General features: G+C 49.7%; 212 protein-coding genes, 1 tRNA gene and 1 pseudogene (1 of these 214 cut by a window edge). 65 read left to right on the top strand and 149 right to left on the bottom strand.

Going from position 1 to position 230,686, the window contains the following annotated elements; translation table 11 throughout:
- Window positions 1-33: the beginning of a putative metalloprotease CJM1_0395 family protein gene (locus tag G8768_RS06605; RefSeq protein ID WP_166849597.1), read on the bottom strand. It extends 798 nt beyond the left edge of the window; 33 of the gene's 831 nt are visible here — the first part of the coding sequence; it begins with the start codon at window positions 31-33; its stop codon lies off the left edge, out of view.
- A 41-nt stretch (window positions 34-74) separates the two neighbouring features.
- On the bottom strand, window positions 75-332 hold the full coding sequence (locus tag G8768_RS06600) for a hypothetical protein (protein ID WP_166849600.1): 258 nt from the start codon (window positions 330-332) through the stop codon (window positions 75-77).
- A 267-nt stretch (window positions 333-599) separates the two neighbouring features.
- Here G8768_RS06600 and G8768_RS06595 point away from each other — a divergent pair.
- A tRNA-Leu gene (locus G8768_RS06595) sits at window positions 600-686 on the top strand.
- Between the two features lie 209 nt (window positions 687-895).
- Here G8768_RS06595 and G8768_RS06590 read toward each other — a convergent pair.
- The 7 genes from G8768_RS06590 to G8768_RS06560 all read right to left on the bottom strand — a co-directional run bounded on the left by G8768_RS06590 (window position 896) and on the right by G8768_RS06560 (window position 11,281).
- On the bottom strand, window positions 896-3,034 hold the full coding sequence (locus G8768_RS06590; protein WP_166849603.1) for a type I restriction enzyme HsdR N-terminal domain-containing protein: 2,139 nt from the start codon (window positions 3,032-3,034) through the stop codon (window positions 896-898).
- Window positions 3,035-4,234 (bottom strand): GIY-YIG nuclease family protein, encoded by a 1,200-nt coding sequence (locus G8768_RS06585; RefSeq protein ID WP_166849606.1) that lies wholly within the window; start codon window positions 4,232-4,234, stop codon window positions 3,035-3,037.
- Complete coding sequence (locus tag G8768_RS06580) at window positions 4,227-6,278, bottom strand: DEAD/DEAH box helicase (RefSeq protein ID WP_166849609.1); 2,052 nt, start codon at window positions 6,276-6,278, stop codon at window positions 4,227-4,229. The genes G8768_RS06585 and G8768_RS06580 overlap by 8 nt, the downstream gene beginning before the upstream one ends.
- On the bottom strand, window positions 6,275-9,043 hold the full coding sequence (locus G8768_RS06575) for a class I SAM-dependent DNA methyltransferase (protein ID WP_166849612.1): 2,769 nt from the start codon (window positions 9,041-9,043) through the stop codon (window positions 6,275-6,277). The genes G8768_RS06580 and G8768_RS06575 overlap by 4 nt, the downstream gene beginning before the upstream one ends.
- A gap of 6 nt (window positions 9,044-9,049) precedes the next feature.
- Window positions 9,050-9,247: a methylation-associated defense system helix-turn-helix domain-containing protein MAD1 gene (gene mads1, locus G8768_RS06570; RefSeq protein WP_166849615.1), complete on the bottom strand. Its 198-nt coding sequence runs from the start codon at window positions 9,245-9,247 to the stop codon at window positions 9,050-9,052.
- Window positions 9,248-9,499: 252 nt separating this feature from the next.
- Window positions 9,500-10,366 carry a phage integrase N-terminal domain-containing protein gene (locus G8768_RS21260; RefSeq protein WP_166849619.1) on the bottom strand — a complete coding sequence of 289 codons (867 nt, stop codon included), beginning with the start codon at window positions 10,364-10,366 and terminating at the stop codon, window positions 9,500-9,502.
- Between the two features lie 672 nt (window positions 10,367-11,038).
- Window positions 11,039-11,281, bottom strand: a complete 243-nt coding sequence (locus G8768_RS06560) for a helix-turn-helix domain-containing protein (protein ID WP_166849622.1) — start codon at window positions 11,279-11,281, stop codon at window positions 11,039-11,041.
- Between the two features lie 292 nt (window positions 11,282-11,573).
- Here G8768_RS06560 and G8768_RS06555 point away from each other — a divergent pair, with 292 nt between their 5' ends.
- The 3 genes from G8768_RS06555 (at window position 11,574) to G8768_RS06545 (ending at window position 13,566) form a co-directional block, all read left to right on the top strand.
- Window positions 11,574-11,876, top strand: a complete 303-nt coding sequence (locus G8768_RS06555; RefSeq protein ID WP_166849625.1) for a hypothetical protein — start codon at window positions 11,574-11,576, stop codon at window positions 11,874-11,876.
- A 320-nt stretch (window positions 11,877-12,196) separates the two neighbouring features.
- Complete coding sequence (locus G8768_RS06550; protein WP_208020084.1) at window positions 12,197-12,427, top strand: hypothetical protein; 231 nt, start codon at window positions 12,197-12,199, stop codon at window positions 12,425-12,427.
- A complete protein-coding gene (locus G8768_RS06545; protein WP_166849628.1) occupies window positions 12,382-13,566 on the top strand; it encodes a tyrosine-type recombinase/integrase in 1,185 nt (394 codons plus the stop codon). Before G8768_RS06550 ends, G8768_RS06545 begins: the two co-directional genes overlap by 46 nt.
- Before the next feature lie 13 nt (window positions 13,567-13,579).
- On the opposite strand, the gene G8768_RS06540 is transcribed toward G8768_RS06545, so the two are convergent.
- The 9 genes from G8768_RS06540 to G8768_RS06500 all read right to left on the bottom strand — a co-directional run bounded on the left by G8768_RS06540 (window position 13,580) and on the right by G8768_RS06500 (window position 24,055).
- Window positions 13,580-14,122 (bottom strand): hypothetical protein, encoded by a 543-nt coding sequence (locus G8768_RS06540; RefSeq protein ID WP_166849630.1) that lies wholly within the window; start codon window positions 14,120-14,122, stop codon window positions 13,580-13,582.
- 215 nt (window positions 14,123-14,337) lie between these two features.
- Window positions 14,338-15,333 carry a restriction endonuclease gene (locus G8768_RS06535; RefSeq protein ID WP_341800982.1) on the bottom strand — a complete coding sequence of 332 codons (996 nt, stop codon included), beginning with the start codon at window positions 15,331-15,333 and terminating at the stop codon, window positions 14,338-14,340.
- Between the two features lie 42 nt (window positions 15,334-15,375).
- Window positions 15,376-16,206, bottom strand: a complete 831-nt coding sequence (locus tag G8768_RS06530; protein ID WP_166849632.1) for a hypothetical protein — start codon at window positions 16,204-16,206, stop codon at window positions 15,376-15,378.
- A gap of 600 nt (window positions 16,207-16,806) precedes the next feature.
- On the bottom strand, window positions 16,807-17,724 hold the full coding sequence (gene lpxL, locus G8768_RS06525; RefSeq protein ID WP_166849634.1) for an LpxL/LpxP family Kdo(2)-lipid IV(A) lauroyl/palmitoleoyl acyltransferase: 918 nt from the start codon (window positions 17,722-17,724) through the stop codon (window positions 16,807-16,809).
- Between the two features lie 296 nt (window positions 17,725-18,020).
- Window positions 18,021-18,977 carry an agmatinase gene (speB, locus tag G8768_RS06520; protein ID WP_166849636.1) on the bottom strand — a complete coding sequence of 319 codons (957 nt, stop codon included), beginning with the start codon at window positions 18,975-18,977 and terminating at the stop codon, window positions 18,021-18,023.
- Window positions 18,978-18,987: 10 nt separating this feature from the next.
- On the bottom strand, window positions 18,988-20,175 hold the full coding sequence (locus G8768_RS06515; protein ID WP_166849638.1) for an MFS transporter: 1,188 nt from the start codon (window positions 20,173-20,175) through the stop codon (window positions 18,988-18,990).
- 78 nt (window positions 20,176-20,253) lie between these two features.
- Window positions 20,254-21,108: a helix-turn-helix transcriptional regulator gene (locus G8768_RS06510; protein ID WP_166849640.1), complete on the bottom strand. Its 855-nt coding sequence runs from the start codon at window positions 21,106-21,108 to the stop codon at window positions 20,254-20,256.
- Window positions 21,109-21,190: 82 nt separating this feature from the next.
- The gene (locus G8768_RS06505) at window positions 21,191-23,485 is read right to left on the bottom strand and encodes a TonB-dependent receptor (RefSeq protein WP_166849642.1); all 2,295 of its coding nucleotides are present in this window, start codon (window positions 23,483-23,485) and stop codon (window positions 21,191-21,193) included.
- 189 nt (window positions 23,486-23,674) lie between these two features.
- Window positions 23,675-24,055, bottom strand: a complete 381-nt coding sequence (locus G8768_RS06500; protein WP_166849645.1) for a winged helix-turn-helix transcriptional regulator — start codon at window positions 24,053-24,055, stop codon at window positions 23,675-23,677.
- Between the two features lie 125 nt (window positions 24,056-24,180).
- On the opposite strand from G8768_RS06500, the gene G8768_RS06495 reads away from it, so the two are divergent.
- A complete protein-coding gene (locus tag G8768_RS06495) occupies window positions 24,181-24,798 on the top strand; it encodes an NADPH-dependent F420 reductase (RefSeq protein ID WP_166849647.1) in 618 nt (205 codons plus the stop codon).
- Between the two features lie 73 nt (window positions 24,799-24,871).
- Here G8768_RS06495 and G8768_RS06490 read toward each other — a convergent pair whose 3' ends face one another.
- From G8768_RS06490 to radA, 28 genes and pseudogenes are all read right to left on the bottom strand, one after another.
- Window positions 24,872-26,692: a DUF3604 domain-containing protein gene (locus G8768_RS06490; RefSeq protein ID WP_166849649.1), complete on the bottom strand. Its 1,821-nt coding sequence runs from the start codon at window positions 26,690-26,692 to the stop codon at window positions 24,872-24,874.
- A 31-nt stretch (window positions 26,693-26,723) separates the two neighbouring features.
- Window positions 26,724-28,613, bottom strand: a complete 1,890-nt coding sequence (locus G8768_RS06485; RefSeq protein ID WP_166849651.1) for a DUF3604 domain-containing protein — start codon at window positions 28,611-28,613, stop codon at window positions 26,724-26,726.
- Window positions 28,614-28,662: 49 nt separating this feature from the next.
- Window positions 28,663-29,478 (bottom strand): SDR family NAD(P)-dependent oxidoreductase, encoded by an 816-nt coding sequence (locus tag G8768_RS06480; RefSeq protein WP_166849653.1) that lies wholly within the window; start codon window positions 29,476-29,478, stop codon window positions 28,663-28,665.
- A 53-nt stretch (window positions 29,479-29,531) separates the two neighbouring features.
- The gene (locus G8768_RS06475; protein ID WP_166849655.1) at window positions 29,532-30,299 is read right to left on the bottom strand and encodes an SDR family NAD(P)-dependent oxidoreductase; all 768 of its coding nucleotides are present in this window, start codon (window positions 30,297-30,299) and stop codon (window positions 29,532-29,534) included.
- 70 nt (window positions 30,300-30,369) lie between these two features.
- Window positions 30,370-31,383 (bottom strand): zinc-dependent alcohol dehydrogenase, encoded by a 1,014-nt coding sequence (locus G8768_RS06470; RefSeq protein WP_166849657.1) that lies wholly within the window; start codon window positions 31,381-31,383, stop codon window positions 30,370-30,372.
- A 19-nt stretch (window positions 31,384-31,402) separates the two neighbouring features.
- Window positions 31,403-31,537 carry a (2Fe-2S)-binding protein gene (locus G8768_RS21330; protein ID WP_371315458.1) on the bottom strand — a complete coding sequence of 45 codons (135 nt, stop codon included), beginning with the start codon at window positions 31,535-31,537 and terminating at the stop codon, window positions 31,403-31,405.
- A gap of 99 nt (window positions 31,538-31,636) precedes the next feature.
- Entirely contained in the window at window positions 31,637-33,031 is a 1,395-nt protein-coding gene (lpdA, locus tag G8768_RS06460; protein ID WP_166849661.1) for a dihydrolipoyl dehydrogenase, read from the bottom strand.
- Window positions 33,032-33,047: 16 nt separating this feature from the next.
- A pseudogene (locus G8768_RS06455) lies at window positions 33,048-34,574 on the bottom strand (dihydrolipoamide acetyltransferase family protein).
- 10 nt (window positions 34,575-34,584) lie between these two features.
- On the bottom strand, window positions 34,585-35,628 hold the full coding sequence (locus G8768_RS06450) for an alpha-ketoacid dehydrogenase subunit beta (RefSeq protein ID WP_166849663.1): 1,044 nt from the start codon (window positions 35,626-35,628) through the stop codon (window positions 34,585-34,587).
- 18 nt (window positions 35,629-35,646) lie between these two features.
- On the bottom strand, window positions 35,647-36,612 hold the full coding sequence (locus tag G8768_RS06445; protein ID WP_166849666.1) for a thiamine pyrophosphate-dependent dehydrogenase E1 component subunit alpha: 966 nt from the start codon (window positions 36,610-36,612) through the stop codon (window positions 35,647-35,649).
- Window positions 36,613-36,941: 329 nt separating this feature from the next.
- Window positions 36,942-39,080: a TonB-dependent receptor domain-containing protein gene (locus tag G8768_RS06440; RefSeq protein WP_166849671.1), complete on the bottom strand. Its 2,139-nt coding sequence runs from the start codon at window positions 39,078-39,080 to the stop codon at window positions 36,942-36,944.
- 65 nt (window positions 39,081-39,145) lie between these two features.
- Window positions 39,146-40,669 (bottom strand): class I adenylate-forming enzyme family protein, encoded by a 1,524-nt coding sequence (locus tag G8768_RS06435; RefSeq protein ID WP_166849674.1) that lies wholly within the window; start codon window positions 40,667-40,669, stop codon window positions 39,146-39,148.
- A gap of 277 nt (window positions 40,670-40,946) precedes the next feature.
- Window positions 40,947-42,044: a molybdenum ABC transporter ATP-binding protein gene (gene modC / locus G8768_RS06430; RefSeq protein ID WP_166849677.1), complete on the bottom strand. Its 1,098-nt coding sequence runs from the start codon at window positions 42,042-42,044 to the stop codon at window positions 40,947-40,949.
- Between the two features lie 9 nt (window positions 42,045-42,053).
- Window positions 42,054-42,758 (bottom strand): molybdate ABC transporter permease subunit, encoded by a 705-nt coding sequence (gene modB, locus G8768_RS06425; protein ID WP_166849680.1) that lies wholly within the window; start codon window positions 42,756-42,758, stop codon window positions 42,054-42,056.
- A gap of 11 nt (window positions 42,759-42,769) precedes the next feature.
- Window positions 42,770-43,696, bottom strand: coding sequence for a peptidylprolyl isomerase (locus G8768_RS06420; protein WP_166849683.1), 927 nt, complete (start codon window positions 43,694-43,696; stop codon window positions 42,770-42,772).
- 90 nt (window positions 43,697-43,786) lie between these two features.
- Window positions 43,787-45,490, bottom strand: coding sequence for a hypothetical protein (locus G8768_RS06415; protein WP_167202728.1), 1,704 nt, complete (start codon window positions 45,488-45,490; stop codon window positions 43,787-43,789).
- Window positions 45,491-46,385: 895 nt separating this feature from the next.
- Complete coding sequence (locus G8768_RS06410; RefSeq protein WP_166849687.1) at window positions 46,386-46,919, bottom strand: hypothetical protein; 534 nt, start codon at window positions 46,917-46,919, stop codon at window positions 46,386-46,388.
- Window positions 46,916-47,470 (bottom strand): type II secretion system protein GspM, encoded by a 555-nt coding sequence (gene gspM / locus G8768_RS06405; RefSeq protein WP_166849689.1) that lies wholly within the window; start codon window positions 47,468-47,470, stop codon window positions 46,916-46,918. The genes G8768_RS06410 and gspM overlap by 4 nt, the downstream gene beginning before the upstream one ends.
- Complete coding sequence (locus G8768_RS06400) at window positions 47,467-48,501, bottom strand: PilN domain-containing protein (protein ID WP_166849691.1); 1,035 nt, start codon at window positions 48,499-48,501, stop codon at window positions 47,467-47,469. Before G8768_RS06400 ends, gspM begins: the two co-directional genes overlap by 4 nt.
- A 20-nt stretch (window positions 48,502-48,521) precedes the next feature.
- Entirely contained in the window at window positions 48,522-49,463 is a 942-nt protein-coding gene (locus tag G8768_RS06395) for a type II secretion system protein GspK (RefSeq protein WP_166849693.1), read from the bottom strand.
- Window positions 49,463-50,071, bottom strand: coding sequence for a prepilin-type N-terminal cleavage/methylation domain-containing protein (locus G8768_RS06390; RefSeq protein WP_166849695.1), 609 nt, complete (start codon window positions 50,069-50,071; stop codon window positions 49,463-49,465). The genes G8768_RS06395 and G8768_RS06390 overlap by 1 nt, the downstream gene beginning before the upstream one ends.
- Window positions 50,071-50,463, bottom strand: a complete 393-nt coding sequence (locus G8768_RS06385) for a type IV pilus modification PilV family protein (RefSeq protein ID WP_166849697.1) — start codon at window positions 50,461-50,463, stop codon at window positions 50,071-50,073. Before G8768_RS06385 ends, G8768_RS06390 begins: the two co-directional genes overlap by 1 nt.
- On the bottom strand, window positions 50,460-50,930 hold the full coding sequence (locus G8768_RS06380) for a GspH/FimT family pseudopilin (RefSeq protein WP_166849699.1): 471 nt from the start codon (window positions 50,928-50,930) through the stop codon (window positions 50,460-50,462). The genes G8768_RS06385 and G8768_RS06380 overlap by 4 nt, the downstream gene beginning before the upstream one ends.
- A gap of 15 nt (window positions 50,931-50,945) precedes the next feature.
- Entirely contained in the window at window positions 50,946-51,359 is a 414-nt protein-coding gene (gene gspG, locus G8768_RS06375; RefSeq protein ID WP_166849701.1) for a type II secretion system major pseudopilin GspG, read from the bottom strand.
- Between the two features lie 79 nt (window positions 51,360-51,438).
- A complete protein-coding gene (locus tag G8768_RS06370; protein WP_166849703.1) occupies window positions 51,439-52,638 on the bottom strand; it encodes a type II secretion system F family protein in 1,200 nt (399 codons plus the stop codon).
- Between the two features lie 2 nt (window positions 52,639-52,640).
- Window positions 52,641-54,386 (bottom strand): GspE/PulE family protein, encoded by a 1,746-nt coding sequence (locus tag G8768_RS06365; protein ID WP_341800981.1) that lies wholly within the window; start codon window positions 54,384-54,386, stop codon window positions 52,641-52,643.
- Between the two features lie 62 nt (window positions 54,387-54,448).
- Window positions 54,449-55,042: a class I SAM-dependent methyltransferase gene (locus tag G8768_RS06360; RefSeq protein WP_166849705.1), complete on the bottom strand. Its 594-nt coding sequence runs from the start codon at window positions 55,040-55,042 to the stop codon at window positions 54,449-54,451.
- Window positions 55,043-55,323: 281 nt separating this feature from the next.
- On the bottom strand, window positions 55,324-56,697 hold the full coding sequence (radA, locus tag G8768_RS06355; RefSeq protein WP_166849708.1) for a DNA repair protein RadA: 1,374 nt from the start codon (window positions 56,695-56,697) through the stop codon (window positions 55,324-55,326).
- Window positions 56,698-56,908: 211 nt separating this feature from the next.
- On the opposite strand from radA, the gene G8768_RS06350 reads away from it, so the two are divergent.
- The gene (locus G8768_RS06350; protein ID WP_166849711.1) at window positions 56,909-58,051 is read left to right on the top strand and encodes a DnaT-like ssDNA-binding domain-containing protein; all 1,143 of its coding nucleotides are present in this window, start codon (window positions 56,909-56,911) and stop codon (window positions 58,049-58,051) included.
- A complete protein-coding gene (locus G8768_RS06345) occupies window positions 58,020-58,631 on the top strand; it encodes a replication protein P (protein ID WP_243749366.1) in 612 nt (203 codons plus the stop codon). The genes G8768_RS06350 and G8768_RS06345 overlap by 32 nt, the downstream gene beginning before the upstream one ends.
- 32 nt (window positions 58,632-58,663) lie before the next feature.
- On the opposite strand, the gene G8768_RS06340 is transcribed toward G8768_RS06345, so the two are convergent.
- From G8768_RS06340 to G8768_RS06320, 5 genes are all read right to left on the bottom strand, one after another.
- On the bottom strand, window positions 58,664-59,929 hold the full coding sequence (locus tag G8768_RS06340) for a DSD1 family PLP-dependent enzyme (protein WP_166849715.1): 1,266 nt from the start codon (window positions 59,927-59,929) through the stop codon (window positions 58,664-58,666).
- Between the two features lie 42 nt (window positions 59,930-59,971).
- Complete coding sequence (locus G8768_RS06335; protein WP_166849717.1) at window positions 59,972-61,378, bottom strand: D-arabinono-1,4-lactone oxidase; 1,407 nt, start codon at window positions 61,376-61,378, stop codon at window positions 59,972-59,974.
- Window positions 61,379-61,465: 87 nt separating this feature from the next.
- Window positions 61,466-61,864 (bottom strand): c-type cytochrome, encoded by a 399-nt coding sequence (locus tag G8768_RS06330; protein WP_243749365.1) that lies wholly within the window; start codon window positions 61,862-61,864, stop codon window positions 61,466-61,468.
- A gap of 135 nt (window positions 61,865-61,999) precedes the next feature.
- Window positions 62,000-62,671, bottom strand: a complete 672-nt coding sequence (locus G8768_RS06325; protein WP_166849719.1) for a TetR family transcriptional regulator — start codon at window positions 62,669-62,671, stop codon at window positions 62,000-62,002.
- Between the two features lie 177 nt (window positions 62,672-62,848).
- Window positions 62,849-63,112 (bottom strand): PilZ domain-containing protein, encoded by a 264-nt coding sequence (locus G8768_RS06320; RefSeq protein WP_166849721.1) that lies wholly within the window; start codon window positions 63,110-63,112, stop codon window positions 62,849-62,851.
- A 157-nt stretch (window positions 63,113-63,269) separates the two neighbouring features.
- Between G8768_RS06320 and prmA the strand changes: the two genes are divergently transcribed.
- From prmA to purD, 6 genes are all read left to right on the top strand, one after another.
- The gene (gene prmA, locus G8768_RS06315; protein ID WP_166849723.1) at window positions 63,270-64,142 is read left to right on the top strand and encodes a 50S ribosomal protein L11 methyltransferase; all 873 of its coding nucleotides are present in this window, start codon (window positions 63,270-63,272) and stop codon (window positions 64,140-64,142) included.
- Window positions 64,143-64,278: 136 nt separating this feature from the next.
- Window positions 64,279-66,216 carry a DUF3426 domain-containing protein gene (locus tag G8768_RS06310; protein ID WP_166853332.1) on the top strand — a complete coding sequence of 646 codons (1,938 nt, stop codon included), beginning with the start codon at window positions 64,279-64,281 and terminating at the stop codon, window positions 66,214-66,216.
- 319 nt (window positions 66,217-66,535) lie between these two features.
- Complete coding sequence (dusB, locus tag G8768_RS06305) at window positions 66,536-67,552, top strand: tRNA dihydrouridine synthase DusB (RefSeq protein WP_166849725.1); 1,017 nt, start codon at window positions 66,536-66,538, stop codon at window positions 67,550-67,552.
- On the top strand, window positions 67,549-67,860 hold the full coding sequence (gene fis / locus G8768_RS06300; RefSeq protein ID WP_166849727.1) for a DNA-binding transcriptional regulator Fis: 312 nt from the start codon (window positions 67,549-67,551) through the stop codon (window positions 67,858-67,860). The genes dusB and fis overlap by 4 nt, the downstream gene beginning before the upstream one ends.
- 55 nt (window positions 67,861-67,915) lie before the next feature.
- Entirely contained in the window at window positions 67,916-69,499 is a 1,584-nt protein-coding gene (gene purH / locus G8768_RS06295) for a bifunctional phosphoribosylaminoimidazolecarboxamide formyltransferase/IMP cyclohydrolase (RefSeq protein ID WP_166849730.1), read from the top strand.
- A 313-nt stretch (window positions 69,500-69,812) separates the two neighbouring features.
- Entirely contained in the window at window positions 69,813-71,099 is a 1,287-nt protein-coding gene (purD, locus tag G8768_RS06290) for a phosphoribosylamine--glycine ligase (RefSeq protein WP_166849733.1), read from the top strand.
- Window positions 71,100-71,185: 86 nt separating this feature from the next.
- Here the strand turns inward: purD and G8768_RS06285 are convergent, their stop codons facing one another.
- Complete coding sequence (locus G8768_RS06285; RefSeq protein WP_166849736.1) at window positions 71,186-72,670, bottom strand: AAA family ATPase; 1,485 nt, start codon at window positions 72,668-72,670, stop codon at window positions 71,186-71,188.
- Window positions 72,671-72,792: 122 nt separating this feature from the next.
- On the opposite strand from G8768_RS06285, the gene coq7 reads away from it, so the two are divergent.
- Window positions 72,793-73,440, top strand: coding sequence for a 2-polyprenyl-3-methyl-6-methoxy-1,4-benzoquinone monooxygenase (gene coq7 / locus G8768_RS06280; protein WP_166849740.1), 648 nt, complete (start codon window positions 72,793-72,795; stop codon window positions 73,438-73,440).
- Between the two features lie 26 nt (window positions 73,441-73,466).
- Here the strand turns inward: coq7 and G8768_RS06275 are convergent, their stop codons facing one another.
- Entirely contained in the window at window positions 73,467-73,889 is a 423-nt protein-coding gene (locus tag G8768_RS06275; RefSeq protein ID WP_166849743.1) for an OsmC family protein, read from the bottom strand.
- 524 nt (window positions 73,890-74,413) lie between these two features.
- Here G8768_RS06275 and crp point away from each other — a divergent pair.
- A complete protein-coding gene (gene crp / locus G8768_RS06270) occupies window positions 74,414-75,049 on the top strand; it encodes a cAMP-activated global transcriptional regulator CRP (RefSeq protein ID WP_166849746.1) in 636 nt (211 codons plus the stop codon).
- A gap of 111 nt (window positions 75,050-75,160) precedes the next feature.
- Here crp and G8768_RS21255 read toward each other — a convergent pair whose 3' ends face one another.
- The 6 genes from G8768_RS21255 to G8768_RS06240 form a co-directional block, all read right to left on the bottom strand.
- Window positions 75,161-76,600, bottom strand: a complete 1,440-nt coding sequence (locus tag G8768_RS21255) for an ATP-binding protein (RefSeq protein ID WP_166849749.1) — start codon at window positions 76,598-76,600, stop codon at window positions 75,161-75,163.
- Window positions 76,597-77,286: a winged helix-turn-helix domain-containing protein gene (locus G8768_RS06260; RefSeq protein ID WP_166849751.1), complete on the bottom strand. Its 690-nt coding sequence runs from the start codon at window positions 77,284-77,286 to the stop codon at window positions 76,597-76,599. The genes G8768_RS21255 and G8768_RS06260 overlap by 4 nt, the downstream gene beginning before the upstream one ends.
- Before the next feature lie 72 nt (window positions 77,287-77,358).
- Window positions 77,359-78,039 carry a hypothetical protein gene (locus tag G8768_RS06255; RefSeq protein ID WP_166849755.1) on the bottom strand — a complete coding sequence of 227 codons (681 nt, stop codon included), beginning with the start codon at window positions 78,037-78,039 and terminating at the stop codon, window positions 77,359-77,361.
- A 219-nt stretch (window positions 78,040-78,258) separates the two neighbouring features.
- Window positions 78,259-79,068 carry an indole-3-glycerol phosphate synthase TrpC gene (gene trpC / locus G8768_RS06250; RefSeq protein WP_371315463.1) on the bottom strand — a complete coding sequence of 270 codons (810 nt, stop codon included), beginning with the start codon at window positions 79,066-79,068 and terminating at the stop codon, window positions 78,259-78,261.
- Between the two features lie 24 nt (window positions 79,069-79,092).
- Window positions 79,093-80,124 (bottom strand): anthranilate phosphoribosyltransferase, encoded by a 1,032-nt coding sequence (gene trpD / locus G8768_RS06245; protein ID WP_166849760.1) that lies wholly within the window; start codon window positions 80,122-80,124, stop codon window positions 79,093-79,095.
- 43 nt (window positions 80,125-80,167) lie between these two features.
- Window positions 80,168-80,743, bottom strand: a complete 576-nt coding sequence (locus tag G8768_RS06240) for an anthranilate synthase component II (protein ID WP_166849762.1) — start codon at window positions 80,741-80,743, stop codon at window positions 80,168-80,170.
- A gap of 223 nt (window positions 80,744-80,966) precedes the next feature.
- On the opposite strand from G8768_RS06240, the gene G8768_RS06235 reads away from it, so the two are divergent.
- The 5 genes from G8768_RS06235 to G8768_RS06215 all read left to right on the top strand — a co-directional run bounded on the left by G8768_RS06235 (window position 80,967) and on the right by G8768_RS06215 (window position 86,547).
- Window positions 80,967-81,380, top strand: a complete 414-nt coding sequence (locus tag G8768_RS06235) for a DUF6515 family protein (protein ID WP_166849764.1) — start codon at window positions 80,967-80,969, stop codon at window positions 81,378-81,380.
- A gap of 489 nt (window positions 81,381-81,869) precedes the next feature.
- Window positions 81,870-82,799: a UTP--glucose-1-phosphate uridylyltransferase GalU gene (gene galU / locus G8768_RS06230; protein ID WP_166849765.1), complete on the top strand. Its 930-nt coding sequence runs from the start codon at window positions 81,870-81,872 to the stop codon at window positions 82,797-82,799.
- Window positions 82,800-82,869: 70 nt separating this feature from the next.
- Window positions 82,870-84,513 (top strand): glucose-6-phosphate isomerase, encoded by a 1,644-nt coding sequence (pgi, locus tag G8768_RS06225; protein ID WP_166849767.1) that lies wholly within the window; start codon window positions 82,870-82,872, stop codon window positions 84,511-84,513.
- Between the two features lie 27 nt (window positions 84,514-84,540).
- The gene (locus tag G8768_RS06220) at window positions 84,541-85,830 is read left to right on the top strand and encodes a nucleotide sugar dehydrogenase (RefSeq protein ID WP_166849769.1); all 1,290 of its coding nucleotides are present in this window, start codon (window positions 84,541-84,543) and stop codon (window positions 85,828-85,830) included.
- 108 nt (window positions 85,831-85,938) lie between these two features.
- A complete protein-coding gene (locus G8768_RS06215) occupies window positions 85,939-86,547 on the top strand; it encodes a YecA/YgfB family protein (protein WP_166849771.1) in 609 nt (202 codons plus the stop codon).
- Window positions 86,548-87,154: 607 nt separating this feature from the next.
- Here the strand turns inward: G8768_RS06215 and G8768_RS06210 are convergent.
- The 8 genes from G8768_RS06210 to menA form a co-directional block, all read right to left on the bottom strand.
- Window positions 87,155-87,955 (bottom strand): SH3 domain-containing protein, encoded by an 801-nt coding sequence (locus G8768_RS06210; protein WP_166849773.1) that lies wholly within the window; start codon window positions 87,953-87,955, stop codon window positions 87,155-87,157.
- A gap of 80 nt (window positions 87,956-88,035) precedes the next feature.
- The gene (locus tag G8768_RS06205; RefSeq protein WP_184679355.1) at window positions 88,036-89,448 is read right to left on the bottom strand and encodes a mannose-1-phosphate guanylyltransferase/mannose-6-phosphate isomerase; all 1,413 of its coding nucleotides are present in this window, start codon (window positions 89,446-89,448) and stop codon (window positions 88,036-88,038) included.
- Between the two features lie 217 nt (window positions 89,449-89,665).
- Window positions 89,666-91,147: an anthranilate synthase component I gene (trpE, locus tag G8768_RS06200; RefSeq protein ID WP_166849776.1), complete on the bottom strand. Its 1,482-nt coding sequence runs from the start codon at window positions 91,145-91,147 to the stop codon at window positions 89,666-89,668.
- A gap of 397 nt (window positions 91,148-91,544) precedes the next feature.
- Window positions 91,545-91,931, bottom strand: a complete 387-nt coding sequence (locus tag G8768_RS06195) for a GIY-YIG nuclease family protein (RefSeq protein ID WP_208020081.1) — start codon at window positions 91,929-91,931, stop codon at window positions 91,545-91,547.
- Window positions 91,932-92,145: 214 nt separating this feature from the next.
- Window positions 92,146-92,883: a phosphoglycolate phosphatase gene (locus G8768_RS06190; RefSeq protein ID WP_166849779.1), complete on the bottom strand. Its 738-nt coding sequence runs from the start codon at window positions 92,881-92,883 to the stop codon at window positions 92,146-92,148.
- Between the two features lie 114 nt (window positions 92,884-92,997).
- Window positions 92,998-93,768, bottom strand: coding sequence for a tryptophan synthase subunit alpha (gene trpA, locus G8768_RS06185; RefSeq protein WP_166849782.1), 771 nt, complete (start codon window positions 93,766-93,768; stop codon window positions 92,998-93,000).
- Complete coding sequence (trpB, locus tag G8768_RS06180) at window positions 93,758-95,008, bottom strand: tryptophan synthase subunit beta (RefSeq protein WP_166849785.1); 1,251 nt, start codon at window positions 95,006-95,008, stop codon at window positions 93,758-93,760. Before trpB ends, trpA begins: the two co-directional genes overlap by 11 nt.
- 247 nt (window positions 95,009-95,255) lie before the next feature.
- Complete coding sequence (gene menA, locus G8768_RS06175) at window positions 95,256-96,143, bottom strand: 1,4-dihydroxy-2-naphthoate octaprenyltransferase (protein WP_166849788.1); 888 nt, start codon at window positions 96,141-96,143, stop codon at window positions 95,256-95,258.
- Window positions 96,144-96,176: 33 nt separating this feature from the next.
- On the opposite strand from menA, the gene G8768_RS06170 reads away from it, so the two are divergent.
- Together G8768_RS06170 and G8768_RS06165 are read left to right on the top strand one after the other, a co-directional pair.
- Window positions 96,177-97,055, top strand: a complete 879-nt coding sequence (locus G8768_RS06170; RefSeq protein ID WP_166849791.1) for a bile acid:sodium symporter family protein — start codon at window positions 96,177-96,179, stop codon at window positions 97,053-97,055.
- A 127-nt stretch (window positions 97,056-97,182) separates the two neighbouring features.
- The gene (locus G8768_RS06165) at window positions 97,183-99,360 is read left to right on the top strand and encodes a S46 family peptidase (protein WP_166849794.1); all 2,178 of its coding nucleotides are present in this window, start codon (window positions 97,183-97,185) and stop codon (window positions 99,358-99,360) included.
- A gap of 135 nt (window positions 99,361-99,495) precedes the next feature.
- Here G8768_RS06165 and alkB read toward each other — a convergent pair whose 3' ends face one another.
- Both alkB and soxR read right to left on the bottom strand, forming a co-directional pair.
- Window positions 99,496-100,146: a DNA oxidative demethylase AlkB gene (gene alkB, locus G8768_RS06160; protein WP_166849796.1), complete on the bottom strand. Its 651-nt coding sequence runs from the start codon at window positions 100,144-100,146 to the stop codon at window positions 99,496-99,498.
- A gap of 11 nt (window positions 100,147-100,157) precedes the next feature.
- Window positions 100,158-100,604: a redox-sensitive transcriptional activator SoxR gene (soxR, locus tag G8768_RS06155; RefSeq protein ID WP_166849798.1), complete on the bottom strand. Its 447-nt coding sequence runs from the start codon at window positions 100,602-100,604 to the stop codon at window positions 100,158-100,160.
- A 197-nt stretch (window positions 100,605-100,801) separates the two neighbouring features.
- On the opposite strand from soxR, the gene G8768_RS06150 reads away from it, so the two are divergent.
- Window positions 100,802-101,383, top strand: coding sequence for a flavodoxin family protein (locus tag G8768_RS06150; protein ID WP_166849800.1), 582 nt, complete (start codon window positions 100,802-100,804; stop codon window positions 101,381-101,383).
- A gap of 75 nt (window positions 101,384-101,458) precedes the next feature.
- Here G8768_RS06150 and G8768_RS06145 read toward each other — a convergent pair whose 3' ends face one another.
- The gene (locus G8768_RS06145; protein WP_166849802.1) at window positions 101,459-102,703 is read right to left on the bottom strand and encodes a dihydrolipoamide acetyltransferase family protein; all 1,245 of its coding nucleotides are present in this window, start codon (window positions 102,701-102,703) and stop codon (window positions 101,459-101,461) included.
- A complete protein-coding gene (locus G8768_RS06140) occupies window positions 102,703-104,820 on the bottom strand; it encodes an alpha-ketoacid dehydrogenase subunit alpha/beta (RefSeq protein ID WP_166849804.1) in 2,118 nt (705 codons plus the stop codon). The genes G8768_RS06145 and G8768_RS06140 overlap by 1 nt, the downstream gene beginning before the upstream one ends.
- A 295-nt stretch (window positions 104,821-105,115) precedes the next feature.
- Between G8768_RS06140 and G8768_RS06135 the strand changes: the two genes are divergently transcribed.
- The 3 genes from G8768_RS06135 to G8768_RS06125 all read left to right on the top strand — a co-directional run bounded on the left by G8768_RS06135 (window position 105,116) and on the right by G8768_RS06125 (window position 108,152).
- Entirely contained in the window at window positions 105,116-105,577 is a 462-nt protein-coding gene (locus G8768_RS06135; RefSeq protein WP_208020080.1) for an Lrp/AsnC family transcriptional regulator, read from the top strand.
- Between the two features lie 150 nt (window positions 105,578-105,727).
- Window positions 105,728-106,921 (top strand): amino acid aminotransferase, encoded by a 1,194-nt coding sequence (locus tag G8768_RS06130; RefSeq protein ID WP_166849807.1) that lies wholly within the window; start codon window positions 105,728-105,730, stop codon window positions 106,919-106,921.
- Window positions 106,922-107,243: 322 nt separating this feature from the next.
- The gene (locus G8768_RS06125) at window positions 107,244-108,152 is read left to right on the top strand and encodes a LysR family transcriptional regulator (protein ID WP_166849809.1); all 909 of its coding nucleotides are present in this window, start codon (window positions 107,244-107,246) and stop codon (window positions 108,150-108,152) included.
- 43 nt (window positions 108,153-108,195) lie between these two features.
- Here the strand turns inward: G8768_RS06125 and G8768_RS06120 are convergent, their stop codons facing one another.
- From G8768_RS06120 to G8768_RS06105, 4 genes are read right to left on the bottom strand one after another with little or no spacing between them, the layout of a single operon-like run.
- On the bottom strand, window positions 108,196-109,620 hold the full coding sequence (locus G8768_RS06120) for an aldehyde dehydrogenase family protein (protein WP_166849811.1): 1,425 nt from the start codon (window positions 109,618-109,620) through the stop codon (window positions 108,196-108,198).
- A 20-nt stretch (window positions 109,621-109,640) separates the two neighbouring features.
- On the bottom strand, window positions 109,641-111,350 hold the full coding sequence (locus G8768_RS06115) for an AMP-binding protein (RefSeq protein ID WP_166849814.1): 1,710 nt from the start codon (window positions 111,348-111,350) through the stop codon (window positions 109,641-109,643).
- Complete coding sequence (locus G8768_RS06110) at window positions 111,340-112,953, bottom strand: AMP-binding protein (protein ID WP_166849817.1); 1,614 nt, start codon at window positions 112,951-112,953, stop codon at window positions 111,340-111,342. Before G8768_RS06110 ends, G8768_RS06115 begins: the two co-directional genes overlap by 11 nt.
- Before the next feature lie 34 nt (window positions 112,954-112,987).
- Window positions 112,988-115,342, bottom strand: a complete 2,355-nt coding sequence (locus G8768_RS06105; RefSeq protein WP_166849820.1) for a TonB-dependent receptor — start codon at window positions 115,340-115,342, stop codon at window positions 112,988-112,990.
- Between the two features lie 183 nt (window positions 115,343-115,525).
- On the opposite strand from G8768_RS06105, the gene G8768_RS06100 reads away from it, so the two are divergent.
- On the top strand, window positions 115,526-116,152 hold the full coding sequence (locus G8768_RS06100; protein ID WP_166849823.1) for a TetR/AcrR family transcriptional regulator: 627 nt from the start codon (window positions 115,526-115,528) through the stop codon (window positions 116,150-116,152).
- A gap of 15 nt (window positions 116,153-116,167) precedes the next feature.
- Here G8768_RS06100 and G8768_RS06095 read toward each other — a convergent pair whose 3' ends face one another.
- The 6 genes from G8768_RS06095 to G8768_RS06070 are packed head-to-tail and all read right to left on the bottom strand — an operon-like array spanning window position 116,168 to window position 120,036.
- The gene (locus G8768_RS06095; RefSeq protein WP_166849826.1) at window positions 116,168-116,596 is read right to left on the bottom strand and encodes a c-type cytochrome; all 429 of its coding nucleotides are present in this window, start codon (window positions 116,594-116,596) and stop codon (window positions 116,168-116,170) included.
- Between the two features lie 25 nt (window positions 116,597-116,621).
- Window positions 116,622-117,107, bottom strand: coding sequence for a c-type cytochrome (locus tag G8768_RS06090; RefSeq protein WP_166849829.1), 486 nt, complete (start codon window positions 117,105-117,107; stop codon window positions 116,622-116,624).
- A 5-nt stretch (window positions 117,108-117,112) separates the two neighbouring features.
- Entirely contained in the window at window positions 117,113-117,676 is a 564-nt protein-coding gene (locus G8768_RS06085) for a methylamine dehydrogenase light chain (RefSeq protein WP_243749364.1), read from the bottom strand.
- Between the two features lie 19 nt (window positions 117,677-117,695).
- A complete protein-coding gene (locus G8768_RS06080; RefSeq protein WP_166849834.1) occupies window positions 117,696-118,319 on the bottom strand; it encodes a redoxin domain-containing protein in 624 nt (207 codons plus the stop codon).
- A gap of 29 nt (window positions 118,320-118,348) precedes the next feature.
- Window positions 118,349-118,867, bottom strand: coding sequence for a MauE/DoxX family redox-associated membrane protein (locus tag G8768_RS06075; protein ID WP_166849837.1), 519 nt, complete (start codon window positions 118,865-118,867; stop codon window positions 118,349-118,351).
- Window positions 118,868-118,875: 8 nt separating this feature from the next.
- A complete protein-coding gene (locus G8768_RS06070; protein WP_166849840.1) occupies window positions 118,876-120,036 on the bottom strand; it encodes an amine dehydrogenase large subunit in 1,161 nt (386 codons plus the stop codon).
- Window positions 120,037-120,346: 310 nt separating this feature from the next.
- Between G8768_RS06070 and G8768_RS06065 the strand changes: the two genes are divergently transcribed.
- Window positions 120,347-120,841 (top strand): DUF4124 domain-containing protein, encoded by a 495-nt coding sequence (locus G8768_RS06065; protein WP_166849843.1) that lies wholly within the window; start codon window positions 120,347-120,349, stop codon window positions 120,839-120,841.
- Between the two features lie 3 nt (window positions 120,842-120,844).
- On the opposite strand, the gene G8768_RS06060 is transcribed toward G8768_RS06065, so the two are convergent.
- The 8 genes from G8768_RS06060 to G8768_RS06025 form a co-directional block, all read right to left on the bottom strand.
- Window positions 120,845-121,852 (bottom strand): AraC family transcriptional regulator, encoded by a 1,008-nt coding sequence (locus G8768_RS06060; RefSeq protein WP_166849846.1) that lies wholly within the window; start codon window positions 121,850-121,852, stop codon window positions 120,845-120,847.
- Window positions 121,853-121,966: 114 nt separating this feature from the next.
- Window positions 121,967-122,368, bottom strand: coding sequence for a MaoC family dehydratase (locus G8768_RS06055; RefSeq protein ID WP_166849851.1), 402 nt, complete (start codon window positions 122,366-122,368; stop codon window positions 121,967-121,969).
- A gap of 10 nt (window positions 122,369-122,378) precedes the next feature.
- A complete protein-coding gene (locus G8768_RS06050; RefSeq protein WP_166849855.1) occupies window positions 122,379-122,822 on the bottom strand; it encodes a MaoC family dehydratase N-terminal domain-containing protein in 444 nt (147 codons plus the stop codon).
- A gap of 25 nt (window positions 122,823-122,847) precedes the next feature.
- Window positions 122,848-124,020, bottom strand: coding sequence for a lipid-transfer protein (locus G8768_RS06045; RefSeq protein ID WP_166849858.1), 1,173 nt, complete (start codon window positions 124,018-124,020; stop codon window positions 122,848-122,850).
- Window positions 124,021-124,047: 27 nt separating this feature from the next.
- Window positions 124,048-124,965 (bottom strand): SDR family oxidoreductase, encoded by a 918-nt coding sequence (locus G8768_RS06040; RefSeq protein WP_166849861.1) that lies wholly within the window; start codon window positions 124,963-124,965, stop codon window positions 124,048-124,050.
- Between the two features lie 138 nt (window positions 124,966-125,103).
- A complete protein-coding gene (locus G8768_RS06035; RefSeq protein WP_341800979.1) occupies window positions 125,104-125,445 on the bottom strand; it encodes a metalloregulator ArsR/SmtB family transcription factor in 342 nt (113 codons plus the stop codon).
- An 87-nt stretch (window positions 125,446-125,532) separates the two neighbouring features.
- Window positions 125,533-127,050 (bottom strand): fumarate hydratase, encoded by a 1,518-nt coding sequence (locus G8768_RS06030; RefSeq protein WP_166849864.1) that lies wholly within the window; start codon window positions 127,048-127,050, stop codon window positions 125,533-125,535.
- An 88-nt stretch (window positions 127,051-127,138) separates the two neighbouring features.
- Window positions 127,139-127,939, bottom strand: a complete 801-nt coding sequence (locus G8768_RS06025) for a hypothetical protein (RefSeq protein WP_166849867.1) — start codon at window positions 127,937-127,939, stop codon at window positions 127,139-127,141.
- A 328-nt stretch (window positions 127,940-128,267) separates the two neighbouring features.
- On the opposite strand from G8768_RS06025, the gene G8768_RS06020 reads away from it, so the two are divergent.
- Both G8768_RS06020 and G8768_RS06015 read left to right on the top strand, forming a co-directional pair.
- Window positions 128,268-128,936, top strand: coding sequence for an outer membrane beta-barrel protein (locus tag G8768_RS06020; protein WP_166849870.1), 669 nt, complete (start codon window positions 128,268-128,270; stop codon window positions 128,934-128,936).
- A gap of 142 nt (window positions 128,937-129,078) precedes the next feature.
- Window positions 129,079-129,990, top strand: a complete 912-nt coding sequence (locus tag G8768_RS06015; RefSeq protein WP_166849878.1) for an AraC family transcriptional regulator — start codon at window positions 129,079-129,081, stop codon at window positions 129,988-129,990.
- A gap of 126 nt (window positions 129,991-130,116) precedes the next feature.
- Here G8768_RS06015 and sodB read toward each other — a convergent pair whose 3' ends face one another.
- Entirely contained in the window at window positions 130,117-130,698 is a 582-nt protein-coding gene (gene sodB / locus G8768_RS06010; RefSeq protein ID WP_166849884.1) for a superoxide dismutase [Fe], read from the bottom strand.
- Between the two features lie 261 nt (window positions 130,699-130,959).
- Between sodB and G8768_RS06005 the strand changes: the two genes are divergently transcribed.
- Genes G8768_RS06005 through G8768_RS05995 form a run of 3 tightly spaced genes read left to right on the top strand, consistent with a single transcriptional unit; the run spans window position 130,960 to window position 131,955 of the window.
- The gene (locus G8768_RS06005; protein WP_166849890.1) at window positions 130,960-131,145 is read left to right on the top strand and encodes a hypothetical protein; all 186 of its coding nucleotides are present in this window, start codon (window positions 130,960-130,962) and stop codon (window positions 131,143-131,145) included.
- A gap of 27 nt (window positions 131,146-131,172) precedes the next feature.
- Complete coding sequence (gene sodN / locus G8768_RS06000; RefSeq protein ID WP_166849896.1) at window positions 131,173-131,664, top strand: superoxide dismutase, Ni; 492 nt, start codon at window positions 131,173-131,175, stop codon at window positions 131,662-131,664.
- Window positions 131,665-131,670: 6 nt separating this feature from the next.
- Window positions 131,671-131,955, top strand: coding sequence for a S24/S26 family peptidase (locus tag G8768_RS05995; RefSeq protein WP_279545102.1), 285 nt, complete (start codon window positions 131,671-131,673; stop codon window positions 131,953-131,955).
- Between the two features lie 56 nt (window positions 131,956-132,011).
- Here the strand turns inward: G8768_RS05995 and G8768_RS05990 are convergent, their stop codons facing one another.
- The 5 genes from G8768_RS05990 to G8768_RS05970 form a co-directional block, all read right to left on the bottom strand.
- Window positions 132,012-133,019 carry a ChaN family lipoprotein gene (locus tag G8768_RS05990; protein WP_166849906.1) on the bottom strand — a complete coding sequence of 336 codons (1,008 nt, stop codon included), beginning with the start codon at window positions 133,017-133,019 and terminating at the stop codon, window positions 132,012-132,014.
- Between the two features lie 187 nt (window positions 133,020-133,206).
- On the bottom strand, window positions 133,207-134,859 hold the full coding sequence (gene groL / locus G8768_RS05985; protein ID WP_166853341.1) for a chaperonin GroEL: 1,653 nt from the start codon (window positions 134,857-134,859) through the stop codon (window positions 133,207-133,209).
- A gap of 49 nt (window positions 134,860-134,908) precedes the next feature.
- Window positions 134,909-135,202: a co-chaperone GroES gene (locus tag G8768_RS05980; RefSeq protein ID WP_166849911.1), complete on the bottom strand. Its 294-nt coding sequence runs from the start codon at window positions 135,200-135,202 to the stop codon at window positions 134,909-134,911.
- A 404-nt stretch (window positions 135,203-135,606) separates the two neighbouring features.
- Window positions 135,607-136,107: an FxsA family protein gene (locus G8768_RS05975; RefSeq protein WP_341800978.1), complete on the bottom strand. Its 501-nt coding sequence runs from the start codon at window positions 136,105-136,107 to the stop codon at window positions 135,607-135,609.
- Window positions 136,108-136,246: 139 nt separating this feature from the next.
- A complete protein-coding gene (locus tag G8768_RS05970; protein WP_166849918.1) occupies window positions 136,247-137,251 on the bottom strand; it encodes a DUF481 domain-containing protein in 1,005 nt (334 codons plus the stop codon).
- Between the two features lie 29 nt (window positions 137,252-137,280).
- Here G8768_RS05970 and G8768_RS05965 point away from each other — a divergent pair, with 29 nt between their 5' ends.
- Entirely contained in the window at window positions 137,281-137,586 is a 306-nt protein-coding gene (locus tag G8768_RS05965; protein ID WP_243749363.1) for an MGMT family protein, read from the top strand.
- Between the two features lie 97 nt (window positions 137,587-137,683).
- Here G8768_RS05965 and G8768_RS05960 read toward each other — a convergent pair whose 3' ends face one another.
- From G8768_RS05960 to ampD, 5 genes are all read right to left on the bottom strand, one after another.
- On the bottom strand, window positions 137,684-139,225 hold the full coding sequence (locus G8768_RS05960) for an AmpG family muropeptide MFS transporter (protein ID WP_166849925.1): 1,542 nt from the start codon (window positions 139,223-139,225) through the stop codon (window positions 137,684-137,686).
- 18 nt (window positions 139,226-139,243) lie between these two features.
- Window positions 139,244-139,726, bottom strand: coding sequence for a YajQ family cyclic di-GMP-binding protein (locus G8768_RS05955; protein ID WP_166849928.1), 483 nt, complete (start codon window positions 139,724-139,726; stop codon window positions 139,244-139,246).
- Window positions 139,727-140,115: 389 nt separating this feature from the next.
- Window positions 140,116-140,766, bottom strand: coding sequence for a TetR/AcrR family transcriptional regulator (locus G8768_RS05950; protein WP_166849933.1), 651 nt, complete (start codon window positions 140,764-140,766; stop codon window positions 140,116-140,118).
- Between the two features lie 81 nt (window positions 140,767-140,847).
- Window positions 140,848-141,843 (bottom strand): regulatory signaling modulator protein AmpE, encoded by a 996-nt coding sequence (locus G8768_RS05945; RefSeq protein ID WP_166849936.1) that lies wholly within the window; start codon window positions 141,841-141,843, stop codon window positions 140,848-140,850.
- 40 nt (window positions 141,844-141,883) lie between these two features.
- The gene (gene ampD / locus G8768_RS05940) at window positions 141,884-142,510 is read right to left on the bottom strand and encodes a 1,6-anhydro-N-acetylmuramyl-L-alanine amidase AmpD (protein WP_166849940.1); all 627 of its coding nucleotides are present in this window, start codon (window positions 142,508-142,510) and stop codon (window positions 141,884-141,886) included.
- Window positions 142,511-142,616: 106 nt separating this feature from the next.
- Between ampD and nadE the strand changes: the two genes are divergently transcribed.
- The 4 genes from nadE (at window position 142,617) to G8768_RS05920 (ending at window position 147,084) form a co-directional block, all read left to right on the top strand.
- Window positions 142,617-143,456 carry an ammonia-dependent NAD(+) synthetase gene (gene nadE, locus G8768_RS05935; protein WP_166849943.1) on the top strand — a complete coding sequence of 280 codons (840 nt, stop codon included), beginning with the start codon at window positions 142,617-142,619 and terminating at the stop codon, window positions 143,454-143,456.
- Window positions 143,457-143,461: 5 nt separating this feature from the next.
- Window positions 143,462-145,048, top strand: a complete 1,587-nt coding sequence (locus G8768_RS05930) for a sensor histidine kinase (protein ID WP_166849946.1) — start codon at window positions 143,462-143,464, stop codon at window positions 145,046-145,048.
- Window positions 145,045-146,400, top strand: coding sequence for a sigma-54-dependent transcriptional regulator (locus G8768_RS05925; protein WP_166849952.1), 1,356 nt, complete (start codon window positions 145,045-145,047; stop codon window positions 146,398-146,400). Before G8768_RS05930 ends, G8768_RS05925 begins: the two co-directional genes overlap by 4 nt.
- Window positions 146,401-146,511: 111 nt before the next feature.
- Complete coding sequence (locus G8768_RS05920) at window positions 146,512-147,084, top strand: GspH/FimT family pseudopilin (protein ID WP_166849955.1); 573 nt, start codon at window positions 146,512-146,514, stop codon at window positions 147,082-147,084.
- Window positions 147,085-147,122: 38 nt separating this feature from the next.
- Here the strand turns inward: G8768_RS05920 and G8768_RS05915 are convergent, their stop codons facing one another.
- From G8768_RS05915 to murJ, 17 genes are all read right to left on the bottom strand, one after another.
- Window positions 147,123-147,611, bottom strand: a complete 489-nt coding sequence (locus G8768_RS05915; RefSeq protein WP_166853348.1) for a type IV pilin protein — start codon at window positions 147,609-147,611, stop codon at window positions 147,123-147,125.
- A 38-nt stretch (window positions 147,612-147,649) separates the two neighbouring features.
- The gene (locus tag G8768_RS05910) at window positions 147,650-147,970 is read right to left on the bottom strand and encodes a hypothetical protein (protein ID WP_166849958.1); all 321 of its coding nucleotides are present in this window, start codon (window positions 147,968-147,970) and stop codon (window positions 147,650-147,652) included.
- Window positions 147,971-147,980: 10 nt separating this feature from the next.
- The gene (locus G8768_RS05905; protein ID WP_166849961.1) at window positions 147,981-151,421 is read right to left on the bottom strand and encodes a pilus assembly protein; all 3,441 of its coding nucleotides are present in this window, start codon (window positions 151,419-151,421) and stop codon (window positions 147,981-147,983) included.
- A gap of 30 nt (window positions 151,422-151,451) precedes the next feature.
- Window positions 151,452-152,063 (bottom strand): pilus assembly PilX family protein, encoded by a 612-nt coding sequence (locus G8768_RS05900; RefSeq protein ID WP_166849964.1) that lies wholly within the window; start codon window positions 152,061-152,063, stop codon window positions 151,452-151,454.
- Window positions 152,060-153,151 (bottom strand): prepilin-type N-terminal cleavage/methylation domain-containing protein, encoded by a 1,092-nt coding sequence (locus G8768_RS05895; RefSeq protein WP_166849967.1) that lies wholly within the window; start codon window positions 153,149-153,151, stop codon window positions 152,060-152,062. Before G8768_RS05895 ends, G8768_RS05900 begins: the two co-directional genes overlap by 4 nt.
- Complete coding sequence (gene pilV, locus G8768_RS05890) at window positions 153,148-153,657, bottom strand: type IV pilus modification protein PilV (protein WP_166849970.1); 510 nt, start codon at window positions 153,655-153,657, stop codon at window positions 153,148-153,150. The genes G8768_RS05895 and pilV overlap by 4 nt, the downstream gene beginning before the upstream one ends.
- Window positions 153,648-154,223 carry a GspH/FimT family pseudopilin gene (locus tag G8768_RS05885; protein ID WP_166853350.1) on the bottom strand — a complete coding sequence of 192 codons (576 nt, stop codon included), beginning with the start codon at window positions 154,221-154,223 and terminating at the stop codon, window positions 153,648-153,650. The genes pilV and G8768_RS05885 overlap by 10 nt, the downstream gene beginning before the upstream one ends.
- A 179-nt stretch (window positions 154,224-154,402) precedes the next feature.
- Window positions 154,403-155,335: a 4-hydroxy-3-methylbut-2-enyl diphosphate reductase gene (gene ispH / locus G8768_RS05880; RefSeq protein WP_166853352.1), complete on the bottom strand. Its 933-nt coding sequence runs from the start codon at window positions 155,333-155,335 to the stop codon at window positions 154,403-154,405.
- Between the two features lie 2 nt (window positions 155,336-155,337).
- The gene (locus tag G8768_RS05875; RefSeq protein WP_166853354.1) at window positions 155,338-155,796 is read right to left on the bottom strand and encodes an FKBP-type peptidyl-prolyl cis-trans isomerase; all 459 of its coding nucleotides are present in this window, start codon (window positions 155,794-155,796) and stop codon (window positions 155,338-155,340) included.
- Between the two features lie 62 nt (window positions 155,797-155,858).
- The gene (gene lspA / locus G8768_RS05870) at window positions 155,859-156,386 is read right to left on the bottom strand and encodes a signal peptidase II (protein ID WP_341800977.1); all 528 of its coding nucleotides are present in this window, start codon (window positions 156,384-156,386) and stop codon (window positions 155,859-155,861) included.
- Window positions 156,373-159,177 (bottom strand): isoleucine--tRNA ligase, encoded by a 2,805-nt coding sequence (gene ileS / locus G8768_RS05865; RefSeq protein ID WP_166849972.1) that lies wholly within the window; start codon window positions 159,175-159,177, stop codon window positions 156,373-156,375. Before ileS ends, lspA begins: the two co-directional genes overlap by 14 nt.
- A gap of 41 nt (window positions 159,178-159,218) precedes the next feature.
- On the bottom strand, window positions 159,219-160,166 hold the full coding sequence (ribF, locus tag G8768_RS05860) for a bifunctional riboflavin kinase/FAD synthetase (protein WP_166849975.1): 948 nt from the start codon (window positions 160,164-160,166) through the stop codon (window positions 159,219-159,221).
- A 100-nt stretch (window positions 160,167-160,266) separates the two neighbouring features.
- A complete protein-coding gene (locus G8768_RS05855; protein WP_166849978.1) occupies window positions 160,267-160,587 on the bottom strand; it encodes a DUF3301 domain-containing protein in 321 nt (106 codons plus the stop codon).
- Entirely contained in the window at window positions 160,587-161,141 is a 555-nt protein-coding gene (locus G8768_RS05850; protein ID WP_166849982.1) for a DUF1415 domain-containing protein, read from the bottom strand. The genes G8768_RS05855 and G8768_RS05850 overlap by 1 nt, the downstream gene beginning before the upstream one ends.
- A gap of 11 nt (window positions 161,142-161,152) precedes the next feature.
- Window positions 161,153-162,007, bottom strand: a complete 855-nt coding sequence (locus G8768_RS05845; protein ID WP_166849985.1) for a 3-hydroxyacyl-CoA dehydrogenase family protein — start codon at window positions 162,005-162,007, stop codon at window positions 161,153-161,155.
- A 105-nt stretch (window positions 162,008-162,112) separates the two neighbouring features.
- Window positions 162,113-162,811: a GGDEF domain-containing protein gene (locus G8768_RS05840; RefSeq protein ID WP_166849988.1), complete on the bottom strand. Its 699-nt coding sequence runs from the start codon at window positions 162,809-162,811 to the stop codon at window positions 162,113-162,115.
- A 35-nt stretch (window positions 162,812-162,846) separates the two neighbouring features.
- Window positions 162,847-164,436 (bottom strand): murein biosynthesis integral membrane protein MurJ, encoded by a 1,590-nt coding sequence (murJ, locus tag G8768_RS05835; RefSeq protein ID WP_166849990.1) that lies wholly within the window; start codon window positions 164,434-164,436, stop codon window positions 162,847-162,849.
- 219 nt (window positions 164,437-164,655) lie between these two features.
- On the opposite strand from murJ, the gene G8768_RS05830 reads away from it, so the two are divergent.
- From G8768_RS05830 to G8768_RS05795, 8 genes are all read left to right on the top strand, one after another.
- On the top strand, window positions 164,656-165,462 hold the full coding sequence (locus G8768_RS05830) for a putative hydro-lyase (protein WP_166849992.1): 807 nt from the start codon (window positions 164,656-164,658) through the stop codon (window positions 165,460-165,462).
- A 26-nt stretch (window positions 165,463-165,488) separates the two neighbouring features.
- Window positions 165,489-166,220 (top strand): 5-oxoprolinase subunit PxpA, encoded by a 732-nt coding sequence (locus G8768_RS05825; protein WP_166849994.1) that lies wholly within the window; start codon window positions 165,489-165,491, stop codon window positions 166,218-166,220.
- Window positions 166,220-166,930, top strand: a complete 711-nt coding sequence (gene pxpB / locus G8768_RS05820; protein ID WP_166849996.1) for a 5-oxoprolinase subunit PxpB — start codon at window positions 166,220-166,222, stop codon at window positions 166,928-166,930. The genes G8768_RS05825 and pxpB overlap by 1 nt, the downstream gene beginning before the upstream one ends.
- 5 nt (window positions 166,931-166,935) lie before the next feature.
- A complete protein-coding gene (locus tag G8768_RS05815; RefSeq protein WP_166849998.1) occupies window positions 166,936-167,880 on the top strand; it encodes a 5-oxoprolinase subunit C family protein in 945 nt (314 codons plus the stop codon).
- A 5-nt stretch (window positions 167,881-167,885) separates the two neighbouring features.
- Window positions 167,886-168,767: a glutamate cyclase domain-containing protein gene (locus G8768_RS05810; protein ID WP_166850000.1), complete on the top strand. Its 882-nt coding sequence runs from the start codon at window positions 167,886-167,888 to the stop codon at window positions 168,765-168,767.
- 80 nt (window positions 168,768-168,847) lie between these two features.
- Entirely contained in the window at window positions 168,848-169,708 is an 861-nt protein-coding gene (locus G8768_RS05805; protein WP_166850002.1) for a TraB/GumN family protein, read from the top strand.
- 130 nt (window positions 169,709-169,838) lie between these two features.
- Window positions 169,839-171,524 carry an amidohydrolase family protein gene (locus G8768_RS05800; protein ID WP_208020077.1) on the top strand — a complete coding sequence of 562 codons (1,686 nt, stop codon included), beginning with the start codon at window positions 169,839-169,841 and terminating at the stop codon, window positions 171,522-171,524.
- Window positions 171,525-171,662: 138 nt separating this feature from the next.
- Window positions 171,663-172,433 (top strand): S1/P1 nuclease, encoded by a 771-nt coding sequence (locus G8768_RS05795; protein WP_166850004.1) that lies wholly within the window; start codon window positions 171,663-171,665, stop codon window positions 172,431-172,433.
- 110 nt (window positions 172,434-172,543) lie between these two features.
- Here G8768_RS05795 and G8768_RS05790 read toward each other — a convergent pair whose 3' ends face one another.
- The 7 genes from G8768_RS05790 to G8768_RS05760 all read right to left on the bottom strand — a co-directional run bounded on the left by G8768_RS05790 (window position 172,544) and on the right by G8768_RS05760 (window position 179,547).
- Window positions 172,544-173,710, bottom strand: coding sequence for a M56 family metallopeptidase (locus G8768_RS05790; protein ID WP_167202726.1), 1,167 nt, complete (start codon window positions 173,708-173,710; stop codon window positions 172,544-172,546).
- A gap of 91 nt (window positions 173,711-173,801) precedes the next feature.
- Window positions 173,802-174,182 (bottom strand): BlaI/MecI/CopY family transcriptional regulator, encoded by a 381-nt coding sequence (locus G8768_RS05785; RefSeq protein WP_166850010.1) that lies wholly within the window; start codon window positions 174,180-174,182, stop codon window positions 173,802-173,804.
- Between the two features lie 110 nt (window positions 174,183-174,292).
- Complete coding sequence (locus G8768_RS05780) at window positions 174,293-175,300, bottom strand: helix-turn-helix domain-containing protein (protein WP_166850013.1); 1,008 nt, start codon at window positions 175,298-175,300, stop codon at window positions 174,293-174,295.
- Between the two features lie 14 nt (window positions 175,301-175,314).
- Window positions 175,315-175,680: a hypothetical protein gene (locus G8768_RS05775; RefSeq protein ID WP_166850016.1), complete on the bottom strand. Its 366-nt coding sequence runs from the start codon at window positions 175,678-175,680 to the stop codon at window positions 175,315-175,317.
- A gap of 8 nt (window positions 175,681-175,688) precedes the next feature.
- Window positions 175,689-177,029 (bottom strand): NAD(P)/FAD-dependent oxidoreductase, encoded by a 1,341-nt coding sequence (locus G8768_RS05770; protein WP_166850019.1) that lies wholly within the window; start codon window positions 177,027-177,029, stop codon window positions 175,689-175,691.
- 175 nt (window positions 177,030-177,204) lie between these two features.
- Window positions 177,205-178,341, bottom strand: a complete 1,137-nt coding sequence (locus G8768_RS05765) for an acyl-CoA dehydrogenase family protein (RefSeq protein WP_166850022.1) — start codon at window positions 178,339-178,341, stop codon at window positions 177,205-177,207.
- Between the two features lie 27 nt (window positions 178,342-178,368).
- Complete coding sequence (locus tag G8768_RS05760; protein WP_166850025.1) at window positions 178,369-179,547, bottom strand: acyl-CoA dehydrogenase family protein; 1,179 nt, start codon at window positions 179,545-179,547, stop codon at window positions 178,369-178,371.
- Between the two features lie 143 nt (window positions 179,548-179,690).
- Between G8768_RS05760 and G8768_RS05755 the strand changes: the two genes are divergently transcribed.
- The 3 genes from G8768_RS05755 (at window position 179,691) to alr (ending at window position 182,854) form a co-directional block, all read left to right on the top strand.
- The gene (locus G8768_RS05755) at window positions 179,691-180,602 is read left to right on the top strand and encodes a LysR family transcriptional regulator (protein WP_166850028.1); all 912 of its coding nucleotides are present in this window, start codon (window positions 179,691-179,693) and stop codon (window positions 180,600-180,602) included.
- A gap of 269 nt (window positions 180,603-180,871) precedes the next feature.
- Complete coding sequence (locus G8768_RS05750; RefSeq protein WP_166850031.1) at window positions 180,872-181,729, top strand: D-amino acid aminotransferase; 858 nt, start codon at window positions 180,872-180,874, stop codon at window positions 181,727-181,729.
- Between the two features lie 30 nt (window positions 181,730-181,759).
- Window positions 181,760-182,854, top strand: coding sequence for an alanine racemase (gene alr / locus G8768_RS05745; RefSeq protein ID WP_166850034.1), 1,095 nt, complete (start codon window positions 181,760-181,762; stop codon window positions 182,852-182,854).
- A gap of 141 nt (window positions 182,855-182,995) precedes the next feature.
- Here alr and G8768_RS05740 read toward each other — a convergent pair whose 3' ends face one another.
- Window positions 182,996-184,207 (bottom strand): iron-containing alcohol dehydrogenase, encoded by a 1,212-nt coding sequence (locus G8768_RS05740; RefSeq protein ID WP_166850039.1) that lies wholly within the window; start codon window positions 184,205-184,207, stop codon window positions 182,996-182,998.
- 85 nt (window positions 184,208-184,292) lie between these two features.
- Here G8768_RS05740 and G8768_RS05735 point away from each other — a divergent pair, with 85 nt between their 5' ends.
- Together G8768_RS05735 and G8768_RS05730 are read left to right on the top strand one after the other, a co-directional pair.
- Window positions 184,293-184,691: a hypothetical protein gene (locus G8768_RS05735; RefSeq protein ID WP_166850042.1), complete on the top strand. Its 399-nt coding sequence runs from the start codon at window positions 184,293-184,295 to the stop codon at window positions 184,689-184,691.
- 87 nt (window positions 184,692-184,778) lie between these two features.
- Window positions 184,779-185,072, top strand: a complete 294-nt coding sequence (locus G8768_RS05730; RefSeq protein ID WP_166850045.1) for a YebG family protein — start codon at window positions 184,779-184,781, stop codon at window positions 185,070-185,072.
- 146 nt (window positions 185,073-185,218) lie between these two features.
- Here the strand turns inward: G8768_RS05730 and G8768_RS05725 are convergent, their stop codons facing one another.
- The 5 genes from G8768_RS05725 to G8768_RS05705 all read right to left on the bottom strand — a co-directional run bounded on the left by G8768_RS05725 (window position 185,219) and on the right by G8768_RS05705 (window position 192,391).
- A complete protein-coding gene (locus G8768_RS05725) occupies window positions 185,219-186,670 on the bottom strand; it encodes a flavin monoamine oxidase family protein (RefSeq protein WP_166850048.1) in 1,452 nt (483 codons plus the stop codon).
- A gap of 55 nt (window positions 186,671-186,725) precedes the next feature.
- Entirely contained in the window at window positions 186,726-187,706 is a 981-nt protein-coding gene (locus tag G8768_RS05720; RefSeq protein WP_166850050.1) for a HupE/UreJ family protein, read from the bottom strand.
- A 3-nt stretch (window positions 187,707-187,709) separates the two neighbouring features.
- The gene (locus G8768_RS05715) at window positions 187,710-188,594 is read right to left on the bottom strand and encodes a peptidylprolyl isomerase (protein WP_166850052.1); all 885 of its coding nucleotides are present in this window, start codon (window positions 188,592-188,594) and stop codon (window positions 187,710-187,712) included.
- A gap of 70 nt (window positions 188,595-188,664) precedes the next feature.
- The gene (locus G8768_RS05710) at window positions 188,665-190,521 is read right to left on the bottom strand and encodes a DUF3604 domain-containing protein (RefSeq protein ID WP_243749362.1); all 1,857 of its coding nucleotides are present in this window, start codon (window positions 190,519-190,521) and stop codon (window positions 188,665-188,667) included.
- 13 nt (window positions 190,522-190,534) lie between these two features.
- The gene (locus G8768_RS05705; RefSeq protein WP_243749361.1) at window positions 190,535-192,391 is read right to left on the bottom strand and encodes a DUF3604 domain-containing protein; all 1,857 of its coding nucleotides are present in this window, start codon (window positions 192,389-192,391) and stop codon (window positions 190,535-190,537) included.
- 231 nt (window positions 192,392-192,622) lie between these two features.
- Between G8768_RS05705 and G8768_RS05700 the strand changes: the two genes are divergently transcribed.
- From G8768_RS05700 to G8768_RS05690, 3 genes are all read left to right on the top strand, one after another.
- Window positions 192,623-193,318: an OmpA family protein gene (locus tag G8768_RS05700; RefSeq protein ID WP_166850054.1), complete on the top strand. Its 696-nt coding sequence runs from the start codon at window positions 192,623-192,625 to the stop codon at window positions 193,316-193,318.
- A gap of 208 nt (window positions 193,319-193,526) precedes the next feature.
- Window positions 193,527-194,174 (top strand): 2-hydroxychromene-2-carboxylate isomerase, encoded by a 648-nt coding sequence (locus G8768_RS05695; RefSeq protein ID WP_166850057.1) that lies wholly within the window; start codon window positions 193,527-193,529, stop codon window positions 194,172-194,174.
- A 136-nt stretch (window positions 194,175-194,310) separates the two neighbouring features.
- Window positions 194,311-195,069 (top strand): DUF1223 domain-containing protein, encoded by a 759-nt coding sequence (locus tag G8768_RS05690; RefSeq protein WP_166850059.1) that lies wholly within the window; start codon window positions 194,311-194,313, stop codon window positions 195,067-195,069.
- Here the strand turns inward: G8768_RS05690 and G8768_RS05685 are convergent.
- Both G8768_RS05685 and G8768_RS05680 read right to left on the bottom strand, forming a co-directional pair.
- Window positions 195,008-195,583 (bottom strand): class GN sortase, encoded by a 576-nt coding sequence (locus G8768_RS05685; protein ID WP_166853364.1) that lies wholly within the window; start codon window positions 195,581-195,583, stop codon window positions 195,008-195,010. The genes G8768_RS05690 and G8768_RS05685 overlap by 62 nt on opposite strands.
- A gap of 68 nt (window positions 195,584-195,651) precedes the next feature.
- A complete protein-coding gene (locus G8768_RS05680; protein ID WP_166850061.1) occupies window positions 195,652-197,916 on the bottom strand; it encodes a marine proteobacterial sortase target protein in 2,265 nt (754 codons plus the stop codon).
- 164 nt (window positions 197,917-198,080) lie between these two features.
- On the opposite strand from G8768_RS05680, the gene pdsR reads away from it, so the two are divergent.
- From pdsR to G8768_RS05660, 4 genes are all read left to right on the top strand, one after another.
- On the top strand, window positions 198,081-198,785 hold the full coding sequence (gene pdsR / locus G8768_RS05675; RefSeq protein ID WP_166850063.1) for a proteobacterial dedicated sortase system response regulator: 705 nt from the start codon (window positions 198,081-198,083) through the stop codon (window positions 198,783-198,785).
- The gene (locus G8768_RS05670) at window positions 198,782-200,896 is read left to right on the top strand and encodes an ATP-binding protein (protein WP_166850065.1); all 2,115 of its coding nucleotides are present in this window, start codon (window positions 198,782-198,784) and stop codon (window positions 200,894-200,896) included. Before pdsR ends, G8768_RS05670 begins: the two co-directional genes overlap by 4 nt.
- Window positions 200,897-201,014: 118 nt before the next feature.
- The gene (gene rpsT / locus G8768_RS05665) at window positions 201,015-201,281 is read left to right on the top strand and encodes a 30S ribosomal protein S20 (RefSeq protein WP_166850068.1); all 267 of its coding nucleotides are present in this window, start codon (window positions 201,015-201,017) and stop codon (window positions 201,279-201,281) included.
- Window positions 201,282-201,546: 265 nt separating this feature from the next.
- Complete coding sequence (locus G8768_RS05660; RefSeq protein ID WP_166850070.1) at window positions 201,547-202,236, top strand: transglutaminase-like cysteine peptidase; 690 nt, start codon at window positions 201,547-201,549, stop codon at window positions 202,234-202,236.
- A gap of 12 nt (window positions 202,237-202,248) precedes the next feature.
- Here the strand turns inward: G8768_RS05660 and G8768_RS05655 are convergent, their stop codons facing one another.
- The 8 genes from G8768_RS05655 to rplU all read right to left on the bottom strand — a co-directional run bounded on the left by G8768_RS05655 (window position 202,249) and on the right by rplU (window position 211,754).
- Window positions 202,249-202,614 (bottom strand): DUF6122 family protein, encoded by a 366-nt coding sequence (locus tag G8768_RS05655; RefSeq protein WP_166850072.1) that lies wholly within the window; start codon window positions 202,612-202,614, stop codon window positions 202,249-202,251.
- A 137-nt stretch (window positions 202,615-202,751) separates the two neighbouring features.
- Window positions 202,752-205,895, bottom strand: coding sequence for an efflux RND transporter permease subunit (locus G8768_RS05650; protein WP_166850074.1), 3,144 nt, complete (start codon window positions 205,893-205,895; stop codon window positions 202,752-202,754).
- Window positions 205,888-207,078 (bottom strand): efflux RND transporter periplasmic adaptor subunit, encoded by a 1,191-nt coding sequence (locus tag G8768_RS05645; protein ID WP_166850076.1) that lies wholly within the window; start codon window positions 207,076-207,078, stop codon window positions 205,888-205,890. Before G8768_RS05645 ends, G8768_RS05650 begins: the two co-directional genes overlap by 8 nt.
- Before the next feature lie 294 nt (window positions 207,079-207,372).
- A complete protein-coding gene (locus G8768_RS05640) occupies window positions 207,373-208,425 on the bottom strand; it encodes a pyridoxal phosphate-dependent aminotransferase (RefSeq protein ID WP_166850079.1) in 1,053 nt (350 codons plus the stop codon).
- Between the two features lie 21 nt (window positions 208,426-208,446).
- Complete coding sequence (gene proB, locus G8768_RS05635; RefSeq protein WP_166850081.1) at window positions 208,447-209,574, bottom strand: glutamate 5-kinase; 1,128 nt, start codon at window positions 209,572-209,574, stop codon at window positions 208,447-208,449.
- Between the two features lie 55 nt (window positions 209,575-209,629).
- Window positions 209,630-210,832, bottom strand: coding sequence for an Obg family GTPase CgtA (gene cgtA / locus G8768_RS05630; protein ID WP_166850083.1), 1,203 nt, complete (start codon window positions 210,830-210,832; stop codon window positions 209,630-209,632).
- 260 nt (window positions 210,833-211,092) lie between these two features.
- Complete coding sequence (rpmA, locus tag G8768_RS05625) at window positions 211,093-211,350, bottom strand: 50S ribosomal protein L27 (RefSeq protein WP_166850086.1); 258 nt, start codon at window positions 211,348-211,350, stop codon at window positions 211,093-211,095.
- A 92-nt stretch (window positions 211,351-211,442) separates the two neighbouring features.
- On the bottom strand, window positions 211,443-211,754 hold the full coding sequence (gene rplU / locus G8768_RS05620; RefSeq protein WP_166850089.1) for a 50S ribosomal protein L21: 312 nt from the start codon (window positions 211,752-211,754) through the stop codon (window positions 211,443-211,445).
- A 303-nt stretch (window positions 211,755-212,057) separates the two neighbouring features.
- On the opposite strand from rplU, the gene G8768_RS05615 reads away from it, so the two are divergent.
- A complete protein-coding gene (locus G8768_RS05615) occupies window positions 212,058-213,020 on the top strand; it encodes a polyprenyl synthetase family protein (protein ID WP_166850091.1) in 963 nt (320 codons plus the stop codon).
- A gap of 87 nt (window positions 213,021-213,107) precedes the next feature.
- On the opposite strand, the gene G8768_RS05610 is transcribed toward G8768_RS05615, so the two are convergent.
- On the bottom strand, window positions 213,108-214,460 hold the full coding sequence (locus tag G8768_RS05610) for a phosphohexomutase domain-containing protein (RefSeq protein WP_166850093.1): 1,353 nt from the start codon (window positions 214,458-214,460) through the stop codon (window positions 213,108-213,110).
- A gap of 226 nt (window positions 214,461-214,686) precedes the next feature.
- Here G8768_RS05610 and fabA point away from each other — a divergent pair, with 226 nt between their 5' ends.
- Window positions 214,687-215,208, top strand: a complete 522-nt coding sequence (fabA, locus tag G8768_RS05605) for a bifunctional 3-hydroxydecanoyl-ACP dehydratase/trans-2-decenoyl-ACP isomerase (protein ID WP_208020075.1) — start codon at window positions 214,687-214,689, stop codon at window positions 215,206-215,208.
- A gap of 106 nt (window positions 215,209-215,314) precedes the next feature.
- Window positions 215,315-216,532 carry a beta-ketoacyl-ACP synthase I gene (fabB, locus tag G8768_RS05600; RefSeq protein ID WP_166850095.1) on the top strand — a complete coding sequence of 406 codons (1,218 nt, stop codon included), beginning with the start codon at window positions 215,315-215,317 and terminating at the stop codon, window positions 216,530-216,532.
- Window positions 216,533-216,683: 151 nt separating this feature from the next.
- On the opposite strand, the gene G8768_RS05595 is transcribed toward fabB, so the two are convergent.
- The 4 genes from G8768_RS05595 to G8768_RS05580 form a co-directional block, all read right to left on the bottom strand.
- The gene (locus tag G8768_RS05595; protein ID WP_166850097.1) at window positions 216,684-218,246 is read right to left on the bottom strand and encodes a long-chain-fatty-acid--CoA ligase; all 1,563 of its coding nucleotides are present in this window, start codon (window positions 218,244-218,246) and stop codon (window positions 216,684-216,686) included.
- 143 nt (window positions 218,247-218,389) lie between these two features.
- Complete coding sequence (locus tag G8768_RS05590) at window positions 218,390-219,244, bottom strand: sugar nucleotide-binding protein (protein WP_166850098.1); 855 nt, start codon at window positions 219,242-219,244, stop codon at window positions 218,390-218,392.
- Window positions 219,245-219,396: 152 nt separating this feature from the next.
- Window positions 219,397-219,975: a single-stranded DNA-binding protein gene (ssb, locus tag G8768_RS05585; protein ID WP_166850100.1), complete on the bottom strand. Its 579-nt coding sequence runs from the start codon at window positions 219,973-219,975 to the stop codon at window positions 219,397-219,399.
- Window positions 219,976-220,050: 75 nt separating this feature from the next.
- Window positions 220,051-221,430, bottom strand: coding sequence for an MFS transporter (locus G8768_RS05580; protein WP_243749360.1), 1,380 nt, complete (start codon window positions 221,428-221,430; stop codon window positions 220,051-220,053).
- A gap of 559 nt (window positions 221,431-221,989) precedes the next feature.
- Between G8768_RS05580 and G8768_RS05575 the strand changes: the two genes are divergently transcribed.
- Both G8768_RS05575 and uvrA read left to right on the top strand, forming a co-directional pair.
- A complete protein-coding gene (locus tag G8768_RS05575; protein ID WP_166850102.1) occupies window positions 221,990-222,646 on the top strand; it encodes a LuxR C-terminal-related transcriptional regulator in 657 nt (218 codons plus the stop codon).
- 152 nt (window positions 222,647-222,798) lie between these two features.
- Window positions 222,799-225,624, top strand: a complete 2,826-nt coding sequence (gene uvrA, locus G8768_RS05570) for an excinuclease ABC subunit UvrA (RefSeq protein WP_166850104.1) — start codon at window positions 222,799-222,801, stop codon at window positions 225,622-225,624.
- Window positions 225,625-225,676: 52 nt separating this feature from the next.
- Here the strand turns inward: uvrA and G8768_RS05565 are convergent, their stop codons facing one another.
- Entirely contained in the window at window positions 225,677-226,069 is a 393-nt protein-coding gene (locus tag G8768_RS05565) for a DUF3224 domain-containing protein (protein ID WP_166850107.1), read from the bottom strand.
- 69 nt (window positions 226,070-226,138) lie between these two features.
- On the opposite strand from G8768_RS05565, the gene G8768_RS05560 reads away from it, so the two are divergent.
- Complete coding sequence (locus G8768_RS05560) at window positions 226,139-226,927, top strand: helix-turn-helix domain-containing protein (RefSeq protein ID WP_166850110.1); 789 nt, start codon at window positions 226,139-226,141, stop codon at window positions 226,925-226,927.
- Window positions 226,928-226,960: 33 nt separating this feature from the next.
- Here the strand turns inward: G8768_RS05560 and G8768_RS05555 are convergent, their stop codons facing one another.
- The gene (locus G8768_RS05555; RefSeq protein ID WP_166850113.1) at window positions 226,961-228,070 is read right to left on the bottom strand and encodes a ferritin-like domain-containing protein; all 1,110 of its coding nucleotides are present in this window, start codon (window positions 228,068-228,070) and stop codon (window positions 226,961-226,963) included.
- Between the two features lie 132 nt (window positions 228,071-228,202).
- Between G8768_RS05555 and G8768_RS05550 the strand changes: the two genes are divergently transcribed.
- Window positions 228,203-229,210 carry an AraC family transcriptional regulator gene (locus tag G8768_RS05550; protein WP_166850116.1) on the top strand — a complete coding sequence of 336 codons (1,008 nt, stop codon included), beginning with the start codon at window positions 228,203-228,205 and terminating at the stop codon, window positions 229,208-229,210.
- Between the two features lie 16 nt (window positions 229,211-229,226).
- On the opposite strand, the gene G8768_RS05545 is transcribed toward G8768_RS05550, so the two are convergent.
- Window positions 229,227-230,060, bottom strand: a complete 834-nt coding sequence (locus tag G8768_RS05545) for a DMT family transporter (protein ID WP_208020074.1) — start codon at window positions 230,058-230,060, stop codon at window positions 229,227-229,229.
- Window positions 230,061-230,074: 14 nt separating this feature from the next.
- Window positions 230,075-230,668, bottom strand: coding sequence for a TetR/AcrR family transcriptional regulator (locus G8768_RS05540; RefSeq protein ID WP_166850122.1), 594 nt, complete (start codon window positions 230,666-230,668; stop codon window positions 230,075-230,077).
- Window positions 230,669-230,686 lie beyond the last annotated feature (18 nt).

Raw genomic sequence — 230,686 nt, 5'->3', positions numbered from 1 at the left:
TAATGAAGGCTGCTGAGGATTAAAGCTAATCATCGTAAATTCCTATTCCGGCGCTCCGAATACCCCCTTAATCACTATGCACTGATGTCCAACAGAGCACCCACCGTTCGATTGCTGACCTCGATCACCTTGGCCGACGCATCAAACAACTGCTGGGATTCTTTGAGCTGAACAATCGGCTCCGCCAGAGGCTCTAAAACCCCCTTGGCTTCTTCAGCCGGGTTAAACCTTGCCGGATTCGCAATCGACTCAGCAGCTTCAACCGCACTGGCCTGGCTGCGCTGCAAACCCTGCTGAGCGATGCTGAAACTGTTACCGCTGCTTATATTCATAAAATGCCCTATATAAATCCGCCAAAGCCCAACACAAAACTGAGACTTATGGCTGTATGCCTTTAATAGTAAGCAACAATTGCTGAAAAAACGGCCAAACTTGATACCGCCCAGCGGAAGTTTGCGACGAAATGCACCTTCTGGCTCAAATAAGACAGGACTAGAAGCGTTTAGATATAAACCAGTATTTTTTACTACTAAAATGATTGACAGCCGCCCGCGAAATCAATACTATGCGCGACCTCGAACAGCGATGCTGTACGATATGCCCAGGTGGTGAAATTGGTAGACACGCTAGCTTCAGGTGCTAGTGGCCGCAAGGCCGTGGAGGTTCAAGTCCTCTCCTGGGCACCATAATTTGAGACGTCGAAAGACTACGAGAAACCGCTTAAGATAATGATTTTTAAGCGGTTTTTTTGTGCCTGTTGTTTTGTGCCGTTGCCTCTTGTGGTTTTTGTTAGCCTCAAAAATGGAGCGTGAGTGGAGCGCGCTTTTGATCCCTACGAAAAGCGCTCACCCTGTAAACCTCACCTTCTTGCCTATTCTTCATTGACCCCAACGACTTATTCTCCTAGCGGGTCTAAGCCTGCCAGCAGTTCTGGCAAACCAAGTTGCTCAGCAAAACTCATATTTCTCCGATGTGCTCTTTCGTGTATAGATGAGAGCTGAACCAGCTCCAAACGCTGAAATGCAATTGGCTCTCTGTGATTCGAGATAGACATAATTCGCTTCTCATCTCGAACCCAGTCGCCATTAACTGTCTCATAATAATCACCATCAAGGTTGATATGTGGATTAAATTTCTCTCCGACAAGATAGCAATAGAACTTGGTTGTTTTAACAACACCGTAGTTCGCTATTAAAGTGCAATACTTCGTCATCTGATTGATGTGATCAGTTATTTCTACATTTGGAGACTTAAACTCGATAATCAAACACTTTCCTTCACTAGCAAACAAATAGATATCTGGCCTCTTCTTAAGACTGACACCGAATGTACTTTTTAGCTCTGGGTCAACTTCATTAAGAAGTAACCTGCCATCCGGAAGTGCTATTTGGTCGAGATCAACATCAGAACAGCCTTCAAAATGCAAAAATTCCTCATCAAGAATCCATAGGTCATTCAATTGATTCTGTTTCTTTCTTTTAAATATGAGATCATGGATAAGTCCTTCTTTATCTTTAGATTTTCCCTTAGGCACTGGAGTTTTCTGATAGATCAACTCCTGATCCAATATCTTCTTCAATACATCTTTTACCATTTCCCTGCGAATTACATATTTACTTAGCTCTTCTTTGTTTTGTGAATCAACGAGATCAGAAAGTTCAGTTACCTTGGATCGCAAATCATCTTGATAACCCTCTTCCGTTGGGTTCAATTGGTTAAGGGTATCGTGAATCTTTTTAGCCTTGTACCCTTTATCTGCCAGCTTTTCTGATTGAGCCTTATACAGCTTTTTCGTTATCGTTTTCTCATCATCATTCAATTTAATCTTGGCAGAAAATGCCACATCTAAAGGTATACCATGAGCTTTTGCTATTGCCGCGACATTTTCTTGATGCTTTTCCTGAGAATCTATTATCCCTCTATAGATGCCAGGAATAGACTTGTATACCTCATCTTCAATTGACTCAATAAACAGATATTCGCTACTAACATCAAAAAATAAATCCTTGCTATTGAAGAGCTGCTCTTTTTCTTTGCGATTTGGAAGAGTAAAGCGATCAACCGAATGGTTAACACTGTCTGGGTTATCAAGCAGCTCTCCATAGAAGGCCGTGATATACCTTTTCCCGTCAAAACTGTCATCCTTGCCAATTTCATCAAACTTCACACTTTGTACCGGCACATCCTTACTGCAAAGAAAAATACCATTCCTTATAGACTCTTCTTCTGGGATGCTGAAATGTGCCCAATGAATCGTTTCACTCTTATCAGATAAAGTCTGCCACTCAGCTCGATTAGCATTGGCGTCCAGAATTTTATGGTAAGGAACTGAAATAGATCCCGTTTTTTCAGGCTGAGGAATATTGTCAGGCAGAATCACTCTTTCTGACTCTTCCTCGCCAGCCACCACATATTTGACTGTAATCGTAGGAACTTTAAGCTCTTCCTTCTGGCTATCCAGATAAAACCGAAGAATGAAATGCCTTTTAATGCTGGTTATTAGGTCATCTATCGAAAGGCCAGCATAATAGTTAGCGTCCGATTCATTTCCTCTAAATTGTTTCAAGTAGACTGTAGTTTTAATTCCAGCACCATCAGAAACACCACCGCAAGACTCCTCTGCGATAAAATTTGAGTTATTACACAGTAGCTTTCTATTCAGTTTTTCCCCATTCTCTTCATAAACACTATCGACTACTATTTGGTCAAATGCATGTAGGTACTGTAGACGCCCAGTACCTCTGTTATGAAAACCCTTGCTTTTATCAAAAAACTCTCGAAATCGCCTATAGTTTTCTTCATTGAATCCAGAGCCGTTATCAGAAAAACTTATTTGTTCAATCTGCCGCTCATCAGTGGTTAGCTTTTTATAGAACAGCATAACCGTAATCGAGTAATCATCATCTGAAGCTCGCTGAGTAAGCGATTCCAACGAGTTAGTGATAGCTTCAAAAATTGGAGTTAATGGATTTGATGATTTCTTAATCAAATCCATCGCACCACTCAGATTCATTAACGCATTGGTATCACTCATTTACGATCCCTTTATTAGAGTTGCAGCACCAATATCATACCAATATTCGCCTATAGTTCCGTCTTTGACTTTTTTCACGACCTCGTCAATAACGAATAACGGGACTAAAAACCATTCGCGGGGAGACACAGGCTTACCAAAGCGGTCTTTTATTTCAATATTCAGCTTTGAATCCTCGAAAAACCTATGAAGAAGTCTCTCTAACTTGCTGCGGTTTATATTGTAAAGTTCATAGGTGGCCACGATTTCAACATCCGCCATCAAGTAAGTCGGGTCATACTTTGCATTTGCTACCCGCTGATCTACCGCACTACCTGTCACACCAATTTTATGAATAAGCTCTCTATTCTCGGCAATAGCAGGGTGATCTGATTTACTCCTTAGAACATAGATAGTCCCGCTAGCCAGGTCATCTTCTTCAACCTCATCGTCGAATAGAGGCCCAAAGCTTGCATCAGTAATCCTTCTTCCTGATTCATCCTTGTAAAGCGCTCGCTGCAAAGAGCGCATTAACAAATCACTTTCAGTTCTATTTGAGTAAATCACCCTTAAACGTGCATCTTTCTCACCATTTGGTGCCTTAAATTCTTTACCAATTTCTGCAACGTAGGCTACAAGACCACCCAAAATGAAAAAATTTCCTTGCTCGATACTAGTATCCTGGCCAAATCGCAGCGTTTTTCTATTTCCACTATGAAGATCATCCTTAACTTGATTAAATAGTGGCTCAACACTTTCAAAGTCTTCACAAGGTGTACGATTGGCAATTTCCTCTGCCGCTTTCTTCTCGGCTTGTGACTTAACGTGCTTGAGGAAAGTAACATCTCCTTCTTTCGGCGCATCTATCCCTAACTCTGCCAGAAGCTCCTTATCAGTTTTATATTCAGCAGGCGGTTCGGCCACTTTAAGGTCACCAGACAAAAGACCCTGATAGTCCATATCCTCTACCAAGGCACGACACTCCTCCTGTTTACCTATTTGATCAAGCCTTGTAGCGTACAGGCGCTCAAAGATATCCTTATACTCACCATGCTCAGGTACGTGACCATTTTCATCAACAAAGCGCTGAATCTCTTCAAAACCAGCGATGATCCGCTCCTCTTTAGGTGTTCTGACCGCCTTCTTTTCCTGCTTTATCTCAACACCTAGCTCTTCTAATAGCTCTCTGTTGGACCTACCTTGACTAGAAGTATTAGCCATGACTTTCCTCCATTACTCTTCTTTGGAGAAAGGCAATCCCTTCAGCCATACGGCGTTCCCATGGATCTGCGGACGTAATATCGGGCAAACGGCCACGCTCTCGCTTAAACTGGACAGCACGAGTAGCAAGCTCTCGTGCCTCTTCTTCGGTCAACTGCACTTTCTTGGAATTTATAACGGCTTTGACTTGCTTTAAGCTCTCCTCATCCATTGCTTTCGCAAGGATTGCGTAGGCTTCACTGAACGGGTTGATCCGGTCAATCAAATCAATATCCAGCTCCCGCACATCCATAGCAAATTTCCTAACACCATCTACGAACGCAGTATTGGCAGAAATTTCACCACTATCATCCTGATTAGCAATGTCCTTTGCCTGCTGCGTCAGGTTTAATGCGGCGATAGCGTGCTGCCGGACTGCTTCTTGATCTTCAGTGTCCAGCTCTGGATATTTGTCTTTCACAATTTTGCCCATTCGCAGCTGAGTTAGCTCTTCGGGTACAACCTCTTCATCAAACAGCCCCCGCTCAAGTGCTGTCTTGTCCTGAACAAAAGCCGTGATAACTTCATTCAGGTCTTCCTGACATACCCGCTTGGCATTATCGCTTTTCGGCTCTGCAAGTCCTTTAATTTCAATCTGGAACTGGCCTGTTTCTTCATTAAAGCCAACATTACTTCCATTCGGGTCATACCCGTTTTCACCGTAATCAAAGCCCTCTTGAGGGCCACTTGTAGGCGTTTTAGGGGTAAAGTTAAATTTTGGCGTTAACACCTGCTCCATCAACAAACTCGCAGCTATTGCTTTGAGCGTATCGTTCACAGCATCCGTAACGGCTTCTTCTGAAGCATCAGGCTCGGCAATGAGATTTGTAAACCTCGCTCTTGTCTTTCCTTCAGCATCACGGGTGGCGCGGCCAATAATCTGTATGATCTCGGTGAGGCTAGACCTATACCCTACTGTCAGTGCATGTTCACACCAAATCCAGTCAAAACCCTCTTTGGCCATGCCAAGAGCGATAATCACATCAACAAAATCACGGTCCAACTTAGCTTCTGGCCGCTTTAATGCTGCTGACACCTTATCCCGCTTGGGGTCATCATCAACCAAATCAGCGACCTTAATCACTTTTCCTTGTTCTGTGCGGATCAACTGGAAGCCTGTATCTTCATCTGTACCTTCCCAGTCACCAAGAGCCGAAAATATCCGCTCAACCTCACCGTATTTGTCCTTCTGGCTCTCACGGGAATTGACATTAGGTATGTGGAGTATGGTTTTCTCTGAAGGATCAAGAACTTCTGTAATTTCTTTGGTGTAATCACCACTTGAATAGAAGAAGTAACCAATATCCAAGGTCTTCAGGTATTCATATCCGTTTAACTGCTCATAATAGGTATAGGTAACAGTCTCGAACCTGGACTCATCCTCAGGAGACAGTACAGCCTCGGCATCACCCCTGAAATAAGAACCTGTCATAGCCACCAGATGCACTTTGTCCCGCGCTATAAACTCACTCAAATGCGCCCCAAGTTTGTTGTCTGGATTAGCGCTCACATGATGAAATTCATCAACAGCAATCAGGCAGTTATCAAAGGCAGGAACACCAAACTTATCCACGGCAAAACGGAAGGTTGCATGAGTACAAACTAATATGGGGTCATCGATATCAAGAAAAGCCTTGACAGAGTTGACCTTACCGCCATCTTCACCCGGAGCATTACATAAATTCCACTTGGGTGTTACTTCCCAGTCCCAGTAAAATCCACAGTTAGACAAAGGTTCATTATTAAAGCTGGCACCGATAGTCTTTTCTGGCACAACAATGATCGTCTTTTTAACCCCTTGGTTATTAAGCTTATCCAGAGCAATAAACATTAAGGCTCGGCTCTTGCCGGATGCGGGCGGAGACTTAATCAACAGATATTGCTCACCACGCTTTTCATAGGCGCGTTCCTGCATGACTCGCATACCCAGCTCATTGGACTTTTTTGAGCTTCCGTTTCTTGCGTAATTAACCGTTACTGAGGGGGTTGCCTTATGTTCCGTCATTTTCGGGATACCTTCTTCTTAGAACCGGGGTTTGTATTGGTCATTTTGGTGTAGAGGCCAAACAGCTTTTCAAGCCGTTCGGTGTCATTTTTAAAACGCCGACCAATATAAATACGCTCTAGCACTTCATCATTGCGATCATGCGCTCTTCGTAAGTCTTCAGGCATTTCTTCGGGATTGTAGAGATCGGCTATTGTTGCTGGAAAATGTGCCTCTCTAGCTAATAGAATATCTTCAGCACACTTAATCAAGTCTTCTTTGTTTTTTTCGGTAAGTACAGGGACAGGGAAAGTATTCCAGCCTAATTTATTACCATAAGAAAAATCAGTTCGTAATCTAGAGCATACCGTACCAATCCAGATCAAATGCAAACGAGATACTATTAGGGAGAAATTCCATAATGGACAATCATAAAGGGCATAGCATTTGTCGCCTATTATTGGCCCGGATGCGAAATAGTCAGCCGGAAGGTATGGTCTATTTTCAGAAGAAACGCGAGGCACAATAATTGCCCTATTCCCTTGCCCAGCGGTTTTTTGGACAAAGCGGTGTGGCAAAGAAGCATATTTCCGGGTAGATGAAGCTTTACTTGACGCTCTAAAACTCTCAACTTTTTTGAAGATTTCTGAAATAGCATAATTGCTGGCCGCTTCTTCAACCTCTTCATCCTCCACCCATAAACAAGTCCGGGGTTTCGCATGAATTAATTCTTCTGACCCATAGAAATTTCTTATGAATCTAGGCGGTACATCTCTCTTACGAATTAACTCTCGACCAACTTCCTGACTCATAATTAAATTACCTCCGTCTTTCGGCATATTCCCTAAATACATCGGAGATATTTTTGAGAGTGGATCATTTTCTTTCTTTACAACTACACTGCTATTTGGGACAAGGTATGGACCTATTTCATCTACGTCCCTTAGCTCATTCTCAAAAAACAGCTTGCATCTTTTATGCTTTTGATTAGGTGAAATAGCTACTATAACTACAGTCACCCCAGCTTTATCAGTTGCCAAATTCGACCACTTAAAAGATGTTTGTGCAAAGTGAATACTTAAACCTTCTGAGAAGATTACAGGCCACAATAGGGCGACTTGCTCACCTTGGCATATTGAGTTCGTAGCAACTAACGCCGCATCAGCATCAGTTACTTTGCAATACTGAGCAGACTTAACGAACCAATTTGCCACATAATCGAGGGAAGCAAAAGATCCGGAATATTTGCTAAACACCGCCTCGGTATCTTTTTTTTCCGCTTTCTCTTGTCTATTACGACCTTTGTAGGGAGGATTACCACAGATATAGGTCTCCCCACCTTCATTCTCAAAATCTATTTCTACTTGATCTAGCGCCGTATCAAACAGATCATCCGCTGATACTTTTACATCTGTTCCAGTGGGCGGACAAATCTTTAACCAATCCAGTCGTAAAGCGTTACCACATATAATCCAGTTCATCGCATTAAGCGGCAAGAATTCATCTAAAGCCTCCTTTTGCCCACGATAAAGCACATCACACTGATACTCAGCGATAATGAGAGCAAGCCTAGCAATTTCAGCAGGAAAGTCTCGAAGCTCTATTCCCCGGAAATTTGTGAGAGGTATATCCGTTTTTCTGTCTGGTTCGCCCCGACGATCATTGATCTCCGCTTCAATTTCTCTCATTTCTTTATATGAAATAACAAGAAAATTACCTGAACCACAGGCGGGGTCAAAGACACGTATTTTGGCCAAACGTTTACGAAGATTTAGAAGCTTTTGGGGACTGTCTCCCGCCTCCTCAAGCTTTGATCTAAGATCTTCAAGAAACAAGGGGTTAAGGACTTTAAGGATGTTCGGAACAGACGTGTAATGCAGGCCAAGAGCGCCCCGTTCTTCTTCATCAGTGACAGCCTGTATCATTGAACCGAAAATATCAGGATTGATCTTTGTCCAATCCAGATAACCGATATTGACAAGAAATCTAAGCGCAATTTTACTGAAGCGCGGTACATCTGTATTACCAGAGAACAAACCACCATTCACGTATGGAAACGCATCAGCCCAACGCGGCAAGCCAACTTTTTCTCTATCATCATTGGCTGTGTCCATGGCACGAAAGATTTCACTCATAATCTCGTGAGTGTTAGATGAATCTCGTTCGCTCATTTGCTCAACGGTTTTCGTAAACAGTCCTTCTCCACGAAAAATGTCGGTATCTTCCGCAAAGAAGCAGAAAATAAGTCGCGCCATAAAATGGTTCATATCATGGCGGCGTTCTTCTGCTCCCCATTCAGGGTTGTCCTTTAGCAATTCAATGTAAAGGCGATTTAAGCGACCTGTCGCCTTAATATCGAAAGAGCTTTCACGAATTTGCTTTACAGTGGTAATCCCCGCCAATGGCAGAAAATAACCAAAATGGTCTGGAAAGTCTTTATAGCTGCAAACAACAGGTGGCTCATCCGAGGTTAAGTCTTCTGCCTGAAAGTCCTCACCATCGGTAGCAAGAAGAAACTTAGCCTTACCTTTCTTGGTGGCAGGACTTTCTTTGAGCAGGTTTAATGTGTCTGATACCTTGCCTTGGTCACATACCGCTATATGGATGTGGTTGCGCTGTAGCACGCCACCTTCAATGTCTGACGAATTGGTGTTTCCGCTCCTAAGACGCTTAATCGTGGCTGGTTTGTTACCGAAAGCCTCCAAGAAGGCATAAGGAAAATTGGCCGAGTCAAATTCTTGCTCAACTACGAGGGATATTGCTTCTTCTATTTCAACAGCGTTCAATGAAAATCACCCTTCCTGCCCATTCTTACCATTATCCGTCTTCTGACTTTCTATCCAGCTCTGGACATCTTCTCGCTTGAAACGCCAGCTCCCCCCGACTTTGAATCCGGGTAACTTACCCTCAGCGGCTAACCTATAGGCAGTCTTCTCTGCCAATTTCAGGTATTCAGCGACCTCCTTCAAGGTCAAAATTTCGTCATTCATTCTGTTACCCACCCAAACAGTAGCTGAGAGAATAAGGGAAAATTGAGGAATCAACAATACCCGGTTCAAGGAGGAACGCAGCCGCTTGCGGCGAGTAGTCCTTGAACCGGGGGTCTTCTATACCTTGTCGTGGATGGGGCAGTTCGCCGGCCCATCTGCCTCCCGGCGAGGGTGGGAGGGCCTGCGGCCAGGGCGAAGCCCTTGGAGCAGAATGTCTGGATTTCCGCTTTTGCGGAAATGACAACTGCGGCTTTAACGACCGAGGTAGGTGGCGGTGATCTGTTCGCGGGTATGACCCATCTCTTTGGAGATAATGAGTCTGGCGTTAAGATCTATTTGCTTTTGTTCTGTGGTGAGTTGCTTGCTGGTGGGCCCCTGATTGGCTGGAGCCAGCCAGCCGGTGAGCTCTTGGTAGCGTATTTGAGCATACGAGTGACGGAGGCCATGCATTTTGCATAGGCCTGCTTTTGCGGTTTGTTTTTCGTACCGTCGCATTTGCTGAGCATAAGATAGCTGACTGGGGATTAGGGAGCCTTTGCCTGCTAATTGATGTGCTTTATTGAGCGTAGCTCTTTGGCATTCGGTTCTGATCGGAATCGTTCGCTCCCGGCCGCCTTTACACCAAGTGGATTTGAGTCGAATGTGGTCTTGCTGATCAGCGTATGACGGGGTGAACTTGATTGACTCTTCCCTTCTGAGCCCAAAGGCTGCTTGAAGCTCTAGACTCATTCGAATATGGGGATCGGTGATTGAGTTAAGCTTTTGCTGATCTAGACTTTGGGCCTTTGACGTTTTAGCAACCATGACTCGGCTGCCTATCTCGTAGTGTTCGTTGTTTTGGGCGACAACCTGTGGCTTTCCTGCTTTGTTTGCCCACCAGCGCAGCACTGAGATTCTGTTTTTTAGTGTTCCTACAGACAGGCCTTCTTGTTTGTATTGGCTGATGAGGGCTTCTACGTGTTTTTGCTTAATGGATTTGGCCTGCATACCTCGGAATCCAAGCTTATGCAGATCTTCCGCCATTTTTTGTAGCATCTTGTGGCGGTTGCTTTGTGTTGCATAGCTCCCCTCTCGATTCGCTTTACACAGTTGTTTTAGCTGGAAGTTTAACTTACGCACTGTGGTATCTCTGGATATCGAAAATTACAGTGTGAAAGGTTTATTCCCTGTATGGCTTTAGTTTTCTTTCCCTAGAGTTGGATAAATAAAATTCCTGATTTTCATTTCTACGATGCGATGAGTTTTAGCAGCAGGCTTATCGGTGTTTGACTGATTGGTTAGTGTTAATGGCTGCTTTGCAGTAATGAGCTGCAAAGGGCAAAGCGAATTGCTTGGCCTTAAAGCCTAGGGGCACCACTCCCTTTCGTACCGGTGAAGTACCAATAGGTTTTACCTAGTGGATACTTAAGCGGCATGTTGCTGCTATCTATATTTTGATATTTCTCCTTTTGGATTTCTGAAAATGCCTTCCCCCAGTTATTTACCAAGGAAAGACGCTTGCGGGTTATGGCTCCTTGTTAGGAGAGATATAAGCCCTATTGCCTTAGAGGCATTTGCTATTGAAAGTGCAATAGCCACACATGAAATTATTGCTTGGAAGTATCTTAGGATAATGAAGTGAGTTTATTGCGGATAATCCTTACAGCACTTCTGGAAAGTAGGCTCTAGGCCTTATGGAGATTGAGATTAGGTACCGCGTCACTACGCTTTTGTAGTGACGCGGGTTAGGTAGATTTCACATCTGCCCCTATGACTTTATAGGCAATCAGTTTATTCGATCACAAATATACGCTACTGATTTTCTGACTTGTAGAACTCGAATAGTTTCGAAGGATGAATTCTTAGAGCATCGGCGAATCGACATATATTCACCAGGCTGACATTGCGTTCGCCACGTTCAACACCGCTCACATAAGTACGATCGAAGTCAGCTGCATCCGCAAAGCTTTCTTGCGTATACCCCGCTTCTTTTCTTAGCTCTCGCAAGTATGCCCCGAATTCAGGGCATGGGTATGGTTTTTTCTCTTTTGGCATATTTCCCCCAGTGGGGCACATACTCTTCTTATGTGACTCATCATCCAACGGACTATGAGTCGCTTTTTAATCAAATTGAGATATAATGATGCCTATAAGTCACATTTTTATGCGTGACCTATCTAAAACCGACTGAATTCAAGGAGTTAGGGGAAATATGGACATTAGCTCATCAGATACCAGGGAAGCTGAAGCCCCTTTGCCGCTCCACCCGTTTTTTAGCAAATCCAGCAGCCCTGCGAGTCTTACTGACTGCTTAGACGCAATAGACCGAGCCAACTCAGTGGTTGAGATGATCAATAGCTTAGAACTCGGCGATCAGAATGGCGGTTTATCGGAAAGAGCCATGTTTGGCTATTACTGGGTCAACTCACTGGTACAGAGCGCATTAACGTACATAAGCATTCGTCTCAATGAGCTCCACCTGGAATTTGATCAGCAGGCACAGGCGCAATCGTTAGTGTCCGGTGTTGTTCAGGTCTTGGAATCTATGGAGGAACCTCATCAGGACCAGCTTTTAAGCCGTGTTGCACAGCATATGGGAATGGAGGTCTCAGAGCTGTTCGATACGTTAAAGGACATATCCGGTGACTAAGGGACTACTACACCATAGAAAGCAGCCTCTAAGGGGCGCTGCCCCTCGCGCATGGCAAGTGCAAGGCTTCGCGCTTCCTCACCCGTTCAGACTCCTCCGCTATCGCTTCGTCACTTAGCTGCGGCTTCCGGTGAGCCACTGGCCATTTGCTACCCCCGCGCTTCGCCAGCGAGTCACGAGCGCAGGACGCAGGCGCTGCGCTCCTAGATTTAATCAGTGACTTGGAATTTTTCCTGGGTCATTGGAAGGTGAATAGTCGTTGTTTGTTATTTTTCGTCTCATAGTGTCCCTGAATTTTTCAAGCGAACGAGGAATACATTATGGCCGAAGGTAACGAGAAACTTTTCCCACGTATTAAATGGGTCAAGATAAAGCAATGGTGTGAACTGTCTGGCGATACAAACCATGCTGTCCATGCCCGGCGTAAGAAAGGGATTTGGCTTGACGGTGTTCACTGCCAGGTAAGGGGACGCGTTCTTTGGATCAACATAGAGGAAGTAGAACAATGGGTGGAACAAGGTCTGAAAAACTGTCGCGCGGCGTCAGGATAAGGATTTATTCAAGCGGAAAAGAATCTATTGAGATTCAGTTTCAATACAAAGGTGTCACTTGTAAAGAAGTCTTATCAGGGCTTAACGCTCGTCGCAAAAACGATCAGCGTTACGCTATCAATCTAAAAGCTGAGGTTGAAAACCTGATTGAACGAGGCACGTTTCTTTACTCTGACTATTTTCCAAACTCGAAGCGTGCAGCCATATTCGGTGAAGCCAAGTCTGACGATACAATTAAATCGTTACTAACAGACTGGCTAATCGATATTGAACGTACTCACCCACAGAGCACGTACCGCTGTTACCGGAAAAGCTGTCAAGCACATCTCATTCCCCACTTTGGCCACATCAAGGCACGTGAGCTGAGTGCACAACAGATACGTGATTGGATTCGCAACCGTTCAGGAACGTTAAAAAGCATTCGTAACGATCTTACGCCGTTACGCGCAGTACTGGATCAAGCGCTCAATGACGACATCATCGAGCGAAACCCTCTTGATAAGATCAAAGTAAGCAAGCTGGTCTCTCGGTCCCAATCTAAAAGTAACTATAAGGTCGATCCTTTTACTCAGCAGGAAATCGACCGTGTTCTGAGGGCGGCTAAAGAAAACGACCCTAGAGTCGCCAACTTCTTGCAATTTGCCTTCTTCACAGGGCTTAGAACGTCTGAGCTGTTTGGGCTTCAATGGAAAGATATAGACTTTAAAAATGGCGTCGCACACATTCAACGAGCGGTCGTCGAAAGGGAGTTAAAAGAAACAAAGACGCAAGCTGGAAATCGTTTTGTCATACTTTTACCCAGTGCCTTAGAAGCAATCAACGATCAAAAACGATACCAATCAGAAGGCAACGGATTTGTCTTTGTACGCCCACAGTACAAAGGGAGGTTTATCGATTATGAACACCTTGAACGACTATGGAAGAACGTTCTTGAACGTTCCGCTGTCCGTTACCGTAACCCGTATCAAACGCGACATACCTATGCGAGCCAATTACTCTCTGGTGGAGAGAACCCTCTATTTGTCGCTGAGCAAATGGGGCATAAAACGACTGAAATGATTATGCGACACTACGGACGCTGGGTGGAGCAAAGCCCTGATGAGAAACGGCATGTTTTTGTATCGAAATTTGGGCAATAACAACAACGTATTTCTAATCTGGCTCTTTTGTCTGCAAGGTGAAACCAATAATTCGCCTCTCTCTACCCTCACGCAATTCGTGAACACATAAATAGGCTGGGGATACGCCTGTTAGCACAACCAACATGTCATTGAGTAGGGTTGGAGGAACATGCAAAGACCCCATCCAGTTGCGTTTTCCCATATTCCTATCGATTAACCCAATATCTTTAGGGGGCTCATAGACTTCCTCTGACAGCCCCCTTACCTTTCGGTACATGACGCTTCCATCTTTATTGCGTGCCGCATAATCCCCGAGGACCGACGAAAAGTCTTCAAATCGAGATTCATACCCATAAACCATGAAGGTATAAACAGCCCCGGCCAACTCCTCTGGTTCGATACAGGTACTTGTCAATTCAATAGTCGAATAAAAATTATAAATTTTATTCTTAGGCGCCCAAAAGCGTGGATTAAGAATATCAGAGCTTATTCCCGCCATAACACTGGCGTTAAATCTATCGACTCTAAAATCCCAATGGATGTGTTTTGATTTAGGTGCAGTTTTCCTAGGCATACTAGAACCGTGCTCTTTAAATCAGCACAAGGCAGATAGACAAAACTTGACCTGATCAAATGTCGACAGCGTCGACAAATCATCATCTTATATCGATAAAACCCAATAATATCGACACGTGCCTGCATTCAAAAATGCATAAATATCAATCAGTCACATAGACGCATCATGCGATATTTCGAGTCCCAAGTCGAGCAAGCAGCCGCGTCAGGACACTAGTCGACAGGCCAATAAATTCGCACCAGCGGTACAAGGGCACGCCCTTCAAGATCAAAGCTTTCATAATGACTAACAATCAAGTCAGCAAGATCATCAAGATCAACCAAGGTAAGCGGGAAAGTAGAGCGGTCAGCCTCGTATCGAGCTTCTCGACTAAAACCACCCGTACTAACGAACAAGCCTGAATCACCTTCTCTTAGCGCGCCAATAAAGCCTCGAATAGCAGGAGCTCCCATGGAACCTCCACGATGCTTTACTTCAGCCTTAATACGGGGCTGGGTCATGCCAAGGCCATCTGGTGAGGCAATAACATCTACACCACGATCTGGCCCCTTTGGGGATACTTTGGCTTTATACCCCATCGCCCGAAGGATACTGGCCACTAATTCTTCCATTTCATCAGGGAGAAGTGTTGCGATCTTGTCTTTAATCAACTCATGGCTTTGGGCAACCGTCTCATCTTTTAATTGTACGGATTCGGTTTCATCCACCTCATCACTTAAATCTGGTGCGGCAACTACCTTTCCTTCCAGTACAGCAAGGAAGGCCTCGATAACCTCCTGATTAATCGAAAAGAGCGTTAACGTTGAGCCAAGCGAGTTCTTTGCTTTTTTAGGTAGCTTATCGCGACTCACCTTGCCGACCCACTTCACCTTGCGAAGGTTGGGGTAGCTGCCTACAGTATCTGGCTGGTATAGATACTCACCTTGGTCCACTCCCAACAGATATTCTCTGGATTCAGGATTATAGCTAACGACATAATCATCGGCCTTTATCTGATCACGAAATTTGAGAATCATAGCAATCGCATTAGCAGTCGCAGATGGCTTATCGTTGCCATAAGCTTCAATATACTTGGCTCGCAGGCTATCATTACTTTTGTACTGACTGAGATCACCCAGTTTAGACCAGCCAATAGCAGCATAGCCCTTCTCAAAATCTTCAATGTAAGCACCCCCGCGCCCAGCACGGATCATCCAGCTATTTGACACTCTTTACTCCCTTATTCCCTTCATAAATTAAGTTTTAAAGATCTACCAACGGCCCCAACCCAGTTCAACCAAAACCACCCCTAGCGCCGATACAGCCAAATGCGCATCCTCGTCTGTGATTCTGCGAGTTCCTCTACCCCTCTCACCACTGGTTTTACGTCTAGTGTGAAACAGGTTGATAGTGTTGCTGAGATCTTTCGCTATGTACTTTTTTTGTTCTCCCAGCTGCTTACATAAAGAACCAAGGTCACTACCTGGTAGACAAAGATAGCTCCCCAGAACGGCTGTTGCAGCCTCTCGACAGCAATCCACAACTGACTCAGCACTAGCTGTATACATATCATCCACCACAATACTTAATTTTCTCTTGATGAGGGATAATTGCTCCTCTGGAATTTCTGCTTCAAGCAGCTCAGGCAAAAGACCATATACTGAAAGCGCCTTGAGTGTTAGCAGCTCTTCTCCTGTCGCCATCACTTCAATATCTACCAGCCTCCATACGCCGAAGCGCCTCTCATCGCCAAGCAAAGCATAAACTTCCTTCTGGCCTTGCTGATGATACTGCGCCCAAACCGAGGATTTTGCATAGGTTATAAGCTCTTTCGGAGACTCACCATTCAGCCCAATCCACCGATGAGGCTGGCTGTTCCAAGCACTGTAAATTCTTCCGCGACGGATACGGCTTTTGGGATCATAAAAATCTTCTCGAAAGACATAGCCTTCCGTGTCGTGACTAGTGTTAGGACCTACCTTCAGCTCCTCACGACTGGTTACCAGCTTGCAAGGCGAGATAATCGGGCTATTTACCTCTCTCCCATGGTAGGTGTCTCCTTCGAACACTTGCCCCGTTTGCCTATATATCCCTATCTTCATTTTTAACCTCCTTTTTTAGCCGGTCTCGAAATGATTACTGAAGGCATTAGGCCGCTGACTTAACAACCCAACCTCCAAGTATCCGCCAGCTGTAGCTGGCCCCCTGGCACTTCGCACTATCTACAATGACCTTCACTGTCGACAGGGCCCGAGAAATTCAGGGGGCATATTCTCAAATTTTAAAGGGATATAACAGTTAGAAAGTAGAGCTCTCCACGCCTGCAGTATTCGCCTTTAGATATCTTCGGATAAAAACCTCTAAAGAATACAATTGGGAATAAGCAGTCTGAAGCTCAATATAGCGAGGCTAGAAGAAATATCGTAGATCTAAAATTGCTGCTCACTAACCTAGAGAACAATTCTGGAGCTTTCTTGGAGCGAGAAAAAATGAAAACCCATAACCCATTGATTTTATTGGAAATTGTTAGATTAAAAATAAGATTCAAGTCCTCTCCTGGCACCATCTTCAAAAAAGCCGATCCTCGTGATCGGCTTTTTTTATGCCTGCTTGTCAGGGACAGCCTTGTGGAAACAGGGCTATCGTGCAAATCCTTTTGTATCTACTGCCAGTCTCTTCTATCAGCACACCCCGAAATACATTCAGGACCGATACAAATTCCCCTTTCCATCCGGCTGGGTCTTAAAGCGTCTGTGAGTCCACATGTATTGAGTGGGGGCTTTACGTATATTGCGCTCCAGAGCCTGATTGATCAGCTCGGCATCTTTTGCATCATCGCCACTTGGGAAACCTTCTGGAGGTGCTTCGAATTCCATGGTGTAGCGATCGCTGTTGTCATCTCGGCGATAGGACAACATCAGTACGGGGGAATCATTGAATTTCACCAGGCGACTGGTGGCCGTAATGGTGGCAGCGTTGACGCCAAAAAACGGGACATAAACGGAATGCTTTTCCCCATAATCCTGATCGGGCGGATACCAAACAACCTCATCGTTTTTCAGTGCTCGGATAACGGCACGCATATTGTCTCGGGGAATCACATCCTTAAGAATTTTCTGGCGCCCCTTCAAAATAAAGTGGTCCATTACTGGATTATTATTCGGGCGGTATATCACAGTGGCATCCGTCACCAATGAAATCAGAGCCGCCCCAAAATCCAAATGACTATAGTGAGCGCCGATCAAAATGACGCCCTTCCCTTTAGCTTTGGCTTGCTCTAAAAGCTCGGTGCCGTGGATGTCGACTTTTGAGTGAAACTTTTCTGAAGGATGATTAAAAGCATTGAAGGCTTCGACCATACCGAGAGCATTGTGGTAAAAAACGTCCTTTACGCGTTTTTGCTGCTCTTCCTCATTCCATTCGGGAAAACACATCTGCAGGTTTTTTCTAACAATGTTACGGCGCTTGCCTGCCAAATTGTAAAGCAGAAACCCCAAACCTTTTGCTACCCATTTCTGAAAGGGCCAGGGTAAGCGCACCAGTCCCCACATAGCGCCAATCAACAACCAGACCGGCCAGTATTTAGGATGATAAAAGTGTCTTGGCAGTTTGCTTTCCATATAAATCTGTCTCTCCTGTCCTATTGCTTGGGACAATTGTAAATCAAGAACAGGTAAATTAATAAATTAAGATTAAACAGAATACAGAAAGAAAACGAGGAATTGAGCTAAACAGGATAAATAAAGCGGCGGCTCGCAAGGGATAAGCTTATGCTATTGCGAGCTAAAGCATTTTTTTGCATCGGCTACTTGAGGCCGGCAACCGATAATAGAATCCGACTCCAAACCTTGAACGGTGTAAATGCTCATAAAAAGCGCCGGCCTGTCCATGGCTGGCGCTTAAAACGAAAACATTATTACCCTTTTTCTGGCGGGCAATGCTTGTAGGCATAGAGGCACAGGAGATCCAACCCAATCGTTGCCGCCGCCAGCGCAGTTATTTCGCTGACATCATAAGCGGGAGCCACTTCCACGACATCCATACCCACAACATTAATACCCGCCAGACCACGGATAATTCTCAACGCCTGATGACTGGATAAGCCACCAATCACCGGGGTTCCGGTTCCTGGTGCGTAGGACGGGTCCAGGCAATCGATATCAAAACTGACGTAACAAGGACGATCCCTCACAACCTGGCGAATAGCGGCAATGGTTTTTTCAATGCCTTCTTCATGTACCCATTCAGCCGGGTAGACATTGTAACCGTGGCTATCAGGATTAAAGAGACGCATTCCAACCTGCGCTGAATGCTCAGCATCGACAATGCCTTGCTTGGCCGCATGGTAAAACATCGTGCCGTGATCAATTCGGCCGTCTTCGTCTTCCCAGGTATCACTGTGCGCATCGAAGTGAATTAATGAAATCGGTCCGTGCTTTTCCGCATGAGCTTTAATCACGGGATAGGTAGAGAAATGATCGCCACCCAACATCAACATCGCGGTATCTTGATCAAGGATGGTTTTTGCGTGTTGATAAATCTCGTCGGGGATTTGATCCGGACGTCCGGAATCAAAGGCGCAATCACCATAGTCGACGGCTGCCAAAGTATTGAAAGGATCGAAGCCCCACCCCATTACGGTTCCCCAAGAGAGCGTTGACGAAATGGCCCTCACAGCGCGTGGCCCGAGCCTTGCACCAGAACGATTGGAGGTCGCCAGATCATAAGGTACGCCGGTAATGGCAACGTCCACACCCGTCAGGTCTCGGCTGTAGCGTCGGCGCATAAAACTGGTCGCGCCAGCAAAGGTTGCTTCCACCGTCGTACCGTAAAGCCCTTCTCGCGTAAACGCTAAATCACTGGCTTGAGACATAATGCTTCCCCTACTGTTTCTCATATTCAACACTGCCGTCCGGCAGATATTTCGCCACACCCAACATGGGCAGCAAACTTAAAATAAAAAATACAATCGCGACAGTAATCAATGGCACATAACTGTCGGCGCTCAACGCAAAACTGAAAATAAGCGGCCCCATTGCGTTACCAATTAAATTACTGCATTGCCCTGCCGCCACTACCGAACCGCTTTTGTCTAAGCTTGCTTGCATGCTGAGAAAAAACGGCCAGCTAAAGGCCCAGGCCAGGGACCACACAATAACCCCGGCATAATACGCCCAGCCGGCCCCCTGCAATAAGCAGAGCATGGACAACACTTGAATAAAAATACCGATGCTCAATGGGCGTAAAAAGCCATGTTTATCACCCAGGTAATACACTAAAGCGGCCCCGGCAACGGCAAGAAAATTTGCCAAGGCCAGGACATCGCCCACTTGTTGATTAGCCAAACCGCTGTGCAAACCGAATCGTTCGACATAGGCATAAAAGCCCGCATTGGCAATACCGTAGAAACACAAGGCAAACAGCGACAGCAGGGACGGCTTACTGATTAGCAGAGCCAAATGGCTCGAACGCCACGTGCCTTTTAATTGAGAAGAAGCCTGTTCCGGCAATGGGTAGCTGTTCAAGACCTTGGCAAAAAGCAAAAACAGCAATTCGAGGGCCAACAGCAGCACCATCAAACCGTTTAAACCAAAGCGCTGTAAAAACGCTGGCAATAAATAAAACGCAATGGCCGGCAATACAAACTGGAATCCGATGTAAATCCCATAGCCCCGCCCGGCAATAGAAGAACGGGCAATCGCCGCAGCAACAACTGCTTGAACGGCGCCGCCGCCAAGGCCAGACATAAACCGAAAAAACAACAACTGCTTCAATCCGCCACTCAGCATCGACAATGCGTCGAAGAGCAGCATCAGTATCAGTCCCCAAAAAGCAATCTGATACAAAGAGCGATGGCGAACTTGAAAGGAAACCAGCAATGACATCAGCGCAATGCCTGCGAGATTTGCACTGGTTACCCAACCCGCGTGGCTCTCACTGAAACCTAAAAAATCAACATAGGCACCAAGTAAAACCGGCAACAGCATCAGCCCTGAAAGCCCGACAACGCCCAACACACTGAGCAGGCATAAACCAATAATGGAATCTGAACGCAATTGGCCAAGTTGCATGTAATGCCCCGCTGATGTTTTTATTATCTGTGTACTGAATTCAGTGTAACGAGAGGGCTCAGTCAACGGTATACCCAATTAGGGTATTTTCATATAAGCATCGAGAGGGTCGAGATCTTTTTCCGGATCCAGACAACTGAGGGAATCAATAAATAAATGGAATAACTCAGACTGGGAACTGATGTCCAATTTCTTATAGATATGTTTACGGTGCAACTTAACGGTGGAAATGGAAATGCCTAATCTATCCGCAGCCGATTGATTGGAGTGGCCTTGCAAAATGAAACCCAGTGTTGCCATCTCTCTATCAGTCAAGACAGAACTGCCAAACAAAGATAAACCCCGGCTGAGTTCACGATGCAAATGGCCCTGCGTTGAACTGGGTTTTGTCTCGATGCTTTGCCAATGCTGTTCATTGAGCGCTAGTACCACCGGTGCAATGGTTTTTGTAAACTGCACCATGGACTTTGAAAACGTACTACCGGTATTTTCGGGGGTCATGGAGATATGTAAAGCATCACCATTTTGTAAAGTCTGAACAAAGGATAATTCATCTTCTGCTTCAATCGCCTTGTAGTAGCGGTGATAAAATTCACTGCGTTTGTAATCATCCGGGGCAATTTCCCGCAGGCGATAAACGCCATTCGGCGCATGACTTTCACTCAAACGATAATAAGGATCCAGAATATAAGGGCCACAGATATACTGCTCGATCTGGAGGCGATAGTCTTCGGCCTCGGTGTAATCGCTATAAATAGCAACCGGTGGTTCACCCTTTGGAAAATAGAGGACCAAAGGGTGACTCATTTCCGGCAGCGCTGACAATCCCTGACAGAGAGACACATAAAACGATTCGCTGCCTACCGCTTGTACGGCCTGCCCCAGTGCCTCGCTCCAGGCCGAGAAGTGTTCGCTGTATTTTCTTGAAATCATAGTTATTGAAAAACAATGGCTCACTGCCCCCAGAGTAGGTCAGTGAGCGTGATAAATCAAAAACAGACATCAAAACCGGCAATCAAAAATTGTAGCGCAGTGTTAAACCATAGGTAGCCCCTTGCTGACGATACACTGTACGCCCTGCAAAGCCGGTAAAGGCATAGGTTTCAGAAGCCTTGTCTTCCAGGTTCCGGCCCCACACACTCAGCTGCCACTGACCATCGCTCTGCTCTACTGTCACCCGGACATTCAACGCTCGTATCGGACCATATTGCGCATTGCTGTCGGCGAGCTGGGCATATTGTTCGTCAACCCAGCTGTAACTGCTTTGCCATCGCATAAGCAGTGTTTCACTCAGCTCGAATTCATAGGCCAGCAAGCCGTTATAGCTCCACTGAGGTGCCTGGGATAAATCAGACCCTGCGTTAAGCGGCGCACCCAAAGCATCGACAAAGCCACTGCCTGCGAGCGTCGCGGCATCATTCACAGCCGGATCGGGATTAATCCCTCTCAAATCATTCAGTGTCGGCGCTTCGGTCACTTCGGCATCAAGATAGGACAGGCCCAGCTGAACGGTCAGGCCATCCATAGGCAGCCAGTTCAAGTCCATTTCAAAACCCTGTGTTCTCGATTCAGGTACATTTGCCAGAGTGGTATCCACAACAGCAACCCCTAAAAGATTTGAAAAATCGTCAGAAACAAAGGTTAGCAAAGACTGGCGATCGCTGTAGTCCATACGGAACAACGCACCGTTAAGCTGCATACTGCCGTCAAAACCGGTCCACTTAAAACCCAATTCATAAGACAACACAGACTCCGGACCAATATAGCTCCAGGCGCTGCTATCGACCACGGCACCACCGTAGAAAATACCGCTTTTATAACTGCTTGCTACATTGGAGAAGAGCAACAGATCCTCATGAACAAACCAATCAATACCCACTTTGCCTGTAACCGCTTCTTCATCATGGGATTGATTCAAAGTGGTTACCGGAATCAGCTCACCAAAACTGAGATTGTCGGCAGCCCCATTGAAACGGCGATCATCATAGGAATAACGCAGGCCCGCAATCAACTTCACGTCATCACTTAAATCCGTCTCCGTATGCAAATACATACCGTAGGAATCGGTTTCCTGAATATAATCGGCTATAAATAAATCATCACCGCGATTGTTTATATCGGAGGGATTCAATACGCCTTCAATAGCGACGGAATCACTCAGTAAAATTGAATCATCAAAGAAATCCCGAACATCCACCTCTTCACGGGAAACGTTAACGCCGGCAATCCAATTGAAACCTTCACCACTGTCACCAAGCAGGCGTAATTCCTGAGACCATTGCTCAAGATCATTATCTTGCCCAAGGTCCGTAGCCGAATGTGCACCACCATCATAATTGTCGAGCACTCGGCGCTCGTAACTGTCCCAAGCCGTAATCGAAACCAGATCGAATAATTCGAAAGCGTAATTCACTTTCAACGAAAGCCCCTGGCCGCTTTCGTCGCGGAACACAGCTAAATCCCCCACCGTTACCCGACTTGGGTCTCGGGGAGCGTTTAACACCGCAAACGACGGATCACCCAACACGCCATCAACACCTTCAGCATGGGGAGAAGCTGGCGTAGATTTGTCTTCGCTATAATAGGCTTTTAACAGAACCTCTCCATCACTGCCCAAGTCAAAACCCAGCAAACCACGCAACACAGCACGATCTTGATCACCAAACTCTCGACCGGTATTCACATCCGTTTGCCAACCATCCCCACGCACGCCATTCAAAGCCAAGCGACCACGCAAGCCCTCGCTCAAAGGCCCGGAAACGACAGCAGTCAGTTCTCGGGTATTGTGGCGTGCAATCGTCAGTTCACTATAGGCTTCAAATTCATCGGTCGGCTTATTAGAGATAAAATTAATGGCACCGCCCGTTGTATTCTTTCCGTACAGGGTACCCTGTGGCCCCTTAAGTACTTCAACCCGCTCAATATCGAACAAACGTCCCCCCAGGTAAGCCGGGCTGCTGGCAAAAACCTCATCGGTATACACGCCTACACCACTGCTGTTATTCGCACTGAAATCATCTAGACCTATTCCGCGAATCGCGAAGATGGGCGTACCACCCGAGGTGGCATTTACGGTGATTAAACCAGGCGTGTGATTGCCGAGATCAACAGGGCTATCGACCCCATAGTCTTGAAGAGAATCGCCAGCAAAAGCGCTGGCAGAAACACCGATATCATTTACAGATTGGCTGCGTTTTTGGGCGGTTACGACGACCTCTTCAATAACAGCGGCTTGGCTGGGGCTATAGGCTAGAACAATCCCGAGGCTTAAAAGTGTTTTAAGCGAGGGCACGGCACTGGGCTGGGACATGAGGTTTCCTCAGTTTCGTTATTATGATTACTGTTTGACAGTATTCCCCCAAGCCGACCCGGGCGGTACTACCCTAAGTGGGTAGCTCAAAAACGGAGACATAAACCTCTCCGAAACAGGAAGGTCCATAGAAAACAGCCCTGAAAGATGACCCTGAAAAAACCGGTGAACTCTTTCTATAAAACCCAATTATTGCTCATCATATACACGTCGATTCGCTTCAATGATGCGTAAGTTTTCCTCAGCCCACATCTTTGCCATGCTAACAACAGGTATCAATGTTTGCCCTAGTGGACTTAGGGAATACTCAACACGCAACACCAGTTCATCATCAAACACCTCACGAACAATCAAGCCATCGCGTTCCATTTTTCGAAGGGACTGGGTCAGCATTTTTTGGGAAATGCCCTCGCATAAGCGCTTCAATTCCCCAAATCTCAGTACCCGTTGATCAAGTGCCCCAACAATCAACGACACCCATTTTTCGCCAATTAACGCTAGAACCTCACGTGAAGGACAAATCGCAGCGTAAACGTTAGGGGCAACATCACTGCCAGTGTGTTTTGCCATAGTTACCTCCGGGTGCCTAATTGATTGCCGATAAAAGCAAGCCTACTATCCGCAGTATACATCAGTTACTAGTTACCAATGTATACCATATTTAACTATTAATCTCTAAACCAAAGGTAAAACCAATGAAACACATCTCTGTAGTGGGTTATGGCAGTGTCGGACAAAAACTTGCGAAGTTGTTCAATGATGCGGGTAGAAATGTGACTGTCTGCTCCAAGGACGCAAGCCGTGGCGCGGAACACTATCCGACGGCGACGTTTATTGAAGGTATTCAGTCTGCAGATGCGATCGTTCTCGCCATTCCCTATGGCGCCATCCAAACCTTGATTGAGTCCCTTGCCGATGAATTGAACGGCAAGACCATTATCGACTGCTGCAACCCCCTCAATGAAGACTGGTCCCCCTTGCTTCTGGGACAGGAAACTTCAGCGGCTGAACAAATTGCTGCACTTGCACCACAAGCGAAAGTGGTCAAAGCCTTCAATACTATCTTTGCCGACGTAATGGCCAGGGAACATCACGACCGTAAAGGGCATACCATCACAGCGTTTATCAGTGGTGACGACAAAACGTCAAAACACGGCGTTATGTCTTTGGCGAGCGACTGTGGTTTTTCCGCATTGGATGCTGGCCCATTGAAATCAGCTCGTTATCTTGAGGCGATGGCGCATTTAAATATTGAGATTGCCGTTGCTCAGGGTGGAGGCACCAATGCAGCGTTTGTTTATCATCAAGCATAACGCCATTTTCCCTGCGTGCCGCTAGCCGCACGCAGGAATCTACCCAGAGAAACTTGAACGGGAAACAGGAATGTTAAGGGCTGTACCAAATTGGCGAGCCGTACACTCTCTCCTGAATGGTCGCTGGCCTTCCAGTTGCTTTGGGATCAATGCCTAAAGCAATGGCATCGAACAGGGAATAGCGAGGCGTTGGGATTTGCAAAACTCTGGCATAGTAAAGTGCTGCATGCCGAGCATCAAAGTCCGGATCACGCCATAATGCCGTGAGCTTTTCATCACCGATGGAATTACTGTACTTTCCAGTTTTCAGATCGACAGTATTTCCAACGGCCTGAGCACCATCTTGTCGACCATCCGAAAGAGCGACGTCATAAATTTTTTCATGGCTCTTTCCATGGCTATCGACCCAAGCTTTGACAATCTGAATTCGATCCAGATTGGCTTCGCGTGGATCTTTTATCGCTTGTACCAGAAAAGTGGGCGCCTTTCCTTTTGGGGCCTGCGTAAGATCGCCCCCCATCGGAACGCCTTTTTGATAACCGACCGTTGCAGGATCATCGGCATTCACATCGGCTTGCTCAAAATCAAAACCACCAAAGAAGCGCAACTGAATACGAGGGCCTGTTGTCGCGTACACTTCTTTCCGCTTAAACGCTGCGAAGATTGCGTCACGACTGTTTTCTTCAGCCCACACGGCCACATAACCCGCCGCCCCCATATCCCAGCCTCTGGAAGATCCAATACCGGTTGGTTTTTCGCGACTCACTGGGTCAGAGTCCTTCTGTCCTTTTCCAGAAAAATTGTTTTCCTCTACCGCAGACAGGCCGGTATGGGAATCTGTACTGCCAATCATTCCCGCCTGATAAGGGTTCACTCCGATTTTTCTCCTCAGCTCCAGGCCTCGCTTCAAGCCTGAGCGCACGTAGTCACCTTCATCCGGTTCGGCGACTCGACCATCGGGGGACAGGAGAAATGAAAAAGTTTCAAAGTCGGCAAACTCATCGGTGGGCGACAGCAATGGATGAGCCTCGGAGTCACCTTTAATTTGTGTGGTTTCAATGACCTTCTCCCAGCGCATACGAGCCCCGGCATAGGCCTCATCAATGGCATCACCCTTCTGGGTCACCAATGGAAACATTTGCCCAAGGCTCACATTAGGGTTATGGGGAATAGCCAGAAAGTCTGCGCCGGTTTTTTTAGAGGTCTTGTCCAACCACTTCCATAGATCTTTCGGATCGCTGCTTTCAAGGGTACTGTACGGTAAAAACTGGCTGGCAACGGTTGCATCCTCAGGCGTGAACACCACACGATGCAGGTTTCCACCTTTTGGGGTCGCGCTCCATTCCCAACCGATAAAAGTGGTAAATACTCCTGGCGCATTGTAACGGTCTGCGGTTTGAATATGATCGTCCCAGGTTGAACGACGTTTTTCGCCACCATGAAGATCCTGATAGATATCCTTACCACTAAGACCCGCTGAGTTTTTGATTCCGCTACCCGCTTGAACAATCAGGGAATAAACATCCAACAGCTCTTTTGCGCTCTTCTTTCCTCCAATTTTGCCCAACACCTTTCCTGATTTTGTGGAGGCTAATAAAGGTTCTCCATCGAGCATGCGAGGAATAGTACCCATCATTTCTGCATGATCAGCAATCACCAGGAAATCCAGAGGTTCGGAAAGCTGCCAGCGCATACCCGTGGTTGGGCTGATAACCGGCAAACCTTTGGCAAACCGGTAGGCGGTATCCAAAGTGGATGCGGGAGTACCAAAAAGATAGACATCAAAAGAGTTGCTGGTATGAAGATGAGTATCACCCCAATACAGCTGAGTGGACTCTGCCGTTGCATAACTGCAAGCTCCAACCGCTACAAGCAACGTAAGCAAGCGTTTCATAGAATTCAGCCTTGTTCAAATCAGTTGTTATTCAGGGCGTTCCAGGGGTGTACCAAATAGGTGATGTATAGGCACGCTCTTGAGTCGTCTTGGCGACAGACTTTGGTAACGGCGTCTGGAAACGAATCGCGTCATAGAGCACCCAACTTGGGGTTGGGATCTCCAAAACCCTGGCGTAGTAAAAAGCCCTTTGATCAGAGCGGAAATCTGGATCTTCCCAGGTTGTAGAGAGTTCGGCCTCGCCGATGGTATTGGACCAGGCCGCCTTGCTAATATCGACGGTATTTCCTACGGGAGCTAATTTCCCTTCTGAATTCAGTGTACGATTACCAGACCAGGCGACATTGTAAACGCGTTCATGGCTGGCGCCGTCCCTATCTACCCAGCCTTTCACAATTTGAATGCGATCCAGATTTCCGCTATCAGGGTCTTTGCTGGCGGTTACGATAAAACGAGGAGATTTTCCCTGCTTTGTCCGATATAAATCTCCCCCCATGGAAACACCGTGTTGATAGGCGAATTCCGCCAGGTTCGAGCGCTTTTCATCACCCGTTGAAAAACTCCAACCGCCAAACATTCGGACAATCATTCTCGGCCCTGTAGTAGCGTAGACATCCTTGCGCATCATCGCATCGAAGATAGCTTCGCGAGTATTTTCTTTTGCCCAAACGGCAGCAAGACCACCCGCCACTTGTTGCCAACCGAACACTTTCTTCTGGCCGAACTGGCCAACAATATGTTCAGGTCGGCCTGCATGGGGCTCCATCAAGGAATGTTTGCCAAAGAAATTGTTTTCAGCGGCCGTTGCCATACCGGTATGGCTATCCGTTGCACCGATCAGACCAAATTTATAGGGGTTTGCTCCAATTTCAGATTCTATTTTCAAGCCAATCTTCAATGCAGAACGGGCGTACTCATACAGCAACATGTCATCGATTTTGTCGGCCGACAAATTAAGATTGCCGTGATCCCAGGTGCCATAATCGGCAAACTCGTCGTTGGGCGACAACAGTGGGTGGGCTTCACCATCACCTTTAATTTGGGTAACTTCAACAATTGGTTCCCAGCGCATTCGGGTTTCCGCATAGGCTTTGCTGATGGGTTTGCCTGTCGCGGGCTCGACTTCCGGGAACATCAAACCATTGGACAGATTCCCGTTATGGGGAATAGCCAGCACCTTGCCTCCGGTTTTTTTCTCATGCTCGGACATCCATTTCCAGAGATCTCGAGGATCATCACTGCCTCCCGCACCCGCCGTGGTAAAGGGACTGGTTTGCAAAGCAACGTCCGCCCCATCACGATAAATCACATTCCGGTGAACATTGTTACCGCCTGGCTGCAATGTCCATTCATAACCGATTAATGCTGTGAAGCGCCCGGGATCGTTGGCCTCATCTGCCGCTTTAGCGTTTTGTTTCCAAGTGCTGTCAAAACCATGGGAACCCGGACGCGATTGCAGAGCTTTGGGAAAGGTTCCTCCGATTTGCATCAGAATGGACTCCATAGAAGCCTCTAATCCCTTTTTACCACCTTCAGTAAAAGCCTCATACCAACGGCGGCCGGTTTTATCCGCTAACATTTTAGGCGAACCACTCAACAACTGTGGAAAGAAGCCTAACTCGTCGGAATGATCAGCGACCACAAGAAAATCCAGCGGGCGTTTCAGTTTAACTCGCTGACCTGACGCCGAAGTAATTTCTTCCCCCTGGGCAAATCGATACGCGCCCGCCGGATCGATCCTGGCACCCAATGCGCCAGCATCAAACGAATTAACGGTATGCAGGTGGGTATCACCAAAGTAAACATTATCGGGATAATTTGGCTGAACATAGGGGGAATAGCTTTGTTCTTCAGCACTCACCAACGAAGAGACAAAAACAGCTCCGAACATCAGCAGTGTTATATTCTTAACACCAAACATTTTTCTCTCCGATAACATTTGTAGTGCAACAACTGCGCGATCAACTCAGCTATTGGCAATTATGAATTCCGCCGTCAACAACAATTTCAGTGCCCGTCATAAAGTTACTGGCGGGGGAAGCCATAAACGCTACCGCCGAAGCCACATCAGAAGGTGTTCCCCAGGCTTGCAAGGGCGTTAAGGCGAGCCCTATGGCTTGTGCCTCCTCACGACTTGATAAGCCAGCTTTCTGCATCAACATATCCTGCACTTGATCTCCCATATCGGTTTGGATCAAACCAGGATGAATGGAATTCACACGAATATGATCTGCGCCAAATTCAGCCGCCATGGCCTTGGTCATAAGCCTCACAGAACCTTTTGACGCACAGTAAGCGGAAACCAATGAGGAACCCGCCAGCCCCGCGAGAGAAGATAAATTCACAATCGACGCTCTCTGTTCGGCGGTTGCGTGTTTTTTCATAAGCTTTGAAGCGTACTTGCTGCCCAGAAAAACACCATCCACATTAACCGACTGCATTAAGCGAAACTTGTCGAGAGACATTTCTTCGACAGATTCGTAAAACATAATGCCTGCGTTATTCACGAGTATATCCAAATGACCATGTTCTTTTTCTATGGCCATCATCGTTGTCTGCCACTCTTGCTCGGAAGTCACATCCAGTTTTGCAAATGCAGCTTGAATTCCCGCTGATTTAAGATTATCGACTTGCGACTCGGCCAGGTCAGCATCTTGATCACTGACGATGACAGTCGCACCTAACTCACCAAGCGCTCTGGAAATTTCGGCTCCAATTCCTTGGGCCGCACCAGTGATCAATGCAACTTTTTCTTGTAGTTGAAACTGCGTTTTGTAGCTGGCCATAAAATTTTCTTCTATTTGATTTCCAGGAAGACAGCTCGCAAGCAAGCTGCAATTTACTGAACCGCGTAGCCGCCGTCGACGCGAATCATTTCACCTGTCACAAAGTCTGCCGCTTTTGAAGACAAGAATACCGCCGTACCGGCCAGCTCTTCAGGCTGCCCCCAGCGTCCGGCGGGAGTTCGTGCTACGGCTTCACCGTACATTGGAGTATCGCGAAGCACTGCCGTCATATCCGTTTCAATCCAACCGGGGGCGATTGCATTGACCTGAATATTGTGGGGGGCTAATTCAACCGCCATGGATTTTGTCAGTTGAACAATGGCGCCTTTCGCGGCACTGTATGAGGGTACGAGTTTGGAACCAAAAATGGAGTACATGCTGCCAATATTAATTATTTTCCCGCCTCCATTTTCCAGCATCGCGGTTGCGGCGATTTTGGACAACAGAAAAACAGCGTTCAATTGCACTTCAATCACCCTATCCCAATCTTCCGGGTCTTCTTGAAGCACACCACCACTTGGCACACCAATACCAGCGTTGTTCACCAGAATATTAATGCTCCCGAGCTGAGCTTCGATTTCTGCATAAGCTTCCGCTAAGGTATCCCGCTCGCTCACATCCACTTTTAGCGCCATGGCTGGAATACCTATCGCCTGTAGCTCTGCCAGCACGTTCTGGTTCTTCTCTTCATTACGACCAATGATGGCGACTGCGGCACCCGCTTCAGCCAGGCCGAGTGCAATAGCACGCCCAATACCACCATTGCCACCGGTCACCAATGCGACGCGCCCGCTTAAATCAAACAGTGAAGAATTTTTCATCACAAAAACCTTGTTGTTCTACTATATTGTCGACTATGTGAATACCCAACGATTTTCTTCTGATCTCCTGCTAAGGAATAATAACGGCTTTCAAAGTATCCGCCGTGTTCACCTGGGCCTCAAAAGCCTGTTTTGCGTCCCCAAGTGCAAAGCGGTGCGTAATCAGAGGTCGGCGATCGACTTTCCCTGACGCCATAAGCCCAATCGCTTCCCATATATCGTCCATGGTATAAGCGAGGATGCCAAGCAAATCAATATTTTTTGTCACAATCTGATTCAGATCCAGATGTATTTTATCTTCATACAAGGCCACAACCACCAAACGCCCGGTATGAGGCTTAACGATTTGCAATGCCTGATTCGTCGTTAATTCCAAGCCCGCACATTCGATCACCACATCAATATTTGCCGTTGTGCTCTGGTTGTAAAGAACAACATCCTCTCCAGTGGCCGACTTCATAGCCGCAACGACGTCTTCTTTCATAGGGTTAATGGTTCGGTGAGCACCAAACTGCTTAGCCATGTCCAGGCGTTTTTCCGAAATGTCGCTAATGATGATGTCACATTCCGGGTACAAAGCTTTCAGAACTTGAACGCAGCCGAGACCAATCATACCGGCACCTACAATCAGGATTTTTTCCCCTGCTTGAGGGTCGGCCCGACGAACAGCAGTAAGGGATACCGTTAACGGTTCTATCGTTGCAGCTTCTTCGTAAGAAATATTGTCGGGCAACTTAAACACCGCTGGCTCACCAAACAGTGCACCATCTGCCTTGCAGTATTCGGCATAAGCGCCGAGTGAAAACCCCGCAACACGATCTCCAGGAGCAAGCCCATCCAGTTTAAGTCCGTCAGGGATATCCACAATATCACCCGAAAATTCATGGCCGAACAAGGCTCCACCCTCTGCCGGGATGCTCATTTCCTTGAATATACCGGTTTTATACGTGTGAACATCGGTGCCACAAACACCAACGGCTTTTACCTTGATCAGTACACCATCTTTACCGGCTGCCGGCTTTGGAACATCCACAACACGAAGATCACGATTTCCGTACAGTACTGCACCTTTCATTGAAGACATGGGTATTCTCCTGTAATTATTATGATGAACGCTGTTGACAGTTCACTTCGGTCAAAAACATTCGAATCGCCATCATGCAGCATCCGCAACCCGTTCCAATCTTAAGACGGGCCATCAGCTCTTCAGGCTTTTTGATATTCTTCCGCTCGATCAACTTTTAAATGCTGCTGCGCTTCATTCCTTTACAATGACAAATCACAAACGCATCGTTTTCACGGGGCTGGGATTTCAAACTCTTCACGTGGCATAAACTCTATTGGTGCAATGCACGACCACAGGCATCCATGACCGATTCATGCATGGTTTCTGATAATGTCGGATGGGCAAACACCATTTGCATCAGCTGCTCTTCTGTTCCTTCCAATGCCTGAGCAATTCCAAACCCTTGAATTTGTTCGGTCACCTGATAGCCAACCATATGGGCGCCTAGCAACTCACCTGTATCATGATCAAAAATGGTTTTTACGAAGCCTTCCGTTTCACCCATAGCCAAGGCTTTGCCGTTGGATTGCAAATCGCAACGCCCGACTCTAACAGCTCGATTACCGCTTTTAGCTTGGGCCTCGGTTAAGCCCATACTCGCGACCTGGGGCCGGCCGTAAGTACATGCTGGAATATGATTTCTATCCAGAGTCTGAACACCGTTAACCCCGGCTAACTTTTCTACGCAAAGTACCGCTTCTCTGCTGGCTTTATGGGCCAAGCAGGGCGGCCCGGAAACATCACCAATTGCGTACAAACCAACCACATTAGTACGACACCACTCATCAACGGTTATAAATCCATTCTCGGTTTCAACACCCAATGCCTCCAGACCAATGTTTTCAATATTGCCCTGAATGCCAGCAGATACTAAAACTTTATCAACTTCAAGGGTTTCAATTTCACCCTGTTTGTTCAGCAGTCGACATTGAGCGCCAGCTGTCGTTTTTTCCAAGGATTCGAGTCTGGTTTTGGTTTTTACCGAAATACCACGTTGCTTGAAGGATCGGGTAACAAAGGCCGAAACCTCAGCATCCTCCACTGGCATCAGTTGATCCATAAGCTCTACCAAGGTCACATCCACACCGAGGTCATTGTAAAAACTGGCGAACTCAATACCAATCGCTCCTGATCCTATGACCAACAATGATTTGGGTAACCCCTCTGGTACCAGTGCGTCAAAATAAGTCCAAACCTGCTCCCCATCAACGTCAATACCGGGCAAGGTTCGAGGCCGGGCACCTGTTGCCAAGATAATGTGGTCGGCCTGATAATCGTAACCTCCCTGCTCGCTTTCGACATTGAGCTTGCCTTTACCGGCTAAACGCGCAAAACCATCAATCACGTGTACGTCGTTTTTTTTCATCAAATAGCCGATGCCATCACTAAGCCGTGCCGATACATCTCGACTGTGTTGGACCAGTTTATGAAGATCAAACTGAATATTTTCAGCACTGAAACCAAACTGATCCAACTTGCCAAGTGTATGGGCAACGTCGGCGCCCTTGAGCAAGGCCTTGGTCGGGATACAACCCCAATTTAAACAAATGCCACCGAGGTGTTGTTTTTCCACAAGCGCGGTCTTCAAACCCAATTGGGCAGCGCGTATGGCCGCCACATAACCGCCGGGACCACCGCCAACTACCATCACATCATAATGAGTCATTTAATCGGCCTCCGGCTCATACCAACATTAATGCGGGGTATTCGAGATAGCGTTTGAGCAGGGCCATAAACATCGCCCCAACGGCACCGTCCACCACTCTATGGTCGAAGGATGCCGACAAGGTCACAATCGTTGCTATACGTGTTTCATCGCCATCGACCAGCACACTTTTTTGACCAGCTCCCACCGCAAGAATGCCGGACTGGGGCGGGTTAATAATGGCATCGAATTGTTTAATGCCGTACATTCACAGATTGGACACACTGAATGTGCCGCCGATAAATTCTTCAGGTTTTAAGGTCCCGGCCTTGGCCCGAGTAGCCAGGCTGCGCATTTCATTGGAAACTTGCGCGAGGCTTAGCGTCTCTGCTCGTTTCAGGATGGGTGTAATCAAACCGTTTTCCAACGCTACGGCGACCGAAACATCCGCGTGTTTGAATCGGCGAATGGTTTCGCCATCAAACTGGACGTTCACATCCGGCGATTTACTTAATGCCATCGCAGTTGCCTTGATCACAAAATCATTGACGGATAATTTGACGCCAGGCTCTTCCGCATTTATTTGCGCTCGCAGGGCCAGCAACTGGTCCAGACAACAATCGATACTTAAACGAAAATGGGGGGCTTCACGCTTGGACTCCTGTAGACGTGCTGCAATGGTTTTACGCATTCCCGTCATCGGAACGTCGTCAAATACCGCATCGACCTGCGCCGATATTTCACTGGTGGTGTTGCTACCCAGGGCTTTGGTGCGTCCCGAAGCCTGGCCATTCAGCAATGCATTGGCCGCTTCTACATCTGCCTTGCACACCCGCCCCCGATTCCCCGAAGCACGACAATCATTGAGATTAATGCCCAGTTTTTTCGCAAGGCGAGCAGCCACTGAGGTCACTTTTATATGGCTATCGTCGAGATTGCTGCGATGAGTCGACAGCTCATCTCTATTGACCGCAGGTTTGGTGACATGACCACCCGCCGATTCAATGGCGGAAATCACATCGGCTTTTGAGATTCTAGAGTTTCTTCCTGAGGGTGAAACATTATTGAGATTAACATTATATTCACCCGCCAACTTTCGAGCATAGCGCGAAGCGTGTACGTCGCTATCGTCGCCGCCTTCGCTCAAGGCTCCGAGAGCCTGTGCCTCTGGCGCCGGTATGGTATCGATTTCTGCAGCAGCTGAATCTGCTGTTGCGATATCTGTTTCTTCATCAGAACTGTCACCAAGAAGGTCCGCTCTCGCCACCTCTTCGGGTTCAAAATCTGCGATATAGGCATCAATCACCGCATCGGGTGTATCCTCAGCGGCCACTACAGCCAACAGCTGCGCAATATCCATGGTCTCGCCGGGTTGAGCCACGAGCCGACGAACCACACCCGCCACGCTCGACTCCACCTGATTCACAATCTTGCTGGTTTCCATATCAGCAACAACATCACCCACCGCAACCGTATCACCTTCCTCAACCAGCCATTCCGTGAGCGTGCCTTCGGTCATGGTCAAGCCCCACTTCGGGACCGTAATTGCCTCAATAATGGACATGACTTATCTCCTAGGCAACCGCTGAAGCAGCTGCATCAATACCCATAACATCCAGAGCGGCCGCAACAATTTGCTCACCACCCGGCAACCAGGCCTGTTCCAAAGGCGATGAAAACGGTGTCGGACAATGAGGTGGGGTGACCAGCTTAATAGGCGATTTTAAAGACGCGAACGCATGTTGCGCTACGAGAGCGGCAACATCGTGCGCAAAACCGCAGCGGGCCGCGCCTTCATCAACCACCACTAATCGCCCGGTACTTTCAACACTTTCCAGAATGGATTCTTCATCCAATGGTGACGTAGTGCGAGGATCGATCACATCGCAGGTGATGCCCTGTTTAGCCAACTCGACCGCAGCCCCCATGGCAACATGAGCCATCAAGCCCATAGCAATGATCGTGACATCGTCCCCTTCCTGCAAAAAGTTCGCTTCGCCAAACGGGATTGTGTAGGCCTCATCGGGCACTTCAGCGGCGGCTGATGGCAGGTCATAAAGCGCTTTGTGCTCCATAAACATGACCGGGTCATCGTCCTGAATGGCCTGTATCAAAAGCCCTTTTGCGTCGTAGGCATTGGAAGGCACAACCACTTTTAATCCGGGAATAGACGTAAAGATATGATGCAAACTCTGAGAATGTTGAGCAGCAGCGGAAGCGCCAGCCCCTATCATTGTGCGAACCGTTAAAGGCGTAACCGCTTTACCGCCGAACATATAGTGAAATTTGGGAACCTGATTGAGCAAAACGTCGAAACAACTTCCCACAAAGTCATTAAACATCAGCTCGGCGACGGGTCGCATCCCGGTAGCAGCAGCACCGGCCGCAATGCCCATGTACCCCATTTCAGCAATGGGCGTGTCAATTACGCGATCAACGCCAAAGTCGGAAGCAAAACCCTTGGTGATGCCAAGAACACCACCCGCAGCATCCACATCCTGCCCGGGGCAACCGGCACCACCGGAAATATCCGTCCCTATAAGGAACACACGATCATCGCGCTGCATTTCAGCGCGCAGGCCTTCACTAATTGCCTGACGAAAACTTTTCTCTGCCATAATTAATTCCTCCGACAATTAATAGTTGATGTAGACGTGATCACAAAGCGTTTCGGTCGCCGGCCAAGCTGCCGACCTGGCCTCATCGAGATACACCTTAAACGCTTCAATAACGTCGGTATCGACCGCGTCGAGTTCTGCATCGGTCAACAAGCCATCGGAAGTCACTTTTTTTCTAAAACCCAACAGGCAGTCATTGTCTTCCAGGTTTTTAAGCTCCTCTTTGGTGCGATATAACTGGGAATCACCCTCATAGTGTCCGTAATACCGTATTGCTTCAGCTTCGATGTAGTATGGTCCCTGCCCAGCACGACAATGCTCAACGGCTTCACCGACCTCGCGATAGACCTCAAAGAAATCATTGCCATTAATTTTTTTTGCAGGCATACCGAAAGCCGCTGCACGTTCAGCGATTGAATCAGCACCCAAGGCATACTCAATGCCGGTGAACTCGCCATATCCATTATTTTCACAATAAAAAATAATGGGCAGTTTCCACATCACGGCCATGTTCATGGCTTCGAACATATAGCCTTCATTGGTCGCACCATCACCATGAAAGCAGACCGCAATGTTTTTGCTTCCTTTCAATTTTTGCGTTAATGCCGCGCCCGCTGCTAAAGGTCCGCCAGCACCTACGATGCCATTGGCACCCAAGCTGCCTTTATCCAGTTCAGCAATGTGCATGGAACCACCACGACCTCGGCACAAGCCCTCTTCTCGACCATAGAGTTCCATCATCATCAGTCTTGGGTCGGAACCTTTGGCAAGGCAGTGGCCGTGCCCTCGATGGTTACTGGCGATATAGTCCTCATCGCTTAAGTGTGCACAAACACCAACGGCATTCGCTTCTTCGCCGCAATACAGGTGAAGAAAACCCGGAATTTCTCCGGTGGTATTCTGACGGTGAATGGTTTCCTCAAACTCGCGAATTTGCCGCATCTTGCGGTAATAATTCAGTGCCTGCTCTTTGGTGATGGCCATTGAAAACTCCAGAGGTTTATCATTATTTTTGAAATGTAAGCTGCGACTCAAAAAGCCGATAAAGACTCCATTTCCAATCGTCAAAATAGCGAAGCTGGGAATTCACTACCTGACATTAGGCGCATTTTTTATGACATTTAACGCAGCTCATGCCTGACATGGGAAGCGGGCAAATATCGAAAAAAGGATGAATAAAAAAAGGGCACCATGGATATGGCGCCCTTGATCGCAAGGCTGCGATACAGGAGATCTCAGTATTTTTTAATATACTGTACTGCTCACTCTACAAGCTCTAACTACTTTTCAACTGCAACAATCTGATACTGACCTTAAAAACGATAGGTGCCCTGAATTGCTACCGAACGTAAGCGATCAGTAATGGCAAAATAGTTACCCGTCACCAGGGGCTGATCAACCGAGTTATTGCTGACCATTTCATTTGTCAGGTTCTTACCTACCACAGCCAGCTCCCAACGTTGACTTTGATCTCCAATAGACAAACGCAAGTCTACTTTGGTGAAGTCATCCTGAAGCGACTCCGGATCCAGGTCCGGTGCCGTATAGTATTCGTCTGAGAAATTGAATGTCAGGACGCTTCTGAACTCCAAGGTGTTGAAAACCGGCTGGGAATAGTCAAACATCAAGTTATATGCCCATTCCGGCGAGAAGGTATTTGGCCTTCCTGCCAGGTTCTGCCCCTGGCTACAGTCAATAACGCCCGCAACACTTTGAGGCGCTGTACAGGGCGCAGTATCCCAAGCTTGCCAACGGTTATCCAAATAGGTCATGGCGGCATTAATCATTAGGTTTTCAGTCGCTCTCCAACGTGCATCCACCTCTACGCCTTCAACCCTTAGTTCTGCCGCATTGGTCACCAGAAAGGACGTTGAACCATCAAATACGCTCACCTGAAAATCTTCAACATCGGTTCGGAACACCGTCGCATTTAGAGTGGCAGCGCCGTCCAGTAAAGTCATCTTGGCACCCAACTCATAGTTCATGGCTTCTTCTTCCTCATATTCAAACGCACCGCCTGAATTGTCACCCAGATACCGTCCGTCAAAGCCGCCCCCTTTGAATCCTGTCGCGACTGACGCATACAACATAATGTCATCATCCAGATCGTGCTCTATATTCAGCGACCAGGAAACATGATCTTCTTTTCGGGTACGCGCAATATTGTGCTCAGTGGTGCCGAGTAGTGACCATAGATTCGCATCCAGGCCTGCCGATGCGGCTGGCAAATCAGTCGCGAAGCGATCATATTCCGCTGCCGTATTACCATATGAGAACGGGCCACCAAAGCTGACGTTGCCGGTAAAGCGCTTGTCCAGATTATGCGTGGCTTCTTTTTCTTCTTCGCTGTAGCGCAGCCCCAAAGTGCCTCGGGTATTGTCCGTGAAATTCCAGGTTAAGGAGCCAAAGATCGCCCACATTTCCTGCTCCTGATCAAACTGATAGGAACGCGTAACATTGGGTGCCCCCAATACAGCGGTGCCGAAGCTTTCATCAGAGGTGTAGTACAAATCTGACTGGTGGTAGTAAATCCCCGCGATATACTCAACGGATTCACTGGCCAATGAGGTTAAGCGAATCTCCTGACTCCACTGCTTGTAATCTTCTGTTCCATGCACCTGAATAAAGGGCAACGCTGAAAAGTCACAATCACAAATATCGAAATAATCATATTTCGCATAGGACGTCTGCGCCGTTAAAAGATGATCTCCCATTGACCAGTCCAATTTAATGGAACTTACCGCCATGTCGCTTTCGCCCTGATTTTCTTCGCCGATCAGGTTTTCAACAGGCACCCTGCAATCTTCAAAGAAGAGCTCAGCAGTATCCGATACCCACCAACCCATTTTGTCCAGTTTTTTACCGATGGCGAATCCGGGGGTATCTCGCTCTATCAGCAATAGGCTGACACCGCCATAGCCTGCATCACCGGTTCGCACAGCTACGACATAATAATCAGCTCGTGCACCGCTTGTGATAAAGGTTTTACTTCCATTTACACGATAATAGCCATCCTCTCGCACTGCACGTGTTTTCAGACTTGCCACATCCGATCCACAGCCTGGTTCAGTAATCGCTAACGCCGAGATTTTCTCACCGCTCAGAACCTGTGGTACAACTTTTTCCTTCAGCTCCTGGCGAGCAAATTTAACAAGCGGTGGCTGACTGATATCCAGAGAACCCAGCCCTGCGGTTAAACCACCAGAGCCTGCTCGCATCAGTTCCTCCAACCAGACCACTTTCTGGAAAACATCGCCTCCTGTGCCACCAAGCTCTTCCGGATATCCAATCCCCAATAATCCTGCTTTCCCGGCCTTGCGGTATAGATCCCGAGGAAATTCCCCTTTCTCTTCCCATTCATCGATATAAGGTAGAACTTCTTGTTCGACAAATTTACGCCCTGTCTCACGGATCATTCCATGAATTTCACCAAAATATTGTTGATAAGCCATCCGCAGCTCCTATAAACCTATAGCCTGAAAAGTTTTTGGTCTCGGCTTTCAAAAGCGTCATTGCTTTATAGCGCCATTCTTCTCAACGCAACCTTATCGATCTTCCCAACAGCTGTGAGAGGAAGTGCATCCAGAATAGAAAAACTTCGGGGCACCTTGTATCCCGCCAGGGATTGTCGGCAATGGCGCTGGATCACGTCCAGATCATGCTGGTTCGAAGTGCCCAATACCACATAGGCATGCACGCGCTCGCCCCAAGTCTCATCTTCCACACCTATCACGGCACATTCCGAGACGCCCGGGCAAGCTGCCAGGACATTCTCTACCTCCGTGGTGTAGACGTTTTCCCCACCGGAGATGATCATGTCCTTCAGACGATCAACAATGTACAGATAACCACTGTCCATATAGCCAACGTCTCCACTGTGACACCAGCCATCATTGATTGTTTGAGCGGTGGTTTCCGGCTGATTCCAATAGCGATTCATCACGTGCTCGCCTTTGAAACATACTTCACCCACCTCACCTTCAGCCAGCTCTTTACCATTGGAATCCCGAACGGAAACCGAGACACCATGCGCAACATTTCCTGCCGAACCTAAACGTTCTTCATCGCCTCGAGCGCGATGGGTTTCAGGATGTAAAAAGGAAATAGGGGCGCCTTCTGTTTGACCATATACCTGAAAGAACTCGGCATTAGGGAGCGCATTAAAGAGTTCGTGAAGCAAAGATTTATCAATTGGCGACCCACCGTACAGTATCGACGTCAGGCTGCTTAAATCATGTTTGTTAAAATCTTCTGAGGAAACCAGCATTCGGCACATGGTTGGCACCATCATCATGGTTTCGACATTGAATTCCGATATCAGTCGAAGCACCCTCGAGGGTTCAAAAGCAGGCACAACCACCAGACAACCCTGGCTTCGCAATGTCGCCGCCATGCACAAAATGCCCGAGATATGAAAAAGTGGAACCACCAAACCCAGGGTTTTTCGATGGTCATAAAAATTTTCTGCAAAACAAATATTGAGCGCAGAGCTTATGCTGCTGTGGGTGTGAACAACACCCTTACCCTTGCCTGTAGTGCCCCCAGTATAGTTGAGCAAGACATCGTCACTCGCCGTTCCAGAGCGGTCGTCGCAAGGCGAAGCCGTGATTAATTGCTCATAGCTCAGCGTCCCCGAAGAGGCATCTTTTCTTTCACCGATAAATATTAGGCGGTCGAGGAAGCCACACGCTTTCTCTAAAGCCTCTCCACTTTCAATAAAGCTATCATCGACCAATAGCAGACTGGCTTCACAGTCGGCCAATGACAGTTCCAGTTCACGCACAGACCAACGGGTATTCATAAGATTCGGAATGTAACCCGCCCAAATAGCAGCCCAAAAACTGATAATGGCCCGATCACTGTTTTGCGAGAGAATGCATATCCTGGCGCCCTTCGGCAACTTCATTTCGACAAAGGCAGCTGCTACTCGTGTGATCACCTCTTTGAGCTCACTGTAACTGTAGCTCCGCTCACCACACACCAGTGCTTTGCTTGTCGCACCATGACTATCGGCTCTATGCAGCCACTCTGTTAAAGACATAAAGCCACCTCTGAACAAAGATATTCGATTATCCAACGGGAAAGTTTCTGCGCAGCGCTCTATTCTCAGGCACGAAGCGCGATTGCAGTATTACTCTAAAGTTATTCCTTTCCCGTTTTCAGGGCATGACAATAGGCGCAAAATATTTTGCATTTGGCGCAAATGAATAGGTAAAGAGTTAGCGGGCTAGAAGAGAAGATCTACAAAAGAGCCAACAGGGAAAATAGATGGATGTATATCGCTATCAACGACAAGAAAGAAACTGACTTTTCTGGACCTAAGCCATAATGGCGGCCGCTTTAATTTGAGCCCAAAGCTCCAGGCCCGGCCTCAAGTTCATTTCATTGGCGGAGTAGCGGCTTATGCTCGCCCACAACGGCCGGCCAGCAATATCTAGACGCACATCCACAGTAAATTTATCCTGCATCGGGTGCAGGCTTACCACAGACGCCGGCAACAAGTTCAATATACTGCTTTGCTCAGGCTTAGCCAGATTCAAACTGACGTCTTTTGCTGCCACACACAATCGCACCTTGCTACCTATCGGTTCGTTGTTGTCTTTCAACCGAATGGATAGGTCTCCAATAGCCAGGTCTTGTAAGCCCCACTCGGGCTGCTTGGTTTTTACCCGAGCTTCCAGCAGAACCTCTTTTGTGAGTGCTTGTTCTGACGGGAATAAGGCTTCGCTGACATTTTCATGGAGGGTGAACTGCCCTCTATCCACCATTAGCACTCGATCTGCCAAGCGGGCAAGCTCTCGCTTTGAATGGGTTACATACAGAATACAAGTGTCACTAAGGAGCTTTAGACGCTCTATATAGGGGAGAATTTCTTCTTTCCTAGCATCATCCAGTGCAGACAGGGGCTCATCCAATAAAAGAAGTTTTGGCTTCAATAGCAAAGCACGTGTTAACGCAACCCTTTGCTTCTCGCCACCGGACAACTGCTCTGGTAAACGCTCCAGGCAATGCTCGATGCCCATCATATCAATAACGTTCTTGGTGGAATCCAAAGACCAAAAGTCATTTGAAAAATTATTCAGGCGCCGCTTCAAGGCATAGTTAATGTTTTTCCGGGCCGTTAAATGGGGGAGTAAATTGTCTTCTTGCATCACATACGCAATAGAACGCTTGTGCACAGGCCTAAAGGTTCGCTCAGACTGCCACACTTCCCCAGCCACTTTAATGCTCGCATCAGGCAACTCAAACAAGCCTGCAACACTACGCAATAGCGTTGTTTTACCAGTGCCGGACTCACCAAATATGGCACACACACCCTGCATCGGAATTTCAGCAGACAAAGACAACAGCAAATGCTCATTCAATTGGTGATGAACATCAACGCTCAACATGTTGTCTTGGGTGCGATTCGGCAAAATACGCCTCTATGTTTTCCGGGAGTTTATTCCATTCGACTTTGACCCCATCGCAAACATTGATGAGGCCGAACCGGTAAAGCGATACATCGCGAAGAGCAAAACAAAAGAAACACCCAACAAAATTGCCGATAGCTTATGGGCCGACTCATAGTCCCCCATCTCGACATACTCGTACAGCAAGACAGAAAGCACCTGGGTTTCGCCCGGAATGTTACCACCAATCATAAGTACAACACCGAACTCACCGATCGTATGGGCAAAACCCAAAATGGCTGCTGCAATGAATCCATCTTTAGCGAGCGGCAGAGTGACCGTAAAAAAGCGATCTATGGGACCGGCACCCATTGTAGCGGCCAAATCACTGGGAACCTGGCCTACGGCGCTGATGGCATTTTGGATGGGTTGGTATACGAATGGTAGGGAGTAGATGACCGAGCCTATGACCAGGCCTTCGAAGGTGAAGGCAAATCCAGTCCAATCCGTGTTTACGTTCGAAGCTGCGCTAAAGAAAACAAGGAGATAAAACCCAAGCACCGTGGGTGGTAAAACAAGGGGTAAAAATAAAATTGATTTAACGATAGGGCCAATAACTGAAGGCAATTTTTCAACTATCGAACAGAGTAAGGTGCATAGAAATACTAAAGAAATAGTAACAAGCCCAGCTAATTTTATTGTCAGCAAAAGAGAGTCGACAAGCTGGGCTGTAATCATATTAAGCTAGGTTATTTCTCTGACGTCGAAACTGGCTTTTCAAGCAATCCAGCTTCTTGCAGCTGATTACCGTATTTTACAATAAGCTTGTCCATCTGCTCTTCATCAATTGCCGATGCAGCTTCTGTACGAATATTGGTTACCAACCGTTCGACAAATGCCTTTTCCTGGACTGCCTGCAATTCAGCGATAATTCCATCTTTGACTTCGTCAAATGATTGTTTACTTGCGGATGTCTTTTTAATGAGCTTGATAATATGATAGCCGAACTGCGACTTCACAACATCGGAAATATCTCCAGCTTTTTCCAAAGCAAAGGCTGCTTCCTCAAACTCTTTAACCATTCGACCACGACCAAACTCCCCAAGATTACCTTGATTTCGTCCTACAGATTTGTCTTCTGAATATTTAACCGCAAGTTCGGTAAAATCTTCTCCAGCTATTGCTTTTGAGCGCAGCTCTTCCGCAAGTATTAATGCTTCTTCGTCACTACGATCAATTGGTTTAATGAGAATATGAGAAGCTTGAATTAACTCCGGAGTTGCAAAACGCTTATTTTCAGCCAAATAAGTTTCCTTAGCTCTTAACTCCCAATCAGATGTCTTTTCTAAATCTTGCTGAGCCATATCAAGCATCTGTGCTTTCATGTTAGCCCTATTTTTCTCCATCCGCGCAGTCCAGTCTAAAAGCTCATGATTCAATCTTTTATTTGCTTCCGACTTTTTGGCCAAAACCCGTATAGCATAAATATTTTCAATTGTTTCTTTTAGAAATCCGGAGCGAGCCATGATTTGATATTTATTATTTTCCGGCAGCCTAGTTTCTATATAGTTATCAATATCTTTTACTGTAACTGAAACGCCATCTTTTTCCATCACCACTTGAGCATCAACGGAAAGAGGCAACATAGCCATACAAATAGCAAAATATCTCAACATAAAAATCACTTATCACCTTTGTCAAAACACATATCTACAGACAAAAAAAACGCGGCCGAAGCCGCGTTTTCTCTCTAACACAAATAACTATTAGTTATCGTTAGTGTTAGTAAAGTGGTGGCCAATAGAACCAGCATAGTTAGCCAAAGCACCAGCAGAAGTTGCAGAGTTGTTTACATACTTCTGAATAGCGAAGCCAATTACTGGAAGACCTTTAACAATTTCACTACCATCAGACAGCTCAGGAGCAGTCACAGTACCACCAGCACCTGGAACACCAAAGCTTACGCGAGCCCAACCATTGTTGAAGCCGTTAGCCAAAGTGATGCTCTTAGTGATACGAGAAGAACCACCCAAAACACCTTTACTGTTGAAGTTCAGGATATTGGACTCAGTACACAGAGCCAATACATCTGGAGTAGTTACAGGTGCAGGAGAGAAGTCAAAACCAGAGGTAATTACGTTAACACCTTCTTCACGATCCCAGTAAGAGATTGCAATTTGCTCACAGGCTTCAGTCTTGGAGTGATCCCACTGACTGGTAAATGGAGCAGGAGCGTCAGTAGCAGCACCCGCAGTCGCACCTGCGCCACCAAACGGGTTAGCAGCAACAGCAGCAGCAGACAAGTTCACAAAGTCACGCTTAGTTGGGAAAGTAATAACCCAATCAGTCGCAGCATTCAGGCCTGGCTCAAGAACGTAATCGTTTGCAACAGTAGCACGAGTCAGCAGAGCAGACAGAGCTTGCAAAGAACCTTCTTGGTCGTTACCCGCGGTAGTAGCTGTAACGGTTGAGTTACCACCACCAGCGAAGCGAGAACCAGTTTTACCACGCTGAGGATCTACGTGCTCAAGACCAGTAACAGCAACAGGAGTAGTACCTACACCATTCGCAGCCAGTACCGCAGCAGCAGCGCCGTCAAAGTCTTGATAAGTAGCGGCGTTAGTAGCAGTGGAATCGCCAATATAAACAGTCGCATTGTCAACACCATCATCAACACCTGGCTCATCATCACCTGGGGTTGGGTGATAACCATCATCCATGAAACCGTCAACGGCTACAGCATCAAACATAGCCGCTGTGCCATCAGGTACATTAATGATTACACCATAACCATACAAACCACCAGTTGGAGCATCCAGCTGAAGGTGAGTAGCAGCTTTTGCGTCACCAGGGGTGTTTTCTTGATCAGTGTAGAAGAAAGCACCACCAGTACGCCATGCAGTTTCCAAGTTAGCGCAATTGCCAGGCACACCATTCACGTGCTTGATCGAAGAACGCAGAACCAGAGCGGAATCGCCAGCAGCACCAGCGGTTGCAGAACCAGAACCTGGGGCCAACTGCGCAACACCATTAGAGGCGGAAGCAGCAGGAACCACACCCATTTCAATAATTTCTACGTGACCTTCCAAAGTACGATCAAGACCATTGTTGATCGCATCAGCTTCTGCGCCACCAGTACCGTACTTGAAGGTACGCATTGGTGCAGTTGTACCCAACTGACCTACAGCTGAAGCTGCCAGGATGTTAGGTACTGTACAAGAAGTGTCACCAGTTTTCAGAACGGCACCATCGCCCTCTTTAGTTACGACACCAGACCAGTGATCCTGTGGAGACAGGTACAGGTGGAAGTCTAAAGAATCCTGAGAGTTCATCGCATCTACAAAGCGAACCTTAACAGCTTTGTAGTCGGCAGTGGTGTTAGCTACAGAGATGTAAGTATCGTTACCGCCATTAGCAGTATAGATAGGGTACATCAATAGCTGACCAGTACCGTCATGGTTCTGAACCATGGTCTGAGCCTGAGCAGTAACGCCAGTGAAACCAGCCGCTGCCGCCAGCGCTAAAGGTAAAAGTTTTTTCTTCATTTATGTTGCTCCTAGGTTTACAACAATTTTAGTTTTCTCTTTAACACAACTGCATAAAGCACATTTATGCAGTACTCCCTACTGATAAAAACAGCGTACTGGGCGTTACCGCATAATCTACACAGCATGAGCCATGTAAACACGGGGGTGTAAAATAACATAGCGACTAGGGCTAAACAACTGAATTTTTTATCAATTCACTGATTTAACCGCTTTTTTTGCCGCAATATGCAATTTCACACAAAACAGGTTTACGCAAAAGCCAATTGGTTAAATTTTAAACTCCCAACTGGCACATAAACTCCCTTAAATATAGGAGAGCTTACTATGAATTGGAGCCGAGCAATCGGCTACAACTCAATCCATAAACGAACGTTTTATGCATGACCTCAACAAATCTGTAACAAGGCCAACGCCAGTTTGTGCGCTTATGGAAATGATTCACACAAGCGTTCTTTCACGTTCGTTTTCAATTTTTTCCAGAGAAGCCATATCCGAGCAAAAACTCCAAGACATAGCGCTCTTAATATAGACCGCAATAAACGGAACTCAAGTATCTTTCTTATATATTACAGTTTTGTTTAAAGCCTTAAATTGATTGAGTTCAAGTCTTTATCTTTATACAAGCCGTTCAGGCCTTTTGTACTTCTAAAACTCAATATCCGGCTTTTAGCGCAACAGGCAAACCTCTTGAAGCTGGAATTCCGTTCAGATTTTACAGTTATTCCTTCAACTTAGCTGGCAAGCCTAGCCACTTTTACAAACAAGTTCAAGTATAAATTGTAAGCCTTTGATTTTTATAAACTAAAACCATCACCACTTATGCTTCAGGGTCAAACTCCGCTTGCGAAGCTGTCGTAATGGCAGAGACATCAGGCTGCTCTATATAAATGCTCTTGTATTCCCCCAAACGGGAAAACTCTGCATAGCCATGCCCCAAACGGTGAAGCTTCCAATCACCCAACTTCTCGCCCAGCACCAATCGAGTTTGATCTTTCAAGCCGGAGACAAGCACTCCACCGCCATAAATTCCCAAGAGCTTGATCTTGTCTAAATCGGCGGCGGCAACCTGAGCTGGAGCAATTTCCTTCTCGGGCTCGACAGCTAACAGCTGCCTGCCTCGCCAAAATAGCGGTCTGGAGGTAATTATACTGCTATCTTCCACACTTGCTTTTTCCGGTACGACCAGCGGCTGCATTGTATCCGCGGCCGGCAAAACAGGACCCGGTACAGGTGTCGCCATCACTTTATAGGTGCACCAAGCGAACAATAATGCGAACCCTAACACACAACATAGAAAGATTTTTTTGGCTCCGCTTTCCGGGCCATCAGCAAAAATTTTCTCAATCATCATGAACGCCACCTCAATGCTTCCAGAGTAATTCTCATATTGACGCGCTGTTCATTGCTGCGAGATCTTCCTGGACTTAGCTGTGCGGTACTTATTGCAACAGTCGGCTCCAGTAAAGCAAAACTGTCCAGCATCCCAACTAAAGAAGACATTGGGCCATTCAAGGTCATATTGATTGATAAACGCTGAAAGCCATCGCCCTCCGAAGACGGCAAAATCTGGCTGCCTGATACGGTAAATCCCTGCTCAACTGCCAGATTACGAACTTTTTGCTGCAAAGCAGCGGCTGCCACATCAGCGCCGCCCTGATCGGGGAAAACGAAACGCTTAATATCCGCTTCCGCGAGTTCATTGGCGCTCTGCAACTGTGCCTCAGCTTTTTCAATACCCACCAAACGGGCCATCAAAGGCTGATACCGGTATATCTCTTTGCTGGACTGCATATAGCTGTTAAAGAATCCAAGCCACAAATAGCACAAAACCAATATGGCAATGCCCGAAATCAGGCCAATCAACAGCTGGGCTCGCCTTTGAGCATTAAATCGCTTACTCATTGAGCGTCACCTTTCTGACCAGCTTCAGACAATTGCATTTCCACGGTAAATACTTCTTGTCCACTCGCCCTGTCTTTGCGAATGCCCCCCCTCTGCTTTACCTGCTGGAAATTTTCGTGGGAAGAAAGCAGCTGCATAAACTCCGCCGCATTGGTGGCATAACCGGTGAGTTGAAGTTTATCTTTATCAAGTCTGACATTGCGGAACCAGACGTCATCTTCCGCAAGATTAGTTAACTCCGCCAGCAGCGGAAGTAAACTGGAACTTTCGGAAACCAGGGTTTCAACTTCAGCGAGCACCACATTTTTCCTGGCCAAGCTTTCTTTCAAGGTTACAGCCTTCGCCGAACTCTGCTTTAGACTCGTATATTGCTGTTCCACTTTTTCAGCCTGAAGAGCGCGAGCAGAAGAAATAATTGCCGGAGCAAATAAAAGCAATAGATAGCTGGCAACAACAAATGCCACGGTCGTTAGCAGGCGTTTCCTGTAGCGCCCTTCTCGCTTTTCAACGGCCTCACCGTCAAAACAGGCGATTCCTGCTGGGGTCATCGCCCAAATTTCCGTTGTACTTTTATCGATCGTATTTTCCAGCAAACAATTATTGATGTCAGCCTGTCGCGCCATAGCCACCTGGACATTGATAAAATCACCCCCGTTTTGCTCAGCGAGCCAGGCATAGCTGGCATCTTCAACTGCAAACGGACAACTCGCCAACACCTCCAGATGCACAACTTCCGCCAACTCCACCTCGACAGCAAGGGGTAGCTGCAGGCTTTTAAGCAACACAATATCGTCTGGCAAAATGAAAGCATTCGCCTGAACCTTGGGTGCAGCAAGATTCTGCTTTTGCCCCAAGCGATAATAACCTTCTTGGCCAGGCTCCAATGAACGGACTTCGACTGTCTCTGCAAAGGCCCTACGAACCGGTGACAGCTGATTCCAAAGCAGATCCCGCCAGGCCAACTTTACGTAGCCCCAGGCCTGGCTCAAGTCCAAGCCAAAGAGTGATAAATCGTTAGTTTCTATCTTCATGTCTAATATACTGCGGATCCTCAACGGGAACCCGACGGATTACTGAACTGGGAGATCTGCATTGGCTCAACTCGAACGACCTCCCAAGGTACTGCGTTCGAAAAACCGGCGGTATCCACCCACAATCGACGCGTCATTATCTCCTGCTCAACACGCAATTCAATATCCAAACGCATTAAAGTTGATGCATTCTGACCAAAAAAGTCGGCATTAAATTCCGCATGATTAAGCAATTCGGAACTATCTTCTGCTTCGCGGCGCATGGTTTCATAATTGAGAGCTACCTCTTCATTGCCATTCGCAAGCACACTCAGTACCTCAATGGGTGCACTTGCAGGATCAACACCACCACTGATGGAACGCTCCACATAAACAACATCGTTCAGTGCTTGCAGCATTTCAAAATTAAAGCCATTAACTGCCAGTAAGTCTGCAACGGACAACAGGCGATCATGGCGGGGGACAGGCAAGCCCAAGGCCTCATATTCAGCATGCATTCCAGTAAACTCGCCACTGACCGGACGACGCCAATCGATTAAGTTCTGCGCCAGCTCCAGAGCTTGCTCGGGCTCCATTTCCAATCTCACAGATAGCAGCTGAGCCATCGCATCCAAACCTACTGAGTTCAAATCAATCAAGCCTTTTACGGATACCATCCTGCCCTTGGCAGCAACACCCAATAACTCACCCTGCCAGAGATAAGGCCCTCTCATTTCCAGTTGCTCACCCAGGGCAAAATTGTAATCCCGCAATAACAACTTGGCAGCACCATCCGCCAAAGCTTCATGCTTGGAAAACTTACTCTGTAATTGTACCTGCTTAACATCCATACGGGCGCTGTATAAAACCCCGGCCACCAAAAGTGACATGGCCGCAACCAACCACATAACCATCACCAGAGCCAGGCCTTGATTGGCTTTCTTGTGCGACGCCTTGCTGAACTGCGAGACAGAATATCCCATTAGAAGCTGGCCTTGGAGCTGCTATTTAACGCTAATACCATCTCAGGCCAATAGACCTCACCACGTACAATATTGATTCGCAGCAATTTGGGCAAAGCCATCGAATAAGCCCAGTTTTCCGACCAATCCATTTGATGCCCGCCTTTATAACCGATCTCCAATTTAGCCGCTTCGTCAATCAGCACAAACTTTTCGACTTGCGCCCAATCCGGGCGGCTATTGGCATTGACATAGTGTGACATTTGCAGAACCAGTGGCTTTTTCTCACTGTCCTCGTCAACTGACAGGCGCATAATTTGCAGGCCCGTTGCCGCAATATGGTTCAGGGGGGCCACCCAGACCAGTTCGTTTTTCTTGCCACCAAAATAGCTTTGCAACCCACCGGAGCGCGGTATCGAAGTTGCCTGAGACAAACTTCTCTTAAGGAAACTCAAGGTTAAGCGCATGGATTCGGTTTTCACGATCTTACGCTCAACGGCTTCCTGGCTTTGAGCAAAACTGCGCATAGCGCTGACCGCGGCCAAGCTGATCAGCGATAAGACAGCCAAGGCCACCATCATCTCGACCAGCGTGAAGCCCCGCACCCGAACAACAACACCAGGATGCATCACTGTTCCAACTCCGAACCAAGAACAATCGAATCCAGCTGGAACTGACGTTCTTTTTCACCGTCATTCCAGGATACAGTTACTTCAATATTCTGAAGGGAACCCAATTCCATATTTTCTGGATAATCCCCGGGGGTTGGCTGGGTAATCACCTGCCAAGCGTAACCGCCTTCAGTTTCCCCACTCTCTTGCACACCTCCAATGGGCACCACTTGGTAATTGGCCAGTAACGATTCAGCCAGTACCGACGCATAGGTGTATTGCTCATCCAGATGCACATTGCGACTTGCGCCGGCAACCGCCTGATACAACGCGCCCAAACTGAATCCCAGCACAGCGATCGCCACCAGCATTTCAAGCAGGGAAAAACCTTGGCTAGCCTTGCGAGTCATATAAATTCTTCTTCGAGCGGATGCTGGCTGACTCGCCCAAACAACCAATCGACCTTAATTTGCATGCCCTTACCGGTTTCGTGTTCAATGCGAACATCACCCCCACTGGAGCTGCCATCAGGATAGAAACGAATCACCGCTCGACGAGCATCATCACTAAGATCTCGGGCCGAGGTAATTTGTACTGAAAAGCTGTCATCCAGGGTTTGCTGAAGCGTATCGTTAACAGAAATTTCACGAGCATTGGCGTTATAGACCCAATCCACGGAACGGCCAGTACTCAGCGCTTTAAATCTGGCGGCCTTGGTACTGCTGAGAATAGAACGCACAGTATCTCGATACTGCATCGCATCGTACATGCGCCCCATAGCCGGCAAAGCGGCGCCGGCAGCCGCAGCCATAATCGCCAGAACCACCATCAGTTCAATAAGCGAAAAGCCTTCTATAACACGCCGGCGAGTCATCATATTAAAACAATAAAATCAGTTGCTGATATCCGCGTTATCGCCCTCACCACCGGGCTGACCATCAGCGCCATAGGAAATAATTTCCATACCGCCATTCGCACCCGGGTACTTATAAATAAAATCACGACTCCATGGATCCTGGGGAACATCCTTTCCTTTCAAGTAAGGACCATTCCAGCCCTTTGCATCACCCGGCTTATTCATCAAAGCCTGAAGGCCTTCTTCCGTACTTGGAAAACGTCCAACTTCCAACTTGTATATCTCCAGACCAGACTCCAGATCCTTAATCTGAATACCAGCTGTTTTATGTTTGGCTCCATCCAACTTCTCAAGAATGGTTGGACCAACCAAACCGGCAATCATTGCCAAAATAGCCAACACCACCAGCAATTCAATCAAAGTCATACCCTGAGCTTTGTTCGATTTCATAGTCTTTCTCACGATTTTCATCCTTTTACTCTTTACCCTGCAGCTTGATTCATCACAACTTGATGAAAGAAGGCAAGCCTTAAACCAGATTATTAACGGAGATAATCCCCATTAAAATAGCAATAATAATCAGGGCGATGGCGCCGCCCATAAATAGAATCAGGACAGGCTCAATAAAGGTAAGTGCCCGCTTTACGCCCACTTGCACGTCACCATCATAGACCCGAGCCAACTCCAGCATCATCTCATCAAGACTGCCGGATTCCTCACCTACCCGAATAATTTGAACCACTTTGGGCGTGAAGCTGCCATTTGATTCCATGGTGGCCGATATACGGTGTCCTTGCTTGACCGCTGGCGGCAGATCCACAAGGGACTCTTTTACATGGCGATTGCCCACAGTATTAATGCCAATGGTCAATGCCTGTAATAGAGATACGCCACTTCCCAACAGAGTTCCCACCGTGCGGGAGAAATTAGCCATCTCATATTTGAACAATACGCCGCCCAGAATAGGCATTTTGAGCAATATACCGTGCCAGCGGTACTCACCATCTTCCGTATTGACCCAATGACGAACATACCAAACGATGGCCGCGATCAGTATCAACAACAGCCACCACCAGCCTTTAATAAAGTCACCAGCAGCAATCACCGCCGCTGTCATGGCAGGCAAAGCGTCGCCCATATCCGCAAATAAGGATTCAAACTGAGGCACAACAAAGCCGAGCATAAAAGCGATGGAAAGTACGGCCACCCCCATCAAGATTCCCGGATAAATCAGGGCCGAGACCACGCTGGAACGCACCTCTTTGGCGTTTTCCAGATATTCGGTTAAATGCTGAAGCACGTGCGACAGATTACCACTGGCCTCGCCCGAACGAACCATATTGACATAGAAGCCACCGAAATCCCGTTCGTACTGCTCCAGCCCAACACTGAGCCCCTTACCGCCTTTAACGGTTTTCAGCAGCGCTTCCAAAACGGCTTTAGGCTCTTCTTCCTGACTCATATCAATCAGCACTTTCAAAGCACGATCAATAGGCAGACCTGCACGAAGCAGAACGGAAAGCTCGGAAGTAACGTTCAAAACCTGCTCACGAGACAGGCGAACACTGGAAGGGTCCGCTTTCAGCTTCTGGGCGCCCTCATTAACCGTTACCGGCGTCAGGCCCTGCTGACGCAAATTGCGTACAGCCAGTTCTTTGCTGGCCGCAGTGATATTCCCATGCACCATCGCACCCTGACGATCTGCAGCTTTATAGGAAAATTCGCCCATGATCAGCTGCCCGCGCCACTCGCATCAACGGCCCGCAATTCAGCCGCTTGATCGTCATCGCTCTGGTCCTGGGTGACTCGCAATACTTCTTCCAAAGACGTTGAACCCTCGGCAACTTTACGCAGACCATCTTCATACAGGGTAATCATACCTTGCTGACGTGCTTCCTGATGCAGGCGAGTCGCATCGGCGCCATCAAGAATGGCTCGATGCATTTGGCTATCCATAACAAACAATTCGTGAATGGCCGTACGACCTCGGTATCCTGTTTGCTTACAGGATGGACAGCCCTTGCTGTGGTAAATCGTATCCTGGCCAGCGGGCATAAAGCGATCCAGCCCTGCTTCACACTTTGCCTGGGCTGATAGCTCGACCGGCTCACGACAGTCTTTACACAAGGTTCTAACCAATCGCTGGGCCAAAACACCATTGACTGAAGAGGTAATCAGATAACGCTCAACCCCCATATCTTCCAGACGGGTAATCGCACCAGCCGCGGTATTGGTATGCAGGGTTGATAAAACCAAGTGACCGGTAAGGGCCGATTGAACACCAATTTGGGCCGTCTCAGTATCACGCATCTCACCGATCATTATAATGTCGGGGTCCTGGCGCAGAATCGAACGCAGCGCCGCCGCAAATGTGAGATCGATCTGACTTTGCACTTGAATCTGATTGATACCGCGCAGTTGATATTCAACCGGATCTTCTACGGTAATAATCTTTGCGGCCGCTGCATCCATAGACGCCAGAGATGCATATAAAGTGGTGGTTTTACCCGAACCAGTTGGCCCGGTTACCAATAGAACCCCATGGGGTTTGGCCAGCAAATCGAGATAGACTTTCAGGGTATCTTCACTGAAGCCCATACTCTGCAAGCTGAGCTGGATACTCTGTCGATCCAGCACACGCATCACAATACTTTCACCGTGAACCGTTGGCGTTGTAGAAACCCGCAAGTCCAACTCATGACCTTTCACCCGGGTCATGATACGACCATCCTGAGGCAAACGGCGCTCAGCAATATTCAAACCCGCGAGCAATTTAATGCGGGAGGCGATCGCCGCCGACAAGTCCGGCGATGGTGGATCCGGCATATCCTGCAATACACCGTCAATTCGGTAACGCAGCTGGAGTCCATCGTCGAAAGGTTCGATATGAATATCCGAAGCACCCAGATCCAAAGCCTGATGAATAATTTGATTCACCACTCGGATAACCGGCGCTTCACTGGCCAGGTCGCGGAGATGCTCGATAAACTCGTCATCTCCCACAAAACTCTCACCACCCTCTTCAAGCTCATCATCTTCGTCGCTCTCGCGATATTTCAATAACGCGGCTGTAATATCGCTTTCCAAACCGAACTCGATGCTCACCGGACGGCCCAGCGCCAGCTTCAGCGCTTTATTGATGAACGGATCCTGTGGCACAGAGGCGGCGAAAACCACAAGGCCTTCACGACTCTCAACAGGCACAACGGAGTTGTTAAGCAGGAACTCTTCGGCCAGGCCATCCAGTTTGATGGCCTCTTCGGGATAATCATCACTGCCTATAAGACGCTTATCCAACTGCTGACCCAGTGCTTTCAGCAGGTCCAGCTCCGAAATCAGGCCCAGACTCACCAGAACCTGTCCGAGGTAACCACCCATTTCTTCCTGGGCGGCCAGAGCCCGTTCAATATCACGACTGGATACTTTGCCGGTAGCCACTAACTGCTGGCCAATCTTTTGTTGAGGCTTATCTTCCACGGAGTCTTCTCAGTTCATCATTGTGGGCTTCATGCCCGATTTAGCTCATTCATCCAGATTGCCTACACGCTCAAACGAAACAGCAATCTTCTTAGAGACATCAAAACCTTGCGTTTTATCCGTCCACGCAAACGGCGATGTGGTTTATGGAACACGCCAACAGTATCACCCCAGGCATGGCTGCACTCAGCCTCATGAGGCTCCCAATCAGTGGTCACTTCATCCAGGCCCAAACCACCAAATTTTGCCAAAGCATGATAACCATCGGGGTAGAAACGCCAGCAATCCTGAGGATAGCGGTGTTCAGGCCCTCTGGAAGGCGCAATCAACAGGATGCGGCCACCCGGCTTCAGGGCACGCTCCATCTCCATCCAGGTTTCCCAGAAAAACTCGATATGCTCGAAAGCCTGACCGGAGATAATCACATCGGCGCTGTTTGACGGCAATGGCCAGCGATAAGGGTTCTTTAGAACAATATCAACATTGGGGCCTGCCTCCAGGTCAATGCCGGTGTATTCCCAATTTGGATTATCGAAAATAGGCTTATAGCTGCCGTTCACATCGTAACTGCCCAGATCATAAATGGTCAGTTTCTCGTCGGCATTCAAGTACTTTTCGGCAACGCGCTTCATATGGTCATATGAGCTTATGTGCATCCATCACTCCTAAGATTCAAGGGTTGATCGCCATTGGTATGCAGGCCCTTCAAGCGGTCTCCTCAAGCAAGTACTTTAAATCAAAAGTACTAAGCAGATACGACCAAAACGCTTGCGGCGCACGCAATGGGCAAAACAAAAGCGCGCAGTATAAAGCACCACCTTGTGTATTGATACTCAGCCTTAAGGAATCCCCAAGGGGATCACTCAATCAGCTGACCAAGCCATCCATTCCAGGCACCAGTGGCCAGATTGGAGGTCAATTTGAGACAGCAGAAATTCTAAAAATCTCCCAGTGCGGCAATGGCTTCTTGAAGCGTTTTCACACCCAGCACTTTTAAGCCCTCAATGGGCTCTGCCGGGCAATTGGAAATCGGCACAATCGCTCGCTTAAAACCGTGCTTGGCCGCCTCGCGCAGTCGCTCCTGACCGCTGGGTACCGGGCGGATCTCACCCGATAAGCCCACCTCACCAAACACCACCAAACCGCGATCCAGAGCACGATTTCGAAAACTGGAAATCACTGCGAGCAGCAAGGCCAAATCCGCGCTGGTTTCCATCACCCGCACGCCACCAACCACATTAATAAACACATCCTGGTCGCCCACCATGATGCCACCGTGGCGGTGTAACACCGCCAGCAACATATTCAAGCGATTGTGATCAAGACCAACGGCAACCCGACGAGGATTGGCCTGATGACTGTCGTCCACCAACGCCTGAATTTCGACCAGCAACGGACGGGTGCCTTCCCAAACCACAATCACCAATGAGCCTGCTGCTGCCTCTTCGCCACGCTGCAAGAAGATCGCCGAGGGATTACTCACCTCTTTAAGGCCCTGCTCGGTCATGGCAAACACACCCAGCTCATTCACCGCACCAAATCGGTTTTTATTGCCTCGCATGGTACGAAAACGACTGTCGTGCCCTCCTTCCAGCAAGACCGAGCAATCAATCATGTGCTCAAGAACCTTGGGTCCGGCCAGGCTGCCATCTTTGGTCACATGCCCAACCAGAATCAACACCGTACCGCTCTGCTTGGCGAAGCGGGTTAAATAAGCTGCACTTTCACGCACCTGGGACACGCTGCCCGGAGCCGACGAAATATCTGCCAGGTGCATCACCTGAATAGAATCCACCACCATCACACTGGGTTTGTGCGTCTGAGCCGCTGTACATACCGCCTCCACACTGGTCTCGGACAGCATCTTTAATTTGTCGGTCGGCAATCCCAGACGTTTGGCGCGCATCGCCACCTGCTGGAGCGATTCCTCACCCGTGACGTAAAGTGCCTCTCGCTGCTCGGCTAAAAAGCACATGGTTTGCAATAGCAAGGTGGATTTACCGGCACCGGGATGGCCGCCAATCAACACCACAGAACCAGGCACCAAACCACCGCCAAGCACACGATCGAACTCACCCGCACCCGAGCTGAATCTCGGAACGTCTTGCAGATCGATGTCGGCCAGGGTTTTCACACCGCCATCCGCCGCACCCGCATAGCCTTCAAATTTTGCCGAGCGATTGCTGGGACTTGGGCCCAATTTGACTTCAGTCAAACTGTTCCAGGCACCACAATCCGTGCATTGTCCCTGCCATTTGCGATAGTCAGAGCCGCAATCATTGCAAACATAAGCGGTTTTAGCTTTGGCCACGAAGATGTTCCTTAAGTGTTTTTCAGCAGCGCAGTATACCCCAGCGCGTCTTCAACCAATATCCACACACAAACGGCATTACCCTTCTCAGAGACTTCATTTACGAATATCGTACCGCAGTCAGCCACATTGCCTGAGGCATAAACATACTTCGCACTTTGGGCATCGATTTTTCCAAGCCTCGCTGCCTAATCGATGGTAATATTGGCCCATGATTTCCCCATTTGATCACGAACGAATTTTACCCATATCTCCAGGCCTGGCTGCGACCATCGGCCTTGAGGAAGCCTGCCTGTTTGCCGTACTGTCCGAGCTGGCTGATATTCGCGACCCTGACCAGCAACAATTCTGGTCCCTGAGTCAACAAGACCAGCAAAAACGCCTGCCTTTTTTCAGCGATCTGGATCTGGAGCGCGTTAGCAAAAGCCTGGCGGCAAAGGGATTAATCCATATAGCCTCGGCACCGTTCCAACAAAGCGGCGTGCTGCTGTTTTGCTTTGTGAATCAACAAAGGCAAGCCAACACCGCCACCAGCACACCAAGTACAAATACCAACAAACTGGGACTGCCAATTGTCTCCACTGGCCCAAGCCAATCCATTCAACCCGGTGCTACTTTGATCGCACCCAACTGGCAGCCCGATAACGACACGCTTCAACGCCTGCGACAAATGAATGTTGATGAGCAGTTTGCCAGAGCCCAGGTTCCCGAATTTGTTACTTTCTGGCGCGATAGCGGTGAATCTCATAAGTCCTGGAGTGCGAAATTTATCAACCGGGTCATCCATAAATGGCGCGAGCGAGAGACATTCACCCATCAGCGCGACCAAATGCGCCCCATCGATTTCAATTGGCGCCCAAGCCATGAAGCGATGGAAATGATGATTAAGCACGCCGGCATCACGCCACAGTTTGTTGAGGACGCCATACCGGAATTCATTCTGTATTGGCATGAGAAAGGCACCAGCGCCGACACCTGGAACACCAAATTTATCCAGCACGTTCGACGCCAGTGGGCTCGCTTCCAGTCCTCAGTTGCTCACGATGCCAACCCACAAATCATCGCCGACAGCTGGCAGCCCAGTGCCGATGTGTTTGATATTCTTCGTATGGCCAATATCGATATGGATTTTGCCCAGCGACAGCTCCCGGAGTTTGTACTGTATTGGAAAGAGACCAAACAGGCACACAGCTCCTGGAATACAAAATTTTTACAACATGTAAAATACCATTGGGCGCAGCAGCACAAACTGCAACAAAAAGCGTTGCAGCCCAATAATGCCGCCAACGGCCAACAACCACGCAGCACGAGAGAACGCAGCCTTGTCGAAGACCTCACTGACACATCCTGGTAATCAAAACAGCGACGATATCCAGGCACGCAAGGAGACCATCAATCAGGTCTTCAGCCTGTTCCGCATTAATTACCACAACCAGTATCACAGCGCCTTTGGCAGCGACGAATTACTCGGGCAAGCCAAACGCCTGTGGCTGGAAGGCTTGCAGCGTTTCGACAATGAAAGCATTCTGCGCGGCGCCAAGCGGGTGATGGAAACCTCGGACTACCTGCCCACGCTCAATAAAATGATTCGCGCTTGCGAAGGTGACCCGGCTCAACACGGACTGCCTGCCCCCTACAGCGCCTACCAGGAGGCCTGTGGCGCACCCAGCCCGAAAGCTGAAGCCCAATGGAGCCATCCTGCTGTTTACCTGGCCGGTAAAGAAGCGGGCTGGTTTATGCTCGCCAGCAACGCCGAGAAAACGGCCTTTCCCATCTTCAAACAGTGCTACGAAAAATACTGCGAGCAAGTATTGGCAGGCAATAAACTAAGCATGCCCGAACTGAAAGCCCTGCCCGAAGAAGTCGGCGAACCCTTGTCAAAAGAAGAAAATCGCAAGCGTATGGCCGACTTACGATCTCAGTTGGATTTGTAGTTGAGCGGCTTCAGCCGCCCGGCAACAAAGCGCTAAACCGCCTGCTGCTGAAACACCGGCCAGCGCTCGCTGACCTTACCATTTTCCAGCACCGCGATATCCCCAAACTGAAGAAACACAAACTCGCTTTGTGTCGGCCGCAGGAACACCCAATCATCCGCCTGTAATTCCACCGAACGCGAACCGTTCAACATCTCCTGATTCGTCGAGCGACCAAAAACCGGATTCGGGCTCAAACCCTTCGGTGATTCCGCATGAGCTTTCCAATAGCCGCCATAGGTAAAGAAACTGCGCTCGCGATTCGGATTCCACCAGGCCATCAATTTCCCCAAAGCCGCCACACCGGGCAGTTCAGTACTGGGCAGAGCTTTAATGACAGGCGTTGCGATAAACGATGCCGCTTGATGGTCTGCCAAACTCGGCAGGTCAAAATCGGTGGGTTTTACCAGGCAGGAGCCAGCCGCGAGTTCATTGTGGGGAAACTCACCTTCATCGTATAACTGATACGTCGGGCTGCCGGCGGCATTCAACGTCCAGCTCGGATCTTTTTCACCAAAAAAGTTAACTGCCACATCCAGATATTTTTGATACTCAGCCATCGCTTTATCACGATGAGAAAATGCATCACCCGGCAACTTCACCACATGAGGCTCATAACCCATCAAACCAGAAAAGCTCAACAAGGGGCTCGCCTTGATGGCCTTCAGCATATCCAGAAGATCAGCTTCGCTGTTGACGCCTCCACGATGTAAACCCACATCAATTTCGATATTGATTCGCATGGGCTGACCGAGATACTCGGCAAGCGCCTGGTACTGCTCCAGCCGTTCCGGACTGTCGATCAACCACTGCATTTGTTGTGCCGGTTGAAAATCACCTTCCAGTTGCTGATAAAAATTTCGGGCCGCCGCAACAGGCATTGGCTTGCCAAACAGCACATCCGAATCAGGAAAAGCCTTGACGACCTGATTGGCAAAGGGCTGATGAAATAACATCAAACGCTCTGTATTTGCACGCACCATCACCTCCCGCAACAAATCCACAGAAGGCAATGATTTGGCTACCACTCGAAAATGAAAACGACCATTAATGTGTTTCTTAAGGGTATCAATATTCTTATGCAGACGTGCCTTATCGATCAATAGGCTGGGCTGTGCAACTGAAGCATCCTCCAGACCCGCACTCAAAGATTTAAAGTAACCATTGTGCGCACCACCCTTATCTTTTGGTCGTAACGCGAAGGCGGCCACACCCGCAGCCCCCAACCCCAGCAACATGTTTCTTTTGGTTTTCTGCATCTCGAGTACTCGATTGTATTGAAGCGATATCCTGCAAATAAATTAGGCGAATAAGCCCTTCAGGTAAGGATTCAAAAACTTACCCTTAGGATCCAGTTGCTGGCGCACCGTTTTAAAATCCTGCCAACGAGGATACAACTTGGATAACTCGTCTCCGCTCAGGGTATTTAACTTACCCCAGTGTGGCCGGCCACCGTACTTTTTAAAGATAGGTTCAACTGCGGCATATAGAGGTTTAAAGTCTTCCTGAAAAAAGCGGTGCACCGCAATTGAGCAACTCTCCCGATCCGTAAACGGGCTCAACCAGATATCGTCACCCTTAACCACACGCACTTCGAATGGAAAAAATACCTCGGGGAAGTTATTCTCCACCTCAGCCCGAATTTCCTTAAAAGCCGGTACCAGATTTTCTCGCGGCAGGTGGTACTCCATCTCGTTGAAACGCACATTGCGCTCTTTGGCATAGTTCTCCCAGGAATTTGCCACCACCACTTCCTTATCGATGCTATTCATATAGGAAGATAAAATCAGCTCGCGAATTTTTGGCGACCAACTCAACCAGTCACGGATACTTTTCAGAGTATTAGCACCGTCGTTCTGATCCATTTCTTCGGTACGCGATGGCGGCTCATCCGTAATGTTGTGCACATCGGTAAACCCCATGCCTGAAAAGGGAATATAATAAAATTCAAAGTTACGATTATTATCCGCCAGCTTATCCACCTGACTCAAAATTTCTTCCACCGGCATCCATTCGGTTTCGCGGCGCAGTCGGTAAAGCGGCATATTGCGCATGCGGACCTGAGTGACAATTCCCAAAGCACCCAGCCCCACTTGCGCGGCTTTGAAAACATCCGCATTTTCCTGGGCATTGCACTCGATAATTTCCCCATTGGCGGTTAATAACTGAAGGCCATCCACATAACTCGACATGCAACCAAGGGAAGCACCTGTACCATGTGTCGCGGTCGCGAGTGCTCCCGCCAGACTTTGCTCATCAATGTCAGGCATGTTAATCAAAGCCTGGCCATGCTCAGCCAGCGGACCACCGATGTCCCCCAATCGGGTCCCCGCCCAAATGCGGGCAGAATTATCCGCTGTATCGTGATCAACGACACCAGTCAGGCGGCTCAGGGAAATAATCGTATCGTCGGTCGGTACCAGCGGCATAAACGAATGACCCGCACCTACCGGCCGTACAATACCTTCAGCACTGACCACCATCTCTTGCAATTCCTCAAGCGATGAGGGCGCCTTCCGTGCAGCCGGATAACACTGTTGTGAACCGGACCAGTTGCGCCAAGGGATGCGACGTTTTTTCTTGGCAGTCCCCTCGCCAGCGGCTTGACCGGAGCCACTCGCGGAAGCCGCCAAACTGATACTGGGATTTACCGCTGCCACGGTGGCGCCCGCAACCAGGGCACTTAAAAACTGTCTTCGATTACTCATGATTTACCTTTAATACGGTATTTTCAAAATGACCTTTTGGAAGTTTTCAAATTCTTCGCGTTCTTCTTAGAATTATTTTTACAGGCTCTATTCAGAGAGTGCATCACCCGCCATAAATTGAATCAGCGCCTCAAACTGCTCAGGGTCACAATCCATGCACATTCCCAATGGCGGCATTCCACCCACGCCGTTAATCACGTTATCCAATAACGTGTCCATACCTTTCGCTGCACGGGGCTTCCAGGCCTCTACATCACCGCTCTGGGGAATCGCCGGCGCACCGGTCCCATGGCAAGCTTTACAGCTACGCTGGTAAATCGCCGCCAGTTGCGGATCACTCGGTGCCAATGATCTAAGGGAGGCCTTGCTCGGACCGGCAGCCGCCTTATCCTCGGAACCACCGCAAGCACTGAGCAACAAAACAGAGCTGATTGCCAGCATGAGGATGCCCATAGTGGAGCGCAAATTGGTGTTTCTGTTCTTCATATTCAGGCCCGTTTTGTCGACATTTTTAATATACTAGTTATAACTAACTTTTAAGATACGGTGAGAAGCTGCTCAGGTCAAGCATTGAGCGTCATTTCAAGAAACAAACAGGGGATAAAAAGAGCCGCCAAGCCCTTACTGGCCGATATACTCGAGGCTTTTTATCATATCGCGCCAATATAGAACGATGATCTTGGCCGCTTCCTCGATTGCCATCTCCGCAGAGGTCTCATCATCCTCAATAGCCATTTCCACCGCCGTCATAGCAACTTCCATCGAAAGACGACTCTGCAGCGCGATGCGCGATTCATCTTCATCCACCTTGTAATAGGCCTGCCACTGGGACAGCAGCCACTGAGTCATGCGTTTGTGAGACTGCAAACGCACTTCCTGCAAAATCGGTATGGCCCGCATGGCCGAGAGCACCGCCAGGCTCGCAGGCTGCTCGCGGGTTACCTCATAGGTTTGCCGCACCAAGCCCTCAACTTCGGCAAACAACTTTTCAGGTTCGCTGGGATCGAAGTAAGTTTCGTGCCACTCCACCAGTATCTGGTTTTGGCGATCCATCAAGCGGGCACCCAACGCATAAAGCACGGCGTATTTGTTTTTAAAGTAGCGATACAGAGCCGGCACGGTAATTCCCGCACGCTCCGCGATAAGATTGGTTGAAATCCGCTCGACACCGAGTTCGATCAGTAATTCGCAAGCCGCTTTTAAAATGCCCTCATAGGTTTGTACAGCACGCTGCTGCTGGGGACGATTCTTTTCCAGTAATTCGGGCGGCACATGGGATTTTTTAAAGGGCACAAAGTTACCTATAAAACGGGTCTTTAAAAGAGAAACGCAGCTTAACCACCGCCAATATACTTGTCCACGGGACTTAAGTCTGGTGTTTTGTTTTTATTTGAATTTGCTTAACAAGACGCTTAAATAAAACGACTTACAAAATAAACATCAGGCATACTAACCGGGTCGAGGTGCATTCTAAACACCCAAATCCCTCAAGCTGGAGGATAAACCCGAGCGCCCGTTGGCCTTGCATACTCGAAAACCAGCACCAGCCTCTTCAAAGCGCACAATTTCCATATCGAGCAAGGCTTGGGGCTTAGCGGTGCCTAAGACCTGACCCTGAATGATTGTGCCCATGGGCGGGAGAATCGTCGCGTCCAATAATAAAAAGAGACCTTCATCAGAAACATCCCGGGTATTTACTTCCTTCTCGCCAAAGCTCGAATGATAAATTTTCATTCGGCAAAGAACCTTAACCCGACGTGATGAGCGTTTTTCTGGTTCCATATTCCCACCCGTTTCCCCGCCAGCTGCTAGGCATTATATTTACGCTAAGTATAATAGCGCCGCTTATCCATTATAGCCCTCAACAGAGCAACCCGTACTGAGACCGACTATGCCCTGGTTACAACTTAAAATTGACTCCGACCGCAGCCATGCCGAGGCCATCGAAGACCTGATGCTGGCAACGGGAGCCGTATCCGTTACTCTGCAAGATAATGCAGATCAACCCATTTTGGAACCGGCACTTGGCGAAACGCCTCTCTGGCAGGAAACCCGTGTCACCGGACTCTACGAAGCCGATATCGATACCAAAGCCATTTCGGGGTTTTTTGCTGAGCAAAATATTACGGGACGCTGGGAGCAGCTTGAGGATAAAGACTGGGAACGGGAATGGATGAAAAACTACTACCCCATTCAATGTGCCGATGATTTCTGGATCTGCCCCAGTTGGATTGAGCCGCCGCAGCCCGAGGCCATCAACCTGATGCTGGACCCGGGCCTGGCCTTTGGTACCGGCACCCACCCCACCACTTTTTTATGTTTGCAGTGGCTGGCCGCCCAGGACCTGGAAGACCAGAACATTATCGATTACGGCTGTGGCTCAGGCATTCTGGCAATCGGCGCTCTGTTGAAAGGGGCCAAAAAAGCTATCGGAGTCGATATCGACCCACAAGCCCTGATTGCCACTCGCGAGAACAGCCAACGTAACCAACTCCCCGAAGACGCGATTACCGTCTTTTTACCTGAGAAGTGCCCCCGGGAAGCCGCCGATGTCATGCTGGCCAACATCCTTGCTGGCCCTCTGGCCGAACTGGCGCCCAGTTTGAGTGCCCTGACCAAACTCGGCGGCAAGCTGTGCCTGTCTGGCATTCTTTTCAATCAAGCCGAAGTCGTGATGGCGGCGTATCAACCCTGGTTTGCGTTCGATGAACCACAGCAACACGAAGAATGGGTTTGCCTCACTGCAACGAAGATAAAGGACTGATTTCACACTGAAAAGATGGGGAGTGGCCCAATCTCCATAGAGTCGCTACACTGTTGGCCACGATCAAGCCGTCACCTTGAGGGGAGCCGGCTTAGAACAGACAGGATCAGGAACAAAAATTACCACAGTGGATACAATGATCACTCGCTGCCCTGCCTGCAGCACCGCATTTAATGTGAACAGCCAGCAGCTCGCCAGCGCCCGGGGTGCAGTGCGCTGTGGTTCCTGTCTGCAAGTGTTCAAAGCCACTGACCACATTGTTTTTGATGGTCTGCAACAAGAATCCGAACCCCGGGCAACAGAGACCCACAAGCAGGAATCTTCAAACCTCGCGCCTACGAAAACAGAACATCGAACAGAAGATGAGCCTGCGAGCACCGAGTTCGATGCAGCCGAAAACCCGACGCAAAGCACCCCCGAAGAAGACAGCAGCTTACCCAGCTGGGATCAGTACCCCGAAGATTCAAATCCGAAACAACAAGACGAGAGCAACACAGGCCAGGAGTTCGAAGAACTCGCCAGCGATATGGATGACGATCCGTTTCTTCAGGTCGACCAGGAATTGGCAGAGCAGTTGGATCAGGAACTTGAAGCGGCTTTTGCGACCGATCTTGATATCGAGCCTCCCAGCGAAAGCCAGGCAGACAGCCATTTCAGTAGCTTTGGTGAAAACGACCTTGAAAGTCCAGTGTCGGAGATTTCTCCAGAGCCCAACAACAGTGACACAAGTCGAGAAGACTCCATACAAAGCAGCCACAGCGATTTTTTTGAAGAGCTGAGCGAACTGGCCGAACAAAGCCTGGAAGAAGCTACCAAAGAAGAAACTCAAGCGGCGCTCGACATCAATGAAGCTGACCTTGAGAGCAGCCACGAAATTGAAGATAACGACAAAAGCGCGGAAGACAAGCATCCCGAGCTGAACATCGAGGCCACAGCTCAAGAGGACGATGCACAAAGCAAGCCCGACGAGCCGCGCTTTACCGATGATGATACCGAGCACTTTAAACAAAAGCCTGAAACCAATCGCAGTCTGCCCCAGGCGTTTAGTCCGGAACTGCCCGAGGAAAGCGAAAACGATCTCGATGAAAGCTGGGCGCTCGACATGATGATGAAGGAGCTGGATGGGGCCGAAGATCTCAACCAGCCTTCAAAGATTGAACAAGTCCTCGATGGCCGCACCATGGAGGAGAGCAGCCCGCTCGAAGATATCCTGAATGACCGCCCTGCGCCGGATCTTGAAAAAGAAGAACACCCCGAGGAAGTTGAACTTGGCGGGCTGGACCTGAGCTCTGAACTGGAAGATGCGCTCAGCATGGATTCCATCGAAAGCGGAAATCTGAGCCTGGCCGCCGACAGTGAATTCAATCTTGAGCAGGACGATGAATCTTATCGCCCTCAAGATTCCGAGGCCGAAGCACTCAACCGTGATTTGGATGAACAGGAAAGCGACGCCGACAGCCTTCATTCCAAAGGGAGCGAGAAAGAAGACAGCGAGCCCGAACTCGAAGTTCGCATTGTTCCCCAGCAGGAGGAACCCAGCAAAGCGGAGATGATCGATAGCATTGAGCCCGAGCCGCTGGAAATGGAATTTCGCCAGGAAAAACCCAACTGGAACTGGCTATGGGGCAGCGGTGTCGCGCTGGCGTTACTCGCCGCTATCGGACAGTTTGCCTGGATTAAGTTTGACGACCTAAACCGCCAACCGCCGTATCGAGACTACTACCAGATCGCCTGTAATATTTTATCCTGCTCACTGCCCCCCCAGATTGACCTGAGTAAACTCAAAGCCTCAAATCTGGTGGTTCGCAGCCACCCAGAAACCGAACAGGCACTGGTAGTGGATATGGTGCTGTTAAACCTCGCTCAGTTCGAGCAGGAATTCCCGGACATCCAACTCACCTTCAGCGACATTCAGGGCAAGGCACTGGCGAGCCGAGTGTTTCGCCCGTCCGAGTACTTGGCCGGTGAATTGGCAGGCGCCAGCCGTATGCCTATCCAAAGACCGATTCACCTGTCACTCGATATTGTCGATCCCGGTAACGAAGCAGTGAATTACAAAGTCGACGTTCGCTAATTACCAACGGGGTGGTGACAAATCCGCCCCTGTTGAGCCCTCTTCCGCAACAGCACTTATGCAAATTCAGGCGACAGTCATTCAAGCCTACCATTGACCGATCAAAAAAACGGCAAATCGAACAAATTCCCACTTCCCTAAGCGGGTCCTCTACAGGTATCATATGCGCCCTTTTTCGGGACCCTGGTGGAAAAATAAGCAGCTCCTATTACCCCGTAATCAAGAGCAAAAAACGCTTACCCCAAAACTGACCGATATCTAAAGCTCATTGAAAACAAGGGCTTGGATAGGGTCTTGAACCAGCTTGCAGGAAAGAAACTTGTTTCATATCGGCCCATATCAGATCCAAAGCCCCGCCGTATTGGCGCCTATGGCTGGTATTACAGACCAACCCTTCCGCCGACTGTGCAAACAGTATGGTGCGGGAATGGTAACGGCCGAAATGCTGACCTCCGACACCAAGCTCTGGAACAGCCGCAAATCCCAACAACGACTCATTGATAAAAACGAAGCCGAGCCCCGTGCCGTACAAATTGCCGGAGCAGAGCCCGCCATGCTGGCTCAGGCCGCACAAGCCTGTGTGGACCAGGGTGCGCAGATTGTGGATATCAATATGGGTTGCCCAGCCAAGAAAGTCTGTAATAAGGCCGCAGGCTCCGCCTTGTTGCGCGATGAAAAATTGGTGGCTGATATCTTGCAGCAAGTAGTTGCTGCGGTTGACATACCTGTGACCCTGAAAATTCGCACCGGCTGGTCAACTGAAGAACGCAATGGTCTGCGCATTGCTCGCATCGCGGAAGATTCCGGCATTCAAGCCCTGACAGTGCACGGTCGAAGTCGCGCTTGCCGCTTTAAAGGTGAAGCTGAATACGACACCATTGCCGACATTGTCCAGGCGGTCAATATTCCTGTCATCGCTAACGGCGATATTACCCAGGCCAGCAAAGCACAACAGGTACTGAAACACACCCAGGCTGCAGCCATCATGGTCGGCCGCGGTGCCCAGGGGCGCCCCTGGATATTTCGTGAAATTAATCACTACCTGGCCGGTCACGGTGAAGCACCAGCGACCGAACTGCCCGAAATTCAACAAACGATTACCCAGCATCTCGAGGCACTCCACCAATACTATGGTGACTACCTCGGTTTGCGCATCGCCCGTAAACATATGGGCTGGTATCTACAGACACTGGCTGCAGATACCCAAAGGGCTGCCTTCGATTGGTCTGCTTTGCGTCAGACATTCAATCGCCTGGAAGACAGCCAACAACAACAGCATTATGTCGAACAGCTGTTCGACGACTTAATCAAGACTAAAGAGGAACAAGCCGCATGAATAGCGTAGAAACCTTCGCAACTGAAGCTCCAGTAGCGAACACGCCTGTTGAGACTAACCAGCTGACCGACACCAGCCGCAACCAGTCTCTGCGTGATAGCGTTGAAATTGCGATGGAAAACTACTTCCGCAATCTGGAAGGCCAAAGCGTAACTGACGTTTACGAACTGGTTATGGCCGAGGTGGAAGCTCCCATGCTGGAAGTGATCATGAAACACACTCGCCACAACCAAACCAAAGCCGCACAGGTTCTGGGCTTGAACCGTGGCACCCTGCGTAAAAAATTGAAGCAATACGGCTTACTGTAAGCCGTTATTTGGTCATTTACCCGATCACCTATTTGATCACCGACAGGATCTACCCATGAGCTCTAGCAATGACCAAGGCCTGGTTGCTGTAAAACGCGCGCTGATCAGCGTGTCCGATAAATCAGGTATTGTTGAATTTGCCCAGCAACTCAGCGCCATGGGCGTTGAATTGCTATCCACAGGCGGAACCTTCCGCCTGTTGCAGGAAAACAATATTGCCGTTACCGAAGTATCCGATTACACCGGTTTTCCGGAAATGATGGATGGCCGGGTAAAAACCCTGCACCCCAAAGTGCATGGCGGCATTCTGGCCCGTCGAGGCCAGGACGACAGCGTAATGGCCGAGCACGGCATTAACGCGATCGATATGGTTGTGGTTAACCTTTATCCTTTCGAGCAAACCGTTGCCAAAGAAAATTGCAGTTTGGAAGACGCCATCGAGAATATCGATATCGGCGGTCCGACCATGGTTCGTGCAGCCGCGAAAAATAATGCCTTCGTAAATATCGTGGTGAATGCCAGCGATTACGACGCCATTATTGCCGAAATGAAAGCCAATGAGGGTGCAACCCGTCAGGCTACGCGTTTCGATCTGGCCATTAAAGCCTACGAGCACACGGCTGCTTACGATGGCGCAATTGCCAACTACTTCGGCCGTCTGGTTCCTGGTGGTAACGACAAGTTTGCACGCACTTTCAACAGTCAGTTCCAGAAAGCTCAGGACATGCGCTACGGTGAAAACTCTCATCAGGACAGCGCCTTCTATGTTGAAAAGAATGCACCTGCCGGCACCATTGCCAGCGCTCAGCAGATTCAGGGGAAAGAACTTTCCTACAACAACATTGCTGATACCGATGCGGCACTGGAAACCGTAAAACTCTTTGACGAAGCCGCTTGCGTTATTGTGAAGCATGCCAACCCTTGCGGTGTTGCTGTCGCTGCAGATATCAACAGCGCTTACGAGCTGGCTTTCGCAACAGACCCTGAATCCGCATTCGGTGGCATTATCGCTTTCAACCGCGAGCTGGATGCCAAGACTGCGGCCAATATTTGCGCAAAGCAGTTTGTGGAAGTGATCATCGCACCCAGCATCAGTGCCGAAGCCAGAGCCGCGGTTGCTGAAAAGAAAAACGTTCGCCTGCTTGAATGCGGCGAATGGGGTCAAACCGCAGCCAGCTTCGATCTGAAACGCGTTGCTGGTGGCCTGCTCGTTCAGGATCGTGATCTGGGTATGGTTACGGCCAGCGATTTGAAAGTAGTGACCCAACGTCAGCCCACCGAAGAAGAAATTCGTGACCTGCTGTTTACCTGGAAAGTGGCCAAGATGGTTAAGTCCAACGCCATTGTTTACGGTAAAAATGGCCAGACCATTGGTGTAGGTGCTGGCCAGATGAGTCGCGTTAACTCGGCACGCATCGCTGCAATCAAAGCCGAACACGCCGGTCTGGAAGTCAAAGGCAGCTGCATGGCTTCCGACGCTTTCTTCCCATTCCGTGACGGCATTGATAACGCTGCCAAGGTGGGCATTAGCTGTGTGATTCAGCCGGGCGGTTCCATTCGCGATGACGAAGTGATTGCTGCGGCCGATGAGGCCGGAATGGCGATGGTATTCACCTCAATGCGTCACTTCCGCCATTAATGGTTTTTTAAGGGCTTTTTGACAGCCATGGCGAGTTGCTTCGGTGCTCGGTTGGTCATGTACTCTGCGTACATTCCCTTCCTGGCCCTGAGGCACCCGGCCAGAACAGTCAAATCGCCCCTGAACATTCCACTAAACAATAAGAGCAGAATTACTGCAGGATGAGGGGCTCTACAAATAGAGCCTTATCGGAAACACAAACTCACCACTTGTTGCCTTATTAATTTTTTTAAAAATTAACGGGCGGTGATTTTAATTAACCAGAAGGAAAATTTGTTCACGCAAATGTTTCCTCTCACATCTGACTTTTACTATGAATATATTGGTTATCGGTTCTGGTGGGCGCGAACACGCCTTGGCCTGGAAAGCGGCGCAGAGCGCTGATGTTGAGAAAGTATTTGTGGCTCCGGGAAATGCGGGCACGGAGCTTGAAGACAAGCTTGAAAATATTGCCATAGGCGTAGGCGACTTTGAAGCTCTGGCCGATTTTGCTGAACAGAATCAGGTTGGATTAACGATTGTCGGCCCTGAAGCGCCTTTGGTTGATGGCGTAGTCGATTACTTTGCTGAGCGCGGCCTGCGTTGTTTTGGCCCAAGTAAAGGTGCAGCTCAATTGGAAGGCTCCAAAGCCTTTACCAAAGACTTCCTGGCTCGCCATGATATCCCTACTGCGGAATACCAGAACTTTACCGAGGTTGAGCCCGCGCTGACCTATCTGCGTGAAAAAGGTGCGCCCATTGTCGTTAAAGCCGATGGTCTCGCTGCGGGTAAAGGCGTAATTGTTGCCGAAACTCTGGAGCAGGCCGAAGAGGCCGTTAAAGACATGCTATCAGGCAATGCATTCGGTGATGCAGGCTGTCGCGTCGTTATCGAAGAGTTTCTGGACGGCGAAGAAGCCAGCTTTATCGTGATGGTCGATGGTAAAAATATTTTGCCAATGGCCACCAGCCAGGACCACAAGCGTGTTGGTGATGGCGACACTGGCCCTAACACCGGCGGCATGGGTGCCTACTCCCCAGCGCCTGTTGTGACTTCTGAAATTCATGATCGCATTATGGAACAAGTCATTGTTCCAACCGTTGAAGGTATGGCGAAGGAAGGCAATGATTACACCGGCTTCCTATATGCCGGTTTGATGATCAGTGCTGATGGCCAACCAAAGGTGATTGAGTACAACTGCCGTTTTGGCGACCCGGAAACCCAGCCAATTATGATTCGCCTGCAGTCAGATCTGGTAGCGCTGTGTAATGCTGCTCTGGATAAAAATCTCGACAGCACCACGGCAGATTGGGACAGTCGCGCCGCTATGGGTGTGGTGCTGGCCGCTGGCGGCTATCCAGCCAGTTATAACAAAGGCGATGCCATTCACGGCCTGGAAAACAGTGGCAGTGATATCGCCAAAGTCTTCCACGCCGGCACAGCCATGAAAGATGGCAAGGTTGTAACTGCCGGAGGACGTGTTTTGTGTGCGACTGCGCTCGGCAACAGTGTTAGCGAAGCCCAGGCCGAAGCCTACAAGCTGGTGAAATCCATCAGCTGGGAAGGCAGCTTTTATCGTAACGATATCGGCTATCGCGCCATTGCACGCGAGCAATCCTGATCAGGATCAGCTCTCGGGAAAGACAAAAAAGGCCAGCAGTTTGCTGGCCTTTTTTGTTTTGAAAATCAGTCGTTTTCCAGAATTTTTTATGCGGGTACCGCCCTGTCCTGGGCCCAGCTTCTCAGCGCATTCACTTGCTCCGACATGGTTTGAGACAAGGGAACACTGACCGACAACTCTGCCAACAGTTGCTCCGAAGATAAAAACGTCACATCGTGCTTATCGGCACCGGCACTGTAACCTGCCGCAATCACTGCCTGTTCGATCTCAGCACCGGTAAAGCCTTCACTGGCTCGTAATAAGGCCGTCCAATCCAAATCTGTTCGATAGCCGCGTTTGGCCAGATGAATTTCAAAAATTTTCTGTCTTGCCTGTGGCCCTGGTAAATCCACAAAAAAGATTTCATCAAAGCGACCTTTGCGCACCAGTTCAGCTGGCAATGCACTGATGTCATTACTGGTCGCAACAATAAACACTGGCTTGTCACGCTCGGACATCCAGGTCAGTAAAGTACCCAATACACGCTTGGAGGTACCGTGATCTTCACCACCCTGGGCCAGGCCCTTTTCAATTTCGTCCAGCCAAAGCACACAAGGGCTCATATTGTCCGCCAGGGACAAAGACTCACGCAGATTACGCTCCGTCTCGCCAAAATATTTGTTATACAAAGCGCCCATGTCCAAGCGCAGCAAAGGCAAATCCCACATGCCTGCCACCGCCTTTGCCGCCAGACTTTTACCGCCACCCTGCACGCCCAACATCAACATGCCTTTCGGTGTATCTTTCGCCCCGTTGCTGCCGGTTTTCAGGAAGGCTTGTTGTCGCTGCTTTAACCAGAGTTTCAAATTGTCCAGACCACCCACTTGGGCAAACTTGGCCGTGCGGTATTCAAAACTGAGCACCCCTTCCATATCCATCAACGCAAACTTCGCGCGATTCAACACCGGAATATCATCCTCGGTGATTGCCCCATCGTCAGCAATCGCACCACGCACCAGACGGCGGATTTCCTGATGCCCCAAACCGCGCACATTAGAGACCAGCATATCCAATGCTTTTTGATCAGCCTTGACTCGATCAGCGCTTTGCTCCGACGCCCACTTTGTCGCTTCCTCGCGAACAATGTTCATCACCTCTTCATCCGTCGGAGGGATAAGCTCAACCCGTGCGCTGTAGCGTACCAGCTCAGGAGGCAATTCGATTTTATGGCTCACAAACACCAGACAGTGAGCCATTGCTGCGTGATTCAACACAATGTCTTTGAGCAAACGAATAATTTTCGGGTTTTCTTTGAAATATGGATGAAAGTCGCAGAGCACAAACAGGCCGGGTTTGCTCGCAGACTTGATGTGTTCCAATACATTTTCAGGTTCGGTGGTACTGGAATTCAAATTGATTTGTGAACCGAAGGTTAAACGAGTTAAGCCATCGGTAACCGACCAACGATACACCGACTGGCGTTTGGGCCTGCCTTGTTCCAGGATTTGATCCAAAGCTGTTTTCTCGTCGTAGCTTTCCAGCACCACTAAAGGTGGACGACTGTCAAATACGGCTTTCAGATCTTCATTCATTACGTTGCTTCCCGGACATATTCAAAGCTTAGACGAGCGAAACGTTCGCCTTGGATGGTTTTCCCCTCTGCTTCAGGATACAGTAGAATAATGTTTTTAAAACCCGAAAATGAGTAAACCCCATGGCAAGCCTGCGTCGCCACAGCCTTCTCGATCAGCTAATCGGACAAGCCGACAGAGCCCTTCGTACCCTCAGCCCGGATACACAAGCCCACAGCCGGCCATCCCCGGCTCTGCAGCTGGACGAAGTCGAAATGAGCGAAACCGAACGCCAACACGCAGCAGGTTTGATGAGGGTCAATCACACGGGCGAGGTCATGGCGCAAGCGCTGTACCAAGGTCAGGCCATGACCGCCAAGCTGCCTGAAGTACGCGAGGAAATGGAACACGCTGCCGACGAAGAAATCGATCATCTGGCTTGGTGCGAAGATCGCACACGCCAGTTAGGCAGCCACACCAGCGTGCTGAACCCTATGTGGTACAGCTTGTCCTTCGGAATGGGTGCCGCCGCTGGCTTGATCAGCGACCGGGTCAGCCTGGGTTTTGTCTCAGCAATTGAAGATCAGGTTTGTGAGCATTTGGAAGAGCATTTACAAACATTGCCCGAGCAGGATCAAAAAAGTCGAGCAATTGTTGAGCAAATGCTGGAAGACGAAGAGAAGCATTCCCACGCGGCTCTTGAAGCGGGTGGCATTCGCTTCCCCGGCCCTATCAAGCAGGCCATGAGTTTGATGTCCAAAGCCATGACCAAAACCAGCTATCGTATCTAATGCTACAGCGTGTGTATTTGTCCCACTTAATCAAGTTCGACAATTTCGTATGAGTGTGTCATCTCGACACCCGCTTCCTGGAGCATAATCGACGCCGAGCAGTACTTTTCCGCAGACAAAGACACCGCCTTTTTAACCTGGCTCTCTTTCAGATTACGACCGCTGACTACGAACTTCAGGTGCATCTTGGTATAGACCGCCGGCACCGCATCGGCACGCTCACCTTCGACAAAAACTTCACAGGATTCCACATCCTGACGGGACTTTTGCAAGATGCCCACAACGTCGTAGCTGGAACAACCACCAACCGCAACCAGCATAAGCTCCATTGGGCGCGCGCCCAGATTCTGCCCACCTTTCTCTTCCGGCCCATCCATCGCAATGGTATGCCCTGTTCCTGTGGTAGCCACAAAATGAACGTTTCCGCCCCACTTCACCTGTGCTTTCATGTTTTTCCTCAAGCCGACCAAAAGCGACAGCTTACCACATGCATAGACAGCGAATGAGGCATACCCTTAGGCTATGTCTCTATATCCTTATGCTGAAATATCAAAGCCTGTCGGCCAAATATTCCGCAAAAGTGCTCTTAACAGGAAACTTTTAGGCGTTTGGCGAGGTCTATCACAGATTAATCTACAACCGGTAAACACAGTTGCCGTGGTGGTTATCACAATTCCTTTTAGGAGCAAGTCACAATTCATCGGATAATTGCCAAGGAAACGTTTTAAAGTGTAGATTAAGGGGAGTATTAGCGCCATAATCGCTGTCTAATTTGGTCACAGTCTCGCATTGGAGCTGTGGAATAAGAAAAACAAAAACCCTTTATTTTAGAACTATAAAGACCCGGTCAAAACGCGCCTGCGAAGCCTGTAGTATTATCGCTTGATGGGACAAGCGCTGAAGGTTCAGCAAACGGCAAGGGATGCGATAACGGGTCAGTCAGACGCAGAAGAAGCGACGCCAGGAGTCAACATTGAACAACGTTCCACTAACACCACATATTGAGCATGTGGAAGAGTTTTTAAGCTATTGCCACAGACGCAGGTATCCCGCAAAAAGTACCCTGATCTATGCTGGCGATAATAGCGACTCCTTGTATTACATTATTCGGGGCTCAGCAACAGTTGTGATCGAGGACGACGAAGGTCGCGAAATGATCGTCGCTTACCTTAACGAAGGTGACTTCATTGGTGAGATGGGTCTGTTTGAAGACAATGACGCTCGTAGCGCCTGGGTCCGAGCCAAGACCGAGTGTGAAGTGGCGGAAATCAGTTATTCAAAGTTCCGCGAGATTTCTGAAAATCACCCGGAGTTTATTTACGCTCTGGGCCGTCAAATGGCCAAGCGTTTGCGCAATACCACGCGCAAAGTCGGCGACCTGGCCTTCCTGGATGTGACTGGCCGTGTCGCTCGTACGCTTCTGGATTTAAGCCAGGAACCCGACGCAATGACACATCCGGATGGCATGCAGATTAAAATTACCCGCCAGGAAATCGGTCGCATCGTAGGCTGTTCTCGGGAAATGGTAGGTCGCGTACTGAAGACTCTGGAAGATCAGGGTTTGGTTTCCGTTAAAGGTAAGACCATGGTGGTGTTTAACACCCGCTGAGTCCATTCGGCAAAGATATTAAAAAGGGTTAGCGCCTCCAGTGCGCTAACCCTTTTTTATTGCCCGCGTTTTCGCATTATTTTGTGCGCATCGTTCAGCAGTCACCGAACACTATGTCTGCTTACCTGAGCCGACTTTCAACAGGCAGATTGAAATTGAAAAAACATCGTCCTCCACCTTGAGTTTGACCTCCCCCTCCATGGCGTGCACGGCGGCTTTGACAAAACTCAGGCCTAGCCCATTGCCTTCTTCAGTTCGACTTTGGTCCGCTCGATAAAAACGCTCAAACACATGTTCCTGCAAGTGCTCCGGATCGACACTCGAAGAAGATTGAAGCCAGGGATTGGTACACTCAATACACAGGTGATCCTCTGAATCTTTAATGTGAAGGCGAACAATAGAACCCTCAGGGCTGTATTTACTGGCATTGTCTAATAGATTACAAAGTGACTGCATCAGCAAAGCGTGGTCACCCTTCACCATTCCCAGCCCCTCTGGGCGTGCTTCCAGATGTTGATCGAGATTCCACTCCAGGGATTGCAGATTCGCTTGAAAGACCGGCTCATAAAGCTCAATGGCATCCACAAAACAGGGGTAAGGGTCCATCTCCGACAGATCGGAAAACTCACTGCTGTTTTCCAGGCGATTAATTTGCAGGAGCAAGCCAAAAGTGTTTTGCAAATTGGCCAGCAGTTTCTCACTGTGTTCAAGCTCCGGATGCTGCTTGGCAGCCGCCTGCAATTGATTGTAAGCCACCGTCAGAGGCGTACGTAAATCATGGGCGATATTATTGGCCTGTTGTCGGGTAGCCTGCATCGCGGTTTCTACATCGCTCAGCATGTGATTGATATTATCGACAGTCACCGCCAAAGGACCACTCAGCTCACTGTCGATTACACGCTGGCTCAAATCACCGCTGGCCACAATGGAAGCGGTCGTACGATTGATATCGAGCAACCTGGCTTTAATGCGTTGTTGCAACCACCAGCTCAATAACAAACCGACCAGCAAGACTACGGCCATAATGGTAAAGAAGATCGCGGGCCAGTTATGGTCTGAACTCAAAATGGAAGGGTCAAGCGCAACGGTTAACTCAGCCTCAAACCCTTCAAGGGGAGCCGTAAGCGTGGAGAAAGTCACTTCCTTACCATCATGATAAAACGTGAAGTCTTCCAGGTCCCTCGGGTCGGTAATAAATACCGGCATTTCCGGAGGAACCAGATCAATACTGCTAATCAGTCCGTCTTCTTTGGACAAAAAGAATTCATAAACCTCATCCGTGGCGAACTCTTTTCTGAGCAGTTTTTCCAACTCTTTTTGACTGGCTTTAAAATCTGGAAGGGTTTCAGCCTGCTTCTGAATTTGCGCTTCAAGCCGCTCCATTTTGGCTTCCAGAGCCAGCTGAGCGGAATCCTCTATGTACCAGGCGCCCAGCCAATCGGCCAGTAAAAACGCCAACAGTAAAAATACCGTGGCCACCGCACCATAGATCCACAATAAACCACTGAAAGGGTCGCGCCACAGGTTTTGAAAGGGGCGCCGCCGGTTCACTCAAGTACCTCCATTTTGTATCCAGCACCTCTCACGGTGTGCAGCAGAGGCGTGGTGCCCGGCGAATCAATTTTCTTTCTCAATCGGCTGATGTGCACATCAATCACATTGGTTTGCGGATCAAAATTGTGTCCCCAGACCTGTTCCAGCAACATGGTTCGCGTGATTACCCGACCGGGATTCTGTAAGAAATACTCGAGGATATGGAACTCCCGAGTGTTGAGTTCAATGTTCTTACCCGCCCGGCACGCCTTTCGACTCATACGATCCAATTCCAGATCGGCCATTGAGAGGGAGTTATCCACCTGCGCAGTGACTGGTGAAAATCGACTGGCCAGAATTTCGGCCCGCGCCAGCAGTTCACTAAAGGCAAAGGGCTTAACCAGATAATCATCGCCCCCTGAACGCAAGCCCTTCACACGCTCATCCACACTATCGAGGGCGCTGAGGATCAATACCGGTGTCGTCATATTGATGGCCCGCAATGCCTTGAGCATATGAAGGCCATCCATTTCCGGCATCAGGCGGTCGCAAATTATCAATTGATAGTCACTGTGCTGCTGAGTCGCCAGCTGAAAGCCCTCTCGGCCATCTTTCGCCCAATCAATGCAATGCCCAGATTCCTGCATGCCTTTGCATATAAACTGGGCCTGCTCTTGATTGTCTTCAACCAGTAGAATTTTCAATGATCTCAACCTTGCTTGCCTGATTGTCAGCGGTATAGCCTTGTATTTTATACCTGCCCACTCTTCAAAAAACTAGTCTCGTTCTTTGCTCTCGCAGCTCAATTCAAACTCTTTGAGCATCTGCTTTCGTACATCTTTGGGTATTTCCGGCATCATCATAAGCTCTTCAACTTCGAGATCCCCCAACATCAACCAAGGGGTTTTGGGGTCAAAAAATTCGATATCGATATCCTCATCACCGGAGAACTTGTAGAACTTACTGTCGTGGAAAATGCGCTGCTCCATGGATTTTATTTTCAAACTCTCGCCGTCCAGCACCACAGCACTAAAACCTTGATCCAGCTTTATTTCAACCCAGTAATCGCCCGTTTCAGGATCAAACTCGATACCTTCCACCTCACCCTCTACCAGTTTTTCAGCGGCTTTCAGGGCACTTTCCATATTGGGTTTTCGGGGACCTTTGACCTTGGCATCAACGCTTAGTTGCTTGCCGGTATCAGCCGCCAACTCAATAAAACCGGGCAGGCCATCCTGCAAGACCATCAATCGATAAACACCTGCACCGCCTTTCCTGCCTTCGTAGAAGGCCGACATCACCGTGCCATCACTCAGTTTTTTCCCTTTTTCAATAGCCTCGGCCAGCCCCATTTTTTTTCCAGCAGCATAGGCCCATTGACTCAGCAATACCATCGCAGCCGCCGCCAGAGACAGCAGCGCAAAACGTGTCGAAACAAATCCTGATTGGAATTTCATATTCACCTCCATAGCAATAATCAAGGTCAGAGCCTGAACTCCAACAGCAACGATTCTGCCAAAGAGGGATGAAGGGCATCTTTTGGGAAGATGACAAATAATTCATCTTCCCAAAATAAAAGGGCAGCACCCATTGGGTGCCGCCCTTTTGAAACAACGGCCATGAAAGCCGGAAAACTCCACGCTAGCGACATGGCGGAGCTAATCGGAGAGTATGAATTAGTGGAACATCTCCATCAGTTTCAGACCCGGATCTTCTGCTCGCATAAAGGTCTCCCCGACCAGGAAGCCATTAACATTGTGGCCACGCAATGCAGCGACGTCATCAATCGTAGCAATACCGCTTTCCGTAATCACAATGCGATCATCAGGAATAACATCCAATAGCGCAAAGGTATTTTCCAATGACACTTCAAATGTATGCAGGTTGCGATTGTTGATGCCAATCAGCTTATTGGGCAAATCCATGGCCAACTCCAACTCTTCGCGATTGTGCACTTCAACCAACACATCCATTCCCAATTCAAGTGCCTGAGCATTGAGGTCTTGCAGCTGACAGGCATCCAGTGCCGCAACAATCAGTAGCACACAATCAGCACCAATAGCCCGCGCTTCCTGAATCTGATACTCGTGAATCAGAAAGTCTTTACGAATGACCGGCAATTTGGACGCACTGCGTGCTTCTTTCAAATAGTCTTCATGACCCTGAAAAAAATCCGCATCCGTTAAGACAGACAAACAGGCTGCCGCACCTTTTTCATAACTACGGGCAATATCCGCCGGGAAAAAATCTTCGCGAATCACACCTTTACTGGGTGACGCTTTTTTTATTTCAGCAATCACAGCAGCCTGACCCGCTTCGATCTTGTGCTCAATAGACTGAACAAAACCTCGTGCCGGGCCTTGCTCTTCAGATAAACCACGCAGATCTGCCAAACTGACCTTGGGGCTGCGCTCAGAAATTTCTTCCAGCTTGCGGGCCAGAATTTTATCCAATACGGTATTCGTTTTTTTAAAACTGCTCACAATTACATACTCATTCGGTTGCCGGGCCTAGTCCAGGCAACGGGTAAATTCGGCCAGCTGGGCAATCTTTTCCTTACCCAGACCGCTGGCAATCGTATCCTGGGCTCGGGCGACGCCTTCTGCCAGGGTATCCGCCAGGCCACTGACGTAAATTGCCGCTCCGGCATTCAGCGCTACAATATCCGCAGCTTTTTGTGCGTACTGCCCTTTGCGCTTGCCGAGGGCATCGCGAATCAATGCCAGAGACTCCTCTGCACTGTCGACCGTTAAGCCAATCAGACTTTGGCTATCAATATCAAAATCTTCAGGTGTGATCTCGTATTCACTGATTTCACCATTTTTCAACTCGGCCACATGGGTCGTCGTCGCCAGGGAAATTTCGTCCAGGCCATCTTTGGCGTTAACCACCATGACATGCTCTGCACCGAGGCGTCTAAGCACTTCAGCCATCGGGCGACACAAATCACCGTTGAACACCCCCACAACCAGACGCTTTACACCCGCTGGATTGGTCATTGGACCGAGAATATTAAAGATGGTGCGCTGGGCCAGTTGCTTACGAGGGACAATAGAATATTTCATGGCTCCATGATGTGCCGGTGCGAACATAAAACCGACACCGACTTCTTCCGTACAACGCGCTACCTGCTCGGGTGAGATATCCAGGCGAATACCCGCCGTTTCGATGACATCGGCGCTGCCTGATGAACTGGAAATGCTGCGATTACCATGTTTGGCGACATGAGCCCCAGCTGCGGCAACGACAAAACTCGCGGCGGAAGAGATATTAAAAAGATTAGCGCCATCCCCCCCGGTCCCAACAATATCAACCAGATTGTCGGCATTCACTTTCACTTCACTGGCCAGCTCTCGCATCACCTGTACAGCGCCGGTAATTTCATCCAGGCTCTCGCTCTTCATACGCAGCGCCACCAGAAAACCGCCAATCTGGGCTTCAGTGGCTTGGCCGGTCATGATCTGTCGCATCACCGAGGCCATTTGCTCAGTCGTCAAATCCTGGCGCTGGATCACAATGCCTAACGCTTCTTGAATATTCATGGGCTTATTGCTCTTGCTGGTTCACATCTTGCCAAGGTCAGGCTTATTGTAAAAAGTTATTCAGGAGATCATGGCCGTGATCACTGAGAATCGATTCCGGATGAAATTGCACGCCTTCGATATCCAGAGTTTTGTGCCGCAGGCCCATAATCTCGTCGATGCTGCCATCGTCGTTTTGAGTCCAGGCGGTAACTTCCAGACAATCGGGAAGGCTGTCCTTCTCCACCACCAGAGAGTGGTAGCGGGTTGCTTCAAAGGGATTGGCCAGACCGGAAAACACACCTCGATCGTTATGATAAATCGGAGAGGTTTTGCCATGCATAACCTGCTTCGCACGCACCACATCGCCACCAAATACCTGGCCGATGCTCTGATGCCCCAAACAAATCCCCAGAATGGGTAATTTGCCCTGAAAGTGCTCAATCACCGCCATAGAGACCCCGGCTTCATTGGGGGTACAAGGGCCTGGGGAGATCACGATCTTTTCCGGGGCAAGTGCCTCAATTCCCGCTACATCGACTTCATCATTACGCAGCACCTTAACATCAGCCTGTAACTCGCCCAGATACTGAACAATGTTATAGGTAAACGAATCGTAGTTATCGATCATTAGAATCATGGCGACTGCGACATCCTATGGTTTGGCGACTGTTAAAGGTTTTTATCAGGGGCGGTATTTTCCCCTGAAACGCCTTAGGAATAAAGGGGCAAGACTCGAAACATTAGGGCCGACATCGGCCTTTGAATCCCCGGGTTGAGGCTGCTGTTTCACAGTTTCTGCATATTTACTGCACAGTTCTGGAATAGTGTAAGCAATGAGAACCCACACAGGAGATCGCACCATGAAGCCATCATCCACAACCAAAGTCGCAATAAGCTCCATCGCTCTTATCGCCGGCCTTGTATTGAGCCAACAATCCATTGCCCACAAGGTAAAAACCGTCACCGTGCACAAACATGGGGGGCATCACCACCAACTCCCAAAAGTGCACGCTAAATTTGTCTGGAAGGGGTTGCACTACTTCGTCGCCGGAGGCCTGTTTTACCGCTACATCGACAATCACTACACCGTCGTTGCCACCCCACACGGGGCCCGCCTGAAGGTATTACCGGGCAAAGGTAAAATTGTGATTGTGAACAGTCAGCACTACCACCTGGTGAATGGCCATTATTATCGCTACAACAAAAAGCACCATGACTATGTGCTGGTCAAGAAACCGCACAAAAAGCACGTCAAAGTCGTAGCTCATATCTAGACCCACAAACCGACTCACTCCGGGGCCATGATTATGGCATGGCCCTAAAACAAAGAATAAGACGCCATTTCCCTTTCAGTCTTCGGGCACTTTCCCGTTATACTCGCGCCGCCGGTGGAACTTTCCATTTGCTGAACCCTCTATCAGCCTGTGAACGCAGCTGCTCAAACCCTCAGCAACTTTTCCGGGAGCAGACCAGCGGCCACATCAGACGACGGTTTACCCACATGATCATTCTGTTCTCACAGGCGGTTCGTGGGCGACATAAAACGGACATGATAGACTAATACCCTAATATAAGGTGCTTGCAGAATTAGCAATCACTCGCATACTTAAAAACACGACCCAAGTGTCTGATGCCTGTATGCAAACCAATAGGTGCAGGGAAGAAGTCCGGGGCAATGTTTATTAGGCGGAAAGGCAAGGCTGCTGTTATTCGCGTCACTCTCAACTGAGACAACAATATGGATATTCAGGGGTTTTTAATTCATGACAAGCAGTAATTCTTCACACTCATCTTCTTCCTCACAGCCGAAACCTTTGCGCAAAGCGATCATTCCAGTCGCCGGTCTTGGCACACGAGTTCTGCCAGCCAGCAAAGCCATTCCCAAGGAAATGCTGCCCGTTGTTGACAAGCCCGTCATTCAGCATGTTGTGGAAGAAGCAGCCGCTGCCGGTTTTACTGAAATTATTCTAGTGAGCCGCAGCGGCAAAAGTGCGATCGAGGATCACTTCGACGTGCATTACGAGTTGGAGAGCGAACTGTCTCGTAAAAACAAACAGGATCTTCTGGAGAGCGTTCAGCACACCTTACCTGCCGGTGTTAATATCAGCACTGTCCGACAAGCCAAAGCCTTGGGTCTGGGTCATGCTGTACTCTGCGCTGCGCCTTTGGTAGCCAATGAAGATTTCGCCGTCATTTTGCCAGACATGCTGATCCCTGATATCAGCGGGCAAGCTTCCGATTTAAGCCAAATGGTCGCCGCCTACCGCCAACACGGTTGTGGCCAAATCATGGTGGAAGCGGTTCCCGAAGATAAAGTCGAACGTTACGGAATTGTCGACTGTGCTGACCAGAGTCCTGCGCCAGGCAGCTGCGCCAACATTGTCGACATGGTGGAAAAACCCAAGCCTGCGGATGCCCCATCCAATTTGAGCATCAACGGTCGCTACATTCTTCCCGCTCGTGTCATGGAATTATTGACCCAAACCAAAGCAGGCGCCGGTGGTGAAATTCAGCTAACGGATGCGATGGCCAACTTGATCGAAGAGGGCGGCCAATTAATGGCTTACACCATGCAGAGCAAAAGCTATGACTGCGGTAACAAAGCCGGTTATCTCGAAGCCAATCTCGTTTATGGTTTGGCGCATCCAGAAACCAAAGACAGCCTGCGAGCCCTGGTAAAAGACCTGATCTAGAGCAAACGAAAATCGCAAGTCAATACGTCCCAAGATCACAAATACTATGTGAGATGAATACAACAACAATATGAATAACATCAGCGAGAGTTCTCAGTGGCAGGCTTTAAAAGCCCTGGCCGATCAACAACGCCAGCAACCCATTCACCAATTGTTTAGTGAAAACCCAAAACGCTTTGAGCAGCTCAGCTTTCGTCAGGGCGAGTTACTGGTGGATTTTTCAAAACAGCATTTTCAGCGTGACACTCTTGAGCAACTGATTGCACTCGCGGAACAATGCGAACTACCAAACTGGATCCGACAACTCTTTGAAGGCGCTGAAGTTAATCACACAGAAAATCGCCCCGCCCTGCATACCGCTCTGCGCTTGCCAGAGGGCAAAGAATGCTGGCTGGAAGGCAAGAACATCAGTATCGATGTGCAACAAAATTTGCAACGCATGGATGACCTTGTCCACATGATTCACTCAGGGCAATGGCGGGGATGCAGCGGCGAAGCCATCGACACTGTGGTGAATATCGGTGTCGGGGGATCAGACCTGGGCCCCTTAATGGCCTGCAACGCTTTAGCTGAAACACCCGCCCGAGATGACAGCGGAAGGCTTGCACAGCAAGCCGCCATCGATGTGCACTTTGTCAGCTCCATGGATGGCAGTCAGTTAGCCGATCTGCTGAAAGTGCTGAACCCAATGCGTACTCTGTTCGTGATCGCGTCGAAATCCTTTACGACGATCGACACGATGGCCAATGCCGCCACAGCTAAAGAGTGGCTCAACCAAAATGCCAATTGCAGCGAAACGGCATTGGTGGCCCGACACTTTATTGCCGTCTCTTCCAAGCCCGAAAAAATGTTGGCTTGGGGAATTCCCAAACAGAATCAATTGGAGTTTTGGGAATGGACAGGTGGGCGCTATTCCATGTGGTCAGCCATCGGCTTGCTAATTGCCTTAAAGCTGGGCATGAGCGCTTTTAAAACCATGTTGGCCGGCGCGCATAGTATGGATGAACATTTCCGTCAGGCGCCACTGGAAGAAAACATTCCAGCTCTACTGGCCTTAACAGGCATCTGGAATATTAATTTCCTCAACATTGGTGCCCACGCAATACTGCCCTACGATGGACGTTTGAAAAACTTGCCGGCTTACCTTGAACAGCTTGAGATGGAAAGCAATGGCAAGAGTGTAAACCGCCAGGGCGAAACGGTTGATTACAATACCTGCCCAATTTTGTGGGGTGAAATTGGCACCAATGCACAACATGCGTTCTACCAGTTACTGCACCAGGGTACCGAGGCCGTGATGTGTGACTTTATTGTCGCGGCCAAACGATACGGTCCGGACGCGAGTCAGGAATTGCGCCATCAGCATCAACTCAATCTGGCCAACTGCTTTGCCCAAAGCCGAATTCTTGCACTGGGCGACAGCGTATTGGAAGATGCCCAGAGCGCGCCCGCACACAAACGTTATCAGGGCAATCAGCCCTGCACTACCATTATGCTCAATGAACTGAGCCCTTTCACCTTCGGGCAGCTGATTGCCATGTATGAACACAAGGTGTTTGTGCAATCGGTCATCTGGGGCATCAACCCTTTCGATCAATGGGGTGTCGAACTGGGCAAACAAGTCGCCACCAATTTATTGGGCCAATTGGATGGACACGAGACGGATAATCTGGATGCCTCGACCGCCGGATTAATTCAAGCCATCAATCAATAAAGACATTTAAGATAATTAATAGCGCTTATGAAAATTGCAATTTGGGGTAATGAATTAATCGCCTGGACCGCAGCGGCCTGTTTTGCCGAGATGGGCAATGAGGTGTTGTTTACACCCTTGTTTTCCGGCGGAGACAACAGCGAGTCTGCCAATCTCGATCATGCACCAGCCAATGTAAAAGAAGAGCCCGGCCTGATCGAACAACTCCAACAACAGCAAGATAGCGGGCGCCTGCAATTTAGCGAAGTCACAACCGCAAGTATGGCCATGCTGCACTTTTTGGCCTTTCTCCCCAAACAGCTGACGTATGCGGAATCACTTTGCCACATGCTGGCCAAGGATAAAGAGCGGCAATTGATCGTGATGAATGCCAGCAACTTTGGCATTGGTGCCAGCGATAAGCTGCAAGCTTTCCTCAGTGGCAATCAACAAGTCATGGCCTACATCCCGGATCAATTACCAGCAGGTAGCGCGCTGGCACATTTTAAAAAGCCTGACCATTTGATTATTGGCTGTCAGCAGGAATGGGCATTAATGCACATTCGCGCCCTGTACCGTCCGTTCAGCCAAAATGTGAACAGCTGGCTGCTTATGAGCGCCCGGGAAGCGGAATACACTAAATTTGCTATTACCGGCATGCTGGCTTTGCGTCTGGCCTACATCAATGACCTCGCCAATCTGGCGGATGAAATTGATGTCGACATCGATATTATTCGTCAGGCCATGGGTAGCGACGAACGTATTGGACAACACTATTTAAACCCAGGCTGCGGCTTCGGTGGCGAACACTTTCCCCAGTACATTGAAGGCCTTGCCGGTACGCTCAGCCAAGCCAGAAACTCAAGCCTGCTCAGTACCGTACTGGAAGAAAATGAAAAACAAAAAGAACTGCCTTTTCGTAAGCTTTGGCGCCACTATGACTGCAATTTGCAAGGCAAAACCATCAGCATTTGGGGGCTGGCCTTTAAGCCCGGCACAGCGAGTATCAGCAACGCACCAAGCCTGAAAGTCATCGATGCTCTGTTAAATCAGGGATGTAAAGTACAGGTACACGACCCAATGGCCATGGCAAATATTGAAATGTATTTTGCCAAGCACCATCACAATGACCAATTGAGATTCTGCCAGAACGAAATGCAAGCGCTTGAGAACAGTGACGGTCTGCTACTGCTGACCGAATGGGCACAGTATTTCTCGCCAGACTATCAAACCATGCGCGACGCCATGAACACTGCCCTGGTTATCGATGGCCGTAATGTCTTTGACAAAAAGCTCATTGAAGAACTTGGATTTAGTTACTACGGCGTGGGCCGATAAATACAGCGCCGGTAATACGTAAATTATTTACACTGCTGTTTACGAACAATGGCGAGTGATTCCCAGGACGCTACACTTAATGTATAGCCCCGCAGACGGACGCTTGCCATGCCAATTCAAAAAGTCCACCTACCAAGCGAGGCCGAGCAACAACTGATTCGGCAAGAACTGGCTCGCTTTTGCAAAATACCCGGTGCCATGAATATCGAAAAGGCAGATGGATACTATACTGCCTTGCATTTGAGTCCCATTGATTACGATATTTCCGACTGGATCGAATGGCTCTGGGGTGGCGGAGACTTGCCCGCAGGTGGAATCTTTTATCGCAGCGACGAAATTTTTCAATTCTTCGCCTGCATGATTCAACACTGGAAAAATGTCCGCACCCGTCTTCAGGAGGATGATTTGTTTCTGCCCTTAACGTTTCTGGAACGCCCCAATGGAAGTCAATGGGCTCAGGGGTTTCTGCTAGGGACTCAACTTTACAGCAGGGAATGGCAAGATCATTGCAAAAACTCCGAACAAGACTTCGAAAATATTTTGCAAAGTCAGGCTTTTCTGGGGCATTGGGAAAAGCCCCCCGGAAAACAAACACAGGTCAATAATCTCAATCGACAACTCATCATTACGATCAATCAAATCAGGGAAGCCGTTTATCAGAAGATTATTGTTACTGACGAGAAGGAGCCGGAAAAAGGATTAAAAAAGCAGCGCTAAACCAGCCATTCGCCTAAGCGAAACCGCAAGCTGGCAGCTGCTTTACGCCAATCCTCTGACTTGAAAAATAAGCGAACAGATACTCGTTATGGTATCCGAATCATTATTCAAGCCTAGAGAACACCCTATTTCCCTTGGCCTTTTCCAAAGTCCTTTTTAGACATCTCCCTGGTTCATGCAATGAACCTTTTGAAAAATAATTCAAGCACTCATATCTGGCTTTTTTGCGCCATTGTCTATTTTTTTGAGCTTCAAATTACTCTCTTATGGCTTAAAGAATAAGCGAGAGATGAATGAAGTCTAAGTAATTAACTTGATGTGGGCAACACTATTAGTGTGAATCAAATCACGCTTTCACCCTAATTAGGGAAATAAACGACAAAACATGGATAAGGGGCTGGACAAAAAGACTTTTATAATCAGTGGCTATTTACGCTTTATTTTTTAATAACTGATTTTTCTTTACCCAGAGACAAAACTCCATCTTTTAACCGACACATTGTATCGACATCAAACGATGAATCCGGGTTCACCACGAACAAACGGCCAAGAAAATAAAATCGTACTTTGTTACTAAACAACTCAAATTAAAATCGATCGCTGAACATTAATTATTTTTCGAACGACCAAATGCTGTCACAGCACAGTGACGGGAAAGCAAGCTGACTTTTCGAATATCAAACTCGTTCTTAGCTTCAAGAGAACTGGCCATATTGAAAATTCCACCGCCTTGTTTAATTCGATAGATCTGCTCCTGTTGCCAATGGTAGTGGATAGGGTCGCCTCCGGAGACTTCCACCAGAAACTCCGACTCACATCGCACTTTCGCCCTCGTAATATCCGCCTTGCCTAACAACCCGATGCGCAGACTGAAATCACACTGGGTAATACGCTCCCGGGATCGCTGACAATTGAGCTGCTCCGTCTCCAGATTCAAGCGCACGGGATGCACCGCGTGAGAGGACGTAGTTTCAAGATGCGGAGTTGGAGTCTGCCGCTCTCCTTGAATAGAGTCGCTGTTGGTTTGAGTGTCTACCGGCTTGCTTTTCGTGGCCCGCCCCAATCGCTGGGAGATTGGATCGATAGTGATATGCCCCGAACGAATCCAGGCACGCTGTTGCATGTTCGCATCGGGGAGAAAATCGCTGAAACTGATTTCTGTCCAGCCGTCCTGGACGCGAAGCCGATTGATAATCTGACCTCGTTGCAGCTGGCCAACGCGCGGGAATTGCACGCCAGGGCCTTGATACACATTGACCACATCCGCAGTAACAGCGCCATATTCAGCCCCCAGGGCAGAACCCAACATCAATGCGCTTGACCAAGCGATCAGCTTTGCATAAAAGACACTGCCGCTCAGAAATCGAAAGAGACAATGCTTCCAGTGTACTCGTTCCGCGATTGGCATACGGTTTCCTTGCCACGCCAGGCCTTTGAATTCAAAACCGTGCCGGGCATATGCTACCTGCAGCCCGTCGTTATTTTAATTTAACCCCGTCCGTAGTCGTCCTGCAAGCGTACAATATCATCCTCACCGAGGTAAGAGCCAGATTGAACCTCAATCAATTCCAAAGGGATTTTGCCGGGGTTTTCCAGGCAATGAACCACGCCGATGGGGATATAAGTGGATTCATTTTCACTGACCAGTAAGGTCTTGTCGCCATTAGTCACCTTCGCCGTACCGCTGACTACAATCCAATGCTCCGCTCGGTGATGATGTTTTTGCAGACTCAGTTTTGCACCGGGATTTACGGTAATTCGTTTTACCTGATAACGCTCACCCGCATCGATAGAATCGTATTTTCCCCAGGGGCGATACACTTCCCGGTGCTGTACATGCTCGCTGCGCCCCTGCTGCTTAAGCTCGCCAACAATATCCTTAACTTCCTGAACGCGGTTTCGGTCAGCCACTAATACCGCGTCTTTGGTATCCACAATCACAAGATTGTCCACACCAATGGTAGCCACCAGCTTTTCCTCGGTAATCACAAAATTATTGTGGCTGTCTCGATCAATCACATCCCCCTGATGGACATTGCCATGTTGGTCTTTTTCCTTAATATCCCAAAGGGCCGACCAACTACCCACATCACTCCAACCAGCATCCAATGGCAATACCACTGCCTGATCGGTTTTTTCCATAACCGCATAATCAATGGAATCATCCGGGCAGGCCTCAAAGGCCGTTTTATTGATGCGCAAAAAATCCAAATCGGCACTCAGGTTTTGGGAGGCCGCTTCGCAGGCCTGATAAATATCCGCTCGATATTCTTTCAATTCTTCCAGATAGCGATCTGCCCGAAATAAAAACATTCCGCTGTTCCAAAGGTATTCACCGCTGGCCAGGTATTGTTCGGCAGTCGCCAAATCGGGCTTTTCAACAAAAGCATCAACTTTATAAGCCTCAGCTTGGGCTTCACCCTGACGAATATAGCCGTAACCTGTCGCCGGGCTATCCGGTACAATTCCAAAAGTCACCAGTTTTCCATCGCGGGCAATAGGTAAAGCCTGCTGGACTACGCGTCGAAATTCCGAGCTGTTTTCAATTACATGGTCTGCCGCCAATACCAATAACAATTGATCGCCGTCACCACGCTGTTGAGCCCGAAACGCCGCCAGTGCGATAGCTGGGGCAGTGTTGCGGCCGACCGGCTCCAGTAAGATTTCAGCTTTTTTATTCAGCTGACGAAGATGTTCCGCGACCAGAAAACGATGTTCTTCATTCGTGATGATGGTGGTCTGGCTTTCCGATAAACCGTGCAGACGCTGGATGGTTTCCTGCAACATACTATTATCGCTGTTCAGGTTCAGGAATTGCTTGGGGTAAGCCGTACGCGACATAGGCCACATGCGGGTTCCGGAGCCACCTGCCATGATGACGATGTTCAAAGCTGCTGACATGAAACAAGCCTTTTAATAAGAATACATTTGCGACCTTCGCTATCTCTCGGGATTCGCGCGCCTCGATATCCGGCACCGAAGATGAACTCAGGCAATATGGAGTAAATCTAACATTTAAGGCGGGAAAGCCCAATGGCCGAATCCGCCGAAAGGGCTTGTCATTTTGCGGCGCGCTTTGAACACGGGCCGGCTATATCAACGATTGTATCCGACGGAATCAGATCACCATTTCAGCCGCACGGAAAATGGCACGTGCCTTATTCATGGTTTCCTTCCACTCCAGCTCAGGCTTGGAATCGGCGACAACGCCGGCCCCCGCCTGAACATACAAGGTTTGATCCTTGATCACTGCCGTACGAATGGCAATGGCGGTATCCATATTTCCATTCCAGGAAAGATAACCTACAGCGCCACCATAAATGCCGCGTTTTTCCGATTCCAGCTCGTCAATAATTTCCATGGCCCGTATTTTCGGTGCGCCGGATAAAGTGCCCGCAGGCAAGGCTGCGCGCAATACATCCATGGCATTCAAGCCTTCGCGCAACTGCCCGGTCACATTGGAAGTGATATGCATAACGTGGGAATAGCGTTCCACCACCATTTTATCGGTGAGCTTTACACTGCCAATTTCCGATACGCGTCCTGCATCGTTACGCCCAAGATCAATCAGCATCAGGTGTTCCGCAATTTCTTTAGGATCATTCACCAGATCCTGCTCCAGCTCCAGATCTTCTTCTGGAGTTTTACCTCGACGACGGGTTCCCGCAATCGGACGAACCGTCACTTCATTATTTTCCAAACGCGCCAGAATTTCCGGGCTGGAGCCCACGACATGGTGATCACCCAAATCCAGAAAATACATATAGGGGGATGGGTTCAAACTGCGAAGTGCTCGATAGAGATTCAGAGGCTCAGCTTCGAAAGGCAGGGACAAACGCTGTGATACCACCACCTGCATGGTATCACCGCTCAAAACATAATCTTTGATTTTATCGACAGCCCGCTGAAAGTTTTCTTCACCAAAACTCGAACGAAATTCGGTTTCGGTATCCCCCCGAGCTTCCAAAGACATGGAGGCAGTCGCAGGTGTCGCCCCCCGCAATCGTTTTTCCAGTGCTTCAAGGCGTTGTTCTGCCTCCTGCACTGCGGCTTGATCTTTGTCGTGCTCGCCGGAAATTTCAGCGTGATTAATCAAGATAATTTTTCCCGAAAGATTATCAAAGACAAGAATCTCTTCAGAAACCATCAGCAAAATATCGGGTGTCCCAATGGTATCTTCATTGACTAGAGGCTTTAATTTTGGCTCTACATAACGCACACAATCATAAGCAAAATACCCCACCAAACCGCCCGTAAACATAGGTAAGCCTGGAATTTCCGGACTGCGATAACGGGCCTTGAATTCTTCGACAAAGCTTAAGGGATCAGCCAAGTTATGACTTTCGATCAATTCCCCGTGACGATGTACGTCGACCCTATCGCCCCTGGCAGTCAGTATGGTTTGAGCAGGCAAACCCAGAATCGAGTAACGTCCCCATTTCTCACCACCTTGCACTGACTCAAAGAGATAACTGTAGGGCCCCTGGGCCAGCTTCAAGTAACTGGAGAGGGGGGTATCCAAATCGGCCAGCACTTCACGCTGCACAGGTACGTGGTTATAGCCCGCCTGGGCCAGCGCTGTTAAATCGATAGAACTCATGATATTGCCTTGCTATGTATTCCAGCGCTAACACATTGCCGCCTTAGGCCAGCATAGGTTTTACGCTGTCTCACCGCGATTTGAATTGCGGCTAAATAATTAATATGTAAATGATTTTTGAGAGGTGCAAAGATGCTTGCGAACTTTGCAAAAGATTCGCTTAGGGGCGCCATCGCCAGCTGAGGGCGTGGTTATTGGTCTGCATAGGCTTGTTCACAGCCCGGGCTCCTTGAATGCTTTGGGATTGCATTTCGATATGTTGGCGGGCAGTTTACTGACTTTTGAGCCTATTGACCAGACTTGGAAATGTGATTGGAGGCAAGAAGGTTGTTTGGAATATTTTGCCGCGCCTCTGTTAGCTATCAGGCCCAACAGAGGCGATACAGGCTTACGTGAGTCAATGCATAGCGGATTTGGGCCTCGCAAGTTTTGTAATCTTATCCCAATCACCGTCGATCAGTGCTTGCTTTTTATTGCGGTCCCAGGCCTTTATTCGGCGCTCAGAGCGTTTGGCTTCTTCCTGAGTGGGAAATTGATCCTGATAAACCAGTTTCACTGGCAATCGTTTATAGGTGTAACAGCGGGTATCAACCGCCTCGTTTATTTCATTCAATCGCGCTTCCAGATTATCAGTATGGCTGGTGTAAAAACTGCCATCGGCGCATTCGAGAATATAAACAACATAAGACATAGTATCCGTCCTTGCTCGCTCTTCAATGGATAACATGCCGGACTTACTGCACTGCTTTTCCGGGAAAATTAATTGCCCTGAGAATCTATTCACATCCCTGATTTCTTCTCGGTGACAATTTAGGTATATCAAAAATTTTTAGCTTGCGTTGTGCAAATTGAGCGAATGGTCGGATTCGAAGTAAAAAACCTTACTTGTAACCAAAATCAGGTTTTTAAATATCATAGAGAAGTTTTAAGTGCCACCACACTTCCGCGCAGAAAAATACGCACTAAAGACATTAAAAAATAATATGAAGACGAAGAAATTAAACGTTTTGCGCTAAAGACAGATTAGAAACCACACAATTCGGTTGCCAGTTTTGTACCGGGACACCATTGCTGTAGCCATAATTCACCGCTACAACTTTTACTTCAGCCGCTTGCGCTGCATAAATATCAGCTTTGGAATCACCCACCATGACAGAATCCTGCGCAGATACCTTGTAAAAATCGAGAGCATGTTGCAGAGGCAATGGGCTGGGCTTTTTTTCAGGCAGGCTATCACCTCCAAGCACGAGACTAAAAAAGTGATCAATACCCAGACCTTTGAGAATTGGCCAAGTCAATGCAATGGGTTTATTAGTAATGACGGCGAGTTGAATATTTTGCTCAAACAACGATTGCAAACTTTCTTTTACACCGGGATAAAGAACAGTCTTGTCGATGGGTGCTTGCTGATAAGCCTCCAGAAACTGCTGCAAGTACTGTTGTAATTCAGGCTCAGGCAACCGATCCGCTTCATTTTCATATTGCTCAGGCGACAAAGCCCCTGCATCACCATGGTGCACCCAAACCAAAGCTCGACGCACCAAACGTTCAGCGCCATTTCCTACCCACTGCCTGACCTTTGATTCACCCGCCAGAGGCAGACCGTTTATCGCCAGCATGCTATCAAGCGCAGCGGCAATATCGTAGGCACTGTCCACCAGCGTGCCATCCAAATCGAACATGACTAACTTGGGTGGCGTATGAAAATCAAGTGCTTGAAAAATATCAGGATGCATAACGGGAAGTTAAATATTTTAAGAGCCTAAGAATGATCAGCAAGCGCCGAACAGATCGTTACAGAGAAGATGCCCGTGAAAGCGTATTTTCACGGGCAGAGTCACGTCGACCTATTACAGCAAGCCCAGGCTGGCAAAGAAATCGCGCAAGGCTTTTTCTTCTCCGCGCTCCCAGGCTTTTAAGGCAGCGGTACCGATAATGCCCATATCAGCATGCTTGGCAAGGAACTCCAGATCTTCTTTCGCAGACACACCAAATCCCACACCAATGGGTACTGGAGAAAGTGTTCGGCACTTGTCGAGAAACTCGCCAACCTCGGCATCCATTTCCGTTTTACTGCCGGTTACACCACGACGGGCCACCACATACACAAAACCGTCAGCAGCTTCAGCGATCGTTTGTAAACGCTCATCGGTATTCGTAGGAGTCATCAAGACAATCGGGGCAATATCCTGCGTCTTGGCATAATCATGCAAAGGCTTCGCTTCTTCGAGTGGCAAATCCGGCACAATAAAACCGCAACCACCCGCAGCTTTCAGGGCATCAACAAAGGCCTCATGGCCCATTTTAAAAACAGTGTTGTAATAACCCATCATCAACACTTTAAAATCAAAGCGCTGACTAACCTTCGCCATAAACTCAAAACACTGTTCAACGGTAACACCACTTTCAACCGCGATTTGATTGGCCTTTACAAACAAAGGACCATCGGCCGAAGGCTCGGAAAACGGAAACTGCAATTCCACGAAATCCACTCCGGCTTCCGCCATGATTTCGAGTTCTTTCAGGTTGGCTTCAAACGAGGGGTAACCGCATACCACATGGGTCATCAGCAGCAAGTCTTTATTTTGCTTGCGGCTGGCAATGTATTCATTAAGCGCCATAGTGCTCGGCCTTTGTTTTAATAAATGATTTCCAGTGATCGTCATCCAACGCATCGGCAACGGTGAAAATATCTTTGTCACCTCGACCGGACTGGTTAATCAGAATCACTTCATCCTTGCTCATCTTGGACGCTTCTTCGATAGCGCGAGCAAAGGCATGGGAGCTTTCAAGCGCAGGAATCAAACCTTCGGTTTTCATGCACAACTTCAGGGCTTCGGTCACTTCGGCATCGGTGACGGCTTCAAAGCGAACACGCTTCTGTTCCCACAGATGAACCAGTGCTGGGTTTACGCCGATGTAGTCCAATCCGGCAGCCACCGATTTGGTGTGCAGCATATTGCCATCTTTGTTTTGCAGGAAGTAGGTTTTAAACCCCTGGGCCACACCAACGCTGGCATCTTTATAAGCCAGTCGGGAAGCGTGATTACCCTCACCGGGCCCTAAACCACCAGCTTCACAACCGACCAATTCAACAGCTTGGTCATCCAGGAAACCCTGGAACAAACCCATGGCATTGGAACCACCACCAACGCAGGCAAACACTCGATCCGGTAGCTTGCCGGCAATTTTCTGGATCTGTCCGCGAGCTTCACGGCCGATAATGGATTGGAAATAACTCACCATTTCAGGGAACGGATGCGGGCCCGCAGCCGTACCCAGGACATAATGTGTGTCGTGCATATTGGTCACCCAATCACGCAGGCATTCATTAATAGCATCTTTCAAGGTTTGCTGACCATCTTGAACAGCCACAACCTCGGCGCCAAGGTTTTCCATCCAAAAGACATTCGGGCGCTGGCGAGCAACATCGACCGCCCCCATGTAAATTTTGCAATCAAAACCGAATCGCGCTGCCATGGTTGCCGTCGCAAAGCCGTGCTGGCCAGCACCGGTTTCTGCGATAACCCGGCTTTTACCAATGCGCTTGCAGAGCAAACCCTGGCCCATCACATTGTTAATCTTGTGGGAGCCGGTATGGTTAAGATCTTCACGCTTCACATAAATCTGGGCGCCGCCCAGCTTGGCCGACAAATTGGCCAGATAACTGACCGGTGTCGGGCGACCGGAATAGCTTTGCATTAATTGCTCGAACTCTTGCCAGAAGCTTGGGTCGTGCTTGATATCCTGAAAAGCCGCTTTCAGCTCTTCAATCGTGGTGGTCAAAATTTCAGGCAGAAAACAACCGCCGTACTCCCCATAGTAGCCTTCGCGGCCGGGTTCGAAATCAAATAAATCCATAGTGCTATTACTATCGTTAATGGTTGCTATCGTGCAGGCAGGTTGTACCGACGGTTAATTCCACCGCAGCGAGGCGGCCAATATCAGGACTGAAAAGGGCTGCTATGCTGGGGCTTCCAGCGGGGTACCTGGCGCAAAACAGGCCACATTATGGTTTTTTGCTGCGGTTGATTCAAGGGTATAGCGTGTTTGCCAAGCTTCTGCCTGCCTTATTCCATCAGGCACCGGGCGCATTTCAGACCAAAAATCAATCCATCAACAAGTCCAGGCTGAGCGTCACACTGAACAACATCATCAACAGGGCGGTTTGCCCCAGCTGCCGATTCAGCTCAGCACCTCGACGCCGATGGACCAGCCAGACCAAGGTTATCGTCGCCGGAAACAAGATATAGCTGTAACGAGTGGGCTGATGCAAGCTCAGCATCGCGGCCAGCAAGGCTAGTAACAGCATGGCGCTGTACAGATATTTACTGCCTCGCTCACCAAGATACGCCGCCAGAGTGTGTTTGCCCGCAGCCTGATCACTGACCCTATCACGCGTATTGTTCACCAGCATGATGGCCGCCGCCAACAAGCCCATGGCCAGAGCGGGCCAGATCAGCGAGAAGCTCAAGTAACCCAACTGAACATAAAAGCTTCCCAAAACGGCTACCGGACCAAAAATCACTAATACCGTTATTTCACCCAAGGCGTTATGGGACAGTGGGGCTGGCCCTGCGCTGTAAGCCATTACCGCAAGCACACACAAAAGCCCCAACACCGATAGATAAATGTGGCTATGCCAAAGCAACAATAAACCGGTTAGAATGCCCAAACCAAGGAATATCAGGTATGCCCTGTGGATTATTTCGGGGGATAACAGCCCCTGCTCGCTTAAGCGCAGAGGGCCCAAGCGCTGAGCACCATCCACACCCGAGACAAAGTCATAGTAGTCATTCGCCAGGTTCACAGCGATTTGCAGACTCAGGGCACAAGCGAGAATAAGAAAGGCCAGGCCAGGATTAAAAAGCCCCTGACCACGTTGAGCACTTTGGCAGATTTCCTGCAAAACCAGCACCTGTCCAAGCAATACTGGCGCGATGGATATCAACAGGGTTTTGGGGCGTATAGCGGCCAACCAGAATTGTAGTTGCATAATAACCGGATAAAATATGGCAGGAGCCTATTTTTGGACGTACTTACCGTAAACAAAATCGTCTTACCCATTATGCTGGCACTGATGATGCTCACAATGGGGCTTTCCCTGCAAAGGGTGAATTTTCTTGAGCTGATGCGCCAACCCAAAGCACTTGCACTGGGTGTCACACTGCAGCTGCTTATTCTACCGCTATTGGCCTGGCTGATCATTCTCATCTTTAAACTACCGGCCGAATTGGCCGCCGGTTTGCTGCTCATCAGCTTAGCGCCCGGGGGGGCATCTTCAAATGCGATCAGTTTTCTTGCCGATGGCGACGTCGCCCTATCGATTGCCTTAACCTTGATCAGCTCCGTAGTAGTGCCGCTGTTGTTACCCATCATGCTGCTCTGGCATTACAGTTTTCTCGGGATGTCCGCCGAACCTTTCCAGATTCCGATTTTGCCCACCATTACCCAGCTCTGTCTGGTTTCCCTGTTCCCGATTGCACTGGGCATGTTGTTACAACATATCTTTCCACAGATTTTTTTACCGCAACAAAAGCGACTTCAAAAAACCACAGGGCTTATATTGGTGGTCCTGATTGTGTTGATGGCGTGGACTAACCGCCGAGAATTGATGGAGATCGCCGAGACCGCCAGCTTCTTACTACTCTGCCTCTGCGCTCTGGCCTACTACTGCGGCATCTTTCTGGGCCGCCTGTTTGGATTGAGTGGCCAACAGCAGCGTACACTGGGCATTGAAACCGGCATTCAAAACGCCGGCATTGCCATGATGGTGGCCGCTACGCTGATGGACCGCCCGGCGCTGGCCATGATCGCTCTCTTTTATGGCATTGGAATGAATCTCCCCGCACTGCTGATCATCGCACAAATTCGCTGGCGCAAGTCAGCTGCCTACAAGACGAGCTAAAGGTCAATACAGAAATCACGGGATCTGCCTTCTATATTGCTCGTCTAAACCGATGCTTGACCTATTCGGTTTTGAAATGCAACCAGCTATGGTACTTTCTGCGTCGACTAATTTGAGGAATATTAGAATGAAAAAAATGACTTTGGCCTCAGTGCTGGCAGTCGCCGGTCTGGGTTTAGGTGCCCACAGTTATGCCAATGAAGGCATGTGGCAACCCCATCAGCTGCCTCAGTTGAAAAAAGAACTGAAGCGCATGGGCCTGAAAATTCCCGTTAAACAAATTTCCACCCTCACCGACTTTCCAATGAACGCGATTATCAGCCTGGGTGGCTGTACAGCGTCTTTTGTATCTCCCGAGGGTCTGGCCGTGACGAACCATCACTGTGCCTATGGCAGTATTCAATACAATTCCAGTGCCGATAATAATCTGCTGGCCAATGGCTTCCTGGCGAAAACCAAGGATGCCGAGCTGAAAGCGGCACCGGGCTCGCGTATTTACATCACCGAATCACTGGACAATGTTACCGATAAGGTTCTGGGTGATTTAAGTGCCGAGCTGAATGGCAGCGAACGCTACCAGGCCATCGAAGACAAAGAAAAAGCAATGGTCGCCGAGTGTGAGAAAGACGAAGGCTATCGCTGTGAAATTTACAGCTTCCACGGCGGCCTGGAGTACTACCTCATTAAGCAACTGGCCGTCCGCGATGTTCGTCTGGTTTATGCACCTGCCGCCAGCATTGGTAAATTCGGTGGCGATACCGACAACTGGATGTGGCCCCGCCACACCGGCGATTGGGCCTTCTACCGCGCCTACGTCGGCAAAGATGGCAAGCCGGCCGATTACAGCAAGGACAACGTACCTTACAAGCCTAAAAGCCACTTGAAAGTGTCTGGTAAAGGCGTGAAAGATGGCGACTTTATTATGGCCGCTGGCTACCCAGGCCGTACCAACCGCTATCGCACGTCTGATGAAGTCGTGAACAACTTCACCTGGGCCTACCCAACGGCTAAAGGTTATCGCGAGCAGTACATCGACGTCATTAAATCGGTGGCACCGGCAGGCAGTGATGCTCGCATCAAATACGAAAGCACCATCGCTGGTCTGGCCAACTACGCCAAAAACTACGGCTCGATGATCAAGAGCTTTAACAAAGGCGATATGCTGGAGCGTAAAAAGTCACTGGAAAGCAATCTGCAAAAATGGATTGATGCCGATGCCTCACGCAAAGACCAGTACGGAGCTGCTATCGCTGAACTGCAACGTTTAATTAAGGAAGGCCAGGAGGGTCAGGAGCACGATCTGCTGTACGCTTACATCAAGCGCACAAATATGATCCCTGCTGCCCAGCGCCTGCTGCGCCTGGCTCACGAAAAACAAAAAGCGGATGCCAAACGCGAGCCGGGTTATCAGGATCGTGACATGACCCGCTTTACCCAGCGCATGGAGCGTATTGACCGCCGCTATGACGCTAATGTTGATGCGGCCGTACTGCTGCACTTCCTGGAAAAATACGCCGCCTTGCCAAAAGACCAGCGCATTCCAGCGATGGATAAAGCCTTTGGTTTAGGCGATGGTTTCAATTCTGAAAACGTCGCCGCCGTGTTGAAAGACATGCACAAGAAAACCACTCTGGGCGATAAAAAATCACGCTTGGATTGGATGAACAAATCCGTGGCTGATTTTGAATCCAGCAACGATCCGTTCATCCAATTGGCGGTTGCTCTCTACGACCATGAGATGGCCGAAGAGAAAAAAGAAAAGGCACGCATTGGTGAACTGCAACAGGCTCGCCCCGCCTATATGGCCGCGATCATTGCCTACAATGAAAGCCTGAACAAGCCTATTTATGCGGACGCCAACAGCTCCTTGCGCGTAACCTTCGGTAAAGTAAAAGGTTATAGCCCGCAAGACGGCTTAGTGGCCAAGCCATTCACCACACTGGAAGGTCTTGTCGCCAAGTACGTTAAAGGCGATGCGGAATTTGATTCTCCACAAAAGCAACTCGATGCGATCGCCAAGAAAGACTATGGCCGCTACAAGCAGAAGTGGATGAATTCGGTTCCTGTAAACTTCCTGGGTACTCTGGATATCACCGGTGGCAACTCCGGCTCTCCGACCCTGAATGGTCGTGCCGAACTGGTTGGGCTGCTGTTTGATGGTGTATATGAGAGCATCATTGGCGACTGGGATTACGACGATAATCTCAACCGTTCCATTTCCGTTGATTCTCGCTACATGCTGTGGGTTATGGAAAAAGTAGACGGTGCCAACAATCTGATTGAAGAAATGGACGTCGTGTATTAATCGCTGCGCTCTACTGTACCGATCTCAGGTGCGGCAAGATCATCGCGAAAAAGGGCAGCTTGAGCTGCCCTTTTTTTGTTTTGGGTACTTTCCAAAAGCTCTGGCGACGCCTCAAGCCTGGGTACCACTCCCGGCTTAGTAGATCTGCCGAAAAGTAATATTAAGCCGCCGTCGTCCAAGCAAGGAATGTTCGCTGTCTTTCAGGGTTTGTACCCCATGAAAGCAAAAACGTGAGGCTCCCCCCCAAACGACCACATCGCCGTGTTGCAATATCAGCTTCTGGCAAGGGTCATCCCGCCGCAAACCACCAAATAAAAAAGTCGCGCTTACCCCCAGGGAAATCGACACTATCGGAGCGGCCTTATTATTTTCATCCTTGTCTTGATGCAGGGACATTTTACTGCCAGGCAAATACTGATTAATCAGGCAGGCCTGGGGCTTGAAACGTTGATAGCCGGCTTCACTGGCAGCCTTTTGGGCCAGCGTCAAAAATATTTCGGGCATAGCTGGCCAGGCGTTATCACTGAGAGGATCACGCTCCTGATAGCGATAGCCTCGCCGATCGCTGACCCAACCCAGACTGCCACAATTGGTCATCGCGACAGACATGGTATGGCCCCCTGGGGTGACCAAATGCCGAAACGGTGCCTGCTCCACAATGGGGCCCAAGGCCTCCAGAATGGTGGGCACATATTCCAGGGCAAAACCCGGCAGACAAACTGCGCCCTCCGCGATGAGCTGCCTCTGGCGATTGTCATCATTGAGTTGATCAAAAAGATCGGCCATGTTCTATGCTCTTATTCGCCCTCCAGGAAAACAGCACCGCTGTGATCCTGCCCCACAATATCTTCAGGATTTCTGAGGGGACAAGCCTTTAAACTCAGGCAACCGCAGCCTATGCACTCCCCCAATTCATCACGCAATTGATTCAACTGGCGAATACGCTCATCCAGCTCCTTTCGCCAATGCCGGGACAGACGCGCCCAGTCCTGTTTATTCGGTGTGCGCTGGTCAGGCAAGGTCGACATCGCCTCTTGAATGCCCTGCAAGCTGATACCAATACGCTGGGCGGACTTGATAACCGCCACCCGTCTCAGCACATCTTTATTGTAGCGTCGCTGATTCCCACTATTGCGCCAACTGCTGATCAAGCCCTTGCTCTCGTAGAAATGCAGGGTGGATACGGCCACGCCGCTACGCTTGGCCACATTCCCTACCGAAAGTCCTTCTTGTTCTTTCGCCATAATCATCACTGTATTCACAGGGGCACACCGCCTGTGTAAAGCCTTCGCTCTGCCTTCACACGGCCCATTTCTATTTTTTGTGATTTATAGCAAAAAAAAGTGTTGACCTCAAGTTAACTTGAGGTTTTATAGTCTCCGCCGACTTAACGAAATACACAAAAATTCGCATGGGAAGCACTAGTACAGGAGGCACAGTCATGCACGCTATTTCAAAGATTGATACATCAAAAAAAACCATCGCCATTTTGTCCAGTTCTCGTCGCAACGGGAACACCGCCAAATTTTTGGAGCTGCTGCAAGACTACTGGCCAATGGATTTTGTGTACCTGGAAGATCACGATATCCAGCCTTACGATTACCACTACCGCCAGCAGGATGATGACTTTCACCCCATCATGCAACGCGTATTGGCTTATGAACATATTATTTTCGCTTCACCTATTTACTGGTACTCCGTACCCCCGGCCATGAAAGCGTTTCTGGATCGCATCAGCGATTACATGTCTCTGGAAAATTTGAAAGAGGATGGTCGAAAGCTCAGAGATAAAAAGGCCTATGTACTCACCACATCCTGTAGCAGCGAAGCATCAAAGACCTTTATCAGTATGTTTCGGGATACCTTTAACCACCTGGGAATGGACTACCAGGGCTTTGTTCACGCTAATTGTGCGGATGGTTTTATCGCGAACCGTGAACGTGCCCAGTGTGAGGAATTCGCCTTGCGGGACAAGAAAATCTGGCGCCACATAAAACACAGTTTGCAAGCCTGCGCCTTTTGAAAAACGAGAGGCAACAAGCCGAAGGCATAGGGTCTCAGCAGCTTTCCAGAGCCCTATGCCTTGGTCTATACGACGTTATAGTTTGACACCGCCCCAGTTTTCAATCTCACTGACAAAAGCGGACAACCAGGCATTGGTTTGGTGGGCGTCTACAGCACGGTGGTCAATGCTCAAGGAAACATAGCATTTCGGACGAATACGCATGTCATCACGACCATCGACCTCAACCACTTCAACACGCTTTTCCATTTTACCAATGCCCAGAATGGCAACCTGCGGCTGATTGATAATAATTGGCGCAGCCATCAAACTGCCACTGACACCGTGATTGGAAATAGTGAAAGTTCCGCCTTTCATATCAAATGGCGTCAGCTTGTTATCGCGAGCCCGTTGAGTTTGATCATCCAATGCCTGGGCAATACCAAACAAATCCATAGCCTGTACGTTTTTCACCACGGGAACCACAAGGCCCTTATCACCCAGAGCCGTTCCCACACCAATGTTAATGGACTGAAAAATTTCCAGAGCATCTTCATGGAACTGAGCATTCATATCGGGCACAGCGGCCATTGCCCTGGCACTGGCCGCGAGAAAATAAGCGGTAAAAGTAAGCTTTACGCCCTTATCTTCAAATTCTTTTTTATGCCATTTTCGGTGTTCAATAATATTACTCATATCCATTTCGAACACGGACGTTACATGGGGCGCTTTTTCAAGCAGACTTTCTACCATGTGTTTGGCAATAGCTTTACGCATACTGCTGTGGGGCACCATTCGGCTGTTCATATCACCCATAGCAACCGCGGTATTCACCGCTGCGGAGCTTGTCGCTTTTTCAGCTTGCCCGGAAGCGATATAAGACAACACATCTTCGCGGGTAATTCGACCACCGCGCCCACTGCCCTGCATCAACTCAATATCGAGATTGTGCTCGGCAACCAATTTACGAACGGCCGGCCCCATCAGATGGCGACAGGATTGATCTTTCACTTCACTAACATCAGCTACCGTTTGCTGTGGTGCGCTGACGGATTCCACATGACCCGAAACCGGGATTTCAGCATCTGCTGATCCAGTCTCGGTATTGATCAAGGCCATGATCGAATCGGGCTCAACTTTATCACCCGATTGAAATTTTTGTTCTTGCAAGGTCCCCGAACAGGGAGCAACCACTTCGATGGCCACTTTGTCGGTTTCCAGTTCCACCACCGGCTCACCTTCCTGCACAGCGTCGCCAACATTAAACAGCCATTGACTCAAGGTGGCTTCGGTACCTTCCAACTGCTCCGGGGTTAAACGTAATTCTTGTACACTCATCATTACAGCTCCAATAAATCCGTCATTTCCCGAACAATATCTTCCACCGCAGGTACAGCGGCTTCCAGCAGATGAATATTATGGGGGCTTGGAATATCAGGCATGGTCAAGCGACGCAGCGGCGCATCCAGATCGAAGAAACATTCATCGCTTAAAGTCGCCGCAATTTCCGCACCGAAGCCAGCAGTTTTATTGTCTTCATGCACAATCAGGCAACGAGCCGTTTTACGAACCGATGCCAAAACGGCTTCTTTGTCCCAAGGCTGGATGCTGCGCAAATCGATCACTTCGATAGCGTCTTTTTCCGGATTGAGTTTTTCAGCGGCCTGTTCGCAGCGCTCAACCATCGCGCCCCAACTGATGACCGTCAGACGTGACCCTTCGCGCAGAGTTTTGGCTTTACCAAAAGGCACCACAAAATCATCTCCCGGGTAGGGGCGACGAGCCCAACTGTTATCAATCAGTGCCCGGTGTTCAAAAAAGATGGTCGGGTTGTTACTGCGCAGCGCCGAACGCAAAAGGCCTACGGCATCTTCCGCATTGGAGGGCATAACCAATTGCCAACCTACTTTATGTGCCCACTCCACTTCATCCGACATGGAATGCCAGGGATCACCACGACGAGCAAAACCACCGGGTACTCGCACCACCATCGGCGCTGCAAATTTGTTCGCTGTGCGCCAACGCATAATGCCGGTATCGGTGAGCTGCTCAGCAGCGGGCTCAGCGTATTTACGGAACTGGATTTCCGGCACAGGCATTAAGCCGCTCAGAGCCATACCTACCGAGCGACCAATAATGCCCTCTTCGGAAAGACTGGTATCAAACACTCGCTGCTGACCGTATTTTTGATGAAGCCCCAAGGTAGCACCGTGCACACCACCTTTCGGCCCAACGTCTTCACCGAACACCAGAACCTTAGGGTTGCTCTGCATTTCAACGTCGAGGGTTTGACGAATGGCGGCGAGCATATTCAAGCGACGACCTTCCGGTTTCGCATCGCTTGTGCTTGCCGGGAACTGATGATCCTGAGTTGCCAAACCCCCGCGAGTTTGCACGATGGGCTGGCCAGCAGCATCTTCTTCGCTGTACACAAATCGGGTGATTGCGGCAGGATCCGGCTGCGGGCGATGCATGGCCTCGTCAATGGCGTGTCGCACTTTTGCCTCGGCACGCTCTTCAATTTGTGACCAATGGGTTTCACTGACCAAACCATTATCGAGCATAAATTGCTTCAACTTCGGCAGAGGGTCTTTCGCCTGCTCGGCTTCGATCATCTCCGCCGGTTTATAAGTCTGGGTATCCTGGAACGTGTGACCACAAAGACGGGGAACTTTTAAGCGCAGCAGACAGCAGCCTTTTCCGGAACGCACATAATCAACCGCTTCCTTGATTTTGCAGGCGGCTTCCAGAGGGTCGGTGCCATCCCCGTCAACAATATGCAGCTGTTTGTAGGCCGCCAGGTTAGCCACCTGATCACCCCCAGGCGTTTGTACTTCCTGGGGCACCGAAATGCCGTAGCCATTGTCTTCAATGTAAAACAAATGAGGTAGATTATTGGTGGTAGAAATATTCAAGGCCGCCCAGAAACCGCTGGTCGACATGGAGGAATCGCCCCCCATGGAGACACCAATAGCTCCCTCGTAACGGCCATCATTCAATTCATCGCGATGGTAGACAATCGACTGCGCCCAGCCGCTTATTGGCGAGAACTGGGACCCCACGCCACCACACATGGGAAACAGGGTCGTACCGGTCGACTCACCATTGCGCATATTCGGGTAGTTACACACCACACCGATATCGCGTCCGTCGCTGTAACCACCAGAACGTGCCAGTGGGCCGGCGACTGCTTCGACGAAATCCAGGCCCAGCGACAACACAAAGGGGCGCGAGCGGTAGTACCCGGTGGCACCGTCGTGCTGGTGGTTAAGCAGACTGCCCAACAATACCTGGGCCAGATCGTGGCCACGGGCGGAAAACTGATTAAAGACCAGCTTCTGGGGCACCAGCTCCTGTTCTTCAATGGTATCTATGGCACGAGAGGCCAAAACAATATGGGCAATATGGGGCCAGTCAAAAGCCTGAATGGCCTTAGCGGAATCGGCTGTATCAATCATCGTCACTTCACATTTTGATTATGGTTACACCGCCTGTCGGCAGTGGCGCAAAGCAGGGCTTTAGCGCTTTATCACTAATGAATACTGTAGCTTTTGGGGCCCGAAATGTGATTGCGTTTATTGCCTGGAGCCAGCTTGCGATAGAAACCAATTGCGAAAAGCACCCCCAATTAGGAAACAATATTGCTTTGTTATCGTGATTTATTAACTATATGATATGTAAACGATTTAGCCGAAGGGCCTGTTGGGCCCGATGGCAGCCTATTAGAATGACAATAAAATCAAGAGGCCAGTGATGGATAAATACGATGCGCAAATACTGCATGAACTGCAGACCGAAGGGCGCCTCTCCAATCGGGATTTGGCGGAACGCATCGCCCTGTCCCCGGCGCCCTGCTGGCGTCGAGTGAAGCGCCTGGAAGATGAAGGCTATATCCGTGGCTACAGCGCCCAGGTCAACCACAAGAAAATTGGCCTGCAAATTATTGCCTTTGTGGAAGTCAGCTTGAACATCCACCACCCGGAAACCATTCAGAATTTCCTGACCATGATTGCCAATGAGCCCGGGATTCTGGAATGCCATTCGGTCACCGGGCAGTGCGACTACCTGCTGAAGATCGTGTCGAAGGACATGGAAAGCTACGAAACCTTTGTCTCCACCCAACTGTTAACAGCGCCTGGAATCCGCTCGGTGAACACCTTGATTTCCATGCGTCAAAACAAGTTAACCAGTGAATTGCCCGTGGCACTGGACTAACGTTTCAGACCCGGCATAAATTTGTTTACGTTCATCCCTTGTCCTGCGTTAAGGGTTGACTACAATGGATTCCCTTTCGCTCATAACAAAAGTGAGCGAAAGACCATAGCGAACACGGGGCCAGCGCCCCCATTTAAATTGGAAACTATCATGTTTGAGCAGCTCAACATTATCCCCCAGGACCCCATCCTCAGCCTGATGATGGAGTTCCAAAATGACAGCAACCCTAACAAAGTCGATCTGGGTGTCGGTGTTTACAAAACGCCAACCGGTGAAACCCCGGTGCTGACCAGTGTAAAAACCGCCGAAGAGTATCGCTGGCGCAACGAGGCCACTAAATCTTATATTGGCGGACCGGGTAATGCTGACTTTAATCGCTTGATGCGCGAGCTGGCTCTTGGAAAAGACCACACGGTTCTGGCCGAGCAACGCGTCGCGTCTATCCAGGCTCCTGGTGGCTGCGGCTCCCTGCGTCTGGGCGCAGAACTGATCAATCGCGTGAAGCCCGGCAACAAAATCTGGATGAGCAATCCAACTTGGGCCAACCATGTGCCTTTATTTGGCGAAGCCGGTTTGGAAATTGCCGAATACCCTTACTACGACCGCGAAAACTGCTCCGTTCGTTTCGCCGAAATGTGTCAAACACTGGAGCAGGAAGCCCAGGCAGGCGACATTGTGTTGCTGCATGCTTGTTGTCACAACCCTTGCGGCGCTGACCTGAATGCCGAGCAATGGCAAACCATGGCAGAGCTGTGTAAAAACAAAGGTTTGGTACCGTTTCTGGACATGGCTTATCAGGGCTTTGGCTCTGGTTTGGTCGAGGACACCATCGGTGTTCGCACGATGGCCGACACCGTTGAAGAAATGTTTGTCGCCATTTCCTGTTCAAAAAACTTCGGCCTGTACCGCGAACGTATCGGCTTGCTGATGGTGATAGCCAAAGACAGCCATGCTGCAGACGCTGTTAGCAGCCAGCTGATCAATCTGGCCCGAGGTATTTGGTCCATGCCACCTGCCCACGGTGCAGCTTTGGTTGCCACCATACTGGGTTCCGATGAACTGACCACGCAATGGGAAGCGGAAGTCAAAGAAATGCGCGATCGCATTAATGGCTTGCGAAGTCAGGCGGTCAGCAAATTGAACGCCGCATGTCATGGTGTTGACTTCAGCTTTATTGAAAAAGAGTTTGGTATGTTCTCGTTCCTGGGCATCAGCCCTGAGCAAGTTGCCAAATTAAAAGCTGAATACGGCATTTACATGGTGAGCTCTTCACGCATTAATGTTGCCGGCTTGAACGACAGCAATCTGGATTACTTTGCCGACTCAGTGGCTAAAGTTTTGTAATATGAACTCATGGGCAGAGCATCGGCTCTGCCCATATCCCCCTGCTGTATTCGCCAGGTTTGTCACACCCAGGCATTTTTGTCCTATACGCACTATCTCTTAATAACACTATCTCTTAACAACACTGTCTCTTAGGCACACCATTCTTAGCCCCCTGCTCTCACGCACTCTTGCCGCATCCTATATTTTTTCCAACGCCGCAGACTCTCTCCTGCTGAAGGGTTTTCAAGCTACCGTGCGGATAGGTGCCCGTATTGTGGGAGTCGATAATCGTGAGCGATATTGGTATATTTGACCAATTCAATGAATTTAAGTCATAAATATGATTGAACGCTTGCACCTGGAAATCGTCAAAGCCGTCGCGGAACACAAGACCCTGACCCGCGCCGCCGAGCATCTATGCCTGACTCAATCGGCCCTTAGCCATTCCATCAAAAAGCTGGAACAACGCCTGGGCACGCCACTCTGGCTCAAGGAAGGGCGCGGTCTGCGCCTAAGCCCGGCGGGAGAACGCCTGCTGAAGCTGAGCCAGCGAATATTGCCCCAGCTCAGCCACTGTGAAGAAGAGCTACAGGAATTTGCCAAGGGGCGCCGTGGCCAACTGCGCATCGGTATGGAATGCCATCCCTGTTATCAATGGCTACTGCGTACCGTGTCGCCGTTTCTGCAACAATGGCCTGATGTGGATGTGGACGTAAAGCAACGCTTTCAATTCGGCGGACTCGGCGCGATTCTGCACCACGATATCGATCTGCTGATTACACCAGACCCCATTCAGCACCAGAGCCTGGAGTACATGGCGGTCTTTGATTACGAGTTGGTTCTGGTCGTCAATGACGAACACCCATTGGCTGGAGAAAGTCATATCCAACCGGAACAATTAAGTAATGAAACCTTGATTACCTACCCGGTAGAACGTGATCGTCTGGATATTTTCAGCCAGTTCTTAGCCCCAGCTCAACAAATGGTAAAAAAACACCAGAGCATTGAAACCACCGACATTATGTTACAGATGGTTGCCGCAGGACGTGGAATCACTGCATTGCCGGCCTGGTTGTTGGAGCAGTATCAAAATACCCTACCACTGCAATCCTGCAAGCTCGGCAAAAAAGGGATCCACAAACATATTTATTTGGCCCATCGAAAAAACGATGAGGAAATTGATTATCTGAAAGGTTTTATCAAGCAAGCCAAAAGCACAACCGCCGATATTGCAAACCTTCGTCACTGAACAATATTAGGGAGCAGAGCATCCGCCCTGCTCCCCACGCAGTTTAGTGAACCGGATTAGAATAAGCCTTGCTGATATTCACCACTTTCATTGCGGTAAATTCGTGGAAGCCCTCCTCGCCCCACTCGACGCCCAAACCCGATTCCTTGGCGGGAGCGAATGGAATGTGCGGACCAAAGGCGCAGTGCTGATTAATCCAGACCGTGCCTGAATCGATTTGCCCGGCTACTTCACGCGCTCGATCCAGATTACTGGACCACACCGAGCCCCCCAATCCATAGTCAGAATTGTTTGCCCGCTTGATAACGTCCTCGAGATCGCGGTAACGCACAATAGGAAGTATCGGACCAAAAGGCTCTTCGTCCACAACCGCCGCGCCATCTTCGATATCCCGAACCACCGTCAGAGGCACAACAAAACCCGGAGCATCGGGCACTTCACCACCGGCAATAATACGACCATTGGCTTTGGCGTTATCGATATACGAACACACTTTATCGAACTGCATACGGTTTTGTACCGGGCCAAACTGTACACCTTCGTCCAAGCCATTGCCGACCACCGCTGCGCTGGCAAGTTTGCCGATCTCTTCACACAACTCATCGTAGATAGATTCATGTACATAGAGGCGCTTAAGCGCGATACACACTTGACCAGAATTTAAAAAGGCTGCACCAAAGATGCCTTCCGCAACTTGTTTGGGATCGACATCATCGAGAACAATTGCGGCATCATTACCACCCAATTCCAACGTTAAGCGCTTTAAGGTATCGGCAGCACTGGCCATGATTTTCTTACCCGTCGGGGTAGAGCCGGTGAACGACACTTTTGCAATGCCCGGATGACTGCTGATTGCAGGACCAAGATCATTATTGTCGCAAAGTACATTCACCACCCCGGGTGGAAAAATATCAGCAATCAATTCAGCCAGTTTCAGGCTGCTCAATGGCGTCGTGGGTGCAGGCTTGATAATAATGCTGTTACCCGCCATAACCGCTGGCGCGATTTTATAAAGGCTGATCAATAACGGGAAATTCCATGGGCAAATACCTGCCACGACCCCCAAAGGCTCACGTAAAACCTCAATACGACCATTATCATCGTCGCTAAGCACTTTATTTTCGATTTCACATTCCGCGAAGTGATTTGCAAATAACTGAGAAAACATCACCTCATCGCGTGCTTGTGCGAGAGGTTTTCCTTGTTCTTGAGTAAGAATGCGAGCAAACGCCTCGGCATTCTCTTCAACAGCCGTCGTGAGCTTTTTGATATACGCACCACGCTCTGAAAAGCTCAGTTTCCGCCAAGATAGATAAGCCTTATGCGCAGACTCTACTGCCTGATTGAGCATGGCTTCATCAGCGACCGGGCATTGAGCCACAACACTTTCATCGGCGGGATTCACTACATCAATCGACGCAACGCCATCACGCAACTCACCATCAATCAGCATTTTATACTGGGTCATTCTCGTTCCTCGCTTATTCTCTATGAGGCTATTTGCTCAACCATGATTTCCCGCATTCGGAATTTCTGGATTTTTCCCGTTACCGTCATCGGAAACTCTTCCACAAACTCAATAAATTTGGGTACTTTGAAATGGGTAATTTTGTCTTTGCAGTAGGCTTGCAACGCTTCGGCGTTTAAATTCTGATCCGTTTTCAATTGAACCCAGGCACAAACTTGCTCGCCATATTTTTCGTCAGGAATGCCAAAGACCTGAACATCCTGAATCGCTGGATGGGTAAACAGAAACTCTTCCACTTCTCGAGGATAGACGTTTTCCCCGCCGCGAATGATCATATCCTTCAATCGGCCGACAACTTGCACAAAGCCTTCAGCATCCATCACGCCAAGATCACCCGAATGCAACCAGCCATCGGCGTCGATAGTTTCAGCCGTACGCTCAGCCTCTCCCCAGTAACCTTTCATGACAGAATAGCCACGAGTGCAAATTTCGCCGCGCTCCCCAATAGCCACAACATTACCCAGTTCGTCACAGATTTTTACTTCAAGACGCGGCCCCGGGCGACCAACAGTCTCCACCCGTTTCATCAGTGGGTCATCAACCGCCGTCATATGATTCACCGGACTGAGTTCCGTTTGGCCATATGCAATCAGCACCTTGTCCATATGCATCCGGGCAATCACCTGTTTCATAATTTCGGCCGGGCATGGCGCGCCCGCCATAATGCCAGTGCGTAAGCTGCTTAGATCAAAGTGGTCAAACTCAGGATGATCGAGTTGAGCAATAAACATGGTAGGCACTCCATGCAAAGCCGTGCAGGATTCCTCGGCAACCGCTTTCAAGGTGCTCAATGGATCAAAAGCCTCATCCGGAAAAATGGCAGCGCTGCCATGGGTAATGCAAGCGAGATTTCCCATGACCATACCAAAGCAATGATAAAGAGGAACCGGAACACAAAGACGATCGTGTTCATCCAGCTGCATGCCATCACCGACAACCTTGCCATTGTTCAGAATATTGTGGTGGCTCAACGTTGCGCCTTTAGGGTTGCCCGTGGTGCCACTGGTAAACTGAATATTGATCGCGTCATGGCAATCCAGTGTGGATTGAACAGAGCGAACCTGTTCCTGATGGCTTTCCCCTCCCAGCTTCATCAGCTCAGAAAAGTTCAGCATCCCTGCTGATTGAGCATCGCCCATCCGAATTACCCATTTCAGTTCAGGTAATTTTTTGGACACCAAAGCCTCAGTTGGCAAGGGACCTCCATCACGACAAGGAGAGTGGCTTTTAAGTTCTGGCATCAACTCATTAAGCATGTCCAGATAATGGCTGGTCTTAAACGATTCAGCAGCAATGATGGCTTTACACCCTACCTTGCTTAGCGCGTATTCCAATTCATACAAACGGTAAGCCGGATTGATACACACCATAATCGCGCCGATTTTGGCCGTGGCAAATTGAGTAAGGCACCATTCCACTCGATTGGGGGACCAGATACCCACTCGGTCTCCGGGTTGAATTCCCAAAGCCAACAAACCTGAAGCCAATCGTTCGATCTGTTCCTGGTACTCTCGATAAGACCAACGTATATCCTGATGCTTTACCACAAGTGCCAGGGCTTCTGGAAATTTCTCGACCGTTTGATCAAAGGCATCCGGGATGGTCATATCCAGTAAGGAAACATCATCGGGACCATTCAGCTGCGATTGCGTCAAGCTATTAACCTGCATTACTCCACTCCTTCTCACGCAGTTCAACCCGGCGTATTTTTCCACTGACGGTTTTAGGCAGTTGTTTTACAAATTCAATTTTTCGGGGGTACTTATAAGGTGCAGTAACCGACTTCACATGTTGCTGTAACTGCTGCTTCAACTCATCGTTGGCCTCCACACCTTCGGCCACCACAATAAAAGCTTTGACCACTTCACCTCGCTCTGAATCGGGACTTGAGGTCACCGCCGACTCGATAACAGACGCATGTTCCAATAAAGCGCTTTCCACCTCGAACGGGCCAATACGATAGCCGGATGATAAAATTACATCGTCAGCGCGGGATACAAACCAGAAAAAACCTTCTTCATCCACCGTCGCTCTATCACCAGTGATGTACCAACCGTTTCTGAAACAGGCTGCGGTTTTTTCCGGCAAGCCTTTGTATTCCTTGAATAGACCCAGAGGTGGTTTCGGGCTCACATTAACTGCGATATCGCCCTCCTGATTCGCCGGGAGTCGGTTGCCGTCGTCATCAATCACCGCCAGATCAATGCCTGGAATAGGCTTACCCATAGAACCGGGTTTGGGTGTCATTTGCGGTGTATTGCCACAGAGTATGACCGACTCGGTTTGGCCGTAACCGTCGCGAATGGTAATGCCGGAGGCCTTTTTCCAGACATCGATCACTTCGGCATTTAGGGGCTCACCTGCACCCACACAGTGACGCAATTTCCCAAAGTTGATGTTGGACAGCTCACACTGAACAAACATGCGATAAACCGTTGGCGCAGCACAAAACGTGGTGATGTTGTAGCGAGAAAACATTGCCAGACTCTGCTCCGGATTGAAGCCGGGCGAGTGGTGCACAAAGATAGCGGCTCCTCGTAACCAGGGAGCAAAGTAACTGCTCCAAGCCGCTTTCGCCCAGCCAGTATCACTCAGATTCCAATGAAGATCGTCGTCACCCAGATCCAACCAGTACTTTCCGGTCGTGGTATGGGCTTTGGCATAAATATGATTATGGATACACATCTTGGGATAGCCAGTTGTACCCGATGTGAAATAGCAGAGCGCATCTTCGCTGGATTCCGTATCAACTGCCGGAAAATCCGCTTGGGCATTACGCAGTAACTCATGATAATCGAGCATGCCTTCGCAATTGTGCTCACCCACCGTAATGATGTGTTTAAGCTGAGGGCTGGAACTTTTTACGGCACGCAGTTTTTCCGCCTGTCCCGACTCAGCAATCAGGCAAGTCGCACCGGTCGCTTCAAGACGATAGGCGATGTCTTTTTCTGACAACTGAGTGGTGCCTGGCGAAGCCACAAGCCCCATCCGTAAACAAGCTGTCATGGTGTACCACCACTCCAGTTGACGCCCCATCAGGATAATAACGGTATCGCCGCGCTTTACGCCCTGAGCTTGCAGCGCTGAAGCCAAACGCTGGGATTCCAGACTCAGCGTTGAAAAGCTGACTGTTTCTTCATGGCCACTTTCGTCTACCCAGACAATCGCGGTTTTATCCGCTTGCTCAACCGCAAACTTGTCCACAACTTCACGTGCGAAATTGTAGTGAGTGATTACGGCGTTTTGATCTTTCTGCATCGTACTTGTACTCATTTAAAAACCCCGCCTTGCGACGGGGAAACACACACTACTCAGACCAACTGTAATTGAAGGACACACCCCACCAGCGCGGCAGGCCGTAGTAATTCTCCACCAAGCCAAAACCACCCACCGACGGCTCACCAGCCAAATCAAAGGCCATGGTGCGATACTCTTCATCAGTCAGATTGTTTACGAACAACTCCACTCGCCAACTCTCATCAGCGCTGGCATAGCTCAAACGAGCATTACTGAGGGTGTAGGCGCTTTCTTTGCCTACCGGAGAGTTTTTCAGTTGGAAGTAATGATCATCCATGTAAGTGGCGTCCACTTGCGCCACTACACGCGCATCTCCGAGATCCCACTGGTAGCGCAGTAAGCCGTTCAAATTCCACTGAGGCGTCAATACCGCCGTACGATCTACAGGCGTGCCATCTGGCAAGGTGTAAGCATCTTCAACATTGTTATCGATATAACCTGCACCAAAAATCACCTCCAAGCCATCAGTAGGCGCAGCAAATACTTCAATTTCCGCGCCCTTCACTTCGGCATCCGTGTTGAACACGTAGGTGGTTAAACTTTCCAGAGCAAAGGCTTGGTAATCCTGGTAGTCGTAGTAGTAGCTCGCACCATTGACTCGCCATTTACCATCGTCTGAAGACCATTTGAAACCCAGTTCATAAGCATTCAGAACTTCCTCATCGAATTTCATTTGGCTGGTTGGGCGACTGCCGTTGTAAAACAAAGTGGCATCAAGTGGCGCATTAAAGCCACCGGCTTTAATGCCGCGATTGTAACTGGCGTACACCAGGGTATTGTCGTCAGGCTTCCAATCCAGTTGCAGTTTTGCCGTAATCAAATCCTCATCGATGCTGGCATCGTTGGTATCACCCACAACCAGAGCTTCGCCAAAGCCAGTACCACCGGGATCATTGGTCACGGCTTGTGGACTAAAGGTAAACAAAGGGCCACCCAAACCCAAGCCATCAATGGCCGATACCTGGCTGGAATCTGTTGCAGCGAATAGAGAAGCGTACTGTTTGAAATCTGTAGTTTTGTCTTCGTTAGACCAGCGCAGGCCAGCGTGAACTGTAAATTCTTCGCTAAGATCGTATTCCACCTGACCGAAAAAAGCCGTTGACTTGGTTTCGGTTTTAAACGGGCTGTAAAGACCCAGAGTATCCAGACTGGCATCATCCAAACCGGCACCGGGGAAAGCAGCGCGGAAGAAGTTGGCGGCGATACCACCATTGGCAAAATCACCTTCGATTTCTAAATAGTAGGCGCCCGCTACCCAACGCATATTGTCGCTATCACCGCTGAAACGAAATTCCTGGGACCACTGATCCAGATCACTTTGTAAAAAGAAAGAAAAAAAGTCGTTAGGCGATGCATCCGAATCTTCGAGATAATCTTTTTCCAGGGTCTGAAAATCGGTAATACTGACAAAGTCAAAATGTTCAAATTCCAGTTGAATGTTACTGGTAAAGCCTCGGGTTTCGACCTTATTGTGGCCAATCACATTGTACGCGCCGGAATGTACGTCGCTGTTGTTTTCCTGAAAAGCAGGAACCAGAGAATCACCCAAATCTTGTAAATCAGCACCATTGAAAGGCAAACCCAAACCAGTGCTCGGGTCAACGCGAGCAGAACTGTGTTTAAAAAAACCGGAATCGATGTCTTGCTCACCTGCTCGGGCACTCAACAACCACTGACCGGATTCAAACTCCCAAAGCAGTTGCGCACGCAACGCCCAATCGTTACCGTCATTCAAGTCTGTGCCAATTCGGTTTTCAATGTAAGGATCATGCTTATTGCGCAAAAACGATAAACGTCCGGAAACGGAATCCGTCAGACCACCACCAACGGCGCCTTCAACCTTGATCTGATTATTGTCGGCCAGCGTTAAATCAATATAGCCTTCGTTTTCCTGGGTCGGCTTCGCTGTGATGTAATGCACCAGGCCACCGGTTGCGTTACGACCAAACAACGTTCCTTGCGGACCACGCAAAACTTCTGCCCGCTCCATATCAAAAAGCTGGAAGCCAGCACCGGAAGCGGCACTCACATAAGCTTCATCCACATACACCGCGACAGGCGATTCCTGATGATCGCCGGAAAAGTCGTTCTGACCAACACCGCGAATGCTGGTGAAAAAAGAGGAGGGGCCGTTGGGCTGGATAGTGGTCACACCAGGCGTCATGGCTGTGATTTGCTGGGCTGTATCGTAGCCCAGCTCCTGCAATTGATCGCCACTGAATGCCGTAACGGCTATACCAACATCCTGCAAGCTTTGCTGACGTTTCTGGGCGGTGACCACAACTTCTTCTATGACCGAAGAATAGCTGTTCATGGCTATGGGCAGGCTTAAGGCGATAGCCGTCGCCAATGCTGAGTGCTTCATCTTATTTACCTTCTATCATCGTTATTGTTTTGTAGGTCAACCGTACTATATTTTCAATAAATAGGTCAACCGTACAATTTTTAATAAAAAGCGATCCGCTTATAATTATTTATATGTTACGTGTACTAATTCTGGCTTCTGATATAATCACCGCCGATGCTCAACAGCGATAAAGAGGTTATCTTGACTAGCGCGAACAAAGCCAAGAATGGCGTTTACAACAAAGGCAAAAATCGAATTAACGATATTCTCGACGCCGCCCATGAATTACTTATTGATGCCGGCTATCACAATTTTTCCATGCGCAAGGTTGCGGACGCCGCTGGCATTAAACTCGGGAATCTGCAGTATTATTTTCCCAGCAAAAGCGTTTTGGTTTCGGCTATGCTGGACAAAACCATTCAGGTATACCTCGACGAGTTTGATGAAATCCGTACCCACGGCAACCCCGAAGAGCAATTTCAAAACCTTCTCAAACATGTCATCAGCGATCTGACCAAACGGGAAACCACACAGTTTTTCCCAGAGCTGTGGTCGCTCTCCAATCACGAAGAAGAGATGACCGTGCATATGGATCAGATGTATGCCAAATACCGCAGCACTCTGGGTGACATCATTACCGAAATGAATCCGGCACTGACCCCTAAACAAGTGGAGAAGTTGGCTTTATTTATCAGTGCCTCTGTTGAAGGCCACACGGTATTTATCGGGCATAACAAACCTTGGACCAAGGAAGTCGACAACATTATTAAAATGGCGGTTCAAAGTTTTACCTGGCTTATCGAGCACGGCGAAATCCCCAAACGCTGAATGCACAAGCGAGGCTTAGGGGGTTTTCACAAACTGCTTAACCAGAGCCTCGCGGGTATTCATGACATCCACCAGCACCTTTGCCCGCAGCTTTTTCACTTCAAGTTCGGTATAGGGTGAAAAACTTTCACCTTCCCCGTTGTTATTTTTGTCTGTGGACAGGCTTTCCAGCATCCAGTTCAGCAATTCGGCCAGCTCGGCATCATTGAGCGGTGCATTCGCAGAACCCGGAACCTGAACAAGAAACTCACGCCCGCCAGGTACCGCCAGGAATTTGTGCAATTCGCCTTTCATGCTTGGCACGCTACCCGGCTTTCCGCTGCCATCTGCAAGATGGCAGCCCTGGCAGTTGATCATGTAATTAATTCTGGGCTCCATCGCGGCTGATGCGAGTGTTGGCAATAGAGCAAATGCTATGGTTATCTTTTTAATGGCAGTAAGCATATCGAATACCTATCGCAAATCAGGGCTACTTCAAGTCCCGCTGATTCTCCAGCAACTGTTTACGCAGATTCCCGTTACTCACAGGATTGCCCTTTGTTTTACTCAAGCGCTCGACTTCTTTTTCGCTGAACGGCTTCCAGTTTTCAGGCTTACCGTTCTTATCAACTTTGTTGACAGCGTAATTAAGCAGCTCACTGACCTCTTTCGCACTTAGATCACCGGTTTGGGCAGGCATTACACCGGAATAGTTTTGTCCCTCAACGGTAATCATACCCATCAAGCCACCATACAGAACCTGTACAACATACTGCCGTCCAAGCTCGCTATTGCTCATTTTTGCCAGCCGATTTTTAAGCGGGGGGAAGGCGCCGGGGATCCCCTGGCCTTCCGCCAGGTGACAAGCGACACAGCGTGCAAAGTGTTTTTCAGCTTGATCAGTTTCAGCCATTAAGGGCGTACAAAACAGCCCGCTGGCGAGCAGCGCGATTTTCGTAATGCGTTTTGTCTTCATCAGGTTCACCCCGCCGAATCTGTTGCAATGCCCAAAACGATTGCGGTCGAACAGGTGTATACCGTGCTCGAAGCACCCAAACACCAGTTGGTGTCATTGTTAGTTTGCGCACGATAAATCGGGGTATCGCGCTCATTGCGATTACACAGACACCGACCGCAACTGCTTGTACCGCAGCAATCGTTATAGGAGATAATATAATTCTTGCCATCTTCGGGATTTAAACAGGTGCCAATCCAGGTGATGGGCGACATTTCTGTTCCCGGCGGACAGGTATTCTGAGTACCGCCACAACAGCTGCACAAAAAGCCATCGATGGCGCAGTAACGCCAGTAATCACACTGGCTCGGATCACCTGGGTCGCCCTTCACTCCAGATTCCTGCCTTGCGACTCCCGGATACATCCCTTCTGCCGATGAGGCTGCACTGGCTCGGGCCACTGGCAACAAGGGAATCGCGGCACCACCAACCAATGCGGTACCAAAGCGAGTAAGAAAACTACGACGCGAGGAATTCTGGGCCAAGCGGCGGGAGGTGTTTACTGTTAACTTATCTAACCACTTCATCATGCTTCTCCTTCACACAGCGTTACACGCGAATTTCTTTTGCCAAATCGTCATCGCTGCCTTGCTGCAAATAACTTTGGATGGAATCAATGCCCAATTCTTTAGATTCAAACAAGCTTTCCAGGTGCTCACGGGAATTAATGAGCCCCATGGAACTCACATCACCGCTATCATCGATCAATACGGCATAGGGCAATTTGGCAACACCATACAATTTCCCCAAACGCTCCGAGAGCACATAATCAAACTTTTCCAAGCGGTATTCGGTAATAAAATCTACATGTTCCTGCGCGTCTCCATCGCTGGCTAATATCACGCTTAACCATGAGGATTCGGCCTGGGCGCTGGATTTCAAAACAGGCAGCAGGGTTTTACATACCGGGCAACTCGGCGAAAGAAAAAATAGCAGTTGTGCTTTCTTTTGCTGGGCACCAACGGTTATCGCTCGGCCACTGGCCAGCTCTTCCACTTCCAGAGCCGGGGCTTTATCACCCACTTTCAGAGTTTGATTCATCATCAAGGCACCTGCCGGTGCTACACGCTCATACAGTACACCGATTTGGCGAGCCAGAGCGACGACGACCAGCAACAGGGCAATCACGCATAACCAGAGAATGGCGTTTGAGATCAGTAGTAATTCAGTCATAGCGTTTTCTCTTTTTATCTATTCTTCTTTTAGCGCTTACGGGACATAAGCATTTGATTTTGGTACAACAGCCGCGCACCCTGTTGAAATAAAATCAGTGCGGCGCTGCATAACAAAGCCAGTAACCAGGTCGCGGAATCAACCATCAGGGGAAGCTGATAACTGACCGCCAGCAGCGCAACAAACAGCAAGTTGCGTCCAAACAACCACCAGGAAATGTTTTGCCTCGCCTCAGGACCATTGCAACCACAATCCAGGCGCTTGCGGCCACGCAATAAATTAATGCCTATGGCCAGTGCATAAGTCATGAGCAACAGTGCCGCCACCGGGACAGCAAAACGTCTGCTCCCTGGGATCAACAAGAAAACCGCAAGCAACACTTCCAGCATTGCCAAAACTCTCGCCAGTGCAGCACTCCAATTTGCAGGCGTCAGCTGATAAGCTTCGATGGCTTCAGCGCTGTAGGCCAAGTGACGAAACTTAGCCAACCCTGCCGTAAGGAATAAATAGCTGAACAACAGAACACAGGTACTTAGCAGGATGTTCATAGACACACCTATTTACGCAGAGCGTGCAAACTTAATGGCATAGCGGCGGCGCCACCGACCATGGTTTTCCATTTGCCGCTGTCAGCGTCGTAAACATCGATTTGCATATCACCATTCGTTACGGCAAGCAGCGGTTTTGAACCCCGGGTCACTTCGATAGAAACACCCCAGTTTTTCAACACAATTTTCTGAAGACGCTTTTTGCTCTTCACGTCATACACCCAAACTTCTGGGCCACCGGATTTATGAGTGCCATCTTTACCGTCTTTGTGCATGAGCAGATAAATTCTTCCGGCATCATCCATGGTGGTAATTTGCCAACCGCCAGGGCGCCAGTTTTCCGCCTGCTCTTCTTTTGTCAGCAGCGACCAGCTGCCCAGATCTTTCGGCTCATCAGAACTCAAGTCCACGACTCGCAGAAGACTTTTATAGCTGGGGAAGTAGGCGTGGCCTTTGTGGAACACCGGCTTATCGAAAAGCGGATCTTCATCGACATCAAACAGCGGTGGCAGTTTATTTTGTGTTGCCAATTTACCACTGGAATCCAATTGTGCCGTGAACATAGCGCCGTTACTGCACAATGAAGAGAAACCACGTTTACCAGTGGGGTAAATCAAACCGCACCCAGGAATTTGTACTTCTTCCACAATCTTTCGACTTTCTGTATCAATCACCGTCACAGATGCAGCAGGCGTAAAATTAAAGACCAGCAGAAAACGGTCATTGTCCACAAGACGCAGGGTATAGCGATGGCTGACCACCTGACCACGCTTGCCACCAGGTAAAACAATTTCGCCGCTTTGTTTCAGGCTTTCCCTGTCATAGATACTGATCACATCAGTGCGCTCACCACGAGTCGTGCGAGAGTAATGGGTTTCAGACACATACAGTTCGGGTTTGCTACGTGACTGAATAAAGCTGGCGAACTGCGCTGCATCCATCGCACCCAAGTAACGGCGAGTGGGTTTGGCCAAATCCAGCACCACCACCCGTCCAGCGACGAGAGCATCAAAGTTTGCATCGTGTGCAAACAACACCGAATCCGGCAATTCTTTTGGCAGGGTTTCATACACCGGCAAGGGTTCAGGTTGAATTTCCGCTTGCACCACAAGCGCGGCCAACATCAGCGGCCAACTGATCAACGAACGGATAGAGTCTACGCGAGCCATTGGGATACCTTCACTTATGTTGTTATTTTTGAAGAGTCTAGGTCAGTCGTACTATTTATGTCAACCGTACAAAATTCGACTTTTAAGTTTTGCGATTGAAAAGCCACTAAGGTATTGAGAACAAATGGTTTTTTATTTAGGCAAAAAATCGGAAACTCAGAGCTTGAACTGGAACGCTCCAAGCAAATAGGCGTTGACCCGAGAGAATATGACCCTTAGCATTTTGGGTCTATTGGCATTTTCGAGTGGGTTACTAGAATCACTCAAACGCCGAAACCGTATTTCTTAGCGACATGGAAGACAGGAGAATATGCGCTTAAAGCCCAGCCGAATCAGAACCTCAATTCAAGGCACTGTTACCTACTACGGATTTATCGTCATACTAAGCCTGTTCGCACTTCCCGCTTTTTCAGCAATGTACACATGGGTAGATGAGGCAGGACGCCGCCACTACAGTGACAAGGTGCCACCCAAATACAAAAGCCAGGCCAGTCTTGTGGGCGGTAACAAGACCAATGTAATGAAAAGCACTGAGGTACGGGAACGAAACCGGGAAATGGTCCAGCAAGTCTCAAAGCAAACTGTTCAACGTAGTAACAAAAGCAAATCCGCTAACCGTCCCGTATCCGCCGAAGAGTATGCCCAAATGAGCTGCCGCCAGAAATGGCAAGCCTTTCGAAACAGCGAGCAATGTTATTCGATGTGTGCCGATAGCGAGACCGTATACGGCGCAAGAAAATGGAGGAATGTCGCGCAATGCGGACATTGTTCCGACGTTAAAAAACCACTCTGCAAGGAAGAGTAGAACCTACACTTCACTGTCCCGGCGATATTCCTGAGGGCTGACTCCGGTCCATTGTTTGAACGCGCGGGTAAAAGAAGACGATTCTACAAAACCCAATTGCAAGCCAATTTCTGAAATGGCCGTGCTTTCCCGAACCAGCTTATCGATCGCGATATCCCGTCGCATGGTATCTTTCAGTTGCTGATAACTGGTATTTTCACTCCGCAGTTTGCGTCGTAATGTTGCCGTAGAAACATTCAACTTTTCAGCCACACGCTCAAAATCCGGAACAGGCCCTTCTTTGCCAACGGTTTGCAATAAAATGGCTTTGATCTGCGCAGTATAACTATTATCACTGCCCGGAATAACCATCAAACCTGCAGGAGCGTCCTGGAGAAAGGTGCGTGTTTCTGTCCAATCCCTTACCCTTGGCAGGCTGAGATATTGTGCATCGATGTAGAAACCATTGTATTCGCTTTCAAATACTCTGTGTTCGGGAAACAGTAATTCATACGCGCGTTGATTGTCTGGCGCCGGGTATGCAAAGTGATTTTCAAGGATCGGTATACGGGTATCGGTCAGCCAACACATCATACGATGGATACAGACCGTAATAAATTCCATCAAAAAAGCACTGACCTTTTCATAGCCCTGTGCGCGTTTCAATAAAAAACCGACCCGCCCAGCTTCGTGCACCAGACTGAATTGCCACTCAACACGCGTAGTATTTTGAAAGCGGCAACATTCATTGAGCATACCTTTCAAACTGTCGAACTGGAGCAGGTAGCGTGCCATCAAGGCAAAATAACCCAACTTGCAACGCTGGCCGGTCAATCCCCAATACTCATCACCGGATAATTCGCGCAGTTTCTGCACCAGACGAACATATTGTTCAGCGTGCACCACCGCAGAATCCTGGGCAAAAATATCGGCAGAAATATCCAACTCATTCAATAGCTCAGCCGTATCGATACCCAGCTCGGCAGCCTGTCGCAAGGGCGCTCGAATAAAGTGAATGTCGATCGTTAGCATAGTGAATCGCTGTCCAGAATCTGTTGTTTAAGAAAATAAAACATAACAAAGAAAAAGCCCCCAACTCAAGCGTTCGCTAAAGTCAGGGGCCTCCGAATGCTCAGCAGCAGGGGCTTACACTTCTACCAGTGCTTCACCCAACAAGGTTTGCTCACCGCTCGCTTTTGCGGCTTGAATTTCACAACGAGCCAAGGTTTTACCCTCTTGCTCCAACAGCTCGACAACTTTGCCACTGCAGGTAATCACATCCTGAAGCTGGGTAATTGCCGCGAACTTATTGTTGAACGTCTTCAGCTTGGCCTGTGGTTGCCAGTTTGTCAGCATTCTTCCCAAATACGCCATCGACAACATGCCATGAGCAAAAACATCGGGCATACCAGCGGCTTTAGCAAAATCGATATCGATATGAATCGGATTATGATCACCTGAAGCACCCGCGAACAGAGCCAAGGTATACCGGGAAATCGGAGCCAATTCTAACGCCGGGATTTGAGAACCCACTTGAATATCAGACATTTCGTTCTCCTTATCCGTTGCGGTAGACCAGGGTATTGGTAGACGTTGCAACCAATTCCCCATCCTGATTGGTGAATGAGTATTGCAAAGCGACAAACTCAAGCGCTCCGCCTTTCTTATCGAAAATATCAACAATCTTCGAGCTGACCGTTATTTCATCACCCGCGTAAATAGGCGCGAAATATTCAAACTCCTGGGAGCCGTGAAGGATTCGACCAATTTCCAATTTCAATGCCGTTACCACTGGAAACGGATCTTCGCTTTCCAGAGACAAGGTAAACGGAAAAGTCGGTGGCGCCAGCACGGATTTATGCCCGGCTGCCTTTGCTGCCTCTTCATTGAAATAAATCGGATTAGTTTCACCAATAGCCTTGGCGAAAAATTTCAATCGCCCTTTTTCAATGGTCGTTGTAAATGGCTCAAATTCGTGGCCAATAAATTTTTTGTCAATCATTGTGTCTTCCTATTCGCTCAACCTGTTAGCTGGCCTGGTATAAGGTAACCACTACAGCACCACCCAAACCCAGATTGTGTTGCAATGCCAACTTGGCTCCCGCAACCTGGCGTTGATCAGCCTGACCACGCAATTGATTCACCAATTCATAACACTGAGCCAGGCCCGTCGCACCGATCGGATGCCCCTTTGACATCAGACCACCCGATGGATTGACCACAAACTTACCACCATAGGTATTGTCACCGTCGGCAATAAACTTGCTTGCTTCACCTTCAGCACAGAGTCCCAGACCTTCGTAAGTCACAACTTCATTCGTGGTAAAGCAATCGTGCAGCTCCACGACATCAACATCACTAACGTCGACAGAAGCTTCCTCAAACACCTGTTTAGCCGCACGGCGAGTCATATCGGCACCAATCAGATCAATAGGGTTGTCCCAGGTTTGAGGGGTATCGGTGGCCATCGCCTGAGCCGCAATTTTAACGCCACCATCAATACCATGCTTTTTAGCAAAAGCTTCGCTGCAAACAATCGCAGCACCTGCGCCACACGTAGGCGGGCAACACATAGTGCGCGTCAGATAATCCATAAAGACCACCTTATCGTTTAATACCTGCTCTTCGGTAAGCGGTGTGTTAAACAGGGACAAAGGATTATTCAAGGCATGATTCCGGGTTTTCACCGATACCTTGGCAAAAATATCGCGACTCGCGTTATATTTCTCCATGTAATAGTGACCGGCTGCACCGAAGCAGCGCAGAGCCAAAGGTGCCGCTGGATAGTCCGCTTTATCGAGTACATCCAGAAAGTTATCAAAAGGCGATTCGCGATCATCCCAATGCGAACTTAATGCGCCAGGCTGCATTTCTTCAAAACCAAACGCCAACACACATTCCGCGGCGCCACTTTCAACCGCCTGCCTTGCAAGAAATAAAGCGGTCGAACCGGAAGAGCAGTTATTGTTGACATTGATAACCGGAATCCCGGTCATAAAAGCATCGTACAGTGCGTGCTGGGCGCAGGTAGAATCACCATAGATGTAGCTTCCGTAAGCCTGCTGCACCGCTGAGGCTTCAATACCCGCATCTTTTAAAGCACCCTGAATCGCTGTTGATGCCATCACTCGATAAGGCTCTTGCTGACCGGGCTTGGCAAACTTCACCATGTCCACGCCAGCAACAATTGCATTGCTCATGTTCATTTCCTCTTGTCGTTTGCCAAATTACATGCCAGGAATTTTGATGCCCAGATTGGTGAACACCGGCACGAAGGAATCGTTGGCGGTTTTGGGTTTTTCTGCATCGGTAAAATCACAAATCTGATCCCAGTTATCAGCCACGTCTTCCGCACTGAAACCTTCGCTCGGATTGAATTTTGCACCCTGGGTACGCTCCCACTGCAGTTTGGAAATCCAGCCCGCGCCTACCTCATACAAACCACCGCTCTCTTTGTTGTCTTCCGCGCATAGCTTAACAACGAGAGGCGTAATAAATTCGGGCTTCAATGCCTTAACCACTTCCGGGGGCAAAATGGTTTCAGTCATTCGAGAACCGGCCACCGGTGCAATCGCATTCACTTTGATATTCTTTTTGGCGCCCTCAATGGCGAGGGTTTGGGTTAAACCAAACAAACCCAACTTTGCGGTGGAATAATTTGCCTGGCCAAAGTTTCCATAGATACCGGCAGCGGAAGATGTATTGATAATACGACCGTATTCCTGCTCTTGCATGTAAGGCCAGGCTGCCTTGGAAACTTTGTACGCCCCCAGAACATGAACCCGATAAATGAGATCCCAATCCTGATCCGTCATTTTCGCAAAGCTGGTATCACGTAGAATTCCGGCATTGTTTACGACCACATCGACACGATCAAAATTATCAATAGCCGTTTGAATAATCGCGTCGCCATCTTCTACGGAATCATAGTTGGCAACCGCTTGCCCGCCCATTGCGGTGATTTCAGCAACAACCTTATCAGCCGCTTCACTGCCTTTACCTTCACCATGGGTGCTGCCACCCAGATCGTTCACAACAACTTTGGCGCCACGTCGAGCGAATTCCAACGCATGGGAACGGCCGAGCCCAGCTCCAGCACCGGTGACAACGACAACGCGATCTTCAAATTTCAGGGTATCAGCCATGGGCTTTTCTCCAATATAGGGTTGAAAAGCCAAAGTATGTCGCCCAGACAGAATGATAGGAATGCTTAAGATGGACAATGCGCTTAGCAAAATGTATCAAGTTGCCAGGCAGTCAGCCGGGAATACGGCTCGCAGGGATTAACAGCAGCGGGCCGGGCGGTCGTCCATCGCCTCTAAACGTTGACGATTGATCCGGGTCCAGTGGCGATTCTCATCACTGGAGAGTCGCAGCAGCTGCCGGGCCCATTCGGGCAGATCCGGGTTAATGGAGTAAAACACCCACTGCCCCGCTCGGCGGTCACTCAACACCCCCAGCTTGCGCAACTGGGCCAGGTGACGGGAAACTTTGGGCTGACTCAAATCCAGTGCCTCGGTCAACTCACACACACAAAGCTCATCTTCCTGCACAATCAGGTGCAGGGCTCGCAGACGGGTATCATCCGCCATGGCTTTGTAAAATTGAACCGGATCCAGAGTCACAAGACTGCCTTACTATTGGATAGGGAAAAGAATGGGTGGCACATGGCCACCCTCAATTCTTATTGCGCTTTAGTTTTCTGATTTCAGCTATTTAACTTCGATTACGCCTTCTTCGATTTTGGCCTGCCAGATCTGCGGGCCCGTCTGGTGAGCAGATTCACCGGTACTATCTACCGCGACGGTAACGGGCATATCTTTGATGTCGAACTCGTAGATCGCTTCCATACCCAGATCTTCGAAACCCGCCACTTTGGACGCTTTAATCGCTTTCGAAACCAGATACGCGGAACCGCCTACAGCCATCAGGTACACCGCTTTATTGTCCTTAATGGCTTCGATCGCTGTACTGCCACGCTCAGCCTTACCGACCATACCGATCAGACCGGTTTCTTCCAACATGGTACGAGTGAATTTGTCCATGCGAGTGGCGGTAGTTGGGCCCGCAGGACCAACCGCTTCTTCACGCACAGGATCAACCGGACCAACGTAATAAATAAATTTGTTGGTGAAATCGACGGGCAGCTTTTCACCTTTGGCAATCATATCGACCATACGCTTATGGGCGGCATCACGTCCGGTATACATTTTACCGGACAGCAAAATGGTCTCGCCGGTTTTCCAATCCTGAATATCATCTTTGCTTAGCTCGTCCAGATTTACACGGCGAGCATCGCCCACTTCCCAGGTGATCTCAGGCCAGTCATCCAAACTGGGCGGAGTTTGAAGAGACGGACCCGAACCATCCAAAGTGAACTTCGCCAAACGGGTTGCAGCGCAGTTTGGAATAATCGCTACCGGCTTGTTGGCCGCGTGGGTCGGGCAGTCCTTGATCTTGATATCCAGAACCGTCGTCAAGCCACCCAGGCCCTGAGCACCAATACCGAGATTGTTTACTTTCTCAAACAATTCCAGACGTAGCTCTTCCGCACGATTGCTGGCACCTTTTTCCTGCAAATCCTGAATATCGATGGGATCCAGCAAGGATTCTTTCGCCATGGCCAGCGCCTTATCCGCAGTACCGCCGATACCAATACCCAGAATACCGGGTGGGCACCAACCGGCCCCCATGGTTGGAACCATTTTCAACACCCAATCCACAATAGAATCGGACGGATTTAACATGGCAAACTTGGTCTTGGCCTCACTGCCACCTCCTTTTGCCACAACGTGTACATCCACTTTATCGCCAGGAACGATTTTGTACGTAATCATGGCCGGGGTATTGTCACCGGTATTCTTGCGGGCACCATCAGGGTCTGCCAATACCGAAGCACGCAGCTTGTTGTCCGGGTGGTTGTATGCACGGCGAACACCTTCATTCACCATGTCTTCCAGACTCATGTCGCCTTCCCATTGCACATTCATCCCCACCTTCAGAAAGACACTTACAATGCCGGTGTCCTGACAGATCGGACGATGTCCCTCGGCGCACATGCGCGAGTTAATCAGAATCTGGGCCATGGCGTCTTTAGCAGCCGGGTTGGCTTCTTTTTCATAGGCACGATGAACGGCCTGAATAAAATCTACCGGGTGGTAATAGGAAATAAACTGTAGGGCATCGGCAACACTGTCGATCAGGTCCTGGGGACGAATCACGGTAGTCATGGTGTTCTCTCTAATCAATTAAGGCTAATTACGGCTATGGTATTCGTTGTGTTTTAGTAAGCAGGCCACTTAGCGATGCGAAGGCATACTAAGCTGCTGGCTTAGTACCACCCTGCACACTATCAAGGCGCTTTTTAATATTCAGTAATTCTCGGTTTGTCGTTTTACGGTAAACAGTGATTGACTCGATGGCTTCTTCATTCTGTTTAACACGCTCCAAAATACCATTACGCAACTGGTCCAATTGCAGTGCCTGGGCTTCCAGGTCATTCAGGGCATTCTGTAAATCTTTAGCACGCTGCTGCAAGGTCGACTCCGCTTGTGTCAGGCGCGTCTCCTGAGCCTCGTTTGAGCTTTGCAGCTTACTGATCGAGTCGGCCTGAGCCGCCGAAGTCGTCGCTGCCTTTGAGGCATTGCTTGCGGCGCTCTTCAGTTTTTTATCCAAACTGGCCAGCTGCTTCTTATGCTGGTCAATGGTTTTGCGGTTGCGGTCGTAGGCCACCCCCCAGAGTTTGCGAATTTCAGAATCAGCCCACTTCATTTTGGCACGAATAGCTTCAACCGACTGATTGGACTCTTCGTTCGAGAAATCCAGCTTCTGTTCAAGTGCGGCAATTCGATCTTCCGCCGCGGACATAGCCGCCTGGGAAGCCTGCTTCTCCAACTGCCCCTGCCAGTAAAGATAGCCTGCCGCCGCGCCGGCCGCCAATGCCAATAGAAAGGCAAAAACCGCCAACCAGGACACCGAAGAACCCTGACGGGCTTGAGGACTGGCGGGAGGGTGAGCATAGGCTCTGGGTTCCGGGGCAGCCGCCTGCTGGCCAGTGCTTGTTTCAGGCTCGGTAGAGCCAACATCTCCAAAGGTCGGTTCGCGACGCTCAACACTCATAGATAGACCTATCCTATTAACAACTTCACTGCATGAAAACTCATTACAGCGGCTTTACAGAGGCCCTGATATCAAGGCCAGGCTGGCAATTTCACAGCCCCAGCATTCTACACGATAGCAAGGCCCTACACGATACCCGCCAATAGCGGGTGACACAGTCAACACACCCTAGACAGCCGCCAGGCGGATCTGATCAAACTTCGTACGCCGCTTAATGAAAGTTTACCTTTGTTAGCTTTTACTATCGGGAGGCCGTAGTCGCGGATACGTTTACCTCCGAAGCCAAACCTAAACTGTGCTCATTGTTTCAACCGACATGGAGTACACAATGAAAATGTCATTCACTATGGGCCTTGCCGTATTAGCATTGAGCCTGAATTCCCCATTGAGCTATGCCGCCGAGCCCAACTACGATTATGTGGACATCAGTGCAGGTGTAGCCCGTTCAAAAGTTAAAATTGGCAATCAGGATTTCAAACTCGATACCAACGTTGTGCGCGCAGAACTCAGCAAACGCATCAACGAGTTCAGTTATGTTCGCACTGAACTGGCCCAGGCCCGCACCGATGATCGTAACGGCCCGGCCAACAATCAACTGCGCTTGAACGATAAGGAAATTAACGCCAATGCGTCGATCGGGTTTATTGCCAAGCTCAATGAAAGCAATCACCTCGTTGCCGAACTCGGCATCAATCACAATGACTATGAAGACCACGGCCTGCTGCGTCAGAGTAATAATGCCGTCCCGTTCAAAAGTTCCGGAAAACAAACCGATGCGCTCTGGTCGGTGGCCTGGAAAACCGCAATTAGCGATGGCTGGGAATTAAATGTTCGCTATACTAAGGCGGGAGATGTGAGCAGCTGGAAACTCAACAGTCCTTTTGCCATCAGCAAAGACCTGTCGCTGGATTTGGCACTTATTCACAGCAAAGACGACAGTGATAAACGCCGCTACCAATCCAACGCTGCTACGGTTGGCTTGAGATTCCACTTCTAGCCACATAAGCCGCTAACGACAAGGCTCCCCTCCCAGGCTATGAACTTGTGTTCATAGCCTTTTGCGTTGACAGCACAGTGCTTACAACAAACCAAAGAAGCCCTCTGCGCCCTCGAATGTGACTGCCATAGAGATTTCGACTATGACAAAAAAAGACGCCACGGTGCTTATCCCGGAAGCCCAACTTATTGATGAACTCGCTCCGCATTGGAAAAAGCGTTTCGTTAAAGCTACTCAGATCATGCAGGATCGTTTCAGTGAAAACCTGAACTGGAATGATATCGCTGACGAATGTGCCATCTCACCCAGCCACTTTCACTACATGTTCAAACTGGTCTTCGGTGAATCTCCGGTGCATTACCTGCGCAGAATGCGATTAAAACAAGCTGTGTACAGCTTGTCCCTGGAGAAAAAAGCGGTCACGGATATTGCTCTCGAAACTGGTTTTTCGTCTTCACAGGCGTTAGCCAAAGCTTTAAAGCGGGAATTGGGCATGTCGGCATCGCAGATTCGACGCAGTAATCGACTGGAAGACGCCGACCTCTGGGATCAGATTATGCTCAAGCTTGGGCAACCTACAGAGAGTGAAACCAGCCTGGAAAAAGCGCTGTGTAAAAACCTGAAGTTTGAATTGGTGCATTTTCCAGAGCGCTATTTTTTCACCAGCAAACAGCAGGGTCACAACCTGGAAAACATCTTTAACGTCTGGTTCCAGATCACTCCCAAAGATATTGCCAACGGAATTTCGATTTATCATTGGAGTGCCGCCGTATCGCCAGCGTCACAACCTTTTTTTGTCGGTTATGAATGCGCGGCACATCAGTCGAACAAAACCCTGCCCGCTTCCCATTACTTGAGCACAACCGTGATTTTGGATTCTGGCACAGCCTATTCAGCCGCTTGGGATGCTTTATACAGCCACTTATTAGAACGAAATCTGGAACCGGATTACGACGCCGAGGTGTTCGAACAGATGAGCAATTTGCGGGACTATAATGCCAGGGAAATGGAAGTTTCTTTGTTTTTGCCCGTCAAAATAAAAGACCAGACGTAAAACCCAGCGACAAAAACCGTCGACATAAAAAGGCTTAAAAACAGTCAGAAAGACTAATGGCAGGGAGCAAAATTACAAGGAGTAAAAAGAAAAACCGCCAGCCAGGTCAGCTGGCGGTCAACAGCATTAGGCCATGTTCGCGTTAACGAATTCCCAGTTCACCAAAGCCCAGAAAGCTTCCATGTACTTAGGACGCGCATTGCGATAATCGATGTAGTAAGCGTGTTCCCACAGGTCAACAGTCAACAGTGGAGTAACGCCTTCTTCAGTCAGAGGGGTCGCCGCATTGCTTGTGTTTACGATCGCCACGCTGCCGTCAGCATTTTGAACCAACCAAGTCCAGGAAGAACCGAAGTTGTTGATCGCAGAAGTGGTGAACGCCTCTTTAAACGCGTCGAAAGAACCAAAGGCTTCATTGATTTTATCAGCAACAGCACCATTCGCTTCGCCACCGCCGTTCGGGCTCAAGCAGTTCCAGTAGAAGCTGTGGTTCCAGATCTGAGCAGCGTTGTTGAATACGCCGCCTTCAGAAGTCTTAACGATGTCTTCCAAAGATTTGCCTTCAAATTCAGAACCCGGAATCAAACCGTTCAGCTTATCAACATAGGTTTGGTGATGCTTGCCGTAGTGGTACTCAAGGGTCTCGGCAGAGATGTGTGGTGCCAGGGCATCCTGAGCATAAGGCAATGCAGGTAATTCAATTGACATAGTCGTTTCCTTATCTAGCGGCTATCGGTTGTATGTATCACGGTTGTCTTTATCGATTTTATAGACATCGAATTTATGGACGGGATTTTAGCACCTTTTGCTTTTCTATTTGCTTAAAGCTAATAAATTTTTTCTATGGCGCTATGGGGCACAGGACAACAACAGACATTGCAAATCATTTGCATTAACATTAGCATCAGTATAATCAACCCATAGTGATGTCAAAAGAGATCTCACGAGTGACCTCAAAAGGAGCACAGCATGAAAAAACTAACACTCGGCCTGATGGCGAGCAGCTTGAGCGGAATGGCATTGGCACACCCAGGCCACGATCACGGTCACTGGGCTGCAGAACCCATCCACCTGTTGACCGCCTTGGCCATCGCTTCGGTAATCGGTACCGCTGTCTATGTGTATCGCAAGCAGAAAGCTGAAAAGCAAGACTAAGCTCAACGAATAAACAGGGGAAAAACCATGCACAAGCTACTGTCTTTTTTCGACAAACACATCCCGAGCGCCAGCGCTCACTGCGATATTCCTTGCGGCATCTACGATCCTGCGACGGCACAGATCGCCGCTCTGACCGCCATTCGCATGATCGATCAGATTAACGAGTTGGCGGAGAAAGGTGAATTGAGTCTGGCAGATCAGGCCAAGCTGGGACGCCTGGTTGCTGAAAAGGAAAGTCACTGCAACAAAGCCAAGGAAGAAGTCCGTATTATTTGGGGTGATTATTTCAAAGCACCCCAGTTTGAAAAATTTCCAGGCACCCATGAGCTGGCCCACAATATCATGCTGCAAGGCTCCAAGGTTCGCCAACACATTGACCGTGATATGGCGGTAGAATTTTTGAACCTGATCAATCAGTTCGCAGAAAACTTCTGGGCAAGCAAAGGTGTCGATACTTTTACCGCAACCTGTCCATATGCGCCTGCCGAACAGGTGGTTTACCCGAAACTGGGCTAAGCCGGTATGCTGCGTTTGTACAAAGTCACAGGCGACAGCATGAGTCCCCGCTTTCAAAGCGGGGATTATCTTCTTTTATCCACCGTTTTTTTTCGTCTCCGCCCGGAAGAATTTCTGGTTTACCAACACCCGGAATTCGGTGTTATTTTTAAACAGATTTCCAGCCTTCAAGGCAAACACTTTCACCTGCGCAGCTGCAACCCCACGGGCATCAGCCAGGAAAAAATTGGACGTTGTGACAGAAGCAAAATCGTCGGCAAAATGCTTTGGCACTTTGAACAGCCGAATTAATTCAGCTGTTGAGTGATCAAGAAAGGCGGGAGCGCATGCGCGCCCCGAGAGAGAAATCAGGACTCGCCTTGTCCGCAATCCACCTTGCTGCGTTTATGCCCGGCCATCACCGCATTGCGCTCTTCTTTATTAACCCACATTGGCGGTAACTCCTGAACCAGCAATCGAAAATCATCACCGGAAAGCTCTTCGCCCTCAGTTACCGCTGTGATGTAGGCAATCTTGAGATCAGGGTTCAGCTTTAACAGCTCGGCACCCGTTCCCAGCCCACCCTCGGTATGAAATCGGCCGGCAACATGAAATACACGACGCTCTGGATTCTCCTCCACGTGCAAGGCAATCGATTCCGCCATGGTGGCATCCCAGGTCATCTGTGCACCGAACATTTTTCCAATACGCTCTTCAGAAAGGCTCATCCCTTTCATGTTACCCAGAAATTTCTGACGGTACGGAGAATCGCTGATGTCCACCTTAGCGGCAACCAAAGCACGCTCTTCACCCTCAATTGAATCCAGATAATCCGGACCCACACGCCCAACACACTTCACGTATTTACGCGGGGCATTGGCGGCGACTACCGGCAACTTCTGGTGGCGGGCGATTTCGACCATGGGGCGATAATCACTTTTGTAGTTATCCCAGGCCTTGGTGTTTTTCAGTAAGGTACTCTCGCCAATTTCACCGGCCAGATAACGATTTAACTCAGCCTGGTCGGCACGGGTGAAATGCTCCATGGATAAGCTCAGCGGCCTGTCATTTCCCGCAAGCGCGGCCATGAGCTTCGCCTGAAAAAGATGCACGGCGGGGTGGGCATGCCATTCCCCAACCATCACAACGTCCGCATCATCCAAGTCTTTCAGGAGCTGAGCCATCCCCAGGGGCTGACCGGCTTTATCTTGCAACTGGTAATCATACAAACTGGCAACAGCCTTCATCTGTGCCATCTCCTCTGTTGCACTGGCGCGTTCCTGAGTCGTTGCCGTACCAACACAGCCACTCAGTAGAATCGATAATGGTAACAGCGCATAACGGACATGGCGTAGCTTGGCAGACAGCATGGACATAAAGACCCCAAGTAAAAGCCCAGCATTCTAGTCCTCATGAGCACAATTAGCAATGATTACCATTTGCAATTAAGGGCGAGCTTTACTTTGAATCCCGCATATTAAACCGGCACAAAAAAGGGCGCTTGCAAAACAAGCGCCCTTTTCAGGCAAAACTCTATACATTAGAGCTTTTGAATGGGGGGGCTTACATCATGCCGCCCATGCCACCCATTCCGCCCATGCCACCCATATCTGGCATGCCACCACCGGCGCCAGCTTCGGCAGGCTGATCAGCAACCATCGCTTCGGTAGTGATCATCAGACCAGCGATAGAACCCGCCGCCTGCAATGCACTTCGAGTTACTTTGGCCGGGTCCAGAATACCCATTTCCAGCATATCGCCGTACTCACCAGTACCGGCGTTATAGCCCTGATTACCTTCAGCTTGTTTTACCTTGTCCGCAACAACAGAGGCTTCGTCACCTGCATTGCTTACGATCTGGCGCAGTGGTGCTTCCATAGCGCGACGGGCAATTCCCACACCTGCGGTCTGGTCATCATTGGCACCTTCCAGATCAGAGATAGCCGCAACAGCACGCAACAGAGCGGTACCACCGCCAGGTACAACGCCCTCTTCTACCGCAGCGCGGGTTGCATGCAGAGCATCTTCTACACGAGCTTTCTTCTCTTTCATTTCAACTTCGGTAGCTGCGCCAACCTTAATAACCGCAACACCGCCAGCCAGTTTAGCTACACGCTCTTGCAGCTTCTCACGATCGTAATCGGAAGAAGTCTCTTCGATCTGAGCACGGATTTGAGCTACACGTGCTTCGATTTCACCCGCTTCACCAGCACCGTCAACAATGGTGGTGTTTTCTTTGCTCATGGTTACGCGCTTGGCGGTACCCAGGTGCTCAAGAGTGGTGCTTTCCAGATCCAGGCCTACTTCTTCAGAGATGACCGTAGCGCCAGTCAGGGTAGCGATGTCTTGTAACATGGCTTTACGGCGATCACCGAAACCAGGCGCTTTACACGCCGCAACTTTCACGATGCCACGCATATTGTTTACAACCAGAGTGGCCAGCGCTTCGCCTTCTACGTCTTCAGCGATGATTACCAGAGGCTTACCCGCTTTAGCTACCGCTTCCAGCGTTGGCAACAGCTCACGGATGTTGGAGATTTTCTTGTCAACCAACAACAGGAATGGCACTTCGTGTTCTACGGCCATACTTTCCTGATTGGTGATGAAGTAAGGAGACAGGTAACCGCGATCAAACTGCATACCTTCTACAACGTCCAGCTCATTTTCCAGAGCATTACCCTCTTCGACGGTAATAACGCCTTCCTTACCAACTTTGTCCATGGCTTCAGCGATGATTTGACCCACAGAAGAGTCGTCATTCGCAGAAACGGTACCCACCTGGGCAATAGACTTGCTGTCGGCACAAGGTTGAGCAATAGACTGGATATGTTCAACAGCTGCGACAACGGCTTTGTCGATACCACGCTTCAAATCCATTGGGTTCATGCCAGCCGCTACCGACTTCAAGCCTTCGTTCACAATTGCTTGAGCCAGAACGGTAGCTGTCGTAGTACCATCACCAGCATCATCATTCGCCTTGGAAGCCACTTCTTTCACCATCTGGGCGCCCATATTTTCGAACTTGTCAGCCAGCTCGATATCTTTTGCAACGGATACGCCGTCTTTGGTTACGGTTGGCGCACCAAAGGACTTATCCAGAACAACGTTGCGACCTTTAGGGCCCAAGGTGGTTTTTACTGCGTCAGCCAGGATGTTTACACCCGCCAACATTCTCTGGCGAGCGTCATCACCAAACAATACGTCTTTAGCCATGATTCAAATTTCCTTCAAATTTGTGTCTTAAGGGGGTATGCGAGGGCTGGTCTTAGCCTTCCAATACGCCGTAAATTTCGCTTTCGCTCAGGATCAGCAACTCTTCGCCATCAACCTGTACGGTGTTGCTGCCAGAGTACTTACCGAATACTACGATATCGCCTTCTTTTACAGACATTGGGCGAACTTCACCACTGTCGGTAACGCGACCAGTGCCTACGGCGACAACGACGCCCTGGGCTGGTTTTTCCTGAGCAGAGCCAGGCAGGACAATACCGCCAGCGGAAGTAGCTTCTTCTTCCTGACGACGAACCACAACACGATCGTGCAAGGGACGAATTTTCATCAACTTTCTCCAAACGTTTGCCTTCTACGGAAGGCCTTATTGAACTTGATCCGTACCAGCGATGCGCCGGCCTAGATGCCTATATTGTGCCGCTCACAGGGGTTTCAAGCCTATGGGGCGAAATTCTCGCGGGTTTATCCCGACTCTAGGCAATGATGGGGGTCGAAATTGGATTTTCAAGCACTCGAGGGGAATTTTTTTGCATATCTGCCAAGGCTGAAGAGGAAGACAAAAATCAGGATTGGGCAGCGATTTTTGAATCAGTGGGTAGAGCCACTCAGGGGCCTCACCTCATAGGCTTAAAGAAATAAGCTTTCGGGGCCGGCCTCCAGGAGGGCTGGAATGAGGCCGGCTTTTCAGAATGAGGGCTATAAACACCCAGTATGGGCACCTTCAGTGGCACCTTATTTTGGTTTTACTTCATCGTTATGGATAGAAGAACGTGGCTCAGCGGATTCCCATTCCCCTTCAATCACATCTCCTGATTGCCCGGCACGGCCACCCGGCCCCTGATGAAAGGAGTGGCCGTGAAACGACTGGCTGTGCACCGTCTGCACATGCATGTTTTTGATCACACCAGCAATAATGGCGCTACGCAAACCCGGAATCAGACAGGCGAAACCAATAGCATCGGTTATAAAGCCCGGGGTAAGCAATAATGCGCCACCGACGGCCAGGCACAGCCCTTCGGCCATTTCCTTCGCCGGCATTTGGCCGCTAGCCATCTTTTCACGGGCCTGAAGCAAGGTACGCAAACCCTGCTGGCGCAGCAGCCAAGTACCGAGAATTGCGGTGAGAAACACAAGAGCAATAGTATTCAGAGCGCCAATTTGCCCACCTACCTGAATCAGCAGCCAAAGCTCCAGAACTGGCATGATAATGAACAATAAAAATAGACCGCGCACGTTAGTAACCTCACTCGTTTTAACTGGGTTTTCTTGCCTTAAGGTAGATATGGTTGCCGTAGCCGCTTGAAACAAGGGCCCTTAGCCAATCTTAACCCATAGCAAGCGTGGACCATATAAGCATAGGCCTACCACTAGCTTACCACTGATAGGCCACACCGACTGTTAGACGAGTATCTTTGCGCTTGGCGCCCTCTGCGGGCAGATTATCGAAGTCGTATTGAAATTTAACATCCGAGGAGAGCCCGTAACCCAGAGGGACTTTAAGTCCGGTCTCGGTATCCAGCTCCCAATCTTCGGCCAATTGCATCGAATAGCTGAGCTGGTGTTTATGAAACAGGGTGGCCGAAAACGGCAAACGATAATCCAGCTGCAAAGCCCACTGCCAGTTCAAGCGCTCTTCGGTATTGGATGAACCGGTTTGCTCCTCGTTTTGCAGATTTAAACCACTTTCCAGCGCCAGACTCAGATCCCGGCGCTTGAACCACTGATAACCGACACCCAAACCCAGGCCATGGCGTTGATCGATATTCTTGGATTCCAGCATTTCCGTGCTGACGTCGGTATAGAGGAACCAACGCTCTTTGAAAAACCAGTCCAGCTGATAGCCCAGTTTGTAATCCTCAGTTTGCTGAGACTGCAGAAGTTTGTCGGTATTGTCGTATTTGAAATCGGCTTCATGACGATAGTCACCATGTTCAGCACCCACTTTGGCCGACACATCCCAATCATCTTCTTCTTTGTTTCCTCGAGACAAAACACCTGCAACCGACAAGCTGCCGCTGATGTCCAGATCCTGGGTATAAAACTGCTCAAAGGGTTCCACCTGATCAACCGCAAGCAAATCCATTTTATTGCCCTGGCTTTGGGAGCAACTGTAGTGCATTTCGCCGTTGCTCACTTGAATGATGCTACAGGCATCATCGCGCCCCTGTATTTTCACCAGCGTATCGCTGTTAAAACTTTCCACCTTGCTCAACGGTATGGAGAGTTCTCCCAACATCGGGGATTGCCAACGCAGGGTGCTCCCCTCGATTCCAAGCAAATCACCCTGTAAGCTATCGCCATTCATCAGCGTCAATCGCGCTGCAAAGGCTTGAGTGGAAAGTAAGAACAACAAGAAAATACTGGTCAGTCGAGTCATGAAACAATCTATGGAATAGTGATTAAACAATGTCGATGGAAGAATTCAGTCAGGCGGTTTATCAAATCGTTGCAGCCATACCCAAGGGCAAAGTCGCCTCCTATGGTCAGGTTGCCAAACTCGCCGGCTACCCCAACCACAGCCGCCACGTGGGCAAGCTGATGGGCCGCTTACCCAAAGGCAGCAAAATCCCCTGGTTTCGGGTTATTAATAGTCAGGGGAAAATTTCTCTAGCGCCCGGCCCGGCCTACGACAAGCAACAATCGCTATTGCTGGCCGAGGGCGTTGAATTTATTGGCGAACGCGTCGCCAAGGGCTGCCGTTGGGAACCTTGAGCCTAAAACACCAAGAGCATTCTAGAAAATAATCAACGATAAAGCTTATTGATTTTAAAATCGCTCGCTGCTGGAGATCTAATCAACCCCAACAGCGTTATTCTATATTACGCTCCGTTATAGGGATCAGCCTTTGCAAGATCAACACCAGAACAACCGCTGGTATTCCTAGCGCGGCCGTAACATAAAAGAAAACTTCGTACCCCAGTGCAAGAGACATCATTCCAGAGTATCCAGCGATCAGCTTGGGAAATAATGTCATCAGAGAACTAAAAATTGCGTACTGCATCGCTGTAAACGAAACACTTGTAAGACTCGACAGATAAGCAATAAAGGCAGCCGTAGCTAAGCCACCCGATAAATTGTCGGCTGTGATAGCAGCAGCAAGTAAGACTGAATTAGCTTCGGATGCTGCAACATATGAAAACAGAATATTGGTCAAAGCGGATAAAATAGCGCCCAACAACAAAGTTCTGTATACGCCATATCGGATAGACAGGGCTCCCCCCAAAAAGCCACCCGCTAATGTAGCGAATAAACCATAAAACTTGGAAAGCGATGCTATCTGCTGTTTGGAATACCCTGCATCCGCATAAAATACATTCGCTATAACCCCCATGACGATATCTGAAAGGCGATACAGGGCAATCAGCCCCAGAATCATCATAGCTCCCTTTCCGTATCGCTCAAAAAAGTCGGTAATGGGGTCTACATAACTTCTTTGAACAATGTAGGCAGGAACCACGTTAGCCCTTACCACGAGCTTGACCACAACAAAGACACAAGCAATAGATAAAAACATCCTGGATGTCTCAACCAAAAAACCTGCCAGAGCCTTATTATTAAAAAACTCTAACAATTCAGGTTTGAAGCTGTTCAACTGCGGCCCCAACCAAACGAATGAAGAAGCAAAGGAGATTGCACAGACGATAAACCCGAGCAATAGCCGTAAATTTTCAGAGCTTGAATTGGTTTCTCGGCCAATATCAGCACTGGGCTCATTAATAGATAAAGTCGTAAGCACCCCTGCAAGCATTGCAAAGGCCATGGTTAGATAGGCAATGGACCAAGATATAGAGGAATAACTGTCACCACCCAAAAAGTCGGAAATCAGAAGCGCTCCAGCACCACCCAATAACATCCCACCCCGGTATCCAGCAATGTACGCACTGGATAATATAGACTGCAAGTAGCTATCAGCGGATTCAATGCGATATGCATCAATAACAATATCCTGTGTTGCAGCCGCAAATCCCAGTGAAACAGCCGCTCCGGCTGTAAGCCATAGGCTGTACCCAGGATCACTTAACGCCATAAAACCAATAGAAAGTATCACCCAGACTTGGCTAAATAACAGCCACGACCTTCGCCGCCCCAACCAATTGGCAAGATAAGGCAGGCGCATCTGATCAACCAACGGTGCCCAGATAAACTTAAATGAATAGCCCAATGCAGCCCAACTAAGAAAAGCTATTGTAGAACGTTCAATTCCCGCCTCTTTAAGCCATAGGGACAAAGTGCTAAAAATCAAAAAGTAAGGTATCCCGGCTGAGAACCCCAACAGCAAGATAACCGCTACTTTCTTCGATAAAATGAGACTGAACGTTTCACGCCAGCTGAACTGCTCAATTTTCGACATTGAATTTACTACAGGGTCCTAATCGCGGAAATTATTAAACTGCAATGGCATTTCCAGATCAGCAGCGCGTAACATGGCCATCACTGCTTGCAAATCGTCACGCTTCTTGCCCGTCACTCTTACTTGGTCACCTTGAACCTGAGCCTGGACCTTGAGCTTTTTCTCTTTAATCATTTTGACGATTTTTCTGGCCAGATCGCTATCAATGCCTGTACGAACAACCACATCCTGTTTCTTTTGTTTACCCGAAGAAATGATGTCTTTGCATTCCAGACACTGAATATCAATTTTATTTTTGTGCAGATCGCTTTGCAGGATATCCAGCATTTGCTGAACCTGAAATTCTTCATCCGCACGAATGGTGATCACAAAATCGTTGCGGGTGAACTCGGCATCGACACCTTTGAAATCAAAACGTGTATTTACCACACGATTCGATTGATCGACGGCATTGGTTAAGGTGTGCTTATCCACCTCGGATACGATGTCAAAAGACGGCATGAAGATCCTCTGCTGAGCAAATTAACAAACTGCCCAGCATCATACCTAGCAGCCCAATGAAAAACTATCGGATTGCTCAAATGCCATCATTTTCGGCGATAGAACGGATTCATACGCGATAGAAAACCGCATAGAAAAAATAAAGCAATGGAAAGTATAAAAATTCGACAAGAAAAAAGACCCTTACCGGTTCGACTCTAATGCAGCTAGTGTTTCAGTGCTAGGCGTCCATGCGAATCGAGGAGCTGTATATTTGTACAGTCAAACCGGCAAGGCTAACCATAATAGGTCTTGGCCACCTGCCCCGTCAAGGCCTGCCGGAAGTTATTTTGAAAAGACTGATGAAGGACAACCAAAAGCCCTTCCGCCATACTTCTAGGGGTTAGCAACTACCCACTAACAAGCTGTGTCGTTAAAAGACGATGGAGACGTAGATAGACATCCTCGCGGCTCAGCATTTCCGGCACCGCCAGGCGGCGAAAGCGCAGAAAGTGGGCAACATCCAGGAGCAGATTGGCGTCCGTTTCAGGATCTTTCGTTTTCATCTGGCGATAGAACTCATGGATTCTGGGGAACAGACGATTGCACAATTCATAGGCAAAATTGCGCTGCTCTTCTTCAAGGTGGAGGTCAAAATGGAAGGTCATTTCCACTGCGACCCCTTCACTGCGCTCCGCAATATCAGACTCGATAAGTTCGGTCATATACTTGGCCAGCATCTCTACCAAGGCTGTGCGGTCATTCTCGCGCCGAGCCTGCTCAAGGCTGGGCAGGAGATACTCCTCATACAGAGCCTCCCAACGGCCTTCAAACTCATTCAGAACCGAGTGCTTGTAATAGGCAAAGGCATCGTGGAGCAGCGCTTCCAGATCCTTGAAATGATAGGTCGTCAGGGAGAGGCTAACACCTGCTTCCTTGGCAATGGCCCGGTGAGTCAGGGCTCGATAGCCCTGCTGAGCAAGAACTCTGAGAGCGGCATCCAGGATTTGCTGGCGGGTTTGCTCGCCTCGACTGCTGGTTTTTGCCGACTGCTGGGCCATGAAAAGATCCTACGTAAAAAGCGCCATGATAACAGGCTGGGGCCAAGCTGTAGAGACAACTTGGCCCGAAGGTCACTCAGTCTAGAGGGCCAGCATCAGGTAAACAGCCAGGGCACAGAGCCAGAACAGGCCGGTGCGGAAGAACAAGGATTGCAGCGCTTCCATTTCACAGCAGATTGATTCGCAATCCAGTTTGCAGTCCACATCAATATCCAGGGCACCGCCTACAGCATTGCCCAGAACCTTTTTGGATGGGGTTTTGAAACACAGCAGGCTGTCACGCCAGCGCTGCATGCAGCTGATAAAATTACCGGTAATCGCAAAGCTCAGCCCCAATACCCGGACCACAGGCCATTCCAGCAGCCAGAGCAGCTTATCCAGAGGCTTGGTGGAAATCGGCTGATCTTCAGGGTCGACACTTGCTTCCTCAGATTTAAGCTCGGCAAGTTCGGTACTGGCCTCCCCTTCGCTCGACTGGACATCGTCAGTTTGCGAATCGGCTGTTGCAGGCTGAGCCTCGGCTTTATGGGCCAGCAGCCGGGCTTGATTCTCATCGTGGAAGATACGCAATATGCGGTAGGCCAAAGCCGCCAAGGGCCCTAGCATGGCGAACCAGAAAAACACCACAAACACCCGCTCCATGGCGCGATAGGCCGCATTCAGCAAACTCTGGTGATACAGTTCTGCACGCTCTTCCGAGAGCTCTTCATCGGCCGGGCTGGCCTGAAGATCGGTTGCCGCAGATCTTATCGCCTCTTCGTCAGTGCCTCTTACGGCCGCAATAAAGGCTTGCACTTGGGTTTTGAAATCATCTCGTCCGATGCTGTAGAGCAGGATAAAGGCCGTAATCACAAACTCGATCAGGCGACTGTGCCCGGAACTCCAGTGCAGTGCATACGCGGCAACCGCCAGGGGCACCAATGCCGCAATTAACCAATACAGCCAGGGTTTGTTTCTGAGGCTCTTGCCAGAGATGGCGTCCAGCCAGGGCTTTATCCACTGATCGATATGAAGCCAGGAAGGTATCCCAAACCAGCGCACACAGATCAGGGCAATCAGTAAAACAGTCAGTTGCATAGTATCACCCGCTTTTAAAGGTCTCTCTGCTTAGACGAGGTTAGTTGCCCGATTTATCACCAGCCAACGTAAAAAGTTGTCGGAATTCGTTTTCATAACGCGCCCAATCGAAACAAGGGCCCGGATCGGTTTTTCGGCCGGGGGCAATATCACTGTGCCCGCAGATATTAAAGCCCGACATATTTGATGCATTACCGGATACCACACCCCCATCTTGTTGAACAATCTTCGGGCAGCACTCTACAAGCTCAAGACTCAGACGCGCCAGGGCCTGGTACTGAACATTGGTATAGGTTTGATCGTCGCAACCCTCCAGTTCAATGCCAATACTGAAGTCGTTACAGTTTTCTCGTCCGGCAAAACAGGATTTCCCCGCGTGCCAGGCACGCTCGAAGATATCGACAAACTGTGTGATATCGCCTTTGCGATCGATCAAAAAATGGGCGGAGACTTCAAGGCCGGCGATGGTCTCGAAATAGTCATGGGCCGTGCAATCAAGCTGATTGCAAAAGAAATCTTCAATATATTTTGCACCAAACTCTCCCGGGGGTAGGCTGATGTTATGGATGACCAACAGGGATATGTCCGAAATATCCGGGCGCTGATTAAAATTCGGAGATGGGCATGCCCGAATATGGTGCAACCAACCTGTTTCATTATCTTTCAAGCGTATTTCCCCAAAAACCCATAGCTGCACATATATTTCGCTGAAGCGGCGAATGGCATAAAATGTCCCCTGCTCATTCTAACGCCCAACCAAGCGAGATAAAACTATGCAAGCCGCAGACATTATTGCCGAAATGAAAGTGCTCCCGGAAATTGATCCGGCACGAGAAGTGGCACGCCGAGTTGCTTTTATTAAGGCCATGCTGCTACAGGCCAAGAGCAAAACGCTTGTGCTGGGTATCAGTGGCGGTGTGGACTCCACCACTTGCGGTCGATTGGCTCAATTGGCGATCGATGAATTAAATCAGGAACAGGCAGCTGACTATCAGTTTATTGCCGTACGCCTGCCCTACGGCACTCAAAAGGATGAGGATGAAGCTCAACTCTCCCTGCGCTTTATCCAGCCAAGCCATTCACTCAGCGTCAATATAAAAGATGCCGCCGATGGCGCTCATGCCTCGACACTATCAGCCATCGCTGACGCTGGTCTGGATCAAGGCAGCGACGCGCAACAGGATTTTGTCAAAGGCAATGTAAAAGCTCGCTGTCGCATGCTTGTGCAATATGAAATTGCCGGCTTGTACAACGGCTTGGTGTTGGGCACCGACCACTCTGCGGAAAACATCACCGGCTTTTACACCAAATGGGGCGACGGAGCCTGCGACATGGCACCGCTGTTTGGCTTGAGCAAACGTCAGGTTCGTCAGCTTGCGGCTTATTTGGGCGCGCCTGAACTGCTGGTCCACAAGACGCCAACAGCTGACCTTGAATGTTTGGAACCACAAAAAGCCGATGAGCAGGCTCTCGGTTTATCCTACGCACAAATTGATGATTTTCTGGAAGGCAAAAACCAGGATCCAGACGTTGAGGCAAAACTGATTCAAATCTACCTACGTACTCAGCATAAGCGCGAGGCCATTCCCACCGTTTACGATCTGGATATTTAATTTCCATGAGCACAGCCGAAGCCCCGAATCGCTTACCGGAATCCAGCCTGCGAATTCTCAGGGTTTACAGCTACTATCGCTTTGTTCTTAGCGCACTGCTGCTGGCCATGTTCGCTGGCGGCATAAGCCGGGATATTTTCGGCTCCAGTGATCCGAGATTGTTTTTTCATACCGCTATTGCCTACTGCCTGCTGAGCGCGTTCAGCCTTGTGCGAGTTTGGTGGGGCTCACAGACTGCACGTACCGAACAGGTATTCGCTACCATTGTTGTCGACTTGTTATTTATCAGCCTGCTCACCTATAGCAGCGGTGGCACCAGCAGCGGTTTGGGGTATCTGTTTTTTATCACGGTTATTACCGCGAGCCTTTTCATACAAGGGCAAATTCATTACGCCCTCGCCGCGCTGGCAAGCATCTTTCTGCTGACCAGTGAGTTGCTGATATCTCCGATAGATCAGCGTAATGTGTTTTCCGCGGGTGCCATTGGTGCTCTGCTCTTTTTGGTATCGGGAATTTTCCAGAACGTGAGCCTTCGTTTGCACTTGAGTGAACGGGCCGCGTTGGAGCAGGCAGCTCATGCTCGTTACCTTGAACAATTAACCCATCGAATTGTGGCCCGACTGTATACCGGTATCGTGGTAGTCAATAAAAACAACGAAGTTGAAATTATTAATCAGTCCGCCAAACTTCTGTTGAATTATGAAAGCGATTTACCAGAGCTTCCGTTTTCTCTGGATCAATTACCCGACCTTCAAGAACACTTAAAACAGTGGCAGGAAAAGCCCCAGAACACGGCGCAAATCATTCAGTTTCATAACAACCCCCAGGAACTCAGAATCGGTTTTGTGCAACAAGGCGAAGACACACTCATCTTTATTGATGATAACCGCCAGATACATAACCAAGCCCAGCAACTCAAACTCGCCTCGCTTGGTCGCCTAACTGCATCCATCGCACATGAGATTCGTAATCCATTGGGTGCACTGAGCCACGCTAATCAGCTTCTGCAGGAATCCCCTGAAATTCATGAAGCCGACAAACGCCTGACCGAAATCATCGACAGCCATTGTCTGCGGGTAAACGGCATTATTGAAAGTGTGCTGCAGATGTCACGCCGAAGAGCCGCAAATGCCAAAGCCGTAGAACTCAATCAGTGGTGTAATGAATTTTGCAAACGCTACAGCAGTGAGAATGGCGCCTATATAAGCACCCACTCTCTGGCGAACGATTTAAACAGTGCCTGCGACCCGCATCAGATGGATCAAGTACTGAGCAACCTGGTTGACAATGGGGTACGATACAGCGAAGAACACAGTGGCAACGCCAAGGTCGAGCTGGTACTCGACAGAGAGAAGGAAACCCAACGGCCAATCATCGATATTATCGACAGTGGCCCAGGCATTCCAGAAAAGGAACGCAGCAAAGTTTTTGAGCCCTTTTACACAACCCACCATGCCGGCTCAGGGCTTGGCCTGTTTCTCGTAAAAGAACTGTGCGAAGCTAATCAAGTTTCCATTTTTATTAAAGAAAGTCGCCCAGGACACAACTGTATTCGGCTTCGTTTTCCAGACCCAGAGGCATTATTGCAATGAGCAAGGCACGCAGAGTTTTAGTTATCGATGATGAGCCCGATATCCGTGAATTGCTGGAAATTACTTTGGGTCGCATGGGCCTCGACACCATCGCAGCAGGTGACTGTCAGAGCGCTCGCAAACTATTACAAGAAGAAGAGTTTGACCTTTGCCTGACCGATTTAAAGTTACCGGATGGCGATGGCATTGAGCTGGTCCGCGCTATACAGGGCCTGAGCTACCCTCTGCCAGTTGCGGTATTTACCGCCCATGGCAACACCGATACCGCCATCACCGCGATGAAAGCCGGAGCCTACGACTTCGTATCCAAGCCTGTTAACCTCGAACAATTGCGTTCACTGGTGCACAGCGCGCTTGAAGTAAAGGGCAAAGCTGCGAAATCAGCCAAGCAAAAAGGTCCCAGCTTTGTCGGGGAATCCGAGGCCACCAAGCGTTTGAAAAAACAAATTCGCAAGCTGGCTCAATCCCAGGCCCCCATTTATATTTCCGGTGAGTCGGGCAGTGGTAAAGAGGTGGTCGCCCGCTCTATTCATTACCAGGGCCCTCGAGCTGAAGGCCCGTTTATTCCCGTAAACTGCGGAGCCATTCCCGCAGAACTGATGGAAAGTGAATTTTTCGGCCATAAAAAAGGCGCCTTCACCGGTGCCCATCAGGACAAAATCGGCCTGTTTCAGGCCGCCGATGGCGGCACCCTGTTTCTTGACGAAGTGGCCGACCTTCCCCTGGACATGCAAGTAAAACTGCTGCGCGCCATTCAAGAGAAAGCGATTCGTCCCATTGGTGCACAAGCAGAAATTTCAATAAACGTTCGCATCCTGAGCGCAACCCACAAAGATCTGCAAGCCGAGGTCGCCTCGCAACGTTTCCGCAGCGACCTGTTCTACCGTATTAATGTCATCGAAGTTTCCGTACCTGCACTTCGTGAGCGCAAAGAAGACATTGCTGCGCTGTGTGATTATTTTCTCAATCGCATCGCCAATGACATCGGCCTGGACCCAGCCGCATTAAGCGAAAAGGCGAAGCAGAGACTCCATCACTATCACTTCCCGGGAAATATTCGAGAACTGGAGAATATTTTGGAAAGGGCATTCACCCTTTGCGAAGATGATGTGATTAATGAAGCGGATTTGTTTATCAACGAAACGCCGCCCAGCACAAACCAGCCCAGCCATCAGAAACACGCCCTCGATGGTCGGAGCCTGGACGAATACCTCATCGAAATCGAAAAAGAGTTTCTGCTGAGCGCCCTCGAAGAGTGTCGTTGGAATAAAACCGCTGCTGCGGAGAGTCTTGGCATTACTTTTCGATCGTTCCGCTATAGACTTAAGAAACTGGGCTTAGAAGACGCCTAAACCAAACACCCTTTGGCTGACAAAGGCTGGGCCAAAGAGCCGCTCTTGCCTTAGTGTCGTTGATGCCCGAAAGCAGTAGCTTGTGCCTCGTATCACAAACGAGGACAAGTTATGACACATCAACCTCAAGAAACTATTCGTGCAAATGGATTCAGCATTATAGAAATGCTTATCATCATTGTGCTGATGGCAATTATCGGCGCGCTCGCCATGCCAAATATGCGCAGTTTCTTTCACAAAAGTAATGCCGAAAATAGCGCCCGCCAACTTCTCGGCGCCCTTCAAGCAACTCGAGCCGCAGCTGTTCAATCTCGAAGAATTGCCACACTCTGTCCGACGAGCGACGGAAAAGTTTGCAGTCGGCGCTGGGACGATCAGCTCATGGTTTTTATTGATGACAATAAAAATGGCAAACGCTCAAAAAACGAAGAGATCATTCATGTCCGCAGTGGCCTGCAAAGCGGCGCCTACATCGAGTGGAGCGCATTCCGAAACCCCAAGTACTACATTCAGTACCGACCCGATGGAAGCACTAACTATCACAATGGCACGTTTGCCTATTGCCCACCTATCGACCCGGGAATTAACCATCGGCAAATAAAAATCAACCGTGCTGGGCGACCTCGCATAGCATTCAAGCATGAGCACAGAAAGAAGTTTTGCAAAAAGAAAAAGGCCAAGTGATCTTCACTTGGCCTTTTAATCAAGTCAGTGTTCGCAGCTTAGCGCCAGCACTTTTTGATTTTGGTTTGATTAGTAACGTTTTTCACGCCCCTTACGCCTGCATTGGTATAGGTTAGAGCCTGACATTCGCTATCGTTAAAGCCACCTTCCGGAGTAGCCGTTAAGGTATAGGTTCTACACATAGGCGCAGTATCCGAGCCTGCCTGACAGCCCACCGGGCCAACGGTTATAGATAACTTATAGTTTTCATTCTCGCTTAAATCATCTTCAAGACCCAAGCCACATGCCACACCAGAGCAGGTACTCGTTCCCTTTATTACGTTGGTATAGGAAACATATTGAGCAAAGAACTGCTCCTGTTTGGAGGCCGCCTTCAGCAAAATCTCCTTTGCCTCAACACGCTTACCACGCATCCCAGCTTCCCCAAAGTATGGAATTGCGACCGATGCGATAATACCAATAATCACTACAACGATCATCAATTCAACCAGCGAAAACCCTCGCATGGCATGATTTGACGCTGCCATAAACCCCTCCTATCGGGCCTTAATAGATAAACATTGGTTTAGTTTAGCAGCTTCAGTCGATCAACATAAAAGATATTCGACTTTTCCTCATATCGCACGAAATACTCGACACTCTGTCCAACCTTGACACCAAAGCGAGTAATACTCTTCCCTTTCGTATCAGTTACCTTAAAGTTCAATGGCATAGTGAAACGTCGATCACTAATAACCAGCTGTTGCTTATCATGATGAACATAATCAATCGTGCCACGAAGTAGCCCCACCAATTGAACTGGCTGAGACCCTTCATTTCCTTGAGATAGCGCAGGTACAGAAAAAACTGTAAGTACCAGCACACATACAATGGCAAACAATCTCATCTCGCGCTCCTTACTTCAAATTAGTCCATGAGGTAACCCTGGCAGGACTACCGGAACCTTTCAAGGTAATAAACTGCACATTACCTTCCTGATCAGCATACGCCACCTTGGTATTACCATCAGTGTCTGCAATCGGGGATAGCGCACCAGGCATATTATCCAGTTTGATTCCCGCCAAAGGAACTGAACCAATATGTGCGTTGGTAAATACCTCAAACGGAGGTTGTCCGCCGGTAAATGCGTCAACCGCCATTAAGAAGCCACTAGGATTACCTTCACAGGTCGCAGCATCCGGAATAATGCTACCGAATACAACAACAGAACTACCGGTCACAAACGGATTAATAATTCGCTCGCGATCGGAAGGCAAATCAATAAGCCACCCGGCTTCGTTCAAATTATCGTCATAATCAACAGCATGATTAGTCATGATGCGACCACTGGCAGTTGTAGTTGCAGTTTGAGCTTGCAGGTTATTACGAGTCAAACCACCAGCACCTGAATCCCAAACAGCATAGGCCGACTGTTGATCATTAATGGCCTGATCTCCGTTAGCAATAAACTGGCCCGTGCCGAAGTACACTAGCAAACTCGGAACATGTTGCTGCGACAATCTAAAACGATGAGACTTAACTACTGGCATACTGGTAATAGGCTGTCGGTTCGCAACCTTACCATTGGAATCACAAGGGGATTGATAGCATGCAGTGAACAATGGCTCATTAAGGCTACTACCGTCCTTATGCGCGACCCCCCAATTGTCTGCACTTCCTGTCAGGTCAAATGCCCACATATTGCCGTGCAAATCACCAGCATAAACCCGATCTGCAATGTAATCATTGTCGAGATCTAACACCAGTGGGGTAGACAAGCCGTTACAGTCACTTGCCACATCCTCACAATTACCTGCAGCAATCAAGTTCGGGTCACTAGAATTCTTGGTTTCCAAGATACGGAAAGCAGGCGTAGTACCACCACTGGCATTGTCTAGGTAGACAATAAATAGTTTGGCATGTCCATCACTATTAGGGCCACTGTTGTAGCCATTCCCCATAATGGCTGCCCACCGACCATCATTTAACCGAACAATGGCAGGCTCGCTAAAGGTGAAACCTAGATCATTATGAGTAAACTCTTTAATAACTTTGCTCTCGGCATTGGCTTCCGTCACTGTATCCGGATTTGTCACATCAAGCACATAGATGCCACGCCCACCACCTCTCAATGCACCAACTAGATACGATCGCCAAGCACCATTTACATAAACATCACGAACAGTAACAGCGCCGTCTACATAAGGAATATGGGAATAACTCACAGATGAGAGATAATGCAAACCAAACGCGGCATTCTCATTAAACACCTGGGAGGGCACATAGGCAAAACGTTCATCACCATTTTCGGCATCAAAACCGTGAAGCATGCCATCGTTCGCGCCAACATAAACCATTTTTCTACGATTCTGCTTTGATTTGGCAAAAGCAATATAGGACTTTGAATTGTCCTCCCCTTCGATTTTGTCTGGATAGTTCTCGTTTGGCCCAGCCACATACTCAGGAGTAGAATGCGCGATATCACCTAAACGCTCACCGACACGATTACGGAACTCTTTATTAAAGTTGCTAGCAATAGTTGTATTATCGGCAACACCTCGTTCATAGGTATGATCACCTCGCAAGTAGTTCAGCAAACGCTCGCCATAAGTTCTATTATCATCGATTTCAGAAGCAGTCGACGCTGAAGCATGGGGGGCATTCTTCAGCAAGTCATTAATTTGACCAGCTGACAACTCAATATCCGATGGAGAGACGTAGTTGCTTGGAAAGCGGAAAGGTATGCCTTTGGTACCATTGTAGGTCAGGATCTGGCGAGCTCCCGGAGCAACCGATTTTAACTTTTCAGCAGCAGACCACTCATCCGTTAATGTAAAGTCTCCAGAGCTATTTCTTTGTAGTTTCTGCCTGATCAAATCACCCGACCAAGCTTTTTCAGGTGCAAACACAGCTTTAAAGACAGCCGAATCTGAACTGATAGAAGAGCTATTTAAAGCAATGCCAGATGATGAGCCAACTTTACTTTTAATCGAATTAATGGCATCAGAAAGACGCTGAATAAGCTCCTGAGGGTTCTTTGCGCTCAGAAACTCCCCTCTGGAGTTGTAAGCCGCATGCAGCATATCATCGATGGTTGTAGACTGGTTACCCACGGGCTGAGGCCAACTTCCGTCAGCAGGAGGTTCATCAAGTGTGCCATTAACACCAAATGCAACAGTATAGCTAACCAAATGTTGCGCACGATTAAGAAGCGGGTCAGGAGTCACTCCAGCTTCAGGCTCAGGACCAACCAAATCGGGCAAGCCTGGAGCCAAGTCGCCTTCGTAATAGTGCATGGCCACATCAGCAAGGGTGTTAGAATAGCCATCGCCATATTTGCCGCCGTCAAAGTTACTATTACCGTCATTATCCGCATTACCCACACTAGGGTTGCCACCATTCCAAAAGCCATCACTCATCACTACTGCAAAGTTTTGTTGGCACGCACCATTATCCGCGGAAGACAAAATAGGTGATGGTGCAGACGAGCCAAATAGCTCGTTCGGAGTAGTCTGGTTTTTGTGAAAATATTTACCTACACGCTCTAAACTTCTGCGCAGAGGCGTTCCTCCACTAGGGCGAATCTCAAATAAACTCTGCATTAACGCATTTTTATTATTGCGATTACTACTGACGATCGGCGTACTTAGATCATCAACATTCTTAATAGGAACACCAACGGAGTCATTATTGTGCAAAGTTGCCAGCCCCATACGGGCATTACTTTCGATAATAATTTGTGACAATGCTCGTTTCGCCACATAATCACGTTTACGATAATACGTATACCAATTCGCGAAGTCTTTCTGCTGCTCAGCTGGTAAATCTTTAGCGTATATAGGATTATTTGTTTTACACTCACCTGGATCGTAGCGGCCATTTCCTTTGCCATCAGCCACAATCTCATCAACCCATTCATAAAAATACATATTACGAATATTTTCGTAATCGTTGGGGTCCTCATGCGGATCCCTTGTAGCCGTGGTCAATGTGCGGGTAGTGTATTCATTATTAAACGCATCAACCCCTCGCCACGGCGTATAGGCTAAACGCTTTTCTTCTGTATCATTCTCAGGATCAGCCGCTTTTTCACGATACAAATTTGCGTTATACCACATAGCATTAATTGCCGTGCAGTGCCAAAGTTCAGTATTGGCGTTATAAGCCGCGTAGTTGGTAATTAAATATTCCCACCCCATACTGCCGGAGTCATCCACCAGGAACATAATGTTTGATTGAGGGGTTTTACCAACAAACAATGGCTGGGAAGCGATTTGGCCGGGAGCTGCGCTGGCGACACTGGCACCCAAAAACATTCCCGACGAAATCACCATAACTTTTTGTAAAAACTTTTCCATTCTCGTATTACCGTTCATAGTGATTCACGCTCAAAAGGATTCAGCTGTTTTGTAGGTGGTTTGAACAATTGAATAAATCTGCGGATCTTGAGCCCATCCAATTGCTACAATTCGATAGTGAAAAACCGGAGTTGGCTTCGCCTGATTACCATTCAGGGAAACGGGTTGGTTACCTAAAACCTGAGTCCCAAGAAACTCGATAATATAACGAGGGTCTTTAGCTGTGCTTGGCAAATTGTCAGCAACAGCTGCGACTTCCACACTGTTATCATCAGTCCAGGCACCCGGATCGTTATAATCTGAAAAATTTGCATCAATGGATACCGGCTCCAACAACCCTTCTTCATTGTTTTTCGTGTTGGAATATAAACCGTCAGTAGCACTTTTGAATTTAGTGTAAGGGCTGTGCGCGTTTTGATTCAGATACAAAACTGCTGCTCGGGAACCTGCTTCAGCAGCGTGCAAAGAAATCTGAATCTGCTTTTCATTTGAGGCCATACGCGCCTGCAGAGTACTGCCTGACATAGAAGCAACTGCGACCACAGACATCACCAACAAAATAACCAGTGCCACAATGAGAGTAACACCACGCTGCCTTCTTATAGAAGGAAAAGCAGATTTGACAAAATAGGTAGTCATCATAACTCCACCACCGGATTCTTCAGCATAACAACCTGAGAAAGCTCACGCTGGATACGTTTCGATGTAGAATTGTCATTAGTGCCTGTAACCTCAATCGCGCTTAGAGTTACATCCATTTTGATACGGTCAATACGATTCCACATTCCGGCACTTGCTACAGCCGTCGCATTACCGAAGCTCACCAAATTGCCATTACGCCACCCGTACTCAACCTGGAAGTCAACGACGCCATCCATAATTTCCTGCCCGTTACGGAAAAGCGCGCAATACTGAGGATAATTAGCATCACACTGAGCATTACCGCCACCGCTATTAATTTGCTTAGCAGCCTCGCTCAATTGAACGTCATAGCTATATCCGCCCATTCCAGCTAAGTACATGCGAGCACGAGGACGACCATCTGAGATGTCGTCATTTACGCCGCGAAAAGTAATCGTTGTGTCAACATCCTGATTTCCCTGACCACCGTTTGGACTCCCTGGTGGAATCGTTTTAGATCGACTAATCTCAACGACGCCATCAGTGCCCGGATCGTTGGTCACCAAAAAAACAACCGCATAATTACAATCTGTAAGCACCCCGATATCCCATTGTTTAATGGAGTTGTATGCAGCTTGAAAGTTAATGCTGTTGTCTAGGGTCAGGGATGGGTCAGTACCCGCAGCAAATTCATTCATCAACGGAATTGATTTTGCTGTAGCAAAGCGGAAAAAAACTTCATCGGTATTATTTAGACCAGAGTTTTCAAGCCCGCTAATCGACGAAGCAAAGTTATTCACTTCGGGAACACCATTTCCGTCCACGCCGGTATTATCAGTAAGTAAATTGATCACTCGGCTGTCATCATCCAATCTTGGAACACACCCCAAAAAGCCAGAAGACGCACCTTCATCGGTAATTCGATTGCTCACAAAACGGATATTTTCCTGAATTCGGGAAAGGCCCTCCTGGCTACGCTGAGTCTCTACAGAAGTCAGGTACAACTGCACGACTCCTGCCATGATCAGCAGACCGATAGTGACCGACACCATCAGTTCAATTAAACCAACACCTCGCTGCTGGTGCTTAAGCATTATGGATTTACTCACAGTCTAAACTCCAACTTTACGCAGGTAAGATCCACCTCAGGATTCCCGCCACAATTCGTTCCAGAAGCACCCGTTAACTGGTCGTCCCACATAACCGTGACCTCATGAACACCATTAGCATCTATCGCCACCGTGCCACGACCAGCAGGCAAGCGTGTTTTAATCTCTTCTGCCCACTGGCCCTCATCCATAGTCTTGATGGACGCCTGGTTACAATCGACATTACAGGTGGTTACCGCACCGGAAACGTTAGCGGTATCAATGCCTCCATACAGCGCATCATCGGCAGTTGTAAATTGATTGTTATTTGCACCGATTCGATTAGCCATATCTCGAGCCAGGACAATGGCTACAGAAGAGAACATGGCACTTTGATTGCTTCTCTGGCTCGAATTCTGCAATGCCAAAGTGCCAAGCAGTCCAACAGCCAATAGAAACAAAGCAACCATAACTTCGATCATGGTTGCACCGGTTTGGCGCCCTAGGGAGTTTGCTCTTATTGACATGAATCTGTCCCCTTGCGTACCGAAAAGGAGCCTGTGGGCATAATAGAAATAGTCACAGATCGAAATTCGTCATTATTGTCTTTTGCGTTACCGGCACAAACCTGAATGTTGTAACCATCTGCCTTATTCGGTGTGCCATCAGGGTTAAAGATAATTTCCCGGTCTGCAGAGGTAATAATTAAATTCCCTGTACCGTAGTTCTCCAATGACAATAGGCAATCTTCAGTATCTGCACATTGGCCTGAACCGAAGTCAGCCAGTTGGTTGTTATTGCGATCGACAAACATCATCCAGTCATTACCCAGACGCTTACGGGCCTGCCCGCCGGTGCGACAAACCTCTGTGTTGTTTTTCTTGGCGCATAACACCACAGAAGCACGACGAGTCACCGCCTCGGACCGAGCCATTTGCAGTGAGGTTTTAAACTTATCGAGATTGGCACGCATCTGCCCCCGCTCACTCATAGACGTAAGACCAGGCACGGCATAAGCCATGATTATGGCGAGAATCGCAACCACAACCAGCAACTCGATTAGGGTAAATCCATTTTTAGGGAACTTTTTCATATCTTAGGTATACCAGAATGGACCGTTCAAATAATCTTAAGGAGGATCGGCGGTGAAATGTGGCGATAAAGTGCTACGTCACCGATCAACGGTCAATAATAGGCTGATGTTGGCTGCCATTGCAAAGCAGCCAGAAAGGAGGAAATCGCTAGAATTCAGTGACTTAGCGAAGGGGGCATCTAGCGCAGCTCTTTAGGTAAGGAAAAGCTAACATTCTCCTCCTGACCATTCATCTCAGCGGGCGCACTGGCACCTAAAGTCTGCAGACGCTTGATCACATCCTGCACGAGTACTTCAGGAGCAGAGGCCCCTGCACTAATGCCGATAGAGGATATAGACGACAACCAACTAGCATCTATGTCCTCAGCGGTATCGATAAGGAAGGCTTTTGCGCCACAACGCTCGGCCAGCTCTCGCAAGCGGTTGGAGTTGGAACTATTCGGCGATCCCACAACCAGAACCAACTCATTTTCCAGCGCTAGCTGCTTGATGGCGTCCTGTCGGTTCTGGGTGGCATAGCAAATGTCATTCTTGCGAGGGCCACGAATCTCAGGGAAACGTTGACGCAGAGCGTCGATCACCTTCGCCGTATCATCCATAGACAGCGTGGTCTGAGTCACATAGGCGAGCTGAGACGGATCCCGCACCTCCAGCCTGGCTACATCACCCTCGTCTTCGACCAGGTAAATCTGGCCACCAAAGCTGTCATCGAACTGCCCCATGGTACCTTCAACCTCAGGGTGTCCGTTGTGGCCGATCAGCACACATTCACTGCCTTCGCGACTGTATTTGAGCACTTCAATATGAACCTTGGTCACCAATGGGCAGGTCGCATCAAAGACTTTCAAGCCCCGCTGCTTAGCTTCTTGCTGTACCGCCTTGGAAACCCCATGAGCACTGAAGATGACAATGACATCGTCAGGCACCTCATGAAGCTCATCAACAAACACCGCACCACGATCACGCAGACTATCGACCACAAATTTATTATGGACGACCTCATGGCGCACGTAGATCGGCGCACCGTGAATATCCAGAGCACGATTAACAATATCGATCGCCCGATCAACGCCGGCACAAAAGCCTCTGGGATTGGCAAGATTAATATGGATCATCAGTGCTTTTGCACTCCATCACACACCGCTACAGCGATGATTTTGACCTCAAAGACCAAGTCTCGTCCAGCCAATGGGTGATTGAAGTCCACTTTCACAGTATTGTCGCCCACTTCGGCAATGACACCGGGAAGCTCGGCTTGCTGAGCATCGGCAAAAGACACCATCAAACCTTCTTCCAGCTCCATTCCTTCATCGAAAGCGTCACGAGGAATGTCCTGGATATTGTTCGGGTTGCGCTGACCGAAACCCTGCTCGGGAGAAATGGGGAATTCCTGCTCATCGCCTGCACACAGGCCCATCAAAACCTGTTCGAAGCCTGGCAATAAATTACCATCGCCCACACTGAAGGTCGCCGGAGCGCCATCAAAAGTGGAATCCACCAAGGAGCCATCAGCCATCTTGATAGCAAAATGCAAAGTAACTTGGGTACCCGGGCCAATGGCCAGCTCTGTCATATCAGTCATAGAAGCTTAATCACGTTTTCGGTAACAAAAGTTTTGCGCAAAGTACGAACGCCCTAGGCGTCAGGCTCATCATCTTTGTTGCGCCATAAATCGATGAGCAACATAACAGCACCAACACAAATAGCGCTATCAGCAATATTAAACGAAGGCCAGCGATGCTGTTGGTAATGCAGAGAAATGAAATCCACCACATAACCCAAAGTTAGACGATCATAAAGATTGCCCAAAGCTCCGCCCAAAATCAGCGCCAGTGCAACAGGTTCCCAGCGCTGCTTAGGGGGGATGCGAGCAAGCCACACAACCAGCATGCAGCTCACCACGAACGCAATGCCGGAAAAAAACCAGCGCTGCCACCCGCCCTCATCGCTTAAAAAGCTGAACGCTGCACCGTAGTTATAGAGTAAAAGCCAATCGAAAAACGGCGTCACTTCAACGGGCTGGGCATATTCAAAGCTGGCCAACGCCCAGGCTTTGGTCGCCAGGTCCGACGCGATAATCACAGCCGCAAGGGCGTACCATAATAACGCTTTACGCCAATACCACGGGCCCGCCAACAAACCTCTGGAATCAGGCGAACTCACGCACTTCACCTTCGCCCGTTACGTTTTCAACACAGCGACCACAAATGGTTTCGTGCTCAGCAATCCGACCAACGTCTTCACGGAAATGCCAGCAACGCTCACACTTTTTATATTCTGATTTCTTCACCAGAATTTTCAGCCCGGCCAGCTCGGTTTCCACAGCATCGGCAGGCGCCTCAGACAAAGGCTTAACTTCAGCGGCCGAGGTAATTAAAACAAAGCGTAATTCATTGGCAAGGCGAAGCAGGGATGCCGCCAATTCTTCATCACAATACAAGATCACTTCAGCCTGCAATGAGCCGCCCACAACACCCTCACCGCGCTTGGCTTCCAGAGTTTTGTTCACCTCGGTTTTCACGTCGGCAACTTGCTGCCAGAAAACGTTGTCCATATCAGAATTGGCAACGCCCACAGGTAACTCATACCACTGCTGTACAAACACAGAACCCTGGCGCTCTCCGGGAATATGCTGCCACAACTCATCAGCGGTAAAGCTGGTGATAGGTGCCAACCAACGCACCATCGCCTCGATGATATGGTACAGAGCCGTTTGGGCAGAACGACGAGCCAGACTGTCTTCCTTACAGGTGTACTGACGATCTTTAATAATATCCAGATAGAAACCACCCAAATCCACCACACAGAAGTTGTGCAATTTCTGGTAAATCAAATGCAGGCTGTAAGCGTCATACGCCGCCACAATTTCTTTTTGCAGCTCAGCCGTGCGTTCCAGCGCCCAGCGATCCAGAGACAACATTTCATCCATCGCCACCTGATGCTGAGCAGGATCAAAACCGCTCAAGTTCGATAACAGGAAACGTGCGGTATTACGAATACGGCGATAGGAGTCCGCCGTACGCTTGAAGATTTCTTTTGACACCGTCATGTCGCCACTGAAATCCGTCGCAGCAACCCACAAACGCAATACATCTGCGCCCAGCTCGCCAATAATTTCTTTTGGCGGAATCACATTGCCCAGTGATTTGGACATTTTGTGGCCGTTGGTATCAACGGTAAAGCCATGAGTCAGCACCTGCTTATAAGGGGCTTCGCCATTGATTGCCATGGCGGTTTTCAGCGAAGACTGGAACCAGCCGCGATGCTGATCTGAACCCTCCAAATACAAATCCGCCGGGTAACGCAGATAATCACGACGTTTCAATACCGCGTGGTGAGTCACGCCGGAATCAAACCAGACATCCAGTGTATCGGTTACTTTTTTATAGCGTTCAGCCTCTTCACCCAACAGCTCAGCAACATCCAACTCAAACCAGGCTTCCATACCCTCCTGCTCAACCCGCTTGGCCACCTCTTCAATCAAACGCGGCGTATCCGGGTGCAGTTCCTGGCTGTCTTTATCAACAAACAAGGCAATCGGCACACCCCAGGTACGCTGACGGGAAATACACCAGTCCGGGCTGGAATCCAGCATGCTGTCGATGCGTGCGCGCCCCCAACCTGGGATCCACTCCACATCATCAACGGCTTTTTTCACATCATCGCGTAAGCCTTTCTGGCTCATACTGATAAACCACTGCGGGGTAGCCCGGAAGATCAGCGGCGTTTTAGTACGCCAGCAATGGGGATAGCTGTGTTCGATTTTTTCTTCACAAAGCAATACGTCTTTTTCTTTCAAAAGCTCGACCACAACAGGGTCAACTTTGTACACATGCTGGCCGGCAAAAACTTCAACACTGTCGCGATACAAACCACCATCATCAAGATAGTTCAGCGTGCCCAAACCATAGCGTTTGCCGACATTAAAATCGTCCACACCGTGATCCGGCGCTGTGTGCACACAACCAGTACCAGCATCGGTGGTTACATGATCACCTAAAATAACGGGAATATCGCGATCGTAGAATGGATGCGCCAGCACCAGATTTTCCAGTGCCTGGCCTTTACAGCGAGCAATAATTTCAAAATTTTCAACACCCGCACGAGCCATCACCGATTCATGCAAGGCCTCCGCCAAAATCAGGACTTGCTCATCGGCTTGTACCGCAACGTAATCCAGATCCGCATGCATCGAAACCGCCTGACTGGAAGGCAGCGTCCATGGGGTTGTTGTCCAGATCACTACAGAAACATTGTTTGCGCCCGCCAGCTCCGGCATTGCTTCAGCCAGCTTTGCCGTATCTTTCACTGGATATTTAACATCAATGGAAAAGGAAGTCTTGTTTTGGTATTCCACTTCCGCCTCTGCCAAAGCAGAACCGCCCACCACACTCCAATACACTGGCTTAAAGCCGCGATGCAAATGACCGTTCTCGGCAATTTTGCCCAACGCACGAATAATATCCGCCTCGAACTGGTAGTTCATGGTCAGGTAAGGATTATCCCATTCACCAAAAACACCCAGGCGAATAAATTCTTTTTTCTGCCCTTCCACTTGACGCGCAGCATAGTCACGACACTTCTGTCGGAAGCTTTTGAAATCTAGCTTTACACCGGCCTTGCCGTTTTTCTTTTCAACCTGATTTTCAATCGGCAAGCCATGGCAGTCCCAACCCGGAACATAAGGCGCATCGAAGCCGCTCATGGTTTTGGATTTGATAATAATATCTTTCAGAATTTTATTAAGTGAATGCCCCAGGTGAATATCACCGTTGGCATACGGAGGGCCGTCGTGCAGAATAAATTGCTCAGCGCCTTTACGTGCATCGCGAATCTGCTGGTACAGATTATCATCCTGCCATTTTTTCAACATGCCCGGCTCACGTTGAGCCAGGTTTGCCTTCATGGCAAAGCCAGTTTTTGGCAAATTCAAGGTGGCTTTGTAATCACTCATTTGTCGTCACTTAATAATACGGGCGCATGGTTTGCGCATTTTTAACCGGCATCAAACCAGGCCTTGGCCTGATCTCTGTCGCGGTAGATTTGTTGCTTAAGCTCGTCGAGAGAAGCAAACTTCTGCTCGTCGCGCAGTTTATGTTTAAACTCCACGGCAATTTCCTGCTCGTAGATGTCAGCATCGAAGTCAAATAAATGCACTTCGAGAATTGGGGTGGCTTCGCCACCAATAGTTGGGCGAACTCCCACATTGGCCACGCCATTAAGCTGTCGGCCATCCATCAATGTAACCTCAACCGCAAATACGCCATTGAGCGGCGAGCGGTAACGGTGCAGCTGGACATTCGCAGTAGGCACATCCCATTGGCGAGCCAACTGCTGCCCCCGAATCACTTTACCTTCGATCCGGTAAGGACGCCCCAATAAGCGCTCCGCCAAACGAAAATCACTGATTTCCAATGCTGCGCGGATGCGCGTGCTGCTGATGCGCTCGCCATCCAGCATCAAGGTCTGTGTGTCCGTCACTTCAAAACCGTAACGTTTACCCGCTTCCAGCAGAAACTGGTAATCCCCACTGCGGTCACAACCGAAGCGGAAGTCATCGCCGACCACCAGATATTTGACCCCCAGACCATCGACCAGGATCTGTTTCACAAAGTCCTCAGCCGACAGCGAACTGAAACGTCGATTAAAGGTCACACAAAAGACGCGATCGATACCCGCTTCAAACAGGGCTTTGGCTTTGTCACGAACCCGCATCAGGCGAGCGGGCGCTTTCTCCCCGGAGAAATACTCATGGGGCTGGGGCTCGAAGGTCATCACTACCGAGGCCAGTCGCAGGCGCTGGGCCTGATCGCGCACTTGGCGAACAATCGCCTTATGTCCGAGATGGACCCCGTCAAATGAGCCAATCGTCACCACACTACCGCGATGACGAGGCTGCAAATTGGCGATACCACGAATAAACTCTTGCGCGCCCTGCTGCATGCTCTACCAGATTAGCTCGTTAAAAACACAAAAGGGCGAGTATACCGAAAAGCCCCGTACGGGCCTACCGGCGGAGCAAGAATTGCTGGAAATAATCGCCTTATTGAAGACGATGGGGAGGCAGTTCTACCGACAGATTGCGTGAACCCTGCATGATCACCCAACCTTGATAGCGATGATTGCCGGTAGAGGTAAACTCAAAGGCAAATTCCCGGCGAAAACCCATATTGCCATTGGCTCCACGCTGAAACTTGATGACCTTCAGCGCAATACTGTCATCCAACAGCTGGACACCTTCCATATTGCAGCGGCGCGCTGCCGCCTGGAAAGCCAACTCTTTCACTTTCACCGCCGTCAGCCAGTACCAGGCCAAGACGGCAACGAACAACAAAGGCCACCATTGGGACAAGGTATACAACATCAGACTTTGACCTCCTGACAACGCCTCAGGCTTGCACGCAACACATCCACCCCCAAGCGCTCCGCATGGCGACGGTTACGCTCGGGAATCTTTTCCGGAGAGCTCACAGAGTCCAGCGCTTCACTCAAGCTGCGCTCACGCAACAGATGAAAGATGGGCCAGGGGCTGCGATTGGTGTAGTTTTCAGCGGCTTCCTCATCGACACCCTCGAAACAGTAATCGGGATGAAAACTGGCCAACTGAAACTCCCCAATAAAACCTTGAGCGTCTAACAGCGCCTGAAACAGGTCCAGCCGCTCAAGATAATCGTCGAAAACCTCTAACCCTTCGGGCGCAATCAGCAGAGCCGTTTCAATACCCGACTCGGCCTGCAACTGATAACAGCTTTCCATAAAATCCTGCAGCTGCTCTTCAGTGTCCGCTGCCAAAATCTGGTAGTGCACACGATCCAGAGATGGCGCGGCAAAGGGACAGAAATTTTCCCCCACGACCACATCATTCACCCAGGCCTGCACTTGGGCAACAACATCCTGCGGACTAACCGAAGCACTCAAGAGCAAAAACCTTAGCTGTACTCGTAAAAACCACGGCCGGATTTTTTACCCAGCCAACCGGCCGCCACGTATTTACGCAGCAACGGCGCTGGGCGGTATTTATCTTCGCCCAACTCTTTATGGAGCACTTCCATAATGGCCAAACAGGTATCCAAGCCAACAAAGTCCGCCAGGGTTAACGGCCCCATGGGATGATTCAAGCCCAGACGTGCACCGCGATCAATATCGTCGCGGCTGGCCACACCTTCTTCCAACGCAAAAATCGCTTCATTCAGGAAGGGCACCAGCAAGCGGTTAACAGCAAAACCGGCTTTATCTTCGCAACTCACTACTTCTTTGCCCATTTGCTCTGCCAAGGTCTTAACGGCGAGATAGGTCTCTTCGCTGGTGGCCAAGCCCTTAATCACCTCAACCAGTTTCATTACCGGTACTGGGTTGAAGAAATGCAAACCGATGAACTTCTCAGGACGGGAGATTGCACCGGCCATCAGAGTAATGCTAATGGAGCTGGTGTTCGACGCCAGAATGGCGGAAGGCTTACAGATTTTATCCAGCTCAGAGAAGAGCTTTAACTTCAGGTCCAGATTTTCGCTGGCCGCTTCAATCACCAGATCACAGTCAGCCAAATCCGCCAGACCATTAACTGGCTCAATTCCAGACAACACCGCTTGAGCTTCAGCCTCGACCAGCTTGCCCTTTGCAACCTGACCCATCACACGCTTTTCGATGGCAGCTTTGCCCGCTTCAGCAGTCGCCAGATCGATATCCGCCAGTTTTACATCCAAACCTGTGGCGGCGGCTACCTGGGCAATACCACCACCCATTTGACCGGAGCCCAATACTCCCACAACTTTAATCTGTGTCATCGTCACTCCAAACGCTTTGCTATTTGCTATTAAAAAACCGCGCTAGGATAGAGCCCCGGGGAGCGTTTGGAAAGGGAAACTTGCGTTGAATTAAGCCTTGAAGGGCTAGTCATCACCGCCGAAAAGGCTGTTTAATGCATCCTTTTCATCGTTGGAAACTTCCGCTTCAGCCTCGACCTTGTGGATGCCGTAACAAACTTTATTGCGGCCTTCGTTTTTGGCTTTGTACAAATAGTCGTCAGCTTCCTGTACCAGCTCCTTAGGCGAAACCTTGCTGTGACGCGTATAAATACCAATACCCAAACTGGCCGTCATATTGATTTGAAGGGTGTCGCCCTGCTGATTGCATACCGTGACATCCATTGCTTCGATATTTTTGCGCAGGCGCTCGGCCACCTGTACCGCGACCAGAGCCTCAGTTGCCGGCAGAATAATCGCGAATTCCTCACCGCCGTATCGGCAGACCACATCAAGCTTGCGGAAGCTCGACAGCATGCAATTAGCCAAGGCCTGCAAAGCCATATTGCCCGCCTCATGGCCATAGTTATCGTTGATACTTTTAAAGAAATCAATATCCAGCATGATCAGGGAGGTAGACGCACCGCTACGGCGGGTACGCTCCATTTCCTGCTCCAGAGCGCGACTGAAATGACGATAGTTGGCAATGCCAGTAAGTGGGTCAGTCAACAACTGCTCTTCCAGCTTGCGTACTTCCTCTGGCCACGGGCAAGCCTCCCCGGCCGGGCATTCTACATTTTCGTAACTTGAAAACTGATAATCGCTACTGGAAGTTTCTTTATCCATAATATGTAAGATAGTACATCTATCGGTTTAGCACGCTAATATTTCTTTTGTTTCAAATGCTTGGGGCGCAGACCGGCTGCCGCCAGCACCACAACATAGCTGGCTAATCCTGCAAGTACCAACGCCAGCATAGTGTAGGTGCGCTGCCACCAGCCCCATTGATACCAATCTTGCCACTGGGCACTCAAGTACAACAGCACCGCCGCCATCACCAGATTGGCCAACAGCATACGCAGACCAAACGCCCACCAGCCTGCCTCGGCACGAAACACCCCATCACGCCGCAAACCGGAGAAAAGCAGCCCTGCATTGATAAAGGCCGAGCAAGACGTCGCCAGAGCCAACCCCACATGGCCCAAATTCATATAGGTATAGAGCGGCCAGACAAAGGCAATATTGAGCGCCATATTCGCTACCATGGCGATAATGCCGTATTTCACTGGCGTTTTTGTATCCTGGCGTGAAAAATACCCCGGCGCCAGAATCTTGATCAGCATAAAGGCGACCAACCCCAGTGCGTAGGCCCGCAGGCTCCAGGAGGCCATTACAATGTCATCAGCGGAGTACTTTCCGTACTGAAACAAGGTGGTCAAAATAGGTTCAGCCAACAATATCAACGCCAGCGCCGCCGGCACCGCTATCAGCAACACCAGACGCAATGCCCAATCCATGGTGGCACTGAACTGCTGGGGCTTATCCGCCGAATGCTGGCGCGAAAGGCTCGGCAGAATGACCGTCGCCACGGCGATGCCGAAGACCCCCAAAGGCAGCTCCGCCAGACGATCCGAGAAGTACAGCCAGGTGACACTGCCCAAGGGCAAAAGCGAAGCCAATACCGTATCCAGCAGCAGATTAATCTGGCTCACTGAGACACCAAAAATAGCTGGCGCCATAAGCTTGAGAATGCGCCGAACCCCGGGATCTTTCCAATTAGGTGCCGGGTATGGCAGCAAGCGCAGCTGGTACAGGAATGGTAATTGAAACAGCAACTGCACAATGCCAGCCGCCATCACACCCCAGGCCAAAGCCATTACCGGCTTTTCAAAATACGGGCTCAGCCACACAGCGGCCGAAATCAGGCAGATATTCAAAAGTACCGGTGTGAAAGCCGGCACCGCGAAGCGGTCATAGCTGTTCAGAATAGCGCCAGCAAAACCCGTCAGGGAAATCAGCAAGAGGTAAGGGAAAGTGATGCGGATCATATCGCTGGCCAGCTCGTAGCGCTCGCCACCTTCCATATAAAAGCCCGGCGCAAACAGCATGGTAACCAATGGCGCACCCGCCACCACCAGAACTGTCAGCAGCACCAGTGTCGACCCCAGACAACCCGCCACCGCGTTTAATAACTGACGGACAGCAGCATGGGAGCCTTTCTCCCGATACTCCGACAGCACAGGCACAAAAGCCTGGGCAAAGGCCCCTTCGGCGAAAAGCCGACGCATGAAATTGGGAATCTTGAAGGCAACAATAAAGGCATCGGCATTGGCATCCGCGCCCAGAAAACGCGCCAGGACCACATCCCGGATCAAGCCCAGAATACGAGACAAAAAGGTGAAGGCACTCACCACCAAACTGGACTTCAATAAACCAGCGCTCGCCTTGGGCTGCTGCTCCGCCTCACTCAATTGATGCTACTCCCCCAGAGCGGACTCCCCGACAACAATCAGAACGATTGAACGAGCCCCGCCCAAAACCGATATTGTCGCACACATCCCACCAGGGAAGACAGGCAAGCCAAGGGTGATAAACTATTTTTATCACCCTTGGCAAAGAGCATCCATTGGACATTCCCCGGGCAACTCGTAACACTTCCCGCCCTAACCTCAAATTGAAGGAATCCGGCCATGAGCAACACCCCCAACAGCCCTAAGAACGTCAGCCCGCAGGCGCTGCGCCAGGCTATCCGACAAGGGGATCACAAGGGCAACACCTCTGGCTTTTGCCCGGGTTTTGTCCAGTGCAATGTCGCCATCCTGCCCGCCGACTGGGCCAATGAATTTCTGCAGTTCTGCCAACTTAACCCCAAGCCTTGTCCACTGGTGGCCATGAGCAGCCAGCCCGGCCAAATCGATATGCCGGAAATCGCCCAAGGGTTTGATATCCGCACAGACGTGCCCAGCTACCGTATTTTTCGTGATGGCCAATTTAAGGAGGAGGTGCACGACATACAGGAATACTGGCGTGATGATCTGGTTACCTTCCTGCTGGGCTGCTCCTTTTCATTCGAAGAAGCCTTGCTGGCCGATGGCCTCGATGTCCGCAATATCAGCCAAGGTAAAAACGTGCCCATGTACCGCAGCAATATTGCCTGTAAGCCCGCCGGGCGCTTCAGTGGAGACATGGTCGTCAGCATGCGCCCCTTCAAAGCCGCCGATGCCATTCGCGCCATTCAGATTTGCAGCCGTTTCCCAAGCGTACACGGCGCCCCGGTGCACTTTGGAGACCCGAGTCTGATCGGTATCAATGATGTTCACCAGCCGGATTATGGCGATGCGGTCGATATTGCCGACGATGAAGTCCCTGTATTCTGGGCCTGCGGAGTGACTCCCCAGGTCGCCCTGGAACAAGCCAAGCCCCCGTTTTGCATTACTCACAGCCCGGGCTGCATGGTGGTGAGCGACCTGCCAAACAGCCGCCTGGCAATCATGTAAAACCACATTCAAAAGGGAGAACAACGATGAGCCTGTTATTGAATTGCGACCTCGGCGAAAGCTTCGGCAACTGGACCATGGGTATGGATGCTGCCGTCATGCCTCACATCGATCAAGCCAATATCGCCTGTGGTTTTCACGCGGGTGACCCCCTGATCATGCAACACACCCTGGCCCTGGCCAAAACCCATGGCGTGGCAGTGGGCGCTCATCCGGCCTACCCCGACTTGGTAGGCTTCGGACGCCGCAGCATGAATATCAGCAAGGCTGAACTGAAAGCCATGATCAGCTACCAACTCAGCGCACTCGAAGGTATGGCCGCCAGCCAGGGTTTGACCGTGGAATATCTCAAACCCCACGGCGCTATGTACAACGACATGATGGCCAAGACCGAGAATCGCCTCGCTATTATGGAAGCCATTGCTGAACATCATCGTCCGGTAAAACTCATGTTACAAGCCACGCCACAATGGCAGAGCCATCAGGATGAAGCCCAAAAGATTGGCATTGAATGCCTGTTCGAAGCCTTTGCCGATCGCTGTTATGACGACGACGGAAAGCTGCTCGCGCGCAGTAAGCCCGGTGCCGTCCATGACAAAGAAACAATGTTGGCCCAGGTTATTCAGCTGGCCAAAAAAGGCACCATCACAACCGTCAGCGGGCATACTCTGGAACTGCAAGCCGATACCCTATGCGTGCATGGCGACAATGCCGAAGGCGTTGCCGCTATCGCATCGATACGCGAGGCAATCTCCTGATGAGCAACAGCTTTACCCCACGCATTGAGATCGCAGGCGCCGATGCATTGATCGTGTATCTGGGAGCGGAGACTCGGGCAGAAATATCCGCCGAGGTGCAAAAGCTGGCACAGGGCCTGCAAAACCATATTGGCCAGGAACTGGTCGATCTGGTGCCCTCTTACGCCTCGCTATTGATTATTTTTAATCCCTTGCAATGCGATCATCTCTGGCTGCGTCAACAAATCCGCCAATGCCTGAGTGGCGAGCAAAGCCATCATCAGGGCGAGAGCCGTTTGGTAGAACTGCCCAGCTATTACAGTCGTGAATCCGGACCGGATCTCAGTCTACTGGCGCAAAATGCCGGCCTCAGCGAAGAGGAGGTCGTCGCACTGCACAGCGGTGAAGAATATCGGGTCTATGCCATCGGCTTTGCACCAGGTTTTGCCTATCTCGGCCAGGTAGACCAGAAAATTGCAGCACCTCGCCTGGCGACACCGCGTAAAAAAGTGCCCAAAGGTGCGGTAGCTATTGCCGACCGACAAACCGCAGTATACCCAGCGGTGTCTCCCGGCGGCTGGAACCTGATTGGCCTTTGCCCCAGCCCGATGTTCGACCCGCAACAGGAACCCCATATGCCGGTTGCGGTAGGAGATCGCATCCGCTTTCGCCCCATCAGTCGCGAAGAATTTTTGGATCTCGGCGGCGAGCTGCCAGAGTTTGAGGTGTAAAGATCATGCAAGGATTTACTGTAGTCGCACCGGGCATTTTAAGCTTGTTGCAAGATGCCGGCCGCTTCGGCCAGCAACAAATTGGCCTGACCAATGGCGGACCTTTGGACCCGTTTGCGTTTACCCTGGCCAACCGACTGTGTCATAACCCGGACGACCATTGCGCCGTCGAAATCAGCATTGGCGGGCTCACTCTGGAGTCTTCTGTCGATACCTATATCGCCTTAACCGGCGCCAAACTGGGCCTGAAAATCAACGGGCAAAAGCAGCCCCAATGGCAAACGGTGGCCATCAAGGCTGGCGACAAAATCAGCATTGGTTTTGCCACGGAAGCCAATAGTGGTTGCCGGGCGTACCTCGCCGTTGCCGGTGGCTTCGATATTGCTGAGCAATTCGGCAGCTGCTCCACCGTGAGCCGAGAAAGCATTGGCGGACTCAATGGCGGCCCACTGCAAAAAGCCGATACGCTGCCCTGCTCAGCCAGTGGCGATCTCGACCTGCTGTCTCTCCCTGAAGAACAGCAACCGGACTACCCCTCGCAGGTCAGCTTGCGAGTGATCCTGGGCTACCAGCGGGATCACTTCAGCAAGGTAAAACAAGCCATTTTCTTCAGCAGCGAATACACCGTCAGCGACCTCTGTGATCGCATGGGTTATCGCCTGGAAGGCCCCAGGGTCAACGCCGACATAGACGGCATTTTGTCCGAGGGCATTTGCCTTGGGGCGATTCAGGTACCGGCGGACGGCCAACCTATCATACTGATGAACGACCGCCAGACCATTGGAGGTTACCCCAAAATTGGGGCCGTATTTGCACCGGATCTCGCCAAACTGGCCCAGTTGGCAGCGGGCGGGCGCATCCACTTCAGTGAAATGGACATCAATGAGGCCCACCAGGAATTACTGCTGGCCCAGCGCCAGTTAAGCCAGCTGAATTTAGACAAGCTATAACCATCATGACACTAAAAAATATTACCCTTAGCAACAGCGAACTGAGCCTCAGCCAAACCATCGAGAACCTTTTGGTGGAACGTAATTTACGCGGCATGGCTCAAGTACAACCCCATCTGGAGGCGGGCTATTGCATGCGCGCCGCCAAAGCCATGCAAGCCGCCGTTCGCGACGGTGCCGTGGTGTTTATCGGCACGGGATTCCCCGTGATTGATACTTTTGAAACCGATGGCCCTCCAGGCGCCATTTCACTATACCGAGCCATTGAAGCCTGTGGCGGCACCCCGTATATCTGCTGCGGCGCGCCCTTATCCGGCGCCATTGTGGAAGACTATCGAGTCATTGAACTGGCCGTAGGTGAAGATTGCGAACAGCAACAACACCAGGAAGCCGAAGCCATTCTTAAGCAGTATTCTCCGGGCCTGGTGATCTCCATTGAACGCCCCGGCAAGGCCGCCGACGGCGGTTATTACAATATGCGTGGCGAATCCATCAGTCCGCGCAGTGCCTGCTTCGACGAGATCATGCAACTTTGCCAATGCACCACTCTGGCCATTGGAGATGGCGGCAATGAAATCGGCATGGGAAAAGTCCACACCGCCCTGAGCGAACTGAATATTGTTCCTGCGGCGACCAGCTGCGATGAACTGATTGTTGCCGACGTATCCAACTGGGGCGGTCACGCCCTGGTGGCCCTGCTCGGTTATCTGCGCAATCAGGATTTGCTGGCCAGCTTTGACAACATCGGTGTACTGCGTTACCTCAGTGAGCGTGGCAGTGTCGATGGCGTTACGCGCGAAAACACTCTGACCGAAGACAGCCTGGATGCAGCGGAAGGCAGCAAGCTGCTCTATGCTTTAAGACAGCACTGTGGTTTCGTCGACTGATTTCTGAGTAAAACAGGCGAGTTCACAGTCGAATCACAGCTGTGTAAGATTGTGTCCTCACCTGTCATTTGAAGGAATCTATGAACAAGTTCGTTTTCGGTCTGTGCTGCCTGTGCCTAAGCATCAGCGCACACGCCAACAGCCCCGTCTGGAAAATCAGCAAAAATGGTCATCACTTCTATCTGGGTGGCACCATACATTTGCTGGCCAATTCTGATTACCCATTACCAAGCGCATTTGATAAAGCCTACGCGGAAGCCAGCACTCTGGTGTTTGAGACCGACATTGAAAAAATGAAGGCCACCTCCAATCAAACCGAACTGTTGCGCAAACTGCTTTACCCCAGCGGCGAGAACCTGCGACAAAAGCTCAAACCGGAAACCTACCAACGTCTGGATAATTTTTTCGCCACGCGCGGTGTTCCGACCTCTGAAATTACGCGTTTCCGTATTGGCATGACCGTCATGACGCTGACCCTGATCGAGCTGCGCCGCAATGGTCTGGCAGAAGAAGGGGTCGATATGTTTTTTATGAAAAAAGCCAGGAATGATAAGAAAACTCTCGACTCCCTTGAGGAACTGAATGCCCATATGGATTTCATCGCAAATATGGGTAAAGGCCAGGAAGACGAAATGATTCGCCAAACCCTGGACGACCTGGAACAAATGCCCGCCATGATTCGCGACATGAAAGCCGCCTGGCGATCCGGCAATAACAAACAATTGTCCGACATCGCCATTCGCGAATGGAAAGCGGAGTTCCCCAATGTCTTCAAACGACTGCTCACCGACCGCAACAATGACTGGATGCAGGAACTGGCCCAATACAATAACGATGCCGATGTGGAATTCGTCTTAGTTGGCGCGTTACATCTGGTTGGTGAAGACGGCCTGCTCGCGCAACTCAAGAAAAACGGTCACACGCTGGAACAACTTCCCTGAGGGCTTTTGAGTTAAGTGCTTTTGAGACACAGGCGGCCAATGCTTCTGACTGAACTGGCTGCCTAATACTTGATCCTGTTTTACGCCTTGGCTACATTGGAGCTTTCGAGGCCAGCAAAGGATCAAGCACGTGCGCACATCAACAATAATCAGCAGCAGTCTACTCCTCACTTTCTCCAGTCTCACATTCAGCACTCACAGTTTGGCCGCCAAACATTGTGTTGAAGCCGATCTGGCCTTCAGCGGAAACATATACACCGCAAACGACAACTTCCCCAAAGCCAATCACCTGGCCATCAAAGGCAATAAAATTGCCGCCGTCAGTCTCGAACCCATTACTTTATGTGACGGCGCCCGCCACTTTCGCTTAAAAAAAGGGGCCATACTGCCGGGCTTCACCGATGCCCATGTACACCTTAAAGGCATTGGCTACCGCGAGAAGAATCTCAATCTGCAAGGCATCAATAGCCTTGCGGAAACCTTGCAAGCCGTCGCGGATTACGCGAAAGCGAACCCCGATGCCAGTTGGGTTGTTGGCCGGGGCTGGATTGAAAAAGTCTGGCCGGAAAAGCGATTTCCCAATTTGGCGGACATCGATGCCATTGTCGGTGATCGCCCGGCTTATCTGACACGCGCTGATGGACACTCCGCACTGGCCAACAGTGCCGCACTGAAACTGGCCGGCATCGACAAACATACCCAAGCCCCCGAAGGCGGTGCGATAGAAAAAGACAGCAAAGGCGAGCTGACCGGCTTGCTTGTCGACAACGCCATGGCGCTGGTAGAAAAACTGATTCCAGAAAACACGCGCGCCGATGATAAGGACGCCCTTGCCCGAGGACTTAAGCGCAACGCACAGCTCGGTTGGACGCAAACCCAAAACGCCGGTGGCAGCTGGCAGGATCTACAACTTCTGCAAGAACTGCAAAACGAAGGACAGCTGGCCCATCGCGTGTATTACGCGCTCAGCCAGGGAGACGATGCAGACAAATTGCTTAACAAAGGTGCACAGTTTGATGGTGGCAGCTGGATCAGCGCTCGTGGCATTAAATTGTATTCCGATGGTGCGCTGGGCTCTCGCGGTGCCGCGTTAATCGAACCCTACCACGATGCCAAGAGCAAAGGCTTGCTGTTGATCGACGAACCAACCATCATGCCGATTCTCGAAAAAGCACTGCGTAAAGGCATTCAGATTCAAACCCATGCAATTGGCGATCTGGCCAATCGGCTAGTCCTGGATTGGTATGAAAAAGCGTTCCGCAATGTTCCTCGCGATGAATGGGCCATTGCCAATCCCCGCTGGCGTATTGAACATTCGCAAAACATCACCCCGGAAGATCAGGATCGATTCAAGCAACTAGGTGTCATTCCATCGATGCAACCTTCCCACGCCATCGGTGATTTGCACTTCGCTCCCGATCGTCTGGGCGAAAAACGCTTACAAAATGCCTACCCATGGCAGAGCCTGCTGGATAAGGGGTTGATCATTGCCGGTGGCTCCGATGCTCCGGTTGAAATCGGTGATCCACGTATCGAATTTTATGCCGCCAGCATCCGTAAAGACACCAGTGGCTTCCAGGCCGAAGGTTGGCATCCAGAGCTGGCCGTTAGCCGCGATAACGCTCTCAAGATGTTCACCCTGTGGCCAGCCTACGCCGCCTTTGAAGAAAATCTAAGAGGCAGCATCGAAGTCGGGAAATTGGCCGACCTTACCATTTTCAATCGCGACATTATGACGGTCGCTGGCGATCAAATTCTTGAGGCTGATGTGTTATTTACCATTATTGACGGCAACATTGCGTACCAAAAACCGTAGACGTTTAAGACATATTCCCGATTAAACTTGCCCCTGGCACGTCCCGGCTCACGGATAGACTTTGTTGAGCACTGGCGACGTGCTTTTGTCATATAGCTTGCCTATAATCCCGCCAGTCATTTTTAGCAGGAGACCATTATGCGTCGCATCAGTATTTTCATCAGCGCCCTGGCTTTGAGTTTCAGCGCGCAATATGCCGCCGCCTGGGGTAAGCAAGGCCACCGTATCAGCAGCCAAATTGCCGAGCATTACCTGAGCGATGAAGCCAAAGCGATGGTGGAATCCGTTCTGGGTGTCGAAACCCTGGCCGAAGCGTCTACCTGGCCCGACTTTATGCGCTCCAATCCGGATACCTTTTGGCAGCGCCAGTCTATCTGGTTGCACTTTGTGACCATTCCTGAAGACGAACGCCAGCACAATAAACGTGGCGATGCCATCTCCGGGCTGAAAGATTTTACGGCAATGGTCAAAGACAAAAGCCTGCCACTGACCGAGCGCCAGAAGGCACTGCGCTTCCTGGTTCATATCATTACGGACCTGCATCAGCCTTTCCATGCGGGCAATGGCACTGACCGTGGTGGCAACGATGTTAAGCTGAAATTTTTCGGAGAAGACACCAATCTCCACAGCGTTTGGGATACCAAGCTGATTGACCATGAAAAGTTATCCTTTACCGAGTGGACGGCCTGGCTTCAACCCAAAATAACCGAACAAAATGCAAAAGACTGGTGTGTTACCGACCCAATGGTTTGGGCTAAGGAAAGTCGCGGCCTGATTGACGATCTGTACCCTGGCCGCAAGAGCCTAAAGTGGCAGTATATCTACAAGACTCGTCCAGTATTGAAAGAACGCCTGATGAAAGGCGGAGTAAGATTGGCTTGTTATTTAAATGAGATGGCAGCTAAGTAAAGACAGCGCCAAAGGTATTTTTCTTTGAACCGACAATGCGTCAGGAAGGATTTTCTCCATGAGACATAACCTTCCTGACTTTTTCATTTCTTTATTCCTTTATCACTTTACTACCTTGACTCAACATCCTTCGGCTGCGGCGCGTCTGTAACCTTAAACACAGCGGCAAAAGCCCATCCGTCCGATTCATTTCCAATTTCAATAACGGCCTCTTCACCCATCAACACCAGTAACTGGGGCTCCATCAAGAGCTCAGATCCCTTATTCAATTTCAGCAACTTTGTTGAAATTAAAACCGTATCGTCTTCTTTTTTTGTGAGAGTTAAATGCATCTGAAAGTCATTGTCGAAACTTAATTCGAACGCTTCATCATAGTGCAACCATATTTTCGAGTCGGAAACACTGGAGTCTGCCATTCCTTCCGATGACCAACTCATTTCCATTTTCAATTCAACTACCGCCCCCGCATCATCCGACGACAATGCAAGAACCTGAGAGCTGCCCAACAAACCGGTAACGGTTAACGACAGCATTGTCAGCAGTAACACAAGAAAACCCACATTCAACGCCGTTGCTTTTTTCTGCACAGATTCACTTTCCATTCTCTTCAACCTCCACATTAAGTTGCCCATTGCCGTAGAACAGGACATGTCAAAACCACCGGCCTGTAGTGCCATTCGACTTAACGTTTCGCGATAGGCCCCCGGGTTTTTAGCCGCCACCTGAGCATCACATCGAGCTTCAATAAAATTACGCTGTTTATTAATCAAAAGTCTCAACAAAGGATTCCAAAAAAACAGACTCTGTAACAACGAGAGAATGGCGACACGCCAATGATCTTTATGTTTTCGATGGACCAATTCATGTTGAATCATAAATTCGAGGGCTTGTTCATTCTCGGCGCGAGAAGGCAATAATATAACGGGCTTCCAAAAGCCAATCAGCATAGCTGACCTTAAGGTTTTCACTCGTAAAATCTCACCGCCATAACGTTGCTCAAGCGACAAATCATTCTTGGCATGGCTTAAAGCATCCCGGCAAAACTGCCGATGCTGATAGAGTTGAGCAAGGTAAAGAAGAAAACCCAGCCCCATCAGCAATACCAGTGAGGAGAATAAATACTCATCAGCACTAAGACTGTTAACCTGGATAGATTTGGCCGCAAGAAGCACTGTCGAAGCTTCAATCTGCTGCTGAGATACGAGCTGCATACTCGAAACCGAGAACAAGTCAGAAAAATATGGCCAGGGCAAGCACCACATCACAATGGCAGACAAACATAGTATTTGCTGTAATCCCAGATGAATCCTGTCACTGCGTAATAGCAGCAAGGACACGATGCTATACACACTGCACAACAAAAAGTAGCTAATCATCTTTCAATGCCTTTTTGCGTTGTTTCAGAATCTTCTCAAGATACTGAATGTCATCCAGACTCAATTCTTCCTCTTCGAGTAGATGCACAGCCAGGTTTTGGCTCTTCCCCAGAAATACCTTATTGATAAATTGTTTAATCATCGGCAAACGCACCTTGCCTCGCTCCACCGAAGCGGAATAATAGATAGTCCGCCCTTCCTGCCCAGCTCTGTTCAAGGCCCCTTTTTTCTCGAGACGATCAATAATGGTCTTAACGGCCGAATAACTGATATCCCTTTTCTGCTCAATCGCCTGATGCACCTGGGGGGCACTCAGTGTGCTCTGCTCCCAGAAGTGATGCATTACTTCCAGTTCAAAATCACTGAATTCCATAAACTATATTTCACACCTCGCTTATCAAGCACCAATTCTCTACACTTGTAGATATAATATCTACAAGTGTAGAGATTGCAAGGAATATCTCCCCAAAAAACATTCAGGCATTAGCGATTCTGTGAACGATATTCCCTCGGGGAACAATGATTCACACGGCGAAAGGCGCGATTGAAGGCACTGGCATCGGAATAACCCAGGGTCTGAGCGATAAGTGAAATTGAGGTAGAACTGTGACTCAAGCTTTTACAAGCAAGCTGCATAAGAATGGATTCTTTCACCTCGGTAAAGCTGGTACCCAAATTTTTCAAGCGTCGACTTAGCGTTCTTCGACTCATGCCCAACTCTTTGGCAACGCTGTTTACATCTAACTCCTGTCGGGGAACCGCAGCAGTGATTACGGTCTTAAGCGCCGACAGTAAAGAGTTATGAGAATAAGCTTCAAGCGCCTCAAGTGCACTCGCCTCCAGGATTTCCAGCAATCTGGGATCTGCGGACTCCACCCTCCGCTCCATTAAGGATTTTTCAAAGTATATCCCACTGACGCTCTGCTCGAATTGCACCTGACCACCACAGGGAAACCGGTCGGCGTCATCGTCGCTCAGCGCTTTATGTTGGAAAAAAACCTTCTTCGGCAGCCAATGCTCGTCATCCAATACGTTTTGAAAAATGGTGATCAGTTGAACAACGGTGCCTTCCGTATCCTGGTAACTGATTTCCGGAGGAATACCGGGATGGGAATACGTCAAAACAAAGCATTCTTTATCATCAAGCAATTGGATCTCCGCCGCCGGTGAAATAAGGGCAAGATACTTCTTCAATAGCTCAATCAACATCGCCAAATTACTGGCACTGCGGAGCATATAGTTCAAGACACCGAAATCCCGATCGTCCATCAAAGCGGCCAGTTCGATTGCCAGAAAACGCCGCTGATAGAACTCAGCGGATACGTTTAAAAACTCGAGATAGTCACTGTATTTCAGCTCAAGTGTGGAGAGTTCTGAAAAGCTCAAACCCAGCTTCTTCAAACAGGGCTCAGGGTCGAGACCTAACTGGAAGAAGGCATCGATAAACCGATCAACATTTGGTTTTTTCAGCGGCTTCGCATATTTATCCATGGACCACCGGGTATTTAACTCAACAAAGAGATTCTGTTTACCCTTATATACTTAAACAGCAGGAACAACAATAGCAACAACAGAGAGGCATAAACCGGAAAAAACCAAAGCTGCAAGAGCTCACGGGGCATCTTGGCATGAAACAAGGCAAAAAACAGATGACAACACAACACCACAAAGCCATAACTCAGTAGCTTTTTAACCCAGACAACATTGCTCAAACCAGCCTTTGCCAAACGATAAAAAATCAGCATCGATACCAGCATAATGGTGGGAATAACATAATGTCCTTTAAAAAAACTCCAAGGTACCAACAAGCAATGGACAGCCGCGAGTGAGAAACATATGTACTCTAGTGAATGACGAAAAAATAAAGTCATGATCTCTCCTAAAAACGATTCAATAAATTAAAACTGCTCTTGAGCATCAGACTTCGATAATAGTCCCGTGGGAACGACACATGCTGCCCCAGGCGCGTTAACCGTTGCCAATCTTCACTTTCATTACCCGTCATCTTTTGTGCAATTAAATATGCAGAGTAATGACTGGGCATAATGCCCAATCCGTTATAAGCCCCGCACAAAAAGATGGTGTCAGAGAGCACATTGGATACAACAGAGCGACTATTTAAGGTGTGAGCCGTGACACCATGCCATTCATGCTCAATGCCAAGTTGATTAATGTGTGGATAACGCTCCTGAAAAATCCGCTGAACCAAAGCACGTGCATAGTTAACATCCAACCATTCTGTCGAATCCTGGCTGGCATAGCCCAGCACAAGTCGCAAAAAGAAATGGCCACTGGCACTCAAACCAAACGTGATTGGCAAAGTGTTGGGTTCAAAACGCAGGTCCCAATCGTTCAAACCCAACTGGTCAATCTGCCTCACATTCAATTTAGCGGTTGAACAGGAATATTGATGCACGGGAAACATCTTTTCGCCAGCCACCCCCAGGCGAGGTGTATAAGCATTTGTGGCCAGCAACACTTGCTTTGCCAGAACAGCTGCCTTGTCGGTTGTCAGCGTATTGCTGTGGCCAGACTCGATAGCTAGCACCGGAGAACGTTCATAGATTTCAACGCCTAATGCTAAGGCAACTCGACGGTATTCGGACAGCAAGCCAGCAGGCTGGATTTTATAAAAGCCGGGGCTGGCTTTTGCACCGATGTAAAAATCACTGGCGATACTGTGTTTGAGTGCCTGATGATCAAGCCAGCGTTCGCCCTGTGATAAAGACTGCCGGGCGTCTCGCGCAGAAGACTCGCTCGAATAGAGATACAAAGTCTTCGCTGCTTGAAAATCACAATCGATGGATTCTTCTTCCAAGAATGCCATAAAACGTTGCAAGCCTCGTTCAGCCAAACCGCGATCGTCCATACCGGTGAACTTCGCATACACCGCACCCGAGTTTCGCGAGCTGGCTCCGGCACCCAGATGATGAGATTCCAACACAAGTACACGCCAATCCGGGCGATATTTTTTCAGGTAAATACTGGCCGCAAGCCCCGTGTATCCCCCACCAACAATGCAAACATCAGCGCTGGTATCGTTTTCCAATGTCGGCAAAGTGTTGGACTGAGCAGACAGTTCAAACCACAGGCTATCTCCCCCGCTGCGCTGTCGGGGTAATTCTACGCCCTTGTCTTCTTGCACATAGGAAGCAATGCCTGGCATCAACAATATGCTTGCGCCTCCCCCCAGCAGAAATCCCCTCCGAGAAATATTCATAATCCCTCCAACTCTTAACTTCTACTACCGAAAAAGCAGAGTGTATGAATCTGGAGGAATATTTAATTGGCATCTGGGGCCCACTGAAAGACATTTGGGGCCAATACTGCTCTGAAAAGCAGACACAAAAAAGCCGCGAACTATCGCGGCTTTTCAGCAGTCAGCGGTTATTGGCTTAGGACGCCAAACTCACTTCAGCAAAGCGCTGCTGCTGATAATCGGCGTCGCCAAAGGCGGCATTAATGGTCAGTAATCGACGTACGTAATGACCCACATCCAGCTCATCGGTCATTCCCATGCCGCCATGCAGTTGAATGGCTTCACCGCCAATCAGCTTTCCGGCTTTACCCACCATCACTTTGAGAGCCAGCACATTCTTTTCAATATCGTTGTTGTCTTCACCCTGTTCAATTGAACAAACCGTACGATACAACAGAGACTTGCATTGCTCGTAGGCCATAAAAGTATCCACCATGCGATGCTGCAAGGCCTGGAAAGAACCAATAGCGACACCAAACTGTTTACGCGTTTTACAGTATTCCAAAGTAGTGGCATTCAGCTTTTCCATAATGCCCAGAGCTTCAGCGGACAGCGCGACGATCACTTGTTGGCGCATTTGTTTTAACAAACCCAAACCCTCACCAGCACCACACAGAGCCGTTGCCGCAACATTATCCAATTTAAGATTGGCAACAAGCTGAGCGTCCATAGTACGCAGAGCCGTTTTGCTTATACCCTCGACCTTGGCATCGACCAAAAACAGAGCAATGCCCTGCTCATCATTCTGCTCACCGGAAACACGTGCACTGACGATAATTTTATCGGCAGACATTGCGTTCAGCACCAAAGACTTTTCACCATTCAGGCGATAGCCCTCACCGTCAGCTTCGGCGCGACAAAGTACGTCTTGCAATTCAAAACGTGATTGCGCCTCAGCGTACGCTACCGCTCCCTGAATAGAACCGTCAATAACACCACCAATTAAGGCATCACGCTCATCATTTTGAGCGCTTGCCTGCAGCAGGCCACCAAACATCAGAACCGAAGCGGCAAAAGGCTCAGCCACCAGACCTTTGCCCAGCTCTTCCATGACCACCATGGTATCAGTAGCGCCACCACCGAAACCGCCCAACGCTTCAGCAAAGGGAATCGACAACCAACCCAGCTCGGCAAACTTCTGCCAGTTTTCCTGGCTATAGCCAGATTCGTTGGCAACCACTTTGTTGCGCGCTTCAAAATCGTACTCGTCCTGAACAAAACGAGCGACACTGTCTTTGAGCATTTGCTGCTCTTCAGAGAAATCAAAATTCATAGTCTTTAATCCTGTTTTGTCGCTGTCTTACAGACCCAATACAAATTTAGCAGTAATATTTTTCTGCACTTCATCCGAACCACCGTAAATAGTGGCAGCGCGGCTGAACATAAAGCCACGACGTGCGGCATCGCCATAACCATGTCCAAGCTCTTCGGCCGTAATGCCATCCTGCACTACAGCGCCAAAGTGCCCCGCCAGATCGAGTTTCAATTCCTGAATGGATTGCTGAATCTCGGTGCCTTTTAATTTCAGCAATGAAGATTCCACACCCGGGCCATTACCTTTGGACATCGAAGCCAAAACACGTAACTCGGTGTACTCCAAGGCCATCAATTCAATTTCAATATCGCTGATACGTTGACGGAAAGCAGGATCATCAATCATTGCGCGACCACCATTAACTTCGGCAGCGGCTAATTTCTTCAACTCGGACAAATGGCGTTTGGAGTCAGCAACTCCGGCAATGGCGGTCCGCTCATGGGCCAACAGACTCTTGGCGTAAGTCCAGCCTTTGTTTTCTTCACCAATCAAGTTTTCAACCGGAACACGCACTTCATCAAAAATCACTTCATTCAAGTGATGTTCGCTATCGATGGTCACGATAGGGCGTACCGTAATACCCGGGCTGTTCATATCAATCAGAATAAAGCTGATGCCCTGTTGCGGTTTGCAATCGCTGTCAGTACGCACCAAGCAGAACATCCAATCAGCGTGCTGGGCGTAGGTCGTCCAGATTTTGGCGCCGTTGATAACGTAATGATCACCGTCGCGCTCAGCCTTACACTTCAATGAAGCAAGATCGGAACCGGCGCCAGGCTCGGAATAGCCCTGACACCACCAATCATCAGCATTTAAAATACGTGGCAAAAATCGCTGTTTTTGCTCGTCGTTGCCAAAGCTGTAAATAACCGGCCCCACCATTTTGAGACCGAAAGGCGAAACATCCGGCGCGCCCACAGCAGCACGCTCGGACTCATAAATATAACTTTGAGTTGGCGTCCATCCGGCACCGCCATACTCTACTGGCCACAAAGGTGCCGCCCAGCCTTTTTCATTGAGCTTGCGCTCCCAGCCAACCTGTACTTCTTTATAGCTACCTGGCTGTTTGGCTTTTTCGGCCAATTCGCCGCTCCAGGCTTCTTTTAGAAAGGCACGTACTTCGTCGCGAAAAGCCAATTCCGCTTCGCTAAAGTTAATATCCACCTTGCAGTCCTCTTCGTTTTGGTTTGACGAACGTAATCACGCCTAAGTGTAGAGGGAAAAAACTCAAACATCTTTATGTTAAAGTGACAGCTTTCTTAGCAAAAAGTGACAGCTGGGCGATCTCGCAAGTCGATTGATTCATTATGCAAATTAAGAACCTGATTAGCTTTGTCAAAGTCGCCCAACTGGGCAGTTTTCATGCGGCCGCAAAACATCTGCACAGTTCTCAGCCGGCGATTTCAGCGCGGATCAATTCCCTGGAAAACGAGTTGGGAGTGCAGCTTTTTGAACGGGATGCCAGCGGCACCCGACTGACCACCCGAGGCCAGCAATTGCTGCCGCTTGCGCAACGCATGTGCTCTCTACAAGAGGACATCAAGAAGCAATTGCATGATGTTTTACCGGAACGAGGCGTTGCCCGCATCGGCGTATCAGATACGCTGGCCCATTTATGGCTGACGGAGTTGCTGACCCGTTGGCAGGAAACCCTGCCGCTGATGGAATTTGAAATCAGTGTCGACGTCAGCACCAACCTGCACCAACAACTGATGCGCCATCAACTCGACCTGGCCTTCATCGTCGGCCCCAAACAGAGTGATGAGCTGTGCAGCGAACCCTTGGTCGAATACCCACTGTGCTGGGTCGCCAACCCGGAGTTGGCTAAAACGCTTATCGATAACAAGCAGAGCAGCCTCAACCTGCAATCACTGGTCGAATACCCTTTGCTGAGTTTTCCCCGCAACAGCCTGCCCGGCATTCAGCTGCAACACGCGTTGGATAATGCTCATATCGAGCAGGCCAGAGTTCACAGTTTCAGTTCCATCAGTAATTTGCTGCCCCTGGCTGAACAAGGTCTGGGCATCGCATTGGTCCCGGAAGCTGCGGCCAGCGAAGCACTGGGAGCTGGCCGACTGCACAGCCTGAATGTCTCCCCCAGCCCGGCACCACTGCCCTTTATCGGTTGCTGGCGACAGGATGACGAGCGCCACCTCGCCCCTCTGCTTAATCAGATTGCGACGGAAATTATTGAACCCGGCGCCCCGAAAACAGAATAAATCCCTGATATTTCTTTTTTTTCAGAATAATCCTCTGTTTATCTTTGCTAAAATGCCGCTCATTGGAAGCACTGCTTCGCAGTACGCCCTGCCCGTTGCCACAAGCGACTATGCTCGGCCCCCAGCCCACCCGGCCTGTACCTGCGTCCACCCGACGCCGACAACAATCTGCACTACAATAAGCCCTAGCCCCTGCTCGGTTTTACCCCCGCACGCTAGCTGCTGACAGCCGGGTTCCATCTGCTTGCTTATTATCTATCGAGGACACTATGACCATAGCCTATTTGAACGGAGAATTTCTGCCCCTGGAAGAGGCCCGTATTTCACCCATGGATCGTGGCTTTCTGTTTGGCGACGGTATCTACGAAGTGATTCCTTCTTATGATGGTAAGCTGGTTGGCTTTGGCCCACACATTGATCGTATGCATCAGGGCATGGGTTTTATCGACATCAAACATGAGCTGACCCACGAGAAATGGCGTGAAATATGTGAAGGCTTGATGGCGAAGAATGGCTCCGGCAATCTGGGCATCTACCTGCACGTCAGCCGAGGTGCCGATGTAAAACGCTTCCACGCCTACCCTGAAGATGTAGAGCCTACGGTATTCGGTTTTGCCTTCGAGATTGCACCACCACCAGTCGCTGACCGCAACAAGGCAACGGGCTACAAAGTCGCGACTACAGAAGATTTACGCTGGCAACGCTGTCACATTAAATCGACCGCTCTGCTTGGCAATGTGATGCATTTCCAACACGGGTTCAGCAGCGGTCAAAATGAAACCCTGTTGTACAACGCCAGAGGTGAACTCACTGAAGCCAGCGCCTGTAATGCTTATGTCGTGAAAGACGGAGTGATCGCCACACCGCCATTGGACAATCAAATTCTCCCCGGCATTACCCGCTTGATGTTACTGGACATTCTGCGCAAGCACAGCGACATCAAAGTGGAAGAACGCGTCGTGACTATGGACGAGGTTGCCAATGCCGATGAAGTCTGGATCAGCAGTTCCAGCAAAGAAGTGGCCGCGGTAGTCGAAGTCGATGATCGCGCGGTCGGTGATGGCAAAGTCGGTCCAGTCTGGGAAGCTGCTCAGGCGCTCTACTCTGCCCATAAGTTCGACTATTAAGTTGTTGATGTCACGCTGCGAGAGTTCATTATGAGCCGCCCTTGCCACGCCCAAATTGATTTGCAAGCCTTGCGCGATAATTATCGCCTGGCCTGCGAGCTGGCACCCGCCGCACAAGCTGTTGCCGTTGTTAAAGCCAATGCCTATGGTCACGGTGCAATTGAAGCTGCGAAAGCGCTGGAACCGCTGGCGCCGGTTTTGGGCGTCGCCTGCATTGAAGAGGCTCAGGAACTTCGCGCGGCGGGAATCATAAAACCGATTCTACTGTTGGAAGGTATTTTCAGTGCTGATGAAGTGAATATCGCCAGCCGGGAAAATTTCTTCTTAATGGTTGAAAACCTGGAACAAATTGAAGCCATTATTCAGGCCGAGGTCGAACACCCCCTGCATTGCTGGCTTAAAGTCGATACCGGCATGCATCGCCTGGGCTTACTCCCTGAGCAGGTAGACGGCGCATTGGCGATCTTAAAAGCCAGTAACAATGTGCAAGCTGACATCATTATGGCCAGCCACTTTGCCAGCGCCGATGAGCTCGACAATCCAAGCAATGCCGAACAGCTGCGCTGCTTTGATGAACTGATTGACGAATGCGAACAGGCTCAAGGCCTGGCCCAGAGCCTGGCCAATTCCGCCACCATTCTCGCCAACCCAAACGCTCACCGACAGTGGTTACGTCCGGGCTTTATGCTCTATGGTGCCTCACCATTTACAATCGATAACGACAATGCGGCAAAACTGAAACCGGTAATGAGTTTGCTCAGCGAAGTTATTTCCCTGCGCCCTATCCAGGCTGGCGAACGTGTGGGCTACGGTGGCAAATGGCAAGCCGAGCGTGACAGCATTATCGCCACCATTGCTTGCGGTTACGGTGACGGATATCCGCGTCATGCCCCGAACGGCACCCCCGTTCTCATTGACGGACAGGAAGCGCCTTTGGTTGGCCGAGTGTCCATGGATATGATCACCGTCGACGTAACGGATATTCCCGATGTTCAGTTGGGAAGCCGCGCAGAAATGTGGGGCAAAGCACTGTGCGTCAATCGTGTAGCAGAATACGCCAATACCATTGGCTATGAATTGCTGACGCGCATGCCCGCCAGACCAACAAGGGTTTATTCGTCGTAAACCCTTGCTCTGATTCCTGAGGCGCTTGCCTTACGTTTTTATCTACAGGCTCGGGTTTTTAAAGATATTGTTGCGAAAAACGTTGATCGCTTCCTACTCCTAATACCCCTAAAAGGACGAACCGCTCGTTGGCAGACAATGCTAATTCCACAGTTCTGTATAAATCGCTTGCATCTCTTCCAAGCTCGGTACCCGTGGATTATTTCCCGGAGAACCCGAAGCCAGCGCCTGCTCGGCCATGATTTTGCGCTTTTGCATAAAGCTATCGCGATTGATACCAAAATCTTCGGGGCTGGGCACCTGTAAATCTTTATTCAGATCCTCCAGATAATCGAGCAGAACCGCACAGGCTTCTTGATCGTTTTTTTCATTAGCAGAAACAATCTTCATGGCGCGAGCGCAATCTGCGTAACGCTCAACGGCCGCCGGAATGGAATAGCGTGTTACAGCAGGCAATAACATGGCATTACTCAAGCCATGGGGAACGTGGAAATGTGCACCGATAGGGCGACTCATGCCGTGCACAAGCGCCACTGACGCATTGGAAAACGCAACCCCGGCCAAATGCGAACCCAACATCATCTGTTCACGAGCGTATTCATCATCGCCATGGTGAAATACCTTTCGTAAATTCGGAGCGATTAGCGCCATCGCCGCCAGAGCCTGTTGATCACTAAATGCATTTGCACGTCGAGAAACGTAGGCCTCAATCGCATGCGTTAATGCATCAATGCCCGTGTCCGCCGTTACACGAGGCGGTACAGTCATGCTCAAGGTGTAATCCACAATCGCCGCCTGGGGCAAAAAGGCCAGTCCTTTGCACAACATTTTTTCATCGCTTTGGGCGTCGGTGATAATGGTAAATTGCGTAGCCTCAGAACCAGTGCCCGCCGTTGTCGGAATCGCAACCAATGGCAAACCTGCTTGATCACAGATAGTGGGAACTTTGTAATCGCTCATGCGACCACCCTTGGCCGCAAGAAACGCAATAGCCTTGGCGCTGTCGATGGCACTGCCGCCACCCAGGGCAATGACACCATCGTATTCACCAGCCGCCATTGCCGAGATCGCGAGCAGCAAAGAATCTTCAGTGGGCTCAGGCATGACCTCACTGAAAATATCCAATTGTGTCAGCGGTATTCCTGCACTCGCACACGCGTCCTGCACTTTGGCTTGCACCCCGATTTCCGCCATCAAGGCGTCACAGATTAAAAATGGACGCTGGCAATTCACGCTGCTTAATACTTCCGGCAATTTGCTCAGGCTATTACCGCCCAACTCAATTAAACGAGGCAATGAAATTCGAGCAGTTGGCGCGGGATTTTTCAGCCCACCGGAATCGCTATCAAGCATACAAAACTCTTTTGTCATCATTATTTGTATCCATCGTGACAAAAGCAGGGGCTGCGCGCAAGCAACACCATGGTAGAATCACGCCATGAATTCAGCGGCGCTCATCAAATTATATTACTGGCTAAGCCCGGTATTTATACTGCTATATGGCCTTACTGGCCTGGACATTCGGGTTACAATTCCGGGTGCCAATCCGGGCTGGCACTACGTTTATTTGGGCGTCTGTTTCCTGCTGCCCAGCTTTCTTATAAAACGCCCCACGGCCCGCTCACTGTTTGCCCTTGGAGAGTGCAGCCTGAATATTTTTCTGCTGCTCTATGGCTTTCTGAATAATTACTTTCAACAGCTCGACGCGCTTAGCAATGGCTTGGAGGCCCCGAGCATTGCCAGCCCTACAGATATCCTGCATTTTGCATTAGCAGCCGGGGTTCTGGCTCTGGGCTTCTACGGCAACCCACTGGTGAATCAAAAAGACCGAGGCTAGCCCTACCTCACGTTTTTCCGATCAACACTTGCACCCAGCCAAATATACTGTATATTTAAACAGTATATTCATACAGGAGATTGGCTCATGGCTGTGGTAGCTGTTTGGAAGTGCGACCGAGACGGAAAAATGTTTGAAAACAAGAAAGATGCGGAAGAACACGACAAGATGCTGGAGCTGGCGGCGAACATCACCTCGCTGCTGGAAACTCATATCGACGGCCTGGACGAAAGCGCCAGTGAAGCAATTGGCCTGCTACTGGCCGAACGACGCGAAGCTCTGGCCAAGGCCTGTAAAGGTAAGCCATCTGTGCTGCTTGAAGGGCCTGAGGAAGGTTCCGATAACGCTGACAATGTAACACCTCTAACAGCGCAAGCTTAATCGTTAGCGGTAGAGAGCCTGACTTCCCCTTTGGCCATCTCTTGGCTGTTCAGGTTCTTAAACTGATGCTTTAGCGCGACGCTGTTTTTTGTACCCATCTCCCCCCAATTGATGGGTACGTTTTTTATTTTCCTATTTTCAAATCTCTACTCTTGATTCTCTTTTTTGGCTTCTTGTTCTGCCGGAGTTTTAGATTCTGAAAAAGGCTTCAGCTCGACAGTTATTTTTGCCGCTTCACGCAAACCTGATAAATAAGCGCCATGCACCGTGGACGGAAAGTCTCTGTGGCTGGCTTCACCGGCAAAATGAATTCGCCCCTCAGGCTCTGCAAGAATATCGCGATGTTCCGGGCGCCCGCCTTGCCGTAAATAGCTATAAGCCCCCATCGAAAATGGATCGTTGTGCCAGCGGCTGATATAGTTTTTGCTGGGCTCTGGAATGTCATCGCCATAAATTCCACGCAGTCCTAACATAGCTTCTTCCACGATTTCGGCATCACTGCCCGCCTCAAGGTTTGCCGCTGTACTCAACGCCAACAAATATGGCTCACCGGAAATAGCGTGAATATTCACCCAGAGGCTAAAGCGTCCTTTTTCAGGGCTCACTCTTAATATGGCGTGGTTGTCATCCCAAAATACTTCGGGAAATTTCAGCCAGACTTTGTTGAGTTGCCCAATGCCAATCACATTGATGGCTTCCCGCTTACGTGCCGAGAGTTGAGGATTAAAACGAATGTTACCCGCCTGCAATATCGAAACAGGCACGGTCAGCAATGCACGTTTCGTACGAAGCGTCTGTTCCTGTCCTTGGTGATTAACAATGACGTCGACAGCATTCGCTGATTGTTCCAAGGCGACAACCTGATGCCCCAAGCGCACCCGGATATTCTTACTCAGTTGTTGCAGCATGGGCCGAAAGCCCCTCAGGGGCATTGGGTCACCACCAAGATAGTCCTTGCCATCTTCGGCAGCCTGAACCGACAGGTCCGCCGCATCGGCCGACCAATCCTGCTCGAATACAAAATTGATAAAGCTGCTGTGCAGCTCATCGCTGACGAATCCCAGGTCCCCGGATTTCTGGGCATCATCCATCAGCATTTGAATGCTGGCGTTTGGCTCTCTCTCCAGATACTGTTCAACGTAGTCTTCCACTACCGTGTCCCAGCGTTGTAACTGAGACTGGGCATCTTCGATTTGTTCGCCAAATTCATCGTAGACAACAGCCCCGCTCCACTGGGTAACGGGACTCAACCCGATCCCCTGTTCTTCCGCGAGGCGGACGAGCGGATTGTTATCCTGGCCGTGCAACCAGTTAGCCCCCATTTCGATCGCTTGTTCGCCATCATAAACGGTATGGGCTCGCCCCCCGATCCGGTCACGCGCCTCCAGCAGCAGCACAGACAGTCCCTGGTTTTTCAATTCATCGGCCGCAGCCAGCCCGGCAAAGCCAGCCCCGACAACAATGACATCAGCATCGTATTGCATCGCTATATCACGCTTATCAGGATTTTCTGCGGGCAGATTTTGTGCCCAGGAAACGGCAGACAACAATGAGAAAGCGGCCAACAGTAAACACTTTGCCCTGGGCCATAACAACATTGCAGACACCTCTATTCTAATTATTGGGTTGGGAGCGCAGCCCCAACCCAATCGGTTAGAAGCCTGCGATTCGTTCAAAAAACCAGAAACTGGCTAAGACACCAACGGCGCAAGCGCTAAAGAATTGCCCTTGCTGGTGTAAGTTGGCCATATCGTTAAACAGTCGCCGCAGCACTGCAAACAGTAATGCCGCTATACAGACAAAGAACAGCTGGCCGAGTTCGACGCCGATATTAAAAAACAAAAGCGCAACTGGCAACTCGGTTTGCGGCAGACCGATATCAGCCAGCACCGCAGCGAAGCCAAAGCCATGCAACAGGCCGAAGCTGCTGGCTACAAATACGGGATGACGCCAGGTCAAGGTATCCCTGCGATTCAGCACCAACTCTCTGGCCAGGAAAATAATGCTCAGCGCAATCACCGCCTCAATGGCCGGTACTGGCAGGCGAATAACTCCCAGCGCAGCAGCGGCCAGAGTGATGGAATGTGCAATGGTAAACCCCGTCACCGTAATCAAAATACGGCGCCAGCCGCCAGCAATAAACACCAGACATGCCAGAAACAGAAGGTGGTCCAACCCGATTAAAATATGCTCGATGCCCAGTATCGTGTAATCTTTGGCGAGCACCCAACGTTCTTCAAGTGCAGGGACCTGCCAGTGGCTTTGCTTTGGCCCGAGACGCGCATTATGAATCTGTCCATTGGCGCGTTGCAGGCGAATCAAGGTAGAAATCGACGGGTTCACCAATGGATAAACAATCGCCAATTCCGCACCTTCGATACCCTGGCTGCAGCTGAACATTCGGCTACTGGCCTGCCCCGGCTGCTGATACTGGCAGAAATCCGGCAACTCGATTTTAGGGCGATTAAACGCCGGCACCGATTCAGGCACACGAGCAAGCAAGCTGAACTCTCCCGCTTTGGTTTCGCGAATATCAATATAGAAAGGGCGGCTCTCATGGGCTTGAAGCAAGGCACTGAAACTCAGCACACAGAACAACAATAGATATTGAATACGCTTGATTTGCCAAGGCATCACTTATTCCCCTTGCAGCATATCAATCAACGTCGCATCACCTTTCGGTGGGTATTTTGAACTCAGCGCTTTTACTGCCGCCTGCTTTTGTTCTTCCTGCTGCTTGCGCAGATAATCCTGCTCAACACGCCCAAGAACCTCTTCAAGCGTTGGTTGGTATGCGGCTTTGCGCTGCTTAACCAGAAGCAGATGTTGACCGTGATCGGAAGCAATGGGGCCTATCCAGGCTTGCCCATCCAACTCACTTTCAGGCCAGTTAAACAAAGTTTCGGCAAAAGGCTCCCCAAAGTGCGCGGCGACATAATCGCGTGTGCGTTCAACATAGTTGCGATGATACAAAAAGCGCTCACCGTAACGACCGGCATCGGAGAATGGCACCGATTTGGTATTCAGTTCCTGTAACACCTTCTCGGCAGCCGCCTGACTGCTGTCCGAAGCGGGCAGAAAGACATGAGTAAAACTGGCGAAGGGTTGTACCTTATAGTCTTCGGCATTGGCATCCATAAACGTTCGCAAATCCTCCGCCTTTGGCTTGGCCGGTTCTGCGCTGGAAGACTGAAGGATGAAATCCATTTTCTGTACCAGACGGCGCTTGATGATGTAATCGTCTTCCATTAAACCCAGACCATCAGCTTCACGAAACAGCAACTCTTCTTCATAGTAATCGCGCAATAACTGTTTACGCTCAAGTTCACTCATCGCATCCCAACGTTTTTTAGCAAGCTCTGGAGAAAAGGCCTTACTGCGATATTGAATAAACGTGAGGAGACTATTTTCATCCACCACGATGGTTTGATCATCCTCTTCGGGATTAATACTGTAATACAGGACAAACAAGCCAAAACCGGCCAATAGAAAATACAACAGCGGTTCTTTGAATAAACGCATAGTCAACAGGTCTTCTTATGAGTTCCGCGAGTGCGATTGCCCTCGCGGATTTATTTGACAATAAATGAGATCAGGGAGTGTACCAAATAGGTGAACTATATGCTCTTTCCTGAATAACGCTGGCGGGACTCGCCGGGTGAGGCTTTGCCATGGCGACGGCATCCATCAAAGTATGTCTGGGTGTTGGAATTTCTAAAACCCGGACATAATAGAATGCTCGTTGCTGCGGTTTAAAATCCGGGTCTTCCCACAGCACAAGAAACTCATCAGCACCGACGTTATTTTGATAGCTGGCCGTGCGGGTATCAACCGTATTGGTGACGGCCGTAGTTTGTCCTTGCGGATCAATTTTACGCTCCGAAGACACCGCCACATTGTAAATTTCTTCCTGTGGTTTTCCATTATCGTCAATGTACCCTTTCACCACCTGCAAGCGGTCCAGCTTTGCGCCTTCCGGATCGCGCACCGCCTGAATCAGCAATGCAGGTGATTTGCCCACAGGGGCAGCACTAAGATCACCACCCATGGGAATGCCTTTGCGATAGCCCAGCGCGGCAATGTCCTTACTTTTGCGATCACGATTTCTAAAATCCCATCCCGCAAAAACGCGCAGAGCAATCCGCGTACCGGTGGTAGCGTAGACTTCCTTGCGTTTAAAAGCCGCAAAAATTTCCTCGCGGGTATTGTCCTTCGCCCAAACCGCTGCAAGCCCGGACGCAGAAAAGTCCCAACCGCTAACGGTCGTCGTATTGGTGCTGCTCACCGGGCGGTCATAACTTTCCGGTTTGCCGTAGATGCTGACCTTCCCGGCAAAATTATGCTCCTCTGCAGCACCCTGCCCAGTGTGCGCATCGCTGGAACCGATCAGTGCAAATTTATAGGGGTTTACTCCCAGAGATTGCTCGAAGCTTAAACCGCGTAACAACGCTGAGCGGATATAGTCTCCGGCATTCACCGGTGCCAGGCCTTCTGCGCTAACACTCAATAAATGTCGATAAGTTTCAAAATCAGCAAACTCATCCGAGGGAGACAAGAGAGGGTGTGTTTCCGAGTCGCCCTTGATTTGTGTCGCTTCAACCACAGGCTCCCAGCGCATGCGACTGCGCGCATAATCTGCCGTCAATGGTCGGCCATCACTGTCGACCACATCGAACATCAAACCGCCACTGATATTGGAATTATGGGGAATGGAAATAAAATCGGTTTGATATTGCTCACTGGTTTTGCCAAGCCATTGCCACAGACCTTCTGGAGTTTCATCATCAAGCGCACTGAAGGGTATAAACTCACTGGCCTGCTTACCGGAAGATGAACTCATCACCACGCGATGCAAATTGCGACCGCCCGGGGTTGAGGTCCACTCCCAGCCAACCAAAGTGGTGAATTTTCCCGGTTGGTAATATTGATCGGCCAGGCTTGTGGTTTCCTGCCAAATAGAACGGCGAATACGGTCACTGTTAAATTCCGGGGTGGCTCGCTTGGCGTTAATATTTCCAAGAAACTCGGCGAATACATCAGCACCGCGACCTTCTTTCACCATTTTGATAAACCGCTGGCCGGTTTTCGTGCCAGCCAATTCCGGATCGCCGCGAAACAAACGATAGGGCACCCCCATCATTTCAGCGTGATCCGCAATCAATAAAAAATCCAGAGGACGATCGATGCGCACCCGAGCGCCCGTTGCTGCATTCACAATCGGCAAACCCTGAGCGTAACGATAAGCCCCATGGGGATCGACGCTGCGATTTCCAAGGAAATAGGCATCGGGAGAAAAGGACGTATGCAAATGCGTGTCTCCCCATAACAACTGCGTACCTTCTTCTGCCGAGCTGTGGGCGCTGAGCCCGTAGGAGCACAGTGCTGTTAGCGTGATAGCCAGACCATGCCGCTTGCCCACTCTGGTGTTTTTTGTCTTCATTATTTTCATTATCACTTATCTCTTAAGGGGTATACCAAACCGGAGAGCTGTACGCTCGCTCTTGAATACTGGCTTTTTCTGAATCGACCTGCTGCCCCAATGCAACCTTGTCGAAGGTGGTGTGGCGCGGCGTAGAGATCTCAAGAACCCGCACGTAATAGACCGCGCGCTGGTCAGAATTGAAATCCGGGTCTTTCCAAAATGCGACCAATTCTTTGGCGCCGACGTCATTGCGGTATGTTGCTTTGTCGATATCCACCGTGGATGCCAGAGCCTCAGGGTTTTCCAATGAACGGCCATCGGATACCGCGATGTTATAAATTTTTTCCTGGGCTTTGCCGTCAGTGTCCAAATAAGACTTCACCATCTGAATGCGATCAAGGTTCGCACTTCGGGGGTCTTTTACGGCACGAACGATAAAGCCTGGGGCTTTTTTCGCTGGGGCCTGGGCGAGATCGCCCCCCATTGGAACCCCTTTTCGCTGACCGATCTCGGCAAACTTTTTGGCTTGTGCATCGCCGGAACGAAAGTTCCAACCCGCAAACAGCTGCAGCTTGATGCGCGGTCCAGTGGTGGCATAAACCTCACGTCGTTGAAAAGCAGCCATAATCGCCTCGCGGGTATTTTCCGGCGCCCATACGGCCGCCAAACCCTGGGCACTCATATCCCAGCCTGAGGCACCTTTTTCACCGACACGCATGGCATTTTTCCCGCTCGGTGTACCGTCCAAAGCCATCTTGCCGTGGAAATTATTTTCCTCCGCTGAGGCCAATCCAGTGTGGGCATCAGTAGAACCAATAACACCAAACTTATAAGGGTTCACTCCCAACTTCTGCTCAAGCTCAAGACCTCGCTGCAAGGCCGATCGCGTATAGGAACCTGCATTGACTGCGGCGATCCTGTCTGCGTCGGGACGCGTATCGATCAAAAAGCGATAGGTTTCATAGTCTGCAAACTCATCGTTCGGCGATAACATCGGATGGGTTTCAGAATCCCCTTTAATCTGGGTCATCTCAACAACCGGCTCAAAACGCATACGCGTGCGAGCATATTCCGCATTCAACGGACGACCATCGGAATCCACATTATTGAACATTTCACCCTTTGAAATATTCGGATTGTGGGGGATGGAAATCATATCAATGGACAAATCCTTTGAGGTTTGCGCCATCCAATCCCAAAGATCTTCTGCCTTCCAGCTTTCCAGGGAACTGTAGGGAATAAATTGTTTAGCTTTGTCCGCACCCGCCGAGGTCAAAACAATACGATGCAAATTCGCACCCTTGTTCATTGCCGACCATTCCCAACCAACCAAGGTGGTAAACTTACCCGGTTCATTGTGACGTTCGGTGGCATCGACAATTTCGCCCCACATGGTTTTGCGTACCTTGTTCGCACTTAGCGCCGCGATGCCTTCTGGACGCTCGCCGCTGTTTGCACCGGCGACCAATTCTGAAAACACATCACGTGCGCGTCCTTCTTTCATCCACCCCATGTATTTTTGCGCGATGGGAATATCTGCCAGCACTTTATCGCCACGCCCAAGACCACGAACCACCCCCATCATTTCAGCATGGTCAGACACCACCAGGAAATCCAATGGTGTTTCAATTTGCACGCGACCGCGATGCATCGGGTGAATCACCGGGTACCCCTTGGCATAGCGATAGGCCGTGTCCGGATCAGCGGTATGGTTTCGGAACAGGTAAGCATCAAAGGAATAGCTGCTGTGCAGATGGGTATCCCCCCAATACAGCTGCTTGTCTTCCGCGACTATGGGCATGGCTGCCCCCAAGCTTATAGCCAGGCATAGCGGGCGTAGCATCACATTCAGTGCCTTACGAGGATCGAGCAGGGTATTTCGGGATACATCAGTCATGGGGGCAGCCCTGTATTATTCTTGTCAAAACAAGAGCTTACTCTCTCGCCCTTCGGAGCACCTGACACATAAGTTGCACCTCACAGAAAGCCGACTTGGCCGCACTGCCACAATTGGCCATTTTTGATCTCAAACTGCCTCTTTCTCGCCCTTTCCCAGCCAGATTACTTCGCTTTAATACTCATCAACGCAGAAAACAACAGCCCAGACAGGAGCGGTTAAGGAGACAAGATGAATACTTCAAACACAGTGAAAAAAATAACGACCGGTATCGCCATCAGCGCAGCCCTGGCCAGCCCAATCAGCCAGGCCGAAGTGGCCACAGAAACCAAGCAGGGCCTTAGCTTTGTCGGCGCCACCCTTGCGGGTGCAGCAGCTGGCGGCCCAGTTGGCATGATGATTGGCGCCATCAGCGGTGCCTTTATCGGTGAAACCATTGAAAAAGCAGATACTGCGGAGGAGACGGCTATGTCACTCAGCCAAGCCCAAGCCGAGCTATATGATTTACGTCAGCAGCTGGCCACCAGCCAAATGCAGATGGAACAGCTTGAACAATTGGCCTGGCACAATCTTGAATTCCAACTGCTGTTCCGTACCGGCTCAGACGAATTGAGCGACAACGGACATCGCCGCTTGGCCAGACTCGCGGAATTCCTGCAGTCCAATCCGCAACTGAGCGTCCGCCTGGATGGCTATGCCGATCCGAGAGGCACCGATGAATACAACAATGTCTTGTCACTGTACCGTGCCAAGAATGTTCGTTTGACGCTGGAACAAATGGGCGTCGACTCTAATCGCATCGAAGCTTTCAGCCATGGCTCGAAGTACGCCCACAGTCAGGACCCGAAACAATACGCCCAGGAACGTCGCGTCAGCATCGAATTATTCAAAGTGGACAACGGTTCTGAAAAAACCGCCAGCCGCTAAGCTGTTGCTTCAACCAAACTCCAGGGACGGAGGTTTTAGTTTTCCTTTGTACTCGCTGTACGCTTTAACCGCGGCCTTTTGGTCGCGGCTTTTTGCTTTGCCCCTCCCCTCGCCGATACTTGCAATGAATCCCACCCTGCTATAGCGTTAATCGGGTATCTTTCGTGGCCGTACATAATTCGCGACAACCCCTAAAGAGGCACAGCCAATGAGCTTGGTGATCGATTTGTTCTTTTCTTTCAGAAGCCCCTATTCTTACCTCGTCACGCCTGCTGCACTTGAAATAAAAACCAACTACGATGTGGATATTCAACTACGTCCGGTGTTACCACTGGCGGTACGCCAGCGGGATTTTTTTGATCCGGATAATTTAAAACGCGGAATTTATATTCTCAAAGACTGGCCCCGTCGTGCAGAGATGATGGGCTTGCCCCATGCCTGGCCCAAGCCCGATCCGATAGTCACGGATCTGGAAACGTTTCAAGCCACTGAAGAACAACCCTATATATATCGCCTGGTGCATTTGGGCGTAGAAGCCAATCGGCGCGGGCGTGGCCTGGAATACGCCGCCGAAGTATCGCGTGTAATTTTTGGCGGTACAGAAAATTGGGACCAGGGGGATCATTTGGCAAAAGCCGCCGAACGAGCCGGGCTCAATTTAGCCAGCATGGATGCCGCCATAGAAGAGAGTCCGCAGAGCTATCAGCAGGAAGTAGAGTTAAACCAAACCAATCTGGAAATCTGCGGGCACTGGGGTGTCCCCACCTTTGGTATCAACGGTGAGCCATTTTTCGGCCATGACCGGATCGACTCAGTATGCTTTGAACTCGACAAACTAGGGTTACGGCGCACCTAGAACACAATCAAGACCCAAGTCTTACGAACACGACAGTAATAATATCGGCCTGTTATACATTTGTGAGGCTTGGCGGGGCAATTGGAACCACACTGTAGCGGTATACATTCATTTCCAAAGACTTAATGGTGTTCACATGAGTCCTTACCGCCTGAACATGGCTTTCAACAGCGCTTTGATTCTTTTGTCTTTTGCACTGATAACGATTGCTCCAAACGCACAAGCCAAAACACTGGAGTCACAAGCCACCAATCCCATGCTGCTCGAACTCTACACCTCCCAAGGTTGCAGCAGCTGTCCGCCCGCCGAACGCTGGTTCACCAAACTAAAACAGTCGCCGGATTTGTGGCGCAAGTTAATTCCCATCAACTTCCATGTGGATTATTGGGATTATCTGGGTTGGGAAGACCCTTTCGCCCAGCGCCAGTTCAGCCATCGTCAACGCATCTATAAACATCTGGGGCACAGCCGAACGGTTGCCACACCAGGGTTTATGACCAATGGCGAACAATGGAATGGCTGGTTCTATCGCCGCCCCATTCCCCAAAGCAACAACAAAGCCATTGGAAAGTTGTCTGCCGATCTCTCCGAACACGATGCCCGAATCGCATTCCAGCCTGAACAACGGGCGGAGAAAAAATCCTATACCGTCAATCTCGCAATCCTGGGCTTTGGCCTTAAGCATAAAATCAAAGCGGGCGAGAATCGCAGAAAGACACTGCAACACGATTTTGTGGTACTGGATTACGCGAAAGCTGAGTTAAATTCAAAAGGCAAAGCCAAACTGGATTTGCCCGATGTGGAAGCCTTTAATGCGAAGGAGCAGGCCATCGTTATTTGGCTGAGCGAAGGACGCGATCCAAGCCCCCTACTGGCCATGGGCGACTGGCTATAACGGCTGATTCCACCGGTGTTTCTACATGACGTAAACGCAAAACATAACGAAGCGGACCACCCGCTTCGATTTGTTCAAAGGGATAGCAACTCACCAACAGCAATTCACCTTCAGCCAACCATAAGCGATCTTTATTAATGTCGTGAATCTCAGCGACTTCTACCTGCCAGGATTGCCATACACCATCACGTTCTTGTAATTCGATGGTGTCACCAGCTTGCAGCCTTGCGAGAAATTGAAAGTGAGTATCGCGATGGGCCGAAATCATTTTCGCCCCGTTTTCAGCTTCTGCCATGCCCGGCGCGAAGGCCAAACTCGAACCTTGGGCACCAAACAACACGAGCATATCAATATCTTCGTCAGCCCAACGCAGGCGAGCCACTGGCCAGCTGTCTGCCCAGGGCCAGGGGCGAACGTCGACCCCACGCTGTAAACTTGCCGTCCAGGCATCTTCCAACAGGTATTGCGCCAGTTGGGCTTTGGAGACCATCCAAAGCCCTTGCAATCCCGGCATGCAAGCAAGCAACAAAAGCAACAGAAATACGTAACGCGAATTCGCTCGCTTTATCAGGCTCTTAAACATTATTGAGCTACCGTCTTAAACAAAACATGTCTTGGCATTCCAAAACGGCAAACCGTATACACCAGTAACAAAACCAGCAGCATCAGCAAAGATTGATACAACTTGAGTTCCCACCCCAACGCCGTTTTCGGGTAAGCCATTGCGGTTTGCTGTCGCACCTCGGGTGCAGCCGGTTTGGCACTGCCCTTGGGCAATTGATTGGCCACGGCAGCGCTGTCAGAAACCGCTGTCATAGGTCGTGAGATTTTTTCTTCCACCGCAATAAAGCTGGTATAAGGCGAGAGTAATTGTTCAGCCAGTGCAATTTTCAACACATCGGCTTTCACAGCTTTCGGATCACGCCCCAGAGTTTTCTCATCTTCCAGTTGGGCAATCTTTTTGCGCCCCCACAAATTGGATAAACCATGGTGCTGACGATCAGCTAATACAGCCAGCGGGATGCTCTGTTGCCATTCCTGTGAAGCCAGCTGCCCTTTGATAACCACATTGCCGTCCATGACCTCGCTGGCGTTTTTCTCTGTCAGTTTGGCTTGCACAAGAACCGCTTCACCCATGTACAAATCCGAAATATTTTCCGGTAAAGCACTTACTTGCAAATGTTCCGGCCACTGAATATGAACATCTCGCAACACCGGCGATGCCAACTGCTTGAACAGATGCCCCATTTCGTCTTCCACTTGATCAAGACGGGAAATATAACGATGACTGCCACGACCAAACTCCGCCGCTTTGCGCATAAAGAATCCATTCGGCGCCGAGCCAATACCCACTGTGAACAGGCGGCTATCACCAAGCAACTTATGGATCTCTCGAAACAGTTCAGTTTCATTCCCCACACTGCCGTCGGTAATAAATACCACTTGTTTTAAAAAGCCTTCAACCGGCCGACCTTGAAGAGCTTCACGCAGAGCCGGCAACATTTCAGTGCCACCACCCGAATGCAATCCCGCAACAAAGTCCAACGCCTGCTGGCGATTAAGCGGATTCATAAACAGTGGATTGCTGGAGAACATGCGGTAATTGGAATTAAATTCGATGATATTAAAACGATTACCATCACCCATTTGTTGTATTGCTGTGCTCAGCGCGGCTTTCGCCTGAACAATCGATTCTCCATCCATGGAACCGGACGTATCGATAATAAAAACAACCTCACGGGGAATGGCCGAAGACAAAGTTTGCGGCGGCAATAGCATCACCATGGCGTAATCGCTTTGCTCTTTGCTCTGGCGGAATAATGCCGCACGCGGCTGTGAAGAAGGGTTGGGTGACCACTGCAAAATAAAATCGCGATCCATCGAAGCAACGCCATTGGCCAAATCAATTTGATGGCGCTTATCCAGTTTACGTACCGACAATTTATGACTCGGGCTCTCGACGTCTGCCAAGGGCAAGCCGGCATCGAGATTAATGTGCAGGCTCATTGGGTTCACAATATCTTCAAAGGCAATCATCGGCGGGCTGATCTCGGCCGCATCAGGCACCTGAGACGTCGCCTGGGCCCAGCCATGATTATCCAGCTGAAGCTCAGTCTGAGCTTTGGGCTGCAACAGAACCTGTCCGGGCATATAACGCGGGGTAAGGGTGGTTGGAATTCGCAAACTGAATTGCAAACCGCCCTGTTGGGGAAGGTCACGCAGATTAACGCTCTGAACCACCGTTAATTCAACTTCGATTTCTTCACCCGGCGCAATATTCGCAACACGCTGGGTAAACAGATTGGCGCGCTGCTGTTCGCTCAATGCCGCTTTTTGGCCACGCTTGCGAGCCAACTGATACTCCTTGCGCGCAGCTTGTTTCTCTTTAATTTTGCCCTTGATCAACCGCTCGCCCACACGCATTTGCATAGCACTGATGGCCGCCTGTTCGTCCAAGGGAAATACATAAACCGCCTCCAACCATTGAGAACCCTGATTTTTAAAACGCTGTTGCAAGGTGATTTCCGCCACCATGCCATTGATTTCAACACTGAAATCACTGGTCATATGCAACGCCGGTGCCCGTCGGCCTGATTGGTCGAGGAAGAATAGCTCCCCCCCTTGTTCATGATGGCGCTTTTGCCACTGATAATCGTCATCCGCCCGCACCGAGTCCGCGAAGGCGAGAAATAGAATCAGCAAAGGCAACATCAGCAAAGCCAGAACATATTTCATCCAGCTTCGGTTCTTTACCGGCTGCTCGAGTAACAAATGTTTTGGAATTCGGCCCTTGCGAAAGCGCTGGCGACATAAATGCGGCGCTGCTGAGAAATCTGATGCCATCATAGTTCTACCCTGTCAGTTGTTTCAGAGTATTAAATCAAGCCGCTGTGGCAGGTAAGTGCCGCAACCATGGCAAGCCAGCGTTGAATTGTGATCAATTGTGGCAGGGATTTATTTTCGCCAGCATAGCGATACACTATGCCCCTCAATCAAGGGAAGGACACAACATGCCAAGGCATATCGTCATTGTTGAAGATGAAGTTGCTATCGCGGCCAACTATCAGGAAGCGCTCCAGCGTCAGGGCTTTCAAGTCAGTCACTATATAGATCGCCCCAGTGCCCTGCAGGCCTTTAACGAAGCCCTGCCCGATCTGGCGATTATTGATGTGGGCCTGGGTGAAGAGATTGAAGGTGGCTTTGATCTTTGCCGACAACTGCGTGCCCAGGCGCCCCAACTGCCCATTATCTTTCTCACCGCTCGCGACAGCGAACTGGATATGATCAGCGGACTGCGCCTGGGCGCCGACGATTATCTCACCAAGGATATCAGCCAGGCTCACATGTTGGCCCGCATTGTGGCTCTGTTCCGCCGTATGGACGCGCTCCAGGAACCGGAGCAGGACGCCGAGGAGAATTGCCTGCAACGGGGGGCGCTGGATATTAACCTCGACCGCATGCACGCCCGCTGGCAGGAACAGTTGCTGGACCTCACTGTTACCGAACTCTGGATTGTGCATGCCCTGGCCAAGCACCCCGGTCATGTGAAAAATCGTCAGCAGTTAATGGATGCCGCCAACGTCGTGCTTGATGACAATACCATCACTTCTCACATCAAGCGTATTCGCAAAAAGTTTCAGCAGATCGATCCCGAGTTCCGTTGCATTGCTACGGCATACGGCATGGGCTACCGCTGGCAGGAAGCCTCTGAATGAAGCTCAGCCGGCAACTGTTATTGCTCAGCCTGCTCACCTTGATGATTCCCTGGGCGGGCTATCAACACTTACAGGAGATGGATCAACTGCTGCGCGATGGACAGAGCCGGGCTCTGCTCGCCCAAGCCAAAGCCGTGGCCACGGCCTTGAGTAATGAAGAAAACCTGTCTGCATGGCCAGCGCAACACCCGACTCAACAACAAACCGGCTTTTTCGCTCCCCTGCAACAGGGGCAGCTGGTTCTCGATGGCTACGATGGTGACTGGCCAGCCTGGCGCAAAGGACTGTTTTATCGTGCGGGAGAACCCGGCTTTCACGCCCGCTGGCGCCTGATGCTGCAGCGTGCCGAGGCCGAAACCTTTGCCAACCGCAAACGCTTGCGCAGCCCCCATGATCGTCTGTTTGCCTTTGTTGAGGTCAATAAAAGCGAGTTGAGTTATTACCACCCCGGTAAAAATGGTCTGGCAAATGGCGACCATTTGCTGCTGCAAAGCGCCTCCCAGCTCTATGCACTCAGCACCAGCTCTCCCGGAAAGATCATCGCACGCTACCGTGCCGATGATCAGCTTCGCATTGAACACCGTATTCAGGGCTGGTGGCGAGAAACCAGCAAAGGTTATCAGGTCGAGTTGCAACTCCCTATGGAGCTGCTGGCCGGGCGCTTCAACTTGACGGTGGTCTCTGACCAGGGCGAGCAACTGGGCCTGTGGGCCAGCGATCAGCAAGCCCCCCGGCTCGTTCATCAACTGGAAAGCCTGGATCAGGCCCTTGATAAGTTCCGGCAAGAAGGGCTGCGCTTAAGCATCAGCGGAACCCAGGGAGAACTCTTGGCCGATCAACAACCGCCCGCCAAAGTCAGCTATCTGGATCTGCCCAATAAACTGCACCCGGTCAAAGCCTGGATCTATCAGCGATTGCTACAGAGCCAGCAGCTTGAAGTTCTGCAGGATTGGCAACGCAACGGCTGGTATTTTGGCGATGAGGCCCGCAATGCCCTGGCTGGACGAGCCGACAGCCGTTGGTATCAGGGTGAAGGTCAGCTCAAGGTACGCGCCAGCGCACCCATTCAAGGACCTGATGGCGCCGTTCTGGGTACAGTGATTGCTGAGCAGAGCAACGATACCCAGGCCAGCCTGATGAATTCTGCACTACTGAATCTATTGCTCTATTCCAGCCTGGGCAGCTTCCTGCTGGGCGCAGCCCTGTTAGCCTACGCCAGTTGGCTGGGTTGGCGAATCACCAAACTCAGTCAAGCCGCAGAGCAGGCATTGGACGAATATGGCCGCCCCAAACCCGAGCAACACCTGCTGCCGGCCAGTGATGCCAAAGACGAACTCGGTGATCTCAGCCGACATCACCACACCCTGCTGCGCCGCCTGCGCGCCTACAGCGATTATCTTGGGAGCCTGTCGAGCAAGCTGTCCCATGAGCTTCGCACCCCTCTGGCCGTTGTAAAAACCTCCCTGGACAACCTCCAGCAATGTGAACTCAACGAAGAGCAGAACAGCTATAACAGTCGCGCCCTGCAGGGCAGCGAACGCCTCTCGGCCATTCTCAATGCCATGGGCGCCGCCAGCCAGGTCGAAGCGGCCATTCAAAGTGCTGAAAAAGAAGCTTTTCGCCTGGATCAGTTACTCGGGGACTTGGCCATGGCCTACCGCGATACATTTGCCAATCGCTGTCAGGTTGAGCTGGAATTGGATGATCAGGCCGAAATCCATTACTGGGGTGCTCCGGAACTACTGGCCCAGGCATTGGACAAACTGATTGAAAATGCAGTGGACTTTTGTCCCCAGGGTGGCCGTATCACCCTGTCATTGACCGACAGCCCTGCCGCCTATCGTCTGGAGGTCGAAAATGACGGCCCTCTCTTGCCAGACCTGCTCAGTGAGCAATTATTTGATTCCCTAGTCTCAGTGCGTGAAAAGACCGACAGTGAGCGCCCTCATTTGGGCCTTGGGCTGCGTATCGTGCAGCTGATCGTCGAATTCCATCAGGCCAAGGTACACGCCAAAAACCGTGCGGATTTAGGGGGTGTACGCTTCACTATCATGCTGCCCAAGGGGCTGAATCGAGGTATCCCAGGAAGCGCTGGAGAGGTTTTGCCCTGAGAATGCCCCAAAGCCGCAAAATCGCCCATTAGATACCCCAAAAGGCCTTGACTTAGGGATCGAAAACGGCATAATACCGCGTCCTTAATTTAGACCAAAACGTTATAGGAGCATTACGGTGGCTAATTCACCTCAAGCTAAAAAACGTGCCCGCCAGAACGAAAAGGCCCGCCAGCACAACGCCAGCCTTCGCTCCATGGTGCGTACTTACATCAAGAAAGTTATTGCCGCGATTGAATCTGGCGATACTGAAGCTGCTAAAGCGGCCTACGCTGCTGCAGTACCTGTGATTGACCGCATTGCAGACAAAGGCATTATCCACAAGAATAAAGCCGCTCGTCATAAGAGCCGTCTGAACGCGCAAGTTAAAGCGATGGCCGCCTAATCGCAGCCCTTGCTAAGACAGTGAAAAAACCGGCTTATGTCGGTTTTTTTGCGTCTGGAGAAAGGAAAAAGCGGCCGCTTATCAATCTCACTCTCTAGTGGGAAACCCAACGACCACTTGTCTCTATCGCTCAATAAGAAGGATGAAAATAATAATTATATCCGTAGTCAGCTAGGCTCATTTTCCGCAATCGGTAGCGACCATGCTGCGCTTGCGTGACATAGTTCACGAAATTTGACGCCCCGACTACATTGACGAGACCGAAATGAGACAGTTTTTTTCGCGAACGACCCATTTACACATTGTTATCAGCTGCCTGTTCTTACTCAATTGCCAACTGGGCAATGCTCAACCCCAGAATCTGAGCACATCGATTCTGAGAGCACAAAACCTGGAAAACCAGGGCATCAGCGCTCTCAACGACTGGGCCAATATGGTCGAGACACTGCGTAATCCACGCACTGACAGCCTTCAGCAACTCAGCACCATCAATCAATACTTTAATCGTTTTTCCTGGCGTAGCGATCGTCAGCGCTGGCAGTCCGATGATCACTGGTCCAGCAGCTTTGACACTATTCGCAAGCAACAAGGGGATTGCGAAGACCTGAGCATCGCCAAATTCTCCACTCTGCTTGCGCTAGGGTTTAAAGAAGAGCAGCTGCAACTGCACTACGTCTTTTCCCGTGCAATTAAGAGCAGCCACATGGTGGTCTCGGTGCGCCTTGATAACGGCCAGGAAGTGTTGCTGGACAGCTTAAGCGACAGTTTAAAGTCCATGGCCGAGAGAACTGATCTGCAAGCCATCTACAGCTTTAATCGCGATGGTCTGTGGATTCCCAAACTCAGCCGGGATAAACGCAGCCTGAGCTTGATCCCAAGCTGGGAGCGCCTGCTGAAAGACGACCCCATTCTGCGCAACCCCGAGTTACTTTCCCAACAATTTGCCAGCCTGTGAATGAGAAACCGTTCAGTTTGTCCACTGCCCGGTATTCACCTGGCAGTCGATGCTGTCCAGGGCCATATGAATCACCAGACCCAAACCCACCCAACGGGTTTTGCTGAACAGGCAGAGGGCAAGATACCCCACAATCAAAGGCAAACGATGCAGCGGATGGAAACCAATGCTGCAACGATTGGGATCATAAATCGGGGTCGCCAACAAATGATCGATATCCACCAACATGGTCAACATCATAATCAAATAGGCCTTACGCCAATGTTTTGGAAAAAAACACACGGCGACCGCCAAGGGTACAATGAAATGCAAAGCGATGTGAAAAATAACGGGCTCCTCAAAAGCACCTGACAACAAGCCAATGCCAAAATCGACCATTTAAGAACGGCCACATCATACGAGCACAAAGGTTTGAGTCCAAGCGTAATTTTTCACGCATAAAATAAAAAAAGCCCCACAAGAGAGCACTCCAGTGGGGCATCGTCGTACCCGGCTAACGCCGGGGTTTCAGTTGATCAGGCTTTTGACAGAGCTTCGTCGCTCTTTTCAATATCTTTATCCTGCTCGCCGTGAATACTGTAGTGGATACCAAACCACGACAGCACACCGGCTTTAATGCTGGCACCCAACGAGTAAAGCGCGGGCACTAACAACAGCGAAACAAACAGAGCAAATAGGACACCAAAGGCCAAGGCAATTACCGCGGGGTGCAGGAACTGGGCCTGGGTGGAGCGTTCAGCCAACATTGGCATCAAGCCGATAAAAGTCGTGATGGATGTCAGCAAAATGGGACGGAAACGATTTACACCGCCGGCAATCACCGCATCCCGCACAGACATGCCCCTCGCTCGCAGCTTGCCAATGTAATCCATCAAGACCAGGTTGTCGTTCACCACAACACCTGCGGCTGCACCAATACCGAAGTAAGAGAACAGAGCCATCGAGGTATCGAAAATCAAGTGGCCGTAAACTGCCCCCATAAAACCAAACGGGATCGCGGTCATGATAATGATTGGCTTGAAGTAGGACTTAAAAGCAATTGCCAGCAAGGCATACATGGCAAACAACGCCATGGTATACAAGGAGGAAATCTCCTTCATAAACTGGGCTTCACCTTCCGCCTGGCCCGCTTTGTTTACCAGCAAACCCGGGTAACGAGCCTTCCAATCTTTCAGGAAGTTTTCTTCCATGTCATCCATGATATCTTTGCGAACATCGCCACTCAGCTCAGCATCGATGTAAGCACTGCGGCGACCATCGCGACGATTAATACGTTTGATACCCGGCGCATATTCCACCTCAGCTACAGAGAATAGAGGCAACTCACGACCATCGGCGGTACGAATGCGGAAGTCATCTAAACTGTCCAGGCTGTGACGGGCTGAGCGGGGGTATCGCAGCATCACGCGAACGTCACCATTTGCACGCGGCAAGCGCTGAACCTCTTCACCATAGTAAGCCTGGCGAACCTGGCGGGAAACCGAAGCCAGATCCACACCCAGCTTCTCGGCCCCGGGCAACAAACTCAGGCGCAATTCATCCGCACTGCCCTGCATATTGTTGCGCACAAAGAAGATCGCATCATAGGACTGCAGCTGCATTTCAAGCTCGGCAACCGCTTCACGCAATGTATCCAGATCTTTATGCTGCAACGAGTAGTTAATACGTTGACCACCATTGTTAAAGGTATACTCAACCGACACACTTTCAGCATCCGGGATTTCACCCACCAGCTCGCTTAAACGTTTGGCCGTGTCTTTGGCAGACAGCTGACGAACTTCCGGCGGCGCCAGTTTTACGATCGCAATCACACTGTCACGGCGTGAACGGGTATACCAATTTTCGATCAGCTCGCCCTTGCCGCCTTCCGCATTGCTGTTCACTTCCGCTTCCAACTGCTTTTCGGCTTTCTGCAGTTGATCAAGTACTTCAAGCGCGCGGCTGTAGGGAGAACCGGAAGGCATCTCGACGTTAATAATAACCTGATCACTTTCAATTTCCGGGTTAAAGGAAAACTTAACCCAACCGGTCGCGAATACACCAACACTGATAATAAACAGAGAAACAAAGGTCGCAATCGTCAAGCCGCGATACTTGATTGCTGTTTCGATCCAACCGCGGTACGTCGTATTGGCAAAGGTCACCAGAGTGTGAGCAATTTTTTGCTGGGTACGCGCCAAACCGTGCAGGTTTTTACGAGGATGCAACTTGCGTAAATGTGCAGGCAAAATCAGGAAAGCTTCTACCAGAGAGATCACCAACGCCGCCGTAATCACGATGGATAACATGCGAGTGATTTGTACATCGTCACCGCTCAGGAACATCCAGGGCATAAAGGCTACGATGGTCGTCAACACGGCAAAAATAACCGGCTTGGCAACCGCTCTGGTGCCCTCAATGGCCGACTCCATTCCGCCACCATGATCACTGCCGTGGTGGTGAATACTCTCACCCACCACAATCGCATCATCAACGACAATACCAAGCACCAGTAAAAAGGCGAAGGTCGACAATACATTGAGCGAGACATCATAAACCGGCAGAAAGCCCATGGTGCCAATAAAGGCCACACCAATTCCCACGGTCACCCACAAGGCAACCTGTGGACGCAGTGTCAGAATCAAGACCATAAAGACCAGAATCAAACCGGAGAAAGCTGCCCAGGTAATAGTATCCATACGGTTTTTATAAACGTCCGCGGAATCCCACCACAAGGTCAGGCTGATGCCTTCTGGCATATTTTTCTGACGTTCTTCCAGCCACTTATGCATGGATTCACTGGCGGCCACGATGTCCATGGAATCCATGGTCATCACCTGAACCAGAACCGCCGGTTCACCATTTAAAGTCGCCAGGATTTCATTTTCTTCGTAACCGTCGATGACCTTGGCAACATCACCCAGGCGAACCAAACCACCGTCTTCACTCTGGCGAAGAATAATTTCATCAAAGTCCTGCTGATTGTTGGCCAGATTACGGGCACGCAGCTGCACATCACCCGTACTGGTACGTACGCTACCTGATGACAGATTGATGGAGTTTGCACGAATCACTCGCGCCACCTCATCAAAGTTCAAACCGTAGCGGCGCATAGCATCTTCAGACAATTCGATAGACACTTCTTCGGAGCGGGCACCAAACAGTTCCACAATCGAGATATTGGGCAACGCGGCAACTTCATCGCGAATTTCTTCGGCCATATCCGTCAGGCGCTTTTCACCAACATTTCCATGAACCGCCAGACGCATCATCTCATCACGATAAATTGCCTGCCTAACCTGTGGCGGCTCAATATCGCGTGGCATGGAATTAATACTGTCGACGCGGAGTTTTACATCATTTACAAACTCCGCCATATCCACCTGGCCCAGTGCATCCACTCGAACTTGACCAAAGCCTTCTGCGGCAAACGAGTTCACACGATCAATATTATCGAGATCCTTCAAAGCCTCTTCGATACGAATGACCACCTGCTCCTCAACCTCCTGGGGAGCTGCGCCCGGCCAGGGGACATTGACCTCAACACGATTGGCTTCAAAAATCGGAAATACTTCCCGCTCAACATTGGCGTAACCCAGAAAACCGGCGGCCAACAAACCAACCATCAAGAGGTTGGCAGCTACCGGGTTCTTGGCAAACCAGGCAATTAACTTATCCATTCGCGCTGTCCTCCGCTACGGTAGCGGTTTGCACTTTGCTTTGCTCATTACGCTCCAGAATATTAATCGCCATGCCCTGAGTTGGATTGCGCAGTGGCGATACAATAACCATTTCCCCTTCCTGCACGGCGCCTTCGATAAGAACACGCTCCGGCGACTTGTCGATCACATTCACTTCACGAACATCCAAACGCTTTTCGTCGTTAACCACAAAGATGCGATCATTGGCTCGCAGTGCAGCACGGGGAACCACCAAAGCCTGACTAATAGTGTCACCGTACACTTCTGCGCTTACGTACATACCTACAGCCAACGGCGTGCTCAGCTCATAAGGGTTTTTAACTTCGGCCACGGCGTACACCAAACGAGTGCTTTGATCAAAAGCGGCATCGACACGCGTTAACTCGGCGTCCCATTCACGCTGCTGTCCAGCAAAATTGGTTTTCAGCTTTACCAGTGGTGTGCGCTCTTCTGAGGCCACAAAGCCGATAGGCAAATTCAGGGAAGCCAACTGGCGATCAGTCAGGGGAAGGCGCAGCTTAACTTTATCCGTCGCAAAGGCACGGCCAACATTGCTGCCTTGCGCAATGTACTGGCCAATATTGGCAGAGATGGATTTCAAACGGCCATCAAATGGCAGAGAAATTTTTGTACGCTTCAAATTCAGCTGTGCTTGCGCAAGATCCGCTTCGGCAGCTTTCAGGTTGGCTTTTGCCTCAGCAAGCTGGGGCTTTTTCAATGCCAGGGCTGAAGGGTTCTTCACGCCACGCAGCTGTCGACGGGCAACTTCAGCATCGGCCTCAACTTGCTCAACGCGTGTTTTTGCCTCTGCAACGCGAGCTTCGGCACGCTTCAATGACAATTTGTAGTCCGCATCATCGATGCGCAGAATGGTTTCGCCAGCCTTGAACTGACCACCCTCAATATATTCAGGGGAAACCCACTCAACCATGCCACTCACCTGGCTAATCACATTAACCTCGGTATTGGCCTTCACTTCAGCTTGGGTGCGAATTTTCAGGGTAACTTCCTGGCGTTGAACAGGCTCGACAAAAAGCGATGGCGCTTGACTCACCTCTTCTTTCTTTTCAGGTTCAGGCTTGGTTGCATCCAACACGGCCCAGACGGCAACTCCACCAGCGAGAACAGCAACAGGAGCGAGGAACTTAAACAGGCGTTTCATTATTGTGCCTTCCTTTATCATTAGCATGACCGGCTAAATTTTTGTAATGGCGCCCTTCATAGGAGCCCGGTTGTAGCATTAGACGAGACTGGGAAATAAAAGGTTGCAGCTCACGTTAAAACGAGTGAAATTCCCGTTAAAACTCCAGAAGGTTCAAGAAAGTATAGAAGATCCTGAGCGACAGGGGCTAGCACTAGAAACCAGCCAGGCGAGGTGTAAGGCAAGACTCTATCTGGGGATAGAAGAGCCTGAAAGGCTCTTCCCAAAAAACTCAACGTCGAGTTTAGCAAACGCTTATAGACACTGTTCCAAAATAGAAATCAGTTGCTCGGTTTGCTCACAAGTACCAACCGTCATTCTCAAGCCCACGCGCCCATCAGCATCCGCCTTTGGGCGAACCAGAATGGTGGCCTGCTGGAGGCACTTGTTAACCGCCTCGGGACGATCGGGAAACACCCACAGATAATTCGCCGCCGATGGCCAGAACTCGATACCGCGCTCAGTGAGAAAGCCCTCCAGCTTCGGCTTGGCCTGCCCCATCACTTCAGCAACATATTGCTCGGTATATTCTGGATTATCCAGAGCCGCCACGGCTGCAACGACTGCAAGTTGATTGATGTCGTAGGGGCCACGTACATTCAGTAGAGCCTGAATGTTTTCCTTCGCTGCCAACACATAACCGAATCTCAAAGAAGGGATGCCCCAGGTTTTGGAAAAAGTGCGGGTAATGACAATATTCGGACAACGATCCAGAGCGTGTGCCACGGTGCACTGGCTGTACTCGTAGTAGCACTCATCAACCAAAATAGCGACATCCGGGGCAGAGCTCGCCAGATTAACAATGCCATCCGGATTCAATAAGGTACCACAGGGGTTGTTGGGATTAGACACCACAATCATCTTGGTTCGGGCCGTGATCGCTGCTTTAACTTCCGCCAGCGGATAGCCGCTTTCGCGCTCATAAATAGGCTTGATGATTTTCAGGTTTTCAACTTTGGCCACCTGTTCATACATCGCAAAACTGGGAGCAGGAATAATAATTTCATCCCCTTCGCGACAACAGGCTCGAATGATCAAATCAATCCCCTGATCCGAACCGTTCGTCACCATCACCTGATCAGCTTGCACACCACAGTACTGCGCCAGGCGGTCGCAGATATCACCATAATGCGGGTACTGCTGCAGGCGATTGCCCTGCACATAATCAACCAGTGCCTGCTTGATGGCCTGGCTTACTGGAATGGTACGTTCATTGAAATCGAGCAGGGTGAAATCATCGGGATTTCGACCTTCCAGAGGCGGCGTGTAGGCAGCCATGGCTTCAATGTGATCTTTAAAAATACCCATCTCTTTCTCCAAACCGCCGGGCTACAGGGACTCACTCAACACCAGATTATCGCGATGAATCAATTCATCATCACCGCCATAGCCGAGGGCCGAAGTGATTTTTTCACTCGACAAACCAATGATGCGGCGAGCCTCATCACTGTTGTAATTCACCAACCCACGGGCAATCTCAGTGCCCTGCTCATCACAACACAAAACCAATTCTCCACGGGTAAATTCACCCACAACCTGGGTGACACCAACCGGCAACAAGCTTTTGCCTTCACCGCGCAAAACACGACTGGCCCCGGCATCAAGCATCAGCTTGCCCTTGGCCTGTAAGTGCCCAGCGAGCCACTGCTTTCTGGCGGCCTCCGGCTGACGATCGGCCAGCAGCAGGGTGCCAACCTCTTCCCCCCGACGCAGGCGACTCAACACATGTTCGATACGTCCGCCCGCTATCACGGTATGCGCTCCGGAACGTGCTGCAACTCTTGCGGCACGCACCTTGGTCCGCATACCGCCACGCCCCAACTTGCCACCACCCCCGGCTTTTTCTTCAAGGCTGCCATCGCGAGCACTGGCCTCGCTGATCAGCTTGGCATTGGGGTTGTTGCGCGGGTCGGAATCAAACATGCCTTGCTGGTCGGTCAGAATGACCAATTGCTCGGCATCCAACAGATTCGCCACCAAGGCCGCCAAGGTATCGTTGTCACCAAAGCGAATCTCATCGGTCACTACGGTATCGTTTTCATTCACAATGGGAACCACACCCAGCTCAAGCAGGGTATTCAGGGTGGAGCGCGCATTGAGGTAACGCTGACGACTGGAAAAGTCGTCGTGATCCAGCAGCACCTGGGCAGTTTGCAATTGAAAACGTTGAAATTTTTGTTGATAGGTTTGCACGAGACCAGCCTGACCAACGGCTGCAGCGGCCTGTAACTCATGGAGAGACGTCGGACGCTTATTCCAACCCAACTGGGTCATGCCCGCAGCTACGGCGCCGGATGACACCAATATGATTTCAAGCCCCGCCTGACGCAGGGCAGCCAACTCAGCCACCCAGGCATCAATGGCCTGCTCGTCCAGCCCCTGGCCATCATTGGTTAACAGGGCACTGCCAATTTTTACCACCCAGCGGCGGCTTGTACTTAAACTCTTGCGACTCATTGTTTTTGCTATGTTTGAATTTGCTATGGTGTGCGTCGCAGGAAGAAGGCGCTAGTTAAGGGACATATTCCACGTCCACATCATAGTCATCATCATCCCAATCGTCGTCACTTTGTTCTTCTTTCGCGGCCTTGCGTTCGGCACGATGTCGCTCGCGCAGGCTTTCAATACGCTCGCGCGCTTCATCCTGCATTTGCTGTTGAATATCGATCTCACGCTCAACCAGCTCAGGATTGGCTTTTTCCTCATCCCATGTGGATTCCAGATACTCCAGAATCTCATTGCACATTTCATGAGTACCGGTTTTATTGATCGCCGCCACTTTAAATACCGGGCCTTCCCAGTTGAGCTTGTCGATCACTTCCTGACAGGCCGCCTCGGCTTCGTCTTCTGGCAGCATGTCCAATTTGTTTAAGACCAACCAGCGCTCACGCTCAGCCAGGGTTGGACTAAACTGCTCCAGCTCATTCACAATTGCCAGAGCATTTTCGGCCGGCGTGGTGCCATCGTAGGGGCACATATCCACCAGGTGCAGCAGCACTCGACAACGGGTTAAATGCTTCAGGAACCGGATCCCCAGACCCGCACCCTCACTCGCCCCTTCGATGAGACCCGGAATATCGGCTACCACAAAACTGCGGTGCTCATGCACCTTGACCACCCCCAGATTGGGCACCAGAGTCGTAAAGGGGTAATTGGCCACTTTCGGCTTTGCGGACGATACCGCACGGATCAGGGTAGATTTACCGGCATTCGGCAAACCCAGCAAACCCACATCAGCCAACACCTTCAATTCGAGCTTCAGATTACGCTGCTCGCCGGGCTTGCCAGGGGATGTCTGCCTTGGCGCACGGTTTACACTGGATTTAAAACGGGTGTTGCCCAGCCCGTGCCAGCCGCCTTTGGCAACCAGCAGACGATCGCCCGCCTTGCGCAGATCACCCAGTACTTCTTCGGTATCGATATCAATGGCGGTTGTGCCCACGGGCACCTTCAAAACCAAATCAGCACCCTTGGCGCCGGTACAGTTACCACCACGACCCGATTGACCGTGTTCCGCACGGTATTTTGGCTGGTAACGATAGTCCACCAGGGTATTGAGGTTATCATCCGCTTCCAGATACACACTGCCGCCGTCGCCACCGTCACCCCCATCAGGGCCACCTTTGGCAACAAACTTTTCCCGCCAGAAACTCAAGCAGCCATTACCGCCGTTACCGGCTGCAACAAAGATTGGCGCTTCATCAACAAACTTCACAATCACTCCACGCCCAGAAGGCTTCGATTGGTATAAAAACAGTGTAACCCGAGAAGGGATATTTAGAAAAAGCCTCGGCCTTTCCTGCAAAACGCTAAATAAGGTAATTTCACGTCAGTTGTCGCAAAGCAACGTTTATATCAAATCCGGAGATTGGGCATAAACAGTCGCTAATACATAAAAAAGCCCCATCCATAAATGAATGAGGCTTTTTAAGCTTTCGCGAAAGCTGAAGTGTCGCTTAGCGACAGGTCACGCAATTAAGCAGCAATAATGCTGATGTATTTGCGGTTCTTAGGACCTTTAACTTCAAACTTAACTTCGCCGCTAGCTTTGGCGAACAAGGTGTGGTCTTTACCCATACCTACGTTCTCACCAGCGTGGAACTTGGTACCACGCTGACGAACCAGAATGTTACCAGCTAAAACTTGTTGGCCACCGAAACGCTTAACACCAAGGCGTTTACTTTCCGAATCGCGACCGTTACGAGTACTACCACCAGCTTTTTTGTGAGCCATGATAATCTTCCTCTGTTAGGCCTTACTTTAGATTTATATGCCCGGTTGCTCACGAGGCCTAAAGTAAAGCGAATTGATCGAATGGTATTAGCTTAGCCTTTAATACCGGTGATTTTCACCTCGGTGTACCACTGACGGTGACCTTGGCGCTTCATGTGATGCTTACGACGACGGAACTTGATGATCGTTACCTTTTCGCCGCGGCCGTGGCTAACTACTTCTGCAGTTACCTTGGCGCCTGCTACCAGAGGCTCACCAATCTTGATGTCGTCACCATTGGCAACCATCAGAACTTCGTCGAAGTCGATCGTTTCGCCAGTGGCTACTTCAATTTTTTCCAGCTTCAGGGTTTCGCCTTCCACTACACGGTGCTGTTTACCACCGCTTTTAATTACAGCGTACATTGTATGCTCCATTGTTTGCTTCCGGGATCACCGGCCGCACTTGGACGACACGAAGCAGCTAAGCCATTAATATTTAACAACTTTTGCTTTTAAGAGCGCCGGTCAACTCCGGTGAACCACAGGGCTTGCGTCGTATAAAGGGCGGGCATTCTACTGTATTTGGGTAGGCACAACAAGCCTATTGGCCTCGAAACCGCTTAAAAAGCAGACAGGGCAGGGGCTTACGCCACCTCCACTATTGAGCTTGCTGTGGCTGGCTGCTAGGATCGCGCCTTTGACGTATCAACCCTTAAGGCCCACGCTATGCTGCCCTTCCACCAAGCGGTCAAAGACGACTTTACCGCCGTTAACCAGTTAATCATTGAACAACTCCACTCTGACGTGGGACTGGTTGAGAATATTGGGCACTATATTGTGGATGCGGGCGGTAAACGACTGCGCCCACTGTTGGTGTTGCTCTGTGCCAATGCCCTGGGCTACCAGCAAAAGCAGCATATCGATCTGGCCGCCATTATTGAGTTTATCCACACCGCCACCCTGCTCCACGACGATGTCGTTGATGTCAGCGAACTGCGCCGAGGACGTCCCACAGCCAATGCCCAATGGGGCAATGCTCCCAGCGTGCTGGTTGGCGACTTCCTGTATTCCCGAGCATTCCAGATGCTGGTCGCCATTGGCAGCATGGACATCATGGCGATCATGTCCGACACCACCAACACTATCTCTGAAGGTGAGGTTCAGCAACTGGTCAACGCCAAAGATCCCGACGTCGACGAGGCCAATTACTACACGGTGATCCACAAAAAAACCGGCGCCCTGTTCGAAGCCGCCTGTGAAACCGCCGCTGTGCTTTGCCAGGCACCGGATGAAACCCGTCAGAGCCTGCGCCAATACGGCTATCATTTAGGTTTGGCCTTTCAACTGATCGATGATGCTCTGGACTATGAAGGCGATGCCGACGCTCTGGGTAAAAATGTTGGTGACGATCTTGCCGAAGGCAAACCCACCCTACCCCTGATTCGTGCCATGGCCAAAGGTGAGGCCAGCGATCGCCAGCTGATTGCCAATGCCATTCGCGAAGGGGCTGTCGACCAACTCAATGCTGTGGTTGATATTGTTCGCCAAACTGGTGCTTTGGAAGACACAAAAGCTGCCGCCGTTGAACACGCAGAAAAAGCCAAGGCCACCCTGTCAGCTCTGCCTGACTCAAACTTTAAAACCGCGATGGAGCAGCTGGCCGATTTCGCCGTGGGTCGCAATCACTAAGCAAACATAAAATCAGAACATAAAAAAACCGGCTTGATTGCCGGTTTTTTTATGTCGGTGACATTCTTATTCGTCAGCGATAAAAGCCTAGAAGGTTTTGATCAAGGCCAATAACTCATCACGCTTTTGCTCCATCAGTGGAATATCCGCTTTGCTTTCCACATTTAAGCGCACCACCGGTTCCGTGTTGGAACGACGCAGATTAAATCGCCAGTCTCCCATATCGAAAGACAGGCCATCCGTTTCATCACGTGCAAGTGCATCTGCGGAATATCGATCGGCAATGCTTTTCAGCAGCGCATCAGTATCACCAACTGTACTGTTGATTTCACCGCTGCAAGGGAAAGCTTTCGTGCGCTCAACCACCATCGACTCCAGACTTTCCTGCTTGCGACTCATCAACTCAGTGACCAGCAACCAGGGAATCATACCGCTGTCACAGTAGGCGAAATCCTTAAAGTAATGGTGCGCACTCATTTCGCCACCATAGACCGCATCTTCCAGGCGCATGCGCTCTTTAATAAAGGCATGACCGGTTTTACTCTGAACAGCATGACCGCCAGCCGTCTCGCAAATGGCTTGGGTATTCCAAATCAAACGCGGGTCGTGGACCACTTTAGCGCCAGCATTTTTCGCCAGGAAAGCGTCGGCCAACAAACCAACCACGTAATAGCCTTCAATAAACTGACCTTTGGCATCGAAGAAAAAACAGCGATCAAAATCACCATCCCAAGCGACACCCAAATCGGCGCCATGGGTAATCACCGCCTCGGCAGTGGGCGCTCGGTTTTCAACTAATAATGGATTAGGAATACCGTTGGGGAAGTTGCCGTCAGCCTCATGATGCACTTTGATAAATTCAAAGGGCAGATGAGATTCGAGGGCATCAATCACTTCGCCGGCACCACCATTGCCCGCGTTGACAACAATTTTCAAAGGCGACAACTCTTCAACATTCACATAAGACAGCAAGTGCTGAACATAACGCGGCCGGGAATCCAAATGGTTGACCTCACCCTTTTTCTCAGCCTTGCTGAAATTATCCGCTTCGGCCAGTGCCTGAATTTGTTTAAGACCGGTATCACCGCTAATGGGCTTTGCCCCTTCACGGACAAACTTCATGCCGTTGTAATCCATTGGATTATGGCTTGCTGTGACACAAATGCCACCGTCCACAGGTTGGTCAAACGCCGCGAAGTAGACCTCTTCAGTACCACAACGACCAATATGAATCACATTGGCACCCATATCGGTGATGCCCTCAATCAGGGCATTGGTCAGTGATTCACTGCTCAAACGAACATCGTGGCCAACCACCACGGATTTTGCTCCAAGAAATTCAACAAACGCACATCCGATTCGGTAGGCGATAGCCTCATTCAACTGGTCTGGAACACGACCACGAATATCGTAGGCCTTAAAACACGTTAGTGTGCTCAAGCTAAAACCTCTCTAACTTTCTGAGTTAGTAATGACTTGCATAAAGCGAAAGCGGCCAATATACCACAGCAAAGCGTCTTAAGTGTGACATAGGCTGTCCCCTTGAGCCCTAGACATCGCTTGGCTAGACGGTAGAATGTGCGCTCCCTAGCCCGGCCGGAAATCCCATTCGGGTTAGACGGCAGCCTCATGAGACTGCACAAAGATTAATCAACCAGAGTACATTATGGAATTCCAGCCTAAAAACGCTTACAACCGCGATGAGCTGCTTGAGTGCGGCCACGGAAACCTGTTTGGCCCCGGCAATGCCCAACTGCCTGTGCCCAATATGCTAATGCTGGACCGCATTACCGATATTAATCTTGATGGCGGCGAATACGGCAAAGGCAAAATTGTTGCCGAACTCGATATTACTCCTGAACTCTGGTTTTTCGATTGCCACTTCCCGGGTGACCCGGTAATGCCAGGCTGCCTGGGCCTGGATGCCATGTGGCAACTGGTTGGCTTCTTCCTGGCATGGAAAGGCAACACCGGCAAGGGCCGCGCTCTGGGCTCCGGCGAAGTTAAGTTTACAGGTCAGATTTTACCAACCGCCAAAAAAGTAACCTACGAGATCGATCTTAAGCGCGTGATTGAACGTAAACTGGTGATGGGTCTGGCAGATGGCAAGGTATCCGTTGACGGCAAAGAGATCTACTTTGCGAAAGATCTGAAAGTAGGTCTTTTCCAGAATACCGACTCTTTCTAACACGACTAAAGTCAATATTGTACGGGGGTGCCAACTAAGGCACCCCCGTTTTATTTGTGCAATAATAAGCGGCCACAATGGCGAATGGCCCGATGAGGAAACAACAATGAAACGTGTGGTAGTCACCGGTATGGGTATTGTCTCTTGTCTTGGGAACAATACTGCAGCGGTAAGCGAATCCTTGCGCAACGGGCGCTCTGGTATCAGCCGTCAACCCGTCTATGAAGAAATGGGCTTTCGCAGCCACATTGCCGGCCAGGTTGATATCGACCTGAAAGAACACATTGATCGCAAGACCTTGCGTTTTATGGGTAATGCCGCAGGCTACTCTTACATCTCAATGCAGCAGGCTATTGAAGACGCCGGCTTGTCCGAAGAGCAGGTTTCCAACATTCGCACCGGTTTAATCATGGGTTCTGGTGGCGCCTCCTCCGAAAACCTCGTGGAAGCTGCCGACATTTTGCGTGAGCGTGGCTTAAAGCGCGTAGGCCCTTACCGCGTCACCCAGACCATGGGCAGCACCACTTCCGCTTGCTTGGCAACGCCCTTTAAAATCAAAGGCGTGAACTATTCCATTTCTTCCGCCTGCTCAACCAGTGCCCACTGCATTGGCGTAGCAATGGAACAAATTCAGCTGGGTAAACAGGACATTGTTTTTGCTGGCGGCGGTGAAGAAGAGCACTGGACCCTGACCGCACTGTTTGATGCGATGGGTGCCTTGTCGACCAAATACAATGACAATCCGGAACAAGCATCACGCACTTACGACGCGAATCGTGACGGCTTTGTAATCGCTGGCGGCGGTGGCTGTTTGGTACTGGAAGAACTTGAACATGCGAAAGCGCGCGGTGCAAAAATTTACGCGGAAGTGGTTGGCTACGGCGCAACTTCCGACGGTCACGATATGGTAGCCCCTTCTGGTGAAGGCGCGGTACGCTGCATGCAACTGGCCATGTCCACCGTTGATGGCGACATTGATTACATCAACACTCACGGCACCAGCACACCGGTTGGCGACGTTGCGGAACTGAAAGCCATTCGCGAAGTGTTTGGCGACAACATTCCACCGCTGGCTTCAACTAAGTCCCTGTCTGGCCACTCTCTGGGTGCCGCTGGTGTTCAGGAAGCCATCTACTCCTTGATCATGATGAATGAAAATTTCATCGCGGCCTCTGCAAACGTGGAAACGCTGGACGAAGCTGCCGATGGCATGCCGGTTGTGACTGAAGCTCGCGAGAACGTCGAGATCAAGAGAGCGCTGTCCAACAGCTTTGGCTTTGGCGGCACTAACGCCTGCCTGGTGATGGAAAAATACGAAGCGTAATATTGGGTGCAGACCAAGTATTCACGTTAAAGGCCCTTCGGGGCCTTTTTTGTGCCTGCTACACCCACAGAAATATTGTAAATAGTTTCAATCCTTTAAAAACAAAAACCAGAAATCACACAAATGCTGATTTCTGGTTACCGAGGCGGTGTTAATTCACAGCCTTCGCTTTGCCATCCCAATAAGGCTTACGCAATTCGGTTTTTAAAATTTTGCCTGCACCACTTAATGGCAGCGGCTCAACTTGCAAACTGACACTGCGCGGACACTTAAAGCTGGCAATCAATTCCTTGCAGTGCGCGATAATCTCATCCTCGCTGGTTTGCGTATCGGCTTTGGTTTGAATAACCGCATGCACCTGCTCACCCCACTGCTCACTTGGGATACCAATAACCGCGCAGGATTCAACCGCGGGGTGACGATAGAGCGCGTGCTCAACTTCAACAGAGTAAACGTTTTCACCGCCACTGATGATCATATCTTTCACGCGATCGACGATAAAAATATATCCTTCATCATCCATGTAAGCACCATCACCGGTGTGCAACCAACCGTTTTTCAGCGTGTCTTGCGTGGTCTCTTCCATGCCGAGATAACCGATCATCACATTATCGCCTTTGGCACAGACCTGACCGATTTCACCGCGTGGCAGCTCCTGATCATTGTCATCCAGAATCGCGAGCGTTACTCCCGGTGCTGCTTTACCAGCTGATTTTAATAAACGCGAACGCGGTCCTTCCAAAACGTGATCATCCGGCATCAACACCGTTAACACCGGTGCGGCTTCGGTTTGACCATAAGCCTGCATAAATTCGATGTCCGGGTATTTATTCATCGCCGCTTTCAATACCGCTTCGGGCATTGGCGACGCACCATAGAAAATGGATTTCAAAGAAGAGATGTCGTAGCTATCCAGATCAGGATAACTCATCACCATGCCGACCATGGTGGGCACGAGAAGAATACGAGTAACACTTTCTTCTCCAATCAACTCCAGAACACGCTTGGGGTCGAAACCGGGTGTGAACACATGGGTACCGCCCAACAAACAAAAACAAATAGCATTGTAAGCATCTGCCGCATGGAACATCGGAGCGGCATGCAAATAAATTTCTTCACTGCCATACGACTGCAGCACCATTCCCTGCATGGCATTGAACAACATATTGTGATGACTGAGCATCACGCCTTTGGAACGCCCGGTCGTGCCGCCTGTGTAGTACAAGGCCACGAGATCATCGGGCTGCACCGGAAATGCATCAATCCCTGCCGCATCTGCCAACAAATGTTCATAGTGCGGCATTCCCTCAGGGGCCTCACCATTATCCATAAACACAACATGTTTGAGTTTGGGCAAGCTGGATTTTAAATGATCGAGCATGGGCAAAAACTGACGATCCAGCAAGAGCACTTCACTTTCGCTATTGCTCATCCAATACTCGACCTCAGGTGCGGCCAGTCGAGTATTGATCGGAACATATACCCCGCCCGCCCAGGGAATTGCAAACATGGCCTCAAGATAGCGATCACTGTTTAAGGATAGAATCGCCACCCGAGAGCCCTGTTGAACGCCCAGCTTTTGCAGCGCACCCGCAAACTGGCTAACCCGTTGCTGAAACTCTTTCCAAGTGTGACGACGATCACCATCGATGGTGGCCATTTTTTCCGCGCGCTGCTGAACCACACGCTGTAGAGTGTTGGAGAACGTGAGCATAATGTACCTTGAATTTATTGTTACTTATTCTTAGCGAGGTTTAATTCAAGGGTAAGGATAATAAGCGGCAAGCGCCCTTAGCAAGGGCACAATTGGCCAAATAGGTAGACGGCAGCTATCAAGTGAGGCTTATTGCGAGCAAGTTAGCGATTATCGAGATAGGCCTTAACACGGGACTCGAGACGCAGACGCCAGGAACGCTGCTGCACACCGAAGTCATCGCGGGTTGCCAGACACCCTAAAACCGCACTGGGATACTGAAGCTCTTTCTCATCATCCAGCAACTGACCGGTCTCATGCCCCAGGGAGCGAACAATGTCGTCTAAATATTCCGCAAATTCCTTTTCATCACAAGGATCAGAGCTGGCGTAATGGTAGATGCCCCAATTGTCCGCGCCAGAAAAGATTTGCTTGATCATGGCAATCAAGACACGGCAGGCATCATCGATAAAAGTCGGCGAAGCGCGACGCTCGGCACTGACAGCAATCTTTTCCTTGCTGATCAACAAATCCAACAGGCGACTAAAAACACTGTCACCTTGTTGGCAAATCAGCCAACTGAGGCGGTAAATAATATAACGTTCACACTGCAACTGAACCTTGCGCTCGGCATCCCACAATGCCTGCCCCAATGCCGTTAACGGCGAGGGGTGGTCGTCTTCGCGGTACACGGTAAGATTTTCGCCGCCGAACACTTCGTGAGTCGACAACTGCACAATGGGAATATCCAATGACTTTGACGCCCCGGCCAGCACTTCACTGGCGCTCACCAACAATGCTCGACGCTCAGGATCTTCCCCAACAGAATAGGCCAGAGTATTGATGAGCAAATCCGCTTCTTCCTCGGCCAAAAAACTCGCCGTGCCTTTCTCCGCATCCTCAGCCGACAGCAATTCGGCGGGGAGGCATTTCAGTGAAAAGGGCTCCTGCTCCAGCGCTTCAATAAGATGCTGGGCAAAAATGGACTGGTCACAACTGAGAATAATTTTTTGGGCCACGAAATCAGACTACCTAAATAAAGCTTTTTACTTCTGTTTGGATCATAACAAGCCAAGCCCCGGAACACTATCCGGGCTCGGCAGCGAGTGTAAACGGGAAAAGAAAAGGCCCGCCAAAGCGAGCCTTTCTGAATTCAACGGGACGGCTTTCCTTAGAATGGAATGTCGTCGTCAAAGCTGTTGTCAAAACCTTGCGGCTGAGGTGCAGCTTGAGGCGCCGCGGCTGGCTGTTGCTGCTGAGCAGGCGGAGGAGACATCGGCTGCTGCTGTTGAGGTGCTTGCGGAGCCTGTTGCTGGAAGCCGCCTCCACCTTGCTGCTGATAGGCTTGCTGTGGCTGCTGCTGAGGCATGCCGCCACCCTGTGGCGCATAACCGCCTTGGTCCATACCGCCCTGACGTCCGCCCAGCATTTGCATTTCATTCGCCACAATCTCGGTGGTGTAGCGATCCTGGCCAGACTGGTCCTGCCACTTGCGGGTCTGCAATCGACCTTCAATATAAACCTGGGAGCCTTTACGCAGATACTCTCCGGCAATTTCAGCCAGGCGATTGAAGAACACAACTCGGTGCCATTCAGTACGCTCCTGCTTCTGTCCGCTTTGCTTATCGGTCCATGCATCCGTGGTGGCCAGGCTGATATTGGTGACCGCGCTTCCCGAAGGCAGATACTTGGTTTCTGGATCTTGCCCACAGTTACCGACAATAATGACTTTGTTAACGCCTCTGGCCATGTTTTTCTCCTAAATTTACGTCACTGGCCTATCAACTGAGTTCTACACGGCCAAAGGACTATTCTATCTTATTTTCTACCCGATTTGCTGCCCCATAGGCGCATCCAATTGCAGGGCAGCGAGCAACTCTTCCCGGAAGTCTTTTTCATCGACTCGGATACTTGCCACACCCGCCTCACTGACTGCCACCTCCAATACCCCCGGCAGTCCGGACAACTGACCAGGCGCCGTATGGCGTCGATCAGCATGCACATCCACAAACAGCGTATTGAACTCCGGTAAAGCAGGCAATTGCCAAAGCACTCCGGCAATGATGACCGCCAGAACCACCAGCAATGCAAACACCCCCGAGCTGCCGTAAAGCGACAGCAGCGCTCCCCCTGCCAAACCTCCGAGAAAGGTTCCAACAAACTGCCCGGTTGAATAAACACCCGAGGCTGCGCCACGCTGCTCCATCGATAGCAAACGCGTGAGCATCGACGGCAGACTGGCTTCGAGCACATTAAAACCGATAAAGAAAAGCAGTAAACCCGCCAATAGCGCGAATGCACCCGCCCACAGATCAGCACCAACCAGCAACAGCAAAAGCCCCGCCATAAACAGCAAGGCCGCAGACAAACGCAACACTGCATGATGACGCTTGGCTCGCTCCGCCCAGATAATAGCGGGCACCATAAAGGCGAAGGCCAATAACATAACAGGCAAGTAGACTTGCCAATGCGCCGTCACTTGCAGACCCAACTGCAGCATGAGCATTCCCGGAACCGCAACAAACAGCGCCATCAAAGCGAAATGCAGAGTAAACACGGCTGCAGTTAAACGCAGCAGAGCGCCATGTCCTAACACCTCGGAAAAGGCGGCGGGCGCGGCTTTTTTCATGCGCGGAGGATCGGGCAAACCCAGCTGCAGAATCAACAAACCAACCACAGCCAGCGCCGCTGTGACCATAAACAACACAGGAAGCCCGCCCCACGAGGCAAGCACAGGGCCAAGCACCAAAGAGATTGCAAAAGCGACACCAATCGCCGCACCGATAGAGGCCATAGCCTTGCTGCGATTGCGCTCAGCCGTCACATCCCCCACCAACGCCATAATGACGCCCGCAATGGCACCCGCCCCTTGAAGGGCTCGTCCGGCAATCAAACCCCAAATGGTTTCGCTGTACGCGGCCAACAAACTCCCCAAGGCAAACAACAGCAAACCAAACGCGATGAGTGGCTTTCTTCCCCAACGATCCGAGCACATACCAAAGGGAATCTGCAACAAGGCCTGGCTCAAGCCATATACACCCAGGGCCAAGCCCATCAACAGAGGAGTCGCCCCTTCATACTGCTCAGCGTAAAGCGCCAGCAAGGGCAACACCATAAACAGGCCAAGCATTCGAAATATGTATAAGAGCGTAAGAAAAAGTACAGATCGGCGTTCAAACGCTGACATTTCTGGCGCGGCAGCCATAATTTGGAATTCCGGAGCAAATGGGCGATTTTAACAGCTGGTGCCAGCGAAATATATTGCCGACAAAGCAGCTTAACTGGCCAATGAGTCCCAAGCCGCGCAAGCCAGTGAGATCATAAGCCACCTGAACAGGGCATTAAAAGTACCTGATTTTAAGGCTTATAGGGCAAATTTATAAGTTTCCTTGTTAAAAAGCCGAACAAGCAAACTATGCTCCTGGCGAATTCCCAAAAGCGGAACCATACTTATTACTGAATTTTGAAAAAGCATGGGTTCTTTTTATTGCAGCTATCATTAGGGCCACTTATTCTTGACAGGCTAGCTCTCAGTAATGTGACTTAGATCAGAGTATTCCACTCTAGGAAGTAGTAGATGAGGTATTAGATAGCGTTCTTATATACCCTTTCATTTCCAATTCTAAAGACCTAACTGACTCTGCACGGTCACAAAATAAGCCCTAGAACCCCTAGCTGGGAATTGAGGGGCAAACATAATCTATAAAAGCGAACCGTAACTACATGTAACCAATGACTTAGTATATATCGCACAGGAATGCATTATGCAGCCAAAGGCTAACACCCCAGTTGAAACCAGCCAGCCCTCGGTGGCTTTGGTTTCCCACCAAAGCAGTTTGCAAACATCTCTATTGGCCCACTTGATCAGCCACGAACTCAACATCGAATGCCCAATTGTTGAGCTGTCAACATTCTCCCAACTGAAAACAACATTTGCGCTGGTTGATTGCCAACACCACCGCCGTGAAGACCTGGCCAAATGGCTGCACGATTGCCAGGACTGCGACGACGCACCGATTATCGCCCTGTTCAATGTTACCCCACACAGCGAGCATGAAGACCTTCTGGCCTGGCCTTGTGTACACGGATTGTTCCACACCACCAGCAGCCAGGAGCTGTTACTTCAGGGCTTGAACCAGCTATTGAGCGGTGAATACTGGCTGCCACGCCGACTACTGCACCATTTCCTGCAGAGCCGTCGCCCGCCGGTCTTCAATCCGATTGCCGAGAAGCTGACCAAACGTGAACGTCAAATCCTTACCCTGATTCGCGAAGGTGCCACCAACGCCAACATCGCCAACATGCTGTTTGTCAGTGAGCACACCGTTAAAAGTCACCTATACAACGTCTACAAAAAAATCGGTGTAAAGAACCGCCTGGAAGCCTGTAACTGGGCCCGAGTACACATTCCCGAGGCCTAAGCGCCCACTCTGGTATTTGCGACAGAGGGAGGACGGAGCCCCCTCCACAGCAAACCACTCTTTCTTATACATTTCAAAATACCTGTTTATTTATCCAGCATTTTCGCATTATACTAATCGGCTGTTTTCTCAGACTTAGATTGGTACAGGCATTGGACACCATACACGTCAGGGGTGCTCGCACCCACAACTTGAAAAATATCGACCTGGATATCCCTCGGGATAAACTGATTGTGATTACCGGACTCTCTGGCTCCGGTAAATCTTCACTGGCCTTCGACACTCTCTATGCTGAGGGCCAACGCCGCTACGTGGAGTCCCTGTCCACCTATGCCCGGCAGTTCCTGTCCATGATGGAAAAGCCCGATGTCGATCACGTTGAAGGCCTGAGCCCGGCAATTTCCATCGAACAAAAGTCGACATCCCACAACCCCCGCTCAACCGTGGGAACCATTACCGAGATTTACGATTATCTGCGCCTCTTGTTTGCCCGTGTAGGTGAGCCACGCTGCCCAATCCACGGCGAACCTCTGGCCGCACAGACCATCAGCGAAATGGTAGATCAGGTTCTCGGTCACAAAGAAGGCACCAAGCTCATGCTGCTGGCACCCATCGTGCGCGACCGCAAAGGTGAACACTTGCACACCTTTGAGCAATTGCGCCGCGAGGGCTATGTGAGAGCCCGTATCGACGGTCTGGTAGTCGATCTGGACGATGCCCCAAAACTGGACAAGAAAAAGAAACACACCATCGAGGTAGTGGTCGACCGTTTTAAGGTGCGCGATGATCTGCAACTGCGTATTGCCGAATCCATTGAGACCGCCCTCAATCTCAGCGAGGGCCTGTTGCTGCTGAATTATATGGATGGCGAGAAAGAAGACCGCATGTTCTCCGCCAAGCACGCCTGCCCGGTATGTGATTACTCCCTGACTGAACTGGAGCCTCGCCTGTTCTCATTTAACAACCCGGCGGGCGCCTGTCCCAGCTGTGACGGTCTGGGGGTGAAGCAGTATTTTGACGAGGAAAAAGTTGTTCAATTTGAAGAGGCCTCACTGTCCTCTGGCGCCATTCGCGGCTGGGACAAGCGCAATGTGTATTACTTCCACATGCTTAACTCTCTTGCCGAACACTACGGTTTTGACGTCGACACACCATGGAACAAACTGCGCAAAAAGGATCGCCAGGTGATCCTCAACGGCTCCGGCCGAACTGAAATCGACTTCAGCTATGTCAACGATCGTGGTGATCTGCACCAACGCAGACACAGCTTTGAGGGTGTCCTGCCCAATATGGAGCGACGTTACCGCGATACGGAATCCAATTCGGTACGTGAAGAACTGGCAAAATATTTATCCACTCAACACTGCCCCGAGTGTGACGGTACCCGCCTGCGTCGGGATGCACGCCATGTATTTGTCGACAATAAAACGCTACCTGAGCTGACCACACTGCCCGTTGGCGAAGCCTTTGATTATTTCAACAAACTGAAATTTAAAGGGGCCAAGGCCGAGATTGCCGAAAAGATTTTGAAAGAACTGCAGGATCGCTTCCGATTTTTGGTGGATGTTGGCCTGAATTATCTGAGTTTAAACCGCAGTGCCGAAACCCTGTCCGGAGGTGAGGCCCAGCGTATTCGCCTGGCCAGCCAGATTGGCGCCGGTTTGGTCGGGGTTATGTATATCCTGGACGAGCCTTCTATCGGGCTGCACCAGCGCGACAATGATCGCCTGCTTGCAACCCTGACACATTTGCGGGATATCGGTAATACGGTAATTGTTGTTGAACATGATGAAGATGCGATACGCCAAGCCGACCACGTGATTGATATCGGTCCCGGTGCAGGTGTTCATGGTGGTGAAATCATCGCCCAGGGCGACGTAAAAAAAATCATGCGTAGCAAAAGCTCTTTGACCGGGCAATATCTGTCCGGCAAAAAGTGTATTGCCATACCTGAGGAACGCACGCCGACACAAGATGAAAAATGGCTGAAACTATTCGGTGCCAACAGCAATAATCTGCGCGATGTGGATTTAGAGATTCCCTTCGGTCTAATGACCTGTGTTACCGGCGTTTCCGGTTCGGGCAAATCCACTCTGATCAATGCCACACTGTACCCATTGGCCGCCACAGAACTCAATGGCGCAACCACATTAAAAGCCGCCTCACATGATCGCGTAGAAGGCCTGGATTTATTTGATAAATGCGTCGACATTGATCAGAGCCCGATCGGCCGCACACCGCGCTCTAATCCCGCAACATACACCGGCATCTTCACGCCCATTCGCGAACTGTTCGCGGGCACGCAGGAAGCCCGCTCAAGGGGCTATAAGCCCGGCCGGTTCAGTTTTAATGTGAAAGGCGGACGCTGCGAAGCCTGTCAGGGCGATGGCGTCGTCAAAGTAGAAATGCACTTCCTGCCGGACGTTTATGTACCCTGCGACAGCTGCAAAGGCAAGCGCTACAACCGCGAAACGCTGGAAGTAAAATATAAAGGCAAAAATATCCACGAAGTTCTGGAGATGACCGTTGAAGATGCGCGGGAATTTTTTGATGCCATTCCTGCCGTTGCCAAAAAACTGCAAACCTTAATGGATGTTGGTCTGACCTATATATGCCTCGGACAAGCAGCCACTACACTGTCCGGTGGTGAAGCCCAGCGCGTCAAGCTCTCTCGTGAGCTGTCGAAACGCGATACCGGCAAGACCCTCTATATTCTTGATGAGCCAACGACCGGTCTGCACTTCCACGACATCCAACAGTTATTGGCCGTTTTGCATCGCCTGCGTGATCACGGCAATACCGTCGTGGTGATTGAGCACAATCTTGATGTGATTAAAACCGCTGACTGGATTGTAGATCTTGGCCCGGAAGGTGGCAGTGGGGGTGGCCAAATTATTGCCACAGGAACCCCGGAAGATGTCAGTAAAATAAAAGCTTCTCACACTGGGCGCTATCTGAAACCCATGCTGAAAAAGTGATTGCAATGGAGCCGGGAATCGTCCTGGCTCCAGCCCTCTCTTCCTGAATCCCCTAACGCTCTTCAAGCTCCAGTTCAAAACTGAAGCTACCGCCTTTCCCGGCCGCAAAACGGCCATGCCCCAGATGATGTGCAAATGCTCCACTGGCTGAGAGAACCTCGAACTGGCTACTGGCCACGCCATTCTTAAATTCACCATGATGCTCCAGAACCAAGCCAAATGGCTTGCCCTGCCAGTCACCACTGACATGCTCAAAGCCCACAAACTTCGCCTGCGTCTCGTCGGGATAGGACATCAGGTAGCGCAGCTCGCTGCTGCCCTCAAGATCACCACTGTAGCGTTGTTTTATATCCGCCTGACTCTGCTTGTGAATATTGGTCCCTTCCATATATTCATGCTCATCCCATTGCTGAACCTGAACCTGCGCGTTAATTGTCAATGCCATTGTTCTTCCCCATGCGGATAAAAATTCAGTATAGTCTGGCGAATCTTTGAAATCTTGAACTTTTGCGACATGAAAGACATCCAGCAAGCCATATCCGGCGTGGTTCAGCAAAGCCAGGCTAAAGCGCATTACCGGCTCAGGCGTTACCTGCCTCATTCAGACATGGCGCACCTTGTCGATCAATACTGGATTGTCGATTGGGATTTACGCGACCAAACCGGTCATACTCAACACAATTTGCCCGCCCCCAATATGCATCTGGTGATTGATCATCACCGGGCCTATATCTGCACAACCATCAGTCGCAGCTATCAATACGATATGCGCAATCAGGATAGGATCATCGGCATCAAATTTCAGCCCGGCGTACTCGCTCCAGTTTTGTGTGAAAGAGGATTACCTCTTCTGGATTCTTGCCTGTACGCAGAAGAGGTGTTCCCGCAACTTGCCGAAAACGACTGTCATCGCATCCGGACACTTCAGTCTGACGAAGCGATTGTTTTGGCTCTGGAGACGATGCTGCCCAAACTTCACCTCAGCCCGGAAGCCAAATCGATCAGGAATATTGTTGCGCAGGCCAGAATGGCGGAACCCGATTGCAGGCTGGAAGAATTGGCGTCAGCATGCCAAATCCACCCACGTCGGTTGCAGAGATTGTGTAAAGCATATTTAGGCTTGAGCCCCAAAGCTTTGGTGCAGAAGTTTCGACTGCAGAAAGCCATCGATCAACTTGATGATGGCATAAAAAGTCCCTCAAAGGTTGCATTGGATTTAGGATTCTCGGACCAAGCGCACTTGAACCGGGAAATTAAAAAACACAGCAATAAAACCCCGAGGGAAATCAGTACCAACAGATAGGGTTGGCCGGAGCAAGCTCCGGCATCAAATTATTTAACCGGCTTTTAGCGGCTTGCTCATTTCCGCCCAGTCAATCTCACCATCATCAACCAGGTTCTCGTATTCCAGAACACCCAAAGCCTCAAACTTGGGGCGAACCTTGTCAGTAAGCAAACCAATGCGGCGTAAATTAGGAACGACCCGGGAGAACAGGTGATTGCGGAATTTCGCCGTACCGGATGATTCCAGGAAGATCTGCCGGGCTTCCTCAACATCCCAGCCATAGTATTCAAACACATCGGTAGGCACTAAACGTTCGCGGCTGACCACACACGCCTGGTAGGCGAATTCAGCGCGTTCTTCACGCTCTTCATCGCTGAGGGATTTCACAAACTCTTCGAGATAATGAATTCCAAACGCCACATGACGGGCTTCATCGCGAATCACGTAACCCAGAATTTCTTTTAACAAGCCATCTTCAGCCGCCAGTTCATGCATGGTATTGAACGCCGAAAGCGCCAGTCCCTCAATCACAATTTGCATACCGATAAACTTAAGATCCCAGCGCGGATCGGTAAGAATTTTATCCAGAATACTCTTCAGTGAGGTATTCACCGGATACATCATTCCAAATTTTTTCTGAATGAACTTATTGAACACTTCAACATGGCGGGCTTCGTCGAAGGTTTGGGAGCCGGCATAAAGCTTGGCAGCGTAGGTGGGAGCACAGGAAATCAGTTGCGAAGCAACCAAAAGCGCGCCCTGCTCACCATGCAAAAACTGGGAGAGCGTCCAGGCATCACTGTGGTCATAAAATTCCAGTTTTTGCTTTTCGCTCAGCGCCTCGAAAGGCCCCCAGCCGGCAAAACCGTTTTGAATAGCTCTCAATTCATCGTCCATGGTGCCCAGAGGCTTATTCCAATCGATGTCGGTTTCAGCGTTCCAATTGAGTTTTTTACCCAGCTCATAAAGCTGGCGAATGCGATTTTCCTGAATTCGGTAGTCCCAGTTATAGGCACCTGTGAGCGGCGTTTTGAAAATTTCGGCAATATCATCAACGGCTTCCGGCGTCAGATCGATATCGTCACTGGCACCGGCCAGATCCTGGGCAGCTTCGTAAAATTTCACTTCTCTCGGGGTATCATCTATAAATTCAACCGCCATCACAGGCTCCTTTTACTCATTTATTATCGTCTTTTATTAGTCTCGTACCGAAGTGCTTGCTTCTCAAGGTGATCTTATGCCATATTTTTGGTCATAAGAGGCCAACAGAAAATCAATAAGGACCAGGGCCATATGGCAAACCCACGATTTCCCGCCAGTTACGTTGCGATATTGAGTGAAATGCTCAAAGACTACGGCCACCCCACCGAACCCATGCTGGCAACTGTCGGATTAAGCAACGAATATTTAGATCAACCCGATGCAAGCATCACTGATCAGCAATTGCGTCACCTTCTGGAAACCGCTGCGAAAATCAGCGGTGATTCCGCACTGGGTTTACACTTTGGTCAACGCTTGACGCTCACCTCACATGGCGTAGTGGGTTATGCCTTGATGAGTTGCAATAATCTTTTTTCAGCCCTCGACTTGTTGATGAAGTACTATCGTCTGCTGATGAACTCTGCCATGCTGACCATCGAGCAAGGGACCGACCACATTCTTTTGGAACACAAAAATTTGGGGCAGGACTTAATGAACCCCAATTTTGATGAAGAGATATTTTCCGCCGGGATTGTCACGGCCGTAAGGCAGCTACTGCATCGTGAAAAGCTGCCCATGGAACTTTATTTTGTCTACCCCGAGCCGGAGCATGTTGAGGAATACCATAAGACTTTCGATTGCCCCATCCACTTTGAACATCACCGCAATGTCATAAAGCTGGAAAACAACCTGCTTCAGGAAAAGCCTGAATTCGCCAACCCCTCCATGCTGAAAATCTATCAGCAACAGTGCGACAAACTGCTTGCCCGCCTGGACGACAAGGCTGATTTAAGCAGCAGTGTCCGTCGAATGCTGATTTCTGAAAACAGTGGCTTTCCCAAGTTGGAAGCCATGGCTGAAAAGTTTCACATGAGCCCTCGTACCTTCCGGCGCCGGCTTCAGGACGAAGGCAACTCCTTCCAGAAAATTTCCGATGAAGTCAAACGCCAACTGGCTGAGGACTATCTGCGTAATGCCAACTTCTCCATCGAAACCATAGCCAGCCTGGTCGGTTTCAATGATATTTCTAACTTCCGCCGTGCTTTTATTCGATGGACAGGAGAGTCTCCCGCGAGCTTTCAAAAGCGACAGAGGCCCTAATACGCAAACGTGTACCTCAGGGCTCGATTTTGGCATTGCGGGGTCGATAAACGTTCGCAATATTGCCAAGCAGCATACACAGGCCACCCACAATCAATGCCAAGGTGAATGGTTCCTGATAGAAAATCACGCCAACAGCACCAATCAGGGGAAGGCGCAAGAAATCCAAAGTCACCACCAAGGTCACATCGGCCAACTTAAGGGCCTGATTTAAACAGTAATGGGCGCTCAATGCCGCCAGACTGATCAACACAATGATCCACATATTCCGGCCATCAACCGCTGCCCAATCAGACCAGGCCAACAATAACCCCATAGGCATCTGCAAAAGACACATATAAAAAAGTATGGTTAGCGGAGTTTCGGTAGACGTTAACGCTTTGGTGCTGATAAAAGCCACCGCAAAACCCACAGCGGCAGCGAGTACAATAAGAGAAGCCGGATTAAAAATTTCCGAACCCGGCTGAACGATAATAAACACGCCCAACAAACCCGCCAATATGGCAACTATACGCTGGACGCTTAAACGCTCTTTTAGAAATACAGCCGCGAGAATCGCCGTCCAGAAAGGTGCAGTAAATTCCAGCGCAAACACTTCAGCAAGTGGCAACAAAGCGATCCCCAGAAACCAGCCATATTGTGCGCCAAAATGAAAGATACTGCGCAGGCCATGCATGGGAAGTCGCTCTGTTTTCAATTGTTTCAGCTGACCACGATAGCAAATAATGGCAAACAGTAAGCCAGCCCCAATCAGGCTTCTGAAGAACAGGGTTTGAAAAACACCAACTTGTCCACTGAGTTCACGAGCACCAATAGCGAGCAAACAAAATGAAATCAGTGACGCAAACATCCACAACAAAACCCTCATTGAGCACGGTGCTCGAAAGACAGCAGCAATAGGGCTTCAGCATTTTTTAATGGACAGATGCTTCCCATAGCCGATGACAAACTCAAAGCTCCCTCCAGACTTAAAAGTGTACTCAACGACAATTCCCTAGCGACCTCTTCCTTCAACCCTTGTTCTCGCAATACTGTAAATATTGCGCCCTGGATATTCTCGTAGCAACTGTTAATCGCTTCTCGGAGTTCAATATCTTCGGGTTTGGCCTCATGGCTTAAGGTAGCGAACAGGGAACCGCAGCCCCAGTCGTTCTCTATCAACCATACTTCCATCTCGGCAATAAGCTGAGCAATCAATTCAGAATAAGATTGCTTCTGGAGCAAGGCATTCTGCAAATACTGCACAATCTGCTCCGATAAAGACTCAGCACAGGCGATAGCCAGGTCCGTTTTTCCTCCACGAAAATGGTGATAGAGAGAACCTTTAGGTAGCTCGGCCACACTCAAAATTTCATTCAGTCCCGTGGCGTAATACCCCTGCCGCTGAAACAAATCTATCGCCACGGCAATCAGTGTTTCCCTGTTGCCCAGCGTGAATGGTTTTGAAGATCGGTTCATAGATGTTGGACGAAAGCG

The organism is Pseudoteredinibacter isoporae (assembly GCF_011602085.1).
Lineage (GTDB): Bacteria > Pseudomonadota > Gammaproteobacteria > Pseudomonadales > Cellvibrionaceae > Pseudoteredinibacter > Pseudoteredinibacter isoporae.
This window is presented reverse-complemented; position numbering and strand designations above follow the sequence as displayed.

Excerpts from the sequence above, each read along its gene's own strand:
- G8768_RS05785 (WP_166850010.1), bottom strand. The coding sequence starts at position 174,182 with ATGGAATTCAGTGATTTTGAACTGGAAGTAATGCATCACTTCTGGGAG.
- G8768_RS06030 (WP_166849864.1), bottom strand. The coding sequence starts at position 127,050 with ATGACTACCGTGATTCGTCCCCAGGACCTGATCGACAGTGTTGCCGAT.
- G8768_RS06380 (WP_166849699.1), bottom strand. The coding sequence starts at position 50,930 with ATGATGACTCGCCGGCGTGTTATAGAAGGCTTTTCGCTTATTGAACTG.
- G8768_RS05915 (WP_166853348.1), bottom strand. The coding sequence starts at position 147,611 with ATGGCAGCGTCAAATCATGCCATGCGAGGGTTTTCGCTGGTTGAATTG.
- G8768_RS06335 (WP_166849717.1), bottom strand. The coding sequence starts at position 61,378 with ATGAGTAATCGAAGACAGTTTTTAAGTGCCCTGGTTGCGGGCGCCACC.
- G8768_RS06330 (WP_243749365.1), bottom strand. The coding sequence starts at position 61,864 with ATGAAGAACAGAAACACCAATTTGCGCTCCACTATGGGCATCCTCATG.
- G8768_RS06490 (WP_166849649.1), bottom strand. The coding sequence starts at position 26,692 with ATGAAACGCTTGCTTACGTTGCTTGTAGCGGTTGGAGCTTGCAGTTAT.
- G8768_RS05965 (WP_243749363.1), top strand. The coding sequence starts at position 137,281 with ATGTCGATGGAAGAATTCAGTCAGGCGGTTTATCAAATCGTTGCAGCC.
- G8768_RS05855 (WP_166849978.1), bottom strand. The coding sequence starts at position 160,587 with ATGTTGTATACCTTGTCCCAATGGTGGCCTTTGTTGTTCGTTGCCGTC.
- G8768_RS06235 (WP_166849764.1), top strand. The coding sequence starts at position 80,967 with ATGAAGCCATCATCCACAACCAAAGTCGCAATAAGCTCCATCGCTCTT.
- lpdA (WP_166849661.1), bottom strand. The coding sequence starts at position 33,031 with ATGACTCATTATGATGTGATGGTAGTTGGCGGTGGTCCCGGCGGTTAT.
- G8768_RS05960 (WP_166849925.1), bottom strand. The coding sequence starts at position 139,225 with ATGTCGAAAATTGAGCAGTTCAGCTGGCGTGAAACGTTCAGTCTCATT.
- G8768_RS05810 (WP_166850000.1), top strand. The coding sequence starts at position 167,886 with ATGACACTAAAAAATATTACCCTTAGCAACAGCGAACTGAGCCTCAGC.
- modB (WP_166849680.1), bottom strand. The coding sequence starts at position 42,758 with ATGATTACAGCCCAGCTTGTCGACTCTCTTTTGCTGACAATAAAATTA.
- G8768_RS05930 (WP_166849946.1), top strand. The coding sequence starts at position 143,462 with ATGAGCACAGCCGAAGCCCCGAATCGCTTACCGGAATCCAGCCTGCGA.
- G8768_RS05815 (WP_166849998.1), top strand. The coding sequence starts at position 166,936 with ATGCAAGGATTTACTGTAGTCGCACCGGGCATTTTAAGCTTGTTGCAA.
- G8768_RS06060 (WP_166849846.1), bottom strand. The coding sequence starts at position 121,852 with ATGCTAACGATCGACATTCACTTTATTCGAGCGCCCTTGCGACAGGCT.
- G8768_RS06550 (WP_208020084.1), top strand. The coding sequence starts at position 12,197 with ATGGCCGAAGGTAACGAGAAACTTTTCCCACGTATTAAATGGGTCAAG.
- G8768_RS05565 (WP_166850107.1), bottom strand. The coding sequence starts at position 226,069 with ATGGCATTGACAATTAACGCGCAGGTTCAGGTTCAGCAATGGGATGAG.
- G8768_RS06125 (WP_166849809.1), top strand. The coding sequence starts at position 107,244 with ATGATTGAACGCTTGCACCTGGAAATCGTCAAAGCCGTCGCGGAACAC.
- G8768_RS05945 (WP_166849936.1), bottom strand. The coding sequence starts at position 141,843 with ATGCAACTGACTGTTTTACTGATTGCCCTGATCTGTGTGCGCTGGTTT.
- G8768_RS05755 (WP_166850028.1), top strand. The coding sequence starts at position 179,691 with ATGCAAATTAAGAACCTGATTAGCTTTGTCAAAGTCGCCCAACTGGGC.
- rpmA (WP_166850086.1), bottom strand. The coding sequence starts at position 211,350 with ATGGCTCACAAAAAAGCTGGTGGTAGTACTCGTAACGGTCGCGATTCG.
- G8768_RS06495 (WP_166849647.1), top strand. The coding sequence starts at position 24,181 with ATGAAACACATCTCTGTAGTGGGTTATGGCAGTGTCGGACAAAAACTT.
- G8768_RS06515 (WP_166849638.1), bottom strand. The coding sequence starts at position 20,175 with ATGCAACTTGGCCAATTGCGTTCAGATTCCATTATTGGTTTATGCCTG.
- G8768_RS06540 (WP_166849630.1), bottom strand. The coding sequence starts at position 14,122 with ATGCCTAGGAAAACTGCACCTAAATCAAAACACATCCATTGGGATTTT.
- G8768_RS05575 (WP_166850102.1), top strand. The coding sequence starts at position 221,990 with ATGCAGCCAAAGGCTAACACCCCAGTTGAAACCAGCCAGCCCTCGGTG.
- prmA (WP_166849723.1), top strand. The coding sequence starts at position 63,270 with ATGCCCTGGTTACAACTTAAAATTGACTCCGACCGCAGCCATGCCGAG.
- G8768_RS05900 (WP_166849964.1), bottom strand. The coding sequence starts at position 152,063 with ATGATGACTACCTATTTTGTCAAATCTGCTTTTCCTTCTATAAGAAGG.
- purD (WP_166849733.1), top strand. The coding sequence starts at position 69,813 with ATGAATATATTGGTTATCGGTTCTGGTGGGCGCGAACACGCCTTGGCC.
- G8768_RS06530 (WP_166849632.1), bottom strand. The coding sequence starts at position 16,206 with ATGAAGATAGGGATATATAGGCAAACGGGGCAAGTGTTCGAAGGAGAC.
- trpA (WP_166849782.1), bottom strand. The coding sequence starts at position 93,768 with ATGGCGCTTAATGAATACATTGCCAGCCGCAAGCAAAATAAAGACTTG.
- G8768_RS05655 (WP_166850072.1), bottom strand. The coding sequence starts at position 202,614 with ATGGTCGATTTTGGCATTGGCTTGTTGTCAGGTGCTTTTGAGGAGCCC.
- ssb (WP_166850100.1), bottom strand. The coding sequence starts at position 219,975 with ATGGCCAGAGGCGTTAACAAAGTCATTATTGTCGGTAACTGTGGGCAA.
- pgi (WP_166849767.1), top strand. The coding sequence starts at position 82,870 with ATGAATAACATCAGCGAGAGTTCTCAGTGGCAGGCTTTAAAAGCCCTG.
- G8768_RS06505 (WP_166849642.1), bottom strand. The coding sequence starts at position 23,485 with ATGTCCCAGCCCAGTGCCGTGCCCTCGCTTAAAACACTTTTAAGCCTC.
- G8768_RS05795 (WP_166850004.1), top strand. The coding sequence starts at position 171,663 with ATGCGTCGCATCAGTATTTTCATCAGCGCCCTGGCTTTGAGTTTCAGC.
- G8768_RS05545 (WP_208020074.1), bottom strand. The coding sequence starts at position 230,060 with ATGTTTGCGTCACTGATTTCATTTTGTTTGCTCGCTATTGGTGCTCGT.
- G8768_RS05550 (WP_166850116.1), top strand. The coding sequence starts at position 228,203 with ATGGCAAACCCACGATTTCCCGCCAGTTACGTTGCGATATTGAGTGAA.
- G8768_RS05805 (WP_166850002.1), top strand. The coding sequence starts at position 168,848 with ATGAACAAGTTCGTTTTCGGTCTGTGCTGCCTGTGCCTAAGCATCAGC.
- G8768_RS06445 (WP_166849666.1), bottom strand. The coding sequence starts at position 36,612 with ATGGCCATCACCAAAGAGCAGGCACTGAATTATTACCGCAAGATGCGG.
- G8768_RS05765 (WP_166850022.1), bottom strand. The coding sequence starts at position 178,341 with ATGAATTTTGATTTCTCTGAAGAGCAGCAAATGCTCAAAGACAGTGTC.
- G8768_RS05685 (WP_166853364.1), bottom strand. The coding sequence starts at position 195,583 with ATGCCGGGATTGCAAGGGCTTTGGATGGTCTCCAAAGCCCAACTGGCG.
- ileS (WP_166849972.1), bottom strand. The coding sequence starts at position 159,177 with ATGAGTGATTACAAAGCCACCTTGAATTTGCCAAAAACTGGCTTTGCC.
- G8768_RS05920 (WP_166849955.1), top strand. The coding sequence starts at position 146,512 with ATGACACATCAACCTCAAGAAACTATTCGTGCAAATGGATTCAGCATT.
- G8768_RS06065 (WP_166849843.1), top strand. The coding sequence starts at position 120,347 with ATGCGCTTAAAGCCCAGCCGAATCAGAACCTCAATTCAAGGCACTGTT.
- G8768_RS06120 (WP_166849811.1), bottom strand. The coding sequence starts at position 109,620 with ATGACCCAGTATAAAATGCTGATTGATGGTGAGTTGCGTGATGGCGTT.
- G8768_RS06395 (WP_166849693.1), bottom strand. The coding sequence starts at position 49,463 with ATGGGATATTCTGTCTCGCAGTTCAGCAAGGCGTCGCACAAGAAAGCC.
- fabA (WP_208020075.1), top strand. The coding sequence starts at position 214,687 with ATGGAATTCCAGCCTAAAAACGCTTACAACCGCGATGAGCTGCTTGAG.
- G8768_RS05950 (WP_166849933.1), bottom strand. The coding sequence starts at position 140,766 with ATGGCCCAGCAGTCGGCAAAAACCAGCAGTCGAGGCGAGCAAACCCGC.
- G8768_RS06360 (WP_166849705.1), bottom strand. The coding sequence starts at position 55,042 with ATGCACATAAGCTCATATGACCATATGAAGCGCGTTGCCGAAAAGTAC.
- G8768_RS06450 (WP_166849663.1), bottom strand. The coding sequence starts at position 35,628 with ATGGCAGAGAAAAGTTTTCGTCAGGCAATTAGTGAAGGCCTGCGCGCT.
- G8768_RS05680 (WP_166850061.1), bottom strand. The coding sequence starts at position 197,916 with ATGATGGCATCAGATTTCTCAGCAGCGCCGCATTTATGTCGCCAGCGC.
- G8768_RS05730 (WP_166850045.1), top strand. The coding sequence starts at position 184,779 with ATGGCTGTGGTAGCTGTTTGGAAGTGCGACCGAGACGGAAAAATGTTT.
- G8768_RS06045 (WP_166849858.1), bottom strand. The coding sequence starts at position 124,020 with ATGAGCAATGCAATTGTTGCTGGCGTGGACATGGTGAAGTTTGCCAAG.
- G8768_RS05955 (WP_166849928.1), bottom strand. The coding sequence starts at position 139,726 with ATGCCGTCTTTTGACATCGTATCCGAGGTGGATAAGCACACCTTAACC.
- G8768_RS06580 (WP_166849609.1), bottom strand. The coding sequence starts at position 6,278 with ATGACGGAACATAAGGCAACCCCCTCAGTAACGGTTAATTACGCAAGA.
- G8768_RS05695 (WP_166850057.1), top strand. The coding sequence starts at position 193,527 with ATGAGCTTGGTGATCGATTTGTTCTTTTCTTTCAGAAGCCCCTATTCT.
- G8768_RS05775 (WP_166850016.1), bottom strand. The coding sequence starts at position 175,680 with ATGACTTTATTTTTTCGTCATTCACTAGAGTACATATGTTTCTCACTC.
- G8768_RS05845 (WP_166849985.1), bottom strand. The coding sequence starts at position 162,007 with ATGACACAGATTAAAGTTGTGGGAGTATTGGGCTCCGGTCAAATGGGT.
- G8768_RS06145 (WP_166849802.1), bottom strand. The coding sequence starts at position 102,703 with ATGATGAGTGTACAAGAATTACGTTTAACCCCGGAGCAGTTGGAAGGT.
- G8768_RS05705 (WP_243749361.1), bottom strand. The coding sequence starts at position 192,391 with ATGACTGATGTATCCCGAAATACCCTGCTCGATCCTCGTAAGGCACTG.
- G8768_RS05595 (WP_166850097.1), bottom strand. The coding sequence starts at position 218,246 with ATGCTCACGTTCTCCAACACTCTACAGCGTGTGGTTCAGCAGCGCGCG.
- fabB (WP_166850095.1), top strand. The coding sequence starts at position 215,315 with ATGAAACGTGTGGTAGTCACCGGTATGGGTATTGTCTCTTGTCTTGGG.
- G8768_RS06510 (WP_166849640.1), bottom strand. The coding sequence starts at position 21,108 with ATGATTTCAAGAAAATACAGCGAACACTTCTCGGCCTGGAGCGAGGCA.
- soxR (WP_166849798.1), bottom strand. The coding sequence starts at position 100,604 with ATGGCGAAAGAACAAGAAGGACTTTCGGTAGGGAATGTGGCCAAGCGT.
- G8768_RS05670 (WP_166850065.1), top strand. The coding sequence starts at position 198,782 with ATGAAGCTCAGCCGGCAACTGTTATTGCTCAGCCTGCTCACCTTGATG.
- G8768_RS05540 (WP_166850122.1), bottom strand. The coding sequence starts at position 230,668 with ATGAACCGATCTTCAAAACCATTCACGCTGGGCAACAGGGAAACACTG.
- G8768_RS06210 (WP_166849773.1), bottom strand. The coding sequence starts at position 87,955 with ATGCCAATCGCGGAACGAGTACACTGGAAGCATTGTCTCTTTCGATTT.
- G8768_RS05560 (WP_166850110.1), top strand. The coding sequence starts at position 226,139 with ATGAAAGACATCCAGCAAGCCATATCCGGCGTGGTTCAGCAAAGCCAG.
- gspG (WP_166849701.1), bottom strand. The coding sequence starts at position 51,359 with ATGAAATCGAACAAAGCTCAGGGTATGACTTTGATTGAATTGCTGGTG.
- G8768_RS06085 (WP_243749364.1), bottom strand. The coding sequence starts at position 117,676 with ATGATGAAGTGGTTAGATAAGTTAACAGTAAACACCTCCCGCCGCTTG.
- G8768_RS06130 (WP_166849807.1), top strand. The coding sequence starts at position 105,728 with ATGTTTGAGCAGCTCAACATTATCCCCCAGGACCCCATCCTCAGCCTG.
- G8768_RS05725 (WP_166850048.1), bottom strand. The coding sequence starts at position 186,670 with ATGTTGTTATGGCCCAGGGCAAAGTGTTTACTGTTGGCCGCTTTCTCA.
- G8768_RS06040 (WP_166849861.1), bottom strand. The coding sequence starts at position 124,965 with ATGGCTGATACCCTGAAATTTGAAGATCGCGTTGTCGTTGTCACCGGT.
- G8768_RS05580 (WP_243749360.1), bottom strand. The coding sequence starts at position 221,430 with ATGGCTGCCGCGCCAGAAATGTCAGCGTTTGAACGCCGATCTGTACTT.
- sodN (WP_166849896.1), top strand. The coding sequence starts at position 131,173 with ATGCACAAGCTACTGTCTTTTTTCGACAAACACATCCCGAGCGCCAGC.
- ribF (WP_166849975.1), bottom strand. The coding sequence starts at position 160,166 with ATGCAGCAGGGCGCGCAAGAGTTTATTCGTGGTATCGCCAATTTGCAG.
- G8768_RS05830 (WP_166849992.1), top strand. The coding sequence starts at position 164,656 with ATGAGCAACACCCCCAACAGCCCTAAGAACGTCAGCCCGCAGGCGCTG.
- G8768_RS06475 (WP_166849655.1), bottom strand. The coding sequence starts at position 30,299 with ATGAAAAATTCTTCACTGTTTGATTTAAGCGGGCGCGTCGCATTGGTG.
- G8768_RS06440 (WP_166849671.1), bottom strand. The coding sequence starts at position 39,080 with ATGGCTTATCAACAATATTTTGGTGAAATTCATGGAATGATCCGTGAG.
- G8768_RS05740 (WP_166850039.1), bottom strand. The coding sequence starts at position 184,207 with ATGCTTGATAGCGATTCCGGTGGGCTGAAAAATCCCGCGCCAACTGCT.
- G8768_RS06435 (WP_166849674.1), bottom strand. The coding sequence starts at position 40,669 with ATGTCTTTAACAGAGTGGCTGCATAGAGCCGATAGTCATGGTGCGACA.
- G8768_RS06190 (WP_166849779.1), bottom strand. The coding sequence starts at position 92,883 with ATGCATCCTGATATTTTTCAAGCACTTGATTTTCATACGCCACCCAAG.
- G8768_RS06070 (WP_166849840.1), bottom strand. The coding sequence starts at position 120,036 with ATGGCTCGCGTAGACTCTATCCGTTCGTTGATCAGTTGGCCGCTGATG.
- G8768_RS05825 (WP_166849994.1), top strand. The coding sequence starts at position 165,489 with ATGAGCCTGTTATTGAATTGCGACCTCGGCGAAAGCTTCGGCAACTGG.
- G8768_RS06115 (WP_166849814.1), bottom strand. The coding sequence starts at position 111,350 with ATGCAGGTTAATAGCTTGACGCAATCGCAGCTGAATGGTCCCGATGAT.
- G8768_RS06600 (WP_166849600.1), bottom strand. The coding sequence starts at position 332 with ATGAATATAAGCAGCGGTAACAGTTTCAGCATCGCTCAGCAGGGTTTG.
- G8768_RS06390 (WP_166849695.1), bottom strand. The coding sequence starts at position 50,071 with ATGCATCCTGGTGTTGTTGTTCGGGTGCGGGGCTTCACGCTGGTCGAG.
- coq7 (WP_166849740.1), top strand. The coding sequence starts at position 72,793 with ATGGCAAGCCTGCGTCGCCACAGCCTTCTCGATCAGCTAATCGGACAA.
- G8768_RS06240 (WP_166849762.1), bottom strand. The coding sequence starts at position 80,743 with ATGATTCTAATGATCGATAACTACGATTCGTTTACCTATAACATTGTT.
- G8768_RS06485 (WP_166849651.1), bottom strand. The coding sequence starts at position 28,613 with ATGTTTGGTGTTAAGAATATAACACTGCTGATGTTCGGAGCTGTTTTT.
- G8768_RS06135 (WP_208020080.1), top strand. The coding sequence starts at position 105,116 with ATGGATAAATACGATGCGCAAATACTGCATGAACTGCAGACCGAAGGG.
- G8768_RS05990 (WP_166849906.1), bottom strand. The coding sequence starts at position 133,019 with ATGTCCATGCTGTCTGCCAAGCTACGCCATGTCCGTTATGCGCTGTTA.
- trpD (WP_166849760.1), bottom strand. The coding sequence starts at position 80,124 with ATGAATATTCAAGAAGCGTTAGGCATTGTGATCCAGCGCCAGGATTTG.
- G8768_RS06590 (WP_166849603.1), bottom strand. The coding sequence starts at position 3,034 with ATGAGTGATACCAATGCGTTAATGAATCTGAGTGGTGCGATGGATTTG.
- G8768_RS05885 (WP_166853350.1), bottom strand. The coding sequence starts at position 154,223 with ATGAAAAAGTTCCCTAAAAATGGATTTACCCTAATCGAGTTGCTGGTT.
- alkB (WP_166849796.1), bottom strand. The coding sequence starts at position 100,146 with ATGGCCGATCTTTTTGATCAACTCAATGATGACAATCGCCAGAGGCAG.
- G8768_RS06055 (WP_166849851.1), bottom strand. The coding sequence starts at position 122,368 with ATGTCTGATATTCAAGTGGGTTCTCAAATCCCGGCGTTAGAATTGGCT.
- trpE (WP_166849776.1), bottom strand. The coding sequence starts at position 91,147 with ATGAGTTCTATCGATTTAACAGCGCTGGCCCAGGCGGGCTATAACCAC.
- menA (WP_166849788.1), bottom strand. The coding sequence starts at position 96,143 with ATGCAACTACAATTCTGGTTGGCCGCTATACGCCCCAAAACCCTGTTG.
- G8768_RS05555 (WP_166850113.1), bottom strand. The coding sequence starts at position 228,070 with ATGGCGGTTGAATTTATAGATGATACCCCGAGAGAAGTGAAATTTTAC.
- G8768_RS05720 (WP_166850050.1), bottom strand. The coding sequence starts at position 187,706 with ATGCCTTGGCAAATCAAGCGTATTCAATATCTATTGTTGTTCTGTGTG.
- G8768_RS05840 (WP_166849988.1), bottom strand. The coding sequence starts at position 162,811 with ATGGATAAAGAAACTTCCAGTAGCGATTATCAGTTTTCAAGTTACGAA.
- purH (WP_166849730.1), top strand. The coding sequence starts at position 67,916 with ATGAGCTCTAGCAATGACCAAGGCCTGGTTGCTGTAAAACGCGCGCTG.
- G8768_RS05650 (WP_166850074.1), bottom strand. The coding sequence starts at position 205,895 with ATGGATAAGTTAATTGCCTGGTTTGCCAAGAACCCGGTAGCTGCCAAC.
- G8768_RS06025 (WP_166849867.1), bottom strand. The coding sequence starts at position 127,939 with ATGAGTGTTGAGCGTCGCGAACCGACCTTTGGAGATGTTGGCTCTACC.
- G8768_RS06020 (WP_166849870.1), top strand. The coding sequence starts at position 128,268 with ATGAAAATGTCATTCACTATGGGCCTTGCCGTATTAGCATTGAGCCTG.
- rplU (WP_166850089.1), bottom strand. The coding sequence starts at position 211,754 with ATGTACGCTGTAATTAAAAGCGGTGGTAAACAGCACCGTGTAGTGGAA.
- proB (WP_166850081.1), bottom strand. The coding sequence starts at position 209,574 with ATGAGTCGCAAGAGTTTAAGTACAAGCCGCCGCTGGGTGGTAAAAATT.
- G8768_RS06555 (WP_166849625.1), top strand. The coding sequence starts at position 11,574 with ATGATCAATAGCTTAGAACTCGGCGATCAGAATGGCGGTTTATCGGAA.
- G8768_RS05910 (WP_166849958.1), bottom strand. The coding sequence starts at position 147,970 with ATGAGATTGTTTGCCATTGTATGTGTGCTGGTACTTACAGTTTTTTCT.
- alr (WP_166850034.1), top strand. The coding sequence starts at position 181,760 with ATGAGCCGCCCTTGCCACGCCCAAATTGATTTGCAAGCCTTGCGCGAT.
- G8768_RS06400 (WP_166849691.1), bottom strand. The coding sequence starts at position 48,501 with ATGAAGATAGAAACTAACGATTTATCACTCTTTGGCTTGGACTTGAGC.
- G8768_RS05980 (WP_166849911.1), bottom strand. The coding sequence starts at position 135,202 with ATGAAAATTCGTCCCTTGCACGATCGTGTTGTGGTTCGTCGTCAGGAA.
- G8768_RS06560 (WP_166849622.1), bottom strand. The coding sequence starts at position 11,281 with ATGCCAAAAGAGAAAAAACCATACCCATGCCCTGAATTCGGGGCATAC.
- mads1 (WP_166849615.1), bottom strand. The coding sequence starts at position 9,247 with ATGAATGACGAAATTTTGACCTTGAAGGAGGTCGCTGAATACCTGAAA.
- G8768_RS06470 (WP_166849657.1), bottom strand. The coding sequence starts at position 31,383 with ATGTCTTCAATGAAAGGTGCAGTACTGTACGGAAATCGTGATCTTCGT.
- G8768_RS05645 (WP_166850076.1), bottom strand. The coding sequence starts at position 207,078 with ATGAAACGCCTGTTTAAGTTCCTCGCTCCTGTTGCTGTTCTCGCTGGT.
- G8768_RS05710 (WP_243749362.1), bottom strand. The coding sequence starts at position 190,521 with ATGAAAATAATGAAGACAAAAAACACCAGAGTGGGCAAGCGGCATGGT.
- G8768_RS05770 (WP_166850019.1), bottom strand. The coding sequence starts at position 177,029 with ATGAATATTTCTCGGAGGGGATTTCTGCTGGGGGGAGGCGCAAGCATA.
- G8768_RS06050 (WP_166849855.1), bottom strand. The coding sequence starts at position 122,822 with ATGATTGACAAAAAATTTATTGGCCACGAATTTGAGCCATTTACAACG.
- pdsR (WP_166850063.1), top strand. The coding sequence starts at position 198,081 with ATGCCAAGGCATATCGTCATTGTTGAAGATGAAGTTGCTATCGCGGCC.
- G8768_RS06385 (WP_166849697.1), bottom strand. The coding sequence starts at position 50,463 with ATGACTCGCAAGGCTAGCCAAGGTTTTTCCCTGCTTGAAATGCTGGTG.
- G8768_RS06205 (WP_184679355.1), bottom strand. The coding sequence starts at position 89,448 with ATGTCAGCAGCTTTGAACATCGTCATCATGGCAGGTGGCTCCGGAACC.
- pxpB (WP_166849996.1), top strand. The coding sequence starts at position 166,220 with ATGAGCAACAGCTTTACCCCACGCATTGAGATCGCAGGCGCCGATGCA.
- G8768_RS06080 (WP_166849834.1), bottom strand. The coding sequence starts at position 118,319 with ATGACTGAATTACTACTGATCTCAAACGCCATTCTCTGGTTATGCGTG.
- G8768_RS06005 (WP_166849890.1), top strand. The coding sequence starts at position 130,960 with ATGAAAAAACTAACACTCGGCCTGATGGCGAGCAGCTTGAGCGGAATG.
- trpB (WP_166849785.1), bottom strand. The coding sequence starts at position 95,008 with ATGGATTTATTTGATTTCGAACCCGGCCGCGAAGGCTACTATGGGGAG.
- G8768_RS06095 (WP_166849826.1), bottom strand. The coding sequence starts at position 116,596 with ATGCTTACTGCCATTAAAAAGATAACCATAGCATTTGCTCTATTGCCA.
- G8768_RS06420 (WP_166849683.1), bottom strand. The coding sequence starts at position 43,696 with ATGTTGAGATATTTTGCTATTTGTATGGCTATGTTGCCTCTTTCCGTT.
- G8768_RS05715 (WP_166850052.1), bottom strand. The coding sequence starts at position 188,594 with ATGCGTTTATTCAAAGAACCGCTGTTGTATTTTCTATTGGCCGGTTTT.
- G8768_RS06150 (WP_166849800.1), top strand. The coding sequence starts at position 100,802 with ATGCACGCTATTTCAAAGATTGATACATCAAAAAAAACCATCGCCATT.
- G8768_RS06340 (WP_166849715.1), bottom strand. The coding sequence starts at position 59,929 with ATGCAGAAAACCAAAAGAAACATGTTGCTGGGGTTGGGGGCTGCGGGT.
- G8768_RS05640 (WP_166850079.1), bottom strand. The coding sequence starts at position 208,425 with ATGGGTATTTTTAAAGATCACATTGAAGCCATGGCTGCCTACACGCCG.
- G8768_RS05660 (WP_166850070.1), top strand. The coding sequence starts at position 201,547 with ATGAGACAGTTTTTTTCGCGAACGACCCATTTACACATTGTTATCAGC.
- G8768_RS05995 (WP_279545102.1), top strand. The coding sequence starts at position 131,671 with ATGCTGCGTTTGTACAAAGTCACAGGCGACAGCATGAGTCCCCGCTTT.
- G8768_RS05615 (WP_166850091.1), top strand. The coding sequence starts at position 212,058 with ATGCTGCCCTTCCACCAAGCGGTCAAAGACGACTTTACCGCCGTTAAC.
- G8768_RS05925 (WP_166849952.1), top strand. The coding sequence starts at position 145,045 with ATGAGCAAGGCACGCAGAGTTTTAGTTATCGATGATGAGCCCGATATC.
- G8768_RS05970 (WP_166849918.1), bottom strand. The coding sequence starts at position 137,251 with ATGACTCGACTGACCAGTATTTTCTTGTTGTTCTTACTTTCCACTCAA.
- G8768_RS06090 (WP_166849829.1), bottom strand. The coding sequence starts at position 117,107 with ATGAAGACAAAACGCATTACGAAAATCGCGCTGCTCGCCAGCGGGCTG.
- lpxL (WP_166849634.1), bottom strand. The coding sequence starts at position 17,724 with ATGGAAAGCAAACTGCCAAGACACTTTTATCATCCTAAATACTGGCCG.
- G8768_RS06410 (WP_166849687.1), bottom strand. The coding sequence starts at position 46,919 with ATGATGATTGAGAAAATTTTTGCTGATGGCCCGGAAAGCGGAGCCAAA.
- galU (WP_166849765.1), top strand. The coding sequence starts at position 81,870 with ATGACAAGCAGTAATTCTTCACACTCATCTTCTTCCTCACAGCCGAAA.
- fis (WP_166849727.1), top strand. The coding sequence starts at position 67,549 with ATGAATAGCGTAGAAACCTTCGCAACTGAAGCTCCAGTAGCGAACACG.
- G8768_RS06110 (WP_166849817.1), bottom strand. The coding sequence starts at position 112,953 with ATGAGTACAAGTACGATGCAGAAAGATCAAAACGCCGTAATCACTCAC.
- G8768_RS06480 (WP_166849653.1), bottom strand. The coding sequence starts at position 29,478 with ATGGCCAGCTACAAAACGCAGTTTCAACTACAAGAAAAAGTTGCATTG.
- G8768_RS05750 (WP_166850031.1), top strand. The coding sequence starts at position 180,872 with ATGACCATAGCCTATTTGAACGGAGAATTTCTGCCCCTGGAAGAGGCC.
- G8768_RS06415 (WP_167202728.1), bottom strand. The coding sequence starts at position 45,490 with ATGGTTCAGAACCATGACGGTACTGGTCAGCTATTGATGTACCCTATC.
- G8768_RS05780 (WP_166850013.1), bottom strand. The coding sequence starts at position 175,300 with ATGGATAAATATGCGAAGCCGCTGAAAAAACCAAATGTTGATCGGTTT.
- G8768_RS06275 (WP_166849743.1), bottom strand. The coding sequence starts at position 73,889 with ATGAAAGCACAGGTGAAGTGGGGCGGAAACGTTCATTTTGTGGCTACC.
- G8768_RS05700 (WP_166850054.1), top strand. The coding sequence starts at position 192,623 with ATGAATACTTCAAACACAGTGAAAAAAATAACGACCGGTATCGCCATC.
- G8768_RS06285 (WP_166849736.1), bottom strand. The coding sequence starts at position 72,670 with ATGAATGAAGATCTGAAAGCCGTATTTGACAGTCGTCCACCTTTAGTG.
- G8768_RS05735 (WP_166850042.1), top strand. The coding sequence starts at position 184,293 with ATGAATTCAGCGGCGCTCATCAAATTATATTACTGGCTAAGCCCGGTA.
- G8768_RS06585 (WP_166849606.1), bottom strand. The coding sequence starts at position 4,234 with ATGGCTAATACTTCTAGTCAAGGTAGGTCCAACAGAGAGCTATTAGAA.
- G8768_RS05875 (WP_166853354.1), bottom strand. The coding sequence starts at position 155,796 with ATGACAGAGCTGGCCATTGGCCCGGGTACCCAAGTTACTTTGCATTTT.
- G8768_RS06165 (WP_166849794.1), top strand. The coding sequence starts at position 97,183 with ATGAAAAAAATGACTTTGGCCTCAGTGCTGGCAGTCGCCGGTCTGGGT.
- G8768_RS06015 (WP_166849878.1), top strand. The coding sequence starts at position 129,079 with ATGACAAAAAAAGACGCCACGGTGCTTATCCCGGAAGCCCAACTTATT.
- pilV (WP_166849970.1), bottom strand. The coding sequence starts at position 153,657 with ATGTCAATAAGAGCAAACTCCCTAGGGCGCCAAACCGGTGCAACCATG.
- gspM (WP_166849689.1), bottom strand. The coding sequence starts at position 47,470 with ATGAGTAAGCGATTTAATGCTCAAAGGCGAGCCCAGCTGTTGATTGGC.
- G8768_RS06220 (WP_166849769.1), top strand. The coding sequence starts at position 84,541 with ATGAAAATTGCAATTTGGGGTAATGAATTAATCGCCTGGACCGCAGCG.
- G8768_RS05690 (WP_166850059.1), top strand. The coding sequence starts at position 194,311 with ATGAGTCCTTACCGCCTGAACATGGCTTTCAACAGCGCTTTGATTCTT.
- G8768_RS06140 (WP_166849804.1), bottom strand. The coding sequence starts at position 104,820 with ATGATTGATACAGCCGATTCCGCTAAGGCCATTCAGGCTTTTGACTGG.
- G8768_RS06500 (WP_166849645.1), bottom strand. The coding sequence starts at position 24,055 with ATGGCAAAACACACTGGCAGTGATGTTGCCCCTAACGTTTACGCTGCG.
- G8768_RS06370 (WP_166849703.1), bottom strand. The coding sequence starts at position 52,638 with ATGGGCGAATTTTCCTATAAAGCTGCAGATCGTCAGGGTGCGATGGTG.
- G8768_RS06215 (WP_166849771.1), top strand. The coding sequence starts at position 85,939 with ATGCCAATTCAAAAAGTCCACCTACCAAGCGAGGCCGAGCAACAACTG.
- G8768_RS06350 (WP_166849711.1), top strand. The coding sequence starts at position 56,909 with ATGATTTCCCCATTTGATCACGAACGAATTTTACCCATATCTCCAGGC.
- G8768_RS06310 (WP_166853332.1), top strand. The coding sequence starts at position 64,279 with ATGATCACTCGCTGCCCTGCCTGCAGCACCGCATTTAATGTGAACAGC.
- nadE (WP_166849943.1), top strand. The coding sequence starts at position 142,617 with ATGCAAGCCGCAGACATTATTGCCGAAATGAAAGTGCTCCCGGAAATT.
- G8768_RS06320 (WP_166849721.1), bottom strand. The coding sequence starts at position 63,112 with ATGAAAATTTATCATTCGAGCTTTGGCGAGAAGGAAGTAAATACCCGG.
- G8768_RS06255 (WP_166849755.1), bottom strand. The coding sequence starts at position 78,039 with ATGAAATTCCAATCAGGATTTGTTTCGACACGTTTTGCGCTGCTGTCT.
- G8768_RS05905 (WP_166849961.1), bottom strand. The coding sequence starts at position 151,421 with ATGGAAAAGTTTTTACAAAAAGTTATGGTGATTTCGTCGGGAATGTTT.
- sodB (WP_166849884.1), bottom strand. The coding sequence starts at position 130,698 with ATGTCAATTGAATTACCTGCATTGCCTTATGCTCAGGATGCCCTGGCA.
- G8768_RS06545 (WP_166849628.1), top strand. The coding sequence starts at position 12,382 with ATGGGTGGAACAAGGTCTGAAAAACTGTCGCGCGGCGTCAGGATAAGG.
- G8768_RS06075 (WP_166849837.1), bottom strand. The coding sequence starts at position 118,867 with ATGAACATCCTGCTAAGTACCTGTGTTCTGTTGTTCAGCTATTTATTC.
- speB (WP_166849636.1), bottom strand. The coding sequence starts at position 18,977 with ATGTCTCAAGCCAGTGATTTAGCGTTTACGCGAGAAGGGCTTTACGGT.
- G8768_RS06105 (WP_166849820.1), bottom strand. The coding sequence starts at position 115,342 with ATGAAGCACTCAGCATTGGCGACGGCTATCGCCTTAAGCCTGCCCATA.